The 215,155-nt window shown below is 32.0% G+C and carries 157 protein-coding genes and 1 riboswitch (1 of these 158 running past the window's edge); of the genes, 53 read left to right on the top strand and 104 right to left on the bottom strand.

Annotated elements, in window-relative coordinates:
• Window positions 1-334 precede the first annotated feature (334 nt).
• Complete coding sequence (locus tag NH26_RS20975) at window positions 335-2,122, bottom strand: hypothetical protein (protein ID WP_044229055.1); 1,788 nt, start codon at window positions 2,120-2,122, stop codon at window positions 335-337.
• A gap of 1 nt (window position 2,123) precedes the next feature.
• Window positions 2,124-3,578, bottom strand: a complete 1,455-nt coding sequence (gene sbcB, locus NH26_RS20970) for an exodeoxyribonuclease I (RefSeq protein ID WP_044229058.1) — start codon at window positions 3,576-3,578, stop codon at window positions 2,124-2,126.
• Window positions 3,579-3,818: 240 nt separating this feature from the next.
• On the opposite strand from sbcB, the gene NH26_RS20965 reads away from it, so the two are divergent.
• Window positions 3,819-4,256 (top strand): plasmid mobilization protein, encoded by a 438-nt coding sequence (locus NH26_RS20965; protein WP_044229060.1) that lies wholly within the window; start codon window positions 3,819-3,821, stop codon window positions 4,254-4,256.
• Between the two features lie 74 nt (window positions 4,257-4,330).
• Here NH26_RS20965 and NH26_RS20960 read toward each other — a convergent pair whose 3' ends face one another.
• From NH26_RS20960 to NH26_RS20925, 8 genes are all read right to left on the bottom strand, one after another.
• The gene (locus tag NH26_RS20960; RefSeq protein WP_044229064.1) at window positions 4,331-4,960 is read right to left on the bottom strand and encodes a hypothetical protein; all 630 of its coding nucleotides are present in this window, start codon (window positions 4,958-4,960) and stop codon (window positions 4,331-4,333) included.
• Between the two features lie 6 nt (window positions 4,961-4,966).
• Window positions 4,967-8,704 (bottom strand): sulfatase-like hydrolase/transferase, encoded by a 3,738-nt coding sequence (locus NH26_RS20955; protein WP_084812309.1) that lies wholly within the window; start codon window positions 8,702-8,704, stop codon window positions 4,967-4,969.
• Between the two features lie 111 nt (window positions 8,705-8,815).
• A complete protein-coding gene (locus tag NH26_RS20950) occupies window positions 8,816-12,286 on the bottom strand; it encodes a T9SS type A sorting domain-containing protein (RefSeq protein ID WP_044229072.1) in 3,471 nt (1,156 codons plus the stop codon).
• 301 nt (window positions 12,287-12,587) lie between these two features.
• Window positions 12,588-14,009 (bottom strand): sulfatase, encoded by a 1,422-nt coding sequence (locus tag NH26_RS20945; protein WP_052432300.1) that lies wholly within the window; start codon window positions 14,007-14,009, stop codon window positions 12,588-12,590.
• Window positions 14,009-15,427: a sulfatase gene (locus NH26_RS20940; protein WP_044229106.1), complete on the bottom strand. Its 1,419-nt coding sequence runs from the start codon at window positions 15,425-15,427 to the stop codon at window positions 14,009-14,011. The genes NH26_RS20945 and NH26_RS20940 overlap by 1 nt, the downstream gene beginning before the upstream one ends.
• Before the next feature lie 6 nt (window positions 15,428-15,433).
• Window positions 15,434-16,846 (bottom strand): sulfatase, encoded by a 1,413-nt coding sequence (locus NH26_RS20935; protein ID WP_044229075.1) that lies wholly within the window; start codon window positions 16,844-16,846, stop codon window positions 15,434-15,436.
• Window positions 16,846-17,775: an alpha/beta hydrolase gene (locus NH26_RS20930; protein ID WP_052432301.1), complete on the bottom strand. Its 930-nt coding sequence runs from the start codon at window positions 17,773-17,775 to the stop codon at window positions 16,846-16,848. Before NH26_RS20930 ends, NH26_RS20935 begins: the two co-directional genes overlap by 1 nt.
• 103 nt (window positions 17,776-17,878) lie before the next feature.
• Entirely contained in the window at window positions 17,879-20,260 is a 2,382-nt protein-coding gene (locus NH26_RS20925) for a glycoside hydrolase family 3 N-terminal domain-containing protein (RefSeq protein ID WP_044229077.1), read from the bottom strand.
• Between the two features lie 466 nt (window positions 20,261-20,726).
• Between NH26_RS20925 and NH26_RS20920 the strand changes: the two genes are divergently transcribed.
• The 9 genes from NH26_RS20920 to NH26_RS20875 all read left to right on the top strand — a co-directional run bounded on the left by NH26_RS20920 (window position 20,727) and on the right by NH26_RS20875 (window position 38,773).
• Entirely contained in the window at window positions 20,727-23,894 is a 3,168-nt protein-coding gene (locus NH26_RS20920) for a SusC/RagA family TonB-linked outer membrane protein (RefSeq protein WP_199880278.1), read from the top strand.
• A 9-nt stretch (window positions 23,895-23,903) separates the two neighbouring features.
• Window positions 23,904-25,472, top strand: coding sequence for a RagB/SusD family nutrient uptake outer membrane protein (locus NH26_RS20915; RefSeq protein WP_044229084.1), 1,569 nt, complete (start codon window positions 23,904-23,906; stop codon window positions 25,470-25,472).
• A gap of 17 nt (window positions 25,473-25,489) precedes the next feature.
• Window positions 25,490-28,258 (top strand): sulfatase-like hydrolase/transferase, encoded by a 2,769-nt coding sequence (locus NH26_RS20910; protein ID WP_052432302.1) that lies wholly within the window; start codon window positions 25,490-25,492, stop codon window positions 28,256-28,258.
• A gap of 8 nt (window positions 28,259-28,266) precedes the next feature.
• The gene (locus NH26_RS20905; RefSeq protein WP_044229089.1) at window positions 28,267-30,138 is read left to right on the top strand and encodes a hypothetical protein; all 1,872 of its coding nucleotides are present in this window, start codon (window positions 28,267-28,269) and stop codon (window positions 30,136-30,138) included.
• A gap of 96 nt (window positions 30,139-30,234) precedes the next feature.
• Window positions 30,235-32,031: an alpha-L-fucosidase gene (locus NH26_RS20895; protein WP_084812307.1), complete on the top strand. Its 1,797-nt coding sequence runs from the start codon at window positions 30,235-30,237 to the stop codon at window positions 32,029-32,031.
• Window positions 32,032-32,087: 56 nt separating this feature from the next.
• Complete coding sequence (locus NH26_RS20890) at window positions 32,088-33,488, top strand: sulfatase (RefSeq protein WP_044229097.1); 1,401 nt, start codon at window positions 32,088-32,090, stop codon at window positions 33,486-33,488.
• Between the two features lie 148 nt (window positions 33,489-33,636).
• On the top strand, window positions 33,637-37,506 hold the full coding sequence (locus NH26_RS20885; protein ID WP_071397253.1) for a hybrid sensor histidine kinase/response regulator transcription factor: 3,870 nt from the start codon (window positions 33,637-33,639) through the stop codon (window positions 37,504-37,506).
• A 34-nt stretch (window positions 37,507-37,540) separates the two neighbouring features.
• A complete protein-coding gene (locus tag NH26_RS20880) occupies window positions 37,541-38,053 on the top strand; it encodes an adenine phosphoribosyltransferase (RefSeq protein ID WP_044229776.1) in 513 nt (170 codons plus the stop codon).
• A 39-nt stretch (window positions 38,054-38,092) separates the two neighbouring features.
• Entirely contained in the window at window positions 38,093-38,773 is a 681-nt protein-coding gene (locus NH26_RS20875; protein WP_044229778.1) for a VOC family protein, read from the top strand.
• Window positions 38,774-39,087: 314 nt separating this feature from the next.
• Here the strand turns inward: NH26_RS20875 and NH26_RS20870 are convergent, their stop codons facing one another.
• From NH26_RS20870 to NH26_RS20815, 13 genes are all read right to left on the bottom strand, one after another.
• A complete protein-coding gene (locus NH26_RS20870; protein WP_044229781.1) occupies window positions 39,088-39,690 on the bottom strand; it encodes a hypothetical protein in 603 nt (200 codons plus the stop codon).
• 161 nt (window positions 39,691-39,851) lie between these two features.
• The gene (locus tag NH26_RS20865; RefSeq protein WP_044229784.1) at window positions 39,852-41,750 is read right to left on the bottom strand and encodes a transglutaminase domain-containing protein; all 1,899 of its coding nucleotides are present in this window, start codon (window positions 41,748-41,750) and stop codon (window positions 39,852-39,854) included.
• A gap of 362 nt (window positions 41,751-42,112) precedes the next feature.
• Entirely contained in the window at window positions 42,113-43,540 is a 1,428-nt protein-coding gene (locus NH26_RS20860; protein ID WP_044229787.1) for a TolC family protein, read from the bottom strand.
• Complete coding sequence (locus NH26_RS20855) at window positions 43,527-44,882, bottom strand: HlyD family secretion protein (protein WP_044229791.1); 1,356 nt, start codon at window positions 44,880-44,882, stop codon at window positions 43,527-43,529. Before NH26_RS20855 ends, NH26_RS20860 begins: the two co-directional genes overlap by 14 nt.
• An 11-nt stretch (window positions 44,883-44,893) precedes the next feature.
• Window positions 44,894-47,053 carry a peptidase domain-containing ABC transporter gene (locus tag NH26_RS20850; protein WP_084812305.1) on the bottom strand — a complete coding sequence of 720 codons (2,160 nt, stop codon included), beginning with the start codon at window positions 47,051-47,053 and terminating at the stop codon, window positions 44,894-44,896.
• Between the two features lie 222 nt (window positions 47,054-47,275).
• Window positions 47,276-47,647, bottom strand: coding sequence for a tellurite resistance TerB family protein (locus NH26_RS20845; RefSeq protein WP_044218258.1), 372 nt, complete (start codon window positions 47,645-47,647; stop codon window positions 47,276-47,278).
• 127 nt (window positions 47,648-47,774) lie between these two features.
• Window positions 47,775-48,434 (bottom strand): TerD family protein, encoded by a 660-nt coding sequence (locus NH26_RS20840; RefSeq protein ID WP_044218254.1) that lies wholly within the window; start codon window positions 48,432-48,434, stop codon window positions 47,775-47,777.
• 397 nt (window positions 48,435-48,831) lie between these two features.
• The gene (locus NH26_RS20835; protein WP_052431772.1) at window positions 48,832-49,452 is read right to left on the bottom strand and encodes an NmrA family NAD(P)-binding protein; all 621 of its coding nucleotides are present in this window, start codon (window positions 49,450-49,452) and stop codon (window positions 48,832-48,834) included.
• Window positions 49,453-49,521: 69 nt separating this feature from the next.
• Window positions 49,522-49,719, bottom strand: coding sequence for an NmrA family NAD(P)-binding protein (locus NH26_RS25175; protein ID WP_052431771.1), 198 nt, complete (start codon window positions 49,717-49,719; stop codon window positions 49,522-49,524).
• Window positions 49,716-50,219: a hypothetical protein gene (locus NH26_RS20830; protein WP_052431770.1), complete on the bottom strand. Its 504-nt coding sequence runs from the start codon at window positions 50,217-50,219 to the stop codon at window positions 49,716-49,718. Before NH26_RS20830 ends, NH26_RS25175 begins: the two co-directional genes overlap by 4 nt.
• A 104-nt stretch (window positions 50,220-50,323) precedes the next feature.
• Window positions 50,324-50,551 carry a hypothetical protein gene (locus NH26_RS20825; protein WP_071397252.1) on the bottom strand — a complete coding sequence of 76 codons (228 nt, stop codon included), beginning with the start codon at window positions 50,549-50,551 and terminating at the stop codon, window positions 50,324-50,326.
• A 287-nt stretch (window positions 50,552-50,838) separates the two neighbouring features.
• Window positions 50,839-52,389 carry a M43 family zinc metalloprotease gene (locus tag NH26_RS20820; protein ID WP_052431769.1) on the bottom strand — a complete coding sequence of 517 codons (1,551 nt, stop codon included), beginning with the start codon at window positions 52,387-52,389 and terminating at the stop codon, window positions 50,839-50,841.
• 141 nt (window positions 52,390-52,530) lie between these two features.
• Window positions 52,531-53,310 carry an MYG1 family protein gene (locus tag NH26_RS20815; protein WP_044218249.1) on the bottom strand — a complete coding sequence of 260 codons (780 nt, stop codon included), beginning with the start codon at window positions 53,308-53,310 and terminating at the stop codon, window positions 52,531-52,533.
• A 239-nt stretch (window positions 53,311-53,549) separates the two neighbouring features.
• Between NH26_RS20815 and NH26_RS20810 the strand changes: the two genes are divergently transcribed.
• A complete protein-coding gene (locus tag NH26_RS20810; protein WP_052431768.1) occupies window positions 53,550-54,413 on the top strand; it encodes a DUF302 domain-containing protein in 864 nt (287 codons plus the stop codon).
• 55 nt (window positions 54,414-54,468) lie between these two features.
• Here NH26_RS20810 and NH26_RS20805 read toward each other — a convergent pair whose 3' ends face one another.
• From NH26_RS20805 to NH26_RS20790, 5 genes are all read right to left on the bottom strand, one after another.
• The gene (locus NH26_RS20805) at window positions 54,469-54,894 is read right to left on the bottom strand and encodes a hypothetical protein (RefSeq protein WP_139263221.1); all 426 of its coding nucleotides are present in this window, start codon (window positions 54,892-54,894) and stop codon (window positions 54,469-54,471) included.
• 98 nt (window positions 54,895-54,992) lie between these two features.
• Complete coding sequence (locus NH26_RS20800) at window positions 54,993-56,504, bottom strand: amidohydrolase family protein (RefSeq protein WP_044218244.1); 1,512 nt, start codon at window positions 56,502-56,504, stop codon at window positions 54,993-54,995.
• 17 nt (window positions 56,505-56,521) lie between these two features.
• Complete coding sequence (locus NH26_RS20795; RefSeq protein ID WP_044218242.1) at window positions 56,522-58,576, bottom strand: 7TM diverse intracellular signaling domain-containing protein; 2,055 nt, start codon at window positions 58,574-58,576, stop codon at window positions 56,522-56,524.
• Between the two features lie 118 nt (window positions 58,577-58,694).
• Complete coding sequence (locus tag NH26_RS25515) at window positions 58,695-58,844, bottom strand: hypothetical protein (protein ID WP_158021991.1); 150 nt, start codon at window positions 58,842-58,844, stop codon at window positions 58,695-58,697.
• A 203-nt stretch (window positions 58,845-59,047) separates the two neighbouring features.
• A complete protein-coding gene (locus tag NH26_RS20790) occupies window positions 59,048-59,734 on the bottom strand; it encodes a protein phosphatase 2C domain-containing protein (RefSeq protein ID WP_044218240.1) in 687 nt (228 codons plus the stop codon).
• Window positions 59,735-59,842: 108 nt separating this feature from the next.
• Here NH26_RS20790 and NH26_RS20785 point away from each other — a divergent pair, with 108 nt between their 5' ends.
• The gene (locus NH26_RS20785; RefSeq protein WP_044218238.1) at window positions 59,843-60,400 is read left to right on the top strand and encodes a sigma-70 family RNA polymerase sigma factor; all 558 of its coding nucleotides are present in this window, start codon (window positions 59,843-59,845) and stop codon (window positions 60,398-60,400) included.
• 38 nt (window positions 60,401-60,438) lie between these two features.
• On the top strand, window positions 60,439-62,742 hold the full coding sequence (locus NH26_RS20780; protein ID WP_044218236.1) for a serine/threonine-protein kinase: 2,304 nt from the start codon (window positions 60,439-60,441) through the stop codon (window positions 62,740-62,742).
• A gap of 1 nt (window position 62,743) precedes the next feature.
• Here the strand turns inward: NH26_RS20780 and NH26_RS20775 are convergent, their stop codons facing one another.
• From NH26_RS20775 to NH26_RS20760, 4 genes are all read right to left on the bottom strand, one after another.
• Complete coding sequence (locus tag NH26_RS20775; protein WP_052431767.1) at window positions 62,744-63,628, bottom strand: DUF3307 domain-containing protein; 885 nt, start codon at window positions 63,626-63,628, stop codon at window positions 62,744-62,746.
• A 3-nt stretch (window positions 63,629-63,631) separates the two neighbouring features.
• On the bottom strand, window positions 63,632-64,261 hold the full coding sequence (locus tag NH26_RS20770; RefSeq protein ID WP_044218233.1) for an AsnC family protein: 630 nt from the start codon (window positions 64,259-64,261) through the stop codon (window positions 63,632-63,634).
• Between the two features lie 147 nt (window positions 64,262-64,408).
• Window positions 64,409-68,659, bottom strand: coding sequence for a DEAD/DEAH box helicase (locus tag NH26_RS20765; RefSeq protein ID WP_052431766.1), 4,251 nt, complete (start codon window positions 68,657-68,659; stop codon window positions 64,409-64,411).
• 75 nt (window positions 68,660-68,734) lie between these two features.
• Window positions 68,735-69,835: a hypothetical protein gene (locus NH26_RS20760; RefSeq protein WP_044218231.1), complete on the bottom strand. Its 1,101-nt coding sequence runs from the start codon at window positions 69,833-69,835 to the stop codon at window positions 68,735-68,737.
• A 417-nt stretch (window positions 69,836-70,252) separates the two neighbouring features.
• Between NH26_RS20760 and NH26_RS25820 the strand changes: the two genes are divergently transcribed.
• Together NH26_RS25820 and NH26_RS20755 are read left to right on the top strand one after the other, a co-directional pair.
• Window positions 70,253-70,381 (top strand): hypothetical protein, encoded by a 129-nt coding sequence (locus NH26_RS25820; protein WP_262494312.1) that lies wholly within the window; start codon window positions 70,253-70,255, stop codon window positions 70,379-70,381.
• A gap of 206 nt (window positions 70,382-70,587) precedes the next feature.
• Window positions 70,588-71,061, top strand: a complete 474-nt coding sequence (locus NH26_RS20755) for a hypothetical protein (RefSeq protein ID WP_044218228.1) — start codon at window positions 70,588-70,590, stop codon at window positions 71,059-71,061.
• A gap of 58 nt (window positions 71,062-71,119) precedes the next feature.
• Here the strand turns inward: NH26_RS20755 and NH26_RS20750 are convergent, their stop codons facing one another.
• From NH26_RS20750 to NH26_RS20735, 4 genes are all read right to left on the bottom strand, one after another.
• Window positions 71,120-72,433: a TolC family protein gene (locus NH26_RS20750; protein ID WP_044218225.1), complete on the bottom strand. Its 1,314-nt coding sequence runs from the start codon at window positions 72,431-72,433 to the stop codon at window positions 71,120-71,122.
• Window positions 72,433-75,471 carry an efflux RND transporter permease subunit gene (locus tag NH26_RS20745; RefSeq protein ID WP_044218224.1) on the bottom strand — a complete coding sequence of 1,013 codons (3,039 nt, stop codon included), beginning with the start codon at window positions 75,469-75,471 and terminating at the stop codon, window positions 72,433-72,435. The genes NH26_RS20750 and NH26_RS20745 overlap by 1 nt, the downstream gene beginning before the upstream one ends.
• A 2-nt stretch (window positions 75,472-75,473) precedes the next feature.
• Window positions 75,474-76,541, bottom strand: a complete 1,068-nt coding sequence (locus tag NH26_RS20740) for an efflux RND transporter periplasmic adaptor subunit (protein ID WP_044218221.1) — start codon at window positions 76,539-76,541, stop codon at window positions 75,474-75,476.
• Window positions 76,542-76,960: 419 nt separating this feature from the next.
• Window positions 76,961-78,277 carry a DEAD/DEAH box helicase gene (locus tag NH26_RS20735; RefSeq protein ID WP_044218219.1) on the bottom strand — a complete coding sequence of 439 codons (1,317 nt, stop codon included), beginning with the start codon at window positions 78,275-78,277 and terminating at the stop codon, window positions 76,961-76,963.
• A gap of 172 nt (window positions 78,278-78,449) precedes the next feature.
• Between NH26_RS20735 and NH26_RS20730 the strand changes: the two genes are divergently transcribed.
• Window positions 78,450-78,992, top strand: coding sequence for a DUF3944 domain-containing protein (locus NH26_RS20730; protein ID WP_158021990.1), 543 nt, complete (start codon window positions 78,450-78,452; stop codon window positions 78,990-78,992).
• A gap of 346 nt (window positions 78,993-79,338) precedes the next feature.
• Here the strand turns inward: NH26_RS20730 and NH26_RS20725 are convergent, their stop codons facing one another.
• The gene (locus tag NH26_RS20725) at window positions 79,339-79,734 is read right to left on the bottom strand and encodes a hypothetical protein (RefSeq protein WP_044218216.1); all 396 of its coding nucleotides are present in this window, start codon (window positions 79,732-79,734) and stop codon (window positions 79,339-79,341) included.
• A gap of 196 nt (window positions 79,735-79,930) precedes the next feature.
• Here NH26_RS20725 and NH26_RS20720 point away from each other — a divergent pair, with 196 nt between their 5' ends.
• Window positions 79,931-80,503 carry an SRPBCC family protein gene (locus NH26_RS20720; protein ID WP_139263220.1) on the top strand — a complete coding sequence of 191 codons (573 nt, stop codon included), beginning with the start codon at window positions 79,931-79,933 and terminating at the stop codon, window positions 80,501-80,503.
• A 193-nt stretch (window positions 80,504-80,696) separates the two neighbouring features.
• Window positions 80,697-82,013, top strand: a complete 1,317-nt coding sequence (locus NH26_RS20715) for an O-acetylhomoserine aminocarboxypropyltransferase/cysteine synthase family protein (RefSeq protein ID WP_044218211.1) — start codon at window positions 80,697-80,699, stop codon at window positions 82,011-82,013.
• A gap of 107 nt (window positions 82,014-82,120) precedes the next feature.
• Here the strand turns inward: NH26_RS20715 and NH26_RS20710 are convergent, their stop codons facing one another.
• The gene (locus NH26_RS20710) at window positions 82,121-82,483 is read right to left on the bottom strand and encodes a phage holin family protein (RefSeq protein ID WP_044218210.1); all 363 of its coding nucleotides are present in this window, start codon (window positions 82,481-82,483) and stop codon (window positions 82,121-82,123) included.
• Entirely contained in the window at window positions 82,483-84,018 is a 1,536-nt protein-coding gene (locus tag NH26_RS20705; protein ID WP_044218207.1) for a serine hydrolase, read from the bottom strand. Before NH26_RS20705 ends, NH26_RS20710 begins: the two co-directional genes overlap by 1 nt.
• Before the next feature lie 222 nt (window positions 84,019-84,240).
• Here NH26_RS20705 and NH26_RS20700 point away from each other — a divergent pair, with 222 nt between their 5' ends.
• Complete coding sequence (locus NH26_RS20700; RefSeq protein WP_139263219.1) at window positions 84,241-84,936, top strand: hypothetical protein; 696 nt, start codon at window positions 84,241-84,243, stop codon at window positions 84,934-84,936.
• 28 nt (window positions 84,937-84,964) lie between these two features.
• Here NH26_RS20700 and NH26_RS20695 read toward each other — a convergent pair whose 3' ends face one another.
• The 3 genes from NH26_RS20695 to NH26_RS20685 all read right to left on the bottom strand — a co-directional run bounded on the left by NH26_RS20695 (window position 84,965) and on the right by NH26_RS20685 (window position 87,723).
• Entirely contained in the window at window positions 84,965-85,912 is a 948-nt protein-coding gene (locus NH26_RS20695) for a DNA-processing protein DprA (protein WP_044218201.1), read from the bottom strand.
• Between the two features lie 185 nt (window positions 85,913-86,097).
• Window positions 86,098-86,862, bottom strand: a complete 765-nt coding sequence (locus NH26_RS20690) for a GNAT family N-acetyltransferase (RefSeq protein WP_044218103.1) — start codon at window positions 86,860-86,862, stop codon at window positions 86,098-86,100.
• 3 nt (window positions 86,863-86,865) lie between these two features.
• The gene (locus tag NH26_RS20685; RefSeq protein WP_044218101.1) at window positions 86,866-87,723 is read right to left on the bottom strand and encodes a hypothetical protein; all 858 of its coding nucleotides are present in this window, start codon (window positions 87,721-87,723) and stop codon (window positions 86,866-86,868) included.
• Window positions 87,724-87,836: 113 nt separating this feature from the next.
• Between NH26_RS20685 and NH26_RS20680 the strand changes: the two genes are divergently transcribed.
• Complete coding sequence (locus NH26_RS20680; RefSeq protein ID WP_044218099.1) at window positions 87,837-89,006, top strand: IS4 family transposase; 1,170 nt, start codon at window positions 87,837-87,839, stop codon at window positions 89,004-89,006.
• Window positions 89,007-89,077: 71 nt separating this feature from the next.
• On the opposite strand, the gene NH26_RS20675 is transcribed toward NH26_RS20680, so the two are convergent.
• From NH26_RS20675 to NH26_RS20660, 4 genes are all read right to left on the bottom strand, one after another.
• Complete coding sequence (locus NH26_RS20675; protein ID WP_044218097.1) at window positions 89,078-89,518, bottom strand: hypothetical protein; 441 nt, start codon at window positions 89,516-89,518, stop codon at window positions 89,078-89,080.
• Window positions 89,519-89,828: 310 nt separating this feature from the next.
• Complete coding sequence (locus NH26_RS20670; protein ID WP_158021989.1) at window positions 89,829-91,691, bottom strand: amidohydrolase; 1,863 nt, start codon at window positions 91,689-91,691, stop codon at window positions 89,829-89,831.
• Between the two features lie 655 nt (window positions 91,692-92,346).
• Window positions 92,347-96,753: an efflux RND transporter permease subunit gene (locus NH26_RS20665; protein ID WP_052431763.1), complete on the bottom strand. Its 4,407-nt coding sequence runs from the start codon at window positions 96,751-96,753 to the stop codon at window positions 92,347-92,349.
• 19 nt (window positions 96,754-96,772) lie between these two features.
• Window positions 96,773-97,786, bottom strand: coding sequence for an efflux RND transporter periplasmic adaptor subunit (locus tag NH26_RS20660; protein ID WP_071397251.1), 1,014 nt, complete (start codon window positions 97,784-97,786; stop codon window positions 96,773-96,775).
• A 711-nt stretch (window positions 97,787-98,497) separates the two neighbouring features.
• Between NH26_RS20660 and NH26_RS20655 the strand changes: the two genes are divergently transcribed.
• On the top strand, window positions 98,498-98,818 hold the full coding sequence (locus tag NH26_RS20655; RefSeq protein WP_044218087.1) for a hypothetical protein: 321 nt from the start codon (window positions 98,498-98,500) through the stop codon (window positions 98,816-98,818).
• Window positions 98,819-98,863: 45 nt separating this feature from the next.
• Here the strand turns inward: NH26_RS20655 and NH26_RS20650 are convergent, their stop codons facing one another.
• Together NH26_RS20650 and NH26_RS20645 are read right to left on the bottom strand one after the other, a co-directional pair.
• Window positions 98,864-99,085, bottom strand: a complete 222-nt coding sequence (locus NH26_RS20650; protein WP_044218083.1) for a hypothetical protein — start codon at window positions 99,083-99,085, stop codon at window positions 98,864-98,866.
• The gene (locus NH26_RS20645; protein ID WP_044218080.1) at window positions 99,066-102,476 is read right to left on the bottom strand and encodes a leucine-rich repeat domain-containing protein; all 3,411 of its coding nucleotides are present in this window, start codon (window positions 102,474-102,476) and stop codon (window positions 99,066-99,068) included. Before NH26_RS20645 ends, NH26_RS20650 begins: the two co-directional genes overlap by 20 nt.
• 426 nt (window positions 102,477-102,902) lie before the next feature.
• Here NH26_RS20645 and nrfH point away from each other — a divergent pair, with 426 nt between their 5' ends.
• The 5 genes from nrfH to NH26_RS20620 all read left to right on the top strand — a co-directional run bounded on the left by nrfH (window position 102,903) and on the right by NH26_RS20620 (window position 109,656).
• The gene (gene nrfH, locus NH26_RS20640; RefSeq protein ID WP_242427362.1) at window positions 102,903-103,499 is read left to right on the top strand and encodes a cytochrome c nitrite reductase small subunit; all 597 of its coding nucleotides are present in this window, start codon (window positions 102,903-102,905) and stop codon (window positions 103,497-103,499) included.
• 3 nt (window positions 103,500-103,502) lie between these two features.
• Complete coding sequence (nrfA, locus tag NH26_RS20635) at window positions 103,503-105,005, top strand: ammonia-forming cytochrome c nitrite reductase (RefSeq protein WP_044218074.1); 1,503 nt, start codon at window positions 103,503-103,505, stop codon at window positions 105,003-105,005.
• 154 nt (window positions 105,006-105,159) lie between these two features.
• Entirely contained in the window at window positions 105,160-108,318 is a 3,159-nt protein-coding gene (gene ccsA / locus NH26_RS20630) for a cytochrome c biogenesis protein (RefSeq protein ID WP_044218070.1), read from the top strand.
• A 115-nt stretch (window positions 108,319-108,433) separates the two neighbouring features.
• Window positions 108,434-109,009 carry a hypothetical protein gene (locus NH26_RS20625; RefSeq protein WP_044218067.1) on the top strand — a complete coding sequence of 192 codons (576 nt, stop codon included), beginning with the start codon at window positions 108,434-108,436 and terminating at the stop codon, window positions 109,007-109,009.
• 164 nt (window positions 109,010-109,173) lie between these two features.
• Entirely contained in the window at window positions 109,174-109,656 is a 483-nt protein-coding gene (locus tag NH26_RS20620) for a thioredoxin family protein (protein WP_044218064.1), read from the top strand.
• A 109-nt stretch (window positions 109,657-109,765) separates the two neighbouring features.
• On the opposite strand, the gene NH26_RS20615 is transcribed toward NH26_RS20620, so the two are convergent.
• Both NH26_RS20615 and NH26_RS20610 read right to left on the bottom strand, forming a co-directional pair.
• Complete coding sequence (locus NH26_RS20615; protein WP_199880277.1) at window positions 109,766-110,641, bottom strand: HAEPLYID family protein; 876 nt, start codon at window positions 110,639-110,641, stop codon at window positions 109,766-109,768.
• A gap of 151 nt (window positions 110,642-110,792) precedes the next feature.
• Window positions 110,793-111,281, bottom strand: a complete 489-nt coding sequence (locus NH26_RS20610; protein ID WP_044218062.1) for a hypothetical protein — start codon at window positions 111,279-111,281, stop codon at window positions 110,793-110,795.
• 214 nt (window positions 111,282-111,495) lie between these two features.
• Here NH26_RS20610 and NH26_RS20605 point away from each other — a divergent pair, with 214 nt between their 5' ends.
• From NH26_RS20605 to NH26_RS20580, 6 genes are read left to right on the top strand one after another with little or no spacing between them, the layout of a single operon-like run.
• Window positions 111,496-112,383: a protoglobin domain-containing protein gene (locus tag NH26_RS20605; RefSeq protein WP_044218180.1), complete on the top strand. Its 888-nt coding sequence runs from the start codon at window positions 111,496-111,498 to the stop codon at window positions 112,381-112,383.
• A complete protein-coding gene (locus NH26_RS20600) occupies window positions 112,384-112,764 on the top strand; it encodes an STAS domain-containing protein (protein ID WP_044218060.1) in 381 nt (126 codons plus the stop codon).
• Window positions 112,761-113,162 carry an ATP-binding protein gene (locus NH26_RS20595; RefSeq protein ID WP_044218057.1) on the top strand — a complete coding sequence of 134 codons (402 nt, stop codon included), beginning with the start codon at window positions 112,761-112,763 and terminating at the stop codon, window positions 113,160-113,162. Before NH26_RS20600 ends, NH26_RS20595 begins: the two co-directional genes overlap by 4 nt.
• On the top strand, window positions 113,138-113,725 hold the full coding sequence (locus tag NH26_RS20590) for a SpoIIE family protein phosphatase (RefSeq protein ID WP_044218054.1): 588 nt from the start codon (window positions 113,138-113,140) through the stop codon (window positions 113,723-113,725). Before NH26_RS20595 ends, NH26_RS20590 begins: the two co-directional genes overlap by 25 nt.
• A complete protein-coding gene (locus tag NH26_RS20585) occupies window positions 113,726-115,348 on the top strand; it encodes an ATP-binding SpoIIE family protein phosphatase (protein WP_044218050.1) in 1,623 nt (540 codons plus the stop codon).
• 6 nt (window positions 115,349-115,354) lie between these two features.
• On the top strand, window positions 115,355-115,681 hold the full coding sequence (locus NH26_RS20580) for an STAS domain-containing protein (RefSeq protein WP_044218047.1): 327 nt from the start codon (window positions 115,355-115,357) through the stop codon (window positions 115,679-115,681).
• Here NH26_RS20580 and NH26_RS20575 read toward each other — a convergent pair.
• The 6 genes from NH26_RS20575 to NH26_RS20550 all read right to left on the bottom strand — a co-directional run bounded on the left by NH26_RS20575 (window position 115,678) and on the right by NH26_RS20550 (window position 120,653).
• Entirely contained in the window at window positions 115,678-115,911 is a 234-nt protein-coding gene (locus NH26_RS20575) for a hypothetical protein (protein WP_044218044.1), read from the bottom strand. The two genes, NH26_RS20580 and NH26_RS20575, sit on opposite strands and share 4 nt — an antisense overlap.
• Window positions 115,912-115,938: 27 nt before the next feature.
• Window positions 115,939-116,517 (bottom strand): 3'-5' exonuclease, encoded by a 579-nt coding sequence (locus NH26_RS20570; protein ID WP_044218043.1) that lies wholly within the window; start codon window positions 116,515-116,517, stop codon window positions 115,939-115,941.
• A 202-nt stretch (window positions 116,518-116,719) separates the two neighbouring features.
• On the bottom strand, window positions 116,720-118,492 hold the full coding sequence (gene arsA / locus NH26_RS20565) for an arsenical pump-driving ATPase (RefSeq protein ID WP_044218041.1): 1,773 nt from the start codon (window positions 118,490-118,492) through the stop codon (window positions 116,720-116,722).
• Window positions 118,493-118,603: 111 nt separating this feature from the next.
• Entirely contained in the window at window positions 118,604-119,692 is a 1,089-nt protein-coding gene (arsB, locus tag NH26_RS20560) for an ACR3 family arsenite efflux transporter (RefSeq protein ID WP_044218039.1), read from the bottom strand.
• Window positions 119,693-119,694: 2 nt separating this feature from the next.
• Entirely contained in the window at window positions 119,695-120,300 is a 606-nt protein-coding gene (locus NH26_RS20555; RefSeq protein WP_044218036.1) for a low molecular weight phosphatase family protein, read from the bottom strand.
• 26 nt (window positions 120,301-120,326) lie between these two features.
• Entirely contained in the window at window positions 120,327-120,653 is a 327-nt protein-coding gene (locus NH26_RS20550) for an ArsR/SmtB family transcription factor (protein WP_044218030.1), read from the bottom strand.
• 192 nt (window positions 120,654-120,845) lie between these two features.
• On the opposite strand from NH26_RS20550, the gene NH26_RS20545 reads away from it, so the two are divergent.
• On the top strand, window positions 120,846-121,844 hold the full coding sequence (locus tag NH26_RS20545; protein ID WP_044218027.1) for a malate dehydrogenase: 999 nt from the start codon (window positions 120,846-120,848) through the stop codon (window positions 121,842-121,844).
• Window positions 121,845-121,946: 102 nt separating this feature from the next.
• On the opposite strand, the gene NH26_RS20540 is transcribed toward NH26_RS20545, so the two are convergent.
• Both NH26_RS20540 and NH26_RS20535 read right to left on the bottom strand, forming a co-directional pair.
• Window positions 121,947-124,055, bottom strand: a complete 2,109-nt coding sequence (locus NH26_RS20540) for a fasciclin domain-containing protein (RefSeq protein ID WP_044218023.1) — start codon at window positions 124,053-124,055, stop codon at window positions 121,947-121,949.
• Between the two features lie 428 nt (window positions 124,056-124,483).
• On the bottom strand, window positions 124,484-126,409 hold the full coding sequence (locus tag NH26_RS20535) for a glycoside hydrolase family 97 protein (RefSeq protein WP_044218021.1): 1,926 nt from the start codon (window positions 126,407-126,409) through the stop codon (window positions 124,484-124,486).
• Window positions 126,410-126,693: 284 nt separating this feature from the next.
• Between NH26_RS20535 and NH26_RS20530 the strand changes: the two genes are divergently transcribed.
• Window positions 126,694-127,089 (top strand): hypothetical protein, encoded by a 396-nt coding sequence (locus tag NH26_RS20530; RefSeq protein WP_044218018.1) that lies wholly within the window; start codon window positions 126,694-126,696, stop codon window positions 127,087-127,089.
• A gap of 476 nt (window positions 127,090-127,565) precedes the next feature.
• Here NH26_RS20530 and NH26_RS20525 read toward each other — a convergent pair whose 3' ends face one another.
• Window positions 127,566-129,182 (bottom strand): sulfatase family protein, encoded by a 1,617-nt coding sequence (locus NH26_RS20525; RefSeq protein ID WP_044218016.1) that lies wholly within the window; start codon window positions 129,180-129,182, stop codon window positions 127,566-127,568.
• Window positions 129,183-129,653: 471 nt separating this feature from the next.
• Here NH26_RS20525 and NH26_RS20520 point away from each other — a divergent pair, with 471 nt between their 5' ends.
• The 3 genes from NH26_RS20520 (at window position 129,654) to NH26_RS25880 (ending at window position 132,609) form a co-directional block, all read left to right on the top strand.
• Window positions 129,654-131,294, top strand: a complete 1,641-nt coding sequence (locus NH26_RS20520; RefSeq protein WP_044218176.1) for a sulfatase family protein — start codon at window positions 129,654-129,656, stop codon at window positions 131,292-131,294.
• A 651-nt stretch (window positions 131,295-131,945) separates the two neighbouring features.
• Window positions 131,946-132,215 carry a CD225/dispanin family protein gene (locus tag NH26_RS20515; RefSeq protein ID WP_044218013.1) on the top strand — a complete coding sequence of 90 codons (270 nt, stop codon included), beginning with the start codon at window positions 131,946-131,948 and terminating at the stop codon, window positions 132,213-132,215.
• On the top strand, window positions 132,184-132,609 hold the full coding sequence (locus NH26_RS25880) for a DUF2752 domain-containing protein (RefSeq protein ID WP_394331100.1): 426 nt from the start codon (window positions 132,184-132,186) through the stop codon (window positions 132,607-132,609). The genes NH26_RS20515 and NH26_RS25880 overlap by 32 nt, the downstream gene beginning before the upstream one ends.
• Here NH26_RS25880 and NH26_RS25510 read toward each other — a convergent pair.
• Together NH26_RS25510 and NH26_RS20510 are read right to left on the bottom strand one after the other, a co-directional pair.
• Window positions 132,580-132,741, bottom strand: coding sequence for a hypothetical protein (locus NH26_RS25510; protein ID WP_158021988.1), 162 nt, complete (start codon window positions 132,739-132,741; stop codon window positions 132,580-132,582). The genes NH26_RS25880 and NH26_RS25510 overlap by 30 nt on opposite strands.
• Before the next feature lie 165 nt (window positions 132,742-132,906).
• Window positions 132,907-133,983 carry a tetratricopeptide repeat protein gene (locus NH26_RS20510; RefSeq protein ID WP_044218010.1) on the bottom strand — a complete coding sequence of 359 codons (1,077 nt, stop codon included), beginning with the start codon at window positions 133,981-133,983 and terminating at the stop codon, window positions 132,907-132,909.
• A 126-nt stretch (window positions 133,984-134,109) separates the two neighbouring features.
• Between NH26_RS20510 and NH26_RS20505 the strand changes: the two genes are divergently transcribed.
• The 4 genes from NH26_RS20505 (at window position 134,110) to NH26_RS20490 (ending at window position 137,038) form a co-directional block, all read left to right on the top strand.
• Complete coding sequence (locus NH26_RS20505; RefSeq protein WP_052431762.1) at window positions 134,110-135,270, top strand: MliC family protein; 1,161 nt, start codon at window positions 134,110-134,112, stop codon at window positions 135,268-135,270.
• A gap of 5 nt (window positions 135,271-135,275) precedes the next feature.
• Window positions 135,276-135,890 carry a DNA-3-methyladenine glycosylase family protein gene (locus tag NH26_RS20500; RefSeq protein WP_044218007.1) on the top strand — a complete coding sequence of 205 codons (615 nt, stop codon included), beginning with the start codon at window positions 135,276-135,278 and terminating at the stop codon, window positions 135,888-135,890.
• A 67-nt stretch (window positions 135,891-135,957) separates the two neighbouring features.
• Window positions 135,958-136,602 carry a hypothetical protein gene (locus NH26_RS20495; protein WP_044218004.1) on the top strand — a complete coding sequence of 215 codons (645 nt, stop codon included), beginning with the start codon at window positions 135,958-135,960 and terminating at the stop codon, window positions 136,600-136,602.
• 256 nt (window positions 136,603-136,858) lie between these two features.
• Complete coding sequence (locus tag NH26_RS20490) at window positions 136,859-137,038, top strand: hypothetical protein (protein WP_044218001.1); 180 nt, start codon at window positions 136,859-136,861, stop codon at window positions 137,036-137,038.
• Between the two features lie 88 nt (window positions 137,039-137,126).
• On the opposite strand, the gene NH26_RS20485 is transcribed toward NH26_RS20490, so the two are convergent.
• On the bottom strand, window positions 137,127-137,852 hold the full coding sequence (locus tag NH26_RS20485; RefSeq protein WP_084812302.1) for a T9SS type A sorting domain-containing protein: 726 nt from the start codon (window positions 137,850-137,852) through the stop codon (window positions 137,127-137,129).
• 24 nt (window positions 137,853-137,876) lie between these two features.
• On the bottom strand, window positions 137,877-139,358 hold the full coding sequence (locus tag NH26_RS20480; protein ID WP_044217996.1) for a hypothetical protein: 1,482 nt from the start codon (window positions 139,356-139,358) through the stop codon (window positions 137,877-137,879).
• Between the two features lie 385 nt (window positions 139,359-139,743).
• On the opposite strand from NH26_RS20480, the gene NH26_RS20475 reads away from it, so the two are divergent.
• The 6 genes from NH26_RS20475 (at window position 139,744) to NH26_RS20450 (ending at window position 145,668) form a co-directional block, all read left to right on the top strand.
• Window positions 139,744-140,802, top strand: a complete 1,059-nt coding sequence (locus NH26_RS20475; RefSeq protein WP_044217995.1) for an NAD-dependent epimerase/dehydratase family protein — start codon at window positions 139,744-139,746, stop codon at window positions 140,800-140,802.
• Window positions 140,803-141,045: 243 nt separating this feature from the next.
• On the top strand, window positions 141,046-141,588 hold the full coding sequence (locus tag NH26_RS20470; RefSeq protein WP_044217993.1) for a DUF1353 domain-containing protein: 543 nt from the start codon (window positions 141,046-141,048) through the stop codon (window positions 141,586-141,588).
• A gap of 288 nt (window positions 141,589-141,876) precedes the next feature.
• Entirely contained in the window at window positions 141,877-143,154 is a 1,278-nt protein-coding gene (locus NH26_RS20465) for an MFS transporter (protein ID WP_044217990.1), read from the top strand.
• 215 nt (window positions 143,155-143,369) lie between these two features.
• Window positions 143,370-144,377 (top strand): nicotinate-nucleotide--dimethylbenzimidazole phosphoribosyltransferase, encoded by a 1,008-nt coding sequence (gene cobT / locus NH26_RS20460; protein ID WP_044217988.1) that lies wholly within the window; start codon window positions 143,370-143,372, stop codon window positions 144,375-144,377.
• Window positions 144,377-145,147 carry an adenosylcobinamide-GDP ribazoletransferase gene (locus tag NH26_RS20455; protein ID WP_199880275.1) on the top strand — a complete coding sequence of 257 codons (771 nt, stop codon included), beginning with the start codon at window positions 144,377-144,379 and terminating at the stop codon, window positions 145,145-145,147. Before cobT ends, NH26_RS20455 begins: the two co-directional genes overlap by 1 nt.
• Window positions 145,132-145,668, top strand: a complete 537-nt coding sequence (locus tag NH26_RS20450; protein WP_044217983.1) for a histidine phosphatase family protein — start codon at window positions 145,132-145,134, stop codon at window positions 145,666-145,668. Before NH26_RS20455 ends, NH26_RS20450 begins: the two co-directional genes overlap by 16 nt.
• Here the strand turns inward: NH26_RS20450 and NH26_RS20445 are convergent.
• The 10 genes from NH26_RS20445 to NH26_RS20400 form a co-directional block, all read right to left on the bottom strand.
• Entirely contained in the window at window positions 145,646-146,092 is a 447-nt protein-coding gene (locus tag NH26_RS20445; RefSeq protein WP_044217981.1) for a hypothetical protein, read from the bottom strand. The genes NH26_RS20450 and NH26_RS20445 overlap by 23 nt on opposite strands.
• Before the next feature lie 173 nt (window positions 146,093-146,265).
• Entirely contained in the window at window positions 146,266-146,901 is a 636-nt protein-coding gene (locus NH26_RS20440) for a response regulator (protein ID WP_044217977.1), read from the bottom strand.
• The gene (locus tag NH26_RS20435; RefSeq protein ID WP_052431761.1) at window positions 146,898-148,757 is read right to left on the bottom strand and encodes an ATP-binding protein; all 1,860 of its coding nucleotides are present in this window, start codon (window positions 148,755-148,757) and stop codon (window positions 146,898-146,900) included. The genes NH26_RS20440 and NH26_RS20435 overlap by 4 nt, the downstream gene beginning before the upstream one ends.
• A 16-nt stretch (window positions 148,758-148,773) precedes the next feature.
• The gene (locus tag NH26_RS20430; RefSeq protein WP_044217974.1) at window positions 148,774-149,121 is read right to left on the bottom strand and encodes a hypothetical protein; all 348 of its coding nucleotides are present in this window, start codon (window positions 149,119-149,121) and stop codon (window positions 148,774-148,776) included.
• Between the two features lie 134 nt (window positions 149,122-149,255).
• Window positions 149,256-150,629, bottom strand: a complete 1,374-nt coding sequence (locus NH26_RS20425; protein ID WP_052431760.1) for a GH25 family lysozyme — start codon at window positions 150,627-150,629, stop codon at window positions 149,256-149,258.
• Between the two features lie 12 nt (window positions 150,630-150,641).
• On the bottom strand, window positions 150,642-150,941 hold the full coding sequence (locus NH26_RS20420; protein ID WP_044217972.1) for a hypothetical protein: 300 nt from the start codon (window positions 150,939-150,941) through the stop codon (window positions 150,642-150,644).
• Window positions 150,934-152,376, bottom strand: a complete 1,443-nt coding sequence (locus tag NH26_RS20415) for a hypothetical protein (RefSeq protein WP_044217969.1) — start codon at window positions 152,374-152,376, stop codon at window positions 150,934-150,936. Before NH26_RS20415 ends, NH26_RS20420 begins: the two co-directional genes overlap by 8 nt.
• Window positions 152,377-152,379: 3 nt before the next feature.
• Entirely contained in the window at window positions 152,380-152,916 is a 537-nt protein-coding gene (locus tag NH26_RS20410) for a hypothetical protein (RefSeq protein ID WP_044217967.1), read from the bottom strand.
• 56 nt (window positions 152,917-152,972) lie between these two features.
• Complete coding sequence (locus NH26_RS20405; RefSeq protein ID WP_044217964.1) at window positions 152,973-153,608, bottom strand: hypothetical protein; 636 nt, start codon at window positions 153,606-153,608, stop codon at window positions 152,973-152,975.
• A gap of 60 nt (window positions 153,609-153,668) precedes the next feature.
• Window positions 153,669-155,189 carry a hypothetical protein gene (locus NH26_RS20400; protein WP_044217962.1) on the bottom strand — a complete coding sequence of 507 codons (1,521 nt, stop codon included), beginning with the start codon at window positions 155,187-155,189 and terminating at the stop codon, window positions 153,669-153,671.
• 322 nt (window positions 155,190-155,511) lie between these two features.
• Between NH26_RS20400 and NH26_RS20395 the strand changes: the two genes are divergently transcribed.
• Window positions 155,512-157,053: an SDR family NAD(P)-dependent oxidoreductase gene (locus tag NH26_RS20395; protein ID WP_044217959.1), complete on the top strand. Its 1,542-nt coding sequence runs from the start codon at window positions 155,512-155,514 to the stop codon at window positions 157,051-157,053.
• A 70-nt stretch (window positions 157,054-157,123) separates the two neighbouring features.
• Here the strand turns inward: NH26_RS20395 and NH26_RS20390 are convergent, their stop codons facing one another.
• The 3 genes from NH26_RS20390 to NH26_RS20380 form a co-directional block, all read right to left on the bottom strand.
• The gene (locus tag NH26_RS20390) at window positions 157,124-157,750 is read right to left on the bottom strand and encodes a carbonic anhydrase (RefSeq protein WP_044217956.1); all 627 of its coding nucleotides are present in this window, start codon (window positions 157,748-157,750) and stop codon (window positions 157,124-157,126) included.
• Between the two features lie 214 nt (window positions 157,751-157,964).
• The gene (locus NH26_RS20385; protein ID WP_044217953.1) at window positions 157,965-158,639 is read right to left on the bottom strand and encodes a hypothetical protein; all 675 of its coding nucleotides are present in this window, start codon (window positions 158,637-158,639) and stop codon (window positions 157,965-157,967) included.
• 19 nt (window positions 158,640-158,658) lie between these two features.
• Window positions 158,659-159,039, bottom strand: coding sequence for a VOC family protein (locus tag NH26_RS20380; protein WP_044217951.1), 381 nt, complete (start codon window positions 159,037-159,039; stop codon window positions 158,659-158,661).
• A gap of 161 nt (window positions 159,040-159,200) precedes the next feature.
• Between NH26_RS20380 and NH26_RS20375 the strand changes: the two genes are divergently transcribed.
• Window positions 159,201-160,727 carry a CotH kinase family protein gene (locus NH26_RS20375; RefSeq protein ID WP_044217948.1) on the top strand — a complete coding sequence of 509 codons (1,527 nt, stop codon included), beginning with the start codon at window positions 159,201-159,203 and terminating at the stop codon, window positions 160,725-160,727.
• Window positions 160,728-161,139: 412 nt separating this feature from the next.
• On the opposite strand, the gene NH26_RS20370 is transcribed toward NH26_RS20375, so the two are convergent.
• The 24 genes from NH26_RS20370 to NH26_RS25165 all read right to left on the bottom strand — a co-directional run bounded on the left by NH26_RS20370 (window position 161,140) and on the right by NH26_RS25165 (window position 197,433).
• Window positions 161,140-163,275 carry a carboxypeptidase-like regulatory domain-containing protein gene (locus NH26_RS20370; RefSeq protein WP_044217946.1) on the bottom strand — a complete coding sequence of 712 codons (2,136 nt, stop codon included), beginning with the start codon at window positions 163,273-163,275 and terminating at the stop codon, window positions 161,140-161,142.
• 139 nt (window positions 163,276-163,414) lie between these two features.
• The gene (locus NH26_RS20365) at window positions 163,415-163,975 is read right to left on the bottom strand and encodes a hypothetical protein (RefSeq protein ID WP_139263217.1); all 561 of its coding nucleotides are present in this window, start codon (window positions 163,973-163,975) and stop codon (window positions 163,415-163,417) included.
• A 302-nt stretch (window positions 163,976-164,277) separates the two neighbouring features.
• On the bottom strand, window positions 164,278-165,363 hold the full coding sequence (locus tag NH26_RS20360) for a hypothetical protein (protein ID WP_044217941.1): 1,086 nt from the start codon (window positions 165,361-165,363) through the stop codon (window positions 164,278-164,280).
• A gap of 50 nt (window positions 165,364-165,413) precedes the next feature.
• On the bottom strand, window positions 165,414-166,004 hold the full coding sequence (locus tag NH26_RS20355) for a DUF4291 domain-containing protein (protein ID WP_044217938.1): 591 nt from the start codon (window positions 166,002-166,004) through the stop codon (window positions 165,414-165,416).
• A 39-nt stretch (window positions 166,005-166,043) separates the two neighbouring features.
• The gene (locus NH26_RS20350; RefSeq protein WP_044217935.1) at window positions 166,044-166,601 is read right to left on the bottom strand and encodes a hypothetical protein; all 558 of its coding nucleotides are present in this window, start codon (window positions 166,599-166,601) and stop codon (window positions 166,044-166,046) included.
• A gap of 446 nt (window positions 166,602-167,047) precedes the next feature.
• A complete protein-coding gene (locus tag NH26_RS20345; protein ID WP_044217933.1) occupies window positions 167,048-167,359 on the bottom strand; it encodes a hypothetical protein in 312 nt (103 codons plus the stop codon).
• A 91-nt stretch (window positions 167,360-167,450) separates the two neighbouring features.
• Entirely contained in the window at window positions 167,451-168,044 is a 594-nt protein-coding gene (locus NH26_RS20340) for a DUF4738 domain-containing protein (RefSeq protein ID WP_084812300.1), read from the bottom strand.
• 57 nt (window positions 168,045-168,101) lie between these two features.
• The gene (locus NH26_RS20335; protein WP_044217930.1) at window positions 168,102-168,713 is read right to left on the bottom strand and encodes a hypothetical protein; all 612 of its coding nucleotides are present in this window, start codon (window positions 168,711-168,713) and stop codon (window positions 168,102-168,104) included.
• 233 nt (window positions 168,714-168,946) lie between these two features.
• Window positions 168,947-169,381 carry a hypothetical protein gene (locus tag NH26_RS20330; protein ID WP_044217928.1) on the bottom strand — a complete coding sequence of 145 codons (435 nt, stop codon included), beginning with the start codon at window positions 169,379-169,381 and terminating at the stop codon, window positions 168,947-168,949.
• Window positions 169,382-169,445: 64 nt separating this feature from the next.
• Complete coding sequence (locus tag NH26_RS20325; RefSeq protein ID WP_044217925.1) at window positions 169,446-170,159, bottom strand: flotillin-like FloA family protein; 714 nt, start codon at window positions 170,157-170,159, stop codon at window positions 169,446-169,448.
• 450 nt (window positions 170,160-170,609) lie between these two features.
• Entirely contained in the window at window positions 170,610-171,137 is a 528-nt protein-coding gene (locus NH26_RS20320; protein ID WP_044217923.1) for a disulfide bond formation protein B, read from the bottom strand.
• Window positions 171,138-171,141: 4 nt separating this feature from the next.
• Window positions 171,142-171,294, bottom strand: a complete 153-nt coding sequence (locus tag NH26_RS25875; protein ID WP_394331099.1) for a DUF5993 family protein — start codon at window positions 171,292-171,294, stop codon at window positions 171,142-171,144.
• Between the two features lie 784 nt (window positions 171,295-172,078).
• Entirely contained in the window at window positions 172,079-175,090 is a 3,012-nt protein-coding gene (locus NH26_RS20315; RefSeq protein ID WP_044217921.1) for a T9SS type A sorting domain-containing protein, read from the bottom strand.
• 123 nt (window positions 175,091-175,213) lie between these two features.
• Window positions 175,214-175,783 carry a hypothetical protein gene (locus NH26_RS20310; RefSeq protein WP_044217918.1) on the bottom strand — a complete coding sequence of 190 codons (570 nt, stop codon included), beginning with the start codon at window positions 175,781-175,783 and terminating at the stop codon, window positions 175,214-175,216.
• 35 nt (window positions 175,784-175,818) lie between these two features.
• A complete protein-coding gene (locus NH26_RS20305; RefSeq protein ID WP_158021987.1) occupies window positions 175,819-178,080 on the bottom strand; it encodes an alpha-amylase family protein in 2,262 nt (753 codons plus the stop codon).
• 222 nt (window positions 178,081-178,302) lie between these two features.
• The gene (locus tag NH26_RS20300; RefSeq protein WP_139263215.1) at window positions 178,303-180,669 is read right to left on the bottom strand and encodes a hypothetical protein; all 2,367 of its coding nucleotides are present in this window, start codon (window positions 180,667-180,669) and stop codon (window positions 178,303-178,305) included.
• A gap of 6 nt (window positions 180,670-180,675) precedes the next feature.
• On the bottom strand, window positions 180,676-182,448 hold the full coding sequence (locus tag NH26_RS20295) for a RagB/SusD family nutrient uptake outer membrane protein (RefSeq protein ID WP_044217913.1): 1,773 nt from the start codon (window positions 182,446-182,448) through the stop codon (window positions 180,676-180,678).
• A gap of 21 nt (window positions 182,449-182,469) precedes the next feature.
• Window positions 182,470-185,583, bottom strand: a complete 3,114-nt coding sequence (locus tag NH26_RS20290) for a SusC/RagA family TonB-linked outer membrane protein (RefSeq protein WP_158021986.1) — start codon at window positions 185,581-185,583, stop codon at window positions 182,470-182,472.
• A gap of 328 nt (window positions 185,584-185,911) precedes the next feature.
• Window positions 185,912-190,015: a hybrid sensor histidine kinase/response regulator transcription factor gene (locus NH26_RS20285; RefSeq protein WP_158021985.1), complete on the bottom strand. Its 4,104-nt coding sequence runs from the start codon at window positions 190,013-190,015 to the stop codon at window positions 185,912-185,914.
• A gap of 362 nt (window positions 190,016-190,377) precedes the next feature.
• On the bottom strand, window positions 190,378-191,448 hold the full coding sequence (locus NH26_RS20280) for a YncE family protein (RefSeq protein WP_139263214.1): 1,071 nt from the start codon (window positions 191,446-191,448) through the stop codon (window positions 190,378-190,380).
• Window positions 191,449-191,450: 2 nt separating this feature from the next.
• Window positions 191,451-193,424, bottom strand: coding sequence for a TonB-dependent receptor plug domain-containing protein (locus NH26_RS20275; protein ID WP_044217907.1), 1,974 nt, complete (start codon window positions 193,422-193,424; stop codon window positions 191,451-191,453).
• A 105-nt stretch (window positions 193,425-193,529) separates the two neighbouring features.
• On the bottom strand, window positions 193,530-194,954 hold the full coding sequence (locus NH26_RS20270; RefSeq protein WP_052431759.1) for a DUF4465 domain-containing protein: 1,425 nt from the start codon (window positions 194,952-194,954) through the stop codon (window positions 193,530-193,532).
• A 134-nt stretch (window positions 194,955-195,088) separates the two neighbouring features.
• Complete coding sequence (locus NH26_RS20265; RefSeq protein WP_044217906.1) at window positions 195,089-196,012, bottom strand: hypothetical protein; 924 nt, start codon at window positions 196,010-196,012, stop codon at window positions 195,089-195,091.
• 65 nt (window positions 196,013-196,077) lie between these two features.
• Complete coding sequence (locus NH26_RS25165; protein ID WP_044217902.1) at window positions 196,078-197,433, bottom strand: InlB B-repeat-containing protein; 1,356 nt, start codon at window positions 197,431-197,433, stop codon at window positions 196,078-196,080.
• 105 nt (window positions 197,434-197,538) lie between these two features.
• A riboswitch (cobalamin riboswitch) is annotated at window positions 197,539-197,712 on the bottom strand.
• Window positions 197,713-197,892: 180 nt separating this feature from the next.
• On the opposite strand from NH26_RS25165, the gene NH26_RS20260 reads away from it, so the two are divergent.
• Window positions 197,893-198,477, top strand: a complete 585-nt coding sequence (locus NH26_RS20260; protein ID WP_044217900.1) for a hypothetical protein — start codon at window positions 197,893-197,895, stop codon at window positions 198,475-198,477.
• A 418-nt stretch (window positions 198,478-198,895) separates the two neighbouring features.
• A complete protein-coding gene (locus NH26_RS20255) occupies window positions 198,896-200,254 on the top strand; it encodes a T9SS type A sorting domain-containing protein (protein ID WP_044217897.1) in 1,359 nt (452 codons plus the stop codon).
• 674 nt (window positions 200,255-200,928) lie between these two features.
• On the opposite strand, the gene NH26_RS20250 is transcribed toward NH26_RS20255, so the two are convergent.
• The 3 genes from NH26_RS20250 to NH26_RS20240 form a co-directional block, all read right to left on the bottom strand.
• Window positions 200,929-201,351, bottom strand: coding sequence for a hypothetical protein (locus NH26_RS20250; protein WP_139263212.1), 423 nt, complete (start codon window positions 201,349-201,351; stop codon window positions 200,929-200,931).
• 69 nt (window positions 201,352-201,420) lie between these two features.
• Window positions 201,421-202,395 carry a helix-turn-helix transcriptional regulator gene (locus tag NH26_RS20245; RefSeq protein WP_044217892.1) on the bottom strand — a complete coding sequence of 325 codons (975 nt, stop codon included), beginning with the start codon at window positions 202,393-202,395 and terminating at the stop codon, window positions 201,421-201,423.
• A 687-nt stretch (window positions 202,396-203,082) separates the two neighbouring features.
• Complete coding sequence (locus NH26_RS20240) at window positions 203,083-204,594, bottom strand: carboxypeptidase-like regulatory domain-containing protein (protein ID WP_044217889.1); 1,512 nt, start codon at window positions 204,592-204,594, stop codon at window positions 203,083-203,085.
• Window positions 204,595-205,106: 512 nt separating this feature from the next.
• Here NH26_RS20240 and NH26_RS25305 point away from each other — a divergent pair.
• Together NH26_RS25305 and NH26_RS20235 are read left to right on the top strand one after the other, a co-directional pair.
• The gene (locus NH26_RS25305) at window positions 205,107-205,352 is read left to right on the top strand and encodes a hypothetical protein (RefSeq protein ID WP_139263211.1); all 246 of its coding nucleotides are present in this window, start codon (window positions 205,107-205,109) and stop codon (window positions 205,350-205,352) included.
• 1,143 nt (window positions 205,353-206,495) lie between these two features.
• Window positions 206,496-212,564 (top strand): Ig-like domain-containing protein, encoded by a 6,069-nt coding sequence (locus NH26_RS20235; RefSeq protein ID WP_052431758.1) that lies wholly within the window; start codon window positions 206,496-206,498, stop codon window positions 212,562-212,564.
• Window positions 212,565-213,138: 574 nt separating this feature from the next.
• Here the strand turns inward: NH26_RS20235 and NH26_RS20230 are convergent.
• Window positions 213,139-215,155: the 3' portion of an MG2 domain-containing protein gene (locus tag NH26_RS20230; RefSeq protein WP_139263210.1), read on the bottom strand. 479 nt of this gene lie beyond the right edge of the window; 2,017 of the gene's 2,496 nt are visible here — the last part of the coding sequence; its start codon lies beyond the right edge, outside the window; the stop codon is at window positions 213,139-213,141.

The raw sequence follows: 215,155 nt of genomic DNA, 5'->3' as shown, positions 1-215,155 counted from the left end.
AATTTTAATATGCAAGACTAATTAAATTTCATTTGGATTTTAATTTGAATTGCTGTTCTTCTTTACATTATGTCAAATAAAAGAGTACTGTAGAATTAAGACTACTCACGTCTTTTATTGGTTGGCCTTCCGTTTGAAGGGAGTGCAAAGATAAGAAGAGAATCCTAATATGCAAGACTATGGTTCGAAATAAAAGTAAATTAGATTAGATTTAAATCGTATATCCCTTATATACAACCTCTTACACAATTAGATAAAAGACCAATATTTTATATTTCATTACAGTCATAAGTAAATCGACCGCAATGTTTAACTTGAACATAGTAAAATAGCATCATCTAACAGACTTTTTTTCTATGTCTTCAAGAATTTGTTCTAACTCAGAATGTAGGTTTTTATTTTCTGATAGTTCTAAGCACCTTTTTATTGAGGCTATATCAGCTTTTTGTTTTCGCTTAAATTGAATTACTTCCCATTTCAATTTTAATGACTTTATTATTCTAGGAGAAAGAACACCCAAAATTATTACAACAATCAATAGTAATGCTAATATGATTTCTGTTACATAATCTCCTACTATTGCTGTCCAAGGTTTTTGAACTAGATGTACATTTGTAGATAATTCCTCATTAAATATTTTAACTCTATACTGTTCGTGATGTTCTTGATGGAAAGCAATGGAATCATAAGGAGTCAGAAATATTGATACATACCCTTTGTGATAACCTTTTATTCTTGGAGGATAATAAAACAGATCAATACTATTTGGCTTTTCGATTTCAGTAATAAATGATTTAAGATCTGGATAGGTGGCATTCTTACCTAAATTATAATAAGGCACCTTTATTTCGACAGTGTCATCATTAGCTGTAAAAGTTAACTCTTTAGGAAAAACATTCAATAATTCTTCTCTTATTTTAATAAAAGGATCATAAGTAATTGTTTGAGAAACTACAGATGAATCTTTTAAAATCATTAAATTCATTGTGGTTGCTAACTTTTTATTGAGATCACAAGATTTATCTAAATACAATGGAATATTTACCAAAGTACTTTCTCTTGGTTTCATCAATGTCTCGGGGAAACTATAATTTAAGCATTCATTTGTTTGTAGTTTCACAAATTGATTAAGATTCACAAGCGTATCGTAATCACTATCATTATATATTTTTAATTGATAAAAAACTGTATCATTAGGTGTAAATAATTCTTTACTTAATAATTGAAGGTTCTTATCATAATCTACTGTATCTTCCCAAATCAAAGGTCCTCTAACTTTTGTTACTCTTGATGTTAGATATACTTTTTGTTTTATATACAAATTCTCAAAAATTATTTCTGCATAATGATCCCCAAGAATATCCGCCTTAGGGGCTATGGATAAGATTGTCGTATCGTTTGTTGAGGTTATATGATGTACAGAATCCAAATCTATACTATCATAGTTAACCATAAAGACAAACGCATTAGAATCACCATTGAACTTAAAATCCATAGGGTATTCTTCCAAATTGGTGAACCTGTAATCTGTAAATTCAACAGAATCTGCTTCCACAAACCCCAGATTAATATTTATATCTTCTACCTCAGTATCAATTGGAGTTACCACATTAGACTTCAAGCCTACCCTAACTAATTGCTTATCAATCTTAAAAGCTAAAAATGCTTTATTCACTCCACTCTTTAAATTATTTGTACGTATTTTAATTTTGATGTGATCGTTCTCAATTAATACTGGTAATCTGAATATGGCAGAATCTTTAGCATACCAAAAATTAGTTTCGTTACCTATATCTAATGAAAAAAACTCTGTATCTCCAATAAAATATACCTCTACCTTTGTTGGTTCGTAAACATTTCCAACTGTGAGGTTCACTTCTTTTGTTTCGCTTCCTACTTTGCCAAAATCTACAAATAATGCATCTGCAATAAGATCATCTGACTTTGGCTTTGTCGATGATTTTTCTATTAACTTTTTCCAATTTCTGCTTGTATTACCATTTGCTAATGTTTTTAGGGTAACACCTTTAGATTTTGTCTTATGATCAAATTTAAATACTTGTCCGTATGATTTGATACAAAGACCTGATAATAGTAAGGAAACGATTAGAAGTAATCTCATGTTAGTTTAATTTTTTTTCTAATTGGTTTGTGTATTCATTTAAAGCAGTAAGAATCCCTAAAGCACGTTCATCCTCTTCGTATTCTTTTATAAGTTGTTTTAAGTTATTTCTGTAACTGATCATATTTGTAGAAATACCTTCCCCATTAATTACTCTTGCTCGACAAAACGTTTTAAATACTTCTTTTTCGTTATCAGTAAGCTGATTAAAAAAGTTTCGCCCCTTATATCTAAAGAGTAATTCCTTTAATCGATCATCGCTGAAATTAAAATTAGATAAATTAATAGCATCAGGATTATCGACCATTGTTAATCGATTGGCTATTGAGCGGTCGAAGTTACCAATAAACTTATCATATAATTGGGCATCTACATCTGGATCTATATCAAATTCTCTGTTAAAGACTTGATGGATTTTTGACAACACCTCTTTATCCTTCAGTATTTCTATTAGAAGATCTTTATTTTTATTGATTTGCTCAAGATTAATATCTAATTGCTGTGCTCTTTCCTTTGTTAAAGTTCTTGGATCACAATAGACATGAGATTTATTGATAATACATTGTGTTAAACCGGGTCTTTCTTCCCCTTCTTCCATGTCCTCCTTTTTCTTGAACATTCTCTCTTGAAGTTCATCCAATGATAATTCTTTTAATAATTGAGGATCAACCCTTAAATCGTAAGCCAAATAGGCATTTTTATTAGAATGATCTAAAGCGATAGGATAAACAAATGATAAATGACCATTTTCTACAGGAACATAAGGAGATACTTTTAGTAAATAGTTATTATTTGATATTGCTTTCTCTATCTCTTCTTTTGCAATATTCTTGTTTCTCATTTTTAATGCAAATTCAAATAATCTTGGCTGATTGTTTTTGACTAATTTTAAAACTTCAATCGTTGCATAGACATCTGACATGGCATCATGAGCATTTTCGTGTGATATTCCGTTAGCTACTGATAAGTGCTCTAATCTGAAGGATTTTTTTCCTTCGTCATTATCTGGCCAATTAATACCCTCAGGTCGTAATGCATAAGTTAATCTTAAAATCTCTAATGCATCTGTTCTAGAATTATTATCCGCCCATTCGTGAGAATAGGGATCAATAAAATTTTTATAAAAAGCATGACGAGAAAACTCATCATCGAAACTAATATTATTATAACCAATGTGGCAAGTCCCTTTTTTACCTAACGCATTTTTTATAATTCTCATTAATTGATATTCAGGTATCCCATTATTCTGAGCAATCTGAGGAGTTATACCAGTAATAAGACAAGCCTCAGGTTCTGGTAAGAAGTCCAATGAAGGCTGACAAAATTTAATAATCGGTTCTTCGATAATGTTTAAATCTAAATCAGTTCTTACTCCTGCAAATTGAGCAATCTTGTCTTTTTTAGGATCTCGACCAAAAGTCTCGTAATCGTAAAAAAATAATGAAGTTGGTTGCATACCAGATATTAATTAAAAAAAGTCATGTTAAGTATTATGAACCTATAATTCAGGAATAAAACTTAGCTTTCAAAAAACTATAAATACGAAACTAAGAAATTGTACAAATAATAGAAATATTTAATCAAATGTTCTAATAATTATTTTTAATGTGTATATCAAAAAATTTTATTGTTAAAAGGTTGCAAAAGTCTCTGAAAATTAATTATTTGTATATAACGTAATACGAATATATCTCAAATGGCAAAATATATTTATTATAAAAAACCTTATCCTGAGGTAGAAAAATTAGCTGAAAAAGCTAATGTGTCCTTGAAAGATTACATGAAAGGCCTACCCAGTAATGAAGTCAAAAATTTCGAAACCCGAAAGGCTTTTTTCCAAAGTTTCACATCGAAACGTAAATCAGCCTGGAAAGGTGATGAAGCTAAATCAACAATATTTGTTGATGGAGTTAAACCTTATGCCCTTTCGACAAAAGATTTCTTAGAAGAGTACCGCATTGCTATACAGCATAGAGGCCGAAAACCTAGAAAACAAGGTGGCTCTAATAAAATCGTTACCTTCCGTATGTCTAAAGAAGAATATGACGCTTTAGACCAACAAGCGGCTGCAAGACAACTAAAAGTCTCTGATTATATCAGAAACTTAATTGAATCTGATTTAAAAAGTAAATAGTTTAAGTCGGACTACCGCAGAGCAGCCATTTGAACAAAAAGCCATGATTTATTTTATAAATCATGGCTTTTGTATTAATTAGATGGTGGTAAAATATGTTCTGCTGCTTCGTAAGAATATTCATCGGAAGCTGTATCGTGTGTTGTAGACCTTGATCTATTTTTTAGACTATTACGATAGTCACCATATTGTTTAGTTTGTTCTGATGTTAAAACTGTAATTAAAAACTGATCTTTTTTATCTTTTGCCTTTACTGAGGCATCGTTATACTCTTGACTTAGTATACCCTTATCAGCTTTTTCAATAAGCATTTGTCTATTGACCACATTGAAATAAGACGTCAAAGACTCTATTTGATCTTCAGTTAAGGAAATGATATTTTCAATATCTTTAATTTCTCTGTTAGACTTTAAAAAACTAGTCAATGTTAATATTTGGCTAGGTGTTAAAACCTTATCCCTATCTTGCCAAAATTTATGATCCAAAGCAATTTTGTCTGATAAAGACATGTTACTATTCTTCGGATCTTTTTTAATTACGACATAGTCATATCGTGCTTTTCTCATGTCTTTCTTTTGAGTAGGAGTCAAATTGACAATTTTATCCATCCAATTGGTAAAATTGCGTGCTTCCTTTTCATAAGATGTTTGAGAAAATGCAGAAAAAAAACTGAATATTAATAAAAAAAATGTGATCGTTTTCATGAGCTATTATTGTTTAATAATACGATGGACTTCTCCTGACATTTTTAATAAATAGACTCCCTTTCCTATATTATCTAAATGTAGGACTTCGTTTTTTGTAGTTATAAATTGTTGATGTATGAGTTTACCTTCTAAGGTAAAAATTTTGACTTCTGATCTTGAGGAGTTAGATCTTTTTAGATGAATCACATGAGTACATGGATTCGGATAGATTTTAGTTTCATTCTTATTTGGTTTTAGATGAGTTGGTTTGTCGTTTTCCTTAATTACTATAGGAAACACTTTCTCTGCAATTTCATCACCAACTTCTATAACTACTTTAATATCAACAGGTGTATCAAAGTCTCCTCTTTGAATCAAAATCTCTTTGTCACTAATACTTGCATTTTCATTATTTGATGAGCTCCAATCAAAAGTAGCTTCTGAGATTGCCTCTTCGATAATAATATTATCCGTCACATTTTCTGCATTATCACCTTCCTGATAAATTAAATATGTATCTTCTAATATTTGATTCATTTCATCTGAATAAAACTGATTCACCTTGATCACAAATGTTTTTGTTGCTTTCAATTCATTTAATGAAATCTCAGCAGTAAGAACAACCACATGAGGATATTGATTTTTTGATACTTGACCTATCTCATCATGAATAGCAACTACTATAGTATCTGAAGAACTCCATATAATTGTGGTATTGTGAAGTGACTGTTGAGCCAAAAATAAATCTTTATTGACATTATTTTTATTATCTCCTTCTGCATATCCTACTTCAAGAGCTTCAACCGCTTCTGCCAATTGATTCTGCTGTAAAACATCGTCTTCAATAGTCACTTTCATATTATCAAAGTGTATTTTTCCTGTCGTTTTACCTAATTGAATAGCTAGTCTAAATTTACTCATTCCAGAGGTTACGTTTATTTTTGTACTTACCTGGAATAATTGATCTTTGGATATAATTTGAATATCACTATTAATACGCTCACCATTGTCTCCTTGAATTTGAGCTCTTATTTCAGTATCAACTTCTGAATAAACATCATAAGTAATCCACATTTCTTTAGGTGATGTTACAGTATATCCGATTGGATATTCATCAGATCTAAGAGTTAAGTTAGAAAAATTACCTCCATTTACTCTAATATCTAGCTCCGCTCCTAATGTTGGATTAGCCGGAAATAATGTACTATTTAAATCATAGTCTATACCAGCATCCGATTTGTGTGTTGTCGACCATCCATTCTCAACACCTTCCTCAAAATTTGGATTCACAATTAACAGATTGTCTGTATCTTCTTGATGAGTATGCCCATAATAACGGGTCCACCAAATTTGAGCTTTTTGTCTTAATTCATCAATTCTTGATTGATAATTGGGGTTATCAATTTCATTTTTTGTTTCTAATTCTTGATTAGATTGGTAGCTATAAAATTCTTCATGACGTAGTGTGACATTCTGGAAAGCTGTTTCCATTGGGCTCATTGTACGACTTGTTGTCCACATAGTGTATCTATCATTACCCCTTTTAAATGTATAGCCATTAGAACCATTCTTTTTATAGTAAGTTACTGATAAATCAAGTGGATAACCTGTTTCTTCCTGATCATTTAAATACAAAGAATTACCTTGTAAAAAGGTAGGTTTTGGCGTGTTTGTATAATCACAGATTGTAGGATACAAATCAATTAATTGAACTGATCTATTAGATGCTTGTAATATTTGAGAGGGATCGATAATGATTAATGGAACTTGTGCTGCATTTTGTAATAAGTTATGCTTACCCCACATATTATGATCTCCGAGATTAAAACCATGATCTGATGTAATCACAATTAAAGTATTCTCTTTCTCTCCTATTTCTTCTAATTTCTCTACAATCTTTCCTATTTGAGCATCTATATAAGACGCACAAGCATAATACGATTTTAGTAATTCTTGTTGTTTTTCTAGGTCTAGTACATTTTGAAAACCATTGTACTCTGTATCCCAATCTTGAGGTATATCTTTATAACCTAATAATTCTGTTGGCTCTTTATAGGTAAACTCATCCGTTCCTTCAGGCATTTTTTGGAAAGGTGCTAATGTTAAGGTTTTACCTTTATATAAATCATGATATTCTTTAGGTGCAATAAACGGTAAATGTGGTTTTTTAAAGCCTACTGCTAAGAAAAAGGGTTGATCTATTTTTTCAAAGTGATCTAAATATTGTAGTGCATGATCAGCAAATTGTCCATCTTGATAACCATCATCTCCCACGTTATCAGGACCAATTTCAAATGACATGTCAGCTTCTACTCTGTAAGACGTTCCTTTTACAAACGGACCATATTCTTCAGGGTAAGTATAATCATTAGGATCTGTATATGTATCTGTCCATGCTATATCATGATGATCATTATCTACGTTTCTTGGATCAAAAACTTTACCTACTACAGCTGTTCTGTAGCCATTTCTTGATAACATTTCTGGCAAAGTTGTTAATTCTGGAGCTGTTTCAGATAATTGCAATGTTAGATTAGTTACCCCATTCCTCTCTGGATAAGTTCCCGTTAAGAATGACGCTCTTGAAGGGCCACAAACCGGATAAGAACACTGAGCATTTGTATATTGAATACCAATTTCAGACATTTTATCTATAGTAGGAGTAATCACTTCTTCATTTCCGAAAGCGAATAAATCTGTATTCAAATCATCTATCACAATAAATAAAACATTTTTCTTTTGACCATTAGGTATCAAAGCATCAATATGTCCTGCCGTCCATTCTCGTCCTTCTCGAGAATAAATCATTTTATTTGCTTTAGGACCTGCACACCATAATGCAGCAGAAAAGTTCAGCTCTCCTGAGAGATCAGCGATAGCTTTATGATAACGCACCCTTGATTGAGCATCACAAGCATTATTTGATCCGAACTCTCCAAGATATACAGGTACATTGTATTGATCAGCCCAAGCACGAACTTCCTCGAAATCTCTTCTTAAATTCTCATATTCTTGAGGAGAGCCCCAAGTCGGTTTACTCCCTTCAATTTCAGGGTATTTAGTAAATGTATTTGGCCAGTAATAATGAAACCAAGGAATTAGTTTATCATCATTTTCAAAAATTGATGGATCTAATTGTTGTGGAGATTTTATGGCATTATCCCCTCCTCCAGTTAACATAACTATTCTATTTGAGTTTTCCTGACGTACGATTTCAAGTAACTCTCTATTTAATTGATCTACTAGTACTTTATTCATTCTAAAGTATGGTTCATTGATCAATTCAAAAACTAGATTATCATTACTATTATTTTTAAAATGATGTGACACCTGAGTCCATATCGCTAATAACCTTTTCCAATGTTCGGGTTGAGGATATACCTCATCTTCTTTAGAAACTTCATCTAAAAACCAATGTTCGCCATGTGCATTTAACACCACAATTAGACCTTCTTGATTTGCCCATCCGATTACTTCCTCAACACGGGTTAACCATTGGGAATCTATAGTATAAGGAGCTGTTTCTGATGTATGTGATCCCCATCTAACAGGAAGTCTAATATGATCAAAACCTGCTTTTGCAACGTCTTCAATCATATATTTCTCTATTGGGGCAGCCCAATCTCCTTCATTATTGGCACTCATTACATTACCAAAATTGTACCCCATGCCTAATTTTTGATTCATTAAGTGAGCAGGAGTTTGTGCGGATAATTGAAAATTTGAGAGTGTAATGAATAATATAAGTAGTAATCTTTTCATCTATTTTGATGTGCTTATTTATTTATGTTTTAGTTATTTATAGAAAGCTGTCATTACCGAAATAATGACAGCTTGTTGGTCTCTATATCTCAATTGAAGTCTATCAATAAATTATTTTTTTATGAACTTGATAGATTGTGTTTCTGCTTTTAGAATATATTGTCCCCTATTAAGGTTAGATACATCTACTTTCCACGAAGTAGTTCCTGCAGTTTGATTTAACTTGATAAGTTCACGTCCCATTAAATCAATGATAATAATAGTTTTAACTTTTGATGAGGTAGTAATATTCAGCACATCTGTTGTGGGATTTGGATATGCTTTTATTACAATAAGGTTATCATCAATAGATGTTGGTGCATCGTCTTTTAAGACTACAATATCAAATACTTTTGTTGTAGATAAATCATTAATTGAAAGTGTAGCTGTTAAAGTAACATTCACGTCCTCAAGAGAAGGCATAACTTTACCATCTATAGTCACAACTTCTGTATTCGATGATTCCCAAACAATTGAAACTTCACCGATAACATTAATTAATTCGATATCGGATTTTACTGTAGTTGCAGACTCTCCCTCTGCAAAAATTACTTCCAGAGCATCTGTAGCATCATCCAACAATTCTTGTGCATTATTAAGCACTTTTATAGTGAAAACCTTTTCTTCTGATTGATTTTCAATAGATACTGTTGCTGTCAAAGTCACTTCTTGATCAGTAGATGCTTGATTTACCATGCCATTTGCTGATACAACTTCTTCATTAGAAGATATCCAAGTGATTGATGAAGAATGAAGACCCTCATTTGCTAATGTCAAGTCATTTTTTACTGTCATAGCATCTTCATCTTCTGCATAAGTAATTTCAAGAGCGTTTACTGCCTCATCTAATTGAGCTTGATGATCTATTGAAGTTGTTAAAGTAAACACCTTATCTTCTGATAAATCACCCAATGTTACTGTTGCAGTTAAATCTCCCGATACTTTTTGCGTTGTTAGTGATACTACTCCATCGTTAGTAATATTAGTATGAGTTGACACCCATGTCACCACAGTTTCATGTAGTCCTTCAGAAACTAGTGTTACATTTTGAGATACTGCATCTGCGTTATCACCTTCATTAAATATAACTTCTAAAGATGCTACTGCTTCGTCAAATTTTTCTTGTGCATTATTAAGTACTTTTACCGTGAAAATCTTTTCTTCCGATAGATCTCCTATAGCTACAGTCGCTGTTAATATCACTTCCTGATCTGTAATTGCTTGATTTACTACACCATTTACTGTTACAACCTCTTCGTTAGAAGATGTCCAAGTGATTGTTGAAGAATGAAGGCCCTCAATAGCTAATGTCAAGTCATTTTTTACTGACATAGCATCTTCACCTTCTGCATAGGTAATTTCAAGAGCGTTTACTGCCTCATCTAATTGAGCTTGATGATCTATTGAAGTTGTTAAAGTAAACACCTTATCTTCTGATAAATCACCCAACGTTACTGTTGCTGTTAAATCTCCTGATACTTTTTGTGTCGTTAGTGTTACCACTCCGTCATTTGTGATATTAGTATGAGTAGATACCCATGTTACCACTGTCTCATGCAATCCTTCAGAAACTAGTGTTACATTCTGAGATACTGCACCTGCGTTATCGCCTTCTTCAAAAACGACTTCTAAAGCACTTAATGCTTCATTTAATTTGCCTGCATCACTTTGTACAGTGGTTAAAGTAAATGTTTTTGTATCACTTAAATCACCTAAGGTAACCGTAGCAATTAGATCACCAACAACCGAATTATCCAAAATTGTTACAACACCTTCTTTAGTAATTTGTGTATGTTCTGATACCCATTCAATTGTAGTTGAATATTTTCCACTTGTTGCCAAAACTATATCTTGGCTAACAGATTCTTCAGTATCACCATCAGCAAACTGCACCTTCAAGCTATTTACTACTTCTTCCAGTTGAGCTTCTTGGTTTGCTTTGATTCTGATATTAAAAGTTTTAGTGGTAGAAATATCACCTTTAGTAATTGTAGCAATTAAAGCTAAATCAGTATTTACAGTCACTTTTTGAACTTCAGCTGTTCCATTATTTATCACTAGAGCATCATTGTCTTCTACGAACCATGAAATTGATGTACCATATGTATCATCAGATGATTGTAATGGAAAGCTATTATTGATATCGTGTTCTTTATCTTCTCCAACTAATTGTAATTCCAGATTTTTCTTAGACACATAAACATCTGATTCATCTTTGTTTACTTCTGTAACAATTACATTATCAATTACTATATCTCCTGTATTACTACCTACTTGTGCTAGAAATCTAAATGCTTGAATTCCTGCCGGCACTTCAATAACATCAATAAGTTTTTCATTCTCTTCACCTATAGTAAACGTTTGTGTAACCACATTTACATTTTTATTATCAATGTCTTTACCTTGGAATTGAAACCTTAACGACATATCAGTAGAAGCATATGCATCCATTTCCATTCTGAAATATTTAACCTCAGAAGACAATTCATTGAAAGGGAAAATTTGTGATCTAATTGCTAAATTAGGTAAAGAAACACCTCCATTAGTGATATTCAATTGTGCCGCTTGAGTCCCATTTTCCTTATGTGTCACATTTGAAAAAGTGAAATCATCTGCAGCAACATTGCCTGTATTATAGTTTACATCCCAATGTATTAAACCATCAGTAAAATCATTATTCAATACAATATAGTTTCCATTTATAGTTAAAGGAAGTACAGAAATTGTAAATTCTTTGGTTAGAGATGTCGTATTTTTTGTAACTGTTGCAGTTAATTTAACCGTTTCAGTCTGAGTAGATCGATTGACTTTTCCTGTGTTATCAATAACAGATTGATTTGAAGATGTCCAAGATACCATCGTTTCATTTAAACCGGTAGCAGGTAGTTCTTCAATAGAATACATAATTCCGTTTCCATCTTGAGGATCAATATTGTTATATGTGATCACAAGATTATCTAAAGCCTCTTGAGCTAACTCTTCATCAGTCTTGGTTTGTTCTTGGACTAAAGAGACATTATCTATAACAACATCCCCTACGTTACCACCCACTTGAATAAAAATACTGAATTTTGTTGCTCCTGCAGGCATGGTTAGTTTCGCCTCATAATTTTGGGAAGTTGATGAAATAACAATATTTGATGAGCTCACAGCATTTGCAGCACCATTATCCCATCTTAATAAATACCTCACCTGATGTCCTTCATTACCATATAAATCAGCTGAAATGGTATAAGTAGTTTCTTCGGTTAGTGCTTCTGCAAGATTTGTAAAAGCACCGTCTTTCAATTGGATATTTGAAATTGAAAGATTAGCATTAGCATCATTGTCTGGAATAGAAAATTGATAAGCATTGGTACCATTTTCCTTGTGAGTGATTATACTCCAAGTAGGTGGAAAATCTGGGTCGGCAGAACTATTAACTGTCATTTCCCATTCAGATGTAATAGCCTCCTCGAACCCTGGGTTTTTGATTAGATTATCATTAGCCAAAAGAAAAGTTGCTGATAATAAAAGCAAAATTGAAGTAATTATTTTTTTCATACTAGATAACTGTTAAATGAATTTTTAATTCGATAGTAGAATAATTAGTGTTACTCCAAATGTCGTATAACCGTAAAAAATACAAGTTTATATTTCGTTCTTAAAGGGGTGACAATTGTTCAAAAAACTAGCTATACAGCTCAAAAAGACAGATTTTCGAAAAAAGTAGGTTTTATCTTTTGAAAATATTACCAAACTATTTGTAGTACTGTAACAATACCCTTCCGTTCAAACAAAAAACCACCTCTCTAAAAGAAAGGTGGTTAATTTTATTCTAAACTATATTGATGTTTCTACGTTATTATTTTGCGTGATTTAAATCATACTGATCTAAAGCATCTAATAACAACTGACGATGCTTTTCTATTTCTAACTTATAATTGGCATCATCAATTATGTTTTTATTCTCTTGAGGATCTTTCTTTAAATCATACATCATTTCAGCAATAATTTTCCCCTCTTTATTTCGGAATAAGGTGTATCTGAAACCTGAAGTTCTTATCGTATCACCCAACTTCCAACGACTTAATGTATATTCTTTTACAGAAACTGATTGATCTTTTAATGTTGGAACAAGAGATTGACCTTGAAGTTGGTTCGGCTTTTCTAAACCAGTTAACTCACAAAGAGTTGGGAAAACATCTACCATTTCAGCAAATCCTTCAGTCATTCCTTCTTCTCCATTTAATGATGCTTGTGGCTTTATAATGAAAGGAACTCTTAAAGCAATATCAAAAGCGGTGTGTTTTGCCCAGAAAGTATGTTCTCCTAATTGCCAACCGTGATCACCCCATAATACAATAATAGTATTATCGTATAACCCTTGTTTTTTAAGTTCATCAATTAGTTCACCTAACAAATAATCTGAGAAACTTACTGAAGCATAATAACCATGTTTTAATTTCTTGGCCATATCTTCTCCAATATTCCCTTTACGTGGTATTGTTCTATAGGCTCTTAACTCTCCATATGTTGTTTTTGCTACACTAGGCATACCTTCTGGCAAAAATGGATTTTTTGCCATTTCGATATCCTCTTCCTTGTATTTATCCCAAAAACGCTTTGGTGCAACAAACGGAAGGTGAGGTCTCGCTAATCCAACTGCCATAAAAAATGGTTGATCCATTTTCTTGAATTTTTTTAAACGATTTTTTGCTAATTCAATAGTTCTACCATCTAGAAAATCAGTGTCTTTACTTCCTTCTACAATCTCATATGGAACTGACTTTTTATAAGGCTTTTGTGGTGCTTCATTATCAGCAACTAAAGCTGGATCATGATATTCAAACATATCTTCTGCAGGGTGATATTCAGACCAAGTACGTTTTGACGTATCTTTTTTACCATGAATAACTTTACCCGCAGAGAAAGTGTAATAACCATGTTCTCTAAAATACTGCCCCATTGTGACAGCATTAGGCATATCTTTATCAATTTTTGCTCCTGCATCTACAAATCTTGTAAAAGTTGGTCGCACACCTGTATGCATAGAAGCACGAGAGGCACCACAAACCGGTATTTGACAAAATGCATTATTAAATGTAGTTGCATGCTTACTTAACTCATCAATATTTGGTGTATTGATAGTTTTATTCCCGTAGGCACCTAACTCAGGACGTAAATCATCTACAGAAATAAATAATACGTTCGGTTTATCTTGTGCCATAATTGATGCAGGAACTAATAACATTCCTGCAACAACTGTTTTTATAAATTTCTTCATTATAGAGATGCTTTAACTTCTTTTCTCCAAAGTTCGATTGCTTTCTTTAGTTCTATATGCTTTTTGTCGTTTGCATCGTAAATGTTACTTTCCTCCGACGGATCGTTTTTAAGATTGTACACTTCATATACATCTTCTTTAAAGAAATGGAACATTTTTAAATCGCCATCTCTAACTACCGTACAAAAATTATCACCTGTGCTTTTTAGACGTGCTCTAGCAGAGTGCCAGAAAAGTAATCTATCTTGAGTTTTACCTTTAACGATATTGTTTTTAATACTAATACCGTCTAAGTGTTCTGTTGGGAAAATGTTCAGATCACATAGTTCCAATAAAGTTGGATACAAGTCCGTGTTAGTTGTTACCTGATCAATTTCTTTATGTTTAGTAATTTTTGCTCCACCAAAAATTAATGGCACCTTAGTTCCTCCTTCAAAAGTATGACCTTTACCAGCTCTAAGAGGTAGATTTGAAGTGGCTAACTCTCTGTTGTTACCTTCTCCTCTATTAGATAACCCTCCATGGTCTGAAGTAAATACAATAATTGTATTTTCATACATCCCTTTGTCCTTTAATTCTTTTACTACTCTACCTAAACTTTCGTCTACTGATTGAACCATAGCTGCATAAGTAGGGTTATTTTGATGCATTTTTGTGTAACCGTCTTTCTTTGTGTATTCAGGTCCTTCGAAAGTCATCCCTTTAACTTTCTGTCTATATTTTTTTACACCATCTTGCTTTGCTTCAAAAGGAGTATGTACACCATAATGTGACAACACTGCAAAGAATGGTTTGCCTTCGTGATCCATATTGATGAATTTCACTGTTTCATCAGTTAAACGATCAGTTAAGTATTCTCCTTCTTTACCATCTTCCAAACCAAGAATTTCACCATGTCCTTTTTTATTGGCTTTCTTAGGGTTTTTAGGTGTGTTGTAAGGGTAGAAATACGATTTTGGAGCTCCTGCTGAACCACCTGCAATGTTGATATCATAACCTTTATTTTGTGGCCACTCATCTTCATCATGACCTAAATGCCATTTACCTATGAAGAAAGTATGATAACCTTGTTCCTGAAAAGCTTGACCTATTGTCTTTTCGTTATCATAAAATTTCTTTCCTTTTTTTGTGTTTTCATTTCTTGCAGGAATACCAGCTCTTGCAGGGTAACGTCCTGTTTGTAAAGCATATCTTGATGGTAAACATCTAGGGTGAGCCACGTAAGCATTAGAAAAGTCTACGCCTTCTTTCGCTAACAAATCAATGTTAGGTGTCTCATAAAAATCAGAGTCATGAAGTGAAATATCAAAATACCCTAAGTCATCTACAAGAAAAATGATGACGTTCTTTTGATCTTGAGCAGAGACCGACCCTACTGATAAAATAATTGCTAAAAAGATTAGTTTCAGATTTTTCATATTCATCTATTTATTGTTTTTTATAATGACCGCATTCACATCTTGTTGCCAATTCTGGATTGCTTTCACTAGTTTTTTGGCATTTTTATTATTGGATTCAAAAATATTATTGGTTTCGTATGGATCCTCATTCACATCATACATTTCATAACGATCTTCATCATAAAAGTAAAATAGTTTAAGGTTCTCCTCTCTTACTACTGTACAATTGGTATCTCCAGTAGATTGAGGTCTTGCCATGGGTGAATGCCAATATAACTTCCTTTTAATATTTTTATTCTTTACAATTGATGGTTTAATGCTAATGCCATCTAAGTGCTGCTTTTTCTCTAAAGGTAGATCACACAAGTCTAGTAATGTAGGATAGATATCTGTGTTTATTGTTAATTGATTAATATTGACAGAAACTTCTCCGATAGCACCTGATAATATTAATGGCACCTTAGTTCCACCTTCATAATTATGTCCTTTTCCTGCACGTAATGGTAGATTTGATGTGGCAATCTTTCTTTTATTACCTACACCTCTATTGGATAACCCTCCGTGGTCGGATGTAAATAATATGATTGTATTATCATAAAGACCTTCTTCTTTTAAAGTAGCGACTAATTGACCTAAAGATTGATCCACAGATTCTATCATTGCTGCATAAACAGCATTGTCTTGATTTTTCTTCGTTTCTCCATCTTTCATCAAAAATTCTGGACCTTCAAAAGACATTCCTTTTAATTTCTCTTGGTATTTTTTTACCAAATCAGGTTTAGCTTCTAATGGAGTATGTACACCATAGTGACATAACATCATAAAGAAAGGTTTTTTATGCTCTTCCTTTAAATACTTTACAGATTCTTTTGTCAATCTATCTGTTAAGTACTCTCCTTTAGTTCCTTCTTCCAAGCCTACAATAAGCTTATGGTTTCCAGATTTTTTAGGGTTTTTAGGGACATTATAAGGATAGAAATAAGACCTTGGTGCACCGGCACTACATCCTGCTATATTTACATCATATCCTCTATTCTGAGGCCAGGCTTCTTCTGTATTTCCTAAATGCCATTTCCCTATAAATGCAGTTTGGTATCCATTATTTTTAAAAGCTTGACCTATTGTGATTTCTGTTTCCTCAAGGTTACACTCATCTTTACCATGACCGCCAGGAACACCCACTCTTGCAGGATATTTACCTGTTTGCATACCATATCGAGAAGGTACACACCTTGGATGAGAAACATAAGCATTACTAAAGTCTATGCCTTCTTTTGCTAAAGCATCAATATTGGGTGTCTCATAAAATGATGATCCATGAGTTTCAATATCAAAGTACCCAAGATCGTCTACAACAAACATCACTACATTTTTTTGTTGTGTGAATGCTTGGTGAGCGACCATCAATAAAACTATTATCTGAAATATTCTTTTCATTATTGTTTTCTTATTGGATAAATAGCCTCAGATGGAATATCAATTTCAACATTGTTTTTTAAGTATTTGTGTTTCACTAAGAAATTATCTGCTTGTTGTAAAACTTCGAAATACCATTTATTGATTGTCCCTTTTTCATACCCTTGTTTTTTGCCATAACCAATGTTGAAAAATGAATGTTCGGCACCTTTATAGATATCTAATTGACATTCCAAACCCTTTTCTTGGCAAATTTTCTGATAATCTCTTGCCACTTTCTCAGGAAGAACCTTATCATGATTACCTACTTCAATTAATGTTGGAGGAAAGTTTTTATTAATATTTTGTCTTGGGCTAAAGTTTTCCCAACTATCAAACCCTGCCGCCTTTACTTCTTTATCTACTAAACGATGAGCATATCCTTCCTTACTTGTATCTATTACAGGATTAAATAAAAGTAATAAGTTAGGAGCGTAATCTTCTTCAGTAATATCTTTATTTAGAGACGGAAGAAATGCTGTTGAAGCTGCAAGATGTCCGCCTGCAGAACCACCACCTACTGCAATTTTATTTGGTTTGATATTGTATTCTTTTGCGTGATTTCGTACATAAGCTACCGCAGATTGTGCATCTTCTACTGCTTCTACGATAGTTGTACCGTTGATTTTTCTTAGTCTATACTGAGGACAAAATACCACTAAACCTCTTTCCGATAAATGTTTAGCTTGACGGTAAAATGCCGATGGAGAACCTTGATTCCAACCTCCGCCGTGGATTAATACCACTGCCGCTTTTGAGCTTGCTTGCTTTTCTGGAGTGAAGATATGTAACTCTAAAGCTACATCACCTACTTGTTTATATACCACTTTTGTATCCGGACTTACCGTTTGTGCGAATAAAAAAGTATAGGAGAATAGTAATAATAATGTTAGTAATAAATTCGATTTCATCTTATATAGTTTATTATTGTTTGATAATTAAGAATAATGAAGGACTTAGAAAGACTAAGCCCTCCATCATTTCCTTAATTTTTTATGAACATGAGTTGTTCAATTACATTGCCGCTGGATAGTTCGGCTTGTAACTATTTAAATCTAATTTCTTAGTTTCAGATACTTCTAAAGCTACTTTAGATAAGTCTTTATCTCTTGAAGAAGACCCTACCATAATAGTGAAAGTACCTTTCTCAACGATCCAATCCATTGATTGATCGAAGAATGCTAAATCTTGAGTAGTTAACTCAAAAGAGATTGATTTTTTCTCACCTGCTTTCAAAGCAACTTTAGCATATGCCTTAAGTTCTTTTACAGGACGAGTTACTGAAGAATAATCATCTCTAATATAAACTTGAACGATTTCTTCACCTTCTACTTTACCAATATTTTCCACATCACAAGAAACAGTGAAAGTACCATTACCTTTGATAGATGCTTTATCGACAGCTACATTAGTTGTTTTGAATTTAGTATATGACAATCCATAACCAAATGCATACAATGGATTCTTGTTTGTGAATTTGTATTTATGGAAGTAGTGTGACGGCTTGTGGTTGTAATATAATTTGATTTGACCAGCTGTACGAGGAACAGTTACAGGTAATTTAGCTGATGGATTTACATCACCAAATAAGATTTCTGTAATTGCTTGACCACCAAATGAACCTGGCTCCCAAGTTTCCAAAATACCACTCATGTTACCTTCTAACCACTCTTCACCGATAGGGCGTCCGTTGACTAAAACTGCAATTACTGGAGTTCCTGTTTTTTGAATCGCTTTCACTAATTCTAACTGACGACCAGGAAGATTGATGTGTGCACGGTCTGTGTTTTCACCACACGTTTTTTCTGACCATTTGTATCTAAGTGAGTTTTCACCAATAACAACAACAGCTAAATCAGATTTTGCTGCTCTTGCAGCTGCTTCTTTAATTGCTTTATCAGTTGTTTTACCGATCACTTCACCAGAGTTATAATAATCCAAAGCAAAACCTTTTTCTTTTGCTACAGATTCTAAACCTTCTTTTACTGTAATAATTCTATCTGCAGGTTGTAACCAATGCCAGTCTCCTAGAATTGTTTCATTGTTTGCGTTAGGCCCTGTTAAGAATATTTTTTTATGAGCATTTTTCTTTAAAGGAAGAATACCATCGTTTTTCAAAAGAACAATTGATTTTCTTGCTACTTCTAAAGCTGTAGCTTGGTGTTCCTGATTGAAAACTACTTTCTCTGCTTTCTTTAAATCTACAAATGGATTTTCGAAAAGGCCTAATCTAAATTTCACCTCAAGAATTTTTGAACAAGCTTCATCTACTCTCTCTTGTGATACAATACCTGAATTTACTGCTTCAACAATAGATTCAGTAAATTTAGGACCGTGCATGTGCATGTCCATACCATTGTTTACTGATTGTCTGAAAGCCTCATCCATAGTCTCTGTCTGATGATGTAAAGAGTGAATTCTTTCAATATCCATCCAATCAGATACATAGAAACCATTAAATCCGTATTCATTTCTTACGATATCTGTCATGAATTCTTTTGAATTGTGACAAGGAATACCGTTTACTTCGTTATGTGCTGTCATAATTGAGAAAACATCTGCTTCCTGTACTGCTCTTCTGTACGGAGGTAAGTGTACTTCTCTAATTGATCTCATTGATAAGTCTAAAGGCGAAGCATTTGTACCGTTCATTGGCTCTCCACCACCGATAAGGTGTTTTGCACAAGCAATCACTTTTTCGTTACCTGTGAAATCATCTTGTTGGAAACCTTTGATCATTTCTACTCCCATGTTACCTACTAAGTAAGGGTCTTCTCCAAAAGTTTCTCCAACTCTACCCCAACGTGCGTCTCTTGCAATATCAATATTTGGTGTAAATGCCCAGTGAGAACCCGTAGCTCTCATTTCTCTTGCTGTTTCAACACCCATTCTATAAGATAAAGACTCATCCCAAGTAGAGGCTAAACCAATTGGAGTTGGATAAATAGTTGCTCCGTAATTCAATCCATTACCATGGATAGCATCAATACCAATTAGTAAAGGAATGCTTAATCTTGATTTCTGAGCTAATTCTTGTAAATAGTTTGCTTCATCACCAGAGATTACATGAAGAAATGAACCTACTTTACCTTCAGCAGCCATTTGTTCAATATCTGTATGATGTAAACCAGGATAAAATCCTAGAGCATCATTGTTATGTAATTCTTCTGGAGATAAATCTTTCTCCGCTTGCTTCATATGCTCAGGACCTACATACTGTGCCATTTGAGCTACTTTTTCTTCTAATGTCATTCTAGACATTAAGTCTGCCACTCTATCTTTAACTGCTACTGCAGGGTTCTTATAAATTGGCTGATCGTTGTTAGCTTTAGTTTCACACCCTACGATACCGAAGGCTATTAATAAAGCAATAATTCCGTTGATTAACTTTCTCATGTCGCTTATAAAAAATTAAAATTTACATTCACAAATGTCATGAATACCCTTATAAATATGGTGTATAAATGATTCGAACAATCTCAATTTTAGTTCTAACGATTTTACGAACATTTATCAAACATAGCTCAAAAAACAATGTATAGAGCCTTTTTAAGGTATTTTTTGGGTTTGAACGTTTTTCAAACCTCTGAGAACTATTCTTACATCTATTGTCTTTCGTACACTTTATACATTTGTTCCTATCATAAAGAGAAAAACTCTATTATGATTAATTTAACGTCATTAATTTTAAAACATATGAAATTACATTACCTTAATGAATGAGTATAAATATCTTAATTGTTCAAAACATTTCGCTAGCTGAACTACAAACTCCGATTAAATAATATAGCTAGTTTTTTAATGAAAATATAAACCAACATTGTAGTGAATAACTACATGCTGAATCAACAATTTGAGTATGATGAAGTGCAATAAAATACTTTTTTTAATTTCACTCCTTGCGTTTTCTTTTAACTCTCTATTTGCGCAAAGTGGTGAAACTTTTACAGTGGAAGGTGTTGTTATCGATGAGTCGGGAATAACTCTACCAGGTGTAAATGTATATAATAAAGAGACTAAAGTAGGTGCCAAAACCGACTTTATGGGTAAATTTAAACTAAACCTAGAAGGAGATGAAGTGACGCTTGTTTTTTCATATATAGGTATGAAAACAAAACGTCTCGTGGTTTATCCTACAGATATTAATAATAACGACCTAAGTATAACACTTAAAGAAGACATGGAAATGTTGGATGAAATTGTTGTAGTAGGTTATGGTAGTCAAAACGCTTCTGATATGACTGGTTCTGTTAGTCAATTAAAAGAAAGCGAAGACATCACAAGACAATATACTAACGTTGATGAAGTACTTCAAGGTCGTATGGCTGGTGTACAAGTTACTAGTAACAGCGGACAACCTGGTGGAGGTGTTAGTGTAAAAATTAGAGGTGTTAACTCATTAAGAGGTAATAATGAACCACTATATATAGTAGATGGTATTGTAATCAGTTCTGCTGGTGAAGATACAAACAGTGCTTTTTCTGATGGAAACGAAGATCAAGGTGTTCAAAATGGTCTAGCAGGTATTAACCCTCGTGACATTGAAACTATCGAAGTTTTAAAAGATGCATCAGCAACAGCTATATATGGATCTAGAGGTGCAAATGGTGTAGTATTAATTACAACAAAGAAAGGAGCTAAAGGTAAGGCTAAGATCAATGCCTATGTGAGTACTGAAGTAGCCACAATATCAAATAAAATTGATGTTCTAAACTCTGTTGAGTTTGCCCAAATGTCTAACGAAGTTCGTTTAAGAAAAGGTTTTGTACCTACTTACCATATTGAAAATGGACAAATTTATAATTTAAATTCTAATGGATCTATCAATCCTGAAGCTTTAGTACAAGTAAATTGGCAAGATGAAATCTATCAGCCAGGTGTAAGTACTACAGCTCAATTGTCTGCATCAGGTGGTAGTGATAAATCAAAATATTATATCTCTGGTAGTTTTAACGACTTAAATGGTATCGTTCAAAATTCCAATATGAAAACTGGTGACCTTCGTATGAACTTCCAAACCAATGTTACAGATAAGCTTAAGTTAGATACTCGTATGTCGATGTTCTATTCTTCTGGCCAATTTGCACAAGGTGGTTCAAAAGGTGGTAGTAGCCGTTCATTTACTAAATCAGTGGTCAACTTCCAACCTATTTATGGTCAAGAAGATGATATTTCTGATATTGGTCTAGGATCTCCTGTTGCATTTATTCAAGACTATGAAGATTTATCGAATGAGTTAAAATTATTTGCTTCAGTAAACGCCACTTACAGTTTTAATAAAAACTTTAAATACCAATTAAGAGCCGGTACAAACTATAGAACTAAAAATAGATCTATTTGGTATGGTAGAGAAACTCAAAAAGGTTCTCAAACAAATGGTGCTCTAGGTATTTCTGGAATGGATAGAACATCATATGTTATTGATAACTTATTAATGTTCAATAAAAAATTTAATAAAAAACATAGAGTAGATGCCGTTGTAGGCTTTGTTGTTGACGGTGTGGTAACTACTCAAACAAACTCAGAATCTGAGAACTTTCCTGTTCATAACCTAAAATCAAGAGCCCCTCAATTAGGGCAAACAATTGTACGTCCTTACACTTCGCTTCAATCTGAAGAGTTTTTATTATCTGGTCTAGGACGTTTTAGTTATACTTATGATAATAGATATACTTTAACTGGTACTATGAGAGCTGACGGATCTTCGAAATTTAGAGAAGAAAATCAGTTTGGCTATTTCCCTTCTGCAGCTGCTGCTTGGCACATCTCTGAAGAAAGCTTCTTGACTTCTTCTGATGTCGTGTCTAACTTAAAGCTAAGAGCATCTTGGGGTCTTACTGGTAACCAAGCCATCAATCCTTACCAAACTATGACCAACTTTGGTGTTGTATATTACACTGACGCTAATAATAATCAAATTATTGGAGCTGGTCCTAACAACTTAGGTAATGAATTCTTGAAATGGGAAACTACTCAACAAACTAACGTAGGTGTTGATTTTGGTTTCTTACAAGGTAAATTATATGGTTCAGTAGATGTATTCTATAAAAGAACAGATGATTTATTACAAGCTATCCAACTACCTCCTTCAACTGGTTTCTCAAGTTATTTAACGAACAGAGGTTCTATTGAAAATAAAGGTATTGACTTCATGTTAGAAGCTGTAGCTTATGATAAAAAAGACTGGAACATTACTTTAGGTGGTAATATTTCTATTGTTAGAACTAATGTTTTAGACTTAGGTATTCCAGAAGCACCAGTTTACATCAACGGTGAACGTCAAATGTCTTCATACTACTTAGGTAATAATGTTTCTTCTGGTACTTACTTCAAACAGCCAGCCAACATATTCATGGTAGGTCAACAAGTAGGTATGTTCTGGGGTTATAAAACTGATGGTATTTATCAGTCTTCTGAAGAAGCTGCTCAAGGAACTAAAGTAAATGGAAATCAACCACAAGCAGGTGATATCAGATTTGTAGATCAAAATGGCGATGGTAATATCGATCAAAATGATTTAACTATCATTGGTAATCCCAACCCATGGTTCACATTTGGTTTCAATGCAAAAGTATCTTACAAGAACTTAACGATTAGTGCGTTATTCACTGGTGCTGTAGGTCAAGAAATTGCCAACGGTAACTTATTAATTGAAAATGATGCCGCTCAAAATAATAAAAACGTTAGACCTGATGCTTATTTCAATGCTTGGAGAGAAGGAAGTACTAATGCTTCTGCGCCACGTCTAGATCATCCAGATGCTACGCTATTTACGGATAGAATTATTGAAAGAGGTGATTACTTGAGATTGTCTAACCTTACTATAGGATATGATATTCCTGTACAATCTAGACATCTTGAACGTTTGAATTTATTCTTCGCAGCAAGAAACTTGTTCACGATCACCAACTATTCTGGTTATGATCCTGAATTAACAACATTTATGGGTGATGGTACAATCATGAACGTGGATTGGAACTCTTTCCCTAATGCAAGATCATTTTCACTTGGTGCCAACATTACTTTCTAATATAACGTCATGAAAAATAAATTAATCATATTCCTATCATTTGTCCTTTTTGCAACAACAAGTTGTTTAAAAGAAGACCCTCCATTCTTAAATGATGAAAACTTATTTGATACTGATGCAGGAGTACAAACAGCAGTAAATGGTATATATTCTTCTATTGCTGGGTTTACCTACTATAGTTCAGACTTTATCCAGCTTACAGATTATCATTCTGGTTCTTTCATGTCGGGTAGAAATGTCGATTTCAATGGTATAGCAGCGTTGAACCCACTTCCAAACTTAACGTTTGTAGAGAATGTATGGGGAGCTTCTTATCAAGCAATCAACAGAGCAAATGAAACCATTGCTGGTGTTGCTAAACATCAAAAAGAGCCTTCTGATGCTGTTCTAAATGAATTAGGTCAGACGTATTTTATCAGAGGATTAGTATATTATAACTTAGTGAGATTATATGGTGGTGTACCTATTCGTACTGGTAAATTAGATATCGACGAATTACACGTAGCTAGAGCTACTGAAGAAGAAGTATACAATCAAGTGATTAGTGATTTAACAATGGCTGATTCACTATTATATGAAAAAGAAGCACAAACAATTGGTAGACCAGCAAAAGCTGCAGCTAATATGTTACTTGCAAAAGTGTATATGACTTTAGCGGGAGAAGATAGTAATTCAGAATATTGGGCAATGGCTCGTGATGAAGCACTAAAAGTTTATGGTCAATATATGTTGATGCCTGATTACCAACAATTATGGATAGAGGGTACTCGTAATAACAATATGGAATCAATTTTTGAGATCCAATATAGTATGGCGAATAGTGGTAACATTATCCGTTTACATACACCTTCAAATGCTTTTTATGGTAATTCTTGGGGACGAATTTTAATCAACCCTGAGTATGTAGATACTAACACTGATAAGATTGAATTAGGTGCTTTTGATCAAAATGATCCTCGTTTCGAAGCATCTATCATGTATCTATACCAAAAGTATAATAATGATGGATCTGAAAATGGTGAACAAAAGATCTACCCGATTGCTAAGAGAAATAATCAAAACTCTAGCTATCCTTTAGTTGCCAAATATTGGATCAATGATCATACAAAAACAACTCCCTATTCTGATGCTAACTTCACAGTAATGCGTTATGCAGAATTACTTTTGATGTTAGGAGAAATCGAGAATGAGTTAGGAAATACTGGTCAAGCGGAGCAATATGTAAATGAAGTATTGACTAGAGCTAGAAACTCTACACATGGAGATGGTGTTTATCCTGAAAATTGGTCTGGATTAACGCAAGAAGATTTCAGAAGAAAAATCATGAACGAATATCGTTATGAACTTCTTGGAGAAGGTGGTGATTGGTTTAGAAATCGTCGTAGAGGATTACAAACTTTCCAAAACGATGTAATCAATTTCCATAACGACTTTGTAATAACTGATGGTGAAGGAGAAGTAAAAGGTTACGATATTTTTTACGAAAATGCCGAAAGAGCAATGCTTTTCCCAATCCCTGCAACAGAGATTAACACTAACCAGTTTATTGGTACTGAACACCAAAACCCTGGTTATTAATAGATATACCTATTATCATGAAGAAATATATTCTTAGCATATTATTTATTACTTGTGCATGGTTTTCAAGCCATGCACAAGAAAAGAAAAACATTCTTTTCATCGCTTTAGATGACTTGAAACCTACTATCGGTGCATTTGGAGATGATTATGCTATCACTCCTAATATGGATAGGTTAGCAGATCAAGGTACTGTTTTTCTAAATAACCACTGTCAACAAGCAGTTTGTGGACCTTCTAGAGCTAGTTTATTAACAGGTTTACGTCCTGACATTGTTCAAGTATGGGATTTAAAAACGAAATTCCGTAACAAACGTCCCGACGTAGTCACTTTACCACAATACTTTAAAGAAAGTGGTTATTTAACCTATGGTGTTGGTAAAATTTATGATCCAAGAACAGTAGACTCTAAATTAGATGCTCCTTCTTGGTCTGAATACACTTACCCCAATGAATTAAAATATGCTGAGGGTTATGGTGAGCCAGCTTTTTCTTACTACCAAGATCCATACAATATTCAAAAGATTAGATCTTTGAGAAAAGAAGCTATGGAAAAGGGCATTGAGAAAAAGAAAATAAATAAATGGGTTCAAAACCAATTTAAACCTGCCTTTGAAAAAGCTGACGTTCCAGATAACGCTTATATCGATGGGGCGATCACTAACCAAGGTATTGAGTACATTAAAGAATTATCTAAGCAAGATAAACCATTCTTCTTAGCTGTTGGATATAAAAGACCACACTTACCATTTGCAGCCCCTTCAAAATATTGGGATATGTATAAAGAGGATGAAGTACCTCTAGCAAAATTCCAACATAAAGTTGAAGGTGGATATGACAAAGCTTACCATACTTCTAATGAATTAAGAGGTTATAAAACCGAAGGTTTAGAAGTTGGTCAAGAGGATGGTTTAGCAGTTGTGTCTGAAAAAGGCCAAAGACAATTGATCCATGGTTATTATGCTGCCACTTCTTATGTAGATAAATTGGTTGGGCAACTTCTCGACCAACTTCATGATAGTAATTTGGATAAAAATACCATCATTATCCTATGGGGTGATCATGGTTGGCACCTAGGTGATCATAGATTATGGAACAAGCATTCTAATTTTGAACAAGCAGCTCGTTCTCCAATGATCATTGTAGATCCTACTCAAAAAACAGTGAAACACGTTAATTCTGTAACTGAATTTGTAGATATCTACCCAACTCTAGCCGATATGGCTGGGCTTCCTGTCCCTACTCACCTATCAGGTAAATCATTACAACCTGTATTGACTGGTGAAAAAGAATCGGTTAAAGATTATGCGATCACTCAAATTGCAAGAGGTCAAATCAATGGTTATTCTTTAAAGAGCGGTCATTATCGTTATACTGTATGGTACAATAACAATCCTAGATTAAAAAAATCTTTAAAGGATTGTAAGAGAGTAGCAGAGGAACTTTATGATTATGAAAAAGATCCTTTAGAAACAGTGAACCACGTTAACGAAAAAGAATATAAAGCTACATTGGAAGCAATGAGAGCGCTATTCTTAGACTTCTTCAATAAAGAAAGACAATACAAAGACTTTAGTATTGGAAAAGTAAATGCCACTGAAACTCCTACTGCTGGGTGGGAAGCAGATGCTTTAGCAAGAATAGAAAAACATCGTAAGGGTGATGTATCACTTACAGTTTATAATAAAAAAGGAAAACTAATTGAAGGCGAGATTAAAGTAGAACAAATTTCTCATCAATTCCGTTGGGGAGGAATAATTGACTCTCGTTTATTAGGAGGTAAAGACAGAGCTAAATACCAAGCTGAATTTGCTCAACTTTTTGAACATGCAGGATATGAAAATGCCCTAAAAATCAAACACAAAAAGTTGTATAACAATTTTCATAAGGTGATTAACCCTTTCTTAAAGGAAAATGATATCACCCTACGTGGACATGCTTTAGTTTGGGAAAAAGTAAAAAACATGCCTCCATCAGTTGGTAAATTTGCTGCTCAAAATGATACTGCTCAATTAATGGCAGGTTTAGAAGAGTATGTAGATTATGGCTTAAATAATTATGATGTAATTGAATGGGATTTGTTAAATGAACCACGTGAATGTCATGAAGTACAAGACCTTACAAAACAAAATAGCTGGGCTCATTGGTTTGAATATGGTGATAAAGTACGAAAAGACAAAAACGTGAAATTCTACTTGAATGAAAACAAAGTGATTTCTGCACCTTATAAAATAGCAGAAAAGAATATCAATTTCCATTTTAAAGTAATTGAAGATATTCTTGCAGAAGGCGCTCCTTTAGAAGCACTTGGTTTTCAATCTAGAATAAAACAACATATCAAACCAGAAGATGTATACCAACGTCTTAACAAGTTTGCAGAGTTTGGTCTACCTATGTTGGGTACTGAATTCGAAATTGTAGACTCTGGATATCAAAAGTTTACAGATAAAGATCGAGAGGAAATTACAAAAGAAATGATGACAATTTATTTCTCTCATCCTCAAGTAGAAGGTTTGTATGTTTGGACCCCATTTGGTCAAAATAAGAAAGCCTTTTATGATTTAGATCTTAATCCCAGACCTGAAGCCAAAGTTTGGAAAGATCAATTAAACAAATGGACTACTAACCTAACAGCTGATATTAAAAATGGTAAAGCTGATTTTAGAGGGTTCAAAGGAAAGTATAAAGTTTCCTACACAAACAAGGGGAAAACATACTCAAAAATATTTGAGGTGACTGACTCTGAAAACAATATAGAAGTTAAACTTACTGAACTAAATAAATAGTTTCTGAAATGAAAAAATTACTATACACATTATTCATCGGACTTATTTTGACTGCTGTAGGTTGTCAAAAGGATGACATTGACAGATCTGTAGGTGGTGAGTACCTAGAGAATCTAGAATATAATGACAGTATTTTCACTCCAAACCAAGTGATTATATCAAGTGAACCAACTTTTGAAGTTAAATATGGAGTAGCTTTTAATTTTGAAGGTTTATTTGTGAATGGTGAAGAGATTGAAAAACAAGAAGAAAACGTAATTGTAGATAAAAATACGGGTGTTATAGAAGTAAAATCTACAATGGGTTTTGATAAAAATGCAGATTACAAAGTAACTGTGGCTTCTTTTACATCTAGTGGTAAATCAGTTCATCCAGATGCATGGGCATTTAGAATTTCTGATAGATTATATTATTCTCCTGCTCAAACAGCTATCGGGCCATTTTTAAACTCTACTATCTTCAATTTAGATAGTGCTAGTGGTAAAGATGATTTAACTTTTGATCAATTTAAAATTGTATCGGATAACGATACTATCTTAAATGCTATTGTTATTGAAGCCGAAACTGGAAATATTCAAAAAGTAGCTTATATGGCTGATGGTGAATACACATTTAATGTAGAAGCGTTAAGTGGTCAGGATGTTTACCAAAGTACTATTCAAATGACTATTTCGGCTGCTGAATTAGTATATCAACCAAATGTATTTACTATTGAAGCTGTTCAAGATCTTAGAATAGTACCTATTACTGCTGCTAATCTAGAAGGTAGTACATTTAGCTTAGAAGGTACAGAAGGCATTGTAGGTATTACTATTGATGAAGCAGGTATTATTGAAATCCCTGTAAATCATAATAGTGAAAAAAATACTTACAACATTACTGTTGTGGCTTCTGACGACGAAAATGGTATTCGATTTGAAGAAATCATTACTATTAATATTGTAAGTAGTATAGATCCTAGCATAGTGTATAACTATTCTAGAGTTACTTTATCTCCATGGTCGGCCTACACTTTAATTCCAAGTGAATTTACATTACCATATTTAGCAACGGTGCGTTTAAATACTACGCTTCCTACTGGAATTTCTTTTGATGCCACTTCAGGAACTGTTACTGTGGATGAAGATTTGAATTTAAGTGATGCTACTTATCCAATTGATTTAACTGTCATCGCTTCTGATGGTCAAGAAATTGATCTTGGTGTTTTATCTACAATAGTAATAGAAAGTAGAGGTAAAGAAGTTATTTTCACTGACGATATGTCTGAAGATAGAATTGGAGAAATATATACTATTTATCAGGCTCAAAGAAATGAAGTAGATAATGATGGAAATGAAATAGATAGAGCTTCAGCTGGTTTCTTATTGAATGATGGATATAGAAATCAACTTCAACGTTGGAATAGAGATTATTGGAGAGTAGCTTATTTAGGCTTATCTATTAACGCATCTGATATCTTAAACGCTGAAATCGAATTTGAGACTTATTTATTAAATGGTCAGGATGAGTATACTGATGGGGATGGAAATGTAATTTATAGAGATGATTATTATCTTTTTGGTTACCTATCAAACTATTCTGAAAATATTGTTCCTGATATCGGAGGTAGAGATAACGATCAAGGATTATCCGATGCAACTCTTACTAAAGAAGAGGGTGCTTATATAACTCGAGCTGTTAAAACTTGGGAAACTTCAGGTGTCATTCAGGTTCCAAATGAAAAATTAAACGATAATAATAATCATTTAACAATGGTTTGGAAAGCAGAAAAAGATTACGACGAAATTAATGCAGTAGGTGTAAATCCTAAAGCGAATAACTTCCATGTGAAGAACATAACTATACGAGCTAATAAAAAGTTTGTAGAGGAAACAGAATAACAAGTCTTTTGATTATTCAAATGGGAAGGATAATAATCCTTCCCATTTTTTTTAAAAGAATCTTCCAAATTTTAAGATTAAAACCACCAATAACAAATGAATTATAGATTTCTTTTCTTTCTAGGGTTATTCGTTTCTCAAATAACTTACTGCCAAAACAAAAAAACGCAATACAAAGATCAATGGCAGTTTCCTCCAAAAGACAGTAGTATGATTATTACAGCTGATCAACAAAAAGAGCTCTTCACATCTGAGGATGATATGCAATGGTATAAGGATGCTAAATTTGGAATCTTTGTACATTGGGGACCTGCTTTATTAAAAACGAATGTATTAAGCTGGGGGCGTAATGGTGAAAGACCTGCAGCTAATAAACCCGCAAACAAAGGTGTTGACTCTGAGGTCTACGACAACCTTTATAAACAATTTAACCCAACTAAATTTGATGCCGATAAATGGATGAAACAAGTCAAATCTTGGGGTGCAAAGTATATTGTATTTACAGCGAAACATCATGATGGCTTTTGCTTTTTTGATGCAGAAGGGACGGATTATGATATCATGAATACTCCCTATGGAAAAGATATTTGTAAACTATTGTCAGATGCTGCACATAAACATGGCGTGAAACTATTTTGGTACTATTCCCAACCAGATTGGACACACCCTGATTGTTTAAGAGAAAATCATTATGAAAGTTATTTACCCTACATGAAAACACAGGTAAAACAGCTTTTTACTGAATATGGTAAAATTGATGGTGTCTTCTGGGATGGTCTTGCTTCAAAGTATTGGCAATGGGATTCTTATCACCTATTAAAAGATATGAAAGAATGGCAGCCAGGGTTAATTTCAAATCCAAGAAGTGGTAGCAGCTGGCCTATTAATGATAAAAGAGGTGATTTTGATACTCCAGAACAGTCGTTAGGTCCTGTAAATCATAATAGATACTGGGAAGCTTGTTTGACCATGACTGATAAATGGCTTTATAGCCCCAAAGGACCTATTAAATCTGGAGAAACAGTACTCGGCATGTTGATTCAAGTGGCATGTAATGGTGGTAATTTACTACTTAACTTAGGCCCAAATGGTAAAGGTGAATTCGTCGATAAAGAAGTAGAAGAAGTTGATAAAGTAGGTGTTTATATGAAAAAATATGGATATACTCTTTATAATACTACTAGAGGTGTATACATCGGTGGTGACTGGGGTGGATCTACACAAAAAGAAAACATACTTTACCTTCATATTTTAGAAAAGTATTCTGATAATGCAAAAGCAGTTATTAAGTTACCAAAGCTAAAAAATCAAGTAGTTGAAGTAAAAGGAATTACTGATGGATTTACAAAAATGGAAGAAGAAACTGATCACTATGTTTTCTATTTTAATAAGGTAAAATTCAATCAAAATGTTGACAATATCGTTCAAGTAACTTTTAAAAATTCATTAGAAGGGCATGAACGAATTGAAACATGGAATACTATGCCTGTAAGTTTAAATGAATTTTCTGTAAAAGCTTCATCAGAAAGAAATACTAAAAACTCGGGTAAAGCTATCTACTCCAATAAGAAAAATACTTTTTCTGAAGGTATTCGTTTAAAAGCTTGGTGGGAAGCTGATAAGGAGGATAATAAACCCTCATTATCTTTAGAATTTAAATCGCCTAAAGCTTTAAAAACAATATTGATAAGTGAGAATATGCGTGCCCATGTCACCCATAAATTCAATATTCAAGTAAAAGAGAATGGAAATTGGAAGACGGTGTATACAGGACAATACATTGGTGAAGGGTTACGTATCAAATTAGCGGGTAAAAAAGTGGAAGGAATTCGATTGGATTTGATCGAATTTGACAGTACTCCTCAAATTACGGCATTTAACGTTTACGAATAATATTAATAACAGAGACCTAGTTTTTTTGATACTAGGTCTCTACTATTTGAAATGATATGAAAAATTTAATAATAGGTAGTTTATTTTTGTTAGTACATTTTTCTTATGCTCAAAATAAACAACCCAATATTGTTTTTATTTTAGCGGATGATTTAGGCATCAATGCGTTAGGAAGTTATGGGAATGAATATGTAGAAACACCTCATATTGATCAATTAGCCTCTGAAGGTATGCTATTTAGTAATGGGTATGCTACTGATCCTACTTGTGCACCATCAAGAGCAGCTATTATGACAGGACAATATGTACCTAGGCAGGGAATTTATAGAGTTTCTGATCGCTTTAAAAAAGATAAAAAAACGCTGTATAATATGCGTTATCTCCCTCCTGAAAATAATCGCCCAACCCATAAAGGAGTAGGTTTAAGTTTAGATAAAATTTTGATCCCTGAAATGCTAAAACAGAAAGGTTATGCAACAGCTGGCTTTGGTAAATGGCATTTAGGAATCAATGAATTAAGCATGAATAATCAAGGTTTTGATGAAGCGATAGAAACTAAAAGTCATTTCAATTTTTCTCAACACCCAACCCAAAAGGATGTTTTAGAAAATGAATTTAATGCAGATTATACGACACGAAAAGGCATTGATTTTATGACTAGAAAGGTAAAAGAAAATAAACCATTTTTCTTATTTCTTCCTTACTATCTCGTACATAAACCTTTGGAACCGAAGCCTGAAACACTTCAATATTTTAAAAATAAATATAAACTTGATGAGGAAGCGCTAAAAGTACTATCAATGATTACTAATTTAGATGAGAGTGTTGGTGAAGTTTTAAATGCGATTGAAAACCTAGGTATTGGTGATAATACTTTGATTATTTTCACATCAGATAATGGTCATTATAAAACAGATAATGGCATGTTTAATAAACCTTATCAAGGTTTTAAAGGAAGTACTCTTGAAGGTGGAATTAGAATACCTTATATTTTTAAATATCCGAAAGTAATACCAGCAAATACAAAAGCTACTGAACCTATAATTCAAGTGGATATTTATCCAACATTAATGTCATTTACTGATATCAAAAAAGTAAATCAACCTCTTGATGGTGAGAGCCTCTACCCTATTCTTACCAATAAGAAAAAAGAATTAAAAGATAGAGTTTTGGTTTGGCAATACACTAATTATTCTGGTTATAACATCAAAAAGAAAACGTTTAGATCTGAGTGGGTAAATGTAATTCAACATAAAGGTTTTAAAATGACGGAATATGTAGAAAGAGATGAATATATTTTATTCAACCTGAATACTGACCCCTATGAAACTAAAGAGGTGAGCTCAAAATATCCAGAAAAAATTACTGAATTAAAGGGTTTATTAAACCAATGGAAACAAAATACCCAAAGTAAAACTCCTATTAAGAACCCTGATTTTGGAAAATCATTAAAGTAAATCATTTCCCATTTAAATAAAATGGTGTCATGAATATGATTTATGTTAGTTTAGAAATAATGATTAACAATAAAATGTTCCTTTAAAAGTAAGGATAGAGTATATTTATCCTTACTTTTCATAGAATTAAAAACCAAATTTTGGTGTAATGAAAATTAGACTTGCTATAATATTACAACTACTGTCATTATTAGCGTTTGGACAATTTGAAGAAAATTTACAATTCGATAATTTTAATGTTCAAAGTGGGCTCAGTAGTCATATTGTATATACTTCTGTAAATGATAAAAACGACTTTACTTGGGTTATAACTCCCTATGCTATACAACGTTTTGATGGTAAATCTTTTCGTAAATATTCCATCTTTGATGAGTCTAATGAAGAGGTCCATTACTTTAAAAACCATTCTGGTTTATACATAGATAAAGAAGAACAACTTTGGTTCTATTGTAGAAAAGGGCTTTATAAATTTAATGAATCTGAAGATCGATTTATTAAATTTAATTTAAACGAAAAAACAATACGAGGGGGGATAAATGGAATAGTTCAAAACCAAGATGACTATTACTTTATGTCTTGGAAAATGGTGATTCGATGGACTCCCAAAACGAATTCCATCAAAAAGATCTATGTCAATAAAAGAATCACAGCATTGTGTGATTACGGAAAACAAGGTGTCTTAATTGCTAGTCCAAATGGACTTCAAATTATAAAAAATGACGAGGCGAGACCTTTCCAACTTTTTGGCATCAATCTCAAAGGTGCAGGCATAACAAGTTTATTCAAGAGTTCTGATAATTCCGTTTGGATTGGTACTTACAATAAAGGAATTTACCTCATTCAGAACAACAAAATCAATCACATAAAAAACAACATTGACTATAAAATTAGTGGTTTCTCCAGTTTCAAAAACAAGGTTTTAGCTGCTACTGATGGATATGGTGTAATGATTTTTGATTTAGATGGACATGAAGCAGAAACAAACAGTTTAAAATCATTAAACAACTTAGCAATAAATGATCTAGATGTAGATCAATATAACCGCTTATGGGTATCGACTTATGGTAAAGGGTTTTATTTACATAATCCACATAAACCCTATTTGAAAAAAATAAATACAGACCCAGATACCCACTTAACTGCCAACCATGGTTACTGTTCTTTCAGAGATTCAAAAAAACGATTACTATTAGGAACAGACAAGGGTATTGTTATTAGAGATAAAAACAGTAAAAAAAGATATTTAAGACCAAATCACTTTATTAAAAATTTTAATAATAAAGAGAGTTTTGTGATCAATAATATTGTAGAAGATAGACATCAAAATTTCTGGGTATCTTCTTATGGTTTTGGCTTATTTTACTTAGACGGCAAAACGTTTAAAGTACTAAAGACGATTAAAAACTTTGAAGCCAACGGTAAACAATATAGCAGTAAATTTATTGTTCAATTACAATTGTATGGTGACAAGATGTGGTTTAAGCTGGTAAAAGGCTTTATTTTCGAGTTAGATTTACAAGACAATAAATTTACTTATCACTCCATTCCAAGTGTCTCACAATTATTTTATAGTGCTCCTCAAAACACTTTATTTCTAGCTAATCATGAAGGTATTTATCAAATAAAAAATGATACTTCTATCTTAACTTCACCTTTAGATAAAATTACTGTTACAGGTTTTGAAGCAGTCGATAAAAAACAAATATTTCTAGGAACGGAATCCAATAGTCTTTATGTTTTCAATTTAGAAACTTCCACTACTCAACCTATTGAAATAGAAGGTCGTAACTCATTACCGAATCATATCAGTCAAATAATAAAAGCTGGCTATCAAGAATTTTATGTAATGGGTGATAATAGTATTTATAGTTTCACTTATGCTGATGGAAAAGTAAAAAATATACATCGTTTACTGAAAAAAATTGAAACACATCAAGGGTCTTGCTCTATTAATAATAATACTTTAATTATAGGCACTTATGATGGTTTCTATTCACTTCCTATCAACTTTAAATCAACTGATAATATTCGTCACAAACTATCATTTGATAAATTATTTATTGATGGCAAGCATATCATCGCTAATAAAGATGAAACCTTAGATAAAAGTATTAATTTATGTGATACAATTTACTTAGAACATCCCGACAGAGGTTTTTCTTTACATATTGTCAGTCCAGATTATAGAAATGATGCCATACTTTACAGTTGGCAATTGGAGGGATTTGACAATAATTTGTCGGCAAGATCCATCAATGCTGAAATTACCTACCAAAACTTACCGTATGGCACCTATAATTTAAAGGTAAATATGTTTTCCGGTAGAAAATTGAAAGAATTAGATCAGAGGAATTTGACCGTAATTGTCTCCCCTCCTTTTTGGAAAACTACATTGGCAAAAATCATTTATTTAGTACTCTTCGTACTCTTTTTATGGTTGGTTTATAAAAATTATTACGATTATTTACAACAAAAAAATCTCAAAGCTAGAAATGCCGTTTTTGCTGAAATAGCCCACGAACTAAGAACGCCTTTAACACTAATGCAAGGGCCTCTTCAAAAGTTAGAAGCGGATACTAATTTAGATGATACAGCATCAAGGCTAATTGGAATGATCAGAAGTAATTTAGTTCGTTTGAATAAAAGAATTACTCAATTATTAGATTATGAACGCATTAATCAAATCAACGAGGAGCTTATTGTTAAAGACTTTGATGTCATCAACTTAACAAAAACACTTTCTAGGGATTTTGAACCACTATTAGAGAAAAAAGGCGGAAAAATTTCTATTAAAACTGATTTAGATGAGCTCAAAGTACACCTAGATTTTGATAAAGTAGAAAAGATTATTTACAACCTTATCTCTAATGCCATCAAATACACGAAAGAGAATGATATCATTCAAATTCATATTGAATCTGCTGAAGATCGTTTTTCTTTAAGTGTAGAGGATCATGGAATGGGGATTCCAAAAGATAATCAAAAACATATATTTAAACGTTTTTATAGAGCAGAGAACGTAATGAAGAACCAAAAAATTGGTAGTGGTATTGGTTTGGTTCTCTCTTATAAATATACTTCTTTAATGAATGGTAAACTTTTCTTTAAAAGTGAAGAAAATGTTCAGACCACATTCTATTTAGAATTACCTAAAAAAGTAGAAGGTTTAGAAAATGATACAGTACCAAGTGATATTTCTCATTATGGTGAAGAATTTTCTGAAAAAGATAAGGTAAAATATGATTTCAGAATAGCAGTTGCTGAAGACAATGCAGAACTTAGAACATTTATACATTCTGCTCTTTCTGATAGTTTTAATGTGGATGTTTTTGAAAATGGAAAACTCTGTTACGAAGCATTGTTAGAAAACCATTATGACATAGTTATCTCTGATGTAATGATGCCTGTGATGAATGGCTATGAACTATGTGATAAAATAAAGGGTAATATTGAAACATCTCATTTACCAATTATACTTCTTACTGCATTAAATGCGTCTATGTATAAAGCTGAAGGTTATATGCATGGAGCCGATCATTATGTGATCAAACCTTTTGATATCAGAATGTTGAAGTTTAGGATTATCAACTTAGTTGAAAATAGAAAAACTCTACGTACACTATATCAAAGTAAAATTCAGGAAGGAATTGTTATTCCTAAGATAAATGAAAAAGTAGATAGCTTAGATGATCAATTTTTAACTAAAATAGATCAATTAATTGATGATCACTTAACGGATGCCAACTATAATGTGATGGAAATCTGTAAAGATGTAGGTATGAGTCGACCGGTACTCTATCGTAAATTAAAAGCACTCACAGATTTATCGCCAAAAGAGTATATTCAGACAAAAAGGCTAAATCATGCAAAAAAACTATTACTAGAATCAAATGAAAGTATTAGTAATGTTGCTTATGAAAGTGGCTATTCTGATCCAAAATACTTTTCTACAGTTTTCAAAAAGCAATTTGGTATAAGTCCTAGTGAGTATATCAAATCATTTGAATCAAAAAATTAGTACATTCAATTATAAATATTAATCATACAATTAAATGGATTTAAAAAAATATATTAGAGATATAGAAGACTTTCCTAAGCCGGGTATTGGTTTTAAAGATATAACCACTTTACTTATTGATCCGAAGGCTATGCAAGAGTCATTAAACCAATTCGTAGCATTGGCTAAAGGTAAAGGAATTACAAAGGTGGTATCTATGGAATCTAGAGGTTTCTTCTTTGGACCAATGATCGCTTTAGAAATTAATGCTGGTTTTATTCCTGTTAGAAAGCCTGGTAAATTACCCGCTGAGACTATCTCTCAAGAATACGCTTTAGAATATGGTACTGATACCTTAGAAATACACAAAGATGCTATTCAAAAAGGAGATAAAGTATTAATACATGACGATGTATTAGCTACTGGTGGAACCGCTGAAGCTGTTGTGAAACTGGTAGAAGCTGCTGGAGGAGAAGTTGTTCAGCTAGACTTCATCATAGACTTAACCTTCTTGAACGGTATTGAAAAGATAAAAAAATACCAAGTAAACTCTTTAGTACAATATTAATTAAATCATAAGCTGTCTTCTAAGACAGCTTTTTCTATTATGAGCCATCTATTTATTCAAACTATTACTACTGAGCAATTAAAATCAGTTGATTTTTATTCCTCATTAAACTACGAAATTGTTCAAAATGATCATGAGTCATGGGCAGTTTCTAGTGCCTCTCAAATTCTAATAGGTAATAACAAGCAAGACCGATTAGGCTTAGTGCTATTTGATATTAATGCTACTTCGCAATTACAAAAAGCGAATTATCAAGTACACTCACAAGAAGATTCAACTGTTTGTATTGCTCCTTCAGGAGTGAAGGTCTTTATTAAAAATACCCCTCCTCCAGAATTTTCTTCTAAAAATGATTTACTACCAGGGCAATGTATGGGTATTTCAATAGAAACACCTTCAATGGAAGCTTCAATTCAATTTTGGGAAACACTAGGTTTCCAAATAAGTATGGGTGAAGCAAGCCAAGGATGGGTAGCTATGTCTCATGCAAATGGAACAATGATAAGCTTAATGAAATATGGCATGTGTCCACATCAATTTTTTAACCCATCACTTACATTTTTTAATGGTAAAGAAGGAAACCCTAAGATTATCCAAGCCATAAAAGATAAAAATATTCCTATTGCTGAGGAGATCACACATTTCAATGAAAATAACGAAGTAGACAATATCATACTTAAAGACCCTGCAGGTATTGGCTTCTTTATATTCAACGATTAACCTTTAAATGATATTCAACTTTTCTTCAGAGAAAGCGTGATAAATGTTATTGGCTGTAGAAGGAAATTAGTATTTCGTTTATTTTAAAAAGTGAAATCGATTGTTATTTCAAAAGTATAGATATAAAAAAACTGCTATCATTTAGTGATAGCAGTTTTGCTGAATTTTTAGTTCATTTAAACCAAGTGCGATGATTAATTTTTTTATTATTAATAATAAAAATAATTACTACACTTAAGCCTAATAATTTAATTAGACCAATGAAAATTTCAGTCATTAGTGTTTGGTACTGGAAGTTAAAAATAAGTAATTTATTAGTTTATTGTCGTAGTAGTAGAGTAATGAATGTATCTGTTGATATACTTATTAATTTTTGTAAGTATAGCATTTTTCATATCTCCACATCTTTGTTTTTGGCTTTCTGAACAGATTTCTTCTATAGCTTCATAAGTTCGAGTGTACACCATTTCTTCTACTTCTTTAAATTCTTGTGAATTTGTATCGTAGATGTGCTTTGCTCCCATTAAAACTTTATTGTAAGATGATAGCTTATCAGATAAGGCAGCAACTTGCTCGTCCGAAAAACCAAGCATTTCTTTCACTTTTTTGATTTCAAAATCAGTGATTTGATAAGTACCTAATTTAACTAGGCTTTCTCTGTCTAACTGTTTGTTTCTATTCTTCCAAAAATTAATTTGAACTTCCGTTCTTCTCTCAAAATCGTTTTTTGGAATAGTAGAAATGGCAGTTTCGTATTCTTTTCTTAACTCACGAATTACTTCGATTTGAGTGTCGTTCAAAGAAACAATACCTTGAAGCCAATTGATGTAATCATCAACTGCTACTTTGTTTACATTTTCTGCATTTGATAGTTGGACCAGAAAAACAAAAAATAATGTTGTAAGTAATGTTTTCATTATATAGTTCAAAAATTAGAGTTAGTAAACCTGATTAGTAGATAATTTAGACAAATCTGATTTCGATAAATAGTTATAATTTTTCTTTATATCGTTATATTCTATTACAAATTTACTAAAATATCTTCATTTATCAAATTTTCACCTAATAGAACTAGATTCTAGAGTGTTTTGTTTTTCTTAATACTATTAGCTTTTTCTAAGCTGACTTGAATGATGTTATCACACATGTTTTTTGCCTCTTGAGCATCTTTCTCTATCTCTTTGGTTTTCAAGTCAGTAAAAGCAATCACTATAGCATCTAATTGCTTAATTAATTCCTTTTGTTGGGTTAGATTTTCATTCACAATTTCTAAAGTAGAAACATGTTCTTTTAATTTTTCATATTGATGATATTTCTCATCTAATTGTTTATGAAAAATCGATTTTGTGCTGACTGTAATTTTATCATATTCTTCTTTATAAGCTTCATTACATTTAGATTTAATATATAAACCTTTCAAGAGCTCTTGTTTATCTTTATATAATCTTTTTAATACTGATGTTTGCTTTGATAAAACAGTATGGTTTTCTGTTCTAAGTTTCTCTAATGCTTTTACCTGTTGTGACAATATTTTAATATTACTCTCAACATGCATCACTTGGTGTGCTTGATGTTCAAGAATGTTTAAGCTAACATTGGCTTTTAATAGATATTCTAGTCGGCCTAAGAATTTAATCTGACGAGATGATAAATTCCTTAGATCTCTACTAGCGTGTTCTAATTTTGCATTTATAGTATCTTTTTCCACTTCCAAGGTTTTATGATGTTCAAAAGATACCGATATAGCTGAATCAATCCCGACTAAACGAGCTTGCTGCACACCAATATAAAATTCATCATAATCTACTTCTCTACGAGGCTTCTTTAATTCAGGATATTTCTTTTGCCCTAACTTATGTTTTAACTCTTGATAGTAATTATAAGCAGAAGTGATCTGTTCATTTTTCTCTTTGATCTCGTCTTTATTAATCCAGTTTCTATCAATGAATTTTTGACGTTTGTCTATTGGCTGCTGAAGGTAGTGTCTTACCCAAAGCTTAAGTGCATCAATTTCAATGGAAGAATAAAGATCAATGAATCTTAGATAAGAATAAGCTGAGTTTGTAGCTTCTTCATAATATTTTGATAAAATATCATGTAATTCCTCTTTTGAGATTGTAGAGTCTTTTTTATCTAACATCGACTCGGCCATCTTTAAGGAAGCCACTCCCATAGTAGAAAAGTTTTTCTTATTATAAGATATAGCGTTTTTAGCATCAATGTAGAATGATTCAGCATCCTCTAATAAGATATACTCATCTAACTTCGCTGAATTTCTTACGACAGTATTAGCAAATGGAAATCTACCTGCAATAAAATCTTGTACAGTAACTTCATATTCTAATAATTGCCATACAGGGTTGGATGGTAAGTGAGTTTCTATAAACAACTTTGGTGAAGTACAGAAATAACTGTAATCAACCTTACTAATAAATTGTGGTCTATAAAAATTAGACTTTTTCTTAAAGAATGATGATTTCGTTTGCTGTTTAGAGATAACGCCGCAACCCCAAGTAACATCTACTAAATGCCATTCACCATCCAAATAAACAGAATTCCATGAATGGTTTGCTTTATAAAAATTAGTAGTAATACTTTTATTATCTGTAAAAATATGCCCCGTTATTAAATGAGTCTCGATATTAGCACTCTCACATAATTTTAGAAATAGATTTGCGAAATCATGGCTAATACCTTTTCTCTTCTTTAATACATATTCAGCAGTCTCATAGTGTACTTTCTTTTCAGTATACGCTTTGATATCTAACTCAATATTATGGACAATCCAAGTATATATATTTAAGGCTTTTTGTCTATCTGTATTTTCGTTAGCTGTTAAATAATCTGCTAACGCTGCTACTGAAGTGGTTGCATGCTTTGGTGCATATTTAGCTGATTCTTCCACTTCTCTAATTTGCGAAAAGGAAGAAAAAAAAGTTGTTAATAATAATATTGTTAATAATAAAAACTTATTCATTATCGAGTGCATTATCAGATGTAGTAGTTATAATTGTATCAATATATTTAATTAACGAAGTAGTCTAAAAAATAGTATTAAAATAAAATAGTCATGGACTATTCTTAGGATAATTATCCCCTAAAGGATTCAAAAACAATTAATTATTAAAAATATATTACTTCGCTGTATGTTAATATGTCAAAAAATACTAAACAAAAACAAAGCCATAACTATCATATTGTAGCTATGGCTTCTTAATTAAATTTCAGAATGTTATAAATCAGTATAATTGATAAATATCTTTATATCAAATCACGGAATCGTACTATATCTAAAATTTACCTATCATTATAATAAGGAATTGAATAAATTAATCAAGATTAAAAGTTGGGTGATATCCCCGCTGTCCAGTTTAATTCTGCCATCGATTTAGCAAATTCAGCTTTCATTTTAAAAAGCTTTGTTTGTGCTTCTATCAATTTCCCTTCTCTAACATTCATATAGAATACAGAGCTTTCTCCTGCATTAAATTTATCTGTTTCTCCTTGTAGTAAAATCATGTAATTTTGAGACATCTCTTGTTGCATTTCGGTTAGATCTACGTAGTTCTCTACCATTAAAAATGCTTTTTGGATATCGTTGGTTAATTGACGGCGTTTCATGACAATTTGGAATTCGTTATCCTGAATTTTCAATTTTGACATCTGAAGTTTAGCTCTTTCCTTTCTTAAAAATAAAGGCATAGAAAAACTTGCACCAAACTTATAGTTTTCGTTTAAACCATATTCCCAACTAGAGTTTGTTGTACCCAAATAATTGTATTTAAGATTCAACTCTGGTTTTACAGATTCCCTAGCTAATCTTTGATCAAGCGTTAAGATGGTACTTTTTGCTTTGAGAGAAACTAGGTCAGGATGTGCCTCTTGAGCCTCGGTTATCATTTGTTCTAAATCAGGAAGTGTTTCCACACCCATTTCTTCAGGCTGAATTGCATCAAGGATCTCTAGTGGTTGATTATCCTCATTCCAAAGATGGTTAGACAGCACTAATTTTGATTTCTGAAGTTCTAATTCAGCAATTTTTAGATTGATTTCCCTTTGTTGAATTGTGATTTGTGCCTCCACTCCATCAACTGCTGCCAAATCACCTTGCTTTATCCTTTCATCAATTGACTCTTTTCTAAATCTGGCTAATTCATATCCTTCTTCAGCTAAACGATATTGATGAAAAGTATAATACCAATTCCAATAATCTTTAGCAATTTGCAGCACCAATTTGTTGATTAGCTTTATTTGTTGAGCTTCTGTCATTTGTTGCATGGCATACCCTTTCTTCAAAGAAGCTCTTCTTTCATCCATCAATAAGCCTTTCAAAACAGGTAATTCCAAACCAACATACATTAAACCATTCCCTCCATCAGTATCATTTTCTGGGTTTAGGTTTAATCCATCGTTTCTTTCGTAGCCTACATTTAAACTACCTGCCCATAAAGGTACTTTTGCGTAAGTATTCCATTTTTGATAATAGTCTTTAGTTTTGAATACTTTTTGATCGTATTTCGACTCAAGTTTAGGGTCAAAAGAACCTCTACCCATTCTTATCTGCATCCTTCCTTGTTCAGAAAGTAATTCTGCTTGTTGATAAATGGGGTGATATAACATCACTAAATCATATAAATCTGCTAAGGTTATAATTTTCACATCATCTCCTTGTTGCTCATTTGATAAGCTATCTTGAGCTAAAGTAGGAGAAATATAAAAAGAAAGTAGCAGACCGAGAGATATGTTAATTAATTTATTTCTTAGCATCTTTACCTCCTTTGTAATCTTTTAAACTTGGTGGAAAACCATTAATCTGACGCCATAATTCGTACCAAATTGGCACTTCTTCAAGCATAACCCATCCAAACACACCGGTACCCATTCTTAATTCTTCTGGCCAATCCTCGTCTTTTTCTTTAGGATCTTGAGTAATTAACACCCTAAAGGTTCCATCAGATTGGTTCATAAAGTCAACAACTTCAACTTTACCTCCAAATGTACCTACACTCACACTAGGCCACCCAGAAAACTGAATCGATGGCCAACCATCAAAACGTAAACGTACATGTCGTCCTTCCTCAATTAATGGTACATCCATTGTTTTTACAAAAATTGCAGCTGCAAGATGAGGTTGATCTGGTACAAGTGTTAACAAAGCTTCTCCACTTTTTACGTTTTCACCAATACCACTATTTAAAGCTTGTACAACAATACCTTTTTGTGGTGCACGAATAACTCTCATACCTGCACGTATTTCCATACTTGACAGCTCATTTCTTGCTTTTGCCAAAGCTGCATCACTATCCGCAATATCAGACAAAGTAGTAGAAAGTTCTGAATCTGTTTTTGCTATTTTATCTAATACCTCATTTCTTGCGGCATTTTTCCCTAAAATAGCATTTTGATATTCGTTACGAGCCATTTCTAGTTTTGTTCTAGAAGACACCTCCTTACTAACGTTTTGTTGATATTTCGATTTAAATGTCTCTAATTTCGTTAAAGAAATAAGACCTTTATTATAGAGTTCTTGATTTGCCTTGAATTGACGGTCTGCGTTTTTCAGATCTACTTTTGAGGCTTCCCAAGCTATACTATCCCCTTCAATCTTTAGTATTGATTGTTCTATCTTATTATCAAATTGCTTTAATTTGATTTTCAAACCAGCTTTTAATGCTTCTAATTGACGTTGTTTTGCAGAAACTTTATCTTCTTTTGCACTAATAGCCTTTCCCTTTGCTAAAATCCCTTCTTCCAATCTAAGGATCATATCTGGGTCAATATATTTATCTTTAATTTCTGATATCGTCAATAAAACCTGACCAGAATCTACATGTTGACCTTCCTGTACGTTCCATTTTGCAATCGTTCCATCAATTGGACATTGAATTTTTTGTGGACGATCTTTAGGAGTTAAGGCTGTAATTTCGCCTCTAGCTCGAATATTCTGCTGCCATGGTAGAAACAAAACAACACAGAATAATACCATAATAATAATAAGAACCCTAGCTACTTTTTTTGCTTCACTGGGTGTATTCAAAGTATTTAACGTACCAAAACGCTTATCGTATTGTTTTTTATCGTCTGAATTATGAGGTGTGATATTAAGCATTATAGTATTGATTAGTTGTTAGTATTTAAGAAACAATGTTTGAAACTATCGTGTGTTTTCACTTCATCTAATGTTCCGATAATTTCTACTTTACCATCATTCATAAGAGCCACTCTATCACATAAAGTAGAAAGAATTGGATCGTTACCAACAAAGATCAGTGTCCATGGATTTTTTCTATCCGTTAAGAAATTTAATATCTTAAATCTCATTGAACTATCTAATTCCTGGAATGTTCTGTTAAAGATTAAGAGTCGAGGTCTATCTGCAATACATCTAGCCAAAATAAATCTAATGGCAACACTTTCTGAGAATACATGTGATGATCCATTGATTAATGTATGAAGACCTTCAGGTTGTTTTTGTACAAATTCTAAGAGGTCTACACTTTCAAGAGCCCATATAATATCTTCATAGGTAATGCTTTCTCTTCCCATTTTGATATTTTCATAAAGAGTGCCATCAAATAGTTCTTCTTCTGATAAGTTCTTAGATATAGAACTTCTCAAATCTATCAAATCAACGTCTCTTAAATTATATCCATCATAAGAAATCGCACCTTTGTAATCTTCCAAGAATGAGGCTAATGCAAATACCATAGTGTCTTTACCAGAGTAGTTATATCCACCTAAGCATATTCTTTCACCAGAGTTAATTTCTAGATTTACTCCTTTTAAAGCCGTTCTATGACCATGATAATCATAATGTACGTCTTTCATTTTAATAGCAAATCCATTTCTGTCTTTTACTTTTTTGACAAAAACACCTCCTTTTCTTTCCAAAGGTAGGTCGGTAACATGGGCAATTTTATCTACTGCAGTTAGCATATCATAAGCTACTTCCATAGACAATACCAATTTCTCTGATGCTGAAAGTACTAATACAATGACAATTTCAGAGGCTACAAACTGCCCCAAATTCATTTGTCTATTAATGACTAACCAAGAACCGATAATTAGAAGTCCACCTGTCACTAGCGTCTTAAAAATGTAAACAAAAATAAATTGATTTATGACTACATTAAACTGCTTTTCTCTGTAATGTAAATAGTGGTTTGTTAAGTTTTCCATTCGTTCCATTGGAAGAAATGTTCTTCCTGCAATTTTAAACGATGGTAATGTTCTTGCCATTTCTTCTAACCAATGAACCACTTTGTATTTATATTTTGACTCCACCATATTGGCTGCCAATGCCTTTGGTCCTGTGACATAAAACAACATAATTAATGTTGATATTAAAATTACACCAAAAACAATAAATAAAGGGTGATAGAATGATAGTAATATCATACCAAATAGGATTTGTAATACCGCACCCGAAAGGTCTATCAAGAATTTTGGTAAACTCTTTTGAATAGTGATTACATCAAAAAAGCGGTTCATCAATTCTGGAGCATTAGAACTCAAAAGAGATTCTAATTTTATTCTAGGAATCCTAAATGTAAATTCAAAGGCTGCTTTTACAAACACCCTTCTTTGTAATGTCTCCACTACTTTTAGCTGCATTATTTGAAGCATTCCAGTAAACATGGTAAATAATATGATTAAACCAATCATTACCGTAATAGAATCAATAACTACTCCCCCAGCAATTAATTCAATCACTGTTTGTACCCCTAAAGGTAAGGCCAAACCAAATAAGGAGATTAGTAATGCATATATATAGATATAACTAATATCTTTTTTTTCTGCACTAAGAAGGCGATACAACCTAGAAAGTGATGTATTCTTTTGTTTAGTTTCTTCTGTAGAAATTATAGGGTTATTAGAAATTGGTATGGCATAGCTTACTTCACCATTATCATTTCTAATTAATTGTTCTAGTGCCATGTTAAGATTCACTTCAGAATCTTGACCCAATTTATCAACAGCTATAGCTATAACTTTACCATCATCATTTGGGCAAAAGATGACAGGCGTACGAACACCTTCTATATTAGATTCTGCAATATAAGGTGTGATACTTTTTTCAAGATGAGATATCAGTTCATCTATACTACCTTCTGTTTTTACAATGGCTAATTCATATTCATCAGCATATTTGATGAATAAGTCCCAAAAATTATCACTTGATTCGTGATTAATAATGGGATCATGAGAATTAATGTCTATCTCATGGTTTATCTGAGACGAAAGTAATAAACTAAGCTTTTTATATCCTTTGTTAGTCATAAAACTGATATTGATCTACAAGTTGAGGCAAATTTCGATCGTGCATTCGAATTTTTCACGCAATTCACATGCAAATAACTACAATCAACAGTTAAAGTTCTTCAGTTTTCATTTAAATTTTGTAATAAAACTATTATAATTTGTGAAAAAGATGTTTTCACTTCTGTTTGATATTATTTCTGTGGTATAAAAATAAAAAAACCACCTTAAAAGGTGGTCATACTAAATATTTAAATTCTTTTTGGGATCTATCATCATTCTCAGTTTATGAAAAATCTTCACTTCCTTTTCATGCACTTCATTATCGGATTCTATCATACTTTTAAATATCTCAAATGCCAATACTTTTTTATTTATCGTCATCTTTTTGATTGTTGAAGCGACATCATCAAAAGATAAATTATTTGCTTCAAGAGGTGCTGAAATAGGTAATTTCAAGTTTTCGATTAAATCTACCATAAAAGTGATTTCACCTTTATGTACTTTTCCATCGGCTGCAGCTATCATATTAGAAAATCTTAGTATGCTTAGCTTTTCATCTGCAGAAAAATTAAAAGTTTCAAGAATAGTTAGGTCTTTAGGTAGTGTATTCATAAAGATAAATTAGGTTGAACCTTATAAATATAGTTATTAAAAATAAGACTATTCACAACATAACTAACTGACCTATAATATATTATGATATAATCTTACAATAATACAATTCAACTCTACAATTACATTACTGTGCATGCTTTAAAATTTTTGCAATAGTATCTCCTAAGTTATTCACAGTAAAAGCTTCTCCCAAGGCTTCGAAATCCCAAATACCGTTTGATTTTTCTAATTTCCCCATTAATAAAGCATTACGATTTGAATATTTTTTTATGCTAGAAATATCATAAGATGCGTAAGTATGGTTTATTTTATATGGTGTTCCATCATACATTCTGATCTTGGCAAAAGGTACCTTAGAAAAATCTCCTTCACCTACATGATTTAAGAAAAATAGTATTTTAACAACACTTGAGTTTACTTTATTTAAGTCAATAATAATTACTTCATTGTCTAATCCATCATCACCATCTTGATCTCCTGTAATATCATCTCCACTATGCCTTAATGCACTATCATTCGTAATAAGTTTACCACATTCAATTGTATTTTCATTCAATTGAACATTTTTATGTTTAGGTGAAAAAATATAATCTATTAAATTATTCTCTTCATCTAATAATAAGACACTTAAATCTAAATCAACATTAATGAGTTTTTTATACAATCCTAAGAAAACGGGCTTCTCTATTGCTCCCCAATTGACACCAACACAAAAGTGACTCAGATTATTCCCTTCTGATGAATCTAAATTAAAATGATCGCCTCTATGTAATTCAACTGCCATTATTTTATCAGTTTTCGTCTTGTATAATTAAAAAATATTAGAGCATTCTCGTGAAAATAATATTAAATAATTTAAATTTCAACTTATTACCTTGGGGCGTCTGGTAAGAAATGATGCAAATACTATTATGATGATGTATAACAACCCTAAGAATTTTTGGTTAATCCAAAACTAAATCAAAAAATATCTATCATAATACACTAAAAAAGTAGTTAAACTTATCTCTTTTTTGCTAGTTAATTTTAAGAATACATAAATAATAATGCTCTTCTAATTGATCGACTTGATCATAAATTAATAAAAATAAAAAACTGCAATACTATTTTTTTACTATCAAAAAATAGTATTGCAGTAAATCTAAAGTAACGAAAATGGCAATTTTGCCAAAATCGAAATTTTAACCTAATGTTTTAGGCTCTTCACCTCTTTTAAAAAACGACTCATTATTGTTTATAAAAGTCTCAATATCTGTTGGATACCGATTCAATATTTTTTCAACATTAGTAGATAATTTGGGTATTTTATCAAACCTAGGTAAAAAATGTAATAAAATCATTACCATAATTTTTGGAATAGCATATCCTTGTCTTTTCTTATAAAAGAAATAACGAACCGGATTAACTGATTTAAATTTCAAATCTATTGATAATTGATTATTTATTTGAGTAACTACTTGGGGAAATGATTTCAATTCTTTACCAGTAATTTCTAATGCTTCATTTTTATATTGTTCGAAATTAATCATTACTACAGACGCTACTTCAGCGATATCATTAACATCAACCCAATTAAATAATGCATTACCTGCAGGTAAGATGATCTTATTTTCCCTTTTAATATCATCATATAGGGTTGTTGTTAAATTTCGCATAAAATAAGATGGTCTTAGAAATACAAAGGGTATACTCTTTTCCTTTATAAGTTTCTCTATTTTATGATGTGGTATGATTTCATTTTTTTCTACTCCTTGAACAGATAGAAAAACGATTCCCTTTATGGAAGTCTTAATTTTTTCCAATAAAGGTTCGAATACTTTTGGAATATTCGCTATATGTGGAGGGCGAAGTAAAAAGATATAATCAAATGATTACAATCGAGGATAGTGATCTATATTCTCAAAATCAAATTCTAACAACTCTATAGATGAGTGTTTTAAGAAATCATTTTTAGGGTTATTAATGTTTCTAACAGTGGCATAGATCTGATGTTCATTAGAAGATCGTTCCAAAAATTGAATTAATGGTTTACCTATATTTCCCGTTGCTCCTGTGATTAATATTTTCATTTCTTAAGTCTATTTAAGATTCTTTTCGCTCTAACTTTTCCTGCAGCAGAATAATAAGGTAAGGCATCCTCTAAAATAATAATTAGCTCGTTGGATAACTCAGGATAAATAGTACAATATCTGGATAAAAGTTCCATAGCATGAACTTTTACTGCAATAGGATTTTCCATGTTAGTTAAAGATTGAAATAAAAAATCAATCCACTCTCCCTCACTCTTCTTTGATAAATCACATTGATTGACTGCTCTAAGCATTGAACGAATAATACCAGTAGTTTTAACTTTGGGTAGCCAAACTATAATGTCATCCACTTTTTGATTAAGCCATTCATAATTATCATCACAGAGGGTACATAACACCCAAGCTAAACGATTTCCATGGTTATCATCATGATTTTTTATCGCATCGTATAATTCAAATTGCTTCCCTTTTAGAGTAATTTCCTCAATTAATTGATCTCTTTGAGCCTTTGAACTGATATCTAATTTATCAAAATTCATTTAGTAAAGATGAAAAAAAATTAGATGCCATCATGTTTATCTTTGTTAAAAATATGAGCAAAAAAGAAAGGTAGTGAATCACTACCTTTAATCTTCTTGAATCGTTAAATATTTAGAATTATTTCTTTTCCTTCGTCTGTTAATCCAACAAATATTTTATGATCTGACGTATCGAGATCAACGAGACCGTTCCTCTTTAAACAATTTGCGATACAACTCAGCTCCGTGTTACTTGTTTCAATTTCGAGTTCTCTTAAAACCTCTTCAAGCAACACTTTTTTATTCTGAGGTAAAGCTTTCATAATTCTTAATGATTTTGCTTGTATAGACATTTTTCACCTCCATCTTTATTGTTATAGTTATTTATACGGAGGAAATTCATTTTTGATACATTTTTTTTAAGTATTAAGAAAAAAATACATTTCTTTTAATTGCTTTAGAAATGAGAATGTTAGACTTAAAATGTTTAAAAAATGGGATCAAATATGACTTAAATCCTTCTTATGATTCCTTTCCCTATTTGTTATGTAGGTACAAATCTATAAATTTGTGATGCAATTGTACATTCAAAAGTGGTAACTAATGATACTTCGGTAAATTTGGTTGCCTCTTTTTTTGCTTATTCTTTTAAGATTTTAAATATTTCAAATGAAGTACCATTGTCAACTTTAATTATATAAAGTCCAGATTGATATTTTTCTAGGGTCACATTTAGAGACGACTCCGTTGTTTTTTGATGAAACACCTTCACTCCTTTAAGATCAAATATTTCAATTTTTTTCTCTCCAATTTGTTTTCCAAAATCGACATAAATAGTATTTAATGCTGGATTTGGATAGACTCTCAAAGCATTAAGTTCCTTAGTTAAAGAAGTTACTCTAGCTACAGAGATATGATTCTCCCTCACTATCGTATCTGCGCCTACAGCATTACTAACAATTAAAGTCACATCGAAATTACCATATTCTCTGTATTGCACTCTTGGATTTTGTGCTAAGGAAGTTGATGGTGATCCTCCTTCAAAAGACCAAATCCAGTTAGATGGACTATTCAAAGTAGAATCATTAAATGTAATATATGTATTGATATCTAAATTAGTTGAATCAGCCTCAAAGTTGGCCATTGGAACAGTCAGTGGTATGTGCTTTTCAGAATTTAATAATTCTTTACGTCTTATAGAATTCATCATGACAATTCTCATTCTTGCTTTCTGATCATTCGTGAAAATATTCATACAAGCATCAGGTGTATAATCCATATAATTCTCAATCATATCATTCTGATCATTCTCAGCCTCTATGCAACTATTATTAATTACACACATTTCATTATATCCATCTGCTAAAGGCGTGTCATTACAATAATCATCATCATCACAATCACCATCACCCCATATATGAATTAAGCCTAACCAATGACCTACTTCATGTGTTGCTGTTCTCCCTAAATTATAAGGAGCTCGAACATTTAAGGTATCCCCAAAATAATGATATCCAATAACGACACCATCTGTAGTAGCCATCCCCCCAATAGGGTCTAACCCATCAATACCTTCTACGTCTGACGGTACATTCGGAAATTGGGCATAACCTAATGTATTCGCATCCGATCCTCCAAAGGTCGTTGTCCAAATATTTAGGTATTTTGTAGGATCCCAAATTGTTATTGGTTTCACTGCCATTTGAAATTCATTTGCCGTATAATGCTCCTTATCGGTAGAAAACCTATGAACCCCAGGTTCTGCTAATGGTGATTCGTTGGGGTCCCTTAAGGCTAAAACAAATTCAATTTTAGCATCAGCTCCGGCTGTATGATCATTAAAACCTGGAGTATTTACTTTTCTTCTAAAATCTTCATTCAATATTTTTATTTGAGACAAAACCTGCTCATAAGCAATATTTGCTCCTGTACCAAGAGAATCATCATTATGTATAACATGTACAATGACAGGTATTTGCATTACCTCCTCTTTGGTTCTTTGATGACTATTTTCATATAATAGTAAACTGATTTTTTGCTCAAATTCATCATCACCTGGGTGTGAAATATTTGAATAAAAAGGAGAATTTACTCTAGTATTTAAACAACTTTTACGTTCAGGAGTTATAGATTGAGAAAAAATGTGAGTACAATAAAATAAAAAAATAAAAATAGGTATATTCTTCATCATATAATTTTATAAATAGTCAATAAATTAAGGTACAAAAAAATTATCATGGTATTCTGCAAATTGAAACATTTAAATGATTATTTATACGATTAATTGATAAAGTGAAACATAAAATTACATGTAAGTTATTGTAGATCAACCCTATGAACACAACTCAAGAATCTCTTTTACTATTTCTAAGGCTTTTCTTTTTGATGCTATTATAGCCATAAAACCACTGTTATGTCTAAAAATATAATCACTTCTGATAGGTAAAGGATACTTTTGAGGATGCACACTCCGTATAATCCATTGTTCTTTGTTTAAAGGAGAAATTAAAAATTCAATACCTAATTCATTTGCCAAATAATGCCAGTTTTTAAATTTATGATCTTGATAAACTATCACTTTTGTATCTGTTTTTAATTGCCTAAACTGTTTCCTTTCTAATTTTAACTGAGTATGATTCCACCACATTAATTCCCATGTTTGCTCTCCCCATTTCAATGCTTTATTGAATCCATTCTTAGTGCCATTAAATTGTTTAATGAAAGAATTGAAAAACCCCAATTCACCACCATTTGCTATGACTCCAGTATCGATTTGAGACACTTTTTTTATAAAAGCTGCTAAGGGAGCATTCTTATATTCCCAATCATCTATTTGATGATGTGCATGAAGATATCTCCATACTAATTGGCATGTTGCTGCTAACTGATTATTATGATGATGATCAAAATTCCCACAACTTGGGGAATAGCTTAAGCCCACATCTAAACAACAAATACAAGTATCGTTCAACTCCAGTATTGTTGGTATACGTCTCTCTATTATAGTTTTATCGTTGATAAACTTAAACTGCTTTAATAAAATTATTGCAAGTATTTCATCTGCATGAAAGTTTCCTGAGTGGGTAATTATTTTTTCAAAAATTGGTTTCATTATTCTTTATAACTATTGATTGTTGAGCAAATGTCTTCATAAATAATGCAGCCTATCTACAATTCACATGCTCAAAATATTATCTACTTTTCATACATCTAATTAGATAATTAGAAGAAGATTGAGGATTTATTCTGAGTGAATTGCACAAAAAATTGATCTATGGTAAGAAAAATGAGATTTTGAAACTGAACGAAATTGAATAGCGTTAGAAGTTGTAGATCAAACAAAAAAAAGAGATGAAAAAGTTACATATTATTTTTGGACTAATAACAGTTGCTATATTTTCAAGTTTCATTATCGTTACTTCTGAAATTCAGAATTCGGTGGATAGCTTTTTTAATAAAGTAAAAGAGAACACATCCTCTTTTGAAAATATTGTTATGATTGATCATTCAAGATTAGCTGCAGAACAAGGGGTAAAAATGCCACCTTCAATAGTGAATATTTTTTCTAACCCAAAAGTAAATAGTCAACTTTTATCAAAAGATATTTTAGTGGGATTGGATTTACCTTATCGTGTATTAGTTTATGCAGAACCTGGTAAAACCACTCCAACTGTTGCTTATGCAGACAAAGATTTTATTCAAAAAAGGTATGAAATTTCTGATCAAAGCCTAAATACATTAAGTCATGATTATAAAAAAGCAATTAAAAAATTGCCAAGTAGTAGCATCTCAAAAGTATCTACTGATGGAGTAACAAAACATTATGGTATTATTGATATTAAGTCAGCGTATAATTATGAAGAAACTATCGCGAACTTAAAAAAGGCAATATTATCACAAGGCGATACTAGATGGTTTTCTGATATTGATTATCAAAAAGAAGCTATGAAATACGATATTGCACTACCAAAAAGTGGCTTATTATTATTTGGTGGTCCTGCTCCAGGTGGTAAAGCTATGAATAAGTTTCCAAAATTAGGCTTAGATGCTTTTTGCCAAAAAGTTTTAGTATATGAAGCTAATGATAAAAGTATCCACATTGCCTTTAATGACATAGAAGCATTTGCTAATTTACATTATGGCGCAAGTGCTCCTCCTCATAAAATCATTAATGGTCGATTGACATCAACATTTACAAAAGCGATAAGTAAATAACACAAAAAAGTCAGATAGTATTAATTCTATCTGACTTTTTTGTATCATCATACTCCTAAAGTTCTGTGATCACTGGAATATATTCTTCCCAAAACTCACTGTACTGCTTTGAGCGAGTAAGTAGAATTTTTCCTGAGTCAGTATAATAACTCACGTGAAGAATGATCTTGTCGTTTACCTTAAAGTCTACATTTGTAATTTGTGAAGTGATATGGTAATCCATTACTTCTACTTTTTGTAAACCGTCTTTTAAGTAAAGTACTAATTCTCCATTATTTGGGTTATACAGGTAATCAACTTGATTCTCTTGATTAAAGACTAAATAATCATCAATCAATTTTACTGCATCATCATTTTGAAAAGAGGTACCTTTAATAGAGCTTAATGATGTTCTAGATAGTTGATTTATTTTCTCGCCGACATGAGCTTGAGAAGTGAAAAACAAACATATCATAGATAGAGTTAAAAGTATTTGTCTCATTGTAATAAGGGTAAAAGATAGTTATAACATTAGATAAGTCATGCAACAAAATTAAATATTTTAAAATAATTTATGAACTGAATTAAATATTATTCACATTAAATCAGGAGGTTTTCTATTGAACCTGGACTCCAATGTATATTATTTCTCATGAATTCATTGATATTCTCATAGAATACTTTTCGTATTAATTCTTTAATTGAATAACCTTCAGGGATAAATATATCTCCTTTTTCATATCGTAATTTATCAAAATCACTAATTAATAAATCTTCAAAAGAGGTGAAATAAGCTACTGTAGGACAACAATCTATCGGATCAATTATACCATCAAAATCTGAACCTATACAAACTATATCCCAAGCTTCTACCTTTCCCATTTTATGTACTGCATATAATAGATTGTCTAAAAACATAGCAGCATGTATATACGTTATCCTTACTTTTTTGGTAAACTTTTTCCAAACCTCTTTCGTGTAAGTAGTCTTCAAATGACATTCAATATTGCGATAATATTCATCGTTTGCCGTTCCTAGTATCCTCTGATCTAATGAGATACCAAATAATCCTTTGGATGCCATTATATACTTCAGCTCCTCATCACAAAAGTTGATTGCCCATGGATTGAATCTTTGGTACTTCTTCTTCTTTCCTTCTCTTTTTATATTAGGGACAGCACCTGCATTTTCAAAAGTTGCCTGACCACTTACTCCACAATGCGAAGCCAAGATAGGTGCTTTATAAGATCCATCTTCATTTCTTATGTGTAATTCGTAAAACTCTTTTCTAGCATCAATATGTAAGTGTTTAAGATCAATTAATATCCTTTTATCCAAAGGCTGATTTAAACATTGATTTAATACCGCTAGTCCAACATTATTAAAGTTTTCTTTGGGAGGTTGGAGTTCGTTTTTCGCAGTAATTGGTAAGATATTTACAATTCTTGGTAGTGGTAACGCCCAAGATTGTTTAAACATTCTATTATTTGCAAAATGACATAATGTTAAAGCAAAAATAGGAAGGTTTCTTTTGAATTGTAAAAACTGTAAATTTTTTAATACTTCCTTTTTTAACTCATCTCCTGAAGCATCATAAGGCAAATTACTCAAAGCATGTGCCCCCTCAATTGTTAAGATAAGTTTTGTTTCCTCTTCGTTTAAAATATCTTCTCTGGTACAAGCAATTTTGGCTTGAAGATTTTTATTTCTTAAAGTACTGTTTAAGATTTCAGCTGTATTGATATCTCCTTCATCTCCAGTAATTACAGCTAATTCTTTATTCATTAAGGAAAATCCATTGACCTTGTCAATTGTCCATTTTTTCAAACGTTCTAATTCAAAACCAAAAATAAATTTCCCTATGAGTCTATTTTCCCAAGATTTCTTGGCAATAATTTCTACTGGATGAAGTGCAATAACTGCGATTTTTACGTTATTTTCTACTAATGAAGTTAGATCGGATTGATCATATCTATCAGAACTTGCTCTATTTGGTTTATTAATTTTTGTATCATATGGTATTCTATCCCATATATTTGCCCTTCCTTTTTCTCCTTTGTTTACTAAATGTTTTAAAGCTAAATGAAGATGTAAATCTGCATATTTTCTCATTTTTAATTCGATGTAGTTTATGGTAAAAAGCCAATAAGCATCATATCATCAATTTGCATTTGATCTCCCTGCCAGTTTTTAATTTCATTTTCAATTAGTTCTTTTTGGTTATCAAACTTATGAAGAGTACTTGACTTAATAATTTGCTGTAGTCTTTTTCTTGTAAATTTCTTATTATGTGGACCTCCAAATTGATCCTGAATACCGTCTGACATTAAATAAAAACCTCTAATATCATTACTTATTTCTATTTCATGTGTAGTAAAAGGTAATGGTTTTCTTGATCGAATACCTAATTCCCCTCCTATTGATCTTTTATCTCCTTTAATAATTTCTAGTATATCATTATCACGCATTATGTATAAAGGATTCTTTGCACCAGCAAAATGCATTTTAATACCTCCATCTACCCACATACATAAACTCATATCCATACCTTCACGGCTATTAGAAGTCTCTTGGTTAAGAATCTCTTCTACTTGGTGATTCATGGATTCCAAAATTTCTGCAGGATCGGCAATTTCTTTAGATGTAATCACTTCTCTAATGATGTTTACCGCCATCATAGATACAAAAGCACCAGGAACACCATGCCCTGTACAATCTATGGCTGCCATGAAATTCATTCCTTTATGATGCATAAACCAATAAATATCGCCTGAAACAACATCTTTAGGTTTATAAAACACAAAATGATCTTTGGTATGTCTCTCAATTAGGTGTTTGGTAGGTAATGTTGAAGTCTGTATTCTATAGGCGTAAGAAATAGATGAATTTAAATCTACATTTTTCTTTTTAATCGTAGAATGCTGATTGTAAACTTGTTCGATCAAAGTATTTAGTTCTTCATTTGAAGATCTTAATTCTTCGGTTCTTTCGCTTACCTTAAATTCTAACATCTTATTTTGATCTACCAATAGATTTTCTTTCTCTTTTTTTAAGTCACTAATTTTTTGTCCTACAGCAAAAGATAAGATCAACATCTCTAAAGTAGAACCTATTTGCCAAGCATAGTCTGTTGCATGCGTATACTCAAAAATATTTGCTCCACATAAAACAAAATAGACCGAAGCTGCCATGAAAAATGACCATCCGATAAAAAATAATTTTGCTTCCTTTACCTGTCTTTTAATTAATGTAATACTTGTGTAGGTGAAGAATATAATACAAAGTAAACCTGATAATTGGTTGATAAGTGAGCATACTAAATTATAACCTAATAGTACATACAATATACTACTTCCCCAAAAGCCAAATAACAGATAAAAAATCTTGTTCATTACCTTTAAATTGGTCTTTATTTTTAAGAAGTTATAGGCAAATAATACGGAGAAAAAGCCACTTAAAGCTGGCCATATTGGACCTCTATCTGCAATAAATTGAATCTCCCCCCAAAGATGAGCATCATGCCCCTGAAAATGAGCCACCATTAAACCAACAGTAACCACATACATGACATAATATAGATAATTACTATCCCTAACAGAAAGGTATACTATTAAATTATAGAGTATCATGATGATAATAATACCGTAATATATTCCGTCAATTATAGAAACATCATAAATATATTGAAGAAAATTATTTGGGGTACTTACATAGGTCCAAAATTGTAAATAACTGGCATTTATTTTTAGATAAAAAAATCTATCTGAATTAAATCCATCTTTTATATCAAAGTATACATTTGGAATTTTGTAAATTTTACTTTTGAATGATTTTCTATAACCACCGTTTTTTGTTTTGTATTCAGAGTCTCCAATGGGTATGTATAATTCCACTTTTTCGATTAATGAGGTTTTAAGATGAAGTATTTTATCAATATTTTCATCATTCAATTTAAACCTACACCAAATAGTTGCTTTATTATTCCCAAAGTTTAAAACTTCTTTGTCATTTTTCTCAAATTGAATTAATTCTATATCTGAAATTGTCACAGAATGCTCATTATCTGCATAATATTCTATCTGGTGACTGATGTTGTTGATCTTATTAGTATTAATTTTCGCATTTATGTCAGTTGCGATAAAACAAATGAATAGTAATAATAAATAGTATGATCTTAAGAACATTTTTATTCTTAGTAATTGAAGTAATATTAGTTTAGATGTGAATATAATAATTATAATTTATTTATTTCAGTAAAATAAGTCTCAAAAAAAAAACTGTAGACATTTCTACAGTTTAAAATTATTTTGTTGTGTTACCAATTTCAATTGGGTTGGCTTCAGATTTCTCCCCTTGTTTTTTATCTAATACCGGCATTAATAATAATGGTATCAATAAAAGTCCCACAATACTTGCGATTATGGTACCGAATAAATTTTTATTTAGTTTCATAAAATGTTAGTGTAGTAATCAATTAATCGTAAATGAGCTAAGTCTTGAATTTATATTTCCTATATTAGGACGAACGCATACATTTATATCGGCAATATCTAAAATAGACAAATATCTTGCTAAAGAGAAAAATCACTGTTATGGTATGATAATGATCATTATTGCTCATCATTTAAATTTACGTAAAAGAAGAAACGAAATATTTATTTATTCACTTTCAAATACTTACTTACGGCTATATCATCATTAAAGTCGAGTTCATTAAAATGATTTATCCATTCTTTATCTTCTAATAAAGAAAAAATATTATCGCCCTTATATGTAGACTTTAAGATTCCATCTGTTGCTAAAGTCACAAAGTTCTTAAAATTACCTTCATAAATCACCACCTGATCAGACACCCATTCCTTATAGGTATTACCTAAGTGATAACAGATAAAATTGGGATAATTATTTTGATCAAAAACTTCCACTTTATCATCAATTACAATTACACCATCACCTGCCAATAGATACCACACTTCTTGTGTTCTTTGATTAATAATAGAAATAATCAAAGTTGATGCTAACTCTGAATAGGACAAGTTTAAATGCTGTTGAACACTTTTTAACTGAACAAAAAAGGATCTAGTTATATGCATTCCTAGACTAAACAAAGAATATGATTGTAGAAGTTCTTCACCATGTATATCTGTTTGATCTGGGAGCCCCTTGACAATTTTCTTTAGGATCTTAGCAAATAGAGCAGCAGCAAACTGACTTTCTTCTCCTGATGAACAACCATCCATCACCGCCATTAATACTAAATCGTTATTAAGCGTTGCTGAATACATCGCATCTTCATTGTGATGCTCATGTGATTTTCCTCTTTTATAAAATTTCTCTATCATCTTTTTATTTTAATAGGGTTTTTTTTCTGCAATTCCCCTATTAATAATAAAATATACTTTTGACTATGTGATTTAAATCATTTAGATTTATAACTAAACTTTATCAAAATGGACAAAAAAGAAATTTCTCAATTACTAAATCAAATTGATATTCCACAAGCGAAGGAAAAATTATATCCTTTAGTTTATGATAATCTTCATGAAATTGCGGACAAATTATTTAGAAGAGAAAGAAGTGACCATACATTACAGCCTACTTTATTAGTCAATGAAGCATACATGAACCTTGTCGATCAAGATCAGATCAATTGGCAAGGGCGTACTCATTTTTTTGCTGTGGGTGCACAGGCAATACGCCGTATCTTAGTACATCATGCTCGAACTAAAAATGCTCAAAAAAGAGGTGGTGGTGTGCATAACCTTGAACTAGAAGAAGGAATTGCATTTACTCCAGAAAAAGAGGGAATGGTACTTGATATCCATGAAGGACTAGAGCATTTAGAAAAAGTGCATCCTAGACAAGCACAAGTTGTAGAACTAAAATTCTTTGGTGGCTTAAAAATGCAAGAGATTGCTGATGAACTTGGTGTTTCTATTAAAACCATTGAAGTAGATTGGAAAGTTGCAAAAGCTTGGCTAAAAAAGTTTATGAAAACAGACCAGTAATCATTTTTTATTGTTAGTATTTTTAGGGGTAATACATAGTGGGAGAAGGAAATAATTTACACGAAAAGGCAACCGAAATCCTTGGTAAGATAATAGATTTATCAAAGGAAGATGCATTGAAGAAAATTCATGAACTATGTATTCATGATGAAGTTTTGAAGGCTGAAGTTCTCTCACTATACAGTGAATTTACTATTTTACCTAAAAATCAAAAGAAAGAAAAAACCAAGGAAAAACTTAATCTTCATCTTCTATCCGTTGATGAAAAATCTAATAATTTCCAACGCCTTAGAACCAAATTATTATCAAAGAAAGGAACTAGATTAATTGTCATTATATGTATTATACTTTTCCTTTCGATATTAGGATTTTTCATACGAAAAAATGTTTATAATAGCCTTTTTGAAGCGGCTCTAAATGAAAGGTACGCTTTAGTTCAAACCAATAAATTAATATTAGAAGATTGGGTCAATCATCATAAAGAAACTATCAAAAGGTATGCATCTGCTAAGATTATAAAAAAATTAGCAACAAAAATAGATAGTATTCAACATCTTGATCTATCACCTATTGAGAGAAAAAAACAACTTTTACCCTTATCCAATCAATTAAAAGAAGTTACACGAGTATTGAATTCTGGAGATTTAGCTATTATTGATAAAAACACTCCCAAGATTCTATTAAATACTTATTTAGCAAACGATACCACTTTAGCATCATCAAACAACCTTCAATTGAGTAAAGAATTTTTTGACTTTTTTATCGAGCTATCTGAAGGAAAAACAATTTTCTTTAGTCCAATGCACAATACTGAGTCTATATACAATCAAACAATTTACTACGAAGACTCTGATTGTGGTTTTATGACGCCAATTTACAATAAAAACAATCAGATTATATCTTACTTATTCTTTGGTATTTCGGCCAGACATGGCTTTTCAAATAACTTCAAACTTAGTCATTATGGTAAATCATCTAAAACCTACGCAATAGATGATGGAGCACGTTTGGATTCAGAAAGTAGATTTCTAAAAGAAATAAGTAAACCTTTACAACTTGATACACTAAAAAAACCAACTGCCATTTATTATGTCCGTTCAGAAGACCCAGGTGTTAACATAATGGAAGGAGAAATTCCTGATTCGAATACGTTTGACCGAAAATTAACGAAAGTTGCTCAGGCAATCGGTTTTCATTTATACAATAATGGACCAATTTCAGGTAAAATAAAAGAGGTTTATAACGATTACCGAGGAGTAAAAGTGATTGGTGCTTTTGAATGGATGCCAGAATATAAAATAGGTATTATATCAGAAATAGATGAAGCAGAAGCGATGGAAATGCTTCCTAAAATAGATTTACTTTTAGGGATATTGTATCTCATTATTTGTATTTTACTTTTCTTGGTTTATCATTCCAATATCACTGTTGTTCAATACAATAAGCGAATGAAAAAATTAGGTGAGTTGGGGCAATATCGTTTAATTAATAAAATTGGTGAGGGCGGTTTTGGAGAAGTATATAAAGGGGAACATAGTTTATTAAAAATGCCTGTGGCTATTAAATTATTAAAAAGTGGTACCAATGATGATGGGATTCAACGTTTTGAAAAAGAAGTAAAAATCACCTCTTCTTTAAAACATCCTAATACTATTAAAGTATACGATTTTGGCCGTTCTCCAGAAGGTAATTTTTATTATGTGATGGAATACATCAATGGTATTACTTTATCGAAAGTCTTAGAAATAGAGAAAAAACTACCCATTGAAAGAATAGTATACATCCTCAGAAAAGTAAGTTATAGTTTAAGAGAAGCTCATCAAAATAACCTAGTTCATAGAGACATTAAGCCTTTAAACATCATGCTTTCTCAGCAGGGAGGTGCGTTTGACCAAGTAAAATTATTGGATTTTGGATTAGTAAAAGACCTTGAAAATCAAGAAAATACCCAATTACATAAAATTGGAGGTACTCCTATGTTTATGGCTCCAGAACGCATGAGAGACCCTTACAATAACGATCACAGAGTAGATATTTATTCGATGGGTGCTTTAGGTTTATATTTATTGAGTGGTCGCTTCTTGGTAGAGTTAATTTCTCAAAAAGTAATGTCTGGAGAGGAAACTATTCAAGGAAACTTCAGAGATAAACTGATCGATCGTCCTGATGTCCCAATAGTACTGAAAGACATTTTATTATCTTGTATTCGTTTTGATCCTAATAAAAGAATCCAAGATATAAATGAGCTCATAGATGTATTAGAAAATCTTCAAAAAGAACACCCTTGGACACAACAATTAGCAAAAAAATGGTGGCATCAATACGATGAGTATTCTGTTTAATTTATTCACTTTTAAATACTAATAAAGCATCATCACCTAAACAGATAAGCCCGGTAAAAATTGCTAAAGAGAAGCTGAGTAAAGTACCAATCAATATATATTCTGTCATTTGACGGTCCTTCCCTCCTTTTAAATCGCCAAATCTAAAAACAGACTTTGCAGTCAATAAAAATCCAATTGATTTTATGTCTCCGTTTAATACAAAAGTGAGGATCAAAATTCTTTCTAGAATACCAATCCATTGTCCTGCATCGATTAAGGAAGCATATACCGATCTATCATTTTGAAATTTGGTGTTCTTTTGGAATTTAAACTTCTTTTCTAATCGTTTTGGATCATTTTCCTTTAAGTCTATTTCTACTTCCATTGTATTATCATAAGCATCAGATATAATCTGAGAACTCTGAGGAGTCCATTTTTTTAATACTACTTTCATGATAATTCCAACAGGGACGGTCACAAACAAATAAGCAACCATAACACTCCATGGTAACTCAATACCTTCCGCCTTATCCAAAAGAAGTGCAAAGTTTAATTGATAAGCAACTAAAACAAGTGTAAGGATATGTAAAAACTGATCTAGAAAAAATAATATCTCATTTTTCTCATACCACCTTTTTGATGCATATGTTTTGAATAAATCGATGACTGCATGTAAAGAGGTGAGCAATAATGTGGAAAAGAAAACTATTCCTAAGCCATTGTCCTCTACCACATATATTTGATGAAAGAAAACTAGAAAATAACATAAAGCATGAATCCCAATATGTTTGTAAAAAGCTTTAGGGAAATAATTCTCTGCTTTTTCTAATGCCATTTTCTCCGATTGAAAAATAAAATCAGCTAAAAAATGTGCAAATAAGAGTTTAAAAAAGAGGATATTCATAAGTTAGTTGGTTAGAAATAGAATTTTTTGAGAAAACCAATTTAGATAATTCACCAACCCTTCCATGTTGTCTTTCTGAATTCTTTTATGAATGGCCGGTTGGGAAATTCCCACTATTTCTGCCAATTCTTTTTGTTTGGTCACTCCCAAAAGATAATGTTTTGCTACGGTAAAGCTACCGAATGACCAACTAGAAATCAAATGTTCTATTAATTGTATCGATTCTTGAAAACCAATTAGATCGTAATCCCAAGCAGTAGCAATATTTAAAAGGCGATTGGTAGCTTGTAATTTATCAAAATTCCTTCCTGATAATTTATAGGCATGACCATCAGAACTCATCACATTATCTCCTTCATACCCTGCCTTACCAATTCCGATGCTAATTCTAACATCAATTTTTAAATCGAATAATTCTTTTTGAGCATTGATGTAAATACGCAATAAAACAGCAAGAAAAAGACTTTTAGAAGGGTCATTTAATTCAACTTGAAAACTATCGCCTCTAAAGATTTCCCATCTCGCTTCCTCAAAAAATGGTAATTGCATAACTTCTTCAATACAAGAAGACCACAAAGCATTATTTTGTGTTTTTGTAGATGAAACAATATCTGCAGTAAGAATAGCTATCATAATTATTAATTTTTACTCAAAATATAACTTATTTAGTTATAATCATAATTTATAACCTATTTAGTTATATTACGTCTTTATAACCTATATAGTTATAATCATTATTCTGTTTTTTGAATAAAAATTTTCGATTGAGTCATCAATTGATTAAACATCCAATAAAGTCTCATTGGCTTGTAATAACTTAAGTAACTCCTGAGTATTCAACTTGGTTGCTTTAGATGTTCCAGATAAAAGATCATCTGCTAATTCCCTTTTATCCGCATGTAAAGCAATCATTTTCTCTTCGATGGTATCTTTAGTAATCATTCGATAAACTGTTACCGGTCTATCCTGACCTATTCTATAAGCTCTATCTGTCGCTTGATCTTCTACCGCTGGATTCCACCAAGGGTCCATATGAATGACATAGTCTGCTGCTGTTAAATTTAGTCCTGTACCACCAGCTTTCAAGGAGATTAAGAAGACATCACCCAAACCTTTTTGGAATTCATCAATCCCTTTTTCTCTTTTCTTTAAAGGTGTTGATCCATCCAAATATTGATAAGAAAATCCTTCGTTTTCTATTGCACTTTTTATGATTTGAAGGAAACCAACAAACTGACTAAATATCAAGGCTCTATGTCCTCCTTTTTTTAATTCATGCAAGGTCTCTAATAATAATTTCACCTTGCTCCCTTGTACAGACCAAGTATGATCAATCAGTTGAGGATGGCAGCATAGTTGACGTAACTTAGTTAATTCAGCTAGGACTTGAAGTGTTGCATCCTTTTGCTCTTTTGATTTTAAGATACCTTCAATTTCCTCTAATGCTGTTCTTCTATGTGCTTCAAACAATGTTAATTCATCATCAGAGAAATTCACTGATAAAACAGATTCGGTTTTTGGAGGTAACTCATCCAACACTTCACTTTTCTTTCTTCTAAGAATAAAGGGGGCTATCAATCTTCTTAAGACTTTCTTAGCCGACATAGCATGTTGTTCGTCTCCTGACTCCGTAATTCTAAGAATGAAATTCTTATTGAACGATTCCCAATTACCTAATAAACCTGGGTTGATGAATTCGAATAAATTCCACAGTTCTGCCAAATTATTTTCAATTGGAGTACCTGTTGTGATTATTCTCATTTCACCATTCAATTGTTTCGCAATTTGAGAGCGTTTAGTGGTTTTATTTTTGATAGCTTGTGCTTCATCAAGTAAAACTATATTCCACTCTTTTTCTACCAATTTCTTATAATTTGTCTGTAGTAAACCATAACTACAAATGACAATATCATAGGCTTTAGCCTCTTTTATTAATTTATCTCTATTGGTTGATGCTGATAAAAGTTTAGGGGTAATTGTAGGTGCAAACTTTCGAATCTCACTAATCCAATTGAAAGTTACAGAAGTAGGTGCTATTACAATAGAAGGTCCATTGGATGCCTTATCTAACATAATTGCCAACCCTTGTAATGTTTTTCCTAATCCCATATCATCGGCCAAACAAGCTCCTGCACCCCAAGAAGACAATCTAGATAACCATTGAAAGCCGTCTTGTTGGTAATCTCTAAGATCTGCTTGTAATGTGTTTGGTAAAGGAAAAACTTTTCCATTTGATGCTTCAATCTTAGATTGTAACGACTTCCAAGAATCGTCCGACCTTACTAAAGCTTCTTTTGTTAATGCATTCAGCACCCCATAAGAGGCCATTTTATGCACTCTAAACTCTAATTTATCTTCAACACTCACACTTGTTAGTGCTTGTAATTGTTTTCTTAGTTGATCAGTTAAGGCAATGAATTCATTTTCCTTGACCTCAACATATTTACTGTTTGGATCATTTTTAAACTGTTTCATCAAATCAGTAAGAGAGACCACTACTTCTTCATTGATTTTCACATCACCACCAATAGCAAACCAATCTCTTTTCTTATTCTGAATTTGCATTGTAACACTACTTGTAGTCACATTACCCAAAAGTTTAAAACGCACTCCTTTTGGCCATTCAACTACAGGTTGAATATCACCATTTTGAAGTTCTAAAAGAGCACTTAATGTTTCTTCTCTATCTCTTAATTCCCAAGCAAAATGTCCGTCATGTGTACTTTCTAATTGAGGCCTTTGATATAAGAAGTGAGAAATAATCTTTTCCTCTTCTTTCAGATTCCTTTTACAACGAGTACGTTCCCTATCAATCTCTTCTACCAAAACTTCTTTTCCTTTGGCAGGAGTGACATAAGGTGGATGGGTTTTATAAGGTTTCATAAATATCTCCAATAGGATATTATTACCTCGTGGAGATAGAAGTGCATGCACTGAATTGTCTGCTTTTACTTCTGGTAATTCTTCTTGAATTTCTTCGACATGAGAGTGTACATTAATACTATGCCCTAATGAAGAAACTACCATTTTTAGTTGATCTTTGGCTGATTTAGGAATGATGACATCCGTAGGGAAATTCGCTGCCCATGAAATTATATTTTTATCTACATCATAATAAATCACACGAGTAGCTGTTTCTCTTTTTACAGGGAAATCAATATTGACTTCCTTATCAAAAAACAATTTATAATGCTCCTCAGAATCCGTTATATGTAATTCCATTGGACGTTTCTCGACAATTACAGAAACATTGTCATCACTTTCTAAGACTACATTGGGATGCCCTGGTAATAACTTCCATACTTCAAGCACATCATAATCTATGTACCCTCTACCATATGTTTTTACAGCTTTTGATAAAATATCCTGATCAATGTCCAACATTCCTTTGATCTGTTTGGTCATTAATTTTCTATCGGATACTTTTTTAGGTTTAGACCATTTTCCTGACTTAAGTTTGGTCTGTTCCATAGGTTGTACATACAATTGATGATCAGATACAACCCATAATAATCTTGCTTCTGCTTTCCCTCTTGAGCTTTGCTTTTTATTTTTCTTAAAATCCTCTGCAAGAGAATTTATTTTTTTCAGTACCACTTCCCACTCTTCTTCTTCAGATATGGAAAGAAAATCACTTATTTTAATATAGTCATCTTCAATCAAGTAACTTAAATCGTACTCATCTTCGTACCCCCCTTCTTTTAAGGCTTCATGTGCTTCTGCTAAAATAGAGGCATACCATCGATAACCGTACTTAGATAACCTTAATATTTCTTGTGGAATAGATGAAAAATCAATGGACTTTAAATTGAATTCTTCCCCAAAGATCTTCACCAATAACCATGTTAGGTTTGCTAATATAAATGGATGAAGTTTGAAACTGCTATCCGTTATTAATTCAATAGCTAGCGTTTTAAGGGTGTATTTATCATGTTCGCAATCAATAGCTGTATTGTTCCTATAAATCATTTGAAGGTCCAATAATATATGAGCTATTTTTGTATTTAAACTTGACTTTTTGGCCGTTGTTGATCTATACCTATTTCTTTGTAATTGAATATCTTCTGGATGAAGTTTTAATATCAGGGTTCCTAAAGTAGCTTCTTCATCAATCCTGCATATTTTCCAATTTTTAGAACTTTTCTTAGACTTTTCTTTGGATAGGTCTTTGATACCTGCTTTATGAGAATATAGTTTTAAAGCCTCGGAATATTTTTTTGAAACAAAAAATGCTTCTGCTTTATGTTGACTTAAATCGACTTCAATATCATTGGATAATTTTAATATACTACGATCAAAATCAAGTTGTATTACAGCAATATAGTCTTTGATATATTGCAGTAAAGTTTTATCAAGTACTAAAGAAGGTAATAATTGATCGATTAAGCTTAGATCAACATCACCTGTTTCAATTTCTTTAATTAATCGAAAAGGGAAATTTTGTTGAATCTCTCTCTCCAAATTAAAATATTTTTGAGTATCAAAATACCCTAATTGAACTAACTGATGATAACCAAAAAATAGGTTCATCTTATAGCTAGAACCTACTCCATCAAAATTAATAAACTGATTAAAAACATAAGCTTGTTCATTTTCATCGAGTACAAAATCTCTTAACCCATTTTCTAATTTGTACTCTGACCTTCCCCATGATTCTATATAAGGAGGTAATGTTGAACGTAATATTTTTAAGCAATTAAATAACTGATCATCTGTATTTTTTGATAGATAATAAAGGGCAAAAAGATAATGTTCTAAGGAAGGAGTATGATAATATTTCCCGTTTTGAATTTCAAATTCTACCAATAAAGAATTTTGACAAAGCTCATCACAAATTTCTTCTATCTTATTTTTTAATGCCGATCTAGACATTTGATAAAAGAAAGGTGAGATGACTCCTTCAATAATACTTCTTGCTTCTCCACGGTAGCCCACAGTAAGAAGAACGGTAGCATAAATATCTTGAGTATTGGTATTGAACAATGCAAACTGTTGTTCTATCGACCTAAACTGATCAAAATTGAAAGTCATAATATTATGGGTAGTATTATAAAAAAAGAGTATAGAGTTTAACGTCTATACTCTTTCTCCTAAACATAAGGAAATCTATAAGATATAAAAACTTGAAATGTATTTATCCATAGGTCGGTAAGTCTCATAATCAGAAGGCAAACCTTCTTCAGTCCTAAGAATAATTGAAGTTTTTGAACCACTGTTTAAATGTTCTAAGACACCCCAATCAACGGTTTCTTTTGCTATTTTATAATCATCTGAATCTGGATCCATCCATATAAAAGCAACATTTTTATCTTTTACTTTAAGCACCGAAGTTAAAAATTCTTGAATTTTATCTTCATGACCTTTCTTCCAAAACAATCCTTCTACTGTTACGAAAGTATGATTTTTAAAATTGAAAAGTCTATTTGCATAAGGTATATAAGGTAAAACATGCTTAGCAATTACTCCTTCGATACCTGGTAAATGTTTAAATATCCAATTACCAATGAAGACTTGTCCTCCTACAACGACCTCTTCATTATCTTTAAGAACGTAACTATCTTCTGTTGTACCAATATTCTCATTAGAGTAGAAAGCATAATCTTTATAAAATTGATCCGCATTGTCTACAAGTAATTGCTTATCTGTATTCGATAATTTATATAAATGCTCACTCTTTTTTGGGGATACTCTACTGAAAGAAAGGGTGGTCATTCTACCAATAGTTTCAAAACCCACTTTTTCAGTAAACATTTTAGATCGTAGATTGTCGTTTTCTACTTGTGCGTGAAAACATTGAGGTGTATTATTCTCTACACTCTCTGGCATTCTATAATCATTAAAGAAGTTGATCAATTGTTGATCTAAGAAACTCACTTTATTTCTTTTCTTTGCAGCATTCTTTTTAGTGCTTTGCATCGAAGGTAAAAAAGCAAAATATCTAATATGATACGTTTCTATAGACTGATCTTTATGTTTTGTACTTTTATGAATTAATGTGATTGTACTCAATAGAGAATCATTTCTCCTTAAATTAAGGAAATAAGCTTTTTTCGTCTTTTCTAAATTCTCTCTCGTTTCTGTGTGTACATACCTTAACCCCCCTTCAGTTCCCCAAAGAGTAGCTTCCAACATATCTACCACATCATCAGTAAGCTCATCTGTTAATTCTAAAGAAATCGAACCCGATTGGGTAATAATATCTTTCATTTATGTATTTACTTTACCACATCATATTTTTATATGATTGATGGTGATTAAAAAAATGGAGTAATTTCCCTTAATTCTTTAGCATCTTATAGTTATAAAAGGATAATAAAAATGCAGAACAAATTTATTGCTATTTTCTCATTTACCTAAATAATTAGAACTTAAATTAGATTTTATTACTATTAAGAATTTTAACTTTCATCAAAACGGTTTCCTGTTCATTATCATCAATAGATGTGCGCTGGTTTAATGTTAGAATTTATTAAGTTAAATTTTGAATCTTAAATATTGAAATATATGTTATATAAGTAAATTTCAATCGGTTGCGTTAGGTTATTGAGTAACAATATTTTAAATTTGTATCAATAAATAATCAAACTGAATTAAGTTAATAACCTTTTACTAAATATCACTATCATGAGTACTTCTTTTACTATTAGCGAAAACACCCTGAAATGGGGTTCGGAAAACCTTTTCAATAATGAAAAGAAAAAGAGAGAGGCTGAAAAGTCTAAATCAGAAGCTAAAACAAAAGGGAAACAATAAATTACCTTTAACCTTAAAGATAAACCCACATAAAACAAAAATAATTATTATTCTAGAGAGGCTTTCGGGCCTCTTTTTTATTCATTTTTCTGTTCTTTTTCTTAAAAATAAATGCTGTATAAATGTAGATGTAGGTTGTTAGTCGAAAACATATGTACAAAATAAAAAGATCACTCATATTAGAACTGTACATCATATCTATTTCGATGAAAAATCTTATTTACCTTATCACATTATTAACAATATCGTCTTGTATACAAAAATCTAAAGTACCTAATATACAAGGCACATGGGAATTAATCTCTGCTGAAAGTGTTGAAAATGATTCATCCAAGATGATGGATTTAAGTAATAGAAGAATGATTAAAATATTTAGTCAGCAGCATTTTGCCTTTTTCAATCATGATGTTCATAATGGAAAAGACAGTACTACTTATTACGCTTCTGGTGGCGGCACTTATTTGTTAAAAGGAGATGAATATACAGAAAAGTTAGAATATTGCAGCTATAGGCCTTGGGAAGGAAATGATTTTACTTTTAGACTCTATTTTGAGGGAGATACTTTAATTCAAATAGGAAAGGAAGAAATTGCCGACCTAGGAGTTGACCGTTTAATTATTGAAAAATATAAACGTATAGAAAGAAAGGTGAAAAATATTCATGCGCTTCCTTTAATGTAAAAAAAACCGCCCCTCATAGAAGGACGGTTTATAGCAATTGATCAAAAATTGTAGTTTTCTAGTTGATCGTTAGACGCCCTATTGCACGAGTGTAATAAGTCATCTGAATTTGAGTCTTTAATTTACTTTGTATGTACTCAATTATTGCTTGTTCAACATATAATTGAGCATCTATTACTTCCAAAATTTCTACAACACCTTTGGCAAATCTATCTTCTAAAACCATTGCATTTTCTCTTGCTTTCGCAAGCGATGCATACGCAATGGATGTTTCCTTCATCGCATTTTCATACGCCACCCTTTTTTTAGCAATTTCCAATTGTTGTAATTCATTTTCTCTTTCAATAGCTAAAGAGGCATTTTGAATTTTCAATTGTTGTGCTGCTTTCAATTGACCTTTTTTACCTGCATTATATATAGGTATATTTAGCATTAAGCCTGCTTGAACATTAGGAACAGCACCAGGTTGCATATTATAACCCGGAGATGAATAAGATGCTGTACCAACACCTGAAATCTGAGGTTTATACATCCCTTTTACTATTTTTTCATCATGTTCCTGTAGTTGAAGCATTTTCTCTTTTACCAATAACTCAGGTCGTTGAATCGGTTGTATATTTTCATATTCAACTCTTTCAACCTCAATTGAATCACTTACGGTTGTATTTTCTTCGAATGTTTTACCGATAAGCCTATTCAATGACATTACAAATAATTTGTAGGTGTTTTCAGACTGAACGACTGCTAACTGTGCTCTGTTCACCCTTACTTCTGTCATCAATAATTCACTTTTATTGGCCTTACCAAAAGCCAATTTATTATTGACAAGATCTTTCACCCTAGTCAAATCTCTTTCGTAGTCCTTCATGGCATTTACCACCTCTTTTTGAGCTACTGTCTGCCAATATTGAAGGTCCGTTGCCATTATTACATCTTGAGTTGTAATGGCCAATTCATCTAATTTTATTTGACTTTGTACAGCGGCCTTTTTTTTCCTTTCCTTTAAGACTCCCCCTTTATAAATGGGTTGCATTACGTTGGTATAAAGTCCATATTGATGGTTGGCTAATCCTGCAAAATCAGCTCCTGCTAATTCTCCAAAACGTGGATCATCTGGCATACTAAAACTCATAGGATTTTGTACATACCAATAGTCACTACTTGCCTCTAATTTGGGCATCATATCAGCAACGGTAGTTTTATATTCATGATGAGCGATAGACACATTACCTTCTGCCATCTTCACTAATTGTTCATGATCAACAGCATCTTTTCTATATTCACTTAAAAAAGGATCTGTTATCCATTGTCCATAAACTGATGAAAACATCAGACAGATCAACCCAATCGTTAATTCTAATTTTTTCATCATTATTTCTTGATTTTAATTTGATAAAAAATGGAATAAATTACAGGAACAGCCCACAAAGTCAATAATGTAGCGAAGCCTAATCCGAAAATTATGGTCACAGCCATTGCACCAAAAACACTATCCGGTAATAATGGAAACATACCAAACATAGTCGTGATCGCTGCCATTAAAACAGGTCTTGTTCTAGAAATGGTTGACTTTAAGATACTTTCTAATTGATTCTCTCCTAAACTTCTCTGAATGTTTACTTCATCAAGTAATACAATAATATTTTTGATGATCATTCCTAACAAACCAATCCATCCAATAAAAGACATAAAATCAAAGGCTTTACCTAAACCTACTAGACCGAAAATGACTCCTATTAATGATAATGGTAAAAGAACAATCACAATCATAGTTTGTTTATAATTACCAAAAAGAGCGATCAAAATGGCAATGATGAGTAAGAATGCTAATGGGAAAAATGTCACAATAGCACCCACCGCTTCACCTTGATTTTTCTTTTCAGCATCCCACATAAAAGTGTACCCATCTGGTAGTTCAATGGCTTCAATTTTATCTTGAACATCTTTTTGAAGTTCTCCTGTGGTTACTCCATCAATAGGATCACAAAGGGCAGAAATTGCACGATGCCTATTGTAGGTTTGGATGTATGGATATTCGTAATCAATGGTAATACCATTGATGGTTTGTTGCAATGGAACAGCATTTCCTGCAGAAACAATATTGATGTTTTGCAACTTGTTAAAGTCTGCAACAGTTCCTTCATTGGTTTTTAAGAAAATGGGTTGTAATTCATTCTCTTCACGGTAAGTTCCTACTTGCATTCCTTCGCTTATCAGCTTAATAGATTCCGCTATATTTTTACGACTGATACCCGCTTTTGCTGCTTTTGCATCTGCATATTCTAAATGCCAAACAGGAGACATATTAAACCAAGAACTATGAACATGTCTTGATAATTTAGAAGACTTCATAATATCTAAAGCAACATTATTTAAAGAATCCAAAACTTGAATATCTTTACCCATAAACCTTGCTTCTACCTTACCATCCAAAGGAGACATTACAGAATAATATTCTGGCCTTACAAACACCTCTGGAAATAAATCATACTTCTGATCTTCTAATCTATTGAATACCAACTCAACATTCTCAAAATCATCACATTCAATAATAAAACTAAGTACATTGGTTTGTGGACCATAACTCGAGGATGCTAAGAAGTAACGTGGTGGAGTCATACCCACAGTCATTGTAACCTCTTTTACTTCTTCCTGTTCACTTAACCAATTATAAATTTTATCGCCTTCTTCTTCTGTATAATAAATATAAGATCCCTCTGGAGTAAATGCATTGATCTTAAATAAGCTCTTTTCCAATTCTGGCATAAACACAACTTTCATCTGTTTACTTACCAATAATGATACTGTAAAGATACTTAAGATAACACCTAGAGAAACGTATTTATGTTGAATAGAAAATTGTAAAAAACTTCTAAACTTCGTGTAGAACTTCCCTCCATAAAGATCCACTTCTTCTCCTGATACATTTGTGTTATCTTTTAAAAACGTATCACAAACTAAAGTGGATTGCGTTAAAGCAAAAATCCAACTTAGGAATAAAGAAATAGCCAATACTGAGAAAAGTGATGAAAGATATTCACCCGTTGCATCAGGTGAAATCCTGATAGGTAAAAAGGTTAAAATAGCAATTACTGTTGCTCCTAATAATGGCCATGAAGAAGCCTGAGCAGATTGGTAAATCGCTTCCCTTTTAGGAATACCTTGTTTGATCTTTATTAAAATAGACTCTATTACTACAATGGCATTATCTACTAACATACCCATCGCAATAATTAAGGCCGCTAAACTTACTCTCTCCATGTTGATATCAAAGGCCAACATAAAAATGAGTGTTGCCAAAATAGAGAAGACCAATCCAGAGCCTACTAAAAGTCCATTTTTTAACCCAATAAAGAATAGTAAGATAATTACTACTGTACCTACAGAAGCAATTAAATTAAATACAAAACCATCGTTTGCTGTTTTTGATTCAATTCCTTGATTATAGATATTTTTAAGATGAACACCCGCTGGTAAATCTTGCTTTAATTCTAATAATTTTTGATCAACAGCTGCACCAACCTCAACTACGTTTGCTCCCGCAGAAGCTGAGATAGCAAAACCTACAGCAGACTGACCTTGGATTTTCATTTTTGTAGTGTAAGGAGAAGAATAACTTTCTTCAATCTGTGCAACATCTTTTAATCGTATTTGTTTCCCCTCTCTATTAGTAATGAATAAATGACCTATTTCTTCTGCATTCGAAAAATCGCCAGCTACTTTTACTCTTAGTCTTTGTTTATCTGTATTGACAAAACCTGCATTCACTAATTTATTTTGCTGATTAAGTGCTCCTACCACTTCTTCTAAAGTGACACCTAATTGATGCATCTTGCCAAAGGTTAATTTGATATCAATACTTTCTTGGGCTTTACCAAAAAGCACCACCTTTGCAACATTAGGAACTTTAAGCAACTCTTTTTTATAATCATCTGCTATATCGTTCAGCTCTCTATAAGTGAAGCCTTCTCCGTAAATACCATAAAAAAGACCTAATACATCTGCGAAATCATCATTCACTAAAGAGGTTGAAGCCCCTTTGGGTAATTGTGCTTGTACGTCTCCAACTTTTCTCCTTAAAACATCCCACATCTGAGGTATTTCTGAAGCAGGTACAGTTTTCTTTAGAACGACAAGAATTCTAGATACTCCACTTCTACTATCAGAGTCTAGATAATCTACGCCATCCATAGCTTGGATAGCTTCTTCCAATTTATCGGTTACTTGCTGCTCAACTTCCTCAGAAGAAGCTCCAGGATAAGTAGTCAATACAACGGCTTGTTTAATAGTAAAAGGAGCATCTTCCAGTTTACCTACCTTATCATAAGATACTATTCCTCCAATAACAACAAGCAGTAAAATAAACCATGAGAAGGGCTTATTTTCTAATGTAAATTTTGTGATATTCATTTTTAGTTTTTAGCAGTTATCATTGGTTCATCTACAGTATATCTCACTTGTTGTCCATCAGATAGGTATGTTCCTCCTGCTGCTACGATAAATTGAGCTTCCGTTTTGTCAATAATATCTACTTGAACTAAACCATCATTTAATAAAGAATTCACCTTTACTTTCATACTAAATAAAGTATGGTTATTGGGATGAATACCCCAAACAAATTGTTCCCCATTCGCTCTATTAATAACGGCTGAAGATGGTATGGTTACATAATCATGAAGATCATCAGAAAGTTCGAAATAGATTTCTGAAGTCATCCCTCCAATAAGTTTCAATTGATTCTCATTCACCTCCAATACACATGGGTAAGCATTGGTCATTCCTTCAGTATCTCTTGATACTTCTACTAATTTCGCAGAAAAAACATCATTAGAGAGCCCATCAAATACAACAAAAATAGAATTGATTTTCTCAGGGTGTAGTGCTATATCCTCGTTTACTACACAATTCACCTTTAATTTAGAATAATCTTGAAAAGTAACCACCTTTTGAGAGACACTTAGATGCTCTCCTCTTTCTGTAAATGTTTTCTTTACAAAACCATCAAAAGGAGCTATCAATTTCGTGTCATTAAAAGCATTTTTAGCCGTCTCTAGCTGATGCTGAGCATTGATATAATTGATCTCCAGCTGATCGTATTCCTGCTGTGATATATTTTGAAATGAAATAAGCTGTTTCGCCCTTTCAAATTCTTGCTTAGACCACTTTAGGGTTGCCTTAGCATTATTTAATGCTAATTGATAGTCCCTCTGGTCTATCATACCAATCAATTCTCCTTTTTTAAAATACTGACCTTCTTCTACATCAAATACAGTTAACGGACCATTCACTCTAAAAGAAAGATTTACTTCCTTATTAGGAAATGATGTTCCTGTTACCACTTTTGTAAAGCGGTCTGTACTTGGTGTAATAGCGGTGATTTTAACTTTTTGTGGTTTCTTTTGTTGGTTTTCTTCCACTTTCGCACACGAAAATAAAAGCTGTAAGATTAATAATGCTGTTGTTAATGTCGATAATTTCATTCGTAGTAAATTGATAATTGTTCAATTGTTTTACTTATAAACAACAACTCTTGTTTTTATCAGATACTCAAATGGAAAAATCACTCTGTGAACCGTTAAAAAAAACAGCTGAAAAAATAAAGGGTTTGATGCAAAAACATCAAACCCTTTAAACAAAAGAATTCCGATGCAGTGCATGGAATTCTAAATACTGTGATGCCCCCCGAAGGGGGCACACTGCTTAACGATTCATAAACCAAATATGAGATCATTTTTTTAATTTTGCAACAATTCCAAGAATTATTTTTAAATATTTTATAATGATTTATTGATAGAAATCATTTAAATAATAATAAATGTTTTATGTTGCCATCAGAATTCAAAGAATAAAATGAATGCACTATCATTCTTAAAAATTGAATTTTGATAGATAGATCATGTTATTGAGCGATATCCACTTTAACTTTTAGTTTTTTCACTCTCTCTTTATTCAATTTTTTCACTATTTCAGCAGCCTTAGATTTTTTTACTGCTATAAACGAAATAAAATCTTTTACTTCTATTAGACCAATTTCATTTTTATCTAAACCTCCTTTCTTGATGAATAAACCTACCAAATCAATTTTATTGATCTTATTCTTTTTACCAGCAGATACATAGACCGTTTCCCATTCTGTAGGCTTTGGTTTTGGAGCATCTTGTGGTATCTCAAAATGTCTTGGGTAGGTATTCACATATTCAGGAAGTTCATCATCGTCAGCAAGCAACATATATGAATTTCCTTTTTCATGCATTCTGGCAGTTCTACCATTTCTATGAATAAAAGCATCTTCCTTTGGAGGTAGCTGATAATGAATTACATGTTGAATTAATGGTATATCTAAACCCCTAGCTGCAAGATCAGTAGTAATTAAAATCATAGAAGTATCATTTCGGAACTTCACTAATGATCTTTCTCTATCAATTTGATCCATTCCACCATGAAACATTTGATGATTGAGTCCATTCTCCTTCAGGTAGGATCCAATACGATCTACTGCAGCCCTATGATTACAAAAAATAATCATTCTTTCTGCTTTTAGATGGTAAATCAACTTTAGCAGTTGGGTTAGCTTTTCTTTGCTCTTTACCTCTGTTTGATATACCGTTAAAGGTTTAGGAATTTGTGCACCTAAATGGTTTAAAATTTTGGCGTCAGATAAATTCAAAAAGTCAGGATACTCTTTTAAATCTGTTGCTGAAGTAAGCATTTTGAAAGATACGCTTCTTAAATATGAAACGATAAAATCCATGTCTTTCAAAAATCCGAATTCTAAAGCTTTATCAAACTCATCAAAAACAAGGTATTCAATGGTACTATAGTCAAAGGTGTCTTCTTCGATATGTGAAGCAATTCTACCAGGAGTACCTACTAATACTTGAGGAGGTTGACTTAAATTCTTTTGTTCAATTTGAAAAGAGTGTCCGCCATAGCAGCAATTAATTTGAAACTTAGATCCTATGCTTTTAAATACCTTCTCAATTTGTAAAGCTAGTTCCCTTGAAGGAACCATAATTAATGCCTGTACACCAGGTATATCAGGATTAATCTTGTCTAAGATTGGCAGCAAGTAACCGAGTGTTTTACCCGATCCTGTGGGTGCTAGAAGAATTAAGTTTTTAAACTCTTGAGAGAACTTCATGCTTTCATTTTGAATAGCATTGAAATCTTCAATACCCAAGTTCTTCTTTATATTTTCTAATGTCTTATTGTTCATCTTTAAATTATTTAGGGACTATATAATCCAATTTTGTTATCTCCCTATGTTTAATTGCTATTAACTGTTAAGCAGGGTCAATAAAATTAAACAAACTAATCTTTTCTACATCATAGAGGTATAATTATTTAGTAATTAAAAGTGTGATTCTAAAAATATTCTCAAAATGAAAATGCGTACCGACTCAAGTTTATGGTTCTTAGATAGTTGTGATAATGATCAACTTGAAACTTTATTTAATATTTTAACTAGAGAAAAATCAGGAGAGTACAGGTTACGTGAGAGGTTAAGCAATTGCTTAGAAGCTCAAATTTATGGAGATGATTATTTTAAATATAGTGATAGAATCGCATTAGAATTACAATATCAAGCCAATGAAGGGGTTGGAGATTTTCTTCGTATGAATCAAAAAGATTACAGAGATATTTTAATTGATGCAATTATTCAACTTAACATCCCAATTATGGGTATTGAAACGGTTGAACAATTAGAAGAAGAACTTATTTTAACATTAAACGATAGAGTCATAGGAATTGAAAACGCTGGAATATATTCTATGCCGTTTGATCTTTTAATTAATGAAGCTTTTAATGAGGAGATCGAAAGGTCTATTGTAAACAGAGCAATTATTCCTGCAATCATTTTTATTAGTTTATTAAGATTATCTAGATCTAATAATTTAGATGACTTGAATAAGGTTATAGCAAAAAAATAAAACTTTATAATTCATTTTATTAGAATTAGCTTCTCAATAAATATCATAAAAGTATGAATGATTTAATACATTATCATTCACTAATATATTGGTATCAATTAGAAGAGAAATTGAATTTGAAAATATGAAATAAAAATATTTACAACACTTAATTGAGAGTATTACAAATAAAATTTCATTATAATATTTAAATAAATAGTTGGAATTTCTTAAGTAATAAAATATATTAGTGTTGGGTAAAGAATCAATGATATGAAATCATATCATTAAGAAAGAACACTCCCCCATTGCGAATTTCGTAGTGGGGGTTTTATTTTTTCTTATTTTTATAGTGCTTAAAACACCTCTATTGCTCCAATTTTAATAAATAATCAATCTTTTCAAATTTTTGAAAATACTCTAAAATCACTGCCGTCCCTGCTCTACTTAAATCATCTGTTAGTTCAATATGAATATCTGCAGTTTCACCATCAACTTCTATATAAACATTGTCAAAAAACTCTTTGGGAAAGGCAGAATGAGTTACAGAAAATATATTTTGTTCAAAAATATGTTCTATCATGTAAGCTATACCAAGGTAACTAAACTCGGAATCATCAATATCTGCATTATTCATTAATACATCAATTTGCCTTTGCAAGGCGTCTGCTTCTTCTTTTTCATGATTTAAGGCTAAAAAAACATCCCAACAATCATTTAATGAAAATGAAACAATAATACCTATATGTTTATCTGTTAGCATATTAACTCTGAATTTTTCTTTGTGCTGTAATTTTTCAAAAATCTAAATTAACCATAAATATAAAACCTTCTTATGTGCTGTTTAGTTTATTACGAATTACTTTCATAACTTTTATATACTTTGACAATCTATACTAAATTACATGAAAAATATATTTACAAGCCTGCTTTTAATCCTGCTCCTTTCAAATAAACTGTTGGCGCAAGAGTGGGATATCGATAAAACTGAAAACGGTAGTATCACTGTGAAAAGTCGCGTTTTTAATCAAGAAAATGACGGCAAGAAATCTCAAATAGTACAATATGAGGCAAGCACCATAGCTGATGTAGATATTTCTCAGTTATTGAAAGTAATAAAGGATGCATCCAAACATAAATACTTTTCAGAAGATACTGAGGAAAGCAAGAAACTAAGAGATCTTCCAAATGGAGAATGGCTCGTCTATTATCTAGTAGATGCTCCTTTCCCAATTCCAAATAACGATTTGATTGTTAAGATGTCAATGATAGAGGGGGTTGATGAAGTATCTTTATACGGCACTGCTGTTCCCGATATGTATAAAATGGAAGATGTCAAAAGAATGACCTACTATAATATATCCTATGAAATAAAAAAGATTGAAGATGGGAAGTCAGAATTAATTACAAAAGTAAGCATGACTCCTGTTACCAAAGCTCCAGATTTCTTAGTAAAAACTTGGCTTCCAGACGGCCCTTCAGATATAGTTAAAAATATAATTATTGAAGCGAAAAAAGTTAATCTGGATTAACAGATTTATAAATTCCGAAAAAATATCAAATCTCCCCTATTAATTTTATAAATTTATAGGGGTTTTCTATTAAAAGTAATTAAAATATATATTTAAAATTGTGATTAATAAAAACTTTAACTTATTTACCTATAGATTTAATAGAGTATAATTAAATCTCTTAATAAATTATTTATTCTAACCTATTGAAAACATGAGCGAATATAAATTTGAGACTTTACAATTACATGCCGGACAAGAAGTAGATCCAACAACAAACTCAAGAGCAGTTCCTTTATACCAAACCACCTCTTATGTCTTTAATAATGCAGAGCACGCAGCTAATTTATTCGGGCTTAAAGAGTTTGGTAACATTTATACTCGTTTAATGAACCCTACAACAGATGTTTTTGAAAAACGCGTAGCTGCTTTGGAAGGTGGAGTTGCTGCTGTAGCAACAGCATCTGGTCAATCTGCTCAATTCTTAGCATTAACCAATATCTTAGAATCGGGTGAAAACTTTGTTTCTTCTTCTTTTTTATATGGAGGAACATATAATCAATTTAAAGTTCAATTTAAACGCTTAGGTATCGAAGCAAGATTTGCTGAAGGCGATTCTGCTGATGCTTTTGCTGCACAAATAGATGATAAAACAAAAGCCATTTATCTTGAAACGATCGGTAATCCGGAGTTAAGTATTTTGGACTTTGAAAGTATTGCAGAAGTAGCTAAAGCTAATAAAATACCTTTGATTGTTGACAATACATTCGGAGCTGGTGGATACATTTTCCAACCACTGAAGCATGGTGCAAATATTGTAACAGAATCAGCAACAAAATGGATTGGTGGTCATGGTACTTCAATTGGTGGAGTGATAGTAGATGGCGGTAATTTTGATTGGGGCAATGGAAAATTCCCCATCTTTACAGAACCGTCTGAAGGATATCATGGTTTAAAATTTTGGGAAGTCTTCGGAGAAGGTAACCCTCTAGGTTTACCTAACATTGCTTTCGCTATTCGTGCAAGAGTGGAAGGATTAAGAGATTATGGTCCTGCTATTTCACCATTTAATTCGTTTCAACTAATTCAAGGGTTAGAAACATTATCACTTAGAATGGAAAGAATATGTGATAATGCACTCAAATTAGCTCACCTTCTTGAAGCACATGATTTAGTAGAAAAAGTGAATTACCCTGGTTTAACATCAAGTAAATATCACTCAATAGCTAAGAAATATTTTAAAAGAGGTTTTGGAGGAGTATTGACTTTTGAAGTAAAAGGTGGATACGAAGCTGCTAAAGCATTTGTTTCTGAACTTCAATTAGTGAGTCATTTAGCCAATGTGGGAGATGCTAAAACGTTAGCTATTCACCCCTCTTCTACTACTCATGATCAATTGAGCAAAGAAGAACAATTAGCAAGTGGAGTAACAGAAGGTATGGTCAGAATCTCTACAGGATTTGAACATATTGATGATATTATTGCTGATATTGAGCAGGCTTTAGCAAAAACAACAGTTGCTGTAAGCTAAAATTTTAGCAAAAACAACAAAGAGGTTGTCTCCTTTTATAGGAGACAACCTCTTTGTGTTTAAAGCATTTATACAATGTCTTATCAGTGCAATTTATGATAGCATTACTAGTCTTTTACATCAAAAATACTATTCAAAAGAGATAGTACTGTCGAATAAAATAAACTAAATACGAAAGCTATTCCGAAAGAACTTATATTAAATCCATCTAATAAATAGCCTGCAAAATAAATCATCAAACCATTTATAACTAACAAAAAGATTCCTAAGGTAAATACAGTAATAGGAATAGTTATAATAGTAAGAATAGGTTTTACAAATGAGTTTAATATACCAATAACAAGTGCCGCAATAATGGCATCTGTATAGTTACTAATTATTGAAATATCGGAACTAAAAAATTCCAAAATACCTGCACATACCCAAACAGCTATACTAGCTACAAGTGTACTAATAATAAAATTCTTCATTAATTTACTTTTTTAGCGTTTATCTCCTCAAAATAGAAATCATGATTAGGTACTTCAAAAGTGATTCCTATTATTCTATTTTGATTATTTGTATTAAATTTTACGGTACCCAAGGTAAACCAAGGACTTGTATTTTTCCACTTCAATTGAAAGGTATCATAGTTCCAATGTTCTAAATCAGCATTTAAAAATTGTTGATGTTCAAAAGATAAGCTCAATTGATCATTCTTAATTGTTACTTCAATATCGCCATTTAAATTGGAATGATAAACCCCAGTATATTCTTTTAATGCTAAAGTTGGCTGAGTATTTTCAATTCTACTTTCCTTCATCTTAGCAATTCGGTCGTCTTTTGTAAATCTTTTGTTAGAAGAATTAAGATAAACTTGACTATAGTCTTTGACATCCTTCAACCCTAACATTACATCAATGGCATAATTCGAAGCCGCTGAAATCGGCGATTTTAAGCCATTTGTAAGTACAATAACACCCAATTTTTGGTCTGGTATCATGTTAACCATCGTAATCATACCATCATATCCACCGGAATGTGATACTCTTAAATTACCATGATAATCTTTTACACCCCAACCTAAACCATAACCAGAAAAGTGAGTATCCATATGAGTTTTGGTTAAATCAGAAGTATAAACATTATGCATCTTCCAAAGCATATTTCTAGATACTTTAGACATGAGTGTATCTCCGTTAACGATACCATTCTCCATATTAAAATTTAACCATTTCGCTAAATCTTCAACTGATGAAATTAAACCGCCTGTAGCTGCTATTTCTTCCCAATTGGTCCATTCAATAGGTATGTTTTTAGTATTATTTTCCAAACGATGTGGTGTAGCGTAGTTTCCTTTCTGATCGAGGTTTTTTAAAGAATAAATAGTTCTATCCATCCCTAATGGCTGAAGTATTCTTTGCTGAACATTCTCACCCCAAGTCTTTCCCGTTACTTCTTTTATTAGCTGTCCGGCAGTGATAAACATCAAATTTGAATAACCAAAACCATCTCTAAATTCAAAGTTTTGAGGAACGTACTTAATTCTTTTGATAATTTCCTCAGAAGTAAGATCCGACTTATACCACATAATATCTCCTGAGAAAGTACCTAAACCTACTCTATGAGAAAGAATGTCTTTTACCGTAATCATTTGAGTGATTACAGGATCATATACTTCGAAATACGGTAAATAATTGACCACTTTATCGTCCCAATTCAATTTCCCTTCTTCTACTAATTGAGAAATCATTGTGGCTGTAAATCCTTTTGAAATACTTGCGATGGCATAAAGTGTATTACTATCTGGTACCTCCTTCTTTCCTACTTCTTTGGTTCCATAACCTTTTGAAAAGATGAGTTGACCATCTTTTACGATACCTACTGACATTGACGGTACTTCCCAATCATTTATGATTTGTGAAAAGTAAGTATCAATTTGCTTGATCTCTTTTTTATAAGATTGAGCAAAAGTAAAAGAGTGGAAGAAAATGAATATGGAAGTGTAATAAAAAAATTGTTTCATTATGGTTTATATATGCTTGATAATATGTGAAAATAAAAAAACTATTTGATAATCATATGGAGTCTGATCGTTCCGTTTTTTATTATTTTACTCTTTTTATAATCACAACAACATAACTACCTCATTATTACTAAAATACCTAAAAAGGGGGATAGAATTCATCTGTTAAAATTTTAGTTTTGTATAACTAATACCCGAAAATTTACCCAAACTTTTTATTACATGAAAACCTCACTTTTACTACTTTCTATGCTATTATTTTCTTTTTCCATTACCTATGGACAAGAAGAAAATAATGTTAGCTTTTCAGAAGAATTATTTGAGAAAAAAATAGCCATTGGTGTGAGTGGTGGCACGAATGGTTTTGGTGTTGATGTTGCCAGAAATGTACACAAACATTTTAACGTCGCCATAGGATACAACTATTTTAAAATTGAAGACTTTTCTCAAACAGTCTCCTATGATGGTCAAAGTATTAAATCAAATATCAACCTAGATATTCAAAATATCGATCTCAGAATAGAATATTTACCGTTTACTGGAAGTAGTTTTAAACTTGTTGCAGGATTAGCCTACATGATGAGTAATGGGGTAAGAGTTATTGGGCAATATAATTCTGAAGTTACTTTTGGAGAAGTAACTATGACGCCTGATGACATTGGTGAGATTCGATTTCAAGCAGAATGGGAACAAATCTCGCCTTATTTTGGCATTGGACTAGGACGTGCTGTACCAAAAAGAAGAGTAGGTTTCGGTTTTGATATTGGAACCTATTATATAGGAAAACCAAAAATTGATTTTGTGGGCACGGAAATGCTTTCTGATATGTCCACACAACAAGCACAAATTCAATCTAACATGGAAGATTACAATTGGTTTCCTGTATTTAAATTAAGGTTAGCCGTACGTATTAATTGAATTAAACAGTTATTCACTCGTATATATCCTAAAACGGCAACTCCTCTTCTTTAAAGAATTGTGGGAAGTCGTTTTTTGTTTTTATTACTTTAATTTCGCAATTGAATGTTTTATCATTTAAATCCTTTGCATTACAATATTCAATAATACCTTCTTTTGTCTTTTCTAAAATGAGCATATTCCCAGTATTTATGGGAGCATTCTTTAAAGACTCAACTGGTTCAATCACTCCTAATGTTCTATTTAATCTACAAAAATAAGATAAGACAAACCTAGTGTCATTACTTTTTGCATCTTGCACTAAAATGACTCTATTGGATAAACACGCTAATAATTTACACCCCTCAATATACCTGTACTCATCAAAATTAACTCCCGGTTGAAAAGGAGAAACAATGCATCTATTTTGCTGATGATGGATATCGTCTAAGGGGGAATATTTTGTATCTAAGCCTGCAGATGCTATCCCAATCATATTCCCATCAAATTCTTTTAATACCTCAACAGTCACCCCTTTTTGTTGATTTAACACCAAAGTAATTTCTTCTTCCGTGGCATAATTACCAATTCTTTGACTGATAATTTGTCCGTGATTATTTGGAGTTTTTGTTCCAATAATACCGATACTATAATCTTGTAATAATTTATAATTACCCACCGTATAAATCACCGACCATAAATTTTGACCTTCTTTTACAGAACTAGGGAAATCATCGTGTAAAAAAGAAAGAATTTGAATATTAAATTCTTTACAAACCTCTTCAATTTTTTGAGCCTTGTTTATAGCATCGTTAATTTCTTCAGAGCTTACTTTTAATATTCTATTCGTCTTTTCAAGAATATAAGTGATGCCTTCGAAAACAGAGTTAGTATTATTAATAGCCTCTAAAAGATACTTCTCATATCGGAATAAAAACTTGTGGCTATACCCTTTAATATTTAAAAATGATAAAATAATACTATTTAAATACTCCATTACTAGGACTTTTATGAGATAAAAAATAATAATTCAATGCTAAATTCTAACAAATATTTGTTTTTTAAAAGCTTTTGATATTATATTGCACTTGGGTAAAGAATCATAGGTTAGTCACCTATCAAAAAATTAACTAGTTGAATCATAGTGATTCGACTAAAAGCATCTCACAATGTGGGATGCTTTTATTTTTTACCAAACTCCATAATTTTACCCATTTCCTCAAAACCAATTCTTCCAAATAGTTTCATTGATTCATCTGAGGCTTGAGTTACTATTTTTTTAACTCCTAATATTTTAGCAGTGTAAAGAACATGCTGTATTAAAAGCATACCTATACCTTTGTTTCTGTGTTCTTTTAAAACAGATAAATTATATATCCCTGCCACTGTTTCATCCTCAGGATCAATAAATAACTCAATAACACCTATTACAGCTTCTCCATCAAAATAATTATATAATAGACTTTTATTTTGGTTTAGAATGACTTCTGCAGAACGATTATAATAATGTAATACCTCTACATCAAAAGGCTCCCAATTATTAGCAATCACAAATGCATGATCAATAATTTCTTGTTTTTCTTTTACTCTATTAATATTAGGATGTACATCAAACTCTTTGTCTGCAGGAAGTTCGAAACTTAGCATTTCACTACTATCTGTATTTTGATAAGACAAACTATCTAAATTGGTTTTTAACTGAGGTGTCAAATGACCTTCTTCTAGCCAAATACAAGCAGATCTTAAACGATTCTCAATAAAATCAATTCCTTCTTTTATATCATCCAATATCACATTTTCATCATGAATATGAATTATATTAAAAGTATCTGATTTAAAACCGCTATCAGTATATGTAAGACCTCCTTTATTTAGTACTCTCATGTAAGAGTGTTGAGAAGGAATAAAATTGGCATGCGCCTTAAAGTTTTTGTTTGATAATTTCATTTATTATTTATCTGCTAACAAAGGAAATATTATTTTAGTGGATGGGTTATTTTGTGAAATTTCCCATTGTTTAATCTCCTTTATTAATTCATTTTGTATAATCGGGTTATCTTCATAAGAAAGTAAAGCCCTTCTATAGTTTTGCTTAATATATTCCCTCATCCATTTATTTACTGGGGAATTATTATCTACAACCTCTACAGAGGTAATCTCACTCATTCTTTTTCCTTTATAATACCTATCATAATTCCAATTATCATTAAGCATTAAAACCTGTTTGATAAATTCGAAAGATGGATTGGTTTTAAATCTGACTCTTTTATAATCTTGACCTTTTGGACTATCAGTAATATCATATTCTATTTTATACCTCTTAAAAAAAGGAAGCTGAAATAGATGTACATCTACATCAAAAACAGTTGGATTTTCATAATGATGATGTTGAGGTTCAGGGGGTAATACCCCAACAAAACTATTTAAGATGATATCCATACGCTCAGAAATTAATTCCATAAAGACATCGTATTTTCTTTTAAATTTGCTTCTGTCACTATCAAAAGAAACATTCGATACAAATTTATTCGTTTTTGTAAGATTTGTAATATTATTTAGATTAATAATTACAAGGTCTTTATATTGAAAATTATGGTCTATCGAATTATCATCATTCAATTCTATTCCTATAAGATATATGTAACTATATAAATTCTCTCTAATTTTAATTGGAAGAAGTCTATTTTGTCCTTTTTCTCCAAAATCATTTACATATTCTGCAATTACAATTTTTTGATTATCAATACTAAGTAAGACATCATCGAACCAATCTAACCAGGTGGACATTGCATTTTTAGAATGCGTCATTTCAAAATCTATATTATCAAACAATAGCGTCCTAAACGTTTAAAAAAGTGTGAGAATAATTTACGTATCTCAATTACCTTTGAGTTGCAACAACGAAAATATAATTCTCACACATGTCAAAGGTAAATTTATTCTCCCAAATAGTCTCAAAACTTGACCGTAATTCTTTCAAAAAATTAGTTACAGAAAAGAAAACTGATAAACATCAAAAAGGCTTTACAAGTTGGACTCACTTGGTCTCTATGCTTTTTTGTCAATTTGCAAAAAGCCAATCCATTCGTGATATCAGTAATGGTTTGAGGTCAGCAACTGGTAATCTTAATCATTTAGGTATACAAATGTCTCCATCTAAATCAACGATTAGTTACCAAAACAAGAACCGAGATTGGACTTTGTTTAGGGAATATTATTATAAGCTACTTACTCAATTAGGGCAGCAAGCAGGCTTTAAGCAAACTAAATTCCGTATAAAATCTAAGATATTCCTATTGGATTCCTCAACCATTAGTCTGTGTTTAAACCTTTTTGATTGGGCGAAATACAAGACCACTAAAGGAGCTATAAAACTCCATACACTTTTAGATTATGATGGTAATTTACCTGCTTATGTAAATGTTTCTAATGGTAAAACAGCTGATAACAAAGGAGCCTATGAGATACCTTTACTTGCTAATAGCGTGATTGTTGCCGATAGATATTATAATGATTTTTCTTTATTAAACGTTTGGGACAGCAAAGGAGTCTTCTTCGTCATAAGACATAAAGAAAACTTACAGTTTAAAACAATTAAAGAATTAGAATTACCAGAGAATAGACATCAGCATATCCTAAAGGATGAACTAATTGAAGTTACAGGAAATCAAACAAGTACTAAATATCCTAAAAAACTCAGACGTGTTGTGATTTGGAATGATGAGAATAACCAAACGATAGAACTAATCACCAATCAAATGTCTTGGACAGCAAACACAATAAGTGAGCTTTATAAGAGTAGATGGCAGGTTGAAATCTTCTTTCGAGAAATTAAACAGCTTCTACATATTAAATCTTTTATAGGAACAAGTGAAAATGCTGTAATGATTCAAATTTGGACGGCTTTGATCACAATATTAATTCTAAAATACCTCAAATCGATAGGTGAATTTGAGTGGAGATTATCTAACTTGATCGCATTCATAAGACTCAATTTATTCGTTAAAATTGATCTCAAAAAATGGTTAGATAAACCTTTTGAAGATCCTCCGAAACCTAGAATAAAATATGTACAAGGGGATTTATTTTAATACTGATTGATTTTATAGACTGACAATAGCTGAAACGTGCATTTTTTTGGAATTTGAAAACGTTTAGGACACTATTGATTATCAAAATAAAAGGATGGATTTGATGTTAATCTTGACCTTTCATCTATATTTAATCGCAAATTCTTAAGTCGAAATAACTCAGCGATGACACTTAACTTTTCCTCATCAATCAATAAACGATAACCCACATAATAACCTTTATCTTCTTCGATTAAGATGTCTTTCTTTCTTCTTTGGGCAAATCCATCATATTTATCTTTATTTATTTCATAATCATCACTGCTAATAAATACCTTTTCGGATTTTAACTCATATTCTTTTTCTATTTTTTCTATATATCGTTTAAACGTTTTATATAAAGCTTCTTTAGTAGAATAAGAATAGGAATCATTAGGTTCATGATACCCTTTCACGGTATGTTTTAAATCAACATAATAGATGATCAATTTTTCATTATTAATGAAAGAATTTAAGAAATGGATAAAGTTCATAGTATAAAATTACTGCTAATAGTGAATTCTAGACAAATCTAGGCTTTTACAAAATTACTATCAAGATAATAAAAGCAAATGAATCTTTACATAACCTTCTATAAATCATTTAATTGTAAATAATTAAAAACAAAATCTTAATCCCGATTTTGTCTTATGATTTTATTATAATTTTGCAATCTCAATATGAATAATATAAACGATTACATATCGATATATATAAATATTTTTTTTCCTTCTTTACCCAAACTATCGTTCACAATTGGTGATGTTACAAAACCTACCTCTAACCGAGGTAGGTTTCTTTTTTTTAATGTTGGTGATGTTGACCATGTTCACAACAACCTAACTCAATCGGTAAAAAGACATTTGGTTCAGTTAGTTTTACATGTGATATACTTTTATGATTTTCTTTTTTAAAAGTATATTTCCCACCCATTATCGTTGCATTAATTTTGATGTCAGCTATATCTCTTAAACCCACTTCAAAAACATTTTTGTCAAGGATTACAAAGTCAGCATATTTACCTACTTCGATTGTTCCTATTTTATCTTCCATTCTAGCTTGCCAAGCTGGAAATATTGTGATTGCTTTAATTGCTTGTACAATTTGCATTGGAGTTTGTGTTGGAGGAAACTTGATAGATTCCTCATTTTGAGGATCTTTTAAAGTTACAGCACCTTCTAGACTAAATAATGGATCTAATAAATTCACTGGTGAAGACGGTACATCTGCACTGATACTCACATTATGTCCATTTTCAACTGGAAGTTCTGTATACTTCATAAAGTAATTGTTTACTCTATATTCACCCAAATAAGCATAAGCGTCTTTTGCTTGTCCTCCCCAATCTGAACCAAATAATGGTGTCGTATTTACAGGGATTTTCATATCCAACACTCTTTTATGATCTTCAGGGTGAGTCCAAAAATAGTGTTGTAATACATTTCGTGCCTGATATCCTTTTTTTCTTGAAGCTTCGATGGCATCAATAGTATATCTTGTCGTTGCAGTTCCGTCTACATGAACATGAACATCAAGACCATTTTTATTGGCTTTTAAATGCATTTCAAGCAATTTTTCCTTCCCTACTCCAGACATACCTTTAGAATCAATATTCTTGTAGTTTTCTAACATCAATGATGTATTAGAATTCCAGTTGCCTTCTGGGTGTATTTTGATACCAGATAATCTTAATCTATCAGAATCATATTTTGATTTTAATAAGAGTGCATCATTGACAAATTCATCTACATCAAAATCAGCATTTTTATAAACATAATTTTGGAATGTTCTTAATTTTAATTCCCCTGCCTTATCTAAAGAATCTAGTAATTCAAAAGAGTATTTCATGTCCTCTTTATATCTTTTTAAATTCATTAAGTTAGGAGTAATTAGTCCTTGATTAATCACTGATGTAAGACCACAAGAAGCTGCTTTGTTATAAAGTATCTCTTGGCTCTCTTTCATCATTTTGTCAGGATCCCATGCTCCTGCTTTAATAAAAGCATCTAACCAAATGATTTCTACACCCACTCCTTCAGGTGATCCATCTTTCTTTCTTCTCCAATAAGACATTCCAGGCACTGTATCTTCTGTGTCTTTTGTAACACCGCCTGCAGCTAAACCTTTTGTGTTAAACCACATATCATGAATGGTGAAATCAAATATCATAGCAGGACGATCTGATACAACCTGATCTAATTCTGCTGCTGTTGGCCAGCCACCATAGGTATCTTTATTCCATCCGTAACCAAATACAATAGGTTCATCAGGATGAGTGTCAGCATAATCTTTAATTAGTTTTAAGTAATCTTCTTTTGATTTTGCAGAGAAAAGAGATACTCCCGCTTTCATCCAATTAGAAGAAATCAAATGATCATGTCCACTTACAAAACCTGGTAACATCATTTTACCATTTAAATCGACCTTCTCAGTAGTATTGCCGATCCATTTTTTGGCTTCATCTGCTGAACCAACAAAAACAATTTTATTTTTCTTAATCGCTACTGCTTCTGCCCAAGGTTGTGTTTCGTTTACAGTATATATTTTACCATTTAAGAATACTTTGTCTGCTTTAGGCACATCATTTTGATGACATGAAGTGAATAGAATTGCGAAACATAAAATAATAAAAGATTGGAGGCTATTTTTGTGAATTTTCTTTTTCATAATATAAAGTTTAATCATTTACTCTATAAAGGGAGAGATGAAATTGAAAACCCTATCACAAAAAAATAAAAATAAAGACAAATTATGATGCATTGATAATCAGTGATTTAAAATAAACATTTTATTCAAAAAAACAATGACATAATACGAGCTCAGTAGCAATTATACTCATAGGAAAAAAAATTGATTTCTAGTACTTTTATGGTATAGATACAGAAAATGTATCTAAGCTTCCATTAAGACAAAGATTAGAATTTCTTAAAACGTTATCCAAATAAAATAGAGTAGTCACTTTATTTTATTTCAATATTTACCACATAACCCACAAAAAGATGATTGCTAAAGTTAAATACCACCTCAAAGATTATGTTGGAACCATTTCTATTATTTGTAAAGTTACTGATACAACCAAAAGTATATTAAGTAAGGCCAAGGCATCTTTGAGAAGATCGGGACACTCAGAAAAGAGTATACAAAGTCTTGAGCTTAAAAGTAAAGCTTGATTAGAAGTCAAGTAAAATCAAAATTTCACTTCTTGTTAACTACAAAATAAAAGTAGGTAACATAAGAAGGTTACTCATCAAAAAAATCCATTATTAAAGAGATACTTCTCTAATAATGGATTTTCTTATTTCAAACATCAAGAACTTGGATATTATTCATAAATACCCATTAAATTTCTTAACTCGTTTTCTTTAACAATTACATTAGATTTCGCTTTTAAAATTAATGTTTTTGTATCCAATACTTTCTCTTGAGTATCGGCATAATCTTTAATACTAATCAAACCATTTTCAAAAGCATCACTTTTAATTTTGATTTCACGTTGTCTAAACTCCATTGCTTTTTGAGCAGTTTGAAGTACTACTAAAGCGTTTTTTAATTCTTGTAATTTAGTCGTGATTTCTTGTGTTGCCTCACGTTTGGTTTCATCCATTTTTACTCGGGCCTGTTGTAATTGAAGCTTAGAAATTTCAACATTTCTTTGTTTATAACCCCACATTACTAAAGGCCAAGTTAACGTAGCTCCTACCATCACATTTGCCTGAGGAACAAGAGGGACATTTTCAAAGTAAAAACCCTGAGCAGTTAAAGTAATATCAGGAATATGTGATTTCTTATTATAATTTAAGCCGGCTTGTGCTTTATCAAGCATTAAAGAAGACTCTTTCACTTTATAGTTATCTATAATTAAAGTACTATCCAAAGTAACTCTTGAAATCAAGTCTACCACTTCCAAAGAATCATAAGTGACTTCCATTACATCCCATGTAGAATCCTGTGGAAAATTCAATATCGTATTTAATTGCATCCTGTATTTATCGCCATCAATCTTGGCTTGTTGCTGTTTTGATTGATGATCCAATAAATCTGCATTAAGCCCTAATGCGTAAACATCTAGTACTTCTCCAGCATCCACTCCATCATTTACTTGCTTTAGCTTTTTCTCAATCAAAGTCACTTGATCTTGATAGGCTAAAAACTTAGCATCTTCAATGGCAATTCCTACATAAAGTTTGGATACTCCTTCCCTAATTTTGCTTTCTATCTCTCCATATTTATTCATCACAATATTATAATCCATCTGTTTCACATCACTTCCAGATTTGATTTTTAATAACTGTGTTATTGGTTGATAGATCCCTAAATTAGCCACTCCTATGAAACGATTACTCTGTGGTAAAGTAAATTGAGTACCTAAATTAATAGGTGGTATTCCTCCAATTAATGGTAAATCATTAATACTTATATCTACCTCTGTCGTTCTTTCAGAATGATAATACCAAAATACTCCCCCATCTAACATCACTTTAGGAAGATAATTAGAAGTGACTTGATCTACTTCTAATTGTTTCTTCTTTGCTTCTATAGTAATTAATTGTAATTGTTGATTGTTTTCTTTTGCAATAGTCACACACTCATCTAAAGAAATAGAATTCTGAGCGTTAACATCAAGCATTGGTAAACAACATAACAACAATAATAATGCTCCACCTTTATTAATATGGGTTTTAAGAAATTCTGTTTCTCCATATTTCCAATACAAAACAGGAATGGTCAATAAAGTCATAAACATTGAGAATATTAACCCAATAGCTAATACGGTGGCTAATGGTGCCCACATTGGTGAACCTGAAATAATCATAGGAGTTACACCAATAGCCGCTGCCATTGTCGTTAAAAATATCGGTCGAATTCTACGTTTACCTGCACTAATTGCAGCTTCTTTAATTCCTAATCCTTCTTTTACTACTAGCTCATTGGCAAAATCAACCAAGATAATTGAATTTCGAACCGAAACCCCAATTAAACTGGCTAATCCTACAAAAGCTGTAAACCCAAAAGGATATCCAGAAACTAATAAACCGAAGAATGCACCAAAAACACTTAATGGTATTGCTGCTAATACAATCCCAACTTGGTTTAATGTTTTAAACTGGAAAAGTATAACTATAAATATGATTAATAAACAATAAGCCATTACCTGATTCATTTCTGCAAATGTTTCTCGTTGAGACTCATCTTCTCCTCCTACTTCTATTTTATATCCTTTTGGTAAAGGATATTGAGCTACTTGCTCTTGAATTGATTTCAACATTTCAGAAGGCAGTACATCACTTTTTGTTTGAGATTCTACTGTAATAGTTTTTACACCATTTCTATGTTTAATATTTGAAGGCAACCAAGTAGGTACAACTTCAGCTATTTGCATTAAAGGAACGCTTGCTCCTGTAATGGGACTACTGATATAATAGTTTTTAATCGCTTCAATATCGTTATTCTTAATGGCTTCATCTTGTAAGATAATTGGCAAAGCTGTGTTACCTTCCCATAAATTACCAACGGTTAACCCATTATAAGCCAAGGCTAATTCTCTCAGGATTGTAGATTCTGATATACCGATTTGATTGGCGGCATTTTTATCTGTATTGACCTTTAAGCTCAATTGGTTTTCATAAACATCCGTTGTTACATTATAAGATAAAGCAGAAGTTCTCATGATACTATCAAGGTCATGTGCAATAGCTAATAAAGTCGAAAAGTCTCTCCCTTTTACTCTAATTTCAACAGGCGCCTCATACGGCGAACCTTGTTGCATTTTTTTGACTTGAACTAATACTTCGGGGAACTTCTGAGGCATTGAATTCTCTAATTCCTGTACCCATTCTTCTGTAGCATCAATAGAAACTGTGTTAATGAGTATTTGAGATAAATTACTCTGAGGGAATTTAGGTGCATAATTATAATAGAACCTAGGAGAAGATGTACCCACAAAAGCAGCATAGCTTTTCAGTTTATCATTACCTTGTATTTCTTTTTCAATTTCTTTAGTGATACTATCTGTTACAGATAAAGCCGTTCCTTCTTTAGCTCTAATTTCTATCACAAATTGATTTCTTTCTGCATAAGGGAATTGTTTCTGTTTTAATGGTAAATAAAGTAATCCGCCAATAATTACAGAGACAATAGAGAAGGCCATTAATAGTTTTGGATACTTAAATGATAAATCAATACAATGATCAAAAAAGGCTTGAAGATAATCCAACATAGATTTTTTCTCATTGGCTTTCTTCTCAAATTTCTTTTTAATAAAAGTATAACACAAGTAAGGTGTTAACATCATGGCTACCAAGTAACTGGCATTAATTGCAATAGCTACTGTTATAGGTAATGATTGAATAAATTCTCCTACAGCTCCTGATAAATATATTAAAGGAAAGAAAGAACCTGCGATGGTCAAACCAGCTGTGAAAACTGGAATTTTAAGTTCATCTGCAGATCTCCATGCCGCTTCATAGGGTTTTAAACCTTCTTCTAATTTTTCTACATAATTATCAGCAATAACAATAGCATCATCTACTAACATCCCTAATACCACAATTAAAGAAGCTAAAGACACTTGTTGTAACTGTATCCCAATACCATCTAATATACCAAATGTAAAGGCAACGGTAACTGGAATTGCAAGGGTAGCAATTAGTGCCACTCTAAAAGGAAGTAATAAAAGTATCACAATAATTACAGAGACAATCGCAATGAAAAATTCTCTGATAAAATCATTAATACTATCTTTTACATTTTCAGGTTGATTGACCACAAAATCAATTCTCACATCACTAGGTAAATCAGATTGAAAATCAGCTACTAATTCTTCCACTTCTTCACCAAAATCAACAATATTATATCCATTTTGCATCTCTAATGAAAGTAAAATAGATTCTGTACCATTCACTCTAATGATTTGATCTTCTTCTCTCATTCCTCTTTCTACCGTAGCAATATCTTTTACTCGAATCACTCCTCCCTGAGGGTCTTTAGCAATAACTTGATTTTCAATATCCGCTTTGGTAGAAAATAAACTTCCATGTACGATACCAATATTTTGACCACCCTTTTTTACTTCTCCACCAGGGACTACCGCATTTTCTGCCCGTAAAGCTGCAAAAATTTGAGGGGTGTAAATTTTGTATTTGGTAAGCTTTCTAAAATCCACATTTACATAATAGCATTCTTCTTTCTCTCCAAGTTTTTTAAGTTTAGAAAGGGATTGGATTTCTCTTAATCTATCCGCAAGCTGATCAATATAATTTTGAATTTCTCTCGCATCTCTCTTATCTGATTGAAAAGACATTAATAATGCAACAGTATCTCCGAAATCTGATTGAACAAAGGGTCCTAAAACTCCTGAAGGTAATTTTGCTAACCTTAGTTGTGTTAGTGCATGTTGTAACTTAGACCAAAATACATCGGCATTTGTCACATAATCTTGCAGTTCAACTACTATATATAAAACGCCTTCTCTCGAAGTACTTTGCGTTTTTTCTTTGTTCACTTCTTCAAAACTGAAAAGAAGTGCTTCAATTTTATCCGTTACTTGTTCTTCAACATCTGTACTACTTGCCCCTGGGTAAGCAGCCACTACTAAACCATCTCTGATATTGAATTTAGGATCTTCCCTTCTTGGCATAGTTTGCAAGGCAAAAATTCCATAAATAACAATAAGAAAGGTAATTGTTAAGATGATTTGCTTATTATCTAGTGCGTTTTTAACGATCGACATATGATAAACGGTTTAGATATTAATAATTTAATGCATCTCCATCCTTTAATTTTAAAGGAGGGTTAGTTACCAATAAATCACCAGAGAATAGGCCTTTCGCTATTTCAACATTGTTACCAATAATGCGTCCTGTGATCACTCTTTTCTTAAAAGCTGTTTTATTTCTTGCTAGAAAAACATATTCCAACCCATCAATATCTCTTACGATTAAAGAAATAGGTATCTGAATCACTTCTTCTTCAATAGTTTCATTAAGTTGAGCAGTACACATCATACCTTCTCTTAATTCATCACTTGTTTCAGGTAATAATATATCAACCGTAAATGATCTTGTCATTTTTGAAGCACTAGGGTAGACTTTATTAATTTCTCCTTTATACTCCTTACCTCCAATTGTTACAGGTACTTCGCCCTCTAAAGAAATCAAATTGATCTTATTTTCTGGAACACCCACTGAAGCATATTGTGCTGTATTATCTAGAATACTTACAATAGGTTCTCCTTTTGATATTCCTCCTCCAGGTCTCGCCCAAATCTTTCCAATTTTTCCAGAGATGGATGAATATAACGTCGTATATTTCACTTTGTTTTTATATATGGAATAACCGGCTTCAGCCTGCTGTTGCAAAGAGACAATTTTTTGATAATCGGCTTCCGCTAAACTACCTGCCTTGTACATTTTAGTTAAACGTTCAAGTTGATCATTAGCTTCATCAAGTTTTGCTTTGGATACTTTTAATGCTTGTTGATAATCTTGAGGGTCTAATTGTGCTATTTTTTGACCTTTCTTTATCTTCTGACCTACTTTTACATAAACTTTAGTCAGTTTACCATCTACTAAAAAAGAAATCTGATGATTGCCTTCTGATTTGACCTCTCCTAATAGGTCTATGGAAGCTTTTCTTATCTGAGTATTTATCTTATCAACCTTAACAGTGTAAGAAGTAGTCTCTAACTTAGGTTGTTCCTTGGGTGAGCAAGAAAACATAAGGCATAAGATTGAGATGGAATAAAGGAATAGTTCTTTTTTCATAAAATGATAAACGGTTATTAATTAACTAAAAATAGCTTAAATGAAACATTAAAAAAAGCATTACAATAACATTATTTAATATTTACACCTTGTTTATCATATAAAGCCGAAAATTTGTCACAAAAAAATAACCCCACATAATGTGTAGGGTTATTTTAAACATCTTAATACTATTTTAAACTAAAACTATTACAACTAGTATGTTAATTTTTGAGTATGAAACAACTTAATTTTTAAAACTGTCTTTATTCGGATGCAAATATGCAACTATTTTATTAATAAATGAATAATCATTCATTTAAATAAGCATAAAAAAGATTTAAAAAACTGGATTACAGTAAATTATTTATAAAAAAAAGTAACACATAAATAATATTTACGTGCTACATCATCTACTTTATTCTTTATTTTATAATCTAGAAAGTCCGTTAGTTTGTTTTCTATAAACAAATAAGGGTATAATTCTTTTTTATATAGTACAAATTTAAACAAAAGTAAATCACTTAGTCAATCCCTAAAAAGGGTGATTTTGTATTTTTTTCATAAAAACATATTACAAAATTTAGATCCATAATTATGCAACCGATTTCGTTCCATTCATTAGGATATGTTATAGATTATCAGTCAACTATTGAAATTGCAATGCGTTTTATTTATTGTACTTGGATTTACCAAGACTCCTAAATATTACAAAAAAAAACGATTACCAAAATGAAAAAATTAATTCTAGCTTTATCGGTTTTAACTTTAATAAGTGTTTCAACATTCGCATCCACTTATAATAAAATTAAAAATTTAGTTTATGTTGAAGAAATGGATCAAAACATTTCTATTCAAGAAAATATGGAAGAAATTTCTAAACAATATGTTGAAGGTGATGTTTTACAACAAAAATTCTTTGAATATGAAGAAAATGGTGTAAAAAAATACCAATTACAAATTGTAGAAGATGTTACATATAAACGTATTATGATTACCAATGAAGAAGGTAAAGACTACTGTCAAGTGTCTTTAATTCATAGAAACATTTAGTACGGTACTAAAATACAATATATTAAAAGAAAGCAGTAAGTATACTTACTGCTTTTTTTGTGCTTCTAGTTTCTGAACTTTGTATATTAAAAAGATCACAGAACCTAAGCTACTACCAATTGGTACTATATTTTTCCATCCAGTATAAAAGGCTATTATTTGTAAAGGAATTAAAGTAGCTACCGCTCCTATTACTATCCATTTTAAATATGGTGGTCTTTTCTCTTTATCCATAGTCAAAAATACATCATCTATCTGATTTTCCAATAATCACTTTGCGATGATTGTATTCTAGATTTTTACCATAAATTTTCATCAAATATATTCCATGTTGTTTTTGATTTAGTTTTGTGAATTTTGAATTGATTCCTGATTTAATCAAAATCAATTCTCCTGTCATTGTGTACATTTTTATAGTTGACATCAAATAGGTACTTTTTACTTGTATAGTTTCTCCGTTTGATGGATTAGGGAAAACTTTTAAATCATCTGCCATTGTAAAAGAAGCAATGTCAGTTATCCATTCCTCATCTTGAACATTCATTGTATCAGAAATAGTATAACAACCAAGTGAATCCGTTGCTCGAACGGTATATTGACCTAATCTATTCGGTGTGATAGATGTTATCTGATCTGCTATTAAATCGTCGCCAAAAAACCATGAATATTGTTTATTGTCTTCAGTATTTCCAACACTCAATACCTTATTCTCATATGCTATTGTCGGGTGATAATCACTCCTATTTCTTTCTATAGTTAAAGCATTAGAATAACTGATACAACCTTCTGCAGAAATTGCATTGACGGTATAGCTGCCCTCCTTAAAGGTTGTAAGTATTGCATTTGTGGCATCAGAAATTAATGTATCATTCAAAAACCATTGGTAAGAAAGGTTCTCATCAATTGGATTACTAGATAATTGGATACTTATGGGTTCATTATTACAAAACCATGTGTGCCTATCTGCATTGATTTGAATGGAATCTTGTTGTGTACAATTAATTCCGACATGCACATCATAAATATGCAGACGAATACCAACCCAATCTGAGTGAGTGGCATAACATGAATATTTTCCTCCATCCGATAAAGTAATATCCAATAAATTCAATTGAGATCCTAAAGTGATGGAGTCTTTTACCCACTCTACAGATTCACCCGAAATCGGTTGGTAGTTATGTTGATAATCACCCCCTAATTGTTTATCGATATACACTTTCCTTTTAGCTACAAATTGAGGTAATGCTTTTGTAGTAGAGGTAATTAATTTAGTCAGTTGGTCGAAACCTAAATTATTATAGCTCACATTTAAATTCACAGCTGCATTAATAGTATTAATTACATTGATATTATTATGTGAAATATCTAATTCACTTACTGTAGAAGGTAATGTATATTGCCATTCTTTTAGATTATTATGGCTGAAATTAAGCTTATCAATTAATGATTTACCACTTAAAACATTCCCTAATGTATCGATTCTATTATTAGACAAATCTAATATTCTCAATTCATTACTTCCTTGAATTTTACCATCAATTTGATTGATTTCATTGTGGCTTGCAAAAATGTTTCTAAGGCTATCTAAACTAGATAAATCAGGGAGTTGAGTTAATCGATTATGATGTAAATACAGTGTTCTTATATTTGAAAGGGAAGAAATATGCATAACATCCTGATTTTCTAGTAGATTAAAAGATAGATCAAGAAGCCATAATTCTCTTAATCCCCAAATAGAATCTGAAACCGTTAAGAGGTTAGAATTTGATGCTTTCAGAACTTGTAATTTTTTTAGTTTACCTACTTCATCAGATAAATGATTTAATGTAGAAATATTAGACAAGTTCAATTGAATTATATATCCATCATTATTAACAATATACCTAGGCCATTGTGCTATAGGATCAGTAGAAGAATAACTAACTTGTGCTTGATCAAGAATATTTTTCAATGCTATTGAGTCACCCGCATTAATCACAATTGACGTATTATTCTGACGTTCCAACACTTTTACAACTAAATTATCAGAGGATGCACATGAATTCAGATCATCAGCGTAGAAATTGATGTTGTAAATACCTACACCTTCAATAATGGGTTGGAAATTCAAACTTCCTATTTGCGGTGTTTCATTTTCTTTTGTGATTCTAATCGCACTAAAAGATTCATCATTGAGTAACCCAGATAGAGTTATTTGTGGGTCGTCCGTATATTTAAATAAAGTATCTTGATTAAAATAATCTCCGTCAACTGTAATTTTCAATTTAGAATTTTTATGCACTTGAACAGGAATATCAACGGAGTCTACTAAAGTACCATCACTATCAACAAAAAACGCCTCCCATGTTAAGTTTCTACTTGATCCAGCCTCATTTGTTATATCAAATAACAATGCAGGTTGTAAGAGTAAAGGGTCTGCATCTGTTATACCATCCCCCACGATTTTTTTGAGTATTAAATCATTAAAGGCTGCTGTTGATGTTGATTTAGTGATCACAAAATTAGGATTCTGTGAACAAATTGAAGTCGGTAAATTGACTATCGTTTCAGGTGTATATACATAAAAGTTTTTAGTAACTACTTTGGTACAATTCCCCCCATTTAATGTATACGTTATGATATGAGTTCCTTCTCCTGCTACAGAAGGTGTAAAACTATTGCTTGATATTCCATTTCCTGAACAAGTAAGTGTCACTCCCTCGTCGACAATATCTGTAGACAACGTGACAGGGGTAGTTGAATTCACATTAAACCTCGTGTTATTAGGAAAAGTGGTCACGGTTATAGCATCTACATCAGTAATATCAATATCTATTTCATTTGAAGAATAGGATGTACTTCCAGCAACAGCTACTCTTTTAAAGGCGTAATTTCCATCTTCAGTAACAGCACTTAAAACATAATTCATTGTATTGGAATTTGGAATTACCTCCCATTCACCATCGTTATATTGTTTTTCCCAATGTATTAGGACATTTTCTCCTGTAGACATAGCCAAAGCTGCTGTATCCATTACATTACCTGTAATCGTTAAATCCAATTGATGAGAACAATAGTTATCAATTGTAGGTTCGTTCAATCGATTTTCTATGGTGGTTTCTGTTGTTACTTGAAAATACACATTGGAATTATCAGTAGTTACCCCTTTCAGAGCTGTATTCCCAGCTGAATCTACCAATGTCAAGGCAAACCCTAAAGCATTATTATGTGCTTCTGTCGGTAATTCATGAAAAGTAAATAAAAAAGTAAAGTTATTACTAGATTGATCGGAAATCTCCATTGGAACACCTTCCAAAGTTGCTGAAGCTATTTCAATTGGTTCTGACATTTTTACTTTTAATGCGACTGTATTCCCAGGTTCAATCCAAGTTGCATTTGCAGCATTATCGGTACTAATTTGAACAACATTAAAATTAGGAGCTTGTGTATCATAGATATATGACTTTGGAGAGATATGTTCACCTGTTCCATCATTAAATTTTAATGAAATTTGATCTCCATCCAATAATGTTGAAGTGATATTGATCATTATATCATAATCAGTACCATCAGTATTTTCAACCACATTTACAGTGGCTGTAGATAGCTCAGTATTATTATGCAAAACAGTAAAATTAGATGCTGTTGGGTATATGTTTACCCCTGTTAGATCCCACATCAAATTTGTATTATTTGTATGCACACTCTCATTATGAGTAAAACTGCTTATTGATTGCGAAAAGGTTATTTTTGGTACTATTAAAAGGATAATAAAGCTTAATAGGTGTATTAATTTGCTTTTTGTATCAAATAGAGAAACGTAAATCATCGTGAGTAATAAAATTAAGAACAATTAGGCATTAGGTTTACCCTAAGTAACTCATTTATATGTATTTACACAAAAATATCGACCTATTTTATTTTTAAATAAAAATATAAAAAGATCAAATTATCTTTTTAATGACTTTATATAGCTTGTTTAGAATTTTTCTAAACTAAAAAAGGTGATCTAAAGCACTATTTTTTAGTAATACGATTTGTTACCTTTATAGCGTAAATTTTGAATCAAACTGAAAAATAACTCGATTAGTGATTAAAGCCTATGATGTTAAAAAAACTCATTCCTCCTAAGAAATGGCAACCCGTTGTGATTGCATTACTCGGAGCGATTGTGGGATTAACGTTATATATAGCAAAAACCGCTAGGGTCACATCTTATCTTTCTGATGACCCCGAGACATGTGTTAACTGTCACGTTATGACTCCTCAATTTGAGAGTTGGAAACACAGTTCGCATAGAGAAGTTGCTACATGTAATGATTGTCATGTTCCACAAGACAATGTTGTATCAAAGTATGCTTTTAAAGCCAAAGATGGTCTTTATCATTCATACATGTATACTATGAGAATGGAACCTCAAGTAATCAAAATGCATCAACCAGGTCGTGAAACTGTACAAGCAAACTGTGTGCGTTGTCATAATGATCAGGTGAAAGATGCAAAAATGACATCTTGGGTACCCTCTCACTCCCACGACAGAACCGACAGAGCATGTTGGGAATGTCACAGAGAAGTTCCTCATGGAAGAGTTAAGTCTCTTTCATCTGTTGGATATCAAATCCAAAATCTCCCGGTACAAGGAGAGAAAAAAGACGTAGTACCTACTTGGCTAAAAGAAGCCTTAAAAAATAAGAAGAATTAAATTATGAGCTCTAAAGTTAAAAATTGGCTTTTATTTTTCGCTACTGTTACAGTAGTTGTGCTTCTGGCGATGTTAGGAAGCAACATTACAGATCGTAAGACTGAATCGCAATTCGCTTACCAACCACAGGTTAAAATTGCAGATAATGATCCACGTAACGATGTATGGGGTAAAAATTTCCCACGTCAATACGAATCATTCTTAGAAACTAAAGAGATGGATTTCTCTTCTAAGCATAACGGCAACCAATTAAAAGATGCCTTAGCAGGTACTCCTGAATTAGTTGTTCTTTGGGCTGGTTATGGTTTCTCTAAAGATTACAACCAACCTCGTGGTCACGGATATGCTATTGAAGATATTCAAAACACTTTAAGAACAGGTGGTCCTACTGGTCCTGGTACAGGTCCTATGCCTGCTACTTGTTGGACTTGTAAATCTCCAGATGTACCTCGTTTAATGAACGAAATTGGTATTGCTGAGTTTTACAAAGGAAAATGGGCAGACAAAGGTGCTGAAATCCACAACCCTATCGGATGTGCTGATTGTCACGATAACAAGACTATGGAATTAAAAATTTCTCGTCCTGCTTTAATCGAGGCTTTCGAATCTATGGGTAAAGACATCAACGATGCTTCTCACCAAGAAATGAGATCATTAGTTTGTGCACAATGTCACGTAGAATACTACTTCAACAAAAAAGAGCCTGTAGAAGGTGTTCCTTACCTAACTTTCCCTTGGAAAAATGGTTTAACTGTTGAAGCAGCTGAAGAATACTATGACGACATCAATTTCTCAGATTGGACACACCAATTGTCTAAAACACCAATGTTGAAAGCTCAACACCCTGGTTATGAGATTTACCAACAAGGTATTCACGCTAAAAGAGGTGTTTCATGTGCAGATTGTCACATGCCTTACAAAACTGAAGGCGGTCAAAAATTCACAGACCACCATATTCAGTCTCCTTTAGCTAACCCTGCTAACTCTTGTCAAGTATGCCACCGTCAAGATCAAAACGAATTGATGGCGAACGTTTACTCTAACCAAGATAAAAACAAGCAAGGTGCACACCGTTTAGAGAAATTATTAGTAAGAGCTCACGTTGAAGCGAAAAAAGCTTGGGATCTTGGTGCTTCTGAAAAACAAATGAAACCAATCCTAATGGACATTCGTCATGCACAATGGAGATGGGATTATTCAGTAGCTTCTCATGGTGGTTCTTTCCACGCTCCTGTTGAAACTGGTAGAATTATCACTACTGGTATTGACAAAGCACAAGAGGCTAGAATCAAGTTAGCGAAACTTCTTCCTAAATTAGGTTTTGATGGTGAAGTTCCTTACCCAGACATCTCTACTAAAGCAAAAGCTCAAAAGTACATTGGTTTGGATATGGACAAATTGGAGAAAGAAAAAGAAACTTTCCAAAAGAACATCATTCCACAATGGTTAGAAGCTGCTAAAAAGCGTGAAGATGCTATGGGCGTTCAAACTGTCTCAAGTAAATAAGGTCTTAAGATCTTAATATATAATAAAGCTGTTGTACTATTTCCCTATATTTCAATTAATTAGGAATTTGTACAACAGCTTTTTTATGTGTTAAAGAAAAATCCGATTAACTTTGTAACATCGTAAATTGACTTTCAGAATAATTTTATAAATAATGAAGAAAATCTTCAAATTTCTATTTTCAAACGAACTAACTTTAGTTGCACTATTTTCATATGCCATGGCAATGGCAGTAGCTACTTTTGTAGAAAATGATTATGGTACTCCAGCAGCTAGAGAAATGGTTTATAACGCCTTATGGTTCGAGATTCTTCAAGCCATACTTGGATTAAACTTTATCGGTAATATAAAAAAATACAAGCTCCTTCGAAAAGAAAAGGCCGCTGTATTAACTTTCCATATCTCCTTTATTATCATATTATTGGGAGCTTTCGTTACTAGAAACTTTGGTTACGAAGGAAACATGCATATTCGAGAAGGACAAAGTAGTAATCAACTTGTCTCTTTAGATCGTTATTTCCAAGCACATATTCATGGTGCTAATGTTAATAAAGAGTTTAATCGTAAAAGTACTTTCACCCAAATTCATCAACCTAATTTTAATTGGGAAGAAAATATCAATGGTGACAAAGTAACAGTAACACCAAAAATGTTTGTTCCAGATGCTGTACAAACAGTAATTGATGGTGAAGCAGACGATGCCGTAATTGAAGTAGTTACCGCTACAGACTCAGGACGTAAAACAGTTTTCCTTGCAAAAGGAAAAAGTATGTTTGTCAACGGACAAGAAATCACTTTTAATAACCCTACAAAAGGCGCAATTAACATCCGTGAAAAAGGATTAGATTATACTATAGAATCACCTCAACATATTGGTTACTTTATCATGGCGGATCAAAGTTCTGGATCTGTTGATGATGGTATCGAAGTGAAGCTACAACAACAAGCCCTTTATACAATGGGTGAACTTCGCTTTGTAATTAAAGATATTCACGAAGGGTTAAAGTTAGGCTACTCGCCTGCAACAACTAAAAAAATGAAAGAGCAAGCTGCAGATCTTTTATTTGTTGACATCACTGTAAATGATGAAACAAAAGAAGTTACTTTGGCTAGTTTAAGTGGCGTAGTCACTCCGTTTAAAGAAGTTGAAATTGGTGGGTATAAAATTGATGTTTCTTTTGGACCTCAAATTACTGAATTACCTTTTAGCCTTTTCTTAAATCACTTCGAAATGGAAAGATACCCTGGTTCTGAAAATCCTTCGGCATATTCTTCAGAAGTGATTGTTCAAGATGGCGAAGTAAGCTATCCTTATACAATTTTCATGAATAATGTGTTAGACCATAATGGATACCGTTTCTTCCAAGCATCATTTGATCAAGATGAGAAAGGTACTATTTTATCAGTAAATCAAGACAGACCGGGTACTATCCTTACTTATATAGGTTACTTGCTTATGACAGTAGCCATGATTGTTAGTTTATTTGAAAAGAAATCACGATTTAGATTGGTTAGTGGTAAACTATCAAAGTTAAAAGCACAAAGCATTGCTTTATTAATCATTGGAGCGACCGTATTTGGCACTCAAAATAAAGCATTTGCTCAAGCAGATAAAGCTGCGCCACAAACTAAAACAATGGAAGAGGTAAAAACAGCTCCTCAATTCCAAGATAGATCTCAAACTGTAGATATAAACCACTCTAAACTGTTTGGTAGCCTAATCGTTCAAGATATGGACGGTAGATTAAAACCAATCAATACACTTTCTTCAGAATTCCTTAGAAAACTGACAAGAAAGACTAAATATACATTGGAGTACCAAGACGGTAAATTGGAAGAACTAAATAGCGATCAGCTATTCTTGTCACTTCAAATGGATCCAGGCTATTGGCAAGTTATGCCTATTATTAAGGTGGATAAAGATGCTGGAAAAGGTGTTTTTGATCTTCTTGATATGGAACAGAAATCTATGGTTTCTTTCAATGATTTAATTAATAATGAAGGCGATTACCTTTTAAGATCTGCTGTTGATGAAGCTCAAAAGAAAAAGCCTTCTGAAAGAGGTGAATTCGATAAGGAGTTGATTAAGATTGATGAGAGATTCAATATCTTATATCAAGGACTTTCAGGTAACTATTTAAAAATATTCCCTGTTCCTAATGATCCTGACCATAATTGGTTTAATGCTAATTTCATGGGATCTCCTTTTGCTACTGAAGATTCAACATTCGTAAGAAACATCACTAAGATGTATTTTATGGAGATTCTAAATGCAAGAGAAAGTGGAGATTGGACACAAGCCAACCAAAACCTAGAGTATATTCGCTTATTCCAACAAAAGATGGGAGAAGAAATTTATCCTACAGATAATTCTATCAAAATGGAATTACTCTATAATAAGATGAATATCTTCAATAACCTCTTCCCTACTTATTGGCTATTAGGCATCTATTTATTAGCCATAGCATTATGGAAAGTATTTAGTGTAAATCCTGCTAGTAATAAAGCATATTCTGTTGGTGTTATTTTAGAAATGGTTGCTTTTGGTTTCTTTACATGTAACCTAATGCTTAGATGGTATATTGCTCAATATCCACCTTGGACTAACGGTTATGAGATGCTAATACTTGTTGCATGGGCTCTATTCTTATTTGGATTTATATTTTATAAGAAATCAGATTTCATTCTACCTTTAGTATCCTTATTTGGAGGAACATTATTGTTTGTAAGTTTCTTAGATTGGTTAAACCCTGAAATCACAAACCTAGTTCCTGTACTTAAGTCTTACTGGTTAAAAATACATGTAGCCATCATTGTAAGTTCTTATGCACCATTGGCACTATCAGCTTTACTTGGATTTATCAATTTGATCTTTATCTCCATCAGAAATGAAAAGTTCAAGAATCCAATATTAGAATTAACTTATGTAAGTGAGTTATCTATGACCATTGGTTTATATATGCTTGCAGTAGGTACATTCCTTGGTGGAGTTTGGGCCAACGAATCATGGGGACGATATTGGGGTTGGGATCCTAAAGAAACATGGGCACTGATCTCTGTCATTATTTATTCGGTGGTACTACACTTAAGATTGGTTCCTGCTTTAAAAGGCAATTATACCTTTAACTTAGCAAGTTTGGTGGCATTCTCAAGTATTGTAATGACTTCATTCGGTGTAAATTACTATTTAACAGGTTTACACTCTTATGCTACTGGAGACCCAGTTCCAGTTCCTGCTTTTGTTTATTATGTTGTTGCCATTGTTTTTGTACTAGCTGTAACAGCCTACTACAGAGGCAATAAGAAGATATAAAAGAATTTTTTTAAAAATAATTAGCCGTTTCTTGAAAAAGAAACGGCTTTTTTGGTGACATTTTTTTAGTAGAGATATAAGTAGATGAAAGTACAAAACATCAAAACTTATCATTATGAAAAACATTACGCTATTCTTCGTTGCACTTATAATTTCTCTTACTTCTTTTGCAGGAAATGTTGATGGAGAAAATCCAAAAGCTGAAAAAGTAGAAATTTACAAAGGACTATTTTTAAATATGAATGATAACGATGTTCATAATTATTTAAAATATGACTTAAAAGCGGAAGAAACGACAGAAGGTAAATATGCTGTTAAATTCTTAGATCAAGATGCATTATTAGAACCTGTTTTTGTCAACAATCAATTGGCACAAATTAAAATTGTTTATGAATCAGACGATATCGAATTAATTGAATGTAACTTAAAAATGATTGAAAAAAGCTTAAGTACTTCAAGTGATTGGAAAATACATAAAGCAAGTGATTATCAATGGTTAATAGAAAAGAGCCTTGATAAAACTATAGAAGATATGAATCAAATCACCATGTTTACTTATGGTATTCATCGTGATAATGTGGGACACGGATGGCATGCAGAGGTGATTATTTCACCAAGATTTGAAGCTAAGAGTGAGTTTTCAGAAGAAACATTAAACTCTGCAAAGTCTGAAATTGAATCTTCATTATAAGAAATTAGTTTTAATTTTTAAGTTTGATATTTACTTAGACCTGATGTTTATACATCAGGTTTATTTGTTATATAAATTTAAGATATTGTATATATGATAAAATCATCATATATTTACTAGGCATATTTTGAACTAAAAGTCACGTGGCTTTATTACTTATAATCATGAAAAAATTAATTGTCTCAATATTCATCTTATTTAGTGTTGCGATAAACCTACACGCACAAGAACAAGAACAAAAAAAAATGCCTCCTATCACTGATCCAGTGACAAAAGAAGGTTGGATGAATGATGCCAATAAGGCATTTAAAATAGCAAATGATGAAAAAAGACCTATTATCTTAGATTTTACTGGAAGCGATTGGTGTGGATGGTGTAAAAAGATCGATAGAGAAATTTTTGACACTCCAGAATTCAAGAAATGGGTGAAAGAAAATAAAGTGATTTTATTGGAACTAGACTTCCCTAAAGGAGTAAAACAATCGGATCAACTTAGAGCTCAAAATTATTACCTTTCTCAGGAATATAATATTCAAGGGTATCCTACGATTTTAATCGTAAATAATGGAAAAGGTATACAAATGGGTTATCAAAAAGGTGGTCCAGAAGCTTGGATTAAGTCTGTAGAATCTCAATTGACATTTTAATCTGAATTAAATTAATATCGTATTGATTTCTATTGCAGGTTAATGGTATTAAAAAAGAGTTAGTTTTATATTTAGATAAAACCAACTCTTTTTTATTGTACCTTTTCGGTTACCTATGCTTATGCCCAGGTTCCCAAATCAATCTACAAAATGCACTTAAACGTTCATTTTCTCTTCCAACAGGAATACCTGCAACAATACCCACTAATAAATTATCAGCTAAACCAACTCTCATTTGAGGTCGAACGGTCATATCAAAATCACCATTCTCTATGGTTTGGTTAAATTCTACACCAACAAAATTAGAAGTACCCGGAATCATATAATGGAAAGAAGGGTTGATCTCGTAAGAAAAATTCCATTCTTTCGATTTGTATACATGTTCAAAACTTGGACCTGTGTATAATAATGAGTGCCAATTTCTTCCCCATCTTTTTGCAATTACATAGAACGGATTGAATACATTCCCTTCGATTAAAGGATTTCCGAAATTCTTAAAATCAGAAAATGTAATCTCATTTATGTAACCTAAAGCCATTGTCATATTCAACTTCTCTGAAACAAAGAATGACCATTGTGTAGCTAATTTTAAACTCTCCAATTTATCGGCTGGAATAGAATCTCTATCTACCCCATCTTGTGGAGAATAAAACGTGAAAGGTAGTTCCACTTCAAAGCCTAGTCTATGAATAGGAGCCCATTCATATTCGACCAAAGCTTCATATTTGTCGTATTTTAGATTATCTTTTATCTCCATACCCACATTCCATTCTTTTTCACCAGCTCTTGCACCTAAATCTCGAATTAGGTCAATATACAGTGGTTCAGCGTGTAATACTTTAGGAGGTAATTTTTTATCTTCGTATTGATTGATATAAATACTGTCTTGTTGCTCTTTAGAAAGGACATTTGGTGTCACTTGCTCTTGTGCCCAAGAAAATTGGATAAATAAAAAAGTTAAGAAAAACGGAATAGTCGTTTTCATTTAGTCAGATTTTAAAAGAAATTGATTTTAATTTTTATGAACATGCAAAGATAAAACCAATGTGAGATTCAAAAAAAATCAGCCTTAAGAAAATTTAAAATAAAGATTTATTAACGCTTTTAGAGGTTTTTTATTTTCAATAGTGCACATGTTAATCATCAGCGTATGCCATTTCCGAATGATCATGATTTGATTGAAATAAAAACATTTCATCATAATAATAATCCCATAGTTGTAACTCATTTAAAGCAGGAAACTCTTCTTTTTTTGATGAGGCTACCATTAAAGATGTTACATATGAAGTTCCAGCAATAAAATCTCTATTTCTATGATCATAATTGCTTGGAGGTTGACATAATAAATGATACAATTCATGAGATATTAATTGTAATGCTAAATGCTCATGCTTTATTTTAATTGATTTTAAATTGATTCTAATTATACCATTAGAAAAAGTGGTAGCATTCACATGATCTTCTAAATCCCCCCATTTGATATTTACTTTACCTGATCTAAAAGTAATGTCTCTTTTTTGGGCTTCTTCAATAAATCTATCAATATGTATTTGAAACAAATTTCTTAAGGTTTCATCTTGATAGGTTACTTTTAATTCATCAGGAGCCACTTCCCAATTGATCATTGAACATGATGAAAGAAGTACTATTGATAATAAAATTATTAGGCGATGGGTCATTTTAAAAATAAGTGTGGGTGTAATCGTTAATCAAATTTACAATTATTTTTTAATATTTATAATTATTAACTTAGTAATTCGGTTTTTTTTCTTGGTAATTCAAGATGGAAAATATAATTTCAACTACTTTTTTAAAATTAATATATTGAATCTGCCTAAAATGGATGAGTTTTCAAGAAATGCACAGCAACTTTGCGAGTTGTATGGAATAACACCAGAAGATACTGAGTTTATACAAAAGCTTAAGGATATTGCCTTAGCAGGGTTACCAGATATGGTTGATAGCTGGTATGTATGGCTTAAATCTACCCCTGAATTTTATGAATTTTTCTCTGATCCATCTACATTGGAAAGAGTCCAAAAAATGCAATTCAGCTTTTGGGAACAATTCTTTACTGCTAACATAGATGGAAGCTACATTGAATCTAGACGAAAAGTAGGTGAAGTACATGCTAGAATAGGCCTTTCACAAGAAATCTATTTGGCTGGTGTAGATCATTTCTTAAGCTTATTTGTAGATATGCTTAGTACTATAGATTGGTCACAGCAGGACTTAAATAAAGCAAGAAGAGCTTTAAATAAAATGGTCCATATGGATATGACCATCATCGTACAAAGCTATGAAAGTATTGTCAATCAAAAGATTACAGCACAGAGTAAAACTTTAATGGCAATGTCTACTCCTGTTACACAAATTTGGGAAGGACTACTTTTATTACCTGTTGTTGGCTTAATTGATTCTAGAAGAGCACAAGATATTATGGACAATACCTTGACTCAGATTTCTACAAATCATGCACAATCTTTTATATTAGATATATCAGGAGTAGCAGTAGTTGATACGGCAGTGGCTAATCACTTGATAAAAATTACTAAAGCAACTAAATTAATGGGTTGTGAATGTATCATATCAGGGTTATCTCCCGCTGTAGCTCAAACTATAGTAGAACTAGGTATTGATGTAGGAACCATAAAAACTACAGCAAATTTACGTGCTGCCATTGAAATTGCTTTCGATAAATTAAATATGAAAATTATAAAGCAATAAATGGAAAACTGGGTCAAATCAAGTATACCTCTACAACTTCATAAAGGTTGTGTCATTGCTTCTTTCCAATTAGATTTAGAAGAGGAACAATTAAAACTTTTCCGTCAGGAACTACTTAATTTTATTGTTAAACATGATAAAGTGAGGGGGATAATATTTGATTTATCAGGTTTAGAAATTATCGATCTAATAGATTTTAATCGTATCAGAAATATTATAGATATGATCAAATTAACAGGATACAAAACAATTATTTCTGGTCTAAAACCTTCTGTAGTATCCTCATTAATATTATTAGATGCTGATATTGATGGACTAATTGCTACTTTGAGTTTAGATGAAGCTTTTCTAATTGTGGATAAAAAAGTAAAGCTATCATGACTATAAGCATACAAAAAGAAAACGATATTCCTTTTGCACAACATCAAGTAACAGACTATGCCAAAACACTTGGTTTTAATCAGTTAGATTGCCACAAAATATCTATAATAGTTTCTGAATTAGCACATAACATACTGAAATATGTAGGTAAAGGGTATGTGATGTTTTCTAAAAGAAGAATGATTCATAGAGAAGGAATATTAATTGAGGCTGTTGATAAGGGAGAAGGTATTACTAATTTAGAGATAGCTTTACAAGATAGTTACTCTACTGGGGGAACTTTAGGTTTAGGTCTTCCTGGCATAAAAAGGATCTCAGATATATTTGAAGTTGACACCGCTCCTGGAAAAGGGACACATGTAAAAATTACATATTGGATACCAAAAAACACGTTATAGAAATAGCAGGTTGTACACAGCCTCTTGTTGGAGAATTAGTCAATGGAGATGCCATCTATATAGAAGAGAAAGAAGACTATGTCTTTTTTGCTGTTGTAGATGGAATAGGTCATGGGAAAATTGCTCATAAAATTGCTACAAAATTGATTAGCTATATCAAAGAAAGAGTACAAAAAGATATTGTACATCTTATTAGCGAAGCACACTTTTATATGCAAGGAACAGAAGGGGCCGCTTTAGGTATTGGAATTATTGAACAGAATTATATAAAATTCTCTACCATTGGTAATATTAATGCTAGAATAATTAACGACGATAATATTTCATTATTATCAACTGATGGTTTGCTTGGTGTTAGGAGAAGAACACCTCAACTAGATGTGAGAGAAATTAAGAAAGGAGATCTTATTTTAATACATAGTGATGGTATTAATGGATCTCAATCGTTTCATGAGAGAATAAATTACCACTTATTTTCTAGTGAAATATTATCAAGGAAATTAATGAAAAGTTGGGGTTCTCAATACGATGACGCCTCCATTATCTGTATAAAAGTAAAATAAATGAATTTGTTTGAAACTAAAATATTAGGTAGTGAAAAAGAAATTATACTCTTTCGTAAGAAAGTCTATAATGTCTCATTATTATTAATGGGAAATCATGGCAATGCAATTAAAATTGCTAGTATACTTTCCTCCTATTTAAGAACGTTACAGAATAACAATCCATTATTACTTTTAAAAATTGATTATACTAATTCCAAAAGCACTCAACTTTCTACCTTTAAGATAACAATCACTTCTTCTGATGGAAGCCCTATTATACCTCCTTCCATTATACGATCTCATTTATTTCAGTTAGAGATTTTTGACAATAAAGTCATTATGACGCTTCACAGATCTTTTGATCTTAATAATCTACATAAAGCAGTTTCCTTTTATAATGAAAAAAGTAGGGATGAATTATTAGATGAATTGAAAGTAAAAAATGATGATCTAAAGGAATCATATGAAAATTTAAAAAAAGCAAAGGTTGAAAAAGCAAGAATGGAAAGTGAGCTATCTGTGGGTAGAAATATTCAAATGAGTATGCTTCCAAGAAACTTTTTCAAAAATGAATATATATCTCTCTTTGCTGATTTAATACCGGCAAGAGAAGTAGGAGGAGATTTTTATGATTTCCAACTCATTAATAATAGATATTTATACATTGTAATTGGAGATGTTTCTGATAAAGGAGTTCCTGCCGCTTTATTAATGGCAATGACAAAATCATTACTTAAAAGTGCGGCTCAAAATGAAACATCCACAGCTGTTATTATGAGTCATGTGAACAATCAGATTGTTGAAGAGAACAAAAACAATATGTTTGTCACTGTATTTATGGGCATGCTAGATGTTTGTACAGGGCAACTAACTTATACAAACGCTGGTCATAACCCTTCTTTTATCAGAAGTGGTCATGAGTTGGAAATACTAAAAGAAATTCACGGTCCTATTATAGGTGTGATGAGAGGGCTGGATTATAAGGAAAGAACCATTCAACTCAAAGAAAATGACATTGTGTATGCCTACACTGATGGAGTTCCTGAAGCTAGAAATGCTCATAAAGTTTTCTTTACTGATCAGAAGTTACAAGACTTTATAAAAAATGTAGAAATCACTTCGATGAAATCACTTGTTGAAAACACTATTAAACAAGTAAGAATATTCGAAGATGGATTCGAACAAGCTGATGATATCACTGTTTTATGCCTTAAGTTTAAGAAAAAGACGCTACCTCAATTTAAAAAGGAAATAAAACCTGCCTCTAATAAAAAGAGCAAATTAAACGGTGAAGTCGATATTTTCCTAACTCAAAATGAAATATCATCAGAGGTAAAAAAGAAAATATTTATTGTATTAGATGAATTAATTAGCAATCAGATTAATTATGCTTTCGAAGGCATTGATTCGCCATTAATTGATTTACTATTAGAAATAAAAGATCAGACTTTCATCATAAAAATTGAAGATAATGGTATAGCTTTTGACCCTTTTTCATTAGTTCCTCCAAATATCAATTTACCTATTGAGGAAAGAGAAACTGGTGGTCTTGGCATTCATATTGTCAAACAAATAATGGATGATTTTAGCTATCAAAGAGATGGTGATAAAAATATAAGCATACTTAACAAAATACTATAATAACGAATGAATATTACTCAAGAAAAAATCAAAGACTATTCAGTAATTAATGTATCTGGATTTATCGATGCAAGTAATTCTGGTGCATTAGAAAATACTATCAAAAGTTTAATTGAAGAAGGTGTAGATAAAGTGATCTTAAACCTTGAAGAAGTAGATTACATGAGTAGTTCAGGTCTGAGAGTTTTTCTTATGGGATCTAAAGAATTACAATCAAAAGACGGGATATTTAGAGTTTGCAATGCTAATGAGGTGGTCATGGAAATTCTCACTATATCAGGTTTTAATATGATAGTAGATATACGAGAGACTCTTGAAAATGCTTTAGATTAATCCACTTCAAATAATATTATATCAAAGTCCTCAGGAACTTCTTTCTGAGTGACTCTTTTGTACTCTAAAGTATCGAACTCCATAATCATCTGAACATCATTTGCCTGATAATCGACTTCTAAACTTGAAGCATCATCTTTTACCATTACTAGGTATAAAAAGGCTATTATACATACCCAAATGCCAATAAAAGAGTACATAGCAATTAGAAATTTTTTATTAGTAGTCATAGTTAGAGTAAAGAAACAATAAAAAAATTAGAGCTTATTGGTCAACAAATAATTCTTACCTTTATCATATCCTAAATCCATCATTTTTTGCCAAACATACAAAGTCATAAAACTATCTGATAATGAATTATGTGCATTATCGATTAGTATCCTATCTTCCAACGATTGTAAGTCAGAAAAATGATTGAATGCTGTAGATAATCTCTGCCAACGGTAGTCATTGTACTTATCATGCCATTCTTTTACAATTTCTGTAGAGAATACTTTCATAGCACAATATACTCCTTTTGCATTGCTGAGATCTACAAAATGAAGATCAAAAGCAGCATTATATAGAATTACATTTTTATCTTCTACAAGATCATTGATTGTATCCTGCATAGCAAAATCATACGTTGGTGCATCTTCAACCATTTCTGGTGTAATACCATTTACACTCATCGCTTCAGGCCATGATCTCCTGTATTTTGGTTTAAGATAAGTATTCAACAACACTTCTTTATCGCTATTGATCACACTCACTTGTAATGCTTCATCAACACCTGCGTCTAAGCCAGTGGTTTCTGTATCTAAAACTAAAAAATCGGAAGTAATTTGTTTTTCCATTTAAAAAATTAGCTCTGTTCAAAACTATCCTTCACAATTTAGAAAAATATTTATATAAAGCACATGAAACTTGATAAATAAAATGGATAAAAAAAATAGAAATGCAATTGACCGACTTAAAATAGAAAAACCCAAAGTGTTCACTTTGGGTTTTTCTATACCTGCTAAAAAAGAGGTATGTATTTGATTATAATCAGAGTAATTATATTTCATTCGACAACGTTGAAGTACTCCAAGTGGCCATATCATCCATTAATTTAGTTGAAGTAAAATATGGCAATGAATATATTCGTCTTTTATTGTCAACTAAAAACTGCTGAAAAAGCTTCTTTTGTTGTTGTGCTTTTGCTTTTAATAATTGATCTGTGATCTCATCGTTTGATATCAGTTCTTGATTAAATAACCATGCATAAGGATAAATACCCGCTCTTTCTAAATCTTGTTCTAAACTCAATGCTTCTCTTATTGGCGTAGTTTCAAGAGTTGATAAAACAATTACTTTGGTTATTTCAGGGTCCTGAATCATTTTGTAAGGGGTCAATAATTTTGACTCGTCGATCTTACTTTGTTGACTTACTTGCTTGTGATATGCTCCAGTGGTATCTAATAACAATAAAGTATGTCCCGTGGGTGCTGTATCGACAACCACAAATTTCCTTCTAGCATGGCGAATTACACTAGAAAAAGCATGAAAAACAGCTACTTCTTCAGTACAAGGCGACTGTAAATCTTCGAGTATTAATTTCTTCTGTTCCTCGGTTTTCCCCTCTCCTCTTTTTTGCATCGCTTTAGCGATGTAATTTTCTGTTTCCACTTTTGGATCAATACGTTCTACTTTTAGAGTAGAAGGCACAGAAGGTAATTGATTGATAAAATTAGAAATATGTGCAGCAGGATCGGTAGTGGTTAATATCACTTCATGACCTCTTTTTGCTAATTCTAATGCAATAGATGTCGCAGAGAAAGTCTTTCCAACTCCTCCTTTTCCCATAGTCAAAATCAAACCTTTTTCATCTTTCTCTATGTCCTCAATGAGGCGATTAAAATGAAAACGAGAAACATCTAAAGTAGTTTCTTTTTCGTTTTGCTCTTTTATAAAAATTGATTCCTGAAGTGATTCATCAAATATTGAGGCCAACTTTTCTAAGCCTAAAACATTATATGGTAGTAAACCGAATTCAATTTGAGGGATATTCTTTAAAGAAGAAGGCATAGCATCCATAGCCACTTTTTCTTTTGATAGTATATGATTGGCTACTTCATCATCAGAAAGCGTGTTCTCATAAATTGCATTGATATATAAATGCTGATTAGAAAGTCCTAATTCATTTAATTCGATAGATGATCGGTTGGCTTCTTCTAAGGAAGCATCATCAGCTCTTGCCACTAAAATGAAGGTAGTTAAATCAGGGTTTTGAAGCTTACCCATCACTTCTTTATATCTTTTTTGATTACTCTTTAATGATGTTGCAGGGCCGATACAGCTAGCTCCATCATTATGATCAAGAAAAGAACTCCATGCTTCTGGTAATTCCAACAACCTTAATGTATGTCCTGTGGGTGCCGTATCAAAGATAATATGGTCATAATCTTCTTGATTAGCATCTCCAGAAATATAACGAGTAAACTCATCAAAAGACGCTATCTCTACAGTACACGCTCCCGATAATTGCTCTCTTACTTTATTCTTATAAATTGGTGTTGCTAGCATCCCTAATGAAGCAACAGCTCTCTCTTTATAAGCATCCCCTGCCGATTCTGGGTCAATATTTATTGCCTTAAGTGTAGGTAATGAAGGGTGTTGACTTACGGTTTCTCCTACTTGCATTTCTAATACATCAGAAAGATTAGATGCAGGGTCTGTACTAATAAGTAATACTTTTTTACCTTCATTCGCTAACTTAACTGCAGTAGCAGATGACAATGAAGTTTTCCCAACTCCACCTTTTCCTGTAAAAAAAACAAATTTCGTCATGTGTTGTATAATTATATCATGAGATGATCTCACAAATCAATCAAGAAAATATTTATCTTATTGATTTATGTGACCACCTCAAATTCAATAGAATCATCGTAATTGAATCTATTAAGAATTACTTTTCTTGTAATATTTATTTCTAAACCAAAAGGCTAAGTTGACTAAACCAATTAATGCAGGTACTTCCACTAAAGGACCTATCACACCTGTAAAAGCTTGTCCTGAATTAATGCCAAAAACACCAATAGCTACTGCAATCGCTAATTCGAAATTATTACCTGTAGCTGTAAATGCAATAGAAACATCTTTTTCATAATCAGCACCAAAATACTTTCCTAGGTATAAACTAACAATAAACATCACTGTGAAATAAATCATTAGAGGAACTGCTATTCTTAGCACATCCATAGGAATTTCTACAATCATCTGTCCTTTTAAACTAAACATAATGACAATGGTAGATAATAGTGCTATTAAGGTAATTGGAGAAATTTTCGGTACAAATACGTTTTCATACCAATCTTTTCCCTTTACTTTCACTAATATTTTTCTGCTTAAGAAACCTGCTAAGAAAGGAATACCTAAATAGATAAATACACTCTCTGCAATTTGCCCCATTGTAATATCTACCGCAAGACCTTCGAACCCAAAATAAGGAGGTAAAACAGTGATGAAAACATAAGCATATACACTATAAAAAAGGACTTGAAAAATACTGTTTAAGGCAATTAAACCCGCTGCATATTCTGAAGATCCTTCTGCTAGATCGTTCCAAACAACTACCATAGCAATACATCTAGCTAAGCCAATTAATATTAGACCTGTCATATACTCAGGGTAATCGGCTAGAAAAAATAAAGCTAAGGCAAACATCAAGATTGGACCAATAATCCAGTTAAGTACCAAGGATAAAGATAAAACTTTGATGTTTGAAAACACTTTACCCATTTCTTCATATTTCACTTTTGCTAAAGGAGGATACATCATTAATATCAATCCAATTGCCAAAGGAACATTCGTTGTACCTACAGACATCTGATTGATATTATCTGCAACAGATGGAATAAAATACCCTACTCCAACGCCTATAGCCATGGCAATAAAGATCCATAACGTAAGATAGCTATCAAGAAATGATAACTTTTTAGGTTGTTTCTGTGGGCAATCTATATTGGGTTGATTGTTATTTTGATCCATGATTAAATAAGTGAAAAGGCATAAAATAATTCTCTTGCAATTTGACGACAACGTTCGTCATATTTCTCTTCTTGTACATCCGTACCATCAAAAGCTTTAGGGTCTTCAAAAGGTAATGAAATTCTCGTAGCGCCAGGAATAATTGGACAATTCTGATCTGCATGATTACATGTCATTATTGCTCCAAAATTTGACTGTGGGTTAAATGGGTTATCATATGTCTTAGAAAAACCAATAATTGCTGGTTGGTTTTCATCAAACTTAATAGCATATACAGGATTATTTTCTTCTGATAGTTTTTGAATCTCTAGTCCTGATCTTTTTAAGGCATTTCCTGCAGATGGGAACATTGCAGTAGCTTCTGTACCTCCAGAATATGCAAAAACATTAGAGATACCATAATGATGAGCTGCAATTTGAGTCCATACCTGAGATAAATGACTTCTTCTAGAATTATGAGTACATATTAAAATTAAGTTTGCAATCCCCTGATTGGCTAAACTCTCTTTTACATATTCAGTAATCACTTCCAATTGTGCTTTTCTTTCTGTTGAAATTTGATCAAATTCTTGGATAACTGATTCAATATACTCGTTAATGATTGACATAATTAGTATTTTATATATTTAATTGATTAACAACATTTTTTGGGTGAGAGTAAATTTGATGTCCCTGTAAAGAAATCTTTTACTTTATCCCACATATCTTCATTCACACAATAACTAATGTTATTCCCGGCAATAGTTCCTTTAATTAAACCTACACGTTTCAACTCTGACAAATGTCTAGAAACAGTGGATTGTGCTAAAGGTAATTCATCCACCAAATCACTATTAATACATTGAGGCGAATTCGCTAAATACATCATTATACTTAGTCGTGCTGGATGGCCCAAAGCTTTCAAAAGTTCAGCCATAGAGGTGGTTTCCTCTGAAAATCCTTGTGTTTTTGTTATTCCCATATCGCAATATTACGATATAACGATTCAATAATAAAATTTTTTAGAAATTATTTAAGATTTGATATCATAAAAGCTATGTATTCTTACCATATAATTTTTTGTTATACCCTATAATTAATTATTTGAACCAATCAATCAATTTATATCGTTAGAAAAGTTATAACTCATTTAAAACATAAAAATTTAATCATCATGGAATTCTTAACATCAGATAAATTAGTGATTTGCGGAGCAGCAGGAATGATCGGTTCAAACATGTTACAAACTGCAATGATGTTAAGGTTAACCCCCAACATTACCATCTATGACCCCTATGAAAAAGGGTTAGAAGGTACTTATGAAGAAATGCTACATTGCGGTTTTGATGCATTCAATTTACAGTTTTCTTCTAAAGTTGAAGACGCTTTCCAGGGAGCACAATACATCGTTTCTTCCGGCGGTGCTGCTAGAAAAGCAGGTATGACTAGAGAAGATTTACTTAAGGGTAATGCTGAGATTGCTGCAAAACTAGGGAAAGATATCAAAGCTTATGCACCTGATGTTAAACATGTTGTTGTGGTATTTAATCCGGCTGATATAACAGGTTTGGTTACCTTATTACATTCTGGTTTAAAACCATCACAAGTAAGTACATTGGCTGCACTAGATTCGACTCGGTTGAAAGTAGAATTAAGTAGACATTTTAATCTACCATTAAACCAAATACAAAATACTAAAACGTATGGTGGGCATGGTGAACAAATGGCCGTTTTCTCATCTTCTACAACTATTAATGGAACACCATTAGATGAATTAATTGGTACAGATCAATTAAGTAGCATACAATGGGAAGACATTCAGAAAAAAGTGACTCAAGGTGGGAAAAAAATTATTGATTTAAGAGGAAGATCATCATTCCAAAGCCCTGCTTATTTATCGATAAAAATGATTGAAGCTGTGATGGGTGGAGATTCTTTTGATTGGCCAGTTGGTGCATATTCAACTTTAGAAAATTATCCTAACATTATGATGGCGTTAGATACTAACCTTTCAACAGATGGTGTTATTGTAAATTCTCCAAAAGGTACAGCTGCAGAATTAAAATCACTTACAAAGAGTTTTGCACATCTTACAGAATTAAGAGATGAAGTTATTAAAATGGGCATCATTCCTAATATTGAGGACTGGAGTATGCTTAATTCAAATATCTAATTGAAAATTATAACAGTAATAAAATAGTAAAAAGTCCATACCTATTAGATATGGACTTTCTTACTATTCTATTCATTTTAAATACTAATTGCGAAAATATATTTAGTTAGAAGCTGGTATTAAAACTTCTGATACTACATGTATTACTCCGTTTGATGCTCCTACATCTGCTGCAGCAACCATTACTCCATCGATGTAAACTTTACCATCCATGATAGTCACTGTCAACATAGTGCCTGCTAATGTCTCCACCATTTGACCATCTTGCAGATCAGTTGATAATGCTTTAGTTGGTACTACGTGATGCGCTAAAATACCTTTCAATTGTTCAGTAGTTAAACCTTCTACCGTTTCAGCAATTGCAGCAAAAGCATCATCTGTTGGTGCGAATACTGTGTATTGAGTATCACCGTCCATATTGAACATTTCAGTCAAATCAGTTGCATCAAGAGCTCCTAAAAGAGTAGTAAATGATCCTGCTGATTTAGCAACGTCTACAATTGTGTTTGGTAATAATACTTCATCTACTACATGAATAACTCCATTAGAAGCCATCACATCTGTTGCTGTAATCGATACCCCATTTACTTTTGCACCGTTTGATAAATCAAAAGTTAAGTATGTACCTGCTAGAGATTTAACCATTTGTCCATTTGATAGATCACCCGCTAAAGCTTTAGTTGGTACTACATGATGCGCTAAAATTCTAGCAATTTCTTCTACAGAAAGTGTTTCAACAACATCTGCAATTGCTGCAAAAGCGTCATTTGTTGGTGCAAATACTGTGTATTCAGTATCTCCGTCCATGTTAAACATTGCTGTTAATTCTGTAGCATCTAATGCTCCAAGCAATTGTGTAAAACCTGCACTTTTTGCAACATCAATTATTGTGTTTGGAAGTAAAACTTCATCAATTACATGTATAACACCGTTAGATGCTTCAACATCTGTTGCTACAACATCAACTCCGTTAATAGTTACACCACCCATTAAAGATGCAGTTAACTTTGTTCCAGCAAGAGATGTTAGCATTGCTCCTTCTGTAACATCTGATGCCATCACTTTACCTTCTACTACATGATGCGCTAAGATTCTAGCAATTTCTTCAGTAGTAAGTGTTGGTAAAACAGCCTCGATAGCTGCGAAAGCGTCATCGTTAGGTGCAAATACTGTGTATTCTTTGTCACCGTCGAAGTTAAATAAATCAGTTAATTCTGTCGCAGACAATGCACCTAATAAAGCCGTGAATGCACCTGCTCTACCTGCTACATCAACAATTGTTTGAGGAAGTAATACTGCATCAACAACGTGAATTACACCATTAACTGTTTCTATGTCAGCAGCTGTTACTGTACCGCCACCAATTGTTACTCCATCAGTTAATGAAACTGGTAATTTTGTATTTGCTAAAGTAGGTATCATTTGTCCATCTGACAATGAAGTTGATAAAGCTACGCCTCCGTAAACGTGGTGTTGTAAGATTCTTGTTAAATCATCTTTTGCTACTGCACTTAGATCTGTAATTCCTGCAGCTTCAAATGCTGAGTTTGTTGGTGCAAATACTGTGAATTCACCATTTGCGTCTGTAAAAGTGCTTACAAGCTCTGCTTGTGACAAGGCTGCTACTAAAGTTGAGAAATCTGGATTACTGATGGCTACTTGTGCAATGGTTAAAGCTTTTGTTGTTACCATAACATCAGATAGAACATGGATAACACCATTGCTAGCTTCAACATCTACTGCTGCTACTTGAGATCCACCAACAGTTACAACACCATTAGTAATTTTAACTTCTAGCATTGTTCCTGCTAGTGTCTCAACCATTTGTCCATCAGACAGGTCTGTTGAAAAAACTCGACCTGCTACTACGTGATGCTTTAAAAGTACATCTAAAGCTTCCGCAGATAAATCGTCAAAGCTAGAGATACCGTTTTCTGCATTTAATAAATTAGCAAAAGCGTCATTTGTTGGTGCAAACACTGTATAGTCTCCAGGACTATCAAATGTTGTTACTAAGTCTGCTGCAGATAATGCAGAAACTAATGTTGCAAAGTCTTCTGAAGCTGAGGCAATGCCAGCTATTGTTCCCGCTTCTACTTCAGGATCTTCAGGAAGGTTTGTGATATTATCATCTTCACCTTCTGAACATGCTGTAAATAGGCCAAATACGCCTAACAATAATAGAATTTTAAATAAGTTAATAGTTCTCATTCCGTTACAATTTAAATGGTTGAAAATTCGAACTGTATAAGTTTGTGTTGAGTTTTTTTGTTTAAACAAATATTGTTTTTGTTAAACAAAAAGTTCATTACTCTTAGAATAATGCAATGAGATTTATGATAACATTAAATACTAAGTCTTATTGTATGATAATTTTTATATCAATTTTTTTTTAAAATAAATTATTCTTATTTGTTTAATATTAAACTTTGTTTAAACAAATGTATAAATATCACTGAATTTCACTAGTAATGTTTAACCTAAATATATTATGATGAAACAAAAGAGGTTGCCTCATTGAATTTTGAGACAACCTCTGTACATAGAATTATATAAAAAAAACTCCTATCTGTATGTTATATATACGTTAGAACTTCATACAATTCTATTCAATCTGTAAAGCTTTATAGAAATAATGCTTATTTAATTATTGCAGCAAAACCACCACCTTTTGTCATGTTGATTTTTAATGTTGTAGTATTGTCTACTTTTTGGTTTTCAATTTCGTAGTCTTCTGCAAAATTATCTGCATTCATTCCATCTTTAAATAATGTTGCATTAAAAGATCCTTCACCTAGAAAACCTAAATCTACAGTAAGCTCTCTTGCTTTATTATTAGTTAAACCACCAATATACCATTGGTTATTATGTTTTCTTGCAATAACGATGTACTCCCCAACTTTTGCTTTCAATACTTTGGTATCATCCCAAGTAACCGGAATCTGTGATAAGAATTCTGTGGTTTCAGTTTCCTTATAGTAATTAGATGGGCTATCTGCTAGCATTTGTATTCCTGATTCATAAACAACAAACAAAGCTACTTGATGTGCCCTTGATCCTTGACTCGCTGGTCTTTTCCAATTTGGCTTAAATTCTTCTTGATGGTAATTTCTCATTGCTCCCGGCGTGTAATCCATCGGACCACAAACCATTCTAATAAAAGGTAAAGTCACATCATGTTCTGGAGTTACAGTATCTGTCCACTTATCATTTTCTAAACCATGCACACCTTCATAAGAGACTACGTTTGGATATTTTCTATGCAAGCCCGCTGGTTTAAAAGAGCCGTGGAAATCTACAAGTAATTCTCTTTCTGCAGACAGTCTAGCAATTTTATCATAGAAATCGACCATCAATTGATCTGCTCTATCCATAAAGTCGACCTTAATGCCTTTTATCCCCCATTGTTGGAAATTGTCTAAAACAAAAAGTTGTTCATCTAATGTTTTCCAAGTAGCCCAAAGAATTATTCCAACATTTTTCTCTTTTCCATATTTAATAAGTTCAAAAAGATCTAAATCTGGATTGGGCTTACTTAAGTCTTTCGTTGAAAAAGACCATCCCTCATCGAGGATAATATATTCTAAACCATAATGAGCAGCAAAATCTATGTAATACTTATAAGATTTAGTATTAAAACCTGCTTTAAAATCAACATCATATAAATTAGTGTAATTCCACCATTCCCAAGAAACTCTTCCTGGTTCAATCCAATCTGTATTTTCAATTACATTTTCATGACCCAATGTAAAGGCTAAATTAGAGGCTACAAGTGCTTCATCTTCTTCAGTGATTATCATTATTCGCCAAGGAAAAGTTCTTTTCCCATTCGTTAAAGCAATATAATCCGCTGTTTTTGTTACTTTACTTTGACGATCTCCAATTAATTCAACCTCAAGTGGATATTTTGGAAAAGTAGAAATTAATTGAGCATCTTTTCCTTTTTTGAAAAACATATGGGGGTAATCCTCAATATCAGATTCTGTAATGAGAATTTTATTCTTATTTCCATTCTCTAAAAGTAAAGGCATATAAGTATTATTCTCAGCGTTTAAAGAATCTACCTTCATTTTTTGATAAGGGATTTCAAAACTTGTAGCATAACCTTTTAGAGGTGAAGCCCACATTTCTGTTTCTTCATAAAAAGTAATATTAAATACTTCATTTACCTCTACTTCTTTCTCTTGGTTTGTGATGAATCGATATGTTAGTCCATCATTATAAGCTCTGAATTCTACTTTTGTCTTTCCAAATGATAAGTATAACTGATTATAATCTTGTTCTATCAATTTCTTCTTGAAAGCGATTACAGGAGTTACCTTTTCATGGATTAATTTTGGTTTAGACACTTTCATCTTTCTTCCTTTTAGAAGAGAGGAGTGATTGAATAACAAATCAATTTCTCCTTTTTCAATCACTTTATGATCACTAGAAGTTATTTGAAAATAAACTTGATCATTTTTTTGATGAAAAAAGATATTCAATTTATTATTTGGGGATTTTAGTTCTTGTGCTCCAACAATAGAGCAGATAAACATTAGTAAAACACTTAATGTTTTTTTCATTTCATTGGTTATTTAGTAAGTAAATTAGAAGTGCTAATTACTTTATTAATTTGAATTACTTCAATGCTTAAGTTCATTTTAGGTGATAAAAATTGTTAAGCGAAATATACCTACTTACTTAATCATAAATAATTAAAAATTACAGCTAACATCAAACAATAGTGTTTGTAAATATTTACATATACAATTGCAATTCGTATATTTATGTACCTACAAACTTTAACACCACCTATTACAACCATTCTTTATTATAATCAGTCAAAAGTATTGTTAATCCATTGAATATGATCAAAAATATACATCAATTATTCTTATATAGTCTTTTAGTATTCTTTCTGTTTAATTGTCAGACAGAAGAGAATGTTTCTAAAGACATCATGCAAATAGAGTCTTTAACATCAGAAATAGTTTCTTTCTCAGAAACAGATCAATTTCTTGAGGTAATTGCAAAGGTAGATTATGTCGATATGAGCTATCTACGAGTAGATATACATTCTATGAATCAAAATATTTCATCTTGGGATGTCACTCATATCTATAATGATTTAGATAATTATACCTTCCATGGACAATTTAGTATACCAGAAGGTGCTTATGGGGAATATGAAATAATCATCTATTTATCTGATAAAGAGAATAATATCATTTCGAAAAATATTCCTGTTTTCATAGAGCCTTAAAAATTCATTTTATTTTACATCACTATAGATCGAAGTAGTAACAAGTCGTTACTACTTTTTTTATGCACATTTTTTAAATAATGAGACAATTTAAAAATTTAAATAGGGTTTTGCATTCAATTCAACCCTTCTAAAAGTGAAAAGCAAATTGTAAAAATATTTTTCTTTACCCATTATCAAAATGACAAATTGATAAAATAAAAAGACACCTTTTTGGTGTCTTTTTTTATGGTGAAATACCTATCTAAATTATTAACTATAACCTATCTTTCAACATTAGTATCCCATCATTTTTTCAATCCCTCACCACAAAGTTCAAAATATTTTTAGGTTTGGTTAGGGCTTTTCCGTTTTACTTACCCTTCTGATATTAAATATGAAGTTTAGATCATAAGTTTGAATGATAAGATAATGTTTAGTTTATATAAAAAAGGGACCTTATAGATCCCTTTTTTTATGATTTATGAATTAATATATTATTCATTACTGAAAGATGTTATTTCAGAAGTTTTATAACCAATTCTAATGGCTTTTGCCTCAACTAAATCACCTTTTTGTGTGCTAATAGGTTGATGATATAGTTTCCATTTCCCACCATTTACTCTGTATCCTATTGATACTGATTCAGTAGGGCAATTTAATTTCAAAACCCCATCTTGATACACCCCTCCAACATTTAAGGTAATTGGTTGAGTATTGTTAGGCCACATTTCCTCTATCATCTCCGCTTCAGGCTGAATACATCTATCCGGTGTTTTTTTCATCCACTTATTCATTACTGAACGGAATTTTTTTAATGTTTTTTGATGTGATTTATCCTCTGCCAAGTTTTTTGTTTCAAAAGGATCATTCTCTAAATCAAATAACATTTCTGATGATGTTAAAGGAGAAAACCATTTAGATTGCACTTCATTTAAAGTACCTTTACTATACATCTCTTTCAACACTCTCATGGTTGGCACTTGTGTTCTATAGCCAATGTCTTGATAAGCAGATGTTTCATTTTCTAAGTAACGAACATATAAATATCTTCCATCTGTAACACTTCTTCTAGCAGAGGTAAATTCATCCATTCTATCTCTTGCTGCAAATGAATACTTTCTTTCTTCAGAAAATAAACTCTTGCCTTGAAGATATGCTGGAATTTCTCCTTTGGCCAAATCGATTACTGAAGGTGCTAAATCGATAAAACTAATTAACTGATCTGAATGACCTACTTTTTCAGATTGAGGATATTTAATTACAAAAGGCACATGTAAACCTGATGCTATTACTTCTCTCTTTTGTCGTGGTAAAGGTCCTCCATGATCAGAAAACAAGAAAATATAAGTGTTTTCATAGAGGCCATCTTTCTTTAACTGTTGAATGATTTGCCCTACCCTTTTATCTAATAGTTCTAAATTAGAATACATTCTAGCTACATCTTGTCTCACTTCTGTTACATCAGGATAATAAGGTGGTAGATGAACTATATTTTCATCTACTGTTTGTGGATAATCTTTGTTCTTCCAAATTTTTGACTCATGCGTTTCATTGAAATTAAAAACAGCAAAAAATGGTTGATCATCTCCTCTATTTCTCCAATGTGCTTTAGTGTCATTTTCATCCCATGCTGTAAATGGAGCGGCAAATTGATAATCTGTTTTAGCATTATTTGTACAGTAATAACCTTCTGCTCTTAAAAATTCTGTAAAGCATTTCACATCTTTTGGAAGTACAGCAGAATATTCTCTAACATTATTTCCTTTTTTATCTACTACTCCTTTTTCTTCCCTGTAGGTAGAGTTGCCCCAACTCATGATATCTCTGCCAGTTCTCATATGATTTGTACCTATACTAATTGGATACATCCCGGTAATGATCGCACTTCTACTAGGTGCACAAACACCAGCAGTGGCATATACATTATTATAAACTACCCCTTGATTAGCCAAAGAATTAATATTTGGAGTATGTGCAGTTGAGTCGCCATAACAAGAAAGTATTGGGCTCATATCTTCAAAAGAAATCCAAACTATGTTTGGTTTTTCATCTTGTGCCTCGACACAAAATGCGAAAAAAATACTTAGTATAAATAAATTAAATAGCTTCATTTTTATCTACTTTAAAAGTTCTTTATTGACTTAAAAGAAAAGTGCGTCATTAGATTAATTATATTTAATCAATGAACGCACCTTTCCAATAGTCACACAACATTATATTAATTCTTAGCTAAATTGTCTGCTCTCTTATAAATTATTGTTACACAAATGTAGTACTAATACTTATGAAAGTACTCCAATAAATGTTCTTACTACACCAATTTTGATTCTATCGTCATAAATCGGCACTAAACACCCTATTTTCAGCATCATAACAAACAAAGGATGAATTTACACAGAACTTTTACTCTACCTTTGAGAACGATACTTCAACGTCAATCTATTTTAAGATTATTAATATTGCAGTATCAAAAATAATAATTTTAATAATCGACCTTACAAATTCAACAGATTAAAGTTTTCTAAGATCGATGTACCAAATCAATAAGATTAAATAAGATAAGACATCTTTATATTATGCAAATGAAAAGAATCGTTATCAGCTTCCTGTCCCTAATAACAGCAATGTTTGCTTTAGTAGGGTGCGCTCAGAAGAAAGAGCAAAAACAACCTAATATTATTTTTATTATGAGTGATGATCATTCTTCAGAAGCTATTTCAGCTTATGGTGGTCGTCTTGCTCAACAATTTCCAGACTTAACTCCTAATATTGATCGTATTGCTAATGAAGGTACGATCATGCAAAATACTTTTTGTACCAACGCCATATGTGGTCCATCAAGAGCAGCCATATTAACAGGTAAATTTTCACATCAGAATGGGTTCTTTAAAAATGAATCTGGTGGAGATTTCGATGGCTCTCAACAAACTTTCCCTAAGTTACTTCAAAATGCGGGCTATCAAACAGCAGTTATAGGTAAATGGCACTTAGGAACTGCTCCAACTGGTTTCGATTACTCTAAAGTGATGATCAACCACGGTGGCCAAGGTACATATCATAATACTATCTTTTTAGAAAATGGAACAGATACTTTAGAAGAAACTCGTTTCCACTCTACTCGTCAAGTATGGGAAGATGCTAAAAAATGGTTAACTAAAGGTCGTAACGAAGAAAAGCCGTTTATGTTAATGTATCAGTTCAAAGCTCCACACAGACCTTGGACTCCAGACGAACAATTCCAACATGTTTTTGATGATGTAGAAATTGCTGAACCTGAAACATTCAATGATACTTACGAAGGTAAAGTAGCGGCTGGTGATACTTGGATGACTATCGAGAGAAACCTTAATAGAAAAGACTTGAAAGTTCATCCTGAGAATATCAAGGATATGACTAAAAAGGAAATCAATGCTTGGTACAAATATGGAAACAATAACGAGGAACCATGGTCTCCAAATGATGAACTTAAAGGACAAGCTTTAAAGAAATGGAAGTACCAAAAGTACATGAAAGAATACTTAGGTTGTGTGAAAGGCGTTGACCATTATATTGGTGAAATGTTAAACTACTTAGATGAAAATGGTTTAGCAGAAAACACTATCGTTATTTACACTTCAGACCAAGGATTCTATTTAGGTGAACACGGTTGGTTTGATAAGCGTATGATGTATGAAGAGGCTTACAGAATGCCTTTCTTAATTCGTTACCCTAATCATATCAAAGCAAATAACGTAAATAAGAACTTAACAATGAACGTTGACTTTGCACCAACTTTATTAGATTATGCTGGTGTAGATGTTCCATCTGATATTCAAGGTAAATCTTTCAGAACTGTTTTAGAAGATGAAGATGCAGAATGGAGAGATGCTGTTTATTATCACTATTACGAGTTCCCATGGTGGCACCATGTTAGACCTCACTACGGTTTAAGAACAGATAGATATAAATTGATCCACTTCTATTATAATCCTGAAGCTGCGAAAAACACATGGATTGATGAGGATTACGAATTATTTGATCTTGAAAATGATCCTAATGAATTGAACAATCTTTATGGTAAAGCTGGCTATGAAGAAATCACAGCTCAATTAAAAGCTAAAATGGATCAACTTCAAAAAGATTACAAAGAAGATTCAAGAGAAGAGATGATGAAAAAAACCGACATTAAGGTCGGTAGAGTGTATGAACATGCCAATTACTCAAACACTAAGAAATCTAAATAACTTTATTATCAAATCTACTAAGGTTACCTCTTTATTGAGGTGACCTTTTTTTATATCTGTTTTTTTCGATCCTAGAATAACGATATACTCATTCAATTTAAAGCAAATTATAAAGTGAAGAATAAAAAAGACGCCTCCGGTAGGGGCGCCTTTTTAGATAATGGGTCTATAAAAAAATAGGGAAAAATAAATAGATAGTAATTTGGTAATTGCTTTAAGTATTGCTTTATGTAATAGGTAAGGTTTCTTGACAATTCTAATTTACCTAAAGAAAACGGTAAATGATAATCGACTCATTTTGCAGTAAGTAAGTAATTGTCAGTTCCCTAAATTTATTTCATTTTTTTCTCTTTTATGTTTTTTTATTGACATCAATGAATGGAAAATCATTTTCATAATTCTAATAATTATGTTGTATTGAAATTTAGAAAATTGAATAATTTCAAGACCTCCAATTCATTTTTTTATGAAAAGCACATTTTGGGTGTCACTTACCCTTAGAAAAAATTACATCAAGGAGTATTTTTGATATAAACGCATTTTATATTTTAATCCCTTACAAATATTATATGTTTTTTTATGAACAACTTTAATAAAATCTAATTAATAAATTATATTTGGTATAACTTTTTAATAAACTAATTTTTTAAAATGAGCGAACAACCTCCTAAAAGTTATTTAGTAGAATCTATCCTGGTTACACTATTTTGCTGCTTACCATTTGGTATTGCAGGTATTGTCAATGCTTCAAAAGTTGAATCTAGATTTTATGCTGGAGACAAAGAAGGAGCACAACGAGCATCTGATGAGGCTAAAAAATGGATGAAATGGGGCATTATTAGTGCTGCTATCTTTACTGTATTGTATATTTTTATAATGGTAGTGTTTGGTGTTGGAGCAGCAACAAATAGTTTTTACTAAAAAAATATTACTGAAGTCAGTAGTAATAATCATAGGGTTAACTCTTCTCATAATAATATATAGAAGATTTAACCCTTTGGCATATGATTTTTTCCCTAAGTGTCCTTTTAAAGCGGTAACTGGGTTAGATTGCCCCGGATGTGGATCTCAAAGAGCCATTCATCAATTATTAAATTTTAATTTGATAGCTGCTTTTAAATATAACCCCCTCTTACTACTTTCGATACCTTATATTCTTATAGAAATCATTTTCCGTTGGATTGATCCACGTATCATTTATAAACAAAGAAAGGTCCTCTACGGACCTATTGCTATTAAAATTATTCTTATTGTTGTGATTGCTTTTAGTATTGGTAGGAACCTATTACCCAAATTGTACACATACTTGAGCTAAAATAACAGATACAAAAATAACTGCTGCTACAATTCCCAAAGCATTTAAATTATGTTTCGATTGAGTGACTAAAGAGAACAAACCTATTAATGTCACAAACATAAAAAGAACAATAACAAAGATAGTATTCATGGTATTACGGGTTGAATTAAATAAACATCTGACTTTATTTATATAACGTCCCTACCCTACTTTCGAGCTGTTAATAACTTCTTAACTTGAGTTAATAAGTGTATATATTACTCAGAGCTCAAATCACTTTTTTTCTTGAACTCTGAGTATAAAATTCTTGTAGAATTAATCTGTTCCTAAGAAAATTTCTTCAGCTGAAATATTCAATACATTCTCTTTCATAATGTACCATTCTACAAATTGATTATATTTTTCTTCATTTGCATCAAACCAAGAATCCATTTCCTCTTTCTTCCCTTGTTGTAGAATATAATAATTATAAGCTTCTAAATGTCCGGCTTCCGCTACTTTATTCTGATAACTCATTAAAATTAAAGGGTATTCATTAATGGAATTTTTCATATAGTTTTCCAATAATAATTTTCTGAGTTCACACATATATTCTAAATCCACTTCTTGTTGTCCCAATTGAGCAGCTGCCAATGCTAAATTATTGAAATAGGTGAATTGAAGGGGTAATTTTATCTCTCCATCTGAAATATTATTAGAATTTAACTCTAATGTTTTGTTAAAAGAATATACCGATGTGTCTCCTTTATGTGAAATAGACGATTTGTAGGTATCATAAAGCAATTTACTCATCTCCCCAGTACGTCCAGAACCTCTTTCAATATTCATAAACAATTCCCCATAAATAAGTCCATCTAATTTATATTCTGATGTTAATGATAGTTTGGCTAAACGGTAATAGTTAGAAGGATACATAGGGTCTTTCTCTATTCCAATTTTATAGAGCCTTTTTGCTTCATCAATAATATTCGATTGATAATATATGTTGCCTGATTCTAAATATAAGTTTCCAGCATTTGGGAAAACTGTCAAACCTTCTTGATATTTTTCTAAAGCCTTATATGGTTTCCCTAAGTAACTATAAGAATTACCTAACATTTGATACACTTGACTATTGGCGTCTTTGCATTTCTTTGACTTATTTAGACATTTAATTGCCTTCTTGTATTCTTTTTTTAAAGTATAAGCATAGGCCATTTCATAGGTATAAATAAAAGACTCAGGATCTAGTTTTACACATTCTTTTAAAACATTAATACTTCTATCCACCGATCCTGATTCCATAAGATCAATAGCTTCTAGAGTGAGTTTTTGTGCTTTTTCTTTGTTTGTCTGAGCGAAAATTGTTTGACAAATAAAAGATAATACAATAAATAACAGTTGCTTTTTCATGAAGTAATATAGTTTAATCAATTTTCAATCAATAAATTGAAAAAAAAGATTTAATAAATCTTTAGTTTATGTTTCATTTTAAGATATTTTATAAATTGTAAGCCTAAATAAAACACCAACATTATCATGAATAAATATTTTTGTTTAACACTTTCATTAGTTTTATCACTCCTTCTGTTTAATTGTGGAAAATCATTTGAGGATACAACTTCTGATAAGGTTATTCATTTTTCTGCTTATCACCAACCCTTAAATTTTGAAGCAAAAATCATTGATGAAAAATTATATTTAAAAGATAATCAGAATAAAACCTATGAACTTAAGCATACCCCTTCTGCTTCAGGCACAAAATATACAGATGGTACGTATGAATTTTGGACTAAGGGAAATGATTTCATATGGTCAAAGAGTAGTCAAATCATTTGTAAAGGTAGTAAGACGATACAGATCGATACTATCGTTGGAGATTATGGTTCTGATAGTTACTTGAAAAGAAAAGAAGGGTACGATTGGGTTGGTGTAAGAATCAGTAAATTTGATGAGAACAAAATAAATATAAAAATTCGTTCTAGGGTAGATAAAAAGAAACCTACTTGCACGGCAGACATGATCGCTTTTCAAGAGAAAAATGGAGTATTTCATGCCTTCTTAAATGGTGCAAAAGTTCTGTTCACTTTTCAAGATAATACACTAGACATATCTTCTGAAAACGGAGATGCTTTAGCATATTACTGTTCTGGTGGAGGTTCAATGATTAATACTTATCAAAAATTAGATCAACCCTTAGATAAAAAACAAGTTGACCAACGCACTTACACTGCAGTTGAATCTCTATTTGACATCACTTTTTTTGTTTCAGCCAATAACATAAAAGGAAAACAAATTATAGAAATTCAAACCAATGGCTTAAAATATGATGAAACATTGAAGGTTCCTTTTGATGGAACAATTGTTCAAACTTATGTAGAAGATTTAAACCTTGATGTTTCTCCAGAATTAATTATTGTTGGGAGAAATGATAACAATGAAGGCGTAATACTTGCCTATTCTACCAATAATAAAAAATCAATTAGCCAAGTCTATTTCCCTCCTATTAATGACGATAAAGACTTATCTACTGGGTACATGGGAAATGATGATTTTTCGGTTGTTGAAACTACTCTAATACAACGTTTTCCTTACTATGAAAACGGAAAAACGGAGGGTAAAGTAAAACAAATTCAATACAAATTAAAAGATGGTGAAGCCTCTCGAAAATTTGTTGTTGATAGGGTAATAAAATTTTAAAAGCTATGCAGTCCTTTTTTACTATTACTGATGAAGCACTTCTTTATTTAAAGAAGAAAGATAAAAAGTTGGGTGTAGCAATCGATAAAATTGGAGTCATTCAAAGAGCAGTGAATCCAGATTTATTTTCAGCTTTAATAAGGTCCATTGTTGGTCAACAAATTTCTACAAAAGCACAAACCACCGTATGGAATCGGATAACAAATGCATTAGGTGAGGTGACTCCCCAAAATATACATCACGTTGATAGAGATCAGTTAAAGTCCTTTGGATTGTCCTACAGAAAAGTAGACTACATTAAAGATTTTGGAACAAAGGTTTATCTTAAACAATTTGATTTAGAAGCATTAATCAATATGTCTGATGAAGAAGTTTGTAAAGAATTATCTTCTTTAAAAGGTATTGGAAATTGGACTGCAGAAATGTTGATGTTATTTTCAATGCAAAGAGAAAACATCCTTTCTTTTGGTGACTTAGCTATAATTAGAGGTATGTGTAAACTCTATGGACATAAAGAAATGCCAAAGGAAAGATTTGAAAAGTATAGAAAAAGATATACTCCTTATGGCTCTGTTGCAAGTTTGTATTTATGGAAAATAAGTCATGAGGACTATTCATAATTTGAAATCTCCGTTTTATTATTAATTTTACATTTTAATATTTTTTGTAAAAGTAAACTAAACCAAAATGAAAATTTTTTTATTATTCATATCCTTTTCATGCATTGTTTTTTATTCTTCAGCTCAACAAAAAGGAGTAACCGAAAGTGGAGATGAAGTAGTATTATATGATGATGGTACATGGAAGTATTTGAATGAAAGCTCACTTGAAGAAACTGATGAAATAAAAATTAACCCTACTCCTTATACAAAAGATAGTAAGTCTACTTTTCTTGTAAAAAGTAATAAAGTTAATTTGGGTTTTTATATCAACCCTAAAAAATGGAGTTTTAAAAAAGCAATCCAAAATCCTCAGGCTGAATATGAATTCCAACTTAAAGGAAATGACATATATGGTATGGTCATCACAGAAGGTCTAGAAATCCCATTAGAATCAATGGTAAATATTGCTTTGGAAAATGGTAAGAAAATGTCTCCAGATTTAAAAATAATCAACAAAGAATTCCGTACAGTGAATGGGTTAAAAGTACTTTGTATGGAAATGCATGGCACAATGAAAGGTATTAAATTTGGGTATTATGGATACTATTATTCTTCTAAAGAAGGTACGACCCAGTTTATCACTTACTCTTCGAAAAATATTATTGTAACTCAAAAGAAATCTTGTGAAAGTTTACTTAATGGTATCGTTAATATTGGTGATTCCAAGTAAAATATAAAATAACTTAAATAATAAACAATTTCTTCATTACTGACGTTGTTATAAATGAAAAGTCATAATTTAGTGGTTTAAAGCTAAAAAACGATCGGTTTATTTTGAATAACCAATTATTTTTATTAAGTTAGTAAGCTAACACCAAATATAAATCGACTTTTTAGGTGTTTAATTGTTAAAATCAATTTTTATAAAAACACAAGGTATTAATTACTGTAATACAGTATTTTATACCCAATTAACAATTTTAATTATGAATAACATTGGAAAAAATGCTGGAAGATTATCTTCTAGAGATCAAAAGAATAAAGACCTTAACGAGGTGATTAACAAGATGAATAACTTCTATGTACCTTCATCAACTTCTGAAAAAGAGTTTGTACATTATAAGTATTTATTAGACCAAATCGTTCAGAAAACAGAGAAACGTTAAGACATATTCTTCTTACAATTGATAATATTCTTATCAATTCCGGAATAAAAGGCATCACACTTATTGCAAGTGTGATGCCTTTTTAGTTTTACTCCTTAATTATCTGATATGTCAATTGATTATTAACTTTAATAAAATACCTTCCTTTAGAGCGTTGACTCATATCTATATCTACTTCTTTTGTAGACGTATCATAAGTACCTACAATCCTGCCCAAATGATCAATTAAATCAATATGAAAACCTTCTTTAGAAGTACTAACATTTACGTTAGTTGTTGTTGGATTAGGAAAAACTTCCACCTTAAATAAAGGTTCTATCTCACTCAATTCTAAAGCAATAGGAAAAGAATGACCAAGGTATTTATCAAACGCATAGGCATTACTAGGAAACTCTCCCCCAAATTGGTTAGCGAAATAATATACCTCAGAAGCATCATTACTCACATCACCTTTTAAATGTTTACCTCCTTTTTCATAATTGGCCATAATCCAATAATTACCTTTCTCTAACACTGTACCTTCTTCCAAAGGGATGATCATTTCAGTAGCGTTCATTTTCATGACCTCAGAAGTTGTTATTAATTGATCTGGCGCGTTTCCATCATCAGAATAGATTGCAAATTGAACATTTACACCTGTCGCATTGCATTTCATCTTAATTACATTTAATTGACCACTTTCATGCACCTCATAGGGAGTACCAATAATATAATTTGAAGAAGAAAGTATATCTGTATCAAAACGATTCAAATTATTTTGTGCATTTACTATACCTGTGCATAGCATCAATAGAAGTACTATTATATTTTTCATTCTTGTGTGATTTAAATTGATGGTTTATTCAAAAATATAGTCCGTGTCTGCAGCTCCAGAAACAATAATTTTAGCATCACTTCTGTAGACTACTTTACTTCCATTAAAAATCCCACCTTGTACTTTTATATTTCCTAAAGAAGGTATTTTTACATTGTATCTCCCTGGTACGTTACCTACTGAATTTGCAGCATACTTTGAAGTAAAAATCACTGGTGCAATAGGATGAGTTTTGTAGCGCTGACCACCTGCATCTTTAATTATTAAAGAATACACGCCTGGTTTTGGGGAACGGCTATTTCTTACAGTCACTAACTTTTGTCTATGTTTCTCCGTCATCAATCGTAATCCTTCTACCCCCGTATCACAAGGATAATTGGATGCTACCAAATTATTCGTCCCACTAGATACCTTATTTGCTATAGTCTGTTTAAATGAGATATTTTCGAATGTTGTATTCGTAAATTTCCCTCTTCGCGATTGAGGAAGTAAACTAGCTGAAGCAATATAAAGGGTTGACAAACTATTCTCGGCATGTAATCCCGTGGCATAGATGTTATTACAAATTTTAGCATGAGGTTTTATAAACAATGCGGCAAACCCTAGCTTATTCGATACATTTTTAATGAAAATATCATCAATTGAGCCCATTTTTTTACTTGCAGTTAAATTTAAATCATCGTTAGATTTCCCACTACCTGGTTCTAAACGTACGGTGATTCCTTGTTCTCCTTCCAAGTTTTCAAAATAAAGTCGTTTACCACTAAATGGCTGAACTAATGCATAGCCGGTACCAATCCCCGTTGCCTTAGCATTTTTAACAACACCTTGTACCGGAATTCTATTGAAAGTACTCAAATCATAATTTGCACGACCATTAGCATCTCTACCTAGATATTTACTATCAGCTACTAAAAAGACAGAAGGATTTAGTGTGTAGTTATCTAAAATCACGAACCTAGAAATGGCGAAATTTTTAACAAAACTCACCTTAAATGGTGTCGCAGTATCCAATTTTTTGAAATTGCTTAAATCAATTTTAAACCAACTTGATGGATTATCGGAAGCCCCAATTATTTCTACATTAGAGATAACACCTTGCATACTATTGGCATTTCTGCCTAAGTTAAAAAGTGTCGAATTTCCTTTACTCCTGTCAATGATAAACTTCACATTATTACTAACTTCAATTCTGATATTTGATTTCAAATTAATCTGACCTAAAGTATAAGTTCCTGAGAAGAATTTAATTACACCTCCGCCAAGGTTAGAAATTCTCTCAATTTCATTATTGACTTGACTTGTTGTAGCCACGCCATTTCTAAAAATTTTAGTGGCTTTTACATTGACTTTATTGATAAAAAAAGTCAGGTTTTTAGTACCCACATTTGCTTTTACGGTACCAACGGTTTTTTGTGCTTTAGCTGAAAAGTTAACACATAGCAAAGTAACCCCTAGAAAAAGTAACATGACTGTACTTCTAAGGTTTTTAAAATAGTAATTCATTATTTAATTCATTTCATTTAAGGGAGAAATAAATTCACCCCAACTTAATTAATATTTACTCCGAGTAATTGTAAAAAGTTAGCTAACGACAGTTATTGTAATACACATGTAATTGTATTTAAATAACTGAAAACAATGTATAGATACTGCTAATTTCACATGTTGTTGATTGTCAAAAGAATGTGATTGTCAGTTATTAATTTTACACATTGTTACTATCAGTAAACCAATAAATAGCTCCATCATTTTTTTGTTAGTATGCGTTTATTTGATACAGTTTATTAATCCATTTTCATCAATTTCATTCATTACAGAAACATATCATCTCCATATTTGTTAATTACCATGGTATCACCGAAATTGATTATACACTTAAACTTCAATCATGAAACAAATAGATATTTCCAAACCAGTATTAGTTACCGGAGCCAATGGGTATGTTGCCAGCTGGTTAGTTCAAAAATTATTGGATGAAGGACACACCGTTCATGCAGCTGTTAGAAATCCAGATAATAAAGAAAAGGTAGGTCATTTAATCCAAGCGGCTGAAAAAGCAAAAGGCAACATTAAGTTTTTCAAAACTGATTTATTAGAAGAAGGAGCCTATCAAGAAGCAATGCAAGGCTGTGAACTAGTTTACCACACAGCATCGCCATTTGTTACTGATGTGAAAGACCCTCAAAGAGATTTGGTTGATCCTGCAGTAAAAGGAACTGCTAATGTACTAGAAACTGCCAATCAAGTGTCATCTGTAAAAAGAATTGTAGTCACTAGTAGTGTAGTAGCCACTTATACCGACGCGTCCGACCTAGCCAATACACCTAAAGGAATGATTGATGAAGAAGTATGGAACACTACTGCTTCTTTGGATTATCAACCTTACTCTTTATCAAAAACTTTAGCGGAGAAGAAAGCTTGGGAAATTGCTAATGCACAATCACAATGGGATTTAGTTACGATTAACCCTGCCTTTGTCATGGGACCTGCTCAAAATGCAAAAGCCACCACTTCAGAGAGTATTACAATTTTAAAACAAATGGGTGATGGTACTTTTAAAATGGGTGCACCAAAAATGGGTGTAGGTGTTATTGATGTTCGTGATTTAGCTGTTGCTCATTATAAAGCTGGTTATACTCCAGAAGCAAAAGGTCGTTACATTACTTCTGCACACAATACCAACTTTTTAGAAATGGGTTTAACCCTTCAAGATAAATTTGGAGCGCAATACCCTCTTCCTAAAAAAGCTTTACCAAAATGGTTGTTGATGATTGTGGGTCCTTTTACCAATAAATTATTAACAAGAAGGTTTATTAAAAACAATGTCAATATTGAATGGAAGGCAGATAACTCTAAAATTGTGAATGAGTTAGGAATGTCTTTTAGACCATTGAAAGAAACAATGGAAGATTCATTTCAGGTTTTAGTAGATAATAAAATTGTATAAATCATTCATCACCTCATTGAGTGTTACTTAATGAGGTGTTCTTACTTAAAAGCAGCTTCAAATCACTTATTTTGTTCTTTTCTTTTTACAATTCACACACTTTCATTTCATGATTAAAAGCAAGGTCAGCTTTATATTCTCCTATAAATTTTGTATATTAAGATAACTAAGAATGACATTTACACTAGCACTGTTGAAAGTAAAATGCCAATAAATAAAGCGACCAATAAAAACTAATAACTCATGGAAAAATTTAGCGGATACCCTATTACCAAATGGAAAGGAAATGATAGACTAATGATTTTATTAGATGATTTATCCTTTACCGACCAAAACAACAAAGTATGGACGGCCCCTTTAGGAGCTGAAATAAATGGAGCTACCATACCTCAATCCTTATGGAATATCATTGGTTCACCTTACGTAGGTAAATACAGAAGAGCCTCTGTGATTCACGACTATTTTGTTGGTGAAGGTAATAACCCCAATGTGACATTTCAAGAAAGACGCCTTGCAGATAAGATGTTTTTTGAAGCTTGTAGACATGATGGATGTACATGGAAATGTGCTGCAATATTATATATCGGAGTTTCCATTGGGTCTTGGTGGTCTATAAAAGGTGTTTCTAAATCTGAAGAAACGGAATGTTTTTCTTCTTATCACACCGATGAAGATGCCTTAATCAAAAATAAATATGACGAACTCCTTCAAAAGGTAAATCATATTATTGAGCATGAAGAAAATTTTAAGGCTTTGGATACCATTGTAGATCAAGAAGTAATATGATCAATAAATGATTATCAAAATGTATTTCTAAGTAAGATAGCATCACAAAAGGTAAATGATCATCTGTTCATTCTACCTTTTTTTTATATATCAGAAAATTATATCAAATAGAAATTACCAAACTCACTTACCCATTCCTTCTTGACTTTGATTTCTCCCATTCTTAGAGCATTGTTAGATAAAATCTAGGTTAAAAAAAGCCTATTAATAGGTAAAAAATAAGAAGTGATCTATTCTTTAATTATTGATATTGGATGGTGATTATTACGATACATAGATTTTTTTATTATGTCAACACTAGTTCAATCGAAATCAAATAATATTACTAAAGCGATTCTGTCTGTATTCTCAGCAGGGGCTTTCTTTTTTTATAGCTTCATTCAAATGACCCTTTTTAGTACGGAAACTATGAAAGGGTATTTTATGGATAAATTAGGTCTTACCACTATTGCCGAATTTGGCAGTTATGCTGGTATGTTTCTATATGGTACTGTGCTACTTTTACTCCCAATTGGTGTACTTTTAGACAAAGTATCTGTTAAAAAAGTAATTCTTGGAATGGCATTATTAGCTGTTGTGTGTGTTTTTGGTACTGCCTATTCCACCAATGTTACTTTATCAATGGGTTTTAGGTTTTTACTTGGAATAGCCCATTGTGCTGCATTTATGGCTCCTTTTAGATTAGCTCCGAGATGGTTCCCTTCTTCTCAATTGGCATTAGTCTCTGGCTTATTGGTTACATTTGCAGTCTTTGGTGGATGGGTTTCTGGAGCTCCATTATTACTTTTATTAGAATACTACGGTGGAGAAACTACTATGTTAATTAATGGATTTGTAGGAGTATTTATTCTCATTTTAATAGGTGTTTTTGTAAAAGATGCTCCAGAAAAAGAGACGAACGAAACCACTGAAGAAGGTTTAACCTTATTTGAAGGATTAAAATTAGCCGCATCTAATTCTCAAAATTGGCTGGCTGGTTTATTCATTGGATTATTAAACTTATCCGTTTTATTATTAGGTGCAGTGTGGGGTACTACTTACTTAAAGTTTGTTAACCCCGCTTTTGATGAAGTGACTTACACAGGTATCATCGGGATGATATTTATCGGTACCATGGTTGGTTCTCCTTTATGTGGTTGGGTTTCTGACCAACTACAATCTAGAAAGAAAGCAATGATTGGAGGTGCAGTTTTATCACTTGCTGTCATGTTACTTATTATGTTCCCTGTTTCTACAAGTGCAACATATTTCTATATTGTATTTTTATTACTCGGCATTATAACGGCATCTCAAACTATTGGCTACCCAGTTATTGGAGAGTCTAATGAGGACAAAGTTTTGGGAACAGCTAATGGATTATCTGCAGTGGTATTGATGGGTATTGGTGCTGTTGGTCAACCTTTGTTTGGTTGGTTAGTAGGTTATTTTGGTGGAAATGATTCTTTATCATCAGAGCAGTTACAAACTGCTTTCCAATCGGCCATTTGGGTGATGCCAATTGCATTTATAGCCGCTATTGTTTGTGCAATATTAATTAAAGAGACTTTTCAGAAATCTGAAGATTAGAAGTGTATATATTTTAAAAGCAAGACCCCATTGGATTCATTTCTGATGGGGTTCTTTATTTTAAATGACCTACTTCAATTCTCAAATTTTAGTATTAGTTTTATTATTTATCACAATAAGTCTCTGTTACACAAAATACATTTCTATTTTTTGATGCAAATCGATAAAATATCTACTAATTTGTTTTAACATTTAAATCATAATCCACTTTAATAATGAACTTACTTCAAGAAATCCAACAAAAGATTGATCAAAAGACAAAACCAATAGGTGCTTTAGGTGACTTAGAAACATTAGCAAAGCAAATTTGTCTGGTTCAAAAAACTACATCTCCTACATTAAACAACCCTACTATTATTGTCTTTGCTGGTGATCATGGTTTAGCAAAAGAAGGAGTAAGTGCCTACCCTCAAGAAGTAACCTATCAAATGGTATTAAATTTCTTAAACGGGGGAGCTGCAATTAATGTATTCGCAAGGCAACATCAATTAAATTTAAAGATTGTAGACGCAGGTGTCAATTTCGATTTTGAACCTCACCAAGATCTTATCGATGCTAAAGTTGCAAAAGGTACTGTAAGCAGCTTGATTGGCAATGCACTATCATCACAACAAATTGGAGATTGTTTTGATCAAGCAAAAAAACTATTAGAAAGAGACGATATTAAAGACAGTGATATTATTGGTTTTGGTGAGATGGGTATTGGCAATACCTCTTCTGCTACTTTAATAATGAGTGCTTTATACCAACTTCGATTGGAAGACTGTATCGGTAAAGGAACAGGGGTTGATTTAGAAGGGTTCAAAAAGAAATATTCTATTCTAGAAAAAGTATTAGAAAAACACCAAGGATTAAACAGTCCTATCCAAATATTGAGCGCTTTTGGTGGGTTTGAGCTAGCAATGATCGCAGCCACTATGTTAGAAGCTGCAGCTAAAGGTAAGATGATTATTGTGGATGGTTTTATTGTTACAGCAGCATATGCTATTGCTAAAGCGATACAACCCGAAATACAAAAAAATGCCATTTTCAGTCACGTCTCTGATGAAAAAGGACATACATTACTATTACAAAAACTTGAGGCCACACCTTTACTTCATTTAGGTTTACGCTTAGGAGAAGGAACTGGTGCAGCAATGGCCTATCCTATTATTCAAAGTGCTGTTCTATTTATGAATGAGATGGCAAGCTTCGCATCTGCCAATGTTAGCGAAAAAGAATAATGAGAGAAATATATCTTTTTTTTACCGCACTTCAGTTTTTCACGAGAGTACCCATACCAAAATGGGTACCCTATAAAACAGAATATTTGCAAGCCTCTAGAAAGTATTTCCCGTTTATTGGGATTCTATTAGGCATGTTATGTTGTCTAATTTTTTATGGTGCAATTCAAGTATTCTCTTTAGAGATTGCAGTGCTTATTTCTATGGCTTCTAGTATTCTTATTACAGGGGCTTTTCACGAAGATGGCATGGCAGATACATTCGATGCTTTTGGCGGTGGATACACTCCCGAGAAGATTTTAAGTATCATGAAAGACAGTCGCATTGGTACATATGGTACTGTTGCTGTTGTTTTATCATTGCTCCTTAAATTTTTCTTCTTGATGTCTATTTATGAGGAGAGTAATTACCTTTTTTATTGCTCCATAATTTTAGGACATAGCTTAAGTCGATTTTTTGCTTCTACTATGGTTGATCTCTTGCCTTATGTGCAAGACTTAGACACAAGTAAATCTAAGCCTATGGCCAATACTAAATTTGATGTCTGGCAATTTATACCAGGGTTGATATTTGGCTTATGGCCATTTGTCTTTTTTCAAGATCAATGGGTCTTTTTGATTTTAATCCCTTGTATCCTTTTTGCCCTATATCTAGGTCATTTCTTTAGAAAAAATATTGGTGGTTATACAGGTGATTGTTTGGGTGCTACTCAACAAATGACTGAAATATTCATTTACGCTTCCCTTATTGCTTTATGGAAATTTATGTAATTCGACATACTGAAGTAAATATACCAAAAGGAATCTGCTATGGTCAAAGTGATGTAAATATCCAGTCCAATCACAGGATAGATTTTGAAAAAATAAAAGCATCGATACCTGATGATATCGATGCTTTTATTACCTCTCCACTTTCACGGTGTGTCCAACTGTGCCAATACTTATCCGATTCATTTTTAATGGATGAACGATTAATGGAGTGTAATTTTGGTGATTGGGAACTACTTCCTTGGGATGATATTCCTCGTCATGAAATGGATGTTTGGGGCAATGATTTTGTTTATCAGTCTCCTCCAAATGGAGAATCATTACATCAAATTTCTAAAAGAGTTATTGATATCCATCAAGAGATTCTACAACAATCCTATGATAAAATTGTGGTTGTTACCCATGCCTCTGTAGTAAGAGTTTTCCATCATATTTATCAAAATATACCTTTAGAAAACATTTTTGATGTGAAAGTCAATTTTGGAGAGGTATTTAAATTTTCTACAAAGTCAAATTCTGAATAAGGCATTCCACATCAGATACTGCTTTAAAAACGTGTGTTCCCCCATTTTCCGAACTTCCATTCGTATAATAATACTTGATGGTAAAACGAGTTTCATTTCCCGAATTTAATTCTTTTCGAATCGAATTTTGAGCATCAGAACATCCGATTGGAGCTTCTATTTCAGGTTCTAATTGAGAGATCGTTCCTATCAATTCTTCATTATCCATTGTTAATTGATAAATTTCAATTCTATCAATAGTATTAGCATTACCCCCTATCTTATTACTTCCTGCGTAAAAGATCACATTAGTATACCTACAATTTCCATCATTACTTTTAGTAATTTCTGAATTTAAAGCATTAGGATCATTACACGACTCTTGTGTATTACAAGATGAAAATAGTAGACTAGAAAGCACAACTAGAAGGAATAGATTTTTCATATACTTACTCATTAGAATAGATTTAATTGATAGATATAAATATTTAAGATATTCATTTAATAAAGGGGAATTGTGAAGAAAAAACCCTAGATCAATTAAAAAAATCTAAAATAAAACTATAGAGTTTTATGAGAATATAATTAGAATCACATGTATTTAATAAAAATAAACTACTAATTAATCAATTCTTTTTCTATTGCTAGCTTAACTAAAGCTGTTGCAGAACTCACATTCATTTTATGCATAATATTCCTTCTGTGAGTCCTTACCGTATGCTCGCTAATAAACAATTCTTCCGCAATTGCTTTACTATTTTTCCCATCTGCAATACACTGAATAATTTCAATTTCTCTTTCTGAAAGAACATTCAAAAAATTGTTATTCTTACCTTTTGTTCTAAAATAATCAAAGATTTGATCACTAATTTGAGAATGAAAATAGTTTTCCTTTCGACTAGTTTTTTGTATTGCTTCCTTTAATTCTGATTTAGATGCATCTTTTAGAATATAGCCTTGAGCTCCTTTTTCTAAGGCTTCTCTAACATATTTAATAGATTGATGCATTGTTAACATTAAAATCGGCACTTCTATTCCTCTATCTTTTAGCAGTTTTAATACTTCTACACCATTCATTATTGGCATATCTATATCTAAAAGAATAAGGTCAATTTCATGATTTTCTAAAATTGAAAATACCTGATTACCATTTGTAATATGAGCTTTAATTTCAACTCCATCTTTTGGTATAAACATAGACTTCATGCCTTCAGCAAAAAGTTGATGGTCTTCTATCAATAATATTTTAATCATTGTTTAAATGCTACTTGAGTTATTGTAATTGGTAAATCAATTGAAATAGTTGTTCCTCTTCTTGAATTACTATCAATTTTCATTTCACCTTTCTTTTTTAGAATCATTTTATTCAAACTATTTAAACCTATTCCTTTACTCTGAGAAGGTGTACTCTTGGGAATAAATCCTTTACCATTATCTTCTATTAAAATATTTATCAATCTTTCTTCTTCAAAACAAGTTAAAAGAATACTTAATTTAGTAGCTTCTGCATGTTTCAAAACATTACTAATTAACTCTTGTACAATTCTATATATCAAAATTTCATCTGGGGAAGAAAGCTGAGTACTACCAATAGAAATAGAAAGTTCAACATGTAATCCTCTTGCTATTTGAAGATGTTCTGTCAGTTCTTTCAAAGATTGAACAAGACCAAAATCTTCTGAAATACCCATATTCAACTCATGTGAAATACTTCGTATATCTGTACATGCTTTATTTATTAAAGTTTCTAAAGTATTTTGATTAGGTATTTTATAATCTTCAATAGCAGAAATATTGACTTTAATAGTAGCTAATAAACTACCAAAATGATTATGGAGATCTTGAGCTATACGCTTTCGCTCTCTTTCACTTCCATTAATCAAAGCTTCCAAAGCTTTACTTTCTTGAGCATTCAGTAATTTTTCTATATTTTGTTCATATTCTTTTCTTGTATTACTCGATAGTATTTTAGCTGTTCTTATTTTCTGTCTAAAATAAAGAATAAAAAGTATTGACATTATTAAAAGTATAATAAAAACGATAATAAAAGTGTGACTTAAGGTCTTTTCACTTTCTAAAATTGCTATTTCTTTATCTCGGATGTTCACTTCAAATTTGGTTCTTAAATCGGCAATTTTTTGAATACTTTCAAGATTATTCACACTATCCCTATGTTCAATATGAGCTTTAAAATGATATAAGGCTTTTTTGGAAAATCCCTTCTTATTATAAATATGATATAATTGTTGATGTGCATCGCTGACTTGTTTTTTTAAACCATGTTTTATCGCAATATCTAAACTCATTGTAGCGTATTTAATTGCTAACTTAAAATCTAAATTTTTTAAATAAATATTGGAAATACTGATAAGGTAAAAGCATATTGGATAATAATCGTTAGAGGCTTCTAGTATTTTTATTGCCTCCCACATACTTTCCTCTGCCAACCCCATTTTACCCAAATTCGCATAGACCATTCCTATATTCCCCTGATTATATGCTATGCCTATTGTATAATTAATTTCTTTAAAAATATTATTCGACTCACTAAAGAAAAATAAAGCCGAATCATATTTTTGAGTACTAAGATATTCATCTCCAATATTTAACAATGCACTTGCAAGAAAAAGAGAGTCATTTGATTGTCTTAGTATATTAATAGCCTTAAAATAATAGTCGATAGCAAATTTATGATGTCCATTGATGTTATATACATCAGCAATACTACAATATGATGTCCCTACACCTTCCGAATAATTCGCTTCTTTTGAGGCATTTAGTGCTTTAAAAAAAAAATTAATAGCATCATCTAAATGACCTTTATCCCTTAATTTAATTCCTTTAATATGATACCCTCTAAAGAGATACAAATAATTATTCTGTTCAGTAGATAATCTAATGAGTTGTTCAGCATATTTAATTGAAAGATCTAAATTATTAGTTTCATTAAAAGATAGGTTTCTTAATACCTCCAGTCTAGTTTCTATATTCAGTTTTTTTTCTTCGTAAATTATTTTTAAACTATCAGCAATCTTTTGATCTTGCGCAAGAGAATGATTACTGTTTATACAAAAAAAGCCAATCAATAATAGATAGGCTTTTTTTGACATAAACAATAAAAAATCGCTATGCATTTATCTTGATCACAGGATCATGATTGTATTTTTTATTATTAATTTTAGCCTTTAAACGATACCTGAAATTCACTCCTTCTACATTAGACTTTACAACAGCCACAAAAGATCCATTATCTAATTTAATATGCTCTGAAAAGATTTTTTTATGATTATCATCTACATCCTTTTGGATTTTACCATTTGGATTATATTCGGTTAGCTGCCAAATTACAGTATCGTTTACACTAACGATTGTTGTAAAATCGCTATCAGCATACCAGTTAGTACGGTCATTTGAAAATTGGAGTTCTTTGTCGTCATTTGGATTTACTTTAACCCAGATTACTCGAGTATTCATAGCAATTAGTTTTTAATGTATTGATTTAGTTATAGAATAGCAATTGTATTACAATAATATGTAAATATATTTATAATTTCTACTTATTCATATCAAAACAATTTCAACATATTAAAATTCATTACTTTAGGATATTACATAAATAACTCCCATTCTTCTCCTATGAACATATCAAAATCATTTTTCTTGTTATTTATAGAATAAGATGATGATTTTTGCCAAATCATCCACCCAACATCAACCCAAGTTGAAGGAACTTTTGGATTTGATCCATTACTATATTCTGCCAACCACAATCGATATTTTGAAAAACGTTTATATGTTAAATACTCATTTGCAAAATATTCACTTGTGTAAATAATAGGTTTTCGTCCTGTAATTTTTTCTACTTCTTTTAGAAAAAGTATCAAATCAATATGTAGATCTGAAACATCTATTGGATTATCTTCTGGAATACTACCAGATTCGATATCCAAAATTGGAGCAATATCATTATTATCTAGTTCCCCAATAATATCTGTAAAATGTTTCGCTTGTTCGATAGGGTCATCATCTGTCATATAAAAATGATAAGCTCCCCTTATCAACTTCTTCTTCTTTATACTTTTCCAATTATGATGAAATTCGTCATCTTTTATTGTCAAACCTTCTGATGCCCGACAGATTATAAAATTCAAATCACTTTGCTCACCAATATCTTCAATGATATTACCATTCCATTTAGAAATATCTATCCCATAAAGAGTATCTTTTGTTGATGATAAATCATCAACTTCAGTTATATTCTTATTAGCTACAAGACTATCAGAATCATGATGACCTTTATCTAATATAGATGAATGTAAAGGCTTTATTAAGGTAAGTAAATGAAAATGGGAAACAACTATTAAACCAATAATTAGTACTAAAAGTATCGTAACTACAATAAAGAATACCGGTCTATTCTTTTTCTTTTTTGTTGATTCTTCTTTTTTTTCATCTTTAATAAGTTGATGAATGGTAGGAGAAACAAACAAGCTTCCAGTAAGAGTAGATAGTATTAAATCAAATACATCATGATCATATGTGATACCCTCATAAACAATCTCTTTAAAATGATTCTGTATTGTATTTGGGGATTCTGTATACTCACCACCAGCATTCAAAATAATAGCTCCTTTTGTTGGTTGAGGATCTCTAAAACTATCTTGTATGAAAAACATTTGGCTTGATCTATTCTGTTTCCCTCTAGATTGAGTGATATAATTTTCTGATTTTAGATAGTTAAGAAAATGTATCAGTTGATGAAATTTACTTTCTTCTTGTTGTTTTAAATCGTCATCATCAAATATTTCTTTTTTAAGGAAAAATACACCATAATTTTCTTTTGCTTGAATGATTAAAGCCCTGCCTTCATCTTCTGTAAAAAAAAACTGTTCTATCCAATCTTTAGTGGTTTGATTTGTTTTATCAGCAATTGTAATTAAACTTTCAACAATGCTAATTTCAAATTCAGATAAAGTCTTCATAAGCAATAATAGTTATAGTTCAAAAAACAAGATGATCATAGAGATTACCGTAGCAATTACTGCAAACATGAAAGCATTTTTAGTGAGTTTATAAAAAACTATAATCTGTCCTTCTTTCATATACATATATGCACTTATTGTTGAAATGAAATACAAAATAGAAGTCACTTCAAGAAATTCATCTACTATTCTCTCTTCAGCATTATTAGAAATTTGAAACATGGTAACAATAACCAAACAGATACTGATTAAGACTAAAGAACCATTAAAGATATTCGTTATTAATTCTGGAGATTGTGTATTATTATTCATTATTATTTGATGTTATATTTTTCTTCTTTATTAGTTGTGAATTATAATATTTATCCAACCATAATTTCACGACCTGTTTTCTATTTATTTTTTTTAAATAGAATTGAATAGGTATACCAACTAATTCGTCTGAACTTTTTATTGTGGTTAAATAGTTTTCAAAAGCAGACATTAAAGAATTGATATCCATAACTTTATTTGTCGCTGAATCGACTTTTTGAAGCCCTTGAATCAAAGATTGAACTTTAGCATTTTGAATAACTTCATTACGCTTTCCTTCAATAGATTGTTCAGCAGATGAATCAACCGTGCTTATAGCATTGCCTTCACTTATCAATTTGGAAATTGTATCATTTTCTGCTTTCATTAGTTTGTTCACTCCCAACGACAGTTGATTTGAACCAATAGAAGGTAACGCACCCATTGTTATCATGGTAACATGAGAGCTTACTTGTTGTGTACTTAACAACTTTTTTACCTCATCTAATATTGATTCATTTATCCCTAATCCTCCACTATTATTTTCGATCCATCCTCCTAATCTCATCTTTTCATTTAATGATGATATTAATTCTTCTGATGGAGCTTTTGAGGTATTTTCAGTATTTAGAATATGAACCATACCCACAAATGAAGACCCATATACTGCACCCGAAATAATAGATATAAAACCCTGCTGATTTATCGATTTATCAAATAAAGATTGTTGAAGAATACTAGGTTTAGTAGTATCAATATATTTATCATCAAAATGATGATTCCACATATCTAATGCTTTATCAGGATCGAAAATACAAGGTTCAATCATTGTTACATTTTTATGGGTACAGCTAGCTGAAATAATCAAGGTACCAGCAATACTATGATGTTGCTTTTGTTGGGCAATTTGTGAAGATGCTTTCGACGCAATTTCATTTGATTTTTTTCCACCTAATTCACTTGTTGATTCTTTAATAAAGGTTTCAATATTAGCTATTGTATCATCCTCTGCATTCATTTCAAAACTAAAATATTGAGCATCTAATTTTAAAGAATCAGAGAATAAGGGTTTTTGGATAAATTGACTTTTTTCAAAATCAATAGGGCTTTCCACTGTTTCAGAGAGGTCTAAACTAGCAAGATCATCCTTTAAACTTTGTATAACAGACTCATTTTTTAATCGAGCCTCAATGTAAGTATTCGCGGCATTGGCAATAGACTTATCTATTTCTTTAATGTTACTTTGAAGACTAGTAACATCTATTTTCATATCCATGACTTCATTGATCGTCATAGCTACACTTTTTTTCATTCCAATGAGAGAATTCATTTTCTGCTGAGCTGAATCGATAGTGCATTGAGCACTATCGATTTTTTTCAAGACACCCAATACCTTTGTATCGACAATATTGCCGAGAACCAAAGATGGGTGATCATAAGGTATTGAGTTTGGCATAATTTAAAAACCTAAAGGGCTAGATTGATTTATTGATCGTACATTATAATATTCAAAACTCCCTAAAGATGTCTTACCATATAATTTAGCTATACCATCTTCAAAAGCTTGACGGTTAGAAACACCTGTGGTGGTAGATTCATAAAAACCAAAATTTGGTTCAAAAAAAACGACTTCACCACTAACACCTGTAACAGCAATAACAGCATGATTAGGTGAACCAGTTGCTCCAATGCTTAATAATATTCTATAAATACTATTATCAGTTAAAGCTGATGTAGTAGGAATATATGAGGATAAATTCTGGGGTACCTTTAAATTTTGAGCTTTTGCATAATTCATCATGGCTGTTCCTTTTCCAAAGTTTTTAGCATCTAAAACTGCTTGATTAAATGCCTTTGGTTCATTCCAAATTCCTTGATTACTTTCATGATAATTACACATGAAATAACATAAACCTCCATACTTAGTAACAGATGGTCCTTTTCCTGTATTTAACCAAGTACCTTGATTAATTTCTTTTAATTTTATTAGTGTCATTTTCTTATGATTTTTAAAATATTGCTTACTCTAATCAGTTTTCAGCTTACCTGTTTTTAAGAATTTTCTACAACCAATTGATTGTACTTATGGACTGCATCAATTCCAGCCAAAGCTTCAGTTTTACTTCCATTATATTGGTTTTGAATAAAACTTTTATAGTTTTCAACCCTTAACCATGTCCATGGAGTTTCCCCTGCATTGATCTTATATCCTGCCGCGGAAGCTGTATGTGAATAGTTTTTAAAAGCGAAGTTTAAACCATTCCATACTTCAACAGAAAAAGCAGGTTTCCCTTCCAATAAACCATCAATAGCATGAGAGACCATTTGAGATCTACAACATTCTGAAGTCAAAATAATTAGTGCAGACACTTTAGTCTGATCTTTATTAAGATCCGTACATTTTAAAGCATTGATATAATCTTGTTTTGACACATTTTCTCCCACATGATTATATTTTGATAAAGGTTTTAAAGTACCAGTTGTGTCTGTTACTTTTACAAGTTCAAACTGTCCTCTCTTAATTAGAATAGAACCATACTTATTACCATTGTATCCATAATCAATTTGCAACAAGCCTGTTTTTTCTTCAGTTACTCCACTAAGAGTTTTCTGTAGCTTTCCATTTCGGTGAAAAAAAATGATTGCATCAATAATAGAGGCATTTTGAGTTGGATTCTCACTTAACATAATTGTATTTTTAAAAATTTTAGATAGCGAGGAGAAGAGTATCTCCTCGCTAAAATGATATTAAGATCCTGATGTATCTCCTCCACCATCAGTGTCTGAATCAGAAGATGAAGAGGCACTATTACTGCTAGAACCGCTATCATCAATACTACCTGCTTGATTGAATTTACTAGGGTAATATTTTTTCAACCATGAATGCGTAATTTCTGCCTTTGTAATTGATTTTAAATAATAATTGATCGGTACACCAATATGACCATCAAGACATTTATTGATATAATCTTCCATAGCATCCATCATAGAATTGGTATCGATCATTTTATTACTTTGACTATCAATATCAGATAGACCACTTAATACTCCTTGTACTTTTGCTGTTTGAAGAGAGACCATTTGCTGTCCAGACCTTGCATTAGATGCAGAACTTGCAATACTGCTGTTCATATCTTTAGCAGTTTCATTTTGCATCTGTTGCAAGGCTGCCATATTTTTTGCAGCATCATCATTGGTAAAACCCTTCACAGCCATCTGTACCTGATTCGATTTTATTGAAGCAATTGAGCCCATAGTAATCAATGTACAATGTGATGAGATATTTTGAGTACTCAACAAGTTTTTAGCACTTCCTGAAAAACTTGAATCAACTCCAAAACCACCTGAAACATCTGCAAACCAACCACCAACTTCAAACTGACCTTGCAAAGATTCAGCTACAGAATACATTGTTTGTGAAGAAGAAGTTTCTGTTGTGTTTAAAGTATGAACCATACCAATAAAACAAGAGCCATAAGTTGCTCCAGACAATAACTCTATCGTATTTTGTTTTCCATTACTGGCTTGTTTTGCTTGAGTCATTGCCAAGTTTGCAGGGCTACCTGTATCAATCTTGTCTTTTGGAAACATCTGATTCCAAACCTCAACACCCTTATCTACATTCAAAATGAATGGCGCTAAAAGAGCAGCTTCTTTATGTGTACATTTGATACTAACGACCAATGTACCAGAGATGCTATGTCTTGAATGTTGACTATTCATTTGGGATTGAGCTGATGTTTTAGCTTCAGAAGAGAACTTGTCACCAAATTCATTTACTGAATCACTTACGAAAGCCGCAACAGTAGCTGCATGAGTACTTGAATCCTGCTCATTTTGATCAAATGCAAAATACTGACAATTCATTGTCATAGAATCAGCCGAAAGAGGCATCTTCTTTATCTGTGTTTTGTTATAATCAATAGGACTTTCTACACTATCATTTACCGTAGATATTTTAGACTTTAATGGCTGAATATTTTTTTCAGCATCTAACTTTGTTTTGGCAAATTTGATTGCTGCCTGTTGAATTTTTTGTCCAACTTGTTGACTCTCCTTAATTAAATCTTCTGAATCGATATTCATTTCGATCATTTCTTGGATAGTCATATCAATGCTTCGTTTCATAGAAATAAATGAGTTCAACTCATCTTCCGCTGCATCTACTGGTGCTTGTAGCTTACTAATTTGAGTAAGGTTTTCAAGCTTTTCTTGGTTTACAATATTACCCAATACTAACGACGGGTCATAAGGTATTGTAGTTGGCATCTTATTTAACAAATTAATTTTACCTACTCATTTATAAGGCTTTTCGGTAAACCGCCTTTGTAATTGTCAAACAGATAGTAGCTACTCAATCGATTATTAGTTTTTGATTACATTACAAAGGTGTAGGAAATCATTGGGAGCTCTATCCTACTGATGTGGTATTTATACAATACCTCATTTGGGGTATTACTGTTATATCATAACCTATTTTATAAACCGTGATGTTCATAGTTCTTCATCTCTGGAACTAACATTAACTAAAATTTCTAACCATAATTAAAATTTAGGCAGTATCTTTCGGCCTCAATTATAGTAGAACGTTATGACGGAAGAGGACAAACAGCATTTAAGTGAGCAACAGATTGATGAGTGTATCAAAACATTGCAAATTCTTACGGCTGATGCAGTAAAACTGTACGAGTTAAGTGAAGAAAAACGTATAGCCCTAATTAAAGCGGCAGGACAATTAAGTCGTCCTAACCGTGATGAATTTGAGCAGCGTAAAAAAGATATTAAGAAAGCGGCAAAAAGAAAGGAACAAGAAAGAAACAAGCATGCGAGAAAAACTACAGGTATACGTAGTGCTCGTGAAGCTAGTGTTTTTGTGGCTCCTAGAATCTTGGAGAATATGGAGATTCCTGATACTCCTGAATTAACCTCTCCTAGAAATTGCTATGTGTGTAAGACTGAATACACAAAATTACATCATTTCTATGATCAGATGTGTCCTGAGTGCGGCGATTATAACTATGCCAAACGTTTCCAAAATGCCGATCTTACAGGTCAGGTGGCAGTGGTAACAGGATCAAGATTAAAGATTGGGTATCATATCACTTTAATTCTTCTTAGAGCAGGTGCTACTGTTGTAGCTACAACACGTTTCCCTGTAGATTCTGCAGAACGTTTTGCAAAAGAACCTGACTTTAAAGAATGGGGACATCGCTTAAAAGTTCATGGATTAGATTTACGTCATATCCCTTCGGTAGAGATCTTCTGTAATTTTATCGAGCAACAGTACGATCGTTTAGATATTTTGATCAATAATGCGGCACAAACTGTACGTAGACCTGCTGGTTTTTACGAACATTTAATGGCTGGAGAAGAGCAACCTTTTGAAGCTTTAACTGCTCCGGTGCAAAACGTATTAAAAGATCATATTTATTGTTTGACCGAACTTTCTGAATTGTCTCAGACAAGTGAAAGTGCTAAAAATGGTCGTCTTCCTGTAAAATGGAGTACATCAGAAGCTGGAATCGGATTAAGAGCATCGGCTCAATTGTCTCAAATTCCTTATAGTTTTGATAACACTATTGCTACAAAAGAAGTTTTCCCTGTCGGTAAATTAGATGCCGATTTGCAACAAGTTGATTTAAGAAAAACCAACTCTTGGAGATTGCGTTTAGGAGAAATTGAAACACCTGAAATGGTAGAAGTGCAATTAGTGAACTCTATTGCTCCTTTTGTTTTGTGTAATCGTTTATCAAAATTGATGGAAAAAGACGAAACGGGTAAAAAGCATATTATCAATGTCTCTGCAATGGAAGGTAAATTCCACCGTTTCCATAAAGAAGACCGTCATCCTCATACCAATATGGCAAAAGCTGCCTTGAATATGATGACCCACACATCTGCTGGTTCATTGGCTAAAAAAGGCATCTTTATGAATGCTGTGGATACAGGTTGGGTAACAGACGAAGATCCTGCTCACTTATCACAAAAGAAAGAAGAGTTGCACGATTTCCAACCTCCTTTAGATATTGTTGATGGAGCCGCTAGAGTTCTTGATCCTTTGATTGATGGTATCAATACTGGAAAACATTGGTCGGGTAAATTCCTGAAAGATTATATGCCAATTGATTGGTAATAAAAATATAAAAAGAGGCTGTCATTTTATCAATGACAGCCTCTTTGTTTATAATGATCGCCTATTAGAATTAATCAAGACGATATATTTCCATTACATTTTCTAAAATCTTATCAAAATCGATATTTAAATCAATTAGATTTCCAGATTGGATATCAAATACCCAACCATGTACTTTAAGGCCTCTATCTCTGTAAGCTCTTTGTACTGGGGCTGTTTTGATAATGTTGATACATTGTTCTTGTACATTTAGTTCTACCAAACGCTTGTATCTTTCCTCCTCATCTTGAATTGCATTCAATTCATCTTTATGAGTTCTGTATACATCTCTGATGTTTCTTAACCAAGGGTTAAGGATACCCAAATCTTGTGATTGCATAGCAGCTTTCACTCCTCCACAAAAATAATGACCACAGACTACAACATTGTTTACTTTTAAGTGTTGTACTGCGTAATCAATTACAGACATTGCACTTAAATCTGTGTTAGGGACCATGTTTGCAATATTTCTATGTACAAATACATCTCCAGGAGCTACACCCATAATCTCTTCAGCAGTCACACGGCTATCAGAACAACCAATGTAAAGAATATCTGGGCTCTGACCATCTGACAACTCCTTAAAATAGTTTTTGTCAATACTCAGTTTTTCTTGAACCCAATCTTGGTTGTTTTGGAAAATTTGTTTAATGTCCATAATCTAATCTAAAAAAATAATTATTCTGTTTGAGTACATTTTTGGGATTTTGATACATTAAAGTGAATCATACATTATAAGAATAATTCAATGCAAAAAATCATACTCCAAAATTAGTGAACAACTTTAAACAATCAAACAACTTTTAATATCAATACGCCTTTTTTATCATAAAACTATGTAGAAGTTACTCTTGTTTTACTTTATTATATGATCACTTTAAATGTTTCATAAAGTTGATTTCTTTACTATTGACAGGGACTAACTTCGTAAACGTCTTTTGCTCTTTTATGAATTCTACCTCCTCAAAAATACCTTTGTATTCAATTATATAATTGTTTTCTATAAATGTGCGTTTCCTTCTTCCTGTTAAGGAAAAATCTCTTTTACCATCAATTTTTATGTTCAGAGGTTGATGTATTTTTAACTCCCCTATTTTGAAATTCTCTTTTTCTTCACGTCCTACTTTCCAATAATCCCAATCGATAAACAACTCTAGTTTTGTCTCTTTTAATCTTAGTTGAAAAATCTCAAAAGACAATTTATGTTGGGCCAATTTCCCTAGAAATAACTTAGGTCTTTTTATCAAAAAATCGTTAGCATTTTGTTTGTCCCAATTTTCATTATTTAGTTTATGGAGTTGATGCAATTCTTCAAAGGTATTGATGTTATGATCAATAAGTATCACCATATTTTGATCACTAGCTAAAGAAATAGCAGGGTCTACATTAGTGATTTGTACTTTGCCATCGACTAAAGAATTGGAAGGTATTTCATTTTTCCATTGAACAACTTCCTTTCTTGATTCATAATTTTTATAATCTTTATCATAGACATAAGAATTATTGAAGAGTTGAATGACATGATAAGGCTTCTTATTCTTTTTCATAAGTGGTTAAATCTTAGTTTTATTCGGCTATACGCCAAGGAGGATTTAATCTATTCTCTCCTCCAAAAAATAATATCAATTGGTTTCCATCAAGATCTTTTAACCTAGCTTCTCTCCATAACCAAGATTGATCTTTAGGTTCTTGATCAATTTTGATCCCTTTACTTTTGATTAACGCTACTTGTTCATCAAGATTTTCGCATTCAAAATAAACATAGACACCCTCTCCTAAAGGTAATGTATCCGTTTGATGAATTGAAAAAGTTGACTCTCCATTCGGGCATTCAAATCGCGCATAATGAGGTAAAGCTTTTACAATAAGCTTCAGCCCCATTTTCTCATAAAAAGGTATTGATTTATTTAAATCCAAAGAAGGTACAGTTATTTGATTTAAATTCATTTTTCTTTTATCTATTTCTACTAAGCACTAAGCCAAAAATAAAGGCCTAGTTATCACTTTTTTAACTCAACTAAAAAAAGTAATTTGCAACACCGAGCTTACAGGCTCAAAATATAACTACTAAACAGTAAATATGACAAGTTCTATCTAAACTTATTCTAATGAAAAAGATTCTACTAACACTATCATTTTTGACCTTCTATTTTTTTGTATTAGGACAAAATATCAATCCATCCGACGGGCTTTTATTTCCTGAGAATGAAGTAAACCGTGTGGACATCACTATGGACCCTGCCGATTTAGAGTTCTTATTGGCCCCTGGAAATGAAGAGAATAGAGAATACAAGGTCTGTATTTTTGAATTTCAAAACTCACAATTAACGGATTCTTTACACAATGTAGGGATTCGTTTAAGAGGTAATACTTCTCGTTATGCACCAAAAAAATCATTCAAAATTTCTTTCAATAAATTTATAAAAGGAAGGGAGTTTTATGAAGAGAAAAAGTTTAACCTCAGAGCTGAACATAATGACCCCACTCTATCTAGAGAAAAATCATTATTGAAATTTTTTAGAGAAAAGAACATCCCTTCTGCAAGAAGTAGTCATGTAGCTCTTTATATTAATGATGATTATTATGGTTTATACCTAAATACAGAACAAATAGATGATCTCTTTTTGGAATCACGCTATGCAACAGAGGATGGTAAACTCTATAAATGTAGCTATGGGGCAGATCTTACCAATGATCCCAACTTATACCTCAATGATGATATTTATGAACTTGAAGAAGGAGATGAAAGTAACAGAAATGAATTAGCCTCTTTTTTAGATAGTATTAATATTCTTAATGGTGAGGCCTTTAGATCTTACTTAGATAGAAATTTTGATATTGCTACTTACATCAAAACAATTGGAATTGAACATCTCTCTGGACATTGGGATAACTATTCTTATAATAAGAATAACTTCTTAATCTATTGGAATGAAGAAAGTAATATGTGGACATATTTCCCTTATGATTTAGATAATACTTACGGTATTGATTGGGTCGGTTTAGATTGGGGAACAAGAGATATTAATGAATGGATTCACCCAACCGATCCTAGACCCCTAGCACAAAAAGTATTAAGCGACCCATACTACAGAAATGAATACAACAAGTTTTTAAGAAGCTTTATTGATGAGACTTTCAATAATTCAATGTTAGACCCATATTTTGATGTGCAGCACGATCTATTGAGACCTTACATTGCCGCTGATACTTATTACACCACAAATTATGGCTGGACAGTTTCTGACTATGATAGATCATTTTCTGCTCCTTTAGATGGACATGTAGCCTATGGTATTGCAGATTTTATTGCCACAAGAGTTCAATATGCAAATAATCAAATCATCATTACATCTATTGATCCTATCCGTTTGCAACCTTTAGTTAAGATCTACCCTAATCCCGTTAGTCAATATTTAATGGTTGATTTTGATGATCTTGATTATAAAAGAAGTATCATCACATTGATCAATCTACAAGGTCAAACAGTAAAACGATGGGAAAAAAGACCTGATCATACATTTAGTTTTTCGATGAAAGATATTCATAAGGGCACCTATATATTGGCTATTGAAATTGAAACTCCTCAGGGAAGTTGGCAACAAGTTTCTAGTAAAAAAGTGGTGGTATTGTAATGACTTCTGATCCGTATCATAAATTTAGTAAGAGCTATGTTTATGATACGGATAAAACAATACATATCACTGATGATGATTTTTTTTACCTACTGTTTTTATTACTTTGTGCAAAAAAACAATCCTATGAAACAATATATGTATTGAGCTAAAATTAAATTAGTTTCATTGTAGGAATCAGTAATAAAATATACATATCCAATATATCAAAAGTTATGCTTTTCAAAATAGAATCCATCCTCTAAATTTTGAACATAATTCATATACCTTGTAGAATCAATAACATTTTTGATTCCATAATGATCAAAAATTATTCTAGAAATAGAATAAAAAAGATGGTGAAAATTCTATATTTTTTAAAATATATTTCATCATTTTTACAACTGATAAAATAGTGACATAGAGATATTTATCAATTTAAATTGTCCCAAAACTTTTTGGAGTATTTTGCTTTCTTTAAATCATATATCCTATGATATATTTTTCTTGTATAATCTTTGACAATACTCATTATAAAAATTGTATTGCGATGATTAAATTCTAATAAAGTACCTCTATAAAACATAGTTCCTTTAAGATGCATTTCTGCAAATGTAGGATAGATATATTCTCCTTTCATTGCGTATCGAATTTCAAATTCCTTTAGGGTCCTATCAATATGTTCAATAGAGTACTTATGATTCAGTATAAAGTTATCATTTGAATTTACTATGATAGTTCCTTTATATTTTTTCTTATTGTAATTAGTGTGGTAATTAATACTAGTATAAGTAGTTTGATCATTTTTAATGGATTGAATAGAATCAATTATTATTTTATTTAAAAATTTCTTACTAAACATTGAGTTATCCACATTAATATAAGGATCAGAAACCACAGCAATTGGATAGGGAAATATTGGCGAATTTTCATCAATAATCCTTTTATTGGAAATTGTTGAATTAAGGTGTATTGGCTCTTTTAATTGATCATCGATAATGAATTCTAAAGAGGCCTCTATTACCAACGTATCTTTAAAAAGGTCTTCACTTTGATAATAGAGTGTATATTTAGTAGGAGTTTTAGGCGAAAGTTTTAAATGATTCTCAATGATGGGTTTAAAATATTCATATCCACTAATTTTTTTTCCAGAGACTTCCACTTCATCCAAATAGTCTACGTTAGGAAGCAACTCTATTTTCATCAAATTTTTATTTGGTTGGATAGATATAGTTTCATAGCCTAAGTGAGATAGTATCATTTTCTTTTCAAGATTTTCCTCCTTGATTTTAAATGAAAATTTTCCATTTAAATCTGTGTGAGCATAGATATTCGAATTTTCGAATTGAATATTAACATAAGGAACTGTTGTCAAATCACTTGCATCAACTACCTCACCTTCTATATGAACATCTTTACTAGAGTGAATAATAATGCCATAATTAAAAGTATTTTTCCAGTTCCCATGAGGGTAGTCTCCAGTAATAGGAGAATTTCCAATTAGTGATGAAAATCCATATAAATCTACCGAATCCAATTTTATATATGCTTTTTCATTTGCTGAAAGTTGCCCATATTCAATATATTCTTTTACATTTTCAATGCCGGCAAGATCCGTAAATGCAATAGAAGTGATTTTTTTATCAGTATATTTATTTAAGAAATAAGATATTCCTTTAAAATTTTGAATGGTGGTGTCTGTACTAGAATGGATACCGCTTAAGTCATTTGCTATATGAGTATTTGCTGCCCAACAAATTATTTTTTTATTTTTTGTGTTGATATGATATTTAATATTCTCATACATGAGACTATCTCTTAGCTGAACATCTGCTGATTTGATATCTATTCCATCGGATTTATTCTCCTGTATTAACGTACAGGTCCCTAAGATTGAGGTTAAGTTTTTTATCCAAAATAGTGCAGAAGTGGTGTTTTGAGAAGATAATTTTTGAATTAATTCAAGTGTATCATTTCTGAACCTTTCATTATAAGTTTCAGGTAAAGAATAATCATTTCCTACTTGTGTAATAATTGTGTTTAAGGCCTCAATATAATTCTCAGAGCAAACTATTTTTGTTTCTTTTAAGTATTTATTAAAGTCTATTGAAAGGTTATTAAAAAAGGTTCCAGAATAAAATTGAGGATCAAAACCACCTACAAATAACGTATCGTTTTTATTGGCTGATGCTAATATATATTTTGATAAGTCATACATAGGTTTAGAATGATGCCATGCATTGTAAATACCTTTGAATAAAATACCGGATTCAGAAGTTCCTTTTATCAGAAGTTGATTGACCTGATCCATATCATAGACACTACTTTCAAAGAGTAATAGGTCAAAGCCCAAGCTGTCATGAAGATATTTTGTGAAATTGACTTTTTCTTCTAACACAAATTTATTGTAATGATCTGCCTCTCCTAGTAAAATAATATCGGAGTCTTGAGTCTTTGATTTAAGAGTTCTATAATCATTAATTTTAGTTAGTTGAGCATAAGAATTAAAACAGGTCACAAAAAATAGAACACCAATTGTTATTGTTATTTTCCAATAGTTAAACAGCATACAAATTCATTTCTATTATTAAAAATAATCGATTATTTCGAAGGTAATTGATTTTCTATTTAAGAGACTATGACTTATAAATATACAATAAGAATAGTGTGGAATAAAAACTCCTGTTATGCTATTCTCATTTTCTTGATTACAGAGTATTTAATTGATGGATCAATTGTTTAGATATTGTCCCTTCAATTATTCCTATGTGTCTTAAATCTTTTTTGCGAGTACCGATCTTAGGATCCCAATTTTTCAATAAGTTACTATTAAAAGTCAATTCCATTTCTGTACCCATTCTATCATTATTAAAGTCTGAAATAATGATATAAGGATAATCAATCTCTTGATAAGTGATGCTATCCTTAAGTTGAATAATATAGCTGTTTGGATAATCTTCAAATGATAAATATTCAATGATTTTACCTTGAATTATTTCTTGTTCAAGAGGAATCTCTGTCTCATTTATTGAAGTGGAATGAAAACTTAATCCTAAGTAACTTTTCCTAAACCTTTTGACATAAATATATAAATAAACTATCGCTAATAGATTTAGATTTATACTAAATATCTTTCCAAAAAACATTTGAGTGATACTAACCTTTAGACTAAACAACTGAGTTACATCAAAAATTGGTACATCTAATCTTTGCCCTTGATAACTTAAGATTTCTCCCCAAATTATAAGTTGAGGAATTATCCATAACAACAGTATGTTTTTATTAATTTTTCCAGTTCTGAAATATAATATTGCAATATAAATACCAACTAAACTTATACTCAAGCTAGTCCCTATTACAAAAATATCTGAGTATTGAAATAGGGTATTGATTACAGATAAGATACTGACAATTAATACATAAAGAATCCTATTTTTTTTGATTTGACAGATTTCATTTTAGAAGTTTAGCTAAGGGCAAGAATCTTACCCATAAATTTTTATACTATTTGAAAGGTTGTTTATAGTCACGATTGCTTTAAAAGCAACGTAAGAGTAGCAAGTTAAATTTATTATTTTATTTTTTGTAATGACAACGGTTTATAAATTTCTGGATCAGAATTTACGATAACAGTTTGACCATTTATTTTAAGTATTTCATTTTTTTTTGACATTGATTTAAATTCTGAAAAATATTCTTTTTTAATAAATTTCATTTGTTTACTTTTTGTAAGCAACGGTCTAAATTTGAATTCCCAACTATCAAATTGAATATTATAATAATTTATATTAAAAGGGTCATCATTATGAATACGTGCACCACTATAATATAAATATTCATCAAAGTGATATTCTTTTGAACGAGATTCTATCATTTGTGTAAATGGTGTATTGGATAAATGACTGGCACCCACTTGACCAAAAAAGTTACTTAACTCAGATATATTATAATACTTTAATATATCATCAAAATTTTCTACCCATTCTTGATCATTATTTCTATTGGAAACACTTTTATTCCGTAATGTTTTTAATGAAAGTAATTTTAGTAAAGCAAAATCTTTTTCTGGTAAGATGTTTTTATACACTGACTCATAAGTGACAAAACTTGTATACATTTCTTGGTAATAGTTATATTCAGAAAGTGGTGGTTTTGTATTGGGTGAGTCAAAATTCTTATCTGCTTCAATAAATTTGTTAGTTATGTTATCTAATTCTTTTGGTATGGTTTCAATTTGTTGGAATATGTTACTAACAACATGAATAAAAGGATACCTTATTTCAAAATCTATCCCAATAATCACAAATTTTTGTTCTTCTGGCAGAGAATCATAAAGCACCTTTAATTCTTGAATAAAACTCCTAAAGCCTTCAAATGCATAATATCCATAAACACGTTGAATAGGTTCTTCATTTCCATCAATCAAGTAATTTGTATATAAAATTGAATTTGCAAAACCCATTTCAAGAACAAGGTTTGTTTTACCATTCTTTTTGATCTGATCTTTAAAATTCTGTATTAATGCTTTCTGAGAACCTTTTGAAAGATGTACTTCTCCACATAATGTAAAAGAATTGATTTTCTTTTCTTGACCAAAAGAAGAGTGTATAATTAAATAGAAAAAATAGATAAGTAATAGTTTTATTCTGGAGTTCATGAGATATTTTTTGTGATTAATAGTACCCTAATGCTTACTATGGTTGTTCGTTATCTAATACCAATGCTCTTTTCAATTTCGGGTTTTAATGGATATTTTTTTTCAAGAGGTAATAACCGTTTGGCTTCCTTATATTTTCCTGCTTTACGTAACAAACTAATTTTCTTTACTAATGGTGTTACATCTACTATTTCACTAATCCATTGATCATTATACTCTTCTATGAGATGTCGACTAATCCCCACTTGAATCGTCCTTTCCTGTAATTTCCCACCTTTCAAGGATCTTTCGGGATCCCATTGAATATGAACTTTAGCTTCTTTGAATAGCTTGTCCCATTCATATCCACTTGAATACACAAGTTTATCAGGGTCTGTTAAAACACCCATTGATAGTGCTTTCTCCCAATCCTCTCTCTTTAATTTTATTTTTAAAATGTATTCTTGATTCGATTTATTACCCCAGTTGCTTCTTTCCATTAACCAAAGAAAAGATGGCTTTATCCAAGTCATACGATTAAATGAAAATGGCTTTTCAAACTTATTACTTTTAATCGCAGGTAATGCAATATTTTTATTATATGCTTGATAAACTGATATAGTATCTCTATCAAACTCTGCCCTTACTTCTTGATACTTCATTTGTTTGTTTTATTATGTTCAATATGGACTAACACATCACTACCCTAAATCAAACTTTAGAGCTTCAAATTTTTTAGTCTCAAAGTATTCAATGTATTCTTCTCTACTCTTGAATTTAGCATTCTTATTCAACTCATAACATTCAATAGTCTCAAGTATTTCATTATTCAATTCTTTTTGAGTGCACTCGCTTTTCAAATACGCTTTTATTTCATCTTTATTTTGTCCAAAAATTAATTCTATATCTATGCATGCTTGATGGTCAGAACCTGCACCAAATTTAGCATCATACAAATCGTAAACATCTTCAATTGTCATATGCTTATATAGCATAAATGCACATAAATCTGTTGTGTAAACAGGTATATCAAATTCAAAACCTTTCAGTTCTTCTTGTAATAGCCATTTTATTAGTGTCTTGTCTTCAGCAGAATATTTCTCATATAATTCTAAAATCAAATTCTTCCTATTTATGTAATTTATGTCATCACTTTCGCCATAAGCTTCTTTTCCATTATGAATACATTTAAAGTCAATCAATAAAGACTCTTCTTTACTTGACTTAAATTTATCTATGATTTTTCTGTAGCTGTTCATTCTTTTCCTTAATAAAATTGATAAACTGTATAAGAGTTTGCGTAATCTGATAAATGTAGTTTTGGTTGATATTAGCTAAAGTTTTGTAATTAAAAATCTTAAATATCTAAATTCTCTAAGTTCTTTATACCTTTTGTACTGCTCCGAATTAATAAAATCTATGAGATTTGATATTTGAATGTTCACTTTATGATGATAATATATTTTGGCTAACACTAGATAAACACAATGGCGTTTATCCGGATATACGCCATATGGTACATATTCATTAGTAATAACACTCTCAACCTCTTAAGAAAAAATAGTTTGCTGTTAAATGATTGAAAGATAACAACAAGGTAATTAGTATGACATTATTTATCAAGAAATTGTGATCACATTTTTTGAAAGGTTTTATCCTCTTTTTTACTTCATCAATTTCTTATGGTATGCATCTATCTTTAGTTTTAATTAACCACTTCTCCGTTATCAAGGAACTGAATTTCTATTGAACCGATAAGGATATAATTCTCATTATCAACTTTATAAATTGTATTATACTCAATTTCGTGTTTCTTTAGAAAAGCGATTAAGTCGTCAATTTTCTCAAATCCATTAAGTGTGGAATTGAGAATGTCTGAGTCTACTTTGTATTCTTCACAGCTTACTTGGTAGTATCCATGTCCTACTGCTGTATCGATTACCTGATATATCCAAAATATGTTGGACACAATCAGTATAGTTACGGTAATCCAAAATGATATTTTCCAAGCCTTCATATTTTCGATTTGAAATGTATACTAACATATATGCTACACTAAGACCAGATGACGTTTTAATTCAGCTTATGTGTTGTTTTGTGCTGCCTTTTTATATTTCTTCATCAACAAATTCCTCTAATTCAAATGTCATGGATTTCAAATCGAGAGAATGATAAAATGCTACAGACCAATCGGTTTCTGGCTTACTTACCACTCCGAAAAATTCAATAGTATCATTTTCTATTTTGTTAAACCAATATCTATGAAAATCAGCAATTTTTAAAAAGTCTTTCCCTGTCAATTCTGTAAAATCACTTTTCTTAAAAACAGTATCAATAACAATTTTATTAGATTTCTCTATAATTAAGTGCTTTTCACTGTCTCTATACTTGTCAATATGTTTAACTCCTTCGATTTCATATTCATTCGTCACGTATGTGTCGAGAGTTGTACTTTGAATCGAAATTTTAAGATTAAGAGCTGATACAATTGTATCAAATTTTACATTTTCATTTTCTTCAGGGAAGAATCGTTCAATAATGTTTTTGTCACTTAAATTTTGACTTTCAAAAATAGTTAAGGTGTCTATTCTCTCATTTTGAGCCTTAACAATTTCCGAGTAAGTTACTACTTTTCCTTTTTTCTGCTCACTGCAGCTTAAAAAAAGGATAGTCATTATTAATATAAGAAATTGTCTTTTCATTGTCTTCTTTGTTTGCACACAACGGCCAGGCTTGCATGCATAGATCGACTCGTCATGCTAGCCATTGTTTGATTTCGTTTTTCTTTCTTTTATGTATTCACCAATTTCACCAAGATGCATAAAATTATATTCTGATATGTTATTAGGAGTTGATTTAACATCCAAATAATCTATATCTAGGGCTGTTGATTTTTCACCAATTAATGTATCCAACATGATATAAGTTCCATTCATGAAAATATCATTTTTGTCGTCTTCATAGTCAGAATAGAAAACTCTTATGCCAATATCGTCAGGATCATTTTTATTTGTCAATGGGACAAATATAGTTCTGTCTGGATCAAATTTATATCCTTGGTATTCAGTTGTGAAACCAGGTCCTTGAGGTTGTTTATATTTAATAAATTTCCATTCTTGCATGTTAGGGGCATTGTCAATCAACTGTTCAACTTGTGGGAAATACTCAGTAAAACCTGTTGCTGTAATGACTAATTCTACCTTCTCATCATTAGGATGCCCCCCAATTTCAAAAAAGAGGTTTTCTGAAAATTTATGAAGTTCATTAAGAAATTCGTCAAGCAATTCTTCTTTTTGCTCTTCGTCAATATCATTTAGGAAAAGGTATTTGTAGTGGTTTTGTTTGAACCAGTTCCAAAAATTCGATGTCATGTTTTAAGTCTTTAAATGAAATGTAACATTAGATATACACCATATGGCACATATCTATTATGTAAAACACTTCCAACCTCTTAAAAAATAGTTTGCTGTTAAATGATTGAAAGATAGCAACAAGGTAATTAGTATGACATTATATATCAAGAAATAGTGATCACATTGTTTGAAATATTTTATGCTCTTTTATTACTCCTTTAAATCTTTCAAACAAAACAAAAACCTAATTATTAGCCACTAGTTTTCTTTTTGACTAGTCCGTAAATAATATTAATTGGAAAAATTAATTGCCCGAGAATCATTACCAATACAATCAGAGTGATAATTAAAGTCAGATTAATATTGAATTCATAGTCCATAATCTCAGTCCGATAAAATTTAGTCACAACCCACACCATTAAAGGTCCGCCAAAAGTCAGTCCAACGTGGGTACAATACAGCCATTTTGATAATTGGCTGTTTACTTTTTGCATAATCCAATATCCAATTCCGATTATTCCAAAAAGCATTGAAATCAGAGTTGATAAAGGTAAATAGCCAATGACAAAATAAGTGTCGTGAATATTAATGTCTAATACCGATTCTTCTCTCAAAATTCCGATGAACATTATTATCGGAATTGAGAGTAAAAAAATCAAATGTGGTTTTTTAATTAGTTTATTCATTTAACTTGTGGTTAACGAAATTGAAAAGCTAAGTGAGAAGGTGAGTTACCCAATACATGGAGTTTTAGCTTTTGTTATAGCCCGTTTTCTTGTTAAAGTTAATTTCTAATTCTTGAGATTTCATATCTACACAAAGAATTCTATCCCAAAATTCATTATTTAATACATTCGTTTTTATATAATTATTAATATTAAATAGATTATCTCCTTCCCAATACATAAAGAAATTTAAGAGTCTTTGATATATTTTTTTCTCTATTTCTTCTTTAAGAATATCTTGTTGACTTACTCCTATTCTATTGTGATATATCACATCATAATCTATTAGAAACCTTCCAAATGCTTGTTTTTCAAATTTTATTTCTTGCCCATTAAGATTTTTCTCAATAGCATCTTTGAAATCTAAACCTGAAAGATTCATTGCTAATAATGTTTGAAAATTCAATGATTTGATATGACTATAATTTATCATAGCTTCCATAACTTTGTATGGATCTCCTCCTGCTAGTTGCAAAGTTTCTAATTCGTCTAAACTAATTTTAAAATTATTTTCTTGTACTATAGCTAATCCTTTAAGTACATTATCTGAAGCTGTTTTTCTAATTTTCATTGAAAAAGCCTGTTCAATTGTTAATTGAGCATTTAAACGTTTTGCTCGTATTAAAATAACTAAAGCAGGTAGTATTAATATACATGCAATAAAAACTATAAATAGAAACAGTAAAATTAGAATCTCCATTCTATTATTGTATTTGAAAATTGTTGTTGACTTTCCCATTTAATGGGTTATAACATTGGATAAACACAATGGCTTTTATCCATCCTAATTTATCGGATATACGCCATATGGTACATATCCATTATGTAAAACGCTCCCAACCTCTTAAAAAATAGTTTGCTGTTAGATGATTGAAAGATAACTTCAAGTTAATTATAATGACATTCTTTATCAAGAAATAATATAGGCTTTTAATGAAGGTTTTTTACTCTCTTTATGACTTGATCAATTAGATTTTTACACCATTTACCTTTTTCGATCAGGTGTTTTGATAAACAAGAATTGGATAAGAACCTAATGAAAAGTGGGAAAAGAAATCATAGAAAAGACCTTTCAAATCAATGAAAAGTCTATCTTAAGTTTTCTAAAAAGCTCGATTTAAATAGGGTTTAATTTTTAGTCGTTAAGACCCAACTAAGTCCTAATTATTATATAGATTTTATGCAGCATTTATTTACAAGGACCGTTTTCACAACAAGGCCCTAGTTGACATTCAAAGAATGTTGCTATTACGTTTACAAAAACAATAAAGGTTGCTAGGTATACCACATATTTTTCAAAATTGAGAATTACATGTGTCTTCTCAGATTTAAATTTCCTATTAAAAAACAAGAATATAGCCGACCCTAAAATACTTGCTAAAAAAATAAAAACACCCCAGGTATATAAATGCATTCCAAAAATTGGAGTTCCATAGCCAGTATTTCCATCAGTAGGTATTATGTGTAATAAAACTTGTCTTACAGAAAAAAAGCCACCCACTAAAGCTGATATGATAACTACACCAAAATGTTTTGAATCAAACCCCACATATATATTTAGAGCAAGCCCAAAAATTACTCCTATCATTCCCATACGCTGTAAAAGGCACAATGGACATGGCTCTTCATTTAAACCAAATTGATAGTATAAAGCCGCCATCAAAATCATACAAATAATGAGAATACAAGCGCTGTTGAAATATTTTATAGTATTCATAGCCCTAGAAATTTAAGTTTAGTGAAGAAGAGGTGTGATAGGCAAACATACATAGGCTTGCAACCAAAGATATCACAAAGAATATATATGCTTTCTTTATATCTTTTCTAATAAGCATGATGAATGAAATACCATAGCAAAGAAATATAATACTCATAGAATAAGGGTTTTTGATTTAAAATAATTATTTAATTCGGGTTATATTCAATACTATAATTCTAGTATTTATAATTTTTGAGTAATTGATTAATTTTTTTCAGCATCAAATGATTGTATTTTCTACTTAGGGGATTCGTAATACTACTGATAGACTTAAATTCTATGATAAATTTGATTCAACGTTCATTTATATCACTTGTAATTAAAGCAATACCTATATTTTAGCTCAAATATTATGTACAACATAGTAAATACACAATGGCGTTTATCCCTTAGTATAAATGATTTTTAACTTCCCTTTTGGAGTCAAATAACTGATAGACAGTATCAATATAATTGTTAAAATATTACGGAACAAAAAATTATTCCATAGAAGAAAGATTTGGCTATCGGTCAACTGCCTGCCTGCATTTGTAGAATAAAGGTTCCCAATCGCTCCAACCTATCAGCACATAACTTTCGAGTAGCACTGAATACCCTATTTGTTTTATTCGGTTTTACCTACCGTTTTTTCTTGTTCTATCATTTAAATCCTTACACATCAAAATACATATTCTTCTTCTGACGGGTAAGTAAGCTGAACAATATTATTTTATTAAATTCAGCCCACTTCCGTCCAATTAACTGATTCGATTATCGTAAATCTATCAGCATATCATTTTTGAAATCTTTATTAAGAATAAAAGATGATTTATGAATTTCTGCTCTATATAATTTATTATTCTACACATGACATTCGAATGTAGAAACAAATTAGAGGTAGTTATGTCGGTGTATATCAACTACTCTTTCACTACTTTTAGTACACTCATAAAATCATTCGTTGAAATCTGTATAAAATATATTCCGGTATTGAATGTGTTGAGATCTAACTCAATCTTTCTCTTCGTTTTATATTGTTGATCCATAAGAACTACCCCAATCATATTCATCACTTTCAAATTGATTTGGTCGTACTGTTTCCCTAAATCAACGGTGGTCTTATCATTCGTTGGATTAGGATAAAAGCGAGGCATCACTGATCCGGTTTCATCATTTATTGAGGTAATATTCATGTCAATACCTTTTGATATAGTTGTACACGTTTCATTTGAAATAATAACAGCATAAGTCCCCTCTTCTATAGGGGTGAAAATTGGTGAATTATCTCCTAGGATTACCTCAGGAATATCACAATGAAACCACTGATAAGTAGCTCCCTCTTGCACTGCTTTTAAAGAATTTCCATCCACTATTACCTCATTACTTAAATTTTCACAGTTGGTTTCAACTTGAATACTTGATTCTGATTCAACTCCTTTATCAGAAGTAGCAATTAGAGTGAGTTTATAAGATTTTGCAGGTTGGTCTTTAAGATAATCGACTTCCCAGCTATAGGGTGGTGCTGTTTTTTCTCCTACGTAATGTTGATCAATAAAAAGCCTCACACTATTCACTTTACCAGTCGAAATTGAAGTTGTGGTTTCCACTTCCATAGTAGTGTTCAACAATAAATTATCACCATTTTGTGGAGAAATAAAACCTACACTTGGAGTTACTTTTTCTTCATCTCTTACTTCTAAAAAATACACTTGATAAGGTGATAGCACTAAATGATTATCAATGGCCTTGCCTGTCATTAAGTCTAAACAAAAGGTAGCGTGGTCAGGATTTTTCAAGTTGATAGAAATATCAGCATCGGTATTCCCTAGGTTAATAACTGATAGTATTTGTTTCCCTTCTGTAGTGGATATTGATCGCCAAAAACAACCTTTACCTGTACTTTCATTTGTTTCGACGATATCAATTTTAGGAGTGTCGATGACTTTAGAAATAGCCAATTTAGATATATCTGATAAGGAATTACTGTAAATAGCACCATTCAAAACTTTTGTATGAGGAGCACCATATTCATTGTATTTTAATGAGTTAGAGTTGAGTATCACTTTCCCTCCTCCGTTGATATACTCCTGTAGGGCATCAATCTCTGATTCTTTTACTGATTCGGTGTTATACACCACAATCACATCCCAATTATCTTTTTTCGATTTGATGATGTTTTCCGTTGCAAAACCTATTGGTATTCCTTCAAAATACAGTTGTTGATACATTTCATGGATATCCTCTTCCATATATCCATCTCTATTAATAGCAGATGTTTCGGAATAGAATATTCTGATTGGTTTTTCTTTGGATTGAATTTTAAATATATCTTCACTGAACGTATTTAAATCCATCATTGTAGATTGTACTTGAGCAAGCATTTTCGGTTGGTGCGTTACATCCACAATATATTCTGGACCTAGAGGTCTTTTCGGATCAATTTTACCATTACTCAATCTAGACCACACCCAACTTTTTGATGCTGAAAGTCCATGGAGATGTCCTAACCAATAAATAGCATTTACATATTCTGGATCCACCTCTTTCAACATAAAAGAAACTGATGTTAAAAAGTGATTCTCTGAATCATAGATAAATTGATTGGGTTGTACCGATTTATAAAAATCAAATATCATTGTAGTAGGCAGCCACTCCATACCGTAACGGTTGTCCCAATTATTTTCTCCCCACATTTGATCATTCTTTGCACTTGCATCTACACCAATAATATCAGTTAATCGAATGAGGCTTTCATAATCCATTCCATGATCTCTAGCATTTCTCACCCACAACCAAGGCATTAATTTGATGTGCACTTTTGCGTCATCATCATACTTTCTAATTTCATTCTTCACCCATGTAAACCACTCCGTTATCCTGTACTGATTAAAGGCCATCCAATCGTACCAAACACTTAAACCTTGTTTGTTCGTACTCATCGGAATTTGAACGTCTACGTCTTCAAAACTATTGTAATTAGTTGACCACAATGTATTTAGATGATCAATAGACTGGTGTTTTTCTTTTAACCAAGTTCTGAATTTACTTTTGGTATATTCGGATACTTCTCCTGTATTCCATGTTCCTTCACGTGTAAAAAAACTAGGCTCATTAAATAACATATAGCCTAATTTTGAATGCTCCTTATCGCTTACTAAAGGAATAAAATGTTCGAAAAGTTTAGCATAGATTTCTCTTGCTCCGGGATGATCAATATCGTATGTTCCATACTTTCGACCTCCTACATCAAAATTATCATACTTTTCATATGCCCAAGCAGGAATGTTATTGTTATCAATAAATACCGCTCCTATGTTTTGGTTATTGTTGTTTGCTACTTTATCATATGTCCATTTCTTATAGGTGAAATCTTCATTGATAAAACTTGGTGAGATGTACTCACTTCCATATGCTCCACAGTATTTTTTAGTATCATCAGAAACATCTTCTGGTTTCCATACATAATCCATCAAGAAAACAGTTTTGCCGTTTTGTGTTAGATGATTATTGTTGAGCTGAATATTAGAAAAGTTGATTTCAGTAGTTTCTTTTCTAATTATATCTTTTGATAGTACTTGATGTATATGAGCCACCGTTTCATCAAGTAATTCTAACGTTTTTTGCCTTTCAAAATCAGGAAGATCCTCCGCTAATTTTTGGGCTTCCTCCTTATATAAAGGATGTTCTGCGTAATAGTTCTTGTTTTCAGATATCGATTGTTCATCCACTTTAGCAAAATCTAAAAACAACTTTGCAGTAAACACAATCATCTCCTCTTTTTGAGTATCAATCTGTTGTTTGTTTGCTTCAAGAATTAATGTTTCGAGTGAATCAATTTTTGCTTCTACTAATTGTTCTAACGACTGACCAATAGAATTGAAAGAAAACACAAGAGATAATATTATAGTAAAAAAGTAAGCTTGTCTATTCATCTTTGATTATAATTTATTTCAACAATATCAATTGATATCATTTAATATTTATTCATTCTATACTTATCAAAAAGGTCTAATGTAAAACAATAGACCTTTCTGATATCATAAAAAACAATCTATTTATATTTTTTCAAGACGAATATCGTCTACATAAAATGTTCCTTTACCTCCGTGTGTAGTGTTCGAAGGGACCATTAAAACCAATTTCCCATTAACGATATTGGTTAGCTTTATTTTGGTTTCCACATCAATCCATTTACCTGTTTCTAACTTTTTAAATTTGATAATGGATTGAATCCAAGCTTTATTCGGTTCTACAAAACTTAGATGTAAACTTTTGGGATGTTCTTCCTCCAAGAACACTTTTAAGTGCACTTTATACTCTCCCTCTTCAGTGTTTATTTTAAAACTATCCTCTACTTTGTTATTGTTTTTGCTTTCGATTTTCATGTTCTGCTGTTCGGGAATAGCATCACAAGAAAATTTACAACTTACTACACCTGAAGCTGACTTTTCATCAGTGATATTCCAGTATTGTTTATCTTTTGTCCACCAACCGCTCATTCTTGTTTCAAAACCAAAATTCTTTTGGTTCAAAATGCTTTCTGCTTCTTGGTGATCTTGCGCTTGACAATCATAGAAGTTAAATGATGCTAACAGTAGTGTTAATGTGAAAAGAATTGTTTTCATAAGATTATAATTTGTCGTTTGTCTTGTTATGTTACTTATTTTTTTGATGCTCCTTTGACTTCTACAAAAAGCACATCCAATGGCTGTACCGTAATACAATTATTTAATTTCTCTCCAGTCAAAATATTTTTTACTGAAGTTGATTTCTTGGAGTTGGTCAATTTAATTTCAATATCTCTAGCCTCCTTACCAATATTAATCAGCGTAAGAATATTGTTATTTTCATCATCCTGAACATACCTCCAAAATATTCCCTTCTTATCTTGATCTTTTAAATCATTCACTTGAAGAGTATGAGTTGAAGTTACTTTTGCTAAGGCTTTTAACTTCATTTCATCTAGATCGGCTACTACTATAATTTCTCCATTACCTTTAGTTAATGGCGATAATTTCTCTCCGTATTCATTCTTTAGAAGACTTGCTTTATCTATGACAACAGTACCTCCATTATCCAAATATTTTTGTAATGCTTCTTTTTCTGATTGTTTTACAAATGGTGTTTTTTGAACAACCACTACATCCCAATTTTCTTGAGATTGCTTCTTTAAAATATTCTCTGTGACAAAGCCAATAGAATACCCTTCAAAAAATAGATTTTCATAAGTGCTAAAAACATCATCCATGTGTTTTTCAAGGTTTATAGCTGATGTTTCAGAATAAAAAACACGAATCGGTTTTCTTAGGTTTTGAATAGAAGTAAGTGCTTTAGCATTGGCATTTAAATCCATCATTGTTCTCGTCACCTGATCAACCACAGCAGGCTGCATGGCTAAAGAACCCGCATAACCCTTTTCTTTATAGCTTTTTAAAGAACCATCTTCTTTACGAGGCCAGAACCAAGCTTTACTAGAATTTAAACCTAAGACTGTCGCCATCCAATGCGTTGCATTCACATAATCGAGGTTCAAATCCAATTCTCTGAATTTTACAGTTGACAAATAGTGAGTTTCAGAATTGTAGATGACCTTATTAGGTGATATCGATTTATAGAAATCATAACTCATACACATTTCTCTCCAAGAGTAAGCATAATGATCTACCCAATCTTCTTCTTTACCCCACATCGCAGAATAATGAGAACCCGCATCGTTACCTACAATTGATGTTAAATCAGTTAATGCTTCCATATCAATACCATGATCTCTTTTGTTTTCTGTCCAGAGATTAGGCATTACTTTAATATGAGTGTGTGCATCTTTATCATGAGACCTGATTTCATCTTGTAGAAAAGTAAACCATTCTGTGACTCTATGTTGATTAAAACTCATCCAATCGTACCATTGAGATGTCCCTTGAAGTTTACCGTCCATTGGAATAGTGACCTCCACAGCATCAAAAGAAGAAAATGAAGTACCCCAACGTTTATTTAATACACTAATATCTTGGTGTAACTCCTTTAGATAGGTTTTGAACTTTTGAATAGTAAAATTAGAAACTGTACCGGTTGCCCACGTATCTTTCATCGTAAACCAGTGTGGTTCGTTCGTTAATAACCAACCTAGTTTTGCATAATTTTTACCTTTTGTAAGTGGAGCCACCACAGAAATTAATTGACGCTGAATTTCCTTTGCTCCAGGGTTATCAATATCATAACCAGTATATCTACGTCCACCTACTGTAAAATCGGTATACTTATCTATTGACCACTTAGGAGGATTAAGATGGTTCATAAACACAGTTCCTAATGTGCCACTTTTCTTATTTTTAATCTCATTCAGTTTGAAATGCTTTAACGATCCATCTTCATTAAGATATCCTGTTGTAAGATATATGCCATCTTGTGCCCCATAAAATTCTTGAAATTCTGTACTTGTAGGTTTCCAAACGTAGTCATAAATAAATACAGGGTTCCCGTTCTGTTGAATTGTATTATTATTGATGTCCAGGTTAGACCAATCTATTTTTGGTGTTGTTTGTCTTTGGTGATCTCCTTTTAAAACTGCTTCCAATTCTTTTTGTGCATTTTTAATCATCAAAAGAATTTGCTCTCTTTCAAATTGAGGTAAATACTGAGCATTTTCCTCTGGAGTTTTATCATTTAGCTTTTTTACTAGGGAGAACAACTGTACGTTTTTCTTATAATTGTTCTCATCCCAATCAGCATATCTAGAAAAGATTTCAGCTGTTCTGAATGTACTGAGTTCTTTACTAACATCAATATCTTTCTTTTTTGCTTTCTTCACCAACTTTTGAAGTTGACTTATTTCATCTTCTATTTGTTGCTTTAAGTCTTGAGCGTCCAAAGAATGGAAACAACTCAATATAAGTAGTGTTATTACAATTAAATAATTCTTCATTTTTATCATGCTTCTGATTATAATTTTAGTACACACCTTGAAAAGTTTGTTACTTCAAAAATGATTTTTATTTGTTCCAAGCACGTCTTCTTTTGTAAATAATTTGTCTCATCATTCTTAAAAAAGGTGAATTCAACACATTCATCAAAAATTAATTTGATGAATGTGTTAAACTGTAATTATCACCAACTCATCATAGAGTTTTCATCTATAGATTCATTATTAAGGACGTTTTTCAACAGTAGTCATTCTGAAATTATCTACATAAAAATCTACATCTCCAGTAGCATCATTAATTGAATTGATCATTAACACAAAATCTTGTCTGCTTTGTCCAATTGTTGATGTTGTAAAAAATGATCTACTAATAGTCACCCATTTACCCCTTTCAATTGATGAAACATCAAATGGTATGTTAGACCAGTTTGCTCTGTATTGTACTTTAAATATATTCAAATCTACTCCTTCTGGTATAAACAAATCCATCGTTATTTCATACCAACCTTCATCCAATTCATCCATTTTATTGATGGCTTCTGTAGATTGAATAAATACTTTTGCACCACTATAACTTGGCGCCAAGTATCTTATACATGCGTTATCTCCATCAGAAGACTTCCCTTCAAATCGATTTACTGTTGAGGTATTTGTCCACCAACCATAAGCTCCACCAAAATTTTCTGATGATTGTGAAAAACCTGGAGTTACAAATCCTGAAAGTTTGTTTTCTTTACCTTGCATCACCACAAGTTTATTTTCAAAATGTTCTAAAGAAACATTGGCTAACGATTTAATCATCTCCCCATTGTACTCCACATAGATACTATCAGAATTATAAATTGGCGAATCAAACTCTATTTCAACCTGTTTTCTAGAAGACTCATTCAATCTAATTTCTTTGATATTTACTCCTGAAACTTCTTTACCATATTGTTTTATAAGTACCTCGAAATCTGCTTTTACTGCATCAGAATTAATGTCTTGTAAATTTTCTGAAACTGTAAATGATAAAACATTAGCACCTATACTTGTTTGAGATATATCACTATTAATATAGGTAGGTTCCTCAGGGAAAAGAAGCTGAATATAGAATGGAAGTTGCATTGATTTACTGTCATCATCGATAGGCATTCCTTCTCTTACCCAAGAAACTGATCCTGCTTCAAAGGCATCTGTAACAGCTACCGAATAACTTGCTTCTACCTCCCAATCTATTGAAGTAGCTGGGTCTGCATTATTTAATGTCCATTGAATACTTGTAGGTGAACCTTTTAACGTTTCATCTTTAAAGACTAATTGATCACCTGCTGACACATCAATGGTTGGCCAATTCGATGGATCCCCTACAACATCGCCTTCGGCAAAATTAAATACAACAGCATCGTTATAATACACACTATAAGTAGGTGTAATCGCTAATGTAGTCACATTTACTTTTAAAGGTATCACTACTTCCTTCGATCCATTGATCAAATATTCGTGGTCTTTTCGTATCGCATTTATTGCACCTACTTTATGAGTCCCATTTTCCCAATATTGATTGATGGCGATAGAATCCGTTGAATTATCCAATGATCCTGAAGAGAACTTCCACGTTCTATTGTTCGATTGTCCAACAGTAGATACATCTACAAACTCTAATTCTTCACCTGCTGATAGATCAACAATTGGCCATTCTGATTCTGCAGGAATAGTTGCCCCTGCCTCTAATCTAAATATCTCATTCCCATCATATCTCACAATAACTGACGGCTCGATTTCAGGTGTTTTCACCTTAAAAATATACGGTAACTGTACATTAATATTGGCCTTAGGTAATTCTTCATTTGCTCTTTGAATAGAAACACTACCTGCGCCTTGATTACCCAACTTTTCATAATGAAAAGTAGTGGTAATTTCTTCTAATGAAGCTCCATCTTCCGTAATTGCATTGTCTACTAAACGCCATAATCTATAATCAGGACGACCAATTTTTGTAGAATCTACATACGTAATCTTATCACCAGCATTTATTTCTAAAGTATCCCAAAGTGATTTATCATCATCTATCACTGTCCCTTCAGGAAGTTCTGCTATAACTTCATCATTATTTAAAATATATAGATGAGGATTTATATCTGCATAAACATCCACTTGGAAAGCAGTATCAATTACCCAAATACCATCTTCTCTCTGAACTGCAGATAAGGTATCATATCCTTTATAAGTTACTTGTTCAGAAAATGTATTGTAAAGACGTACACGTTGAATACCACTTTCCTTGAAGAGTACATTAGCGGTCACATTTTCATTGACTGTTCCTACACCTTCCATGATGTACTTTTCTAAGGTATCACGAGAGTTAAAATCTGGAGAAAGGTAATAATTCCCCGAATCAATTTCCCAATGATGAGTCAATACACCTTGAGAGGCATCCATAAAAGAAATGTATTCTCCTATAGACACTGCATAAGGCTTCCCTGGAGCGATGGTAGTGTACCAAGTCACATCCGAAAATTCGTTAGCTTTTAGCTTTAATTCCTCCTCCTTACAGCCAAATAAACACAAGCAAGTAAAGAAGCTTAAAAATATACATTTAAATTGATTCATAGCTTATTATTTATCTAGGTTAGGATTTGATATTATTTCGGATAATGGCAAAGGAAAATAGTTATGCAGTTCTGGATTGAAATTAACTGCTGCCATCTCAAAATCTTTGACTACAATAGAATTACTTCCATTTGGTACATCTCCAGGTTTTAAATGAGAGTTTCCTCTCCAACTATAATTACCATTGAGATTTACATACCTATATCCAGCCAAGTAATATCTTTCCTCGGCTCTCATTTGATAATTTTGTTTAGTAATTCCCCACCTTCTTAAATCAATCCATCGGATCATATGACCTTCAACAGCTAATTCTAAAGGTTTGTCATGATACATCAATTGATACATCAAACTGTCTGCCGTATAGGTAACTCCATCATAATCATGTGATGTATCACCGTTTCCATCGCCTAATAATCTTAATCCCCATCTTTTTCTGATGGCATTCATATATTCAAGACCCTTTTCTACATTGCCTTCTTTGATGTAACACTCCGCTAAGTTCAAATATGCTTCTGCTAATCGATTGACTGTTACATTTTTACCTGAGTGTAATGAACCGTAAGGCAATGTATTTTCATGAGTCAAGTTATCATGGTTAGAGAACTTTTTCCAATACCCGTATTCATTATCTCCAAAACCTGCTTGCTGAGGAACATTTCCTGATAAGTAATAAGTGGTTTGCTCATCAGGTACTAAAGCGATCATTGCCGATGCTCTAAGCGGTACATTTCTTAACTGAGTATCGCCTAATTCATCGATATAATAATTTCTATCATCCTGTCCGTCCATTACTTCATGCTCATAAGCATATGCTATCCATGCCGAAGGAAGAAATTCTCTAGATCCACCCAAGTTACCAGGAGCAGATCTTGCTAAACGGTTAGAAGGTCTTCTTTCATCCCAATTCCCTAAGTCTGCACGTAATTCTGCATGATAACAGATTTCAAAAATAGACTCTTTATTCATCTCTCCTTGAGTCGTGAATTGTAAATCACTATCAGTCACCAATTCATAACCATATTCGGCATTATGAATTAACTCATCATAAAAAGGTTTTGCTGATGCATAATCTCCTTCAAACAAGTACATATTACCTAAAAACATGGCTGCAGTACCTTTATTTGTTCTACCTATATTTGTACTTTCAGTAGAAAATGAAATTGGTAAATTTGCATATGCATACTCAAAATCTTTTTTGATGAAGGCCAATACTTCTTCTGCAGGTGATACAGATATCATGATTTCCTCCAACGTTTGAGGTACTTTATCACGAATTACTACACGTCCATTGTTAAATGATTGATATAAATAGAAGTGATAAATTCCTCTTAGCATTCTAGCTTGAGCCATTTGCTCAATCCATAGAGTTTCTTCCTCCAAATGCTTCAGCTGATTCGTTAATCCTTCAATCAGTTGATTTGCTCTGAAGACTCCCTCGTATAATGCCTGCCATTTTTTACTAATTGATGGACTAGAATCATTATACATATGGTTGTACCAAATTAATGCATCTCCATTTGTTGGAGAAGGTCGGTTCCAACCCGGGTACCCCATATCTGATCTCCATGTTTCTTCTGTAATATTTAATACATAATGATTCATTAGAGTGGCATATGAAGCCGTTAGTACCTTATCAGACTCCGTTAAATTATTGAAGTAATCTTCAATTGGTTTTTCGTTTGGATTAGCCTCATTTAAGTAATCCCTTGAACAGCCTAAAAGGCATATATTGATAATTACTAATAAGCTATATTTTATAAAAGCGTTAGATGTTTTCATCGTCTTGTGATATTATTTTGCTTAGAAGTTTAATTTAAATCCAGTTAAGTACATGGCAGAAATTGGATAGTTTCCTTTATCCAAACCTCTTGATGAAACACCATTACCTGCTACTTCTGGGTCGTAACCTGTATATCTAGTAAGTGTAAGTGGGTTTTGAGCCGACACAAATACTCTGATATTTGTTGCACCTACTTTTTTCAATACATTTTTCGGTAATGTGTAACCGATTTGAATATTCTTAAGTCGAATGAAAGAACCATCTTCTAACCAAAGGTCTGTGTAAGCTTTGAAGTTATCATTCTCCTTCATTCCGCCTCTGTATGCAGGAATATCAGAACTTGGGTTTGCTTCTGACCAAGTTGAAACTTGATTCTTATGACGACCTTCGCTGTAAGCTTGAGCATTAGATCCGTTCATCACTTGATGTCCAATTGCTGCATACCAATGCATCATAAAATCAAATCCTTTCCAGTTTAAATTCACAATTAAACCCGCTTCCCAATCCGAAAATCCAGAACCTGAATATACTCTATCAGAATCCGTAATTTCACCGTCACCATTTGTATCCACATAGATTAGATCGCCCATTTGAGCATCCGGTTTGATTTTTCTAAACTCTTCTAATTGCTCGGTCGTTTTCACTATACCATCTGTTTTGTATAAGAAAAATGCCCCTGCTTCATAACCTTCTGCAAATACAGTTACTTTAGAACTTGCTTCAGCACCAGAGATCAATCCATTATCACTCGTATAGATAATTTCATCTGTATTCATATTGGTGATCTCGTTGATATTCTTAGTGAAAGTACCGTTAACACTCCAATTAAATTTGGTGGTTCCACCTTTATAACCTAGTGCTATCTCTAGACCTTTGTTAACCATATTACCCATGTTCATCGTCAGTTTAGAGTTGGATCCACTACCTGTACCTACAGACGGAGGAAGCTGAATAGGGAATAACATATCTGCTTTCTCTGTGTGATAAACATCGGCTACTAAAGTGAACTTATTATCCAAAAAGCCTACATCGATACCAAAGTTATTTTGTATTGATGTTTCCCATTGCACCTCTGTATTTGCGTATCTCACTTGTCCAGCTCCATAGTATAAAGCTTGGTTTCCTGCTCCTCCAAATGGATAATCAAGACCATGTTGTATGGTCACCTCATCGGTGTAAGGCAAGAAGCTTTGTCCTCCTACCTGACCATGAGACGCTCTTATTTTAAAACTGTTCGCTACGTCTCTTATTCCTTTCCAGAATCCTTCATCAGCTACATTCCAAGCACCTGATACAGATGGGAAAAACTTCCATTTATTGTCTTTAGAAAACTTAGAATTACCATTATAATTACCACTCATTGAAAACATATACTTCCCTTTGTAATCGTACATGATCCTTCCTAAAGTACCAATCACTTTATAAGTATAATTATAACCTGATGTTGCAGCGGCATCCAAAGTTGCTCCATTCAATACTCTAATCGAGTTATCTACAATACCATATTTTCTAGCAGTAAAACTCTCATTAGTATAGATCTCATTAGAAGCACCTAACATTGCTGAGAATTTATGATCTCCCAACTTTTTGGAATAAGTTAATCGACCATCAAAAGAGGTACCTGTTCTTCTTCCTGATGAATTTTCTACAAAGCTATTGGCATTGTTCGATAACAATTGTCCTTGTGAATCATAAGTAGGAATAAATGGATTGAACTGAATTCTAAAATCATTGATTGAATTTGCACCAATATTACCTCTAAATCTTAAGTTTTTAGTTAGCTCGTAACCAATACTAATATTACCCTGTAAGCGATCGCGATACAATTTATCTTCTCTACGCATAGTTGTCACTACTTGATTCGCAATTGACGATTCAGGTGAGTGTCCAATACCAGGTGAAAATACAGGTTCGTCCTTATTTGGATCTACTTCAGGCTGATAAGGTTTATAGCGAATCATTTGTAAAAGTAAATAAGGGTTTGCTCGAGTAGTTGTTTCTGAGCTAATGGCTAAACTTGAATTAATATCCCATTTACCTTGCTTGTAACGAACACCTGCTCTAGCATTTTTTCTAGAAAACCCTGAGTTATATACTGATCCTCTATCGTCGTAAATTCCACCTGTAAGATTATAAGTAAGACCGTCACTACCACCACTTACACTTAGGTTATAGTTTTGTGTCGGCTGATTATCTAATAATATTATTTTGCTTAAATCTGTTTCGTTGTTGAACCATTCCGGTCTTTGCCCAATGGGTAAAATCATTTCCCCATCGTGGTTACCATTCATGTTACGCTGTTTTACGATATCAAAATATATTTGCTCATTTGTATTCATGAGCGGAATATCAGATGTAATATTTTTAATACCGTATGTTCCGTTTATTGATAAATTTAGCTTCCCTTTATTTCCTTTCTTAGTCGTAATAAGAATAACACCATTTGCACCTCTTGTACCGTAGATTGCACAAGATGCCAAATCTTTCAAAATATCTAAAGTCTCTATTTCTGATGGTGCTAAACGAGGATTTTCATTTTGAGGAATCCCATCCACCACATACAAAGGTTCTGTTGCCCCTGCCATATCAGAAACCGTACTTACACCTCTAATCTGAATAACTGAGTTTTCTCCAGGTGCACCATTGTTCGAAACATTTACACCTGCAATTTGTCCTTGAAGGGCATCACCGAAATCACCGGTCGTAAACGTTTCTATCACATCACTTTTAACATGAGACACAGCTCCAGAAATTTCTTTTTTCTTTTGTTCACCATATCCAATTTTAACCAATTCATCCAAAAGTTGTACACTAGAAGAAAGCATCACATCCAATCTTGTCTGATCTTTAATTGCAACAACTTTACTTTCCATACCAATGAATCTGAATTCAAGTACATCGCCTTTTTCTACCATCAATTGGTAATCCCCATCAAAATTGGTGATGGTTCCGGAGGTGGATCCTTGAATCAAAACATTTACTCCTGGGAGAGGTAAATTGTCGTCGCTACCAATCACCTTCCCTTTTAAATGTACTGTCTGTGCTTGTACTTCATACCCTAAAATGAATAGAATAAAAAATATCAGATAGAAGAGTAAAAAGTTAGGCTTTTTAGTGTTTTTTGTAAAATTCATAATCATTTAATCGCCTTTTTAATTGAAAAAAAGTAATTCTCAATGAAGGACTATTATTGTTAGATAAATGCCCATAAGTATTATTGAGTTTGCTAAAAGGGTCAGTTAAAAAATAGTAATAATTGTACTTTCGCCCTTTAATGAATCAAAGGTAGAATTTAAGATTTCTACAACTGTCTTTTTTTGTTAATTCAATGTCTTTATTTCAAATAAACAACTCATTAATAGGGATTTAACCTACATATTTTGTCTGTTTTAGTATCAATAATGTCATTTAATGTGATAAAAAAATACATTAAATTTCATCCAATTCTTTGCTTAGCTATAGTTATGCTTTTGTTGATTTCCCATATTTACCAGGAGTTAATCCATAAGTATCTTTAAACATTTTAGTAAAGTGAGTTCGGCTTTTGAAACCCGTAAGAAGGTAAACTTCTGATACAGGAATTTTTTCCTGAACTAACAACTCTGCTGCTTTTTTTAATCTAAACATACGCAATAACTCAAGGGGAGTATGGTTAGTTATTGCCTTTACTTTTTGATAGAAGTGTGTTCTATTTAAATACAATTCTTTAGCAAAGAAATTAATGTCTAGTTCTTCGTTAGAATAATTGTCCTCCATCAATTGATACAACTTATCAATAAAAATTTTATCGTTTTTATCGTTTGATTTTCTTTCTAATTCTATAGGTACATCTATCTTAAATCGCTCTCTTAATAGTAATCTATTTTTTAGAAGCATTTGGATAGAAGTAATTAAGTGTTTCATATCAAAAGGCTTGGTGATATAAGCATCTGCACCAATTTCCAAACCACTAATTTTATCTTCAACACTCGATTTTGAGGTTAATAAAATCACTGGAATATGGCTTGTTCTAATATCTAACTTTAATGAGTTACATAACTCTAAACCATTTAATTCTGGCATCAGAATATCCGATAGTAATAAATCAGGCCACTCTTTTTCTAAATAATCTAAACATTTCCTACCATTTTCAAACGCTTTAATATTAAAGTGATCGCTTAAAACCGATTGAACAAATTCTCTTAAGTCAGGATTATCTTCTACAAAAAATACCGTTTGGTCTTTAAGGTTTTCATCTATCTTTATTTCAGGAAGCGCCAGATTATCGGGTAATAATTTCTGTCTCTCTTCGTGGCTTTCTTCTTCTAACAATTGACTTAGTCTCACCTCATTAAATTGACTTTCTTTACTCACCTTTGTTGGTATAAAGACATGGAAAGTGGTCCCTTCTTTATCATTAATAGATACTTTAATTGTACCAAAATGTAGATCAACTAACTTTTTAGAAAAGGCCAAACCAATTCCTGATCCTATATTAGACGTATTGGTTTTAGATTGATAAAATCGATCAAAAATAAAGGGTACATCTTCTTCAGATATTCCTTGTCCGCTATCTGTAATATACAAATCAATTCCATCAGCATTCGATGAATACTCCATAGTGATCGAATCCTTTTCCTGTGTAAACTTAAAGGCATTATTTAATAGATTATTCAATACGATTTCCAATTTATCGTAATCCGCATTGATAAATATTTTATTTGCTTCTCCCTTTAAGCGAAACACCTTATTTTGTTTTTTGGCTAAAGGATCAAAATCTTCCTTCACGTTGGCCAATAGTTCAATAAGGTCAAAAGACTTTAGCTGTAACTTAAGTAAACTTTGTTCTGCCTTATTAAAATCTTGTACTTGATTGACCAACTGATACATTTTTTTAGACTGCCTATTAATTAAATCTAAATGCTCAAAAGCTTCTTTGTGTGAACTGAACATCTTCAATAACACCTGTATTGGTCCAGATATCAGCGTAAGAGGAGTTCTAAATTCATGCGAGATGTTCATAAACATCTGTTGCTTCGTTTTATTTAGTTCTTCCAGTCTATTGTATTCTAATTGTTCAATCTGCAACTGATGTTTTAGACCTGTAAGGTGCAGCAAAAACTTTATGGTTATGCCTATTAATACCACACCGAGTATCACATAAATAATGTAGGCCCAAACCGTTTTCCAATAAGGTGGTTTAATCTCTATAGAGATGCTTTTAATTTTGCCGTAATCTTTATTTGAATTAGAAGTGGCTACCTCAAATGTATAATTACCTGGAGGTAAACTATTAAAACTTGCTGTCTTTAGATCTGAGGTCACTTCTACCCATTCTTTTTCAATAGGTAAGAGTCTGTATTTTAGTAAATGACTTTTAGGATTACTGTAATGTAAAGACAGCATCTCAATAGAAAATACATTCTGATCATAATTTAAGGAAAAGTGATCTGTACTATTGAGGTTTTGAGTGAGAATGATATGATCGCTCACACTTTTATTGGGCTGTACTTCTTGATTATAGATTTTTAGTTCTCCAAGTCTCAGTTTAGGATAAGATTCTTCTGAGATACTATCGGGATGAAAAATACAGAATCCATTTGCCCCTCCAAAAACCATCTTGCCATCTTCTAATAATGTCGATGTATTTTCGAAAGGTGCCACAAGCATCCCATCTTCTTTACTGAAGGTTCGAATCACAAACGTCTTAGTATTCAATACGTTTAATCCTTTGTTAGTACTAATCCATAGATTATTATTTTTATCAGATAAAATTGATTTAACAACGTTATTATCTAAACCTTCTTTCTCTCTAAATGATTTAAACCTATAAGTAGAAGCATCTTTTGTTACACGGCATACTCCCCCTCTTTCTGTACCCACCCAAAGTTCTTTATTAGGTAATCGAATAATTGAAGTAATGTGATTACTTGATATCGAATTGGGATCTTTGGATGAATGCACATACTGTTGTGTTTCTAATGCATCTAATGGAAGATCTTTATTCTGAATACGAATCAATCCGTTCAATCTTGTACCAACCCACACCACATCAACTAAAGGATCAAGGTACATATATCTCATTTCACTTGATAAGTTCTTCGTTTGCTGTTTGAATTTCTTTAATTCTTGTGCATCAATTAAAGTATTGTTTTTAATCTCCAAACGGAACAATCCCTCATTGGTTGCTAACCAATAATAACCAAATCTATCTTTGGCAACTGATTTAATATTCAGTTTATCTAAAAAAGGAAATCTGCTATCGTGAATTTTCAACCACTTATCAGAATGTTTTTCTTGAAAATAGATATGACCATAATTATAAATACTCTTAATCCATTTATTATCTTCATTATCCAAATAAAGATTATTTACCTGATTAGTATCAAAATTTTTCAGCCGATTTTCAAGTCCACAAAATTGATTTTGAGCGATATCATAACAGTAGACTCCTCTGAAATTGACGTTAAACAATAAGGTGTTTTGATCAAATTGATTAATGCTTAATACTTGGCTCTTCTTTGGAAAACGTTGCTTTTGGTTATTAGGAATTTTAAAATTACTGAAATCTTGAGATCTATTATTAATATGATATATCCCTTCTGTAAAAGATGCTATCCAATCTCCACTCTCTTTATTGAGGGCATACACACTCACCCTATCTAAAGGTAAACTTACTTTATTTTTATACTTGCTTAGTCGAACTTCCTTTTGCAATTCGTGATAATCATCTATCACGTCTAAACCTGTAGAAATATGTCCTAAATAAAGCTGATTATCTTGAGCACAGTAAATACTTCTAAACCTGTTTTTGGTAAAGTATTTATCTGAAAAAGATAGGATATCTTCACTATTCTCGTTGATTTCATATTTATAAATACCGGAATTCCCTACGATAAAGACATGTTTTTTATCCGGAGTTATCGTAATTCCTCTCGTGTTTTTTAAACCTTCTAATTTTATTTCTCTATAGGTGTCTTTTTCTAAATTGTAGATAATTACCCCATCAATAGTTGATATAATGAGATGGTGATCCAACTGAACTAAACCATAGTAATAAAAGCCATTCTTCTTTTGACTTTCGATAGTAATAAACTTCTTAAGCTCATACGTTTCTTCATCAAAAAAGTATAATCCATTGTGCTCAGATACACAAATTATTTGATTTTGATACTTGAATATGTGGTTGATCGTAGTTCCATTAATATGTACTTCTGCTGACTCCGCCTCATATAAAGTTTGAAAAATTTGATCTTGATAATTGTATAATGAGATGCCACGTTCCGTACCCACCCAAATGTTGTTGTTTTTATCTTGGTAAAGCGATCGAACTCTATTATTAGTAATACTCTCTACTTCTCCTGTATTCCTAAATATTTTAAAATCAAAACCATTAAAGCAATTCAATCCATCAAAAGTACCCAACCATAACAATCCGTTATGATCCTCTAAAATGGATGTTACACCATAATGGGAAAGGCCATCACTCATTGAGTAACTTTTTGTTTTAGAAAAGGTATTCTCTGAATATGAATATTGATTAATGCATATTAAAGCAAGTAGTAAAAGGAAAAAATACTTCTTCATTAAGTTAATATTAAATCTATTCATCTCATTTATTGAATACATATTCTTGTAATTAGTTTTCGAAAAAATTTGCTAGATAATTTAGGGAGTATTCCTCTTATGATGAATGTAAAAAATTTATTTAAACAAAAATACATTCAATTTTTTGTAAACAAACAAATCATCAGCTAAAGAAACTTAACAAAAAAAATCACTTAGAATAAGTACTGAATATCAAAAACAAAAATATCGTTGGGGAGTGGCAACTGTTTTTATTAAAAAATCACTCCTATTGATTTAACTATTAACTTCCTGTAAAAATAAATGGTATGGATAGATCAGAATCTTTTTTTACAAATACTTTTTCCATCCATTTCATTGACCTACTGAAAAACAATCTCATTGGGTATCACTCCCACTTGAAAAGAATCTAATTTCGCCCCCATCATATTGTATTGAAACACCCATCCTTTTTGGACATAATCAATCGCATCGGTGACATAAATGTCGTTGTTATTTGGATTGACACCTAAACCATAAAACAACCTTCTCCCTTGTGGTACTATAACTTTTCGTTCAAAATGATCGGCATAAATATCTTGTTGGATGACATCTTTCTGAATAAAAAACAATTGATCTTTCTCCTTATTTATTCTTAACCTTGAGGGCATACTTAGATAATCATCTGCACTTAAAGAGAAAGATTTTTTGATGCTAAACGACGTAGGATCTACTTGTACTAATGCTGGTTGAAGTTCCTCTAAGCCACCATTGCATAAAACCCATATCATTTCGTCTTTATCAACTACTAAATCAATTGGGCCAATAGGTAAAGCTAAACTATCTACAATTTCATCGGTAGAAGTGTCTAATTTTAGTAATAACTGTCCTCCTTTTCTTTTATCAAAAACTGTTTTTGTTTGGGTAACATACACATAATCATCCAATTCACACATCTTCTCTGTCCAACCCGTAGTAACGATATTTTTGACAACTTCATTACTTTTTAGATCAATCACATAAATTTTATCTGCGTACAAATCTGTTACGTAAGCTTTTTGTTCATCTACTTGGTACAAATACCTGGGGCTGCTGTTAGGAATATCAATACGATCCATCCACTTCCCTGTTTTCTCTTCCATGATATCGATTCTAGAAGAGTTATTAACACATATATATGCTTCCTCATTAATGAAAGTCATAGACTGTGCTACATTGCCTAATTCAAAATTATTGATGCTTTTATACAACTCATTGTTTACTGTATCAGAAGCATATCTTTTATGCGATAAAGTGGCTACTCCCCAATCAAAATTACCCTCATTCACTACATACACTCCTTTTTCAAAAGTGATATTTTTATCTACTTCTTTTTCTGTAGAGACCGGCATACTGTCTTGTGCTGTATTACAAGCAACCAACAGAAACAGTGCTATATATATTGTGTATTTCATTTTTAAAAATTATAAGTGAGGGTGCATTGAAAAACTCTTCCTGGCATTGGTTTTCTAGCTATCGACTGATAATGATAATTAAAGATATTTTCCACTCTTGCTTTTACATCCCACGTTGAGTTCATCCATTTGATCTGTTTTCCAATAGTCAAATTTGTCAGATAATAAGGAGGTAAATATTCACTCCCATCGGTCTGAGTAAGCCTTTCTCCATATATTTGTTGCTCTACTATACTATACCATTTTTTATAATTCACTTGAAAATACCCCTGAAATGAACCTACAGGAGTATATATCAATTGTTTTCCTACCGATTGATCTAACTCGTCGTTCGCTTCTGTATTCTCTGAGTGAACCATTGAAATAGATGTATACAAATGAAAGTTCCAATCGTTTTTCTTATAACTTACTTCCGCAATTTGTTCAAGTCCTCGAGAATGTACTCTTTTTAAATTTTCAGGTCGCCATAAATTACTGACGGCAGGTTTCCATACAATCCAATTATCGATTAAACTATTAAAGCCCGTCAATTCATATTTCCATTGCCAATTAGAGGTGGTATTAGAACGGAGTTTGAAAGTAGCTTCGTAGGTCCATCCTTCTTCGGGTAGTAAATCAGGGTTTCCTACAGGATACCAGTACCTATCGTTTAAGGAAGGAGCATGAAAGTTCTTAGATACATTTGCTCTTACTCCAACCACTACTTTATCGTATGGATTAATATCTGTATCGATACCTAAACTTGGTAAGAATGGTTTAATATCGCCATCTATCCATTCCTGACGAGCCAAAAAACTTAAAGTAGTTTGATCAAAAATCACCCAATCTACTCCTGCATAAAGGTCTAAAGTATGTTGCGCTACTTCTTTATTGGTGGTATCGTTTACAGAATGATAGGCGTTACTATGAATCTGATCGTAATAATCGTCTACCCCTCCACGAATTAGAATTTTTGGTGTAAGCTGATACGTTGTTTTAAAATGATTTTGCCATTGTACCGATCGTGAATCCGATGCTGTCATTTTAGGGTTTTCATCATTATTTAGTTGGCGTTTATACCAAAGATCGTCTATTAAAAGTGCTGTAATAAATTCTGTTTTTAAACGATCGTTGGTAAATTTCCAATTCCCTAAAAGCTTAAAAGAATCATCTCCCTGCCAACTATCTCCCTCTTTACTGTCCATGGATGGCGTTAGTTCTCTATCACTTTTTTGATACCATGCGTTCAATTGAATTTGATGTTGGTCGTTGACTTTCCATGCCAACTCTTGCATTGCTCCATATTGAATCTGAGCAGAATGATCGTTGACCCAAGTTGGAGAATTAGGTTGAAGTGGGTTTTCAAACTCAAATCTATTTTGAGCATTTTTATAAAATAACTTTGTGGTAGATTGTAGCTTTTTGTTACCTAAAGTAACACTTGCGTTAGTAATACTATTCTCTAAGGTATTGAAGGTTTGTGAAGCCATCACTTTTGTATGGTCTTCAAAAACTACTTTAGAATTCATTTGAATGCCTCCTCCAAGACCGCCTGTGCCTTGCAACAAGCTAGACCCTCCATAATTAATGGTGATTTCGTCTGTAAATGCAACGGGAAATAACGATAAATCTACCTGACCCAACATCGGAGAATTTAGATTAATACCGTTCCAATAGACTTGAGTATGAGATGCTCCAGTACCTCTAAAAGAGGGTGTTGCCGTACCTCCAGCCCCATAACTTTTGATAAAAATTGGTGTTTGAAGTGTTAGTAATTCGCCTAATGAAGCTGATAAATATTGTTCAATTTTTTCTTTAGTGATTTGCGTCGTTTTAAAACTCAAACGTTCTGGTATTTTTTCCGCTTTTACCTCTACTTCATGTAAATAAACAGTACTGTCGGCATATTGTGCTTTTGATGAATACGAGAAACCGATCATCAAGATGGCAATCAAGATGCAGGTTTTATGGTTTAATATTTCATGAATTGTATTCATTATTGTCTGAATGTTATTACAATCAATAGTAGAGACTTTTATAAAAATGTTATGGTTGATTGTTCTTATCTACCTTTTTATAAAAGTCTCTACAATGAATCATTATTATTTATTTTCTTCGATCTGTTTATAGTAACTAATGTCTTTCATACAGAAATACATTGGTGTATTAAAATCTCCTGGAGGTCTAGTAGCGGGATCAGAAGATGACATATCAAAAGTAAGTTTACTCACTACTCCTAAAGTAGAAAGATCAACTGCTTTCCATACATCCAATATATCTTCGCCTTCCGCAAGAGATACATCAATAGATCCCGTTGTGTTTCCTTCTTTATCCCAACCTGTTACAGTAACTTTAAACCAATCTCCATCAGCAAATTTCTTTGCCATCCAATCCCCTTGTTTCATACTTAAATAACCATAGGCATTGTTCGTAAAAGAGATGGTATTCAATTGAACCGGTTGTACGAATACTAAGCTATCGGGATTCCAAGTAGGTCCCATTGATTTCGGTGATTTGTACATTACCAAATATTGCTCTCCATTTTCGACAGGTGCCGGGTATGCAGCATATTGAATATCTAATTGATTGGCAGGATAACCTGAAGGATCTACAGTAGAATGATCATAATTAGAAATTGCCAATCCCATTTTAGTCATCATATCAAGAAAGTTTAGGTTACTAATTTTCACGATACCATCAATTACTTTTTCATCGTAACAATCTTTCTCATTAAAAGTATCGTAATAATTTCCTCCTTTACCCCACCAATAGGTGTTGGTCGCTGTTAGTGTTCCATCATTTAAATTCACATAAGCAATAGCACTTTCCCACTTTGCTTTTAGTGTAATATCTGCTGTAACTTCAGTATCAAAATCAAAAAGCTCTTCTCCAACATACCAACCGCTAAAGATGAATTTTTCTTTAGTTGGATCTTCTGGAGCGGTTACTTTTTCATCTTCATCAACGATTACTTGTTGTAATTGTTCTCCATTATCAGGATCAAAAGTGATTACAAATTGATTGATTACTTCTTCATAAACAGCTACTAACGTTATTTCTGCTGTAATTGGCGTTTTAAAATCGAATGGAGAACCATCTACCGACCAATATTTAAAAATAAACCCTTCTTTTAAAGGATGTTGTGGTTCCTCAAGTTTTTCGTTTTCGATAATAGTAACCACACTATCTTTTGATGTATTATCGAATTGATAAGTAACATTGTGTGTCACTTCCAATTCTTTCCACTCTGCCATTAAAGAAAAATCGCTTTTTACTTCTTCTGTAAAGTCATAAGTTTCATCGTCTTTGGTCCATTGAATAAATTCATGACCCACTCTTTCAGGATTTGAAGGCTCTTTGACTACCCCACCTTTCACAATTTCTTGTGCCTTAATTGAGGTACCCCCATTGGTCTCAAATGTGACTTTAAACACTTTTAAAGACTCATCGTTTTCTTTGTTACATCCTGTAAAAATTAAGAATAACAAAAGAAGAAGCAGATTGAAGTTTTTTGTTTGTTTATACATATTTATATCTCGTTATTAAGTATGATTTAGCGTAATTAGATCGTGTTTAGTATCACCTTTCTCACTTTTCATAAGACGGTGATTTTTATTTATTTAAAATGAAATCGAAGCAGTACTCTCTAATTATTTATAATTTATTTATCAAGAAGGGATAGATCAGCCGCTTTAAATACCTCAGTAGATCGTTCACCGATTCTACCATTAATATCAATTGTTGCGGTATAGACTTTTACAAAATCAATAGCAATTAAGTCTACACTTTTGCCGTTATCATCCACTGCATTACTAATATCAAACAAGTCTGCAGCTCTTAATTTTCCTTCTTGTTCGTAGCCTTTATTATCGGCATACCCCCAGTCGTAGGCTTTGTTATAATAAATCCCATCATCAACAATAACATTGGACTCTAAAAGAGTACCCGTAAATGTTATTTCATTCTCTTGATAGAAAGATGGGAACATAGGTTGTGGATGCCACGGTATAACAGGAGTAAAGTCTAAAATCCCTTCCTCGGTGTTACCTGCATATACTTTCTTGTATTTAATAAGATGTTGATCTTCTGTAGCAGAAGGACGATAATAAGTAACTGATACATGATGTTTGGTTTCATTTTTATAGTACTCACTGCCTTTTAACTGATACCAAGGTTCGTTATCATCGGGGTAGCCATTACCGTTTAAATCTTGACAAACCATGACAATACCTGGCTCAGAACTACCTTCAAAAGGATTACCGTAAATGGCTAAATCATTTCCTTCTTGATTCATTATTGAATGATCAAATTTAAAAGAAACTGAACCTCCAAAAGTTCCTAAAGACAAGAAAGTATATGTATCTCCTACAATGTAATCTTTCGTATCTTGATCGTTATCTACCTTATTTAAAAACTGACCTGGGGCTGGAGAAAAATCTAAAACTTCTGTAATCCAAGGTGTGGCATTTGGGTTTTCATTAGGTTTATAAATGTTCTCTTGCTCTACTTCGTCGTTGGTATTTTGACAACTTCCTAATGATAAGATTAGGAGTAAAACCGCTACAAAATATTTAATGTACTTCATTTTTTTTTCAATAAAATGTAGGGAAGCAACAAAGCTGCTCCCCTACCCAGATTTATTAATAGAATCTAAATTGAATCTTTTATTTGTGGTACTCCATTATGTAAAACAGAGTATATTTTACCTTCTTTTGTGATAGTTCTTACATATTGATTTTTTCCTAAAAAGCTATCAAAAAGACTTACTTGGTCTGAAGTTAAATTGATTAATTCACCTGCGTCGTCCAATTCAACAAAAGAAATTTCTGTGTCTCCAACTAAAACTTTTACTGTTTCATCAAAAGTCACTTTTCTAATATTCCCTCTAACTACCTCATCAAAGAATTCGATTCCATGACGCATAGGTGCTAACCATTTCATACCATTGTATGCAGGTTGTCCGTTCACTTCTTCATTTCTTTCATAAGCAAAACCAACTTGTGGTGAAGACATGTAAATATCTTTTACTAAATCAAATACAAATGTTTGACCATCCAATTGGGCATCTCCTGCAGAGAATACTAATGGAAATGTGAAACATCCATAGTTAGAAGTAGTATATAAATCTTTTGTATTATTCCCTTCTTCATCAATTAAAAACACCTCGGTACCCCAAGCCCATCCTCTACCTAGACGGTTTAATTGTGCTTTTACCATGGCATGTTCCCCTAGTTCCATTGCTTGGAAATCTTCAGGAGACATAGTCGCATAAGTTACAGTTGTTTCACCAGCACCTAATTCCCATTTCGCAATAATGGTAATATTGGATGTAATAGGAGTAGTAAAATCAAACAAGTCATCACCTAAATACCAACCTACGAATTCATAACCCTCTTTTGTTGGAGCTTCAGGTTCTTGCACCATTTCATCCTCATTTACAGTTACTTGTTGTAATTGACCACCATTATCAGGATCAAAACTAACCACAAACTGATCAATTACTTCTTCATAAACTGCAGTAAGTGTGATATCTTGAGTAACAGGTGTTTCAAAATCATAAGGAGCGCCATCAATCGACCAGTTTTTAAAAAGATATCCTTCTTTTACAGGTGTAGAAGGTATTTCTAATTTTTGATCTTCGAGTACAGTTACTACACTATCTTCTTTTCCATTATCAAATGAGTAGGTTACTTGATAAGTTACTTCTAACTCCTCCCAAGTGGCTAATAATGTAATATCTGAAGTAATAGGTGTTTCAAAATCAAAAGTTTCTTCATTAATTGTCCAAGCTAAAAATTCATGCCCTACTTTTTCTGGTTGTGTAGGTTCTTTTACTTGATTACCGTCGTTTACTTCAACAGGTTCAATAGTATTACCACCATCTGTATCAAATGATACCGTATGTATATCAAGTATTGTTTTGTCATCTGTTGAATTACAACCAACAAATAATAGAATGGATAATAGGACTGAAATGGATTGTTTGAAAAAGAATTGTTTGTTCATCTTTAATTTTGTTTTTATGCTATTAGGATGAACTTGGGGAAATAAATAAAAGACACAGTAATGTACAGTGTAGTGTCTCATATGATACTTAACTCCCGAAGTTTCATCGAATAATTGTGCTTGGCAGGTCTCCTGACTTAACTCTTTTCTTAAATCGCCTTCTCGTTAAAACAATGGCACTTGATTTAAGTATTTTGAGCATTACAGTTGCGGGTACAGTTCTGGATTTTCACCAGATTCCCTATTCTCCTTTCGGAACCAATGCACAGCAAAGGTGTAGTTAATTTGAAAGTAATAAAGTGATAGAAATCACCTTGATTTAGAGCTTTTAATTAGTCGTATTGTTTATTGAAAATTTATAATGAAAAAATTTAATTTTTTAACAAAACCTAATCATATGAACATTTAGACCTAATTGCGACGTTAAAAAACCTAAAATTATCACAAAAAACAATCTTTATGAAAAAGCTATTATATGTATTCGCCTTATTCTTCATTGCTTTTAATGCACAAGCTCAATATGAAGTACAACCATCTGTTAGTCATCAGACACAAAATAACATTAATATTTTCAATGGATTAGACATGGGAATGACACCCAAACAGGTGGCAAAAACTATGGAAGAAAAATATAATGTTTCCCCTGATCTTTATGGTGTTTATCAAATAATGTTTTTAGGTGAAGTAGTAGCTTTAAAACCTGTTTATGATAATCATAAGCTTGTAAAAGTGGAGTTAACTTTAGAAAATTCTGATATAGAATCCATTCAAAAAAGCTTAACGATGATAGAACATTCATTTATTAAAAATGAAGATTGGAAAGAATCAAAATCTAGTGATGATCAATGGTTATTTGAAAAAAAATTAACACAAATGGTACAGCATAAAAATGAAATTGCTGTATATACCTTTGGTGTTCAACAAAATAATATAGGTTCCGATTGGCATGCTGAAATAATGATATCTCCAAGGTTAGTAGCTGATAAAGAATTAGATGAAGAAATTGTAGCAAGTAATAGTCTACAAATATCTCAATTGATATAATCCATTAAAAAAAGACTTTTTTCTTTATCCAATAAATTTACCTCACGCAAATTATATTTTTTTGTGTGAGGTGTTTTTTTTATCAAAAAGTTTTCGACTCATAAATGGTAAAAAAAGAATGAGATCAGATTCAATACAATGAGCTCAATTTTATAGATACAGCTTAAAGATGGATGATTTAGACTCATTTTTTTCATCAAATTCCTCAAAGATGATTCTTACAGTTTGTAAAGTTAGGTATATATCAAAAAACCACTATCAAGGTAATTTTTAATACATCTGTCTAGTTAAAACGTAAAATTGTACATAATAAAGTTGCTGTTGTATAGTTTCGATCTAGTCTATACAATTGTCTCTTTTTAAAGGAATTACTTAGTTAGTGTAACTATTACATTTTTTTGATAAAAACTAGCACGAAATGAATATAAAATTATTACTATCTAAGTTATTGTGTATTGTTACTTTACTATTAATAGCAACACCTGGAGTAGCAAATACTCTTACTTTAACAGCAGATCTAACAATTACTGATGTCAGTGAATTAAGTACCTACTCTAAAGTAGACTTGAATGGGTTTCATCTAAATATTGACATTGTTGGTGATTTAGGTAAAAAGATTGAGATCACCGGATTAACCGCTTCTGATACTGTAAATCAAAAAGTTACTATCGGAGCCGACGCAGAAGTGGAATTAGGTTTTGTCGACGGAAATTATCCTTTAGGCATACACGTTTATGGTGAGGTATTGACTTCTTCAATAAAATTTAAAGATGTAAATTCTCATGTTAATATTTATGTTGCAAAAGATGCCATCCTCAATAATACGGGTATTACAGAAATTTTCTTACCAAATGTAGTCATAGCAGGAACGTTCAATAATGATGGAAATTTCACCACATTAGCAGGAAATTCTATTGACTTAGAAATTCAAGATACTGGCACATTATATATCAAAGGGACGACCTATTTTGGACAAAATTCTGATATAACTATTTTGGGTACACTTAAAATAGATGAACAATTACGTATACATAAATTTAGTAAAATAGACTTTGGAAGCGATTGTGCACAAGGAATACTTGATGTAATAGATGTTATTTTAGATGTACATAATGACCCCGATGTTTTCGAAGTATTAGGCTGTGGAACAGTAAATCTCGGAGATTGCTCAGAAGTAGGAACATCAGGTGTTAACGCTGGTCGCTTTTGTGGTGATCTTCCCGTTGAATTAGTTTACTTTAAAGGTTACAAAGATAATGCGAATCATGTTTTGATCTGGGAAACAGCAACTGAACATAATGCCTCTCATTTTGAGATACAGGGATCTAATAATAGAACAGATTGGTCTACTTTAGGGGCAGTTGAGGCCTATGGTAATTCTCAGGTTTCTATTGAATATGAATATATTCAGAAAAGTGTAACATATACTTACTACAGATTAATACAATATGATTTTGATGGTCAATTTGAGGTGTTTGGTAGTATATCTATTGAAAAAGATGTAAATAATTTTAATACTAGAGTTTATCCCAATATAGCTTATACACATGACCAATTTAAACTAGAAGTCTCTGGAATAAATTCTGAAATAGTTGTTCATGTTGGATTGTTTGATCAAAAAGGTAATTTAGTTTGGAAAAAAAATATAAATGTTGAAGCTGGAGATCATAACATAGTCAGTACTTTTCGACTTGATAAAAGTTTAATAGCGGGTACTTACTTTTTAGTCTCTAACAACGGAACAAAGAAAGATATGAAAAGAATTGTGATAAAATAGTTTTCAAAGTATTTGTAACAAATTCAAAACCTCTCAGAACAAAATTCTGGAGGTTTTTGTTTTTAACCTAATATTTAATGAGAATACAATCTTTATGAAACCCATTCTTTACCTATTATTTCTTTTACATTATTCAGTAAGAGTATCCCCCATCCTATTGTAATCACCAAAAAAAAAATTCAATTCTATATAGATGATTTTGAAAAGAATAACATTAGTTGGCCTGAACATGATTATTTAGAATATGACGCATCTGAATAACGAATTTCTGACAATTTATACCGTCTTTATTCTCATGATAATACAACAGGGGCTTACGCTATTTTACGAAACTTCAATTATAATAAATACGACAATTTTGAAGTAGAAAGGGTATACTGGTGGTGGTTTGTTGACCCTACCCAATAAGAGTGTATTCTCTAGATACCTCTATGATTATCTAAAAATAAACTCAAAGAAATATTTACTTACTGTTTCTATCTTTAATGGTATCTCAGAAATGGTAGCATTAAATAGTGATAACATTCCTCAGTACAGAGTGTTACAGAGCACTAGTAATGATGGAGGACAGTTTATTTTTTACAATAAAACTGTTATGGATAAATAAATTAGCGACAAAAAAAGCGATGGCCATATATAGATATTTGACCATCGCTTTTTAAGTTATAAAGAAATTAATTATTCGCCTCTGCTTTATAAGACACACTAAAATCTTTAATAGCATACGATTCAATCACATGATATTTATTGTCTTTGTAAAAAACGGCTTTAACAAAGAAATAATCTGAAATAGTCTTAGTAACTGTTCCTTCGTATACTCTGTATTTTCTATTGACAGTAGAATCATTGTTTACATCGTAATAAACTTCAACTGATTCGTTTTCTAAAGTATCCACACTTACGGTAATACTATGCGTTTGATTACTTTGAGTGTCGTCTACAAATACATGAATAGCACTTTCAGGTTTTTCATCATGATCATGGAGTGTAATATCGTTAGACAAAGAGGTAGCGATAGGGTTTAAACTATCAGTTTCATTGTTAGCACAAGACGCAAAAAGCACTATACTAAACAATAGTATAAATAGTTGTTTCATAATAGATTAACAAGTAGATTAATAATAATAATTGGGTAAAATCAACTCTACTAATATACAAAATTCGTTTTAATCTTTATGCAACAATAAATATTTTTTTGGTGATAAACCATAATGCTTTTTAAAGCTATTTGAAAAATGTTGTAGATGAGTAAAGCCATATTTATCAGCAATTTCGGAAGTGGAAAGTTGTTCTTCCAACATTACATCTCTTACTTTCTCCATTCTTCTTATGGTAAAGTAATTATAAATTGTATGGCCAAAAACTTCATGAAAGAGTTGTTGAATTAAATGTTTTTCCACTCCAGAATCCTCAACAAGTTGAGCTACATCAGGCTTTGTAGATAGATCTTCTAAGATACTTTCTCTAATTTTAAATAAGGCCGCAAATTCTTTATTCGTGATTCTTTTTGCACTATTTCCAGCATCTATATCTACCTTTTTTAAACTATTAATAAAGATATAATAAAGCTCCTGCATTTTAACCGATAGCACTTTAGTTTGTAAAGTTGGAGAATAATTTAGTATCTCTAAAATCATTAATCTAAAGGCGTATAGATCTGGTTGTTCTTCAAAAAAGTGAAAGAATTGTTTTTTGTTTAAAAAATAATGGCTGATAGAATAATCATCTACTTCGTTTAAAGCATCCTCAGAATAAAATAATTGAATATGTTTTAACAATTGTCCTTTTCTTACTGTTCCATCAATAGCAAGATCTTTTGTACAAGTATGAAAACCTTTCCATTTGATTTCCAACGGTTCATTCTTGTCTTTTGACTCAATCCAAAAGTCATTATTAAAAAATGAGGCTACATATTTAAAATATTCTGATTGAGAGTAATCGAATTGTATGGATAAATCCTGAAAAACCTCAATACGGAATAACATAAAATAATTCGAAGGATGAATTTTATAAAAATAAATAAACCCCTTTCCTATTTCGTTATCGATTTTTAAATAGTTAGGATGAATAAACTCTCCTTGAAAGTAGTTTTGAAGCCATTGTTTGTGTTGGTTAAAGTCGTGTATTTTCTTTCCTTGCATGCCCCTTAGTTTTACATATTTATAGAACTTACCTCAAACATAAAAAAAACACCCTTCAAACAAAAGGTGTCTTTCATTACTAATGCTATTTACTTGTCTATTTATTCTTTATTCTTTCAACATATTAATCATATATGTCTCTGATCATTATACACTTAACCCCTGTTAATCACTAAATGAATTAACAATCAGTAACTTAATTTTTATATTCATTTTTTTATCACAAAAGATGAATATAGTTGATGATCATTAACATTGAGTAAAATAGTTTAACACTAAATTTTTCATTTAAGGAATTAAAATTGTGTAATTAGTTCTTAGATAAATCCATTGATAAATAACAACTAAAACAACTTTCCATATGATTATCAAGAAAAAAAATGAGTTATATGAATTGAAACAAGAAAGAGGAAAGTTTTTATTATATAAAAATAAAGAACATATAAAGACTTTTTATCATCAATTGATTGCGATGGGTTACATGCAATCGATCCACTAATTGCTAAAAAAGTATTGTAAAAAGAAATGCTCCTATAAAAGGAGCATTAATATTTTTTAATTGGTTGGTTGTCCTCTACTAAGGCTAAAGGTTTATTTGTTACTATAACTTGGTAACATATATATTAACGTAAAATTGTAAAAAACGGAGAGCTATTTTTACATTTATTTGTTAAATAATTAACAAATTTATTCGATTTTCATTCGTTTATATTCTTTTAATTCCTTGGTAGGTTCTAAGATTGTACCCTGCCCCCAATCATATCCTTCAGATGTAACGACTTTATCAAACTTGACCTTTTTGGGTGAAGTGAACTCTTCGAATTCTTTAGCTGTTATTGTTTCCCTATCTATGACCAAGACTTCTTTGGTTTCTTTTGATGAAGCCAACATATTAAGTCTCACTTTCACCTCGTTTAATGTTTTATCCATTAAGAAGCGTTTTTTCTTTTTAAGAATTGAAAAACTTCTTTCGATAGAAAATGAAGTATGTTCAATCGCTTTGGCATATTTGATATAGTATTTATCATTTTCTTTCTGGAAGATCACTCTCCCCTTTTTATATGATTCAGTATACCCTATACCAAACATATGAATATCTTTTCCCTCTTTACCGTCATCATATTCAAAGTCTACACTTAAAATAGCATACGTCTCTGTAGACACATACATGCTTCCTTTAAATAAGCCTCCATTTTTAGGGGTGAAATTTATTTTATAAACCACATCTTCATCATACATCGAAACTCCTTCGATATCATAATTATATTTCCCTCTTTTAGTAATAAATTCCCAATTTTTGCTTTCAATATCCGCATAATCATTATATAAAGATTTTATTCCCCCTTTCACATATGAGGTAACAATCTGAAAACTTGTACTATCTCTTCTTGGGGTTTCGTCTGTATCTATATCAGTAGAATCACCATCCATTTTTGTTGATAAAATGCCCGTCTTAAACCTATAATAGACATCATCATCCGATAGTGAAGCTTCCATATCATTCATAAAGAATTCAAATTTATCTGCTAATTCATCATAGGCTTTAGAAGCAGACGATTCTTCTAATGATATTGCTTTATAAGGCTTCAGTTTCGATTTATCTTTATCTTTCAATAAATAAACTTGCATATCGCTGTAATCAATAAACTCTTTCGGCATCATCTTCATGACATTATCGATAGTTTCTTGATCAATTCCATCAAAGCTAGATTTTTTAATCGTCATCGGATCCATCACTTTAGGATCTAGTGCTGTTTTACCAAAATGATGTACAAATAGAAATTCTTGGTGGGGAGGTAAATCATGGTAATTCTTCTCAAAATTATCTTCAATTAAAGCAATAATTTGTTTAGGGGTTTGATCTTTATCGGTAATTTCTACTTCTTCTAAATTTACAATGTTAGGTTTCAGTGCAATTTTAGAATTAGATGGAAGATCAGAAACATTGACTTTTACCGTTTCATAACCGCCGAAATAAAATGTTAAAGTATCTGTAGGGTTAATTTTCTTGATTGAAAAGGCAAATTTACCTTCTGCATTAGATACAGTACCCTTTCTGCTTTTATTAAGTATAATATTAGTGTAAGGAAGAGGTTCATCAGTTTCTGCATCTATAATAATGCCTTTAAGCACTCTTTGAGCACAAAGATAAGATGAGGTTGATAGAAGTAAGAAAAGAGTTAGATAAATGGTTCTCATTGTATATTTATTAATTTGACATTCTAATATACAAAAGACGCCCTTAATCTAAAATAAGTGGTTTTAGATAATCTTATTTTTTAAAAATTTGAAGTCAAAAGTTCTGTACCTATTAAATCTATTATAAGTTGCTCTATATTTCCGGTAATAAAAAATAGTAATATAATATATTGTTTTGCCTCTTTTATTATAATGAAAGCTATACTACAAAGGATAATGATTAATCGTTGCTTTTCCTGATTCATAATGATAGTTGATTAGGTTTTATATCTTCTAAACATCATCATTAAAATTGTGGTTCGAATAAGGGTTACAATAAAAAAGTTCAATCCTGTAAGTTTTCAACCGATTGAAATCATTCCTCTAGAATTTATAGCTGGTATTTATATCGCATATATGTTTCTTGTCATTTTAATAATATTTACCATAAATATTCTTTGAAATTATTCAGTATTTTATTTCATTTGAAAACACTTACGAAATGATCTATAATTAACTGTATTATTTTTACAATGTCCAAAGAACTCAAAATTTACAAGCTTTTAGCTGGAATATGCTTAAGCAACAACATCAGCCTACAAACAATTGTCCGACAAATGGGGATTCAAGCATCTACATTTGAAATTGAAGAAATGGTAGGCAGCTTATCTGAACAAGGGTATATTTCTAATGTAGAAAAAAGTCCAAAAGGTGTATTCTGTTCAATTACCTCAACTGGTTCTGAAAAAGCACAAGAACTTTTAGAAACAGCTCTTTAAGCGTGATAAAATACAAAAAGGTTGTAAAATGACATTGATATCATTTTACAACCTTTTTTGATTAGTCGTTCAAAAGCTTTCCCATTATAAATTATTTTTTTCCTACAAATTCCTGCTTTGGCTACGTTTAGTAATAGTTCTTGATTTTAATCTTAAATGAGATAATAATATTCAGCTTCGAAAAGCACATACCCTACCCAAGTTATTATTAAATAGCATTAAGTTATCTGCCCATTTCATTCGTAGTCAAGAAATAATAATAATAGTTTAAATATCCACCATCTTATAAAATCGATATTCTATCTTTTGTTGGCTACATACCAATATTTAGGCGGTTTTGTTTGACAACATTATAGACAATAGCTTGCCATAGTATTAGTTCAAACCCGTTATCAATATCTTCATTGAAATGATAATCCCAAAAAACTCTTCCTTTTATAGTAATAGTTTATTCCCAATAATTCTCCATTAAATTGTTTCATAGCTAAAATTAAAAAGATCAGTTTTCTGTAATTTAACTTAAAAATACAGTCATAATTACTGATTAACTACCTCCTTATGCAATAGAAATTTCTCTTGTGAAAAAGCCGCATGGGTAAAACAAAAAATGAAACTCAGGTTGAAAATAACTTATTAACGATAAACCTATCGATTATTTAGAAAGTATCACTCTTTTAGGTGTTGCTTAGATATAAAAAATCATCTACATAATATTAAATAGAAATAGAGTAATCTACAAACATATAGTTGAATCTCAAAAAATATTAGGATCATAAATAATGATGGTTTCATCCCTATATAATTTCAGTTTTTTTTAAAGCAGAAATGTTAAAGTTATTTTTTTTAAGTGATTAATACTTATTTACAAATACGGAAATAAATACACATAAATCACTGACTACAATCATATTAACACCTTTTCTTTTAAGTGATAATCACATAAAATACATGATTTTTAACTCTCAGAATCATATTCTATGTTTGTTTTGAGCGAACGTCCAATAAGTGAATTCGCTAATGTATCAATGAACTGAAATGAAGTATTAACTAACATTTTTTGTGCACAAATCTCTTCAAGTAAATACTCAATTCACTAAAATTAATTTCTCTTGTCCAGAGATAACTATTACAGAACAATAATCTATGAAATGTAAAATTACGGCACATACGGTCATTTTAGTGGCTTTATTGTCTCTTTCTATTCAATTTACCGGGTATGCTCAAATCACCAATATTGGGAGTGGTAGCTATACAACAACGTTTCCTGGTACTGATGCAGCAGGAAGAAACAGCTACCCTTCAGGAACACCTCAACTAAGTGAAAATGCTGTCGGAAAACCTGTCCCTACAAATGATTGGTGGTCAACACTTATCCAAAGTGACCATGCATCCAACCTATTCAATTATCCAATTTCCATGAAAACTACCAATGATGGTTTAGTGATGAGCTACATCTCTTGGGGAGTTTTTGATGATTTACTTCCAATTGTTGTAGGTGTAGATGGTTTATCTGCATCAAAAGCTACTGTTGCTGATCATAGTGATTGGACAGTAACGATCGATTGGAATGATGAAACACATCATTTGCAAGCAACAACAGGTATTGGTATGCCTTTCGTCTACTTCACTAAAGGTGATGAAGACAATGCTTCTATCACAATCAACCATGGTACTGTAACTGTTTCTGATGAAATCATTATGGTACAAGATGCCAGAGAAGGTGCAGATTTTGTGATCTATGCTCCTACTGGAAGTACGTGGACTCAAGACGGTAATACTTACACATCGTCTCTAAATGATAAAAATTATTGGTCAGTAGCCATGCTTCCTCAAAGCACTTCAGATGTGGCCACTACTGCTGAAAGTTTCAAGAAATATGCATATGTATTCCCTACCAATACCAATGTGACATGGGAATACGATACTGATGCTTCGTCACTTACAACAGATTTCACAGTCACTACAGATGTAAAAGAAGGTGATGACACAAAGATGCTTTTAGGGGTATTACCTCACCAATGGGCGAATCTTTCTGATGCTTCTACTCAACCAACTTCTACAAGTTATACGACGGTAAGAGGTGAGTTAAAAATGATTGAAGGTAATTCTTTCCAGGTTCAAAATACATTCAGAGGTATCCTTCCAACACTTCCTTATGTCAATAACAGTAGCGAAACTTTCGATGTTTCTTCACTATTATCTAAGGTTAAATCACTAGAAAATGAAGGTTTGTCGGATTGGACAGATTCTTACAATGAAGGGCAAGCGATGAACCGTTTGATTCAGACAGCTAGGATTGCTGATTTAATGGGAGAAACTGATGTTAGAGATAACATTGTATCAACAATTAAAGAACGATTAGAAGATTGGTTATCGGCTGAAAATGACGAAGTAGCCTTCCTTTTCTATTACAACACAGACTGGAGCGCGATGTTGGGTTACCCTGCCGGTCATGGTCAAGATTCTAATTTAAACGACCATCACTTCCATTGGGGATACTTTATTCATGCTGCTGCATTTATGGAACAATATGAGCCAGGTTGGGCAGACCAATATGGCGATATGATCAATTTATTAATCAGAGATGCTTCTTCACCAGATAGAGAAGATGAATTGTTCCCATTCCTAAGAAACTTCAGTCCATATGCAGGTCACTGTTGGGCAAATGGTTTCGCTTCTTTCCCTCAAGGAAATGACCAAGAATCCACCTCTGAAAGTATGCAATTCCACTCTTCATTGATTCACTGGGGTACAGTGACAGGAAATGACGAAATCAGAGATCTAGGTATCTACTTGTATACTACCGAGCAAACAGCTGTGGAAGAATATTGGTTTGATATGAATGAAAGAAACTTTAAAGATGACCAACAATACAGCTTGGTCTCTAGAGTATGGAGTAACAGCTACGATAACGGAACTTTCTGGACAGCAGATATTGCTGCTTCTTATAATATAGAATTATATCCATTACATGGAGGTGCTTTGTATTTAGGTCACAACACAGATTATGTAAATAAACTGTGGAACGAAATGACACAAAATACTGGTGTCCTTAATAAGGTAGATAACCCGAATCTATGGTACGACGTGATGTGGGGCTACTTATCTTTCTCAGACCCGGAAAAAGCATTAGAGCTATACAATGACCATCCTAATCGCCCATTAAAATTTGGTGTATCAGATGCTCATACCTACTATTGGTTGCATAGTATGAATGCTCTTGGTCAGATTGATGTCTCGGTAACTGCCGACTATCCAATGGCCGTTACTTTTAACAAAGATGGAGACAAAACATACGTTGCTCACAACTACGGTACAGAAGAAATCACTGTAAATTACTCTGATGGATACTCATTAACCGTAGCAGCAGGCACAACTGTTACCAATAAAGATGTAGAAATAGAAAGTCTTTTAGAAAGTAGCTTCAAACAGGCCGCCGTGAATGGTTCCATCGAACTTTCATTAACGGTTACTGATGCAACGCCTTCCAAAGTTGAATTCTATGACAATGGAAATAAAATTGGTGAACTAAGTAATGCTCCCTTTACCTTTAAAGCTGAAAAATTAACAGCCGGCGAACACCGTTTTTACACAAAAATTCATGTAGATGATGCTGTGGATGTTTCTAACATTATCACGGTGGTTGCCGGTCTTCAGGTTCCTTTCAATAACGAGGTGAATGTTATCCCTGGTACTATTGACGCAGGTAACTTTGATGAGTTTGAAGGTGGCGTAGGACAAGGAATCACTTATTTCGATGCCTCTGTATACAATGAAGGTAATTACAGAAAAGACGAATATATTGATAATGTCGCTGATGAAACAGAAGGGGCTACTGTAGGCTGGACTTCTGCTGGAGAATGGATGGAATATACTATCGATGTTGAAACAGCAGGATTGTACAACTTCACTTACAGATACGCGAGTGCAAATGCCAACGGAGGCGGTCCTTTCTACTTATCACTTGATGATGAAAAGATCTCTGAAGATATCGAAGCAGGTTCTACAGGCGATTGGGGTACTTGGGCATCTGCTACTGTAAATGATATTGCATTTACTCAAGGACAACATGTTTTAAGAGTTTCTTTCTTAGGTGGTGAATTCAACTTAGGTAGAATGAGCTTTGAGCGTGTATCAGATCTTCCTTACGATGTTCCTGTAGCCGATGCAGGCGAGGATCAAGTAGTAGACCTATCTGCAGGAGCCTTTACACTGGATGGTTCTAATAGTTCTGATTCGGGAGACAACGACCTGACTTACTTATGGACTCAGGTTTATGGTGAAAGTGTGATTGAATTCTCTGAAGCTACCTCAGTAACGCCATCACTTACAAACCTTGAAGAAGGTGAATATTTGATTGCCTTAACTGTTGATAATGGAGGATATTCAAACACTGATTACATCAAGCTGATTGTCACTACAGATGGAAAAATAGCACCAACAGTCAGCATTACTTCCCCTATGGCAGGTGATGAAATGTTTGTAGACAACACCACTACTTTAACCGCTGCCGCTAATGATATTGACGGTGAGGTAACTTCTGTTGAATTCTTTGTGGATGGTGCTTCTATTGGTGTTATCTCATCAGCTCCTTTCGAAATTGAATGGACACCTACTGAATTAAAAGAATACGCTATCTACGCTTTGGCAACAGATAGTGATGATAAAACGGGTACAAGTGCATCGGTAACGATCACTGCGGTAACAGCACCGTCTTGTTCAGGCACAAGTGATAATGGAGATTATGATTTTGAATTATCAGATGATAGCGAAAATCCTACTCTAACATTTATTCCGAACCAATCAGGAATGGGGGCGCCAACTTGTATCTTATTCTTATCAATAAATGGTGGAGGTTTTGGTGGTTACAATGCCACTCCGAACGAGCCTTTCCCAATTACTGCTGCCAACGGCACACAGATCACATTCTATTATACATACTCTCACCCTGAAGGTGGAGAAAGAAATACGTCAGCTACACCAAACACATTTATTGTTGGAGGTTGTGTCAGTACACCTGTCGATACGACAATTCCGACAGTAGAGATTGTTACACCAACACCAGGTGCTTCATATAAAGAGGGAACTAACATTTCAATTTCTGCTAACGCTGGTGATGAAGATGGTACTATTCATCAAGTAGAATTCTTTGTAAACGACGCTTCTATCGGCATCGACAATGAAGCACCTTATTCTATTTCTTGGGATGTAACAAAAGGTCAGCATATAGTTACTGCTGTAGTTACTGACAATGACAATAAGACGGCAACTTCTAAAGAAGTGAAAATTTCAGGAACTTCAGCAAATGCTTGTTTTGAAGGTACGGTTGCTAACGGAGATTTTAGTTATGAATTCTCTTCAGATACTGAAAATCCAACACTTACGTTTTTACCTCTAATTGATGGTTTAGGTGACAATGTCTTGATCTTATATTATTCTGTAAATGGTGTTGATAAAGGAGGACACAATGCTACACCAAGTGCCCCTTTCCAATTAACAGCAGAAGCAGGTAGTGAAGTTACTTTCTACTATACTTACTCTCATCCTGAAGGGGGAGAAAGAAACACCATAGAAGATAAACAATCATTTACTTTAGGAAGTTGTGATGATGCCGGTGGAGATGATCCTACCTTAACAATCTCAGGTATATCAAAAGATAAAAGCTATGTGATTGGTCAGGATATTGTGCTATCTGCTGAAATCTTAAATGCGGTAGAAACAGTAGTATCAGTAGAATACTTTGCCAACGATGTAGCTATCGGTACTTCATCTGAAGCACCATATACAGTGACTTGGCCTTCAGATCAATCAGGTAATGTTGCTATCAGTGCAATTGTTACTTTCGAAGATGCTTCTTCATTATCATCTACAGCATTAACGGTATCTATTGGTAATATTTTTCCTTACAATGATATTGCTGCAACTATCCCTGGTAGTATTGAATCTGGACACTATGATGTTTTTGAATTCGGAAATGGTCAGGGTATTACATACTTCGATCTCGTAGAATACAATGAAGGCAACTTTAGAAAAGAAGAATTTGTTGACGTTGTCTTAGGTGAAGATGAAGGACCAACAGTAGGTTGGGTTGGTGCAGGAGAATGGTTAAGATATACAGTAGATGTTACAACTTCTGGTACCTACTCTTTCACTTTCAGGTACGCATCTGACAATTCAGAAGCTAGAGGACCTTTCTATTTAGAAGTTGACGGAGCGAATATCTCCGGTAATATTTCTGTGGATGCTACTGGCGGATGGAATACTTGGGAAAGTAAGACCGTTGAGAACTTATCACTAACGAAGGGTGAACATGTATTGAAAGTTTATTTTGTTGGGGGTGACTTCAACTTAGGTAAAATGACTTTCGACCTTACTGAGGAGATCAGTAATAATACACCTACTGTTACTTTAGGTACATCAGACAATCAATCAACTTACGAAGTAGGAAGTGAAATCACCTTCAATGCTACTGCTGAAGATAAAGATGGATCAATTGCTAAAGTAGATTTCTATGTTAATGATGCATTGCTCTCTACGGTTACTGAAGCGCCTTATACTTTCAGCTTTACAGGTGATACTGAAGGGGAATATACTGTAAAAGCTATGGCGACAGACAATGATGAGTTAACAAATAGTGCTCAGGTAGTTGTGAATGTTGTAGACAGTAGCGTAGAAAATGCTTTGCCTACGGTTTCATTAGCAACAACAGACGATGCAACAACTTATGTTCTTGGAGCAACAGTCACATTTACAGCAAATGCTTCTGATGAAGACGGTAGTATCACAAAAGTTGATATTTATGTAAACGATGAATTGATCCGCTCGCTGATTTCTGCACCTTACGAATTAGACTGGACAGCAACTGCTACTGGAACTTATGAAGTAGAGGCTATTGCTACAGATGACCAAGGAGAAACAGCTTCGGCACAGATGAGTATCGTGATTGAAGATGAATCAGACATCACAAGCCTAGAAGATGAGCTTACAACTGTTGCTTTTTACCCCAACCCTGTGAAAAATATTCTTGTACTTGATTTACCTGAAAGTGATCAAAACATCAATATTATTAATCTAGAAGGTAAAATGATTCGTCAGTTACTACACCAAAGCAATCATGTAGAAATTGATTTCCAATCATTCCAATCGGGAATTTACTTCATACAGATTCAAGGAGAACAGGAGTTCAATCAAATTAAAGTGATTAAACAATAGTTTAATCGTCATCAATAGTACGATTAAATAAGGACGACCGATATAAAATAAGAGGCTGCTGAATAACTTATTATTAGTTATTCGACAGCCTCTTATTTTTTTATAGTAGTTGAATAATTATCATTATTGCTAGTTGATTCTTGTAATTTTAAGTAGAAAAAAAGAGCTAGTTTGTAATAACGATATATTTTCCTTGTGTTTGTAATTAAACTAGAGTGTCATTTAATAAATAAATGACCATAAACCCATAACAATTACACCCATTACTCCTGCAAGATATAGTGTTTCTAAATACAATCTTGCTTTCAATTTAAGTGAGTTTTTATTTACCATTTCAAGATATTATTTGTTATAAAATATAGTTGTAGTACTATTGAAGACATATGAATATTATATTCTGTCATTATATTATTCAATTTTAACATACTCTAACAAGTTGAATATATTACAATTACATATATAACAATTGATAGTTACCTCACCCTAATCATTATCATTTAATTTAACTAATAGTAAATTAATATTACTTTTTTTAAGAGGCTTAAGACTCAGATTAAGATTCATAAATAACTTCTTATTTATTTAAAAAATCATGTGTAGAATAAAATAACTCTCCATCTTGATGTATGCCCTCTATTTCTATAACATAATCTGTGGTCTTATCATCAGTATAAAATTCTATTTGAGCTTTACCTAAGGAATCGAAAGCTACGTTAGGAATCCAATCTAAAGTAATTCTATGATCAGGTTTTATATGCTCTTCTTTTTGGACATCATATTTTGGTGTGTAAAATTCCTTACCCATGTAAAAGCCTGGATGTTTAAACGAGTTAATACCATATACTGTATAATTAGGAGATAAATTTCCTGTATTGGAATACATTGCTATTAAACCATTACTTGAATTCATATAAATAGATGCTTCTATGGGATCAAGAATTTCTATAAAACTAATATCAGATGCCATAAGAGACTGGAGTTCGTACATATCTACAGGAAAGCCGTCTAAGATGATTGGTAAAGTTTGATCTAACTCACTCACTTGACCGTCTTCATCCATACTCAAAGATGCCCCAACACCACTCACACCTGCTCTTCTTAATAACATAGATGCCCTTGGTGTAGTTTGTAAGTATTGCCACATATTCATGCCTGCCATTGTATTTTGATCAATTACAATAGTTGTTTGTGCATTAGAATGTAATTTACCTGGACGATCAAACTCACTTCGATCAGCTTCATCAAATATTTCAATTTCATCTAATATTATGGTCTTAGTATCAAAGGCTCTATTAATTTTTTCAATTTCTAGAATTTCCTTCTCATAAGCGGCTAAAGCATTAAAAGTTGATGTGAATTCTTGTGTGGATTTAGGATAAATCACTGGAGAATCAACACCGTATAAGGATATATCAACATTCTTATTTTCAGTAGTTTTCGCTCTTTTTACATTATACTTTTTAGCAGAAAACACAAATTCTGTTGTATCATAAAATACCATTCCTGTAAAAGTAAATTGTCCTTCATCGTCGGTAATGACCTGATCTACGAATGATTTTTCACTACTTAGACTGGTCATCGTAATCTCTGAAACTCTAATTTTGTCTTTGTTCCAGATACTACTTGTTTTCCCTAGAATGGATATTCCTCTCTCAGGAAGGTAATCCATCTTCAAAGTGTCCTCAAGGTGATTCACCCAAAGTGGTTTTTCATATCCTTGAGTAATCATCAAATTATCTATTAAATGAGACTTTTCTTTAGAAAAATCATCAAAATACCATTTAGGTTGTTCGATGTTTCCTTTGATTCCTTCTTTGAAAAGCCACTCGGATTCTAAGGTTTTTTCTTTTACACTTAAATCAATAAGGTTCTTATCCAAAATAGTAACAGAAGCCTCTGCTAATTTCGCCCCATTTTCGTTGGAGGGTAATGTGATGTCTAAGGTTACTTTTTCTCGTTTTTTATAAGCGGGTTGATCTGTCTCTAAAACAGGTACTTTTGGAATATATTTAAATGATTTACGCTCTAAAATTGGTTGAGAATTTTTATCAAATAAAGTGAAATTGACTATACCATTTTGAATATTATCCATAGGAACTTTAATTCTAATAGATGTATTTGAAGTAGTACAGTCAAATCCAAATAAAGGATTTCCTCTTTGAGAAGTCAATAAAAATGCTCCTTCTCCTAATTTACCATCTGTAGATATTACCTGAACCACCCATAAATCATCTCTAGAATTAAATACTTTTAGGGTTGTTCCTTGCAGTTCTATTGAAGGTAAAGGATATTTTTTCGGTTGGTTTTTATGTAGATCTTTATTTAAAATAGCATAATAGCTTTTGCCTGACTCTGGCATCAACATTAGACTTCCCATACCTAAATGATCACTACTTACCTCTTCAACTTTAGTTCCATCATTATCAAAAACAGTAGCAGAGAAATCTTGACCTAATCCATTTTCATTCAACAATTTAAAACCTATTTTTGAAGGAACACCCGCTACAAGATGTCCTGCCTCAGCAAAAAATTGAAGATCATAATCTTGTTGATACCCATTAGAAGATCTATCAATTATTTCTTGATTTTCC

This window comes from Flammeovirga pacifica, from assembly GCF_000807855.2.
Lineage (GTDB): Bacteria > Bacteroidota > Bacteroidia > Cytophagales > Flammeovirgaceae > Flammeovirga > Flammeovirga pacifica.
The sequence above is the reverse complement of the archived record's forward strand: the minus strand, read 5'-3'. Positions and strand labels throughout refer to the sequence as shown.

What these genes read in the sequence shown, in the direction of transcription:
- NH26_RS20975 (WP_044229055.1), bottom strand. Translation starts at nt 2,122, where the DNA reads ATGAGATTACTTCTAATCGTTTCCTTACTATTATCAGGTCTTTGTATC.
- sbcB (WP_044229058.1), bottom strand. Translation starts at nt 3,578, where the DNA reads ATGCAACCAACTTCATTATTTTTTTACGATTACGAGACTTTTGGTCGA.
- NH26_RS20965 (WP_044229060.1), top strand. Translation starts at nt 3,819, where the DNA reads ATGGCAAAATATATTTATTATAAAAAACCTTATCCTGAGGTAGAAAAA.
- NH26_RS20960 (WP_044229064.1), bottom strand. Translation starts at nt 4,960, where the DNA reads ATGAAAACGATCACATTTTTTTTATTAATATTCAGTTTTTTTTCTGCA.
- NH26_RS20955 (WP_084812309.1), bottom strand. Translation starts at nt 8,704, where the DNA reads ATGAAAAGATTACTACTTATATTATTCATTACACTCTCAAATTTTCAA.
- NH26_RS20950 (WP_044229072.1), bottom strand. Translation starts at nt 12,286, where the DNA reads ATGAAAAAAATAATTACTTCAATTTTGCTTTTATTATCAGCAACTTTT.
- NH26_RS20945 (WP_052432300.1), bottom strand. Translation starts at nt 14,009, where the DNA reads ATGAAGAAATTTATAAAAACAGTTGTTGCAGGAATGTTATTAGTTCCT.
- NH26_RS20940 (WP_044229106.1), bottom strand. Translation starts at nt 15,427, where the DNA reads ATGAAAAATCTGAAACTAATCTTTTTAGCAATTATTTTATCAGTAGGG.
- NH26_RS20935 (WP_044229075.1), bottom strand. Translation starts at nt 16,846, where the DNA reads ATGAAAAGAATATTTCAGATAATAGTTTTATTGATGGTCGCTCACCAA.
- NH26_RS20930 (WP_052432301.1), bottom strand. Translation starts at nt 17,775, where the DNA reads ATGAAATCGAATTTATTACTAACATTATTATTACTATTCTCCTATACT.
- NH26_RS20925 (WP_044229077.1), bottom strand. Translation starts at nt 20,260, where the DNA reads ATGAGAAAGTTAATCAACGGAATTATTGCTTTATTAATAGCCTTCGGT.
- NH26_RS20920 (WP_199880278.1), top strand. Translation starts at nt 20,727, where the DNA reads ATGAAGTGCAATAAAATACTTTTTTTAATTTCACTCCTTGCGTTTTCT.
- NH26_RS20915 (WP_044229084.1), top strand. Translation starts at nt 23,904, where the DNA reads ATGAAAAATAAATTAATCATATTCCTATCATTTGTCCTTTTTGCAACA.
- NH26_RS20910 (WP_052432302.1), top strand. Translation starts at nt 25,490, where the DNA reads ATGAAGAAATATATTCTTAGCATATTATTTATTACTTGTGCATGGTTT.
- NH26_RS20905 (WP_044229089.1), top strand. Translation starts at nt 28,267, where the DNA reads ATGAAAAAATTACTATACACATTATTCATCGGACTTATTTTGACTGCT.
- NH26_RS20895 (WP_084812307.1), top strand. Translation starts at nt 30,235, where the DNA reads ATGAATTATAGATTTCTTTTCTTTCTAGGGTTATTCGTTTCTCAAATA.
- NH26_RS20890 (WP_044229097.1), top strand. Translation starts at nt 32,088, where the DNA reads ATGAAAAATTTAATAATAGGTAGTTTATTTTTGTTAGTACATTTTTCT.
- NH26_RS20885 (WP_071397253.1), top strand. Translation starts at nt 33,637, where the DNA reads ATGAAAATTAGACTTGCTATAATATTACAACTACTGTCATTATTAGCG.
- NH26_RS20880 (WP_044229776.1), top strand. Translation starts at nt 37,541, where the DNA reads ATGGATTTAAAAAAATATATTAGAGATATAGAAGACTTTCCTAAGCCG.
- NH26_RS20875 (WP_044229778.1), top strand. Translation starts at nt 38,093, where the DNA reads ATGAGCCATCTATTTATTCAAACTATTACTACTGAGCAATTAAAATCA.
- NH26_RS20870 (WP_044229781.1), bottom strand. Translation starts at nt 39,690, where the DNA reads ATGAAAACATTACTTACAACATTATTTTTTGTTTTTCTGGTCCAACTA.
- NH26_RS20865 (WP_044229784.1), bottom strand. Translation starts at nt 41,750, where the DNA reads ATGAATAAGTTTTTATTATTAACAATATTATTATTAACAACTTTTTTT.
- NH26_RS20860 (WP_044229787.1), bottom strand. Translation starts at nt 43,540, where the DNA reads ATGCTAAGAAATAAATTAATTAACATATCTCTCGGTCTGCTACTTTCT.
- NH26_RS20855 (WP_044229791.1), bottom strand. Translation starts at nt 44,882, where the DNA reads ATGCTTAATATCACACCTCATAATTCAGACGATAAAAAACAATACGAT.
- NH26_RS20850 (WP_084812305.1), bottom strand. Translation starts at nt 47,053, where the DNA reads ATGACTAACAAAGGATATAAAAAGCTTAGTTTATTACTTTCGTCTCAG.
- NH26_RS20845 (WP_044218258.1), bottom strand. Translation starts at nt 47,647, where the DNA reads ATGAATACACTACCTAAAGACCTAACTATTCTTGAAACTTTTAATTTT.
- NH26_RS20840 (WP_044218254.1), bottom strand. Translation starts at nt 48,434, where the DNA reads ATGGCAGTTGAATTACATAGAGGCGATCATTTTAATTTAGATTCATCA.
- NH26_RS25175 (WP_052431771.1), bottom strand. Translation starts at nt 49,719, where the DNA reads ATGAAAATATTAATCACAGGAGCAACGGGAAATATAGGTAAACCATTA.
- NH26_RS20830 (WP_052431770.1), bottom strand. Translation starts at nt 50,219, where the DNA reads ATGAATTTTGATAAATTAGATATCAGTTCAAAGGCTCAAAGAGATCAA.
- NH26_RS20825 (WP_071397252.1), bottom strand. Translation starts at nt 50,551, where the DNA reads ATGTCTATACAAGCAAAATCATTAAGAATTATGAAAGCTTTACCTCAG.
- NH26_RS20820 (WP_052431769.1), bottom strand. Translation starts at nt 52,389, where the DNA reads ATGATGAAGAATATACCTATTTTTATTTTTTTATTTTATTGTACTCAC.
- NH26_RS20815 (WP_044218249.1), bottom strand. Translation starts at nt 53,310, where the DNA reads ATGAAACCAATTTTTGAAAAAATAATTACCCACTCAGGAAACTTTCAT.
- NH26_RS20810 (WP_052431768.1), top strand. Translation starts at nt 53,550, where the DNA reads ATGAAAAAGTTACATATTATTTTTGGACTAATAACAGTTGCTATATTT.
- NH26_RS20805 (WP_139263221.1), bottom strand. Translation starts at nt 54,894, where the DNA reads ATGAGACAAATACTTTTAACTCTATCTATGATATGTTTGTTTTTCACT.
- NH26_RS20800 (WP_044218244.1), bottom strand. Translation starts at nt 56,504, where the DNA reads ATGAGAAAATATGCAGATTTACATCTTCATTTAGCTTTAAAACATTTA.
- NH26_RS20795 (WP_044218242.1), bottom strand. Translation starts at nt 58,576, where the DNA reads ATGTTCTTAAGATCATACTATTTATTATTACTATTCATTTGTTTTATC.
- NH26_RS25515 (WP_158021991.1), bottom strand. Translation starts at nt 58,844, where the DNA reads ATGAAACTAAATAAAAATTTATTCGGTACCATAATCGCAAGTATTGTG.
- NH26_RS20790 (WP_044218240.1), bottom strand. Translation starts at nt 59,734, where the DNA reads ATGATAGAGAAATTTTATAAAAGAGGAAAATCACATGAGCATCACAAT.
- NH26_RS20785 (WP_044218238.1), top strand. Translation starts at nt 59,843, where the DNA reads ATGGACAAAAAAGAAATTTCTCAATTACTAAATCAAATTGATATTCCA.
- NH26_RS20775 (WP_052431767.1), bottom strand. Translation starts at nt 63,628, where the DNA reads ATGAATATCCTCTTTTTTAAACTCTTATTTGCACATTTTTTAGCTGAT.
- NH26_RS20770 (WP_044218233.1), bottom strand. Translation starts at nt 64,261, where the DNA reads ATGATAGCTATTCTTACTGCAGATATTGTTTCATCTACAAAAACACAA.
- NH26_RS20765 (WP_052431766.1), bottom strand. Translation starts at nt 68,659, where the DNA reads ATGACTTTCAATTTTGATCAGTTTAGGTCGATAGAACAACAGTTTGCA.
- NH26_RS20760 (WP_044218231.1), bottom strand. Translation starts at nt 69,835, where the DNA reads ATGAAAGATATTATTACCCAATCGGGTTCGATTTCTTTAGAATTAACA.
- NH26_RS25820 (WP_262494312.1), top strand. Translation starts at nt 70,253, where the DNA reads ATGAGTACTTCTTTTACTATTAGCGAAAACACCCTGAAATGGGGTTCG.
- NH26_RS20755 (WP_044218228.1), top strand. Translation starts at nt 70,588, where the DNA reads ATGAAAAATCTTATTTACCTTATCACATTATTAACAATATCGTCTTGT.
- NH26_RS20750 (WP_044218225.1), bottom strand. Translation starts at nt 72,433, where the DNA reads ATGATGAAAAAATTAGAATTAACGATTGGGTTGATCTGTCTGATGTTT.
- NH26_RS20745 (WP_044218224.1), bottom strand. Translation starts at nt 75,471, where the DNA reads ATGAATATCACAAAATTTACATTAGAAAATAAGCCCTTCTCATGGTTT.
- NH26_RS20740 (WP_044218221.1), bottom strand. Translation starts at nt 76,541, where the DNA reads ATGAAATTATCGACATTAACAACAGCATTATTAATCTTACAGCTTTTA.
- NH26_RS20735 (WP_044218219.1), bottom strand. Translation starts at nt 78,277, where the DNA reads ATGAACAATAAGACATTAGAAAATATAAAGAAGAACTTGGGTATTGAA.
- NH26_RS20730 (WP_158021990.1), top strand. Translation starts at nt 78,450, where the DNA reads ATGCGTACCGACTCAAGTTTATGGTTCTTAGATAGTTGTGATAATGAT.
- NH26_RS20725 (WP_044218216.1), bottom strand. Translation starts at nt 79,734, where the DNA reads ATGCTAACAGATAAACATATAGGTATTATTGTTTCATTTTCATTAAAT.
- NH26_RS20715 (WP_044218211.1), top strand. Translation starts at nt 80,697, where the DNA reads ATGAGCGAATATAAATTTGAGACTTTACAATTACATGCCGGACAAGAA.
- NH26_RS20710 (WP_044218210.1), bottom strand. Translation starts at nt 82,483, where the DNA reads ATGAAGAATTTTATTATTAGTACACTTGTAGCTAGTATAGCTGTTTGG.
- NH26_RS20705 (WP_044218207.1), bottom strand. Translation starts at nt 84,018, where the DNA reads ATGAAACAATTTTTTTATTACACTTCCATATTCATTTTCTTCCACTCT.
- NH26_RS20700 (WP_139263219.1), top strand. Translation starts at nt 84,241, where the DNA reads ATGAAAACCTCACTTTTACTACTTTCTATGCTATTATTTTCTTTTTCC.
- NH26_RS20695 (WP_044218201.1), bottom strand. Translation starts at nt 85,912, where the DNA reads ATGGAGTATTTAAATAGTATTATTTTATCATTTTTAAATATTAAAGGG.
- NH26_RS20690 (WP_044218103.1), bottom strand. Translation starts at nt 86,862, where the DNA reads ATGAAATTATCAAACAAAAACTTTAAGGCGCATGCCAATTTTATTCCT.
- NH26_RS20685 (WP_044218101.1), bottom strand. Translation starts at nt 87,723, where the DNA reads ATGACGCATTCTAAAAATGCAATGTCCACCTGGTTAGATTGGTTCGAT.
- NH26_RS20680 (WP_044218099.1), top strand. Translation starts at nt 87,837, where the DNA reads ATGTCAAAGGTAAATTTATTCTCCCAAATAGTCTCAAAACTTGACCGT.
- NH26_RS20675 (WP_044218097.1), bottom strand. Translation starts at nt 89,518, where the DNA reads ATGAACTTTATCCATTTCTTAAATTCTTTCATTAATAATGAAAAATTG.
- NH26_RS20670 (WP_158021989.1), bottom strand. Translation starts at nt 91,691, where the DNA reads ATGAAAAAGAAAATTCACAAAAATAGCCTCCAATCTTTTATTATTTTA.
- NH26_RS20665 (WP_052431763.1), bottom strand. Translation starts at nt 96,753, where the DNA reads ATGTCGATCGTTAAAAACGCACTAGATAATAAGCAAATCATCTTAACA.
- NH26_RS20660 (WP_071397251.1), bottom strand. Translation starts at nt 97,786, where the DNA reads ATGAAAAAAGAACTATTCCTTTATTCCATCTCAATCTTATGCCTTATG.
- NH26_RS20655 (WP_044218087.1), top strand. Translation starts at nt 98,498, where the DNA reads ATGAAAAAATTAATTCTAGCTTTATCGGTTTTAACTTTAATAAGTGTT.
- NH26_RS20645 (WP_044218080.1), bottom strand. Translation starts at nt 102,476, where the DNA reads ATGTGGGATCTAACAGGGGTAAACATATACCCAACAGCATCTAATTTT.
- nrfH (WP_242427362.1), top strand. Translation starts at nt 102,903, where the DNA reads ATGTTAAAAAAACTCATTCCTCCTAAGAAATGGCAACCCGTTGTGATT.
- nrfA (WP_044218074.1), top strand. Translation starts at nt 103,503, where the DNA reads ATGAGCTCTAAAGTTAAAAATTGGCTTTTATTTTTCGCTACTGTTACA.
- ccsA (WP_044218070.1), top strand. Translation starts at nt 105,160, where the DNA reads ATGAAGAAAATCTTCAAATTTCTATTTTCAAACGAACTAACTTTAGTT.
- NH26_RS20625 (WP_044218067.1), top strand. Translation starts at nt 108,434, where the DNA reads ATGAAAAACATTACGCTATTCTTCGTTGCACTTATAATTTCTCTTACT.
- NH26_RS20620 (WP_044218064.1), top strand. Translation starts at nt 109,174, where the DNA reads ATGAAAAAATTAATTGTCTCAATATTCATCTTATTTAGTGTTGCGATA.
- NH26_RS20615 (WP_199880277.1), bottom strand. Translation starts at nt 110,641, where the DNA reads ATGAAAACGACTATTCCGTTTTTCTTAACTTTTTTATTTATCCAATTT.
- NH26_RS20610 (WP_044218062.1), bottom strand. Translation starts at nt 111,281, where the DNA reads ATGATCAATTGGGAAGTGGCTCCTGATGAATTAAAAGTAACCTATCAA.
- NH26_RS20605 (WP_044218180.1), top strand. Translation starts at nt 111,496, where the DNA reads ATGGATGAGTTTTCAAGAAATGCACAGCAACTTTGCGAGTTGTATGGA.
- NH26_RS20600 (WP_044218060.1), top strand. Translation starts at nt 112,384, where the DNA reads ATGGAAAACTGGGTCAAATCAAGTATACCTCTACAACTTCATAAAGGT.
- NH26_RS20595 (WP_044218057.1), top strand. Translation starts at nt 112,761, where the DNA reads ATGACTATAAGCATACAAAAAGAAAACGATATTCCTTTTGCACAACAT.
- NH26_RS20585 (WP_044218050.1), top strand. Translation starts at nt 113,726, where the DNA reads ATGAATTTGTTTGAAACTAAAATATTAGGTAGTGAAAAAGAAATTATA.
- NH26_RS20580 (WP_044218047.1), top strand. Translation starts at nt 115,355, where the DNA reads ATGAATATTACTCAAGAAAAAATCAAAGACTATTCAGTAATTAATGTA.
- NH26_RS20575 (WP_044218044.1), bottom strand. Translation starts at nt 115,911, where the DNA reads ATGACTACTAATAAAAAATTTCTAATTGCTATGTACTCTTTTATTGGC.
- NH26_RS20570 (WP_044218043.1), bottom strand. Translation starts at nt 116,517, where the DNA reads ATGGAAAAACAAATTACTTCCGATTTTTTAGTTTTAGATACAGAAACC.
- arsA (WP_044218041.1), bottom strand. Translation starts at nt 118,492, where the DNA reads ATGACGAAATTTGTTTTTTTTACAGGAAAAGGTGGAGTTGGGAAAACT.
- arsB (WP_044218039.1), bottom strand. Translation starts at nt 119,692, where the DNA reads ATGGATCAAAATAACAATCAACCCAATATAGATTGCCCACAGAAACAA.
- NH26_RS20555 (WP_044218036.1), bottom strand. Translation starts at nt 120,300, where the DNA reads ATGTCAATCATTAACGAGTATATTGAATCAGTTATCCAAGAATTTGAT.
- NH26_RS20550 (WP_044218030.1), bottom strand. Translation starts at nt 120,653, where the DNA reads ATGGGAATAACAAAAACACAAGGATTTTCAGAGGAAACCACCTCTATG.
- NH26_RS20545 (WP_044218027.1), top strand. Translation starts at nt 120,846, where the DNA reads ATGGAATTCTTAACATCAGATAAATTAGTGATTTGCGGAGCAGCAGGA.
- NH26_RS20540 (WP_044218023.1), bottom strand. Translation starts at nt 124,055, where the DNA reads ATGAGAACTATTAACTTATTTAAAATTCTATTATTGTTAGGCGTATTT.
- NH26_RS20535 (WP_044218021.1), bottom strand. Translation starts at nt 126,409, where the DNA reads ATGAAAAAAACATTAAGTGTTTTACTAATGTTTATCTGCTCTATTGTT.
- NH26_RS20530 (WP_044218018.1), top strand. Translation starts at nt 126,694, where the DNA reads ATGATCAAAAATATACATCAATTATTCTTATATAGTCTTTTAGTATTC.
- NH26_RS20525 (WP_044218016.1), bottom strand. Translation starts at nt 129,182, where the DNA reads ATGAAGCTATTTAATTTATTTATACTAAGTATTTTTTTCGCATTTTGT.
- NH26_RS20520 (WP_044218176.1), top strand. Translation starts at nt 129,654, where the DNA reads ATGAAAAGAATCGTTATCAGCTTCCTGTCCCTAATAACAGCAATGTTT.
- NH26_RS20515 (WP_044218013.1), top strand. Translation starts at nt 131,946, where the DNA reads ATGAGCGAACAACCTCCTAAAAGTTATTTAGTAGAATCTATCCTGGTT.
- NH26_RS25510 (WP_158021988.1), bottom strand. Translation starts at nt 132,741, where the DNA reads ATGAATACTATCTTTGTTATTGTTCTTTTTATGTTTGTGACATTAATA.
- NH26_RS20510 (WP_044218010.1), bottom strand. Translation starts at nt 133,983, where the DNA reads ATGAAAAAGCAACTGTTATTTATTGTATTATCTTTTATTTGTCAAACA.
- NH26_RS20505 (WP_052431762.1), top strand. Translation starts at nt 134,110, where the DNA reads ATGAATAAATATTTTTGTTTAACACTTTCATTAGTTTTATCACTCCTT.
- NH26_RS20500 (WP_044218007.1), top strand. Translation starts at nt 135,276, where the DNA reads ATGCAGTCCTTTTTTACTATTACTGATGAAGCACTTCTTTATTTAAAG.
- NH26_RS20495 (WP_044218004.1), top strand. Translation starts at nt 135,958, where the DNA reads ATGAAAATTTTTTTATTATTCATATCCTTTTCATGCATTGTTTTTTAT.
- NH26_RS20490 (WP_044218001.1), top strand. Translation starts at nt 136,859, where the DNA reads ATGAATAACATTGGAAAAAATGCTGGAAGATTATCTTCTAGAGATCAA.
- NH26_RS20485 (WP_084812302.1), bottom strand. Translation starts at nt 137,852, where the DNA reads ATGAAAAATATAATAGTACTTCTATTGATGCTATGCACAGGTATAGTA.
- NH26_RS20480 (WP_044217996.1), bottom strand. Translation starts at nt 139,358, where the DNA reads ATGAATTACTATTTTAAAAACCTTAGAAGTACAGTCATGTTACTTTTT.
- NH26_RS20475 (WP_044217995.1), top strand. Translation starts at nt 139,744, where the DNA reads ATGAAACAAATAGATATTTCCAAACCAGTATTAGTTACCGGAGCCAAT.
- NH26_RS20470 (WP_044217993.1), top strand. Translation starts at nt 141,046, where the DNA reads ATGGAAAAATTTAGCGGATACCCTATTACCAAATGGAAAGGAAATGAT.
- NH26_RS20465 (WP_044217990.1), top strand. Translation starts at nt 141,877, where the DNA reads ATGTCAACACTAGTTCAATCGAAATCAAATAATATTACTAAAGCGATT.
- cobT (WP_044217988.1), top strand. Translation starts at nt 143,370, where the DNA reads ATGAACTTACTTCAAGAAATCCAACAAAAGATTGATCAAAAGACAAAA.
- NH26_RS20455 (WP_199880275.1), top strand. Translation starts at nt 144,377, where the DNA reads ATGAGAGAAATATATCTTTTTTTTACCGCACTTCAGTTTTTCACGAGA.
- NH26_RS20450 (WP_044217983.1), top strand. Translation starts at nt 145,132, where the DNA reads ATGGAAATTTATGTAATTCGACATACTGAAGTAAATATACCAAAAGGA.
- NH26_RS20445 (WP_044217981.1), bottom strand. Translation starts at nt 146,092, where the DNA reads ATGAAAAATCTATTCCTTCTAGTTGTGCTTTCTAGTCTACTATTTTCA.
- NH26_RS20440 (WP_044217977.1), bottom strand. Translation starts at nt 146,901, where the DNA reads ATGATTAAAATATTATTGATAGAAGACCATCAACTTTTTGCTGAAGGC.
- NH26_RS20435 (WP_052431761.1), bottom strand. Translation starts at nt 148,757, where the DNA reads ATGTCAAAAAAAGCCTATCTATTATTGATTGGCTTTTTTTGTATAAAC.
- NH26_RS20430 (WP_044217974.1), bottom strand. Translation starts at nt 149,121, where the DNA reads ATGAATACTCGAGTAATCTGGGTTAAAGTAAATCCAAATGACGACAAA.
- NH26_RS20425 (WP_052431760.1), bottom strand. Translation starts at nt 150,629, where the DNA reads ATGAAGACTTTATCTGAATTTGAAATTAGCATTGTTGAAAGTTTAATT.
- NH26_RS20420 (WP_044217972.1), bottom strand. Translation starts at nt 150,941, where the DNA reads ATGAATAATAATACACAATCTCCAGAATTAATAACGAATATCTTTAAT.
- NH26_RS20415 (WP_044217969.1), bottom strand. Translation starts at nt 152,376, where the DNA reads ATGCCAAACTCAATACCTTATGATCACCCATCTTTGGTTCTCGGCAAT.
- NH26_RS20410 (WP_044217967.1), bottom strand. Translation starts at nt 152,916, where the DNA reads ATGACACTAATAAAATTAAAAGAAATTAATCAAGGTACTTGGTTAAAT.
- NH26_RS20405 (WP_044217964.1), bottom strand. Translation starts at nt 153,608, where the DNA reads ATGTTAAGTGAGAATCCAACTCAAAATGCCTCTATTATTGATGCAATC.
- NH26_RS20400 (WP_044217962.1), bottom strand. Translation starts at nt 155,189, where the DNA reads ATGCCAACTACAATACCTTATGACCCGTCGTTAGTATTGGGTAATATT.
- NH26_RS20395 (WP_044217959.1), top strand. Translation starts at nt 155,512, where the DNA reads ATGACGGAAGAGGACAAACAGCATTTAAGTGAGCAACAGATTGATGAG.
- NH26_RS20390 (WP_044217956.1), bottom strand. Translation starts at nt 157,750, where the DNA reads ATGGACATTAAACAAATTTTCCAAAACAACCAAGATTGGGTTCAAGAA.
- NH26_RS20385 (WP_044217953.1), bottom strand. Translation starts at nt 158,639, where the DNA reads ATGAAAAAGAATAAGAAGCCTTATCATGTCATTCAACTCTTCAATAAT.
- NH26_RS20380 (WP_044217951.1), bottom strand. Translation starts at nt 159,039, where the DNA reads ATGAATTTAAATCAAATAACTGTACCTTCTTTGGATTTAAATAAATCA.
- NH26_RS20375 (WP_044217948.1), top strand. Translation starts at nt 159,201, where the DNA reads ATGAAAAAGATTCTACTAACACTATCATTTTTGACCTTCTATTTTTTT.
- NH26_RS20370 (WP_044217946.1), bottom strand. Translation starts at nt 163,275, where the DNA reads ATGCTGTTTAACTATTGGAAAATAACAATAACAATTGGTGTTCTATTT.
- NH26_RS20360 (WP_044217941.1), bottom strand. Translation starts at nt 165,363, where the DNA reads ATGAACTCCAGAATAAAACTATTACTTATCTATTTTTTCTATTTAATT.
- NH26_RS20355 (WP_044217938.1), bottom strand. Translation starts at nt 166,004, where the DNA reads ATGAAGTATCAAGAAGTAAGGGCAGAGTTTGATAGAGATACTATATCA.
- NH26_RS20350 (WP_044217935.1), bottom strand. Translation starts at nt 166,601, where the DNA reads ATGAACAGCTACAGAAAAATCATAGATAAATTTAAGTCAAGTAAAGAA.
- NH26_RS20345 (WP_044217933.1), bottom strand. Translation starts at nt 167,359, where the DNA reads ATGAAGGCTTGGAAAATATCATTTTGGATTACCGTAACTATACTGATT.
- NH26_RS20340 (WP_084812300.1), bottom strand. Translation starts at nt 168,044, where the DNA reads ATGAAAAGACAATTTCTTATATTAATAATGACTATCCTTTTTTTAAGC.
- NH26_RS20335 (WP_044217930.1), bottom strand. Translation starts at nt 168,713, where the DNA reads ATGACATCGAATTTTTGGAACTGGTTCAAACAAAACCACTACAAATAC.
- NH26_RS20330 (WP_044217928.1), bottom strand. Translation starts at nt 169,381, where the DNA reads ATGAATAAACTAATTAAAAAACCACATTTGATTTTTTTACTCTCAATT.
- NH26_RS20325 (WP_044217925.1), bottom strand. Translation starts at nt 170,159, where the DNA reads ATGGGAAAGTCAACAACAATTTTCAAATACAATAATAGAATGGAGATT.
- NH26_RS20320 (WP_044217923.1), bottom strand. Translation starts at nt 171,137, where the DNA reads ATGAATACTATAAAATATTTCAACAGCGCTTGTATTCTCATTATTTGT.
- NH26_RS25875 (WP_394331099.1), bottom strand. Translation starts at nt 171,294, where the DNA reads ATGAGTATTATATTTCTTTGCTATGGTATTTCATTCATCATGCTTATT.
- NH26_RS20315 (WP_044217921.1), bottom strand. Translation starts at nt 175,090, where the DNA reads ATGAATAGACAAGCTTACTTTTTTACTATAATATTATCTCTTGTGTTT.
- NH26_RS20310 (WP_044217918.1), bottom strand. Translation starts at nt 175,783, where the DNA reads ATGAAAACAATTCTTTTCACATTAACACTACTGTTAGCATCATTTAAC.
- NH26_RS20305 (WP_158021987.1), bottom strand. Translation starts at nt 178,080, where the DNA reads ATGAAGAATTATTTAATTGTAATAACACTACTTATATTGAGTTGTTTC.
- NH26_RS20300 (WP_139263215.1), bottom strand. Translation starts at nt 180,669, where the DNA reads ATGAATCAATTTAAATGTATATTTTTAAGCTTCTTTACTTGCTTGTGT.
- NH26_RS20295 (WP_044217913.1), bottom strand. Translation starts at nt 182,448, where the DNA reads ATGAAAACATCTAACGCTTTTATAAAATATAGCTTATTAGTAATTATC.
- NH26_RS20290 (WP_158021986.1), bottom strand. Translation starts at nt 185,583, where the DNA reads ATGAATTTTACAAAAAACACTAAAAAGCCTAACTTTTTACTCTTCTAT.
- NH26_RS20285 (WP_158021985.1), bottom strand. Translation starts at nt 190,015, where the DNA reads ATGAAGAAGTATTTTTTCCTTTTACTACTTGCTTTAATATGCATTAAT.
- NH26_RS20280 (WP_139263214.1), bottom strand. Translation starts at nt 191,448, where the DNA reads ATGAAATACACAATATATATAGCACTGTTTCTGTTGGTTGCTTGTAAT.
- NH26_RS20275 (WP_044217907.1), bottom strand. Translation starts at nt 193,424, where the DNA reads ATGAATACAATTCATGAAATATTAAACCATAAAACCTGCATCTTGATT.
- NH26_RS20270 (WP_052431759.1), bottom strand. Translation starts at nt 194,954, where the DNA reads ATGTATAAACAAACAAAAAACTTCAATCTGCTTCTTCTTTTGTTATTC.
- NH26_RS20265 (WP_044217906.1), bottom strand. Translation starts at nt 196,012, where the DNA reads ATGAAGTACATTAAATATTTTGTAGCGGTTTTACTCCTAATCTTATCA.
- NH26_RS25165 (WP_044217902.1), bottom strand. Translation starts at nt 197,433, where the DNA reads ATGAACAAACAATTCTTTTTCAAACAATCCATTTCAGTCCTATTATCC.
- NH26_RS20260 (WP_044217900.1), top strand. Translation starts at nt 197,893, where the DNA reads ATGAAAAAGCTATTATATGTATTCGCCTTATTCTTCATTGCTTTTAAT.
- NH26_RS20255 (WP_044217897.1), top strand. Translation starts at nt 198,896, where the DNA reads ATGAATATAAAATTATTACTATCTAAGTTATTGTGTATTGTTACTTTA.
- NH26_RS20250 (WP_139263212.1), bottom strand. Translation starts at nt 201,351, where the DNA reads ATGAAACAACTATTTATACTATTGTTTAGTATAGTGCTTTTTGCGTCT.
- NH26_RS20245 (WP_044217892.1), bottom strand. Translation starts at nt 202,395, where the DNA reads ATGCAAGGAAAGAAAATACACGACTTTAACCAACACAAACAATGGCTT.
- NH26_RS20240 (WP_044217889.1), bottom strand. Translation starts at nt 204,594, where the DNA reads ATGAGAACCATTTATCTAACTCTTTTCTTACTTCTATCAACCTCATCT.
- NH26_RS25305 (WP_139263211.1), top strand. Translation starts at nt 205,107, where the DNA reads ATGTCCAAAGAACTCAAAATTTACAAGCTTTTAGCTGGAATATGCTTA.
- NH26_RS20235 (WP_052431758.1), top strand. Translation starts at nt 206,496, where the DNA reads ATGAAATGTAAAATTACGGCACATACGGTCATTTTAGTGGCTTTATTG.